Source organism: Pseudomonas sp. LAP_36 (assembly GCF_019456785.1).
GTDB classification, from domain to species: domain Bacteria; phylum Pseudomonadota; class Gammaproteobacteria; order Pseudomonadales; family Pseudomonadaceae; genus Aquipseudomonas; species Aquipseudomonas tritici.
Genome location: NZ_JAHZMS010000001.1, coordinates 1 through 230686, shown reverse-complemented (window position 1 = coordinate 230686; position 230686 = coordinate 1). Strand labels below are relative to the sequence as shown.

The window sequence follows — 230686 nt, the reverse complement described above, 5'->3', positions numbered from 1 at the left end:
ACGTCTCCTGATCGGGCCTCGCAGCATCGTTAATGCCTCGGTATTAACCCCAAGAATCGCCCACAGAGAGCCGCCCACACAGATCGAGTGAAGCTGGCGCGCTTGCTGTTTTCTTTGCAAACCACCCGTCTTTGCCGAATCTGCCAGAGCTGCCATTGCGCTCGGCCACTTGAGTTGTTTGCCCGTTTTGCCGCATGTCGGCAAGGTTTTCCGGGCCAGGTGCCAGGCTGGGGCAGCCCTTTTTTGAGGTTCACGTCTTCAAAAGAGCGTGAAAAAACGGGTTTTCACAACTTCACAAGAGTGTGGCGAGCAAATGAATAGTTTGGCGTTTGTACAAGCACCATCAGCGTCTGGAACAGCCCAACCACACAGGACCGAGTACTCCTTGAAAATCGGAGCTTGAGCCTGTCCGCTACGGATTGATTGCACAGATCACACGTTTTGACCATAAGTCGAATTGCCACAGGCGCCCATGAATGCGTTCATAGGCAGATTAGCCCGGCAGGAAGCGTGTGCTGAAGTTGCAAAGAATTGCGAAACGGACATGGCGATCCTGGCCATGGGTAACCTGGGGCAACACGTGAACCGCCCCGTCACTCCTGGCAGCCATGCCGTCAATTTGGTGCTGCAGATTTTGGAGACGCGTTAAATGGCGCATAACGAAGCAGTCGACGTAGTATTGGTAGGGGCCGGCATCATGAGTGCCACCCTGGCCGTACTGCTCAAAGAGCTCGACCCCGGCCTCAAGCTGGAAGTCGTTGAGCTGATGGATTCGGGTGCCGCGGAGAGTTCCAACCCGTGGAACAACGCCGGTACCGGCCACGCCGGGCTGTGTGAGCTGAACTACACACCGCAGGCTGCCGATGGCTCCATCGACATCAAGAAAGCCGTGCACATCAACACCCAGTTCGAGGTGTCGAAACAGTTCTGGGCGTACCTGACCAAAAAGGGCACCTTTGGCTCGTCCAAATCTTTTATCAGTCCGGTGCCGCACCTGAGCTTCGTACAGGGCGAAAAAGGCGTGTCCTTCCTCAAGAAGCGCTTTGAAACCCTCAGCCAGCACCACGCGTTTTCGGACATGCACTACACCGAAGACCGTAGCGAGATGGCCAAGTGGATGCCGCTGATGATGCCGGGCCGCCCGCTCGACGAAAAAATCGCGGCGACCCGTGTCATGAACGGCACCGACGTCAACTTCGGCGCGCTGACCAACCAACTGCTCAGCCACCTGACCAGCTCGGCAGACGCCCAGGTCAAGTACAGCAAGCGTGTGACCGGCCTCAAGCGCAACGGCGCGGGCTGGACCGTCAGCATCAAGGACGTCAACAGCGGCAACAGCCGTGAAGTGGACGCCAAGTTCGTGTTCCTCGGCGCCGGTGGCGCGGCGCTGCCGCTGCTGCAAGCCTCGGGTATCGAAGAAAGCAAAGGTTTTGGCGGTTTCCCGGTCAGCGGCCAATGGCTGCGTTGCGACAACCCGGAAGTGGTCAAGCACCACGAGGCCAAGGTCTACAGCCAGGCCGCCGTGGGTTCGCCGCCGATGTCCGTGCCGCACTTGGACACTCGCGTAGTGGAAGGCAAAAAATCCCTGCTGTTTGGGCCCTATGCCGGCTTCACCACCAAGTTCCTCAAGCACGGCTCGTTCCTTGACCTGCCACTGTCGGTTCGCGCCGGCAACATTGGCCCGATGCTCGCCGTGGCCCGCGACAACATGGACCTGACCAAGTACCTGGTCAGCGAAGTGATGCAGTCCATGGAGCAGCGCCTGGAGTCCCTGCGCCGCTTCTACCCCGAAGCCAAAGCCGAAGACTGGCGCCTGGAAGTGGCCGGCCAACGGGTACAGATCATCAAGAAAGACCCGAAAAAAGGTGGCGTACTGCAATTCGGCACCGAACTGGTCGCGGCCAAAGACGGCTCGCTCGCGGCACTGCTGGGCGCATCTCCTGGCGCTTCGGTGACCGTTTCGATCATGCTCGACCTGATCGAACGCTGCTTCCCGGCCAAGGCTGCCGGAGAGTGGGCGGCCAAGCTGCACGAGATCTTCCCGGCTCGGGAAAAGGTCCTGGAAACGGATGCCGAGCTGTATCGCAAGATCAATGAGCAGAACAACATCAGCCTGGAACTGGTTGAGCCTGCTGCCGAGACCGAGAGCTACGCTTGAGGCCTTAAGGCAATAAAAAAACGCCCCGCTCTCGGCATGAGAACGGGGCGTTTTTTATTGCCTGGAGAATCAACCGCGAGCGTTGTTGATCAACTCGATGTACTCGTCTGCGTGACGCTGGTCCTTGATCAGGTCGACGAAGGTCTGGCCATGCTCATCCTTGCCGTCCAGGTCCAGGCCGGCTTCCTTGAAGAAACCCAGGAAGCGCTCAAAGTCGTCGATACGCAGGCCACGGTAGGCTTTGATCAGTTTGTGCAGGGACGGGGAAGTCGCGTCAACCGGTTCGAAGTCGAGGAACAACTTGATCTGATCATCGCCAATCTCGTCACCAATCACCTGTTTCTTATCTTTACGCATTACCGACTCCAGCCTGCAGACATTTACACGGGGCTTGAAGTCTACCTGTGAGACACCACCTTCGAAAACAACCAAACACTCATGTGGGAGCTGGCTTGCCTGCGATAGCGGTGGGTCAACGGGCCCCTCTGTCACTGATACAACGCTATCGCAGGCAAGCCAGCTCCCACATTAATTGCATCCACATAGTGGAATCTGTGTCGCCTGACTACTTCGCGCGAACGGCGCCGGTATGCAAATCCGCCCAGATATGCCCATTGGCATAACTCAGGAACTGCACATACACCGTGTCATTGCGCAGCAGGTCGACGATCACTCGGTACTGGGCCACCGGGTAGGACAACGTCAGGGTCTTGCTCTTGTCGTCGTAGACCGGCTTTTTCAGGCTTTTGCTTTCCGCATCGAAGTTGAGCACCACTTGGCTGATGGTCGCGCCTTTGTTCAGGGACTTGCCCTTAAGGCGGATCATCAGCGGCGAGGTCACCGGGATCGGTTGCTGGCTGGACTGGCGCTGGTTACCCACCACCACCGCGTACTCGGTGACTTGCAGCAATTGCTGCTGGTCAGGGGCTTCGGCGCGCAGGGCCAGGTCGTCGGAGGGCAGGAATTGGCTGTGCAACGGTGCAGGCGCGGCGGCCAGGGGCAAACTGAGGGTCAACGCCAGGGCGGCGCAGGTACGTATCAACAGGTTCATGGGCCGCTCCGTGCGAGATAGCCCAGCACTGTAGCTCAATCGAACTGGGCAAGCATCCAACGTTGATACGCGGCCACACCAGCCTCGCCTTCACGCGGCGCCCAATCGGCCAGCTCACCCTCGCCTACCGGGCGATAAGGTCCGGCTTTGCACTCGAACATCACCGTGTCGGGCTCCAGCACCACCAAACCGTGAAACACACCGGGTGGCAGATCCACACCCGCGCATTCGCCCCCCGACTGCATGACGCGCTTGGCCAGCACCTCGCCGGTTTCGCTGAACACCAGCAGACCCAGGCTGCCCTGAAGCACGAGCAAGGTTTCCGCCTTGTCCGCACTCAGGTGCCGATGCGGCGGCACATAGGTGCTGGGCTGCAGGCCCACGGCCAGGCGATGGCAGGGCTCTTCCATCTGGTGAAAGTTGTGATGGTGCCGGCCACGGGGGCTGGCGCCCGCTTTCTCGGCCAATTCGGCAAACAGCGTCTGATCAAGAAAGCGGGTCATGGCTTACATCCCTTTGACGGCGTAGATCCCATTGGCGTTGCGCCAGTAGCCTTTGTAGTCCATGCCGTAACCGAAGATGTAGCGGTCGATGCACGGCAGGCCAACGAAATCGGCTTTCAGCTCTGGGCGGGCCTTGCGGTCGTGGTCTTTGTCGATCAGCACGGCAGTGTGCACTTTGCGCGCGCCAGCGTGCTTGCAGAAGTCAATGATCGCGCCGAGGGTGTGACCTTCGTCGAGGATGTCGTCGATGATCAGCACGTCGCGGTCGATGAACGAGACTTCCGGCTTGGCTTTCCAAAACAGGTCGCCGCCGCTGGTTTCGTTGCGATAGCGGGTGGCGTGCAGGTAGGACGCTTCGAGCGGGAATTGCAGGTGGGTGAGCAATTTGCCAGCGAAGATCAGACCACCGTTCATCACGCAGAAAACCACCGGGTTGGTTTCAGCCATTTCGCGGGTGATGTGCGCGCCGACCTTGGCGATTGCCTCTTCGACTTGCGCTTCGGTGTACAGGCAGTCAGCCTCGCGCATGATTTGACGGATATGCTCGAGATCAGCGGACATGGCGCTCTCCAAGGGGGTGCTGTGGCAAGAAAAGCGGGCGAAGGTACGCTTCTCGTGCGCTCCGGGCAAGCCTTAATGGACTAACGTACTAGATGTCTATAGGACAACACCCTCGGATAGATTAATCTAGGCCGGTTTTTTTGCCCGCCGCCGGAGCCATTCCCATGCCCACTCGCGAGATCCGCCATCCGCTGATCCGACACAAGCTCGGCCTTATGCGCCGCGCCGACATTAGCACGAAGAACTTCCGTGAGCTTGCTCAGGAAGTCGGAGCGTTGCTGACTTACGAAGCCACTAAAGATTTACCCCTGGAAACCTACGACATCGAAGGTTGGGCCGGTACCGTGCAGGTCGAGAAAATCGCCGGTAAGAAAATCACCGTCGTGCCGATCCTGCGCGCCGGTATCGGCATGCTCGAAGGCGTGCTCAGCCTGATCCCGGGCGCCAAGGTCAGCGCCGTGGGCGTGGCCCGCAATGAAGAAACCTTGCAGGCCCACACCTACCTGGAAAAACTCGTTCCGGAAATCAACGAGCGCCTGGCGATGATCATCGACCCGATGCTCGCCACCGGCAGTTCCATGGTCGCCACCATCGACTTGCTGAAAAAAGCCGGTTGCAAGGACATCCGCGCCATGGTGCTGGTGGCCGCGCCCGAAGGCATCGCCGCCGTCGAGAAAGCTCACCCGGACGTGCAGATCTACACCGCGTCCATCGATGAGCGCCTGAATGAACACGGCTACATCATCCCAGGCCTGGGCGATGCCGGTGACAAGATCTTCGGTACCAAGCAGAAGGACGGTTGAGCATGCAGGATGAATTCAACGACCCGCTTTGGCGCCAGATCCTGTCTGGCGCACAAATGCTCTTCGTGGCATTTGGCGCGCTGGTGTTGATGCCGCTGATCACAGGTCTTGATCCAAACGTTGCGCTGTTCACCGCGGGCCTGGGCACGTTGTTGTTCCAGGTGGTGACAGGGCGGCAGGTGCCGGTCTTTCTGGCGTCGAGCTTTGCCTTCATTACTCCGATCATTCTCGCCAAAAGCCAGTTCGGCCTCGCGGCGACCATGGGCGGGGTAATGGCGGCCGGTTTCGTCTATACCTTCCTCGGGCTCGCGGTGAAGATCAAGGGCACCGGTTTCATCGACCGGCTGCTGCCGCCCGTGGTGATCGGGCCGGTGATTATCTCCATCGGCCTGGCCATGGCACCGATTGCCGCCAACATGGCCATGGGTAAATCCGGCGATGGTGCCGAGCTGATTCATTACCAGACGGCAATGATGATCTCGATGCCGGCGCTGCTCACCACGTTGATTGTGGCGGTGTTCGGCAAGGGCATATTCCGCCTGGTGCCGATCATCTCCGGCGTATTGGTCGGTTTTGCCATGGCGTTCTATTTTGGTGTGGTCGACACAGCAAAGATCGCCGCCGCCCCCTGGTTCGCCCTGCCCCACTTCACCGCGCCTGAGTTCAACTGGCAGGCGATCCTGTTTATCGTCCCCGTGGCCCTGGCCCCGGCGATCGAGCATATCGGCGGTGTGATTGCAGTCGGCAGCGTGACCGGTCGCGACTACCTGAAAAAGCCGGGCCTGCACCGTACCCTGCTGGGTGACGGCATTGCCACCACGGCCGCCGGCCTGTTTGGCGGCCCGCCGAACACCACGTACGCCGAAGTGACCGGCGCGGTGATGCTGACCAAGAACTACAACCCGAAGATCATGACCTGGGCGGCGGTGTTTGCCATCAGCCTGGCGTTTATCGGTAAGTTCGGCGCATTGCTGCAGAGCATTCCGGTGCCAGTGATGGGCGGGATTCTGTGCCTGCTATTCGGCTCGATTGCCGCAGTGGGGATGAACACGCTGATCCGCCACAAAATCGACCTGGGCGAAGCGCGCAACCTAGTGATTGTGTCGGTGACGTTGGTGTTCGGGATTGGCGGTGTGCTGGTCGGCACCGGCACCGGCCCGGATGACTTCGGCCTCAAGGGCATCGCCCTGTGTGCGGTGGTAGCGATTGGTTTGAACCTGCTGCTGCCGGGCAATGATGGCTGGAAAAACAAGAAGCCGGATGAGCCGTTGCTCTAACTGACACAACGCAAATCAGTGTGGGAGCTGGCTTGCCTGCGATAGCGGAGTAACAGGCGACATAGTTGTCGTTTGATACACCGCTATCGCAGGCAAGCCAGCTCCCACATTTGATTTTCAGTGAACGTTAAAGCTCACCAAGCCCATCAATCAGCGCCTGGTTCTGCTCCGGCGTACCGATGCTGATCCGCAGGAACTGGGCAATCCGCGCCTGCTTGAAGTGCCGCACGATCACACCCTGCTCACGCAACTTGGCCGCCAGGCCAGCAGCGTCATGTTGAGGGTGGCGAGCAAAGATAAAGTTGGCCGCCGACGGCAACACTTCAAAACCTTTTGCCTCCAACTGCGCAACCACCTTGTCGCGGCTGTCGATGACCAACTGGCACGTCTTCTCGAAGTACTCACGGTCCTCGAACGCTGCCGCCGCGCCGACAATCGCCAGGCGATCCAGCGGATAAGAGTTGAAGCTGTTCTTGACCCGCTCCAGCGCCTCGATCAGGTCCGGGTGGCCCACGGCCAGGCCCACGCGCAAACCGGCCAGTGAGCGCGATTTGGACAGCGTCTGGGTCACCAGCAGGTTCGGGTAGCGATCCACCAGGCTGATCGCGGTTTCGCCGCCGAAGTCGATATAGGCTTCATCCACTACTACCACCGAGTCCGGGTTGGCCTTGAGGATCTGCTCCACCGCATCCAGTGCCAGCACGCAACCGGTAGGCGCGTTCGGGTTGGGGAAGATAATCCCGCCGTTGGGCCTGGCGTAATCCGCCACGCGAATCTGGAACTGTTCGTCCAGCGGCACCGGGTCGGACTTGATGCCGTAGAGGCCGCAGTAAACCGGGTAGAAGCTGTAGCTGATATCCGGAAACAACAGCGGTAGTTCGTGCTGGAACAGGCCGTGGAAAATGTGTGCGAGGACTTCATCGGAACCGTTGCCGAGGAAGACCTTACTGGCGTCGATCGCGTAATACTTGGCCACGGCCTGCTTGAGCAGGTCGCTGTTGGGGTCCGGGTACAGGCGCAGGTTGTCGTTCAGCTCGGCCTGCATCGCGGCCAACGCCTTGGGCGACGGGCCGTAGGGGTTTTCATTGGTGTTGAGCTTGACCAGCTTGGTCAGCTTCGGTTGTTCGCCAGGCACGTAAGGCACGAGGTCTTTGACGAAGGGGCTCCAGAATTTGCTCATATCTCAGTTCCCCTCTTCAAGGATGCGGTATTCAGCGCTACGGGCGTGGGCACTCAGGGATTCACCACGGGCCAGTACCGAGGCGGTCTTGCCCAACTCGGAAGCGCCCTGCGGCGAGCAGAAGATGATCGACGAACGCTTCTGGAAGTCGTACACGCCCAGTGGCGAGGAGAAACGCGCGGTGCCGGAGGTCGGCAGCACGTGGTTCGGGCCTGCGCAATAGTCACCCAGCGCTTCGCTGGTGTGGCGACCCATGAAGATCGCACCAGCGTGGCGAATCGATGGCAACCAGGCTTGTGGGTCGGCCACGGACAACTCCAAGTGCTCCGGCGCGATACGGTTGGCCACTTTGATGGCCTGCTCCATGTCACGCACCAGGATCAGCGCGCCACGGCCATTGATCGATTTCTCGATGATCTCGGCACGCTCCATGGTCGGCAGCAGCTTATTGATGCTGGCCGCCACTTGGTCGAGGAACTCGGCGTCCGGGCTGACCAGGATCGCCTGGGCGTCTTCATCGTGCTCGGCCTGGGAGAACAGGTCCATGGCGATCCAGTCCGGATCGGTCTGGCCGTCGCATACCACGAGGATTTCCGATGGGCCGGCGATCATGTCGATACCGACCTGGCCAAACACGTGACGCTTGGCGGTGGCGACGTAGATGTTGCCGGGACCAACCACCTTATCGACCTTCGGCACGCTTTCGGTGCCATAGGCCAGGGCGGCAACGGCTTGCGCGCCACCGATGGTGAAAACGCGGTCGACGCCGGCAATGCAGGCGGCGGCCAATACCAGCTCGTTGATTTCACCGCGCGGCGTTGGCACGACCATGACCACTTCGGTCACGCCCGCCACTTTCGCCGGGATCGCGTTCATCAAGACCGACGATGGGTACGACGCCTTCCCGCCCGGCACGTAAAGGCCGGCGCGGTCCAGTGGCGTGACCTTCTGGCCCAGTACAGTGCCGTCTGCCTCGGTGTAGCTCCAAGAGTCTTGTTTCTGCTTTTCGTGATAGCTGCGCACCCGCGTTGCCGCCACTTCCAGGGCTTCTCGCTGCGGCGCGGTAATACGCGTCAGCGCCAACTCCAGGCGTTCGCGGGGCAGGATCAGGTCGGACATGGACTTGACGTCCAGCCCGTCAAACTGACGGGTGAAGTCCACCAGCGCCGCATCACCGCGCTCGCGCACGGCCTTGATGATGTCGAGCACCCGCTGGTTGACCGAGTCGTCGGACACGCTTTCCCAGCTCAACAGATGATCCAGATGATGGGCGAAATCCGGGTCGGCAGCGTTGAGTCGGGCAATTGCAGTGGACGTGGTCATAGCGAGGGCCTCAATAGAATTGGCAAAAACTCAGGCGCCCGAAGGTGCGCTGACGTTCAATAACGAAGCGCGTTGGTACTGTGGTTGTGCCAGGCAAGGCGCGGGACGCTGGTAAGGGTTGTTTCCTTACCAAATCCCGCAACGCAGCATGGCGCGACCACAGTGCCAACCCGCAGGGCCTTACCTCAAAAGGCAGGCTGCTACGCGTCGCTAATTATTGAAAAAGAATCTTCTACTAACATAAGTTGCCTTTTGGGGTAAGGCGCGCTTCGTTATTGAACGTCAGCGCACCTTTCCAGCAGTCGTTTCCGCTTGGGCACCTGAGAATTCTGGCTATGAGGCGGATAGACGGGCGCAGCCTTTCAGCTACGCGGGTGAGTCAACCGCGGTGTCGCGACTCCACTGCCTTGCGCAGGGTGTCGATCAACGCCTGGATACGGGCGTGCTGCATCTTCATCGATGCTTTGTTGACGACCAGGCGGGAGCTGATGTCGGCAATGAATTCCTGGGGCTCGAGGCCGTTGGCACGCAGGGTGTTGCCGGTGTCGACCACGTCGATGATTTTGTCGGCCAGGCCGATCAGCGGCGCCAGCTCCATCGAGCCGTAGAGCTTGATGATGTCGACCTGACGGCCTTGCTCGGCGTAGTAACGCTTGGCAACGTTGACGAACTTGGTGGCCACGCGCAGGCGGCCCTTGGGCTCGACGTCACCGACGCGACCGGCGGTCATCAGCTTGCACAGGGCGATACGCAGGTCCAACGGCTCGTAAAGGCCCTGACCACCGTATTCCATCAGCACGTCTTTACCGGCGACACCCAAGTCGGCCGCGCCATGTTCAACATAGGTCGGCACGTCGGTAGCCCGCACGATCAACAGGCGAACATCGTCCTGGGTCGTGGGAATGATTAGCTTGCGGCTCTTGTCCGGATTCTCGGTCGGCACGATGCCCGCTTCAGCCAGAAGCGGCAACGTGTCGTCAAGGATCCGGCCCTTGGACAGTGCGATGGTCAACATGGAAGCGTCAGTCCTTCATCTGGCTATTGCTGTCCGGTCGCAAACGGCGCCAGACACAGATCGAGGCCATGACAGCCTCGATTTGAAACGAATTCAGCATACCGCTCATTTAACGGCAAACCTCATTGTAGTGAGCGGGCTTGCCCCGCGCTGGACTGCGCAGCAGGCCCATTTTTTGGGGTCGCTACGCAACCCAGCGCGGGGCAAGCCCGCTCACTACAAACAGCCCGGGACTAGCCCGGTACGCGGCGGATTTTAGCGCCGAGCATCTGCAGTTTTTCTTCGATGCACTCGTAGCCACGGTCTATGTGGTAGATGCGGTCGATCAGAGTGTCGCCTTCAGCGATCAACGCCGAGATCACCAGGCTCGCCGAAGCACGCAGGTCGGTGGCCATAACTGGCGCGCCCTTGAGTTTCTCGGTACCGGTAACGATGGCAGTGTTGCCTTCCACTTGGATCTTCGCGCCCATGCGGTGCAGTTCATACACGTGCATGAAGCGGTTTTCGAAGATGGTCTCGATCACGGCACCGGTGCCTTCAGCAATGGCGTTCAAGGAGATGAACTGCGCTTGCATGTCGGTCGGGAACGCCGGGTACGGAGCGGTACGTACGTTGACGGCCTTAGGACGCTTGCCGTGCATGTTCAGCTCGATCCAGTCTTCACCGGTGGTGATTTCTGCGCCAGCTTCGCGCAGTTTTTCCAGGACCGCTTCCAGGATGGTCGGATCGGTGTCCTTGACCTTGACGCGGCCACCAGTAACGGCAGCGGCAACCAGGTAGGTACCGGTTTCGATGCGGTCCGGCATGACCTTGTAGGTGGCCGTGTGCAGACGCTCAACACCGTCAATGGTGATGGTGTCGGTGCCAGCACCGGAAACCTTGGCGCCCATAGCGTTCAGGAAGTTCGCCAGGTCGACGACTTCAGGCTCGCGGGCGGCGTTTTGCAGCACGCTGCGGCCTTTGGCCAGGGCAGCGGCCATCATGATGTTCTCGGTACCGGTCACACTGACGGTATCAAAGAAGAAGCTGGCGCCACGCAAGCCGCCTTCCGGCGCCTTGGCCTTGATGTAACCGCCTTCGACGTCAATGGTCGCGCCCATGGCTTCAAGGCCACGGATGTGCAGGTCGACCGGACGCGAACCAATGGCGCAACCACCAGGTAATGCCACTTCAGCTTCGCCGAAACGGGCAACCATCGGGCCGAGCACCAGGATCGACGCACGCATGGTTTTCACCAACTCGTACGGGGCGATCAGGGTCTTGATGGTGCGTGGGTCGATTTCGACGGACAGCTTCTCGTCGATCACCGGCTCGATGCCCATGCGACCGAACAGTTCGATCATGGTGGTGATGTCGTGCAGGTGCGGCAGGTTGGCCACGGTGACCGGGCCATCGCACAGCAGGGTCGCTGCCAGGATCGGCAAGGCAGAGTTTTTTGCACCGGAGATGCGGATCTCGCCATCAAGGCGGGCACCGCCGGTAATAATCAATTTATCCATAAGAATCTCGACGCCTTGGGGGCTCAGGTGCGCTCGGCCCAGGCCGCGCGGCTGAAAAATTTCATAGTGACCGCATGGATGCTGCCATCGGTGATCCACGGGTTCAAATGGGCATAGATCTGCTGCTGACGCATGACCGGGCTAAGTGCCGCCAGTTCATCGCTAATCACATTCAGCTGGAAGTTGCAGCCTTCGCCTTCGACTTCAACACTCGTTTCGGGCAGCTTTCCTTCAAGGAAGCTTTTAACTTCTAGGGCCTGCATGATCAACCTCTATCGGCGCCCAGTGCGCGCGGGTCGCACATCATACAAAAAAGCCCCGCGCCTGCGAACCCCGCTTAGCAGGACTCTGACGGGGGGCTTCTCTAATAATGTGTATTAAGGATGCGCCAACAGCTCGGTCAGCTCGGAAACTTCGGCAATTTCGCGCATGTCTTCAGGCATCGCACGGATGCTGACCGGCTTATTCGCCGCTTGGGCGTCACGCATAAAGCACAGCAGCAGTGACAAACCAACGCTGCTGGACTTGGTCACACCCGAACAATCCAGCACCAGTGCAGGCGCAGCGCTGGTGTTGATCAGTGCCTGGCCCTGCTTGCGCAGGTCAGGCCCGGTGCGGTAATCCAGCACGCCGCTGATGAACAGCTCGCCGGCGTCGCCGAGACGAACAGCCGACTCGGTCATTGTGCGGGTTTCCCGGCAGCTTTATCGGTTTCTTCCTTGGCCTTGGCGACTTCACCGGCCCAACCATTGATGGTTTTGTCCAGGTCGTTGCCATTGCGTTGCATGGCATCAGCGAACTGATCACGGAATAGCTTGCCGATGTTGATGCCATTGATGATCACGTTACGCAGCTTCCACTCGCCGTTGACCTTCTCCAGCGTGTACTGCACAGGGTAGACAGCGCCATTGTTGCCCTTGACGCTCATGTTCACGCTGGTGCGATCACCTGATTCATCCCCGGCTGGAGCGACGGTAATCCCCTGGTTGTTGTACTCAAGCAGCGCGTTACCATAGAACTGGAACAGGCCTTTCTTGAAGTTTTCCTGAAAGGTCTGCATCTGCGCCGGGGTAGCCTTGCGCGAATACTTGACCGTCATGATGCTGCGGGAAATGCCTTCGGCATCTACAACAGGACCGACAATAGTATTGAGCGCGTTGTAGAACTGACTCGGATCTTGTTTGTACTTTTCTTTGTTGGCCGACAGGTCAGCCAACATCTTGTTGGTTGTGTCCTGCACCAATTCGTGGGCAGAACCTGCTGCGTTGGCCATCAACGGCAGCGCTGCAAGCAGTACCAGGAGGCCACGTCGCAAGGTAGAGATCATGTACAGATTCCTCATTTAGCGTCTTTATTGACCGTATTAAGCAGGAATTTACCGATCAGGTCTTCAAGCACCAGCGACGACTGTGTGTCGTGGATTGTCGAGCCATCCTTGAGCAGGGCCGTTTCCCCGCCCACGCTGACACCGATGTATTTCTCGCCCAGCAAACCCGCAGTGAGGATAGATGCAGTGGAGTCAGTTGGCAGATTATCTACCTTCTTATCCAGCTGCATGGTCACTCGCCCGGTGAAGCTGTCGCGGTCCAGATCGATTGCCGTGACCTTGCCGATGGTCACACCGGCCATGGTCACTTTAGCTCTGACAGTCAAACCGGCGATATTGTCGAAGTACGCGTAAAGTTTATAAGTATCGGCGGTGGGGCTGGCCGAAAGGCCACTGACTCGCAGGGCCAACAACAATAAAGCCAGGATGCCAGCCAGCAAGAAAAGGCCGACACCGATTTCCACAGTGCGGTTTTGCATCAGAAATCTCCAAACATCAAGGCGGTCAAAATGAAGTCAAGGCCCAGTACAGCCAGCGAGGCGTACACAACGGTCTTGGTGGTGGCGCGACTGATCCCTTCTGAAGTGGGCTCACAGTCGTAGCCTTGGAATACGGCGATCCAGGTCACTACAAAAGCGAAGACGATGCTCTTTATGATGCCGTTGAGCACGTCACCGCTGAAGGTGACGCTGTTTTGCATGTTGCCCCAGTAGGAGCCGTCATAGACGCCCAACCAGTCAACCGCGACCCACGAACCGCCCCAGATACCCACCACGCTGAAAATCATCGCCAGCAGAGGCAGTGAAATGAAGCCGGCCCACAGGCGCGGCGCAACGATGTACTTGAGCGGGTCCACACCGATCATTTCGAGACTGGACAATTGCTCGGTGGACTTCATGTTGCCGATTTCGGCAGTCAACGCAGAACCCGCGCGGCCCGCAAACAGCAAGGCAGTGACCACCGGCCCCAGTTCGCGCAAGAGCGTCAGCGCGACCATCTGCCCAACGGCCTGCTCCGAACCGTAGCCGGAAAGGATATTGAACCCCTGCAACGCCAACACCATGCCGATGAAAATCCCGGAAACCACAATAATTACCAGGGACATCACGCCGACTGAATGCAGTTGCTTGATCAACAGGCCAAAACCGCCGCCAATGCCACCACGGCCGAGCAAGGCGTGGAACAGGAAGATTGTCGAACGCCCCAGCACTTCGATCATATCGATGCCGGAGCGACCGAAAAGGCGCACCTTCTCGAGTAAAGATGTCTTGCGCATCAACGCTTCCCCAGAAGATCTGAGCGGTAATCCGTTGCCGGAAAGTGAAAAGGCACAGGGCCATCAGGGTCGCCGGTCATGAATTGGCGAATACGCGGATTGTCTGCATTCATCAGTTCTTCAGGCGTGCCCTGCCCCAACACCTGGCCATCGCCTACTACATAGAGGTAATCGGCAATGCTCGCGGTTTCTGCAAGATCATGGGAAACCACGATGCTGGTGATACCCAGCGCATCGTTGAGCAGGCGGATCAGACGCACCAGCACGCCCATGGCGATAGGGTCCTGGCCGACGAAAGGTTCGTCGTACATGAGGATCTGCGGGTCGAGGGCAATGGCGCGCGCCAGGGCGACCCGACGCTTCATGCCACCGGACAGTTCGTCGGGCATCAGGTCGGTGGCACCGCGAAGGCCTACGGCCTGCAGTTTCAGCAACACGATGTCACGAATCATTTCGTCGGACAGCTGGGTGTGCACCCGCAGCGGAAAAGCCACATTCTCGAAAACATCAAGGTCGGTGAACAATGCACCGCTCTGGAACAGCACACCCATGTGCTTGCGTGCGTCGAACAGATCGCTGCGCGACAATGTCGGCAGGTTCTGGCCGTTGACCCACACTTCGCCGGCACTGGGCCGCAATTGCATGCCCATCAGGCGCAACAGGGTGGTCTTGCCACAACCGGAAGGCCCCATGATGCCCGTGACCTTGCCGCGCGGAATGCGGATATCGACGTTATTGAAGATGCTGCGCGTCCCGCGCTTGAAGGTCAGTCCCTTCAGCTCGACCGCGTAGGCGTTATCGGCACTCATCTAAACTCCTTGGGATGCAGCCTCTCACTCAGACACCACGCTTGCGACAAACGTTTGCAATGCTTGTGCAATAGTTGAACACATGGGCTGGGCGGACCGAACTGGCGGCGAACTATATCACTGCTGGTACGAGGCGCCCAAGGCCGGAACAGCGCTTGTTCAGATTGAGCACAGGGAAAAAACGTTGCTTCAGATGAATCTCAGGCGCGTCGCGCACAAACCCTGACGAACTTGCGTGAGGGAATTGATCATTACCGTTATAATCGCCGACTTTTCGTCAGGCTATACGATTCCAGACATGAGCCAATCCAGCGACCTTATCCAATCCGCACAACGCACCATCCGCCTCGAGCTTGAAGCCGTAGAAGGCTTACTGGCCCATATCGACGCAGATTTCGTACGCGCCTGCGAGATGATTCTGGCCAGCAAGGGCCGCGTCGTCGTGGTCGGCATGGGCAAGTCAGGCCACGTCGGCAACAAGATCGCCGCCACCCTGGCCAGCACCGGGACCACTGCGTTTTTCGTACACCCGGCCGAAGCCAGTCATGGCGACATGGGCATGATCACCAAGGATGACATCATCCTGGCACTGTCCAACTCCGGCACCACCAATGAAATCGTGACCCTGTTGCCACTGATCAAGCGCCTGGGCATCCAGATGATCAGCGTTACAGGCAACCCGGAATCAACGCTGGCCAAGGCCGCCGAAGTGAACCTCAACGTTCACGTGGCCCACGAGGCCTGCCCGCTGAACCTGGCACCAACCTCTTCCACCACCGCCGCGCTGGTCATGGGCGATGCCCTGGCCGTGGCACTGCTGGAAGCCCGCGGGTTTACCGCCGAAGACTTCGCGTTTTCCCACCCAGGTGGTGCCCTGGGCCGCCGCCTGCTATTGAAAGTGGAAAACGTCATGCACTCGGGCGACGAATTGCCCCATGTCCAGCGCGGCACTTTGCTGAAGGACGCGCTGATGGAAATGACCCGCAAGGGCCTGGGCATGACCGTTATCCTGGAAGCCGACGGGCGCCTGGCCGGGGTCTTCACCGACGGTGACTTGCGCCGCACCCTGGACCGCACCATCGACATCCACACCGCCACCATCGATGCGGTAATGACACCCCACGGCAAGACCGCCCGCCCTGAAATGCTGGCAGCCGAAGCCTTGAAGATCATGGAAGACCACAAGATCGGCGCGCTGGTGGTAGTCAATAGCGACGGCCACCCGATTGGCGCCTTGAACATGCACGACTTGCTGCGTGCGGGAGTGATGTAAATGACCGACGACCTGTTGCAACGCGGCAAAAACATCAAACTGGCGATTTTCGACGTTGACGGCGTGCTGACCGATGGCCGCTTGTACTTCCTCGAAGACGGCAGCGAATTCAAGACGTTCAACACCCTCGACGGCCAAGGCATCAAGATGCTGATGGCGTCGGGTGTGCAAACAGCGATTATCAGCGGCAGAAAAACCCCCGTTGTGGAACGCCGCGCACAAAACCTGGGGATTCCTCACCTGTATCAGGGCCGCGAGGATAAACTGGTGGTTCTGGACGAGCTTCTTGGCCAACTCAACCTAAGCTATGAGCAGGTCGCCTACTTGGGCGATGACCTGCCCGACCTGCCGGTGATTCGTCGAGTGGGCCTGGGCATGGCCGTTGCCAATGCCGCAGCCTTTGTTCGCGAGCATGCCCATGGCATCACCACCGCCCGCGGCGGTGAAGGTGCCGCCCGCGAGTTCTGCGAGCTGATCCTGCGTGCCCAAGGTAGCCTTGAAGCGGCCCACGCCGCCTACTTATAGAGCGTTTTATGCTGAGCAAAAAGATTCGCAACTTCCTGCTATTCGCAGTCATCGCCGCGCTGTTCCTGGCGGTGGGCTACTGGAATATCAGCCCGGAGCGCTTTCTCGACCAGCCTGCTGCGCAGGTTGACGAGGGGGTGATCGACTATTACGCCATCAATGCCAAAAGCGTGCAGTTCCTGCCCGACGGCAAGGTGCAGTACGAGATGACCTCAGACAAGGTCGAGCATATAAAGGCCAGCGAAGTGACCCTGCTGACCAACCCGGACATGAATATTTACCGCGGTACCGAGTTCCCATGGCACGTCACCAGCAAGCGTGGCGAGGTCAACCCGGACGGTACCGAGGTGGAACTGATCGACTCGGTGCGCGTTGCGCGCACTGACGATAAAAAACGTGAGACCGTGATTACCAGCAGTCGCATGACCGTATTCCCGCAGAAGCAATATGCGCAGACCGAGCAAGACGTTAGAATCGACGGCGCTGGCGGTGTATCGACTGGCAAGGGAATGAAAGCGTATTTGAAAGAAAGCAGGATACACCTGCTATCGAACGTAAGAGGACAGTATGAGGCTCGTTAAAACTCTCCCTATTTTGCTCGGCCTGGGCGCAGCACTGGGAAGCGTGAGCGCCTGGGCTCTGCCGAACGATAGCCAGCAGCCGATCCACATTTCGGCTGACGATGCGCAACTGGATGACAAACAAGGCGTCGCCACCTACACAGGCGGCGTGATCATCACCCAGGGCTCGATGAAGATCACCGGCAACACGGTGACCCTGACTCGCACCCAGGCTGGCGATATTGACGTGGTCACTTCGGTGGGTAACCTGGCGTACTTCGAACAGAAGCAGTCCGCTACCGACACCGGCCCGATGAAGGGTTACGGCAAGACCATCCAGTACCACGCCCAGCAGAACCGCATTGTGCTGATCGACCAAGCCAAGGTGCTCAGCCCCGACGGCAACTCCACGGAAGGTGAGAAGATCACCTATGACACCGTGAAACAGATCGCTAACGCCGGTCGTGCCAATGGCAACAAGGTCACCGCACCGCGCCCACGCATCGACATGGTTATCCAGCCGAAGAAGAAGGCCGAGTAATGGCAACCCTGAAAGCCCAGCATCTGGCCAAGGCCTATAAAGGCCGTCAGGTCGTGCGCGACGTCAGCCTGTCGATCGACAGCGGCCAGATCGTCGGCTTGCTCGGCCCCAATGGCGCCGGCAAGACCACCTGCTTCTACATGATCGTCGGACTGGTCCAGGCGGATCAGGGTCGCGTATTGATCGATGACCTGGACGTGAGCCACCAGCCGATGCACGGCCGCGCCCGCGCCGGTATCGGCTATCTCCCGCAGGAAGCGTCGATCTTCCGCAAACTGTCGGTGGCCGACAACATCATGGCCATCCTCGAGACCCGCAAGGAGCTCGACCGTGACGGCCGTCGCAAGGAGCTGGAAAGCCTGCTGCAGGAATTCCACATCAACCATATCCGCGACAACCTCGGCATGAGCCTGTCCGGTGGTGAGCGCCGCCGCGTAGAAATCGCTCGTGCCCTGGCCACTGCACCGAAGTTCATCCTGTTGGACGAACCGTTTGCCGGCGTCGACCCAATATCGGTCGGCGACATCAAGCAGATCATTCACCACCTCAAGGCTAAGGGCATTGGCGTGCTGATCACTGACCACAACGTCCGTGAGACGCTCGATATCTGCGAAACCGCGTATATCGTCAACGATGGTCAACTGATCGCTGAAGGCGACTCCGCCACCATCCTGGCCAATGAACTGGTCAAGGAAGTGTACCTGGGTCACGAGTTCCGCCTGTAAACACCGTGGTGTCACGGCCGATTGCCAAGGTGCGCGGGAGTCAATGAAAACCTCTGGATTTTTATTGTTACCGCGCTCTAGGCAAAGCCCCCGATATCAGGCATATAATTTGCTTATGTTTGGCGCTCACGCGCCCTGTCGTGGATGGCGCATTGCGCCGGCGAATAAGGTGTTAAGCCCCTGCCATGAAACCATCGCTAGTCCTGAGAATGGGCCAGCAGCTGACGATGACACCGCAGCTGCAACAGGCCATCCGCCTGCTCCAATTGTCGACCCTGGACCTGCAACAGGAAATCCAGGAGGCCCTGGAGTCCAATCCGATGCTCGAACGCCAGGAAGAAGGCGACGACTTCGATAATGCAGACCCGCTGGCCGATAACATCGAGCAAAAACCCAACCCCGATGTGCAGGAACCCTCCTATCAGGAAACCGCCCCAACGGTGGATAACCTCGAGGAAGGCGACTGGAACGAACGCATTCCCAACGAGCTTCCCGTCGACACCGCCTGGGAAGACGTCTACCAGACCAGCGCCAGCAGCCTGCCCAGCAATGACGATGACGAGTGGGATTTCACCACCCGCACCTCCGCCGGCGAAAGCCTGCAAAGCCACCTGCTGTGGCAACTGAACCTGGCGCCGATGTCGGACACCGATCGCCTGATCGCCGTGACCCTGATCGACTGCATCAATAACCAGGGCTACTTGGACGAGACGCTTGAGGAAATTCTCGAAGCATTCGACCCTGAACTGGATATCGAGCTGGACGAGATCGAAGCCGTCCTGCACCGCATCCAGCAGTTCGAACCCGCTGGCATCGGTGCGCGCTCCCTCAGCGAATGCCTGCTGCTGCAATTGCGCCAACTGCCCGCCAAGACCCCCTGGCTCGCCGAAGCCCAGCGCCTGGTCACCGATTACATCGACATGCTGGGCAGCCGCGACTACAGCCAACTGATGCGCCGCATGAAGCTCAAGGAAGACGACCTGCGCCAGGTCATTGAGCTGGTACAAAGCCTCAACCCGCGTCCTGGCTCGCAAATCGAGTCCAGCGAAGCCGAATACGTGGTTCCCGACGTGATCGTGCGCAAGGATAACGAGCGCTGGCTGGTTGAACTGAACCAGGAGTCGGTGCCACGCCTGCGGGTCAACCCGCAATACGCCGGTTTTGTGCGTCGCGCTGACACCAGCGCCGATAACACCTTCATGCGCAACCAATTGCAGGAAGCTCGCTGGTTTATCAAGAGCCTGCAAAGCCGCAACGAAACCCTGATGAAAGTGGCCACCCAGATCGTCGAGCACCAGCGCGGCTTCCTGGAATACGGCGACGAGGCGATGAAACCGTTGGTACTGCATGACATCGCCGAGGCGGTTGGCATGCATGAATCGACGATTTCTCGGGTAACCACGCAAAAATTCATGCATACCCCACGGGGTATTTATGAACTGAAATACTTTTTCTCCAGCCACGTCAGCACCTCCGAAGGCGGTGAATGCTCGTCCACGGCGATTCGCGCGATCATCAAAAAACTGGTTGCCGCGGAAAATCAGAAAAAGCCATTGAGTGACAGTAAGATCGCTGGTTTACTGGAGGCACAAGGCATTCAGGTCGCCCGTCGAACCGTCGCCAAGTACCGCGAGTCCCTCGGGATCGCGCCTTCCAGCGAGCGTAAGCGTTTGATGTGACGGGCGGGCCACAGCGTTCCAGTGGCAGGCGCTTTCGCCTGTCGCTTTATGCACTGGCAACGAAGGAGAAGCTGTATGCAAGTCAACATCAGTGGACACCAGCTGGAAGTCACCAAACCCCTGCGTGAATACACCGAAAGCAAGCTGAACAAGCTTGCGGGGCATTTTGACAAGATCACCAACGTGCAGGTCATCATGGAGGTCGATAAGCTCAAGCAGAAAATCGAGGCCACCCTGCACGTACCGAATGCCAAGCTCGTCGCCAATGCGGAACATGAGGACATGTACGCGGCGATCGACTCGCTCTACGACAAGCTGGACCGCCAACTCATAAAGCATAAGGAAAAGAATCTGCACCTGATGCAAGGTACAGGTCGTTAACTCTCCCCCCATGATCCGACTTGAAACCATCCTGACCCCCGGCCGTTCCCTTGTGAACGTGCCGGGCGGCAGTAAAAAACGCGCCCTCGAACAAATTGCCAACCTGATCGGCCGTGAAGTGCCTGAACTGGAAACGCAAACTGTGTACGAGGCACTGATTGCTCGTGAAAAACTTGGCTCGACCGGTTTTGGTAACGGCATCGCTATTCCCCACTGCCGCCTCAAAGGCTGCGAGACGCCTGTCAGCGCCCTGCTGCACTTGGACCATCCCATCGATTTCGACGCTATCGATGGCGCCCCGGTCGACCTGCTGTTTGTTTTGCTGGTCCCGGAAGCTGCCACCGATGCACACCTGGAACTGCTTCGGCAGATCGCCAGCATGCTCGACCGCAAGGAAGTACGCGACAAACTGCGCAGTGCCAGCAGTAATGAGGCGCTGTATCAGGTTGTCGTGGACGAACAGAACGGGCAGTAATCATGCGCTTGATCATCGTCAGCGGCCGTTCCGGCTCAGGTAAAAGCACCGCCCTCAATGTCCTTGAGGACAGCGGTTTCTACTGCATCGACAATTTGCCCGCCGGCCTGCTGCCGGAATTGGCGGAACGCGCGCTGATCCATACTGAACTGGCGCAACCCCTGGTCGCCGTTTCGATAGATGCCCGCAACCTGCCCAGCCATCTTGAGCGATTTCCACAATTGCTCGAGGAAGTGCGGGCCAAGCACATTCATTGCGATGTGCTGTACCTGGATGCCGACGAAGAGACGCTGCTCAAGCGTTTCTCCGAAACACGCCGACGCCACCCCCTCAGCAGCCCTCACCGCTCCTTGGCCGAAGCCATCGAGGACGAAACCAAGCTGCTGGGACCGATCATTGACCTCGCCGACCTCAAGATCAACACCACCAGCCTTAACCTGTACCAGCTGCGCGATGCCATCAAGCTGCGCCTGTTGAACCAGCCGGAGCCAGGCACGGCGTTTCTCGTGGAGTCGTTTGGTTTCAAGCGCGGAATGCCGGTAGATGCAGACTTGGTGTTTGATGTGCGCTGCCTGCCGAACCCCTATTGGAAGCCGGAACTGCGCGAACAATCCGGGCTGGATCAACCTGTTGCCGACTACCTGGCTGCGCAACCGGATGTTGAGGAGATGTTCCAGGACATTTCCAGCTACTTGCTCAAATGGTTGCCACGCTTTGCCGCAAGCAATCGGGCCTATGTCACCATTGCCATTGGCTGCACCGGCGGCCACCACCGCTCCGTCTACCTGACCGAACGCTTGGGCCAGGTGCTGCAACAAACCCTCAAGAACGTCCAGGTCCGCCACCGCGACCTTAGCTGAAAGGAACACCCCCGCGATGCCCGCTCTGGAAATTGAAATCATCAACAAGCTGGGCCTTCACGCCCGCGCTTCGGCCAAATTCGTGGGTGTGGCTGGGCAGTTTCCCTGCCAGATTCGGGCCGGGCGCACGCCGGAATCCATGGTCGATGGCAAAAGCATCATGGCAATGATGATGTTGGCGGCCGGCAAAGGCACCAAGATTCACTTGAAGACAGAAGGCGAGCAAGAGCAGGAAGCGATGGACGCACTGGTTGCGCTAATCAACAACTACTTTGATGAAGGCGAATAACCCTTCGTAGCAGCCCGGCTTGCCGGCAATGACGTCATTGCGTTCGATGTAAGACTGGAGCCAATCACCGGCAAGCAGGCGCCTACAGAAAAGCGTGTTTATCCTAAAGCCGTGTCCATCACCATCATCAAGCAAAAACCGGTGCACAATCCCAAACTGGCGAGTTTTTCGTGACCATTGCGTCGCGATTCAGGGATGACTTCGTGAGTCACCACCAATAGCATCGCGCCAGCAGCCAAGGCCAGGCCCAAAGGCAACAGCACCTCAGCCAGGCTCACCAACCAGGCGCAGAGCACAGCAAACACCGGCTCCACCAAGCCTGACGCAGCACCGATCATAAACGCCTTGACCCGCGACATCCCTGCCCCGGCCAACACCAGCGCGATCACAAGGCCTTCAGGCACATCCTGCAAAGCAATGCCCATGGCCAGGCTATCGGCCTCTGGCATGCCGCCTCCGGCAGAAACGCCGACCGCCATGCCTTCGGGGATGTTGTGAGCGATGATGGCAAACACGAACAGCCAGATGCGCGGCGGGATCACCGGCTTATCCGGCGTGCCGACGAGCATTTCCGGGCTTGCGCCGGAAACCTTGCGGTCAACCAGGTATAGCCCGAACGCCCCAAGCATAATGCCGAAGCTGATCAAGCCACTGGCGCCCCAGGGCGACAATCCCAGGCTTTCAGCCGCGGCAATGCCTGGCACGATCAGCGAAAACGCCGTCGCCGCCAGCATCACCCCTGCCCCAAAGCCCAGCAGTGTATCGCTCAATGTCACCGGCATCCGCCGAATGACCAACACTGGGACCGCACCGAGCGCCGTGCCGAGCGCGCAGATGGACCCGCCCTGCAGGGCACGCAAAATGCGCGGTTCCAGGTCAAGCCAGGCCAGCCCGTGGGCCACCAGCAATGCAGTACCTGCCAATAGCAGCAGCGAGCCAAGTGCATAACGAAACATCCGCCCGCTGCTGATCGCCAGTGTGTCAGTGCCCATAGTCGGCCTTAGACCTTGTTATAGAGGTGGATATCAGGCCACAGCGGCCTGATAGCGTGCGGCGACTTCAGGCCAGTTAATGACACTGTAGAACGCATTGATGTATTCCGGGCGACGGTTCTGATAAAGCAGGTAGTAGGCGTGCTCCCAGACGTCGAGGCCGAGGATCGGCGTATTACCGCTCATCAGGGGGCTGTCCTGATTGCCGCTGCTTTCCACCACCAGGGTCTTTTGCGGGGTGACGCTCAGCCAGGCCCATCCACTACCGAAGCGCGTCAACGCGGCTTTGGTGAAAGCATCCTTGAAGCTGTCGAAACCGCCCAATTGTTCCTCGATCGCCTTGCCCAGTGCGCCCTCGGGCTTACCGCCACCTTTGGGCGACATCACGGCCCAGAACAGCGAGTGGTTGGCGTGGCCGCCGCCTTGGTTAATCACGGCTGCACGAAGTTTTTCCGGCAACTGCTGCACGCTGGATACCAGTTTTTCCACCGGCCAGCCCGCAAACTCAGTGCCCTCAACTGCGGCATTAAGGTTGTTGATATAGGTTTGGTGGTGCTTGGTGTAATGGATCTCCATGGTTTGCGCATCGATATGCGGTTCCAAGGCGTCGTAGGCGTAAGGCAAGGCAGGCAAGGTGTAGGTCATATCAATGTGCTCCGTAATGAGGAGTGGTCGGCTGCGCCGCAGTACCGCCCAGCAAGCGATGGGTACGCGGGTACTCGCCGTGATCGCTGATGAAATTCAGTAGCTCGACGTAGGTTTTGCTGCTCTGGCGCAAGGCCGCTTCCCGCAATTGCGGGCTCAGCCGCGAGTCCTGCAGGGTCTGTAAAAGACGCTGGTGAATAGCGCAAAGGTATTCCGCGCTTTCTTCCGGCTGGTTCAGGCGCAGGTGCAAGTCCGCCAGGTTATGATGAGAAATGACGCACGCCGCCACTGCTTCGTCGGCATCCGCCCAGCGTTCGAACAGCACCTGAGCCAGGGCCAGGGCTTGCAAATAGGCCTCGCGAGCGTCAACCAACTCGCCCGCCATAAAGCAGCGATTGGCCCGTTCGATCGTGCGTTTCCAGTGCTCCATGGTGAGCCTCCAAAGCAGGGTCGGTGATTACACGCCGCCGGCCGTGAGCTTTTCCGGATCCAGCAGGACTTCCAGCTGGCTGCGCGGCAGGTCGGTGTGCTCGAGGGCGACATCAATCACCGGACGGCCTTGCTGATACGCCTTCTTGGCAATTTCAGCGGCCTTTTGGTAACCGATAATCGGGTTGAGTGCGGTCACCAAAATCGGGTTGCGCGACAGCGCTTCCTTGAGCTTGGCTTCATTGACCTTGAAGCTGGCGATGGCCTTGTCCGCCAGCAGGCGGCTGGAATTGGCCAGCAATTCGAGGCTGCTGAGCAGGTTCTGGGCGATGATCGGCAGCATCACATTCAGCTCGAAGTTGCCCGATTGACCGGCGATGGTGATCACGGTGTCATTGCCGATGACCTGCGCGGCGACCATGGCCGTCGCTTCCGGGATCACCGGGTTGACCTTGCCAGGCATGATCGAAGAGCCAGGCTGCAGGCCTTCCAGTTCAATTTCACCAAGGCCTGCGAGCGGGCCGGAGTTCATCCAGCGCAGGTCGTTGGCGATTTTCATCAACGACACGGCGGTGGTTTTCAACTGGCCGGAAACGGCGACGGCGGTGTCCTGGGAGCCGATCAGCGCGAACAGGTTTTTGCCTGGGGTGAATTTGACACCGGTCAGGCTGCTCAACTGCTGGCTGAATCGCGCAGCGAATTGCGGGTGTGCGTTGATCCCGGTGCCAACCGCTGTGCCGCCCTGGGCCAGCGCTTGCAAGCTAGGCAGAAGATCCTGCAAATGCGCGATATTGGCCTTGAGTTGCTGCGCCCAGCCATTGAGCACCTGGCTCATGCGTACCGGCATGGCATCCATTAAGTGAGTGCGGCCGGTCTTGATGAACGGGTGAACCTCTTCGGCCTTCTGCTCGATGACTTGAACGAGGTGCAACAGGGCCGGCAGTGTTTGCTCATGCAAAACCAGCGCGGCGCTGACATGGATAGTGGTCGGGATGATGTCGTTGCTGCTCTGGCCGCAGTTCACGTGGTCGTTAGGATTGACCGCCTCGCCCAGCAAACGGCTGGCGAGGGTGGCAATCACCTCGTTGGCATTCATGTTGGAACTGGTGCCGGAACCGGTCTGGAAGATATCCACCGGGAAGTGCGGCATGAAATCGCCTTCCAGCAGGCCTTGGGCGGCATCGACAATAGCCTTGCCCTGCCCTGCGCTGATTTGTTCGAGGTCAACGTTAACCTTGGCCGCCGCAACCTTGGCCAGGATCAGGGCGCGAATGAATTGCGCCGGCATACGTTGATGGCTGATCGGGAAGTTGTTTACCGCGCGCTGGGTTTGGGCGCCATACAAGGCCTCGGCGGGCACTTGCAGCTCGCCCATGCTGTCGCGTTCGATACGGGTGTTACTCATCGTTAGATCCTTGCACGAGGTCGGAGTGAGAAATGGACGGCAGCAATTCGCAGGTCGCCAATTGCCAGGCAAAGGTCTGCCAGCGCTTGAGGCGGCAGGCACAGTGAGAGAGCTTTTCCAGGTCGCGCAGTGGACGCCAAGCCTGGTCCAGGCACAGGGAACGCCAGTGCCACGGCAGCGCTATATCGCTGGCGGTGTCGAGCAGTAAGCGCAATGAGGTTTCAGCGATCGTCCACGGATGGGTCGCGGTGCAGCACGCCAGGTATCGACCTTCGTTGAGGTAATGCTCGATCAGGCGAGGCTCATTTGGATCGAGTGCGCAGCGGATTTGACGACTCATCCAGCGCCAGCTTTCCAGATAAGGATCCTCATGCAGGACAGAACTCATGATCTACACTCGCTCGATAATGATATTCATTATTAAATGATATTAAGAATCAAAACAAGAGCACCAAAGGATTCGTCCCACGACGTAGTTACAAAAAAAGGCGCGCCATCCGTGGGATGGCGCGCCTTTTTCAGGGAGCGTTGAAGGGTTAGCTGCCGGCGACGGTCATCCGCTCGATCAGCACAGAACCTGTGCGAATGTTGCTGCGCAGTTCCAAGTCATTACCCACGGCAACGATCTGCTTGAACATATCGCGCATGTTGCCAGCGATAGTCACTTCCTGAACGGCAAACTGAATCTCGCCGTTTTCTACCCAGAACCCCGCCGCGCCACGGGAGTAATCACCGGTGACCATGTTCAAGCCATGGCCCATCAATTCGGTGACTAGCAAGCCACGGCCCATGCGCCGCAGCAACGCCGCCTGGTCTTCATTGCCATGGGTGACAAACAGGTTATGCACGCCACCGGAGTTCGCCGTGCTTGGCAGGCCGAGTTTGCGACCGGAGTACGTGCCCAATATGTAGGAGACCAATTCACCTTTCTCGACGAATGGCTTGGCATAAGTCGCCAGGCCATCACCATCGAACGACGTGCTGCCCATGGCACGCATCAGGTGCGGGCGTTCATCGATGGTCAGCCACTCGGGAAACAGTTTCTGGCCAATCGCACCTTCCAGGAACGAGGACTTACGGTACAAGTTGCCACCGGAAATCGCCCCCAGGAAGCTGCCGAACAACCCACCGGCAAGTTCTGCCGAAAACAGCACAGGCACTTCGCACGTCGGCACCGGGCGCGCGCCCAGGCGGCTCGCGGCACGCTGCGCAGCACGCTGGCCAATGCTCACCGGGTCCGCCAGCAAATCGCCCTGGCGATTCACGTCGTACCAGTAATCGCGCTGCATCTGCCCATTGGCTTCGGCAATCATCACGCAGCTCAGGCTATGACGAGTGGACGCATAACCGCCGATAAAACCATGACTGTTGCCATACACGCGGCAGCCCTGATGGGTACTCAATGTGGTGCCATCAGCGTTCTTGATGCGCGCATCGGCGTCGAACGCCGCTGCTTCACAGATCAATGCCTGTTCGATGGCTTGCTCAGGCGTGATGTCCCAGGCGTGGAACAGATCGAAATCCTTCAGGTCCTTGGCCATCAGCGCCTTATCGGCCAAACCCGAGCTTTCATCCTCCGAGGTGTGCTTGGCAATCGCCAACGCAGCCGCCACCGTTTCGCGAATCGCTTCCGGGCCACTGGCCGACGTACTGGCCGACCCTTTGCGCTGCCCTGCATACAAGGTAATACCAAACCCTTGGTCGCGATTGAACTCAACGGTTTCCACTTCACGCTGGCGTACCGACGTCGACAGCCCCTGCTCCAGCGACACCGCCACCTCACAGGCACTGGCCCCCTGGCGCTTGGCCTCGGCAAGGATCTGCTCGACTTGTTCCTGCAGTGCCGGTAACGCTTGCGGACCGACGCTTTGGGCTGCACTCATGGTTTTCTCCACTCAAATTCTGCTTTCGGTTAAGGCCATCGAGCGACCGGGCCGGACAAGCGGCCCCCGACTGGTTATCATGGCAGCGTTTCTTTGCGGACTGCCACCATGGTTGATTCTTACGACGACTCCCTCGATGGGGAGAAAAGCAAAACCCAGGTCAAACGCGAGCTGCATGCTCTGGTTGACCTGGGCGAGCGCCTTACAACGCTCAAGAAAGATTTGATTGCAAAACTGCCTTTGACCGACGAAATGCGCCGGGCCTTGGCCGATGCGCCCAAGCACACCGCGAATATCGCGCGTAAACGGCACATCATGTTTATCGGCAAACTCATGCGCGATCAGGACACTGACGCCATTCTGGCTTTGCTTGATCAAACCGATGCCTCCACTCGCCAGTACAACGAACGCTTCCATAACCTGGAGCGTTGGCGTGACCGCTTGATCGCGGGCGATGACGCCGTGCTGGAGAAATTCGTGCTGGACTACCCGGACGCGGACCGCCAGCAACTGCGCTCCCTGATCCGTCAGGCCCAGCACGAGCAGGCGCATAACAAAGCGCCGGCCACCAGCCGTAAAATCTTCAAGTACATCCGAGAGCTGGACGAGACTCAACGCGGCCTGCGCTGATCCTCTTCACCGGGTGGCGGTTTTCGCCACCCGAAGCTCCACCTTTCTTACGAGCCCGTGCCACCCACGGTGATCGCATCAATTTTCAGCGTTGGCTGCCCGACACCCACCGGCACCGACTGCCCGTCCTTCCCGCACGTGCCCACGCCGCTGTCGAGCGACAGGTCGTTACCGACCATCGACACCTTGCTCATGGCTTCCGGACCGTTACCAATCAACGTTGCTCCTTTGACCGGCGCAGTAATCTTGCCGTCTTCGATCAGGTACGCCTCGCTGGTGGAGAACACGAACTTGCCGCTGGTGATGTCCACTTGGCCGCCACCGAGGTTGGCGCAGTAGATGCCGCGCTTCACCGAAGCGATGATTTCCGCCGGGTCGCTTTCGCCACCGAGCATGTAGGTATTGGTCATGCGTGGCATCGGCAAGTGCGCATAGGATTCGCGACGGCCGTTACCGGTGCGCGCCACGCCCATCAAGCGGGCGTTGAGCTTGTCTTGCATGTAGCCCTTGAGCACGCCGTTTTCGATCAGGGTGGTGCACTCGGTCGGCGTACCTTCGTCATCGACGCTCAGCGAGCCACGACGCCCGGTCAGGGTGCCGTCATCGACGATGGTGCAGAGCTTGGACGCGACCATCTCGCCCATACGACCGCTGTAGGCTGAACTGCCCTTGCGGTTGAAGTCACCTTCCAGGCCATGGCCGACCGCTTCGTGCAGCAGTACGCCGGACCAGCCCGATCCCAGCACCACTGGCAAGGTACCCGCCGGCGCCGGAATGGCTTCCAGGTTGACCAGCGCCTGGCGCAGGGCCTCACGGGCATAGCCCATGGCACGGTCGTCGGTGAGGAAATAACGGTAGTCGGTACGCCCACCGCCACCATGGCCACCGCGCTCGCGGCGACCATTCTGTTCGACGATTACACTGACATTGAAGCGCACCAGCGGCCGTACATCCGCCGCCAGGCCGCCGTCGGTGGACGCCACCAGAATGCGCTCCCACACACCGGCCATGCTCACGGTGACCTGCTGGATACGCGGGTCGAGGGCGCGGGTGGCCACGTCGATACGCTTGAGCAGCTCGACCTTTTCCGCACGACTGATGACTTCCAACGGGTTATCCGGTGCGTACAACTGCGCCACATCTTGAGTACTGAACGCCTGAACCGTGCCATTTTGGCCGGCGCGGGAGATTGAGCGCGCAGCACGCGCCGCGAGGCCCAAGGCTTCCAGGGTGATCGCGTTGCTGTAGGCAAAGCCGGTTTTTTCACCGGATTGCGCACGCACGCCGACACCCTGGTCCAGATTGAAGCTGCCTTCCTTGACGATCCCGTCTTCCAGGGACCAGGACTCGGAGATCTGGCCCTGGAAATACAGGTCAGCCGCATCAATGCCCGGTCCGGCCAGATCGCCGAGCACGGTTTGCAAGCTTTCGATGGTCACGCCACCGGGTGCCAGGAGGTGTTCACTGACTGAGGACAACAACTCGCTCATAGGTATGACCTTAAATTCATCGTTCCGAAGCAGGCCGCTGTGCGCCCTGCGAGAAAAAGCGCCGATGGTTGACCACCGGCATGCGCGCCCGTATCGACGCCTGTTCACTGCTATCGCGCTCGGCCAGCAACACCGCTTCGCCTGTATCCTGTTGTGTCAGCACGCGCCCCCAGGGGTCGACAATGGCTGCGTGGCCATGGGTTTCCCGGGGGCCCGGGTGTACACCACCTTGCGCCGCCGCCAGCAGGTAGCACTGGGTCTCGATGGCCCGTGCGCGAATCAGCACGTCCCAATGAGCGGCGCCGGTCACTGCCGTAAACGCCGAAGGCGCCGTAATCAATTCAGCCCCCGCCGCGCGCAACTCGCTGTAGAGCTCGGGGAAGCGCAAGTCGTAACACACCGTCAAGCCCAAACGGCCGACGGGCGTATCTGCCACCACCACATTACCCCCGAAAGCATAGTCGTCGGATTCACGGTAACGACCGCGAGCATCAGCGACATCCACATCGAAAAGGTGCAGCTTGTCGTAACGAGCCACGATTTCGCCGCGATCATCAACCAGCAGCGAGCAGGCGTTGGACTTGGCGTGCGGTTGGTCCTCTGGCGGCAACGGCAACGTGCCGGCCACTATCCATAAGGTGAGGTCGCGGGCGGTCTGTTTCAACCACGGCAGGATCGGACCTTCGCCCAGCGCCTCGGCGCGGCCGATATCAGCCACATCGCGACGCCCCATGGCAGCGAAGTTTTCCGGCAGCACCGCCAACTTCGCCCCACCCGCAGCCGCCCGCTCCAGCAAGCGCCGGGCCTGGGCCAGGTTAGCCAGCACATCGCTCTGGCTGACCATTTGAATTACCGCAAAGGACATGGGCCGACACTCCATAAAAGGCATGCGGCCATGCTACTCCACAGGCCCTCAGTTTGGTTTTTCAAATGGCTTGTCGAAGGTGATTTTCGGGTCCTTCCACGGCCCTTCGACCTTGTATTGCACGCTCGCGAAGCGTGCAACACGATCACCAATCAGCTTGTCGATCAGGAACAGCGCGCCACCAATGGCGGGCGCCCCCACGATCAGCGCTGCGATCGGAAGGTTATTGGTAACCGGCAGGGTGACCAGCAGCTTGGCGTCGACACGGTCTGCTACCAGGTCCAGGGTGCCGTTGAGCTCCAGGTTGGTAGAAGGCCCGGTCATGGTGATCGGTTCACGGGTTACAAATACACCGCTACTCGCCGCCAACAAGCCTTTGACTCGGTCATAGCTCAAGCCCTTGCCGAGCAAGTCCGAGAAGTCCAGACGCAACCGGCGCCCGATGGAGTTGAAGTTCAGCAGGCCAAATACCCGCAGGGCCTGGGCGCCACCCTCCACTTCCACGAACTGGCCGTTGCGGAACGCGGCATCCAAGCTGCCGGAGAAGCGCTTAGGCCCGACATAGGCTGGCGAACCAGGCCAGCGACCATCCACATCCAAGTGGAAATCCTGGCTGGTGACGGTGGGGGCATAGCCCCAGCCCTTGAGCACATCGGCGATATTCTTACCGTCCAAACGGCCCTTGTACCAACTGCTGCTGTCGCCCGCCGCACCTTCCCAACCACCGGCGCCCTTGAGCTGCATGCCCTTGAGGCCCAGGTCCAGGTTATTGAAGACCAGGCCTTTGGCGGTCGGGCGGATTTTCAGCGACCAGGCGCCCACCAGCTCCGGGCCCTGGAACAGCTGATCAATGGCGATATCCAGCGCCGGAATATCCTTGGGATCGATACTTGCCAAAGGGTCCGGCGCGTTTTCGTCCGCCTGCACCGTCGGATCCACCGCCGGCAGTTTCACATATTGCAGGTTGATCGCAATCGGCGCGCCCTTGGCGTCAGGCAGGTCGACTGTGCCCTTGGCCTGCTGGCTGTCGAGCTGCAAGCCCCAGGCCGCCTGTTTGCGGTTGAGTTGCAGGTTGACCTGATCGAACTGGGTGCCCAGACCGGTGAGTTTGCCGATTTTGAAGTCGGCACTGCTCAGCAGTTGCTTGGCACTCCCCCCCGGGTCATTGCCGGCGTACTGGTTCACCAGCTTTTTCCACGGATCGATGTCCAGCTCCGAGAGCACACCACGAATGCGCAAACCCTTGGCGCCCGGCAGCACGGCGTCCCCATCCCCGAGGAACAGTTCACCGCGGCCATCATTGAATCTGTCCGGCGGCGCAGCAAAGGTGAAGTTCGCCAGTTCGCCGTAATCGAACCAATAACGGCGCTCGGCGCCCTGCAAGGTCATGCGAAACACACTGTCACGCCCCTGGCTGGCTGGCATCCCGAACGGCGCGGGCAAATCCACCGCCACACCCTTGAGGTTGGAGCTGACCATCAGTTGGCTGTCGGCACCGTCCAGGGTCAATTGCAGTTGGTAGGGAATATCGCCAGACACCGGCAGCGGTTGGCTGACGTTCAACCAGTCCGTCAGCCGCTTGACCGTCACCTGACCCTTGGCAGCCACGCGGGTGCTGATGCTGCCCGGCTTGCCATCGGCGAAAATCTGCGCGGTGATCGGCCGGTCAAACGCTTGGGCCGTGATGTTCTGGCCACTGAGGCCTTTGGTGCTGTCAAAACGGAAATCACCCTTGAGCTGGGTCAGGTCCAGGGTCGGCTCAGCCAGTTGCAAGCGCGACTTATCGGTTTTGAAGTCCACCACGATTTTTGGATCGGCACCCTTGGTCAACGGAATATCCAGGTCAAGGCTGCCTTGCAAGTCGCCCTCACCCTTCCATCCGGCGAACGTCGATGCGGTGCCAATCGGCGCTTCCTGGAGGATTTTCAGACCATCGCCCAAGCCGCCGGCAAAATTACCGGTGAGCAACAGGTGACTGTCCTTGCCGGCAGGTGCGTGAGGGATATTGACGTAGATGTCCTTGACCTTCGTGTCGAGCAACTGGCCTTTGCTGGCCAGGATGCGCACACCGCTTTCCTCGACAAACACTTCGCCATTGACCTTGCTCACATGCGGCCAGCCCGGTTGAAAGGCCAGTTCAGCGTCATGCACCTTGAAAAACAGGCTGATATTGCGCGAAGCCGGCAGCGCGTCGTGGTTCAGCGAACCCTGGTACTGGAAGAACCCTTGATCCACCGCGCCCTTGAGAATCGCCGTGCGCAGCCATTCATCCAGTGCGGGGCTCAATACCGCCGGCAAGTACTTGGGAGTGAAGCGCCCATCACCCTCGACCAAGCCGACGCGCAGGTCCATGTAGTCTTCCTGGCTGTGGTCAAAATGCAGGCGAATCAGAAAGTCAGCAGCCACCTTGCCCTCTTCGCCCAGCACCTTGATATACGGGGCGATCAGGGTGAAGCCTTCTTTGTCCAGCTTCCACGTCAGGCGCGCATTGGCCTGGATGTACTGCCACGGCTTGGCAAAGATCGGATCGAGGTGCAGGGAAAAATCCTTGCTGTCCATGCGCAACTCGCCCTGGCCCAAGTCGCCGCTGATGCTGCCGGAAACGTTACGCGCGGCCGGGGCGCCAGAGTAGGCATCAAAACCGACGCGATCGAGGTTGGCAGCGAAGCTGAGTTTTTGATCGGTAGTGTCTTGAGGGCGAAAATCCACCAGCACGTTACGCAACAGGCCAGTGGCCTTGAGGTGCTCTACAGTCTTGGCGAACCCTTCCGGCAGCGGTGCCAGGGCGTTGAGCAGTGGCGTGATTGGCGTCAGGTCAAGGCGGTCGGCCTGCAGCTTCCAGACTTCCTGAGCCTTGTCGGTGGCCAGGGTTTGTTGCAGTTGCACGCGCGACTCCCAGCGCGTTTCCCCCAGGTTCATCGCCAGTGAGTCGAACAGCACCTTGAGGCCCGTGTCACTGCGTTGCAGGTAGGCGGTGAGCGCAAGGTTTTCGATATGCACGGGCTTACGATCGGCGTAGCTGCCCTTGACCTGCGGCGAGTTCAGACGCACCACCGCACTCTGTACGGTACCTTTGGCCCAGTTCAGCCAGAATTCGCCACCGGCCTTGAACTGAGTGAGTTTCCACTGCTGGGTCAGCTTGGCAGGAATCCATTTGGCCCAGTCGCTTTGCGGCAGGCTCAGATAGGCCTGGACTTCAGCGTCTTTCCACTGGCTGGCACGAATACGCGTGCGCAGGCTCATGGCAAGGGGCTGGCCGTCCGGCAAGGTCAAGCGCGCGTCCAAGCGTTGGCGGGTGATGCCGGTATGCAAGCTGAGGCCGACATACGTCAGGGTCACTGGCGCATGGTCAAACGGTTGCAACGTCACCTGGCTGTCGAGCAGCGACACACGCTTGACCAACTGCATGCGCTTGAGCAACTGCTCCGGGTCCAGCGGCTGGTCGTCCTGCACCGGCAGACCTTGCAGGACCCATTTCCCGTCCTTGTCTTCCTTGGCACTGAGCTGCAGGCCACTGACTTGCAAATGCGCAATGCGCACTTCGCGGGCCATCACGCTTGCCCAGATGTCCGGTACCACTTCGACCTGGTCCAGGCGCAAGCCACTGTTGCCCTCGCCCACCATCACATCATGGGCCAGCAATACCGGCGCGAAGCCGCTCCAGCGGCCTTCCAGGCTGCCGATGTGCACAGGCATGACCACCGCAGCCTGGGCCTTGGCCTCGACTTCCGCACGGTACTCGGCCACCAGCGGCGTCAATTCACGCCCCAGACTCACATACACCGCCGCCAATACCAGCAGCAAGGCACAAAGGCCAAGGCCCCAACGGGTCAAAGCGGCAAAAAAGCGTATCAGACGCTCCATGTCAGGCGACCCTCAAGGCGGTAGTCGGACGGCAGATCAAGGTCTGCCAGTCTCATAAAAAGAAAACGATTGGGGATCAGAGCAGCACCACGTCGTATTGTTCCTGGGAATACATGGTTTCAACCTGGAAGCGTATCGTGCGCCCGATAAACCCTTCCAGTTCGGCAACGTTGCCGGACTCTTCGTCCAACAGCCGGTCCACCACTTTTTGGTTGGCCAGCACTCTATAACCTTCGGCCTGGTAAGCACGTGCCTCTCGTAGGATTTCGCGGAAAATCTCGTAGCAAACCGTTTCCGGGGTCTTCAATTTACCGCGTCCCTGGCAGCTGCTGCACGGCTCGCACAGCACCTGCTCAAGGCTTTCGCGGGTGCGCTTGCGGGTCATTTGCACCAGGCCCAACTCGGTAATACCGATGATGTTGGTCTTGGCGTGATCGCGCTCCAGCTGCTTCTCGAGGGTACGCAGCACCTGGCGCTGGTGCTCTTCATCTTCCATGTCGATGAAATCGATGATGATGATCCCGCCCAGGTTTCGCAGGCGCAGCTGGCGGGCAATCGCGGTGGCCGCTTCGAGGTTGGTCTTGAAAATGGTTTCTTCAAGGTTGCGATGACCAACAAATGCGCCGGTGTTGACGTCGATGGTGGTCATGGCTTCTGCCGGGTCCACCACCAGGTAGCCGCCGGATTTGAGCGGCACCTTGCGTTCCAGGGCTTTCTGGATTTCGTCTTCGACACCATACAGGTCGAAGATCGGCCGTTCGCCGGGGTAGTGTTCCAGGCGGTCGGCAATTTCCGGCATCAATTCGGCAACGAATTGCGTGGTGCGCTGGAAAGTTTCCCGCGAGTCGATGCGAATTTTCTCAATCTTGGGGCTGACCAAGTCGCGCAACGTGCGCAGGGCCAGGCCCAAGTCTTCATAAATAACGCTGGGTGCACTGATGGTCTTGATCTGGGCATCGATCTGGTCCCACAGGCGCCGCAGGTAGCGGATGTCCATGAGGATCTCATCGGCACCAGCGCCTTCAGCGGCGGTGCGCAGGATAAACCCACCGGCTTCCTTGATGCCCTCGGCCGCCACGCAGTCGCTGACCACCTTCTTCAGGCGCTCGCGCTCGGCTTCGTCCTCGATCTTCAGGGAAATGCCGACATGCGCGGTACGCGGCATGTACACCAGGTAACGCGACGGAATCGACAGCTGAGTGGTCAGGCGTGCGCCCTTGGAGCCGATGGGGTCCTTGGTGACTTGCACCACCAGGCTCTGCCCTTCATGCACCAGGGCGCTGATACTTTCGACCGCCGGGCCTTCGCGCAGGGAAATCTCGGAGGCATGGATAAACGCAGCTCGGTCCAGGCCAATATCGACAAATGCCGCCTGCATCCCCGGCAATACCCGCACTACCTTGCCTTTGTAGATATTGCCGACGATCCCGCGCTTCTGGGTGCGCTCCACGTGCACTTCTTGCAGAACACCGTTCTCTACCACCGCCACGCGCGATTCCATCGGCGTGATATTGATCAGAATCTCTTCACTCATGGCTGGGTCTCGTTCAGGCGTTTTCACAATAGTGACCGGTCGCTTAAGGCTGGGCGCGCCAATAACGGCGTTCAGCGCGCGGTAAGGTTTTGCCAACAGGGTATGCCGAATTGGTCGAGCAGTTGCGCGGTTTCGCACACCGGCAGCCCTACCACGGCGGAATAACTGCCATTGAGGCCGGCGACAAACACCGAACCCAACCCTTGGATAGCATAGCTGCCTGCTTTGTCCTGAGGTTCACCACTGTGCCAGTAGGTTGTAGCCTCCTCGACAGAAATCCCACGAAAAAGCACACGACTGCTGACACATCGGGTTTCGCAACGCTGGCCGTCGGTAAGGGATATGGCGGTGAGCACTTCGTGTTCACGCCCCGACAGGGCCATCAACATCGCCAAGGCATCGGCCTGGTCCACAGGTTTGCCGAGGATCTGGCCATCGACGATCACGGCAGTGTCGGCCCCCAGCACACAGGCGCCAGCAGGGTGTTCAAGCGCAGCAAAACCCGCCGCTGCCTTGCCCCGCGCTAAACGCTCGACGTAGGAAACAGCAGATTCGTTTGTGAGAGGGGTTTCATCAATGGCGGCGCTGACCACGGTGAAAGGCACACCGATCTGGGTCAGCAGTTCACGCCGCCTCGGTGAGCCCGAGGCCAGGTAAAGCGAATTCATTGCAGACTCTCCCTGTAGGGTTCGATAACCAGGCAGAGCCTCGCAATCCATTCAATTGATCTTATAGCGACGACGCAACCCACGCAGACCAAAACTGATCCACGGCCACAGCAAGGCGCTGACCAGGGCCGGCAATACCAGCGCCAAGGTCGGCTGCCGGTTACCGGTCAAGGCGCTGAGCCACAGCTGAACAAGCTGCGCCAGGCCGAAAATCACCAGGATCACCAGGCACTGCTGCCACATCGGGAACATGCGCAGACGCTGCTGCAACGACAGCACCAGGAAAGTGATCAGGGTCAGGATCAATGCGTTCTGGCCCAGCAAGGTGCCATAGAGCACATCTTCCGCCAAGCCCAGGAACATGGCGGTGACCATGCCGACTTTATGCGGCAGGTTCAGCGACCAGAAGGCCAGCAGCAGCGCCAGCCAGAGCGGGCGCAGGATTTCCATGAACTGTGGCAGCGGCGAAACGCTGAGCAGCAGGCCGATGGCGAAGGTCAGCCAGACAATCCAGCCATTTTGCGAATGAGTACCGGCCATTATTCCTCCCTCTGCCGCGTGGTTGCCGGGGCGGTAGCCGCTGGGCGCGCAGCCGGAGCAGCAGCAGGCGGTTTAGTCACGGGTGCTGCGGCAGACGGCGTCGACGCGGGTGGTTTGGTCGTGGCCGGTTTGACCGTGTGCGCTGCAGGCTTGACGGGCGTAGCCACGGCCGGTGCCACCGCAGGCGTAGCCGGTACGGCAGTGGAAGGCTTGGGCACGGTGGCAGGAATGATCGGCGCCGTGCCGTTCTTCTGGTCTTCCGCTTCCTGAGCCTGGGCGGCGTCGTTGGCGCGCTCTTCCGGGGTGCGATTGTCGCTGAACACCAGCAGCAGGTAGCGGCTGCGGTTCAAGGCGGCAGTCGGCACGGCACGCACAATGGCGAACGGCTGACCGGAATCGTGGATGACTTCCTTCACCGTCGCCACCGGATAACCCGCCGGGAACCGCTGACCCAGGCCGGAGCTGACCAACAGGTCGCCTTCCTTGATGTCGGCGGTATCGGCCACATGGCGCAGTTCCAGGCGCTCGGGGTTGCCGGTGCCGCTGGCAATCGCACGCAGGCCGTTGCGGTTGACCTGCACCGGAATACTGTGGGTGGTGTCCGTCAGCAGCAATACCCGCGAGGTGTAGGGCATCAGCTCAACCACCTGGCCCATCAGGCCACGTGCATCAAGCACCGGCTGGCCGAGGACCACACCGTCGCGCTCACCCTTGTTGATGATGATGCGGTGGGTGAAGGGGTTGGGGTCCATGCCGATCAACTCGGCCACTTCGACCTTTTCGTTGACCAGCGCGGAGGAATTGAGCAACTCGCGCAGCCGAACGTTCTGCTCGGTGAGGGCCGCGAGCTTTTGCATGCGCCCCTGCAACAGCAGGTTTTCGGTCTTGAGTTTTTCATTTTCGGCAACCAGCTCAGTGCGGCTGCCAAATTGGCTGGCCACGCCCTGGTACAGACGTTGCGGCAGGTCGGTGATCCAGTAGGTCTGCATCAACACCAGCGACATTTGGCTGCGCACGGGCTTAAGCAGTGCAAAGCGAGCATCGACCACCATCAGCGCGACCGAAAGCACGACCAGCACCAACAGGCGCACGCCCAATGAGGGGCCTTTGGCGAAAAGCGGTTTAATAGGCCGCTCCTCCCAGGCAAATGTTCTCTTTATTCATACGGCATCTAACCGGCCTGGATGCAGATTGAAGAAGATAAACGCCAACAGGCAGCACTGCAAAGTGCTGCCTGCGGGCGAAACATGGGCTTACCAGCAACGACTCATTCGCTGGAGAGCAGGTCCATGGTGTGTTTATCCATCATTTCCAGTGCACGGCCACCGCCACGGGCGACGCAGGTCAGCGGGTCTTCGGCGACGATCACCGGCAGGCCGGTTTCCTGGGCCAGCAGTTTGTCGAGGTCGCGCAGCAAGGCGCCACCACCGGTCAACACCAGGCCACGCTCGGCGATGTCGGAAGCCAGTTCCGGCGGCGATTGCTCCAGGGCGCTCTTCACAGCCTGAACGATGGTGGCCAGGGACTCTTGCAGAGCTTCCAGCACTTCATTGGAGTTCAGGGTGAAAGCACGTGGAACGCCTTCGGCCAGGTTGCGACCGCGAACATCAACTTCGCGCACTTCGCCGCCCGGGTAAGCGGTACCGATTTCCTGCTTGATGCGCTCAGCGGTGGATTCGCCGATCAGGCTGCCGTAGTTACGACGCACATAGGTGATGATCGCTTCGTCGAAGCGGTCGCCGCCTACACGTACGGATTCGGCATACACCACACCGTTCAGGGAAATCAGGGCGATTTCAGTGGTACCACCACCGATATCCACCACCATCGAACCGCGGGCTTCTTCAACCGGCAGGCCGGCACCGATCGCAGCAGCCATTGGCTCTTCGATCAGGAACACTTCCCGGGCACCGGCGCCGAGGGCCGATTCACGGATGGCTCGACGCTCAACCTGGGTGGACTTGCACGGCACGCAGATCAGCACACGAGGGCTGGGCTGCAGGAAACTGTTTTCGTGAACCTTGTTGATGAAGTACTGCAGCATCTTCTCGCAGACACTGAAGTCAGCGATCACGCCGTCTTTCATCGGACGAATGGCGGCAATATTGCCTGGTGTGCGGCCGAGCATGCGCTTGGCCTCGGTGCCGACGGCAACGACACTTTTCTGATTACCATGGGTCCGAATGGCCACAACTGATGGCTCATTCAGGACGATACCGCGCTCGCGCACGTAAATAAGGGTGTTGGCAGTGCCCAGGTCAATGGAAAGATCGCTGGAAAACATGCCACGCAGTTTCTTGAACATGGGAAAGGGACCCTAGGCAACGCGTGGGTAAAAAAGTGCGGCAAACTCTAACAACGACAGGGATTTTGGGCAAGGCGCCAATGTGCTAAATTGGCCGACTTTCTGTGCACCAACCCCCACAATCGCGGCCGTAAGACCGTAGAAATGCGGTAGTGTTCCGACAATCTAACACACGGACAGCCTCCGTTCTGTTTTCCACTGGAGATTCCCATGACACTTGAACGCTCCGACGTGGAAAAAATCGCGCATCTGGCCTCGCTTGGCCTTAATGATGCCGATCTTCCACAGACCACCGCAGCCCTGAACAGTATTCTCGGGCTGGTCGACCAAATGCAGGCCGTGAATACCGACGGCATCGAGCCCCTGGCTCATCCACTGGAAGCCAGCCAGCGCCTGCGCGCAGACGTCGTGACCGAGCGTAATAATCGCGAGGCTTACCAGTCCATTGCGCCAGCGGTCGAAAACGGCCTGTACCTGGTTCCGAAAGTCATCGACTAAAGGGAAAGAGCCTGCAATGCATCACATGACTCTGGCCGAGATCGCCCGCGGTCTCGCCGAAAAAAAGTTTTCTTCCGAAGAGCTGACCAAGACCCTGCTTGCGCGTATCGCCGAGCTTGATCCAAAGGTTAACAGCTTCATCAGCCTCACCGAAGAGCTGGCCTTGAGCCAGGCAAAGGCTGCCGACGCACGTCGCGCCAACGGTGAAAATGGCGCGCTGCTGGGCGCACCTATTGCCCACAAGGACTTGTTCTGCACCCAGGGCATTCGCACCAGCTGCGGCTCGAAGATGCTCGACAACTTCAAGGCGCCCTACGACGCCACCGTGGTGTCCAAGCTGGCCGCCGCCGGCGCCGTGACCCTGGGCAAGACCAACATGGACGAATTCGCCATGGGTTCGGCCAACGAGTCGAGCTACTACGGCGCAGTAAAAAACCCCTGGAACCTGGACCACGTGCCCGGCGGTTCCTCCGGTGGTTCGGCTGCCGCAGTGGCTGCGCGCTTCCTGCCCGCCGCCACCGCCACCGACACCGGCGGCTCGATTCGCCAGCCGGCCGCGTTCACCAACCTCACCGGTTTGAAGCCGACGTACGGTCGCGTTTCCCGCTGGGGCATGATCGCCTACGCGTCCAGCCTTGATCAGGGTGGCCCTCTGGCACGCACGGCCGAAGACTGCGCGATTTTGTTACAAGGCATGGCAGGCTTCGATAAACAGGACTCCACCAGCATCGATGAGGCCGTGCCGGACTACAGCGCCAGCCTTAACACCTCGCTCAAAGGCCTGCGCATCGGCGTGCCAAAGGAATACTTCAGCGCTGGCCTCGACCCGCGTATCGCGGAGCTGGTGCACAACAGCGTCAAGACGCTGGAAAGCCTCGGTGCTGTGATCAAGGAAATCAGCCTGCCGAACAACCAGCACGCGATTCCTGCGTACTACGTAATCGCCCCGGCAGAAGCGTCATCCAACCTGTCGCGCTTCGATGGCGTGCGCTTCGGCTACCGCTGCGAAAACCCGAAAGACCTCACCGACCTTTATAAGCGCTCACGTGGCGAAGGCTTCGGTGCCGAAGTGCAACGCCGCATCATGGTCGGCGCCTACGCCCTGTCGGCTGGCTACTACGACGCTTACTACCTCAAGGCGCAGAAAATCCGGCGCCTGATCAAGAACGACTTCATGGCTGCCTTTGAAGACGTCGACGTGATCCTCGGTCCAACCACGCCGAACCCGGCCTGGAAGATCGGTGCCAAGACCGGCGACCCGATCGCCGAGTACCTGGAAGACCTGTACACCATCACCGCCAACCTCGCGGGCTTGCCGGGCTTGTCCATGCCTGCCGGTTTCGTCGATGGCCTGCCGGTGGGCGTGCAATTGCTCGCCCCGTATTTCCAGGAAGGCCGCCTGCTCAATGTGGCGCACCAGTACCAGTTGAACACCGACTGGCACACCCGCACCCCTACCGGCTTCTGAGGACAACACTATGCAATGGGAAGTTGTGATCGGGCTGGAGATTCATACCCAGCTCGCCACCCAATCGAAGATTTTCTCCGGTAGCGCCACCACGTTCGGCTCCGAGCCCAACACCCAGGCCAGCCTGGTAGACCTGGGCATGCCCGGTGTACTGCCGGTGCTGAACCAGGAAGCGGTGCGCATGGCGGTGATGTTCGGCCTGGCGATTGACGCCGAGATCGGCCAGCACAACGTGTTCGCGCGCAAGAACTACTTTTACCCGGACCTGCCCAAGGGCTACCAGATCAGCCAGATGGAATTGCCGATCGTCGGCAAGGGCCACCTGGACATTCCTCTGGAAGACGGCACCATCAAGCGCGTCGGCGTCACCCGCGCCCACCTGGAAGAAGATGCTGGCAAGAGCCTGCACGAAGAATTCCCGGGCGCGACCGGTATCGACCTGAACCGCGCCGGCACGCCGCTGCTGGAAATCGTCTCCGAGCCGGACATGCGCAGCGCCAAGGAAGCCGTGGCCTACGTCAAGACGATCCACGCGCTGGTGCGCTACCTGGGCATCTGCGACGGCAACATGGCCGAAGGCTCGCTGCGCTGCGACTGCAACGTGTCGATCCGTCCCAAGGGCCAATCCGAGTACGGCACCCGCTGCGAGATCAAGAACGTCAACTCGTTCCGCTTCATCGAGAAGGCGATCAACAGCGAAGTGCGTCGCCAGATCGAACTGATCGAAGACGGCGGCAAGGTCATCCAGCAAACCCGCCTGTACGACCCGAACAAAGACGAAACCCGCGCCATGCGCAGCAAAGAGGAAGCCAACGACTACCGTTACTTCCCCGATCCGGACCTGTTGCCGGTGGTCATCGAAGACTCGTTCCTCAATGACGTGCGCGCCACCCTGCCGGAGCTGCCGCAGCAAAAACGCGAGCGCTTCCAGGAGCAGTTCGGCCTATCGGTCTACGATGCCAGCGTTTTGGCCTCCAGCCGCGAACAAGCCAACTACTTTGAAAAAGTCGTGAGCATTGCCGGTGACGCCAAGCTGGCGGCCAACTGGGTAATGGTTGAGCTGGGCAGCCTGCTGAACAAGCAGGGCCTGGAAATCGACGAAGCGCCAGTCACCGCCGAGCAACTGGGCGGCATGCTGCTGCGCATCAAGGACAACACCATCTCCGGCAAAATCGCCAAGACTGTGTTTGAAGCCATGGCCAGCGGTGAAGGCAGCGCGGACGAGATCATCGAGAAGCGTGGCCTCAAGCAAGTCACCGACAGCGGCGCGATTTCGGCCGTTCTGGATGAAATGCTCGCGGCCAATGCCGAGCAGGTCGAGCAATACCGTGCGTCAGACGAAGCCAAGCGCGGCAAGATGTTCGGCTTCTTTGTGGGCCAGGCGATGAAAGCCTCCAAAGGCAAGGCCAACCCGCAACAAGTGAACGAGCTGCTGAAAAGCAAGCTTGAAGGCTGATAGCAATGAATGGTCCGGGGGAGATTTCATGCTCTACTCGGACCCCCTGTGGGAGCGGGCTTGCTCGCGAATGCGGTGGATCAGTAAATGAATATTTAGCTGACACACCGCATTCGCGAGCAAGCCCGCTCCCACATTTGTGACGGGGGCATCTTGAAAATGAAGCGTCTACTCGGCCTACTGGCCTTGTTCTCTCTACTGGCCGGCTGCGCCAACGGCGTCATCAACCCCAACGGCTATGACGAAACCGGCACCGCCTCCTATTACGGCGCCAAACACCACGGCAATAAGACTGCCAGCGGTGAACCCTTCAACCAATACGGCCTGACCGCCGCCCACCGGCGCTTACCGTTCGGTACCCAGGTCAAAGTCACCAATCTCGACAACGACAAATCCGTGGTTGTCCGCATCAATGATCGCGGCCCGCACACCCGTGGGCGCTTGATCGATCTTTCACGCAAGGCTGCCGAGCAGCTAGGCATGATCAGCAGCGGTACGGCGCGAGTGCGCGTACAAGCCTTGAGCAACTGACGATGGAGCCCTGGCCATTTTTGGATTAACCGCCCTCTCGCCCTGGAGCCTGCTGGAATTGGTCAGCGGCCTGCTGCTACTGATCATCGGCGCCGAAATCCTGGTGCGCGCGGCCGTGCGCCTGGCCGCAAGCCTCAAGGTACGGCCGCTGATCATCGGCCTGACGATCGTCGCCTTCGGCAGCAGCGCGCCACAGATGACCGTCAGCCTGCAGGCCACCCTGGCGGGCAATACAGACATCGCCGTGGGCAGCGTAATCGGCAGCAGCATCTTCAACATCCTGGTGACCCTGGGCCTGTCGGCGCTGATCATTCCGCTGCGAGTCTCGCGCCAGCTGGTGCGCCTGGACATCCCAGTGATGATCCTGGCCGGGCTGCTGGTGTTTACCCTGGCGGCCAATGAAGAACTTACGCCCACCGACGGCCTGTTGCTGCTCGTGGCCCTGGCTGCTTACCTCGGCGTTTTGCACTACCAGACCCGTCACTCTCGCCGCCCACGTACGCTGGACACAGTGGCCCGCGCACCCTGGCTGAGCAGCGTGCTGCAGATGCTCAGCGGGTTGTTGATCCTGGTGCTGGCTGGGCATTTGCTGCTGGGCGCGGCGGTGGATGTGGCGGGCGATCTGGGCCTGTCGGAGCGTGTGATTGGCCTGACACTGATCGGCGTCGGCACCTCGCTGCCGTGCCTGGCGACTTCGCTGATTGCCGCCCTGCGCGGGCAGCGGGAAATTGCCGTGGGCAATGTGATCGGCAGCAACCTGTTCAATCTGCTTGGCGTCTTGGGCTTGACCGCCATGCTCGCCCCTTCGCCGCTGTCAGTATCGCCCAACGCCCTGGACTTCGACCTGCCGGTGATGCTCGCTGTCGTGGTGCTGTGCCTGCCGATGTTCTATACCGGCTACCGCCTGACCCGCGCCGAAGGCCTGGTGCTGCTGGGCCTGTACCTGGCGTACGGGCTGCACGTGATGGCGTTCACCACCGGAATGCCCCTGGCCAACAAGCTCGAGCAACTGATGTTGTTTTATGTCCTGCCAGTGCTGGTGGCTTTTCTGTTGTTCAGCACGCTGCGAGCCTGGCGCCGCCAACACAAGAGGGAATCGCAATGACCGATCAGAAAAAGCCCGGGGTTGAAATGCGTCGCCAGGTCATGGGCGATGTGTTCGTTGACCGCGCCCTGGGCAATGCCACCGAGTTCACCCAGCCGCTGCAGGACTTCGTCAACGAACATGCCTGGGGCAGTGTATGGAACCGCGAAGGGTTGCCGCTGAAAACCCGCAGCCTGATCACCCTCGCCGCCCTGACCGCACTCAAGTGCCCGCAGGAACTCAAGGGCCATGTGCGGGGCGCTCTGAATAATGGTTGCACCGTGGAAGAGATCCGCGAGGCGCTGCTGCATTGCGCGGTGTATGCCGGTGTGCCGGCGGCGATTGATGCGTTTCGGGCGGCACAGGAAGTGATTGAGGCGTATCAGGCCGATAAGCAGTGACTTTTAAATAGCTATCGCAGGCAAGCCAGCTCCCACATTCTGATTTGTGAATACATTGAAAGTGTGGGAGCTGGCTTGCCTGCGATTGGCCCTGAACCACACCGCCACTCTCAGATCCAACCACCCGCCTGCAACACAAAAATCCCGATATTCGTAGTCACCGCCGCCATCAAGGTGGTGATCACGATAATCGCCGCCGCCAATTCATGGTTACCGTCAGCCGCCCTGGCCATCACGAAGCTTGCAGCGGCGGTTGGTGCGCCGAAGTACAGGAACAAAATCCCCAACTCTGGCCCTCGGAAGCCAAGCAACCATGCCCCCAGAGTGGCGACGACCGGGAGCCAGACCATTTTCATCAAGCTCGCGCTCAACGCCATGTTGCCGCTCTTGCGCAATGCCGCCAGGGACAACGTGCCGCCAATGCAGATCAACGCCAGTGGCAACGTAGTGTCTGCCAGGTACTGCAGGGATTTTTCCAGCCAGCCCGGCAGGCCGATTTGAAAATAGGCGAACGGCGCAGCCACGATCACACTGATGATCAGCGGGTTGGCCACCACACTTTTGAAAATGCTCCACGGGTCGGACTTGATCACCGGGCTGTACACCGCCAGCACAATGGTCGACAGCGTGTTGTAGAACAGGATCACCAGCGCCGCGAGGATCGCGCCGAGGGAGATACCGTAGTCGCCGTACATACTGGCCGCGAGCGCCAGGCCGATCACCCCGTTGTTGCCGCGAAACGCGCCTTGGGTGTAGATGCCTCGGTCTTCACGCTTGCATCGAAAGATCGCCCAGCCCCAGGCCAGGGCAAAGCTGAGCAAGGTGGCGACGGAAAAGTAAATCAGCAAGCCCGGCTTGAGCGCCGAATGCAGGTCGGCATGCAGGATGCCGAGGAACAGCAACGCCGGCATGGTGACGTTGAACACCAGGGACGAAGCCGTGTGGATAAAGTTGTCGTTGATCCAGTTGATGCGCTTGAGCAGCACACCGAGGAACAGCATGGCAAACACCGGCGCGGTGATGGTGAGGGTGGTGAGGAAAATTGCCAGCATGCCGGGGAGAACCTTGGTGACCGTCGTTAGGTGGCTAATGATAAGCCAGTGCGGGCCGCTTCGTCTGGTCCAGATACCTGTAGTGAGCGGGCTTGCCCCGCGCTGGGGGGCAAGCCGCCCCATCTCCGGCACTGAGTTTCTCCAGTTGGAACTCAGTCGCCTGGGTTTGGGGCGGCTTCGCCCCCCAGCGCGGGGCAAGCCCGCTCACTACAGTCAAGTAATCGGCGCAGGGTTAAACAAGGTGATGTCGTTATGCAGCTTGTGATGCTCCGCCCACGTCTGCTTTTTGCCGCTGGCCACATCCAGGTAGAAGTGAAACAACTCCCAACCCAACTCCTCGATGCTCGCGCGCCCAGTCGCAATACGCCCGGCGTCGATATCAATCAGGTCCGGCCAGCGCTGCGCCAGCTCCGTGCGGGTCGACACCTTTACCACCGGCGCCATCGCCAGCCCATAAGGCGTGCCACGCCCGGTGGTGAACACGTGCAGGTTCATCCCCGCCGCCAGTTGCAAGGTGCCGCACACAAAGTCACTGGCCGGCGTGGCGCAAAAGATCAGGCCCTTGCCCTTGAAACGCTCGCCCGGGCCCAGCACACCATTAATTGCGCTGCTGCCGGATTTGACGATAGAGCCCAAGGACTTCTCGACAATGTTCGACAAGCCGCCCTTCTTGTTGCCCGGCGTGGTGTTGGCGCTGCGATCCGCTTCGCCCTTGGCCAGGTAACGGTCGTACCAGTCCATTTCCCTGACCAGTTCCTGGGCAACTTCCTTGCTCTCGGCACGCGAAGTCAGCAGGTAGATGGCATCACGCACCTCAGTGACTTCGGAAAACATCACCGTCGCCCCCGCCCGCAACAGCAAATCCGAGGCATAGCCCAACGCCGGGTTGGCGGTGATGCCGGAGAATGCATCACTGCCGCCACACTGCATGCCCAGGATCAGCTCGGACGCCGGCACGGTTTCCCGGCGACGCTGGTCGAGTTTCTTCAAGCGCGTCTCGGCCAGCGCCATGATCTGCTCGATCATTTCGGTGAAGCCGTGGCTGGAGTCCTGCAGCCGATACAGCCACGGCTCGCTAAGGTCGACGGAGCTGTCGTTATCGTGCATGACCTGCCCGGCCTGCAATTTCTCGCAGCCCAGGCTGATCACGAGTGCTTCGCCGCCCAGGTTCGGGTTGCGCGCCAGGTTACGCACGGTACGGATCGGGATGTAGGCATCCGTCGCCGTGATCGCCACCCCGCAGCCGTAGCTGTGGGTCAGCGCCACTACGTCGTCGACGTGCGGGTACTTGGGCAGCAACTCATCCTTGATGCGCTTGACCGCATGGTCCAGCACCCCGGTGACGCACTGCACCGTAGTGGTGATCCCGAGGATATTGCGCGTGCCCACGGTGCCGTCGGCATTGCGGTATCCCTCGAACGTAAACCCTTCAAGCGGCGCCTGGGTCTCAGGCACCTCAGTGGACAGCGGCAAGCTGTCCAGCGGCGGCGCGGTCGGCATGCGCAGTTGATCTTCCTGCACCCAACTGCCGCGCGGAATCGGCGCCAAGGCGTAACCGATGGTCTGGCCGTAGCGAATTATCTGACCGCCTTCAGGGATATCTTCCAGGGTCACCTTGTGGCTCTGGGGGATGAAATCCACGGTCACCAGGCCGTCCGGGAACTCCGTCCCGGCCGGTACGCCCTGGTCATTGACCACGATCACCACGTTGTCGCGCTCGTGCAAACGAATCGAGCGCGGCGAGTCGGCATGTTCAATCAACTGCATTACATCGCCCCTCAGGAATGCGCTTCGGTAAGGTTGGTCAGCTCTGGGCCTTTGGCTGGCGGCTCTTTGAGCACCACACGCTTGATCGGACCGACGATGACCAGATAGCTGAATACCGCCACCAGTGCGTTGGCGCCGACGAACACCAGGGCCCACTTGAACGAACCAGTGGTGGCGATGATGTAGCCGATGACAATCGGCGTGGTGATCGACGCCAGGTTACCGAAGGTGTTGAACAAGCCGCCACTGAGGCCGGCGATTTGTTTCGGCGAAGTGTCGGACACTACCGCCCAACCCAGTGCGCCAACGCCTTTGCCGAAGAAGGCCAACGCCATGAAGCCCACGACCATCCACTCAACGTCAACGTAGTTACACGCGATGATGCTGCTGGAGACCAACAGGCCGGCAATGATCGGTGCTTTGCGCGCGAACGTCAGGGAATGGCCCTTGCGCAGCAGGTAGTCGGAAATCACCCCACCGAGCACGCCACCGATAAACCCGCAGATCGCTGGCAACGAGGCGATGAAACCCGCCTTGAGGATGGTCATGCCACGGTCCTGCACTAGGTACACCGGGAACCACGTCAGGAAGAAATAAGTGATGCCATTGATGCAGTACTGGCCCAAGTAGACGCCGAGCATCATGCGGTTGGTCAGCAACTGGCGGATGTAATCCCACTTCGGACCGTCGGTTTTCTTGCCCTTGCCTTTGTCCTGATCCATATCGACCATCGCGCCGTTGGCGGCGATGTGATTGAGCTCAGCTTCGTTGATCAGCGGGTGCTGGCGCGGGCTGTGGATAACTTTCAGCCAAATCAGCGAGAAGATAATGCCGATCACGCCCATCACGATAAACACGTGCTGCCAGCCGAAGCGGTAGACGATCCAGCCCATCAGTGGCGCGAACAACACGGTGGCGAAGTATTGCGCCGAGTTGAAGATCGCCGAGGCGGTACCGCGCTCAGCGGTAGGGAACCACGCTGCCACGATACGTGCGTTACCGGGGAAGGATGGCGCTTCGGCCAGGCCCACCATGAAGCGCAGCATAAACAGCGCAACAACAGCGGTGGAGACACCGAACTCACCGACATAGCCTTGCAGCACAGTGAACAGTGACCAGGTGAAGATGCTCAGGGCATAGACTTTTTTCGAGCCGAAGCGGTCCAGCAGCCAGCCGCCGGGGATTTGCCCGGCCACGTAGGCCCAACCGAATGCGGAGAAAATGTAACCGAGGGTGACCGCGTCGATGCCGAGGTCTTTTTGCAGGCTGGAACCTGCGATGGCGATGGTGGCCCGGTCGGCGTAGTTGATCGTGGTCACCAGGAACAGCATGAGCAGGATCAAATAGCGGACGTGGGTCGGCTTGGTCGCTTGCATGTAGAAGTACTCCCACTAATTATTTTTTTTGCGGGTAATGGTTTTCTGTTTTTTTGTTGGGGGAGCCAGCAGGCATCTGGCCCCCACCTGGTGTCGCTGTTACGAACCGATGTAGCTGGTCTTCACCACGGTGTAGAACTCTTGCGCATAGCGACCTTGCTCACGCGAACCATAGGATGAGCCCTTACGGCCACCGAATGGAACGTGATAATCCACACCCGCGGTTGGCAGGTTGACCATCACCATCCCGGCCTGGGAGTGGCGTTTGAAGTGGTTGGCGTACTTCAAGGAAGTGGTGGCAATGCCCGCCGACAAACCGAACTCGGTGTCGTTGGCCATGGCCAGCGCCGCGTCGTAGTCCGCCACGCGCACAACGTTGGCGACTGGGCCAAAGATTTCTTCACGGCTGATGCGCATGACGGCTTCGCTGTCGGCAAACAGCGTCGGCGCCAGGTAATAGCCTTCGGTATCACAGGTCACCAGGCCGCCACCGCTGACCAGCCGCGCACCTTCGCTTTGGCCGATGTCGATGTACTTGAGGTCCTGGTCCAACTGGGCCTGGGAAACGACCGGGCCGATATCGGTGCCGCTTTTCAAGGCGTGGCCGACTTTGATCGACTTCATGCGTTCAGCCATGGCCGCGACGAACTGGTCGTGAATACCGGCGGTGACGATCAAGCGGCTGGAGGCGGTGCAACGCTGGCCGGTGGAGTAGAACGCGCTCTGTACCGAAAGCTCGACGGCCTGCTTGAGGTCGGCATCGTCGAGGATGATCTGCGGGTTCTTGCCGCCCATTTCCAACTGCACTTTGGCCTGGCGCGAGACACAGCTGACAGCGATCTGGCGACCTACACCCACAGAACCGGTGAAGCTGATGCCATCGACTTTCGGGCTGTTGACCAGCACATCGCCCACTACGCGACCGCTGCCCATCACCAAGTTGAATACACCGGCAGGGAAACCGGCGCGCGAGATGATTTCGGCCAGGGCCCAGGCGCAGCCCGGTACCAGTTCAGCAGGCTTGATCACTACGCAGTTGCCGTAGGCCAGGGCTGGGGCGATCTTCCACGCGGGGATGGCAATCGGGAAGTTCCACGGGGTGATCAGGCCGACCACACCCAAGGCTTCGCGAGTGACTTCAACGTTGACGCCCGGGCGTACCGACGGCACGTAGTCACCGGACAAGCGCAGGCATTCGCCGGCGAAGAACTTGAAAATGTTACCGGCGCGAGTCACTTCGCCGATGGCCTCGGGCAGGGTCTTGCCCTCTTCACGAGCCAGCAAGGTGCCGAGCTCTTCGCGGCGCGCGAGAATTTCGCTGCCGACTTTATCCAAGGCATCGTGGCGCGCTTGAATGCCGGAAGTGGACCAGGCCGGGAACGCCGCGCGAGCAGCATCGATGGCGGCGTTGACTTGGGCAACATCAGCCTTGGCGTATTCACCAATGACATCGGACAACTCCGACGGGTTGAGGTTGACGCAATAGTCAGCGCCGGCCACCCATTGGCCGTTGATGTAGTTGTCAAAACGTTGGGCTTGGGACACGAATCTTCTCCTGACGCAAAAGGCCGCTGATTGCTCAGCGGCCTTATAGATAGGTTATTGCGGGCCTTGCTTGTCGATCAGCGCGGCCAGGGCTTCGTATTCTTCCGGCAACAGGTCGGTCAGCGGCGTACGCACCGGGCCGGCGTCATAGCCTGCGATTTTTGCACCGGCCTTGACGATACTCACGGCATAACCGGATTTGCGGTTACGGATGTCCAGGTATGGCAGGAAGAAGTCGTCGATGATTTTGCCAACGGTAGCGTGATCTTCGCGGGCAATCGCGTGATAGAAATCCATCGCGGTTTTCGGGATGAAGTTGAACACCGCCGAGGAGTACACCGGCACGCCCAAGGCCTTGTAGGCAGCGGCGTAAACCTCTGCAGTCGGCAGGCCGCCAAGGTAGCTGAAACGGTCACCGAGGCGACGGCGGATCGACACCATCAACTCAATGTCACCCAGGCCGTCTTTGTAGCCGATCAGGTTCGGACAGCGCTCGGCCAAGCGTTCCAGCAATGGCGCGGTCAGGCGGCAAACGTTGCGGTTGTAGACCACCACACCGATCTTGACCGATTTGCACACCGCTTCAACGTGGGCGGCAACGCCGTCCTGGCTGGCTTCGGTGAGGTAGTGCGGCAGCAACAGCAGGCCTTTGGCCCCCAGACGCTCGGCCTCTTGAGCGTACTCGATAGCTTGGCGAGTCGAACCGCCCACGCCGGCGAGGATCGGCACGCTGGTCGCGCAGGTATCAACGGCGGTTTTCACCACCTGGGAATATTCGCTGGCCGCGAGGGAGAAAAACTCACCCGTGCCGCCGGCGGCGAACAAGGCGGTCGCGCCATACGGGGCCAGCCACTCTAGACGCTTGATGTAGCCCGCCTGGTGAAAGTCACCCTGGGCATTGAAATCGGTCACCGGAAAAGAGAGCAGACCGTGGGAGAGGATGGACTTCAGTTCTTGTGGATTCATTATTCGAACACCCTGGGTAAAGACTTTCTGTCGAAAGGTTATTGTTGGTTTTGGTGATGTCGTACGTCATCGTACAACTATAAAAATATTCGTCAACTGCAATTCATCAAACTTCATCCGCAAGGTGTTTAGAGCCGCCTCCTTGACGTAGGAAATTTTTCCTCTAAGCTCGCTGTTGCTGTATGCATATACAGTCATCACGGAAGATTCCTACGACATAGCAAGGAGCTAACATGTCAGGTCTTGAACTCGCAGCACCCGGAAAAAACCCGCCTACCCTACGTTTCGAGGGCGGTGAACACACTGCCATCGGCGATGACACCCTGTTGCGCTTCGTCAAGGACGCACCGGCGATCCCCGCGCGCCAAGTCGAACTGCACCTGCCCAACGGCTTGGCGCTCACCTATGGCCAAGTGATCGCCCTGGGCGGCGACTTCTATGGCATCCCCGGCCAGCCCATCAGCGATGGCGCGTCGCCGGCCGAGCGCGTGCAGCGCTTCACTGCCGCTTTCAACTCGCTGGCCGTGCTGCCCGCTTCGCGAGAAGAAGCACACAAGATCCTGGCGGTGATGCAAAAGGAGATCACTGCGGTCAAGCAGGTGATAAAGGACGGCAAGCAAGCCCATGAGGCCTACGACGCCCTGGGCGATACGTTGTCTGAGGAATGGAACCGCATCACTGGCGGTGGCAGCGCGGTGTCGGCGCTTGTTCCGTTGGGCCGCTACCTGAAACTGGCGGCGGACAATGCCGACCACTTTGGCGAATGGGCGCTGTCGGCCTATTTGGCGGGGCATACGGCGGCGCTGCAACAAGCCGTGGCGGCTCACCAAACCGGCACCGACCAGGCCTTGGAACTGGCGTATGCCATGAACAGCTTTGCTGATCACTTTTTGACCGATCTGTTTTCCGCAGGCCACTTGCGGGTTCCGCGCAAGCAGTTGGCGGCAGTGGTAACGCCCGGTGAATTGGGCTCGCTGATCAGCCGTTTCATGCACGATGAAGACAGCAAGCTCGGGCTCAAGGTGCGCAATGCCCTGGGAGATCAGTGGCACGCTTATGGGGATAAACGCTACTTCGACGCCATCGACGCGGACAACCGGGGGCAGGTTAAACGCGCAGTGCAGGCTTCGGCGGATGAGGTCTTCGACACCTTTATCAGTGGTGTGGCGCCCTCCCCGGCCAACTTCAAGGCGCCGCTGTATGTGCCGGACCTGAATGCCGCGCAGAACCCGGCGAACAACTTCTCACCGCTGTTCAAGATGGAGGGGGACAAGGTGCTGCGTCGTAAGGATGTAAATGACTTGAACGACAAGCACTGGACGAATGATTGGTGGGGGTGGAGTACGTATTTGTTGTTGAAGGACTACACGCCGAACGCACCGCAGCCTTGAGTTAACAGAAATCCCATGTGTGTGTGCAGACGCGCGCATGGGACCGCTCGTCGCCACTGTCATTTCTGACAGTATCGCAGGTGAATCAACTGCCAGTAGCTTGCATTCGACCGCCGGGTTACCTCTTTCGCGAAAAGAGGCGCAAACACCTTGGAGGCCATTCACTCATCCTAAAATCAGTGAGGCATATCATGGCTACTAAAAAGTGCACCTTTAAATCCCGTTCCAACAAATCTAAATCGGCGACTCATAACGTTGACGCTACCGACCTGCCCAACATCGGGGACACGATTGAACTTGATGGTGATCCAGCTCTGGAGGTCGTAGCCAAGAACTTCGTAATCAACGGAGGCAATGTCGACCAAATCGACTTCACCCTCGCCTGAATAGTTAATTCACCGTTACCAGAATTACCCCCGCTGCGCCTCCGCCTCTTCATGAGCATGGCGCAGCCGCTCCCGACTATTCGTCAAATGCAACCGCATCGCCGCCCGCGCCGCATCTGAATCCCGGCGCGCAATCGCCTCATAAATCTCTTCGTGCTCGCGGCTCAAACGCCCCATGTAATGTTGCTGGTCATCATGGGCCAGGCGCGCAGAATTCAAACGGGTCCGCGGAATGATGCTGGTGCCCAAGTGGGTCATGATATCGGTGAAGTAGCGGTTGCCGGTCGACAGCGCAATTTCGAGGTGGAACGCAAAATCAGACGCCACCGCATCTCCAGCGTGGGCCGCGCTTTCATTCAGGGCATCGAGTGCCGCACGCATGGCGGCCAGCTGTTCATCGCTGCGGCGCAAGGCGGCCAAACCAGCGGATTCGACTTCCAGGCTGATCCGCAATTCCAGAATCGCCAGCACATCACGCAGGGTTACCACGGTGGCCGGGTCGATACGGAAGCCGCTTGGGCTCGGCGTATCCAGCACAAACGTGCCGATACCATGACGGGTCTCGACCTGCCCCGCCGCTTGCAAGCGTGAGATGGCCTCACGCACCACGGTGCGGCTGACCCCATGGGCCTCCATGATCGCCGACTCGGTGGGCAGTTTATCGCCACGTTTGAGCTGACCGTCGCGGATCTGCTCGGACAACACCGTGACCAATTCCTGGGCAAGGCTGCGACGCTTGCGGGGAAGACGAGGGGCGGTGGCGGCGTTATCCATGATGATCCATTTTTCTCGGCGAACTTGAACACGCATCATAGCCCATGGCGGTTGTACGATCACTGCCCGGGCACGACTTTCATTTATATCCTGCGCGCAAAAAAATACCCCGACACAGGTCGAGGCATTTTTGAGGCTCACCCGAGGGTGAAAACCGGTTACTTCACGACTTTCAGGCTTGGCCGGCCGCTAGGGCGCGGTGGCTCGGAATCCGGTGGCGGCAGATCGTCGCCATCTTCTGCTTCGATCGCTTCGTCATCCTCGAAAGGCGACTCCAGATCGAACACCATGCCTTGGCCGTTCTCCCGGGCATAAATGCCGAGGATGGCGCCAATCGGCACGTACAGCGTATGCGGCACGCCGCCGAAACGCCCTTCGAAGCTCACGGCTTCGTTGTCCATGTGCAGGTGGCGCACGGCACTCGGCGATACATTCAGCACAATCTGCCCGTCGCTGGCAAAACCCTGCGGTACCTGAACCGCAGCAAATTCAGAATTGACCAGCATGTGCGGGGTGCAATCGTTGTCCACAATCCACTCATAGAGCGCGCGGACCAGGTAGGGTCGACTGGAGTTCATCAGCGGCTCCTTAAGCCTTAGCGCATATCGCGTTCGACACCAGACAGACTCGCCTGGAAAGCCTCACGCGCAAACTGGCGCTCCATATAATCAAGCAGCGGCTTGGCCGGCCGCGGCAGTTCAATACCGAGAATCGGCAAGCGCCAGAGTATCGGTAATAGGCAGCAATCCACCAAGCTTTGTTCCTCGCTGAGGAAAAAAGGTTTGTCGGCGAACAACGGCGAAACACCGGTCAGGCTCTCGCGCAATTCCTTACGCGCCTGCACGCGTGCCGGCTCTTTGCTGCGTGTGTCCAGAATCACATCCACCAGCCCGCACCAGTCACGCTGGATCCGATGGATCAGCAGGCGGCTGTTGGCACGCGCCACCGGGTACACCGGCAGCAAAGGTGGATGCGGGTAACGCTCATCCAGGTATTCCATCACCACGGTTGACTCCCACAACGCCAGGTCACGATCGACCAGGGTGGGCAAGCTGCCGTAAGGGTTCACTTCGATCAGTTTCGGTGGGTGACGACCTGCCTCCACACTGATGATCTCGGCGCTGACACCCTTCTCTGCGAGCACGATGCGTACTCGGTGGGAATAGTGGTCGGCGGGGTCGGAGTAACAGGCCAACCGGTTGGTCACGCCCATGGCGGTCCTCCTCGCTTGTTGAAATTATCGAAAGCTCAAAAACGAGCGCGCCCAGAGAGCATCTCTATAACGCCTGGTACAACCAGATCGCTACGTGTTCAGAGATGCCGCTGGGCGCGCAAGATTAACAGCAATTGCTTACGGTTGGATCAATGCACATCCTTCCAGTATTCGCGTTTGAGCAGATAGGCGAATACGAAGAAGAAAGCCAGGTACAGCAACACATACGTACCGATGCGCTGATGCTGCAATTTGACCGGGTTGGCAGAGTAGGCCAGGAAGGTCACGAGGTTCTTGACCGTCCCGTCGAACTGCTCCTCAGTCTGGGAACCTGGAGTCTCTATCGTCAGTTGATCGCACGCTTCATGAGTCAACGGCGTGCCGGTCAACGGATCGTATTGCTTCTTGCCGTCTTCAACGACCTGAATCTGCTTGCATCCTACCACTTGCTTGCCTTGCAGGCCGACCAGAACGTTAGGCATGCCGACGTTCGGGAACACGCGGTTGTTGACCTGGTAAGGACGCGCCGGGTCTTCATAGAAGGATTTCAGGTAGCCATACAGCCAATCGGTACCGCGCACGCGCGCCACCAGGGTCAGGTCAGGCGGTGCAGCACCGAACCAGGCCTTGGCATCCGCAGGCTTCATGCCGATGTTCATGTGGTCGCCGATCTTGGCCCCGGTGAACACCAGCTTCTCCAGCATCGTTTCATGAGGAATGCCAAGGTCATCGGCGACACGCTCATAACGCTGGAACTTGGCGCTGTGACAGCCCATGCAGTAGTTGGCGAACGTCCGCGCGCCGTCCTGCAGGGCGGCTTTGTCCGACACGTCGATATCGACTTTTTCCAGTTCCGGGCCGCCGTGTTCGGCAGCGAAGGACAGTAGCGGCAAGGCCGCAAGCATCAATGCAACAAATAACTTTTTCATCAGCCAGTCACCCTTTCCGGAACCGGTTTGGTCTTCTCGAGCCGGGTATAGAACGGCATCAGAATGAAGTAGGCGAAGTACAGGAAGGTGCAGACCTGCGACAGCAACGTACGCTCAGGCGTCGGCGCCAATACGCCCAGCACACCCAGGATCACGAACGAAATGCAGAACACCCACAGCCAGATCTTGCTCAGCCAGCCCTTGTAGCGCATGGACTTGACCGGGCTGCGGTCGAGCCAAGGCAACACGAAGAGCACCGCAATGGCCGCGCCCATGGCGATCACGCCCATGAGTTTGTCGGGGATTGCGCGCAAGATTGCGTAGAACGGTGTGAAGTACCAAACCGGGGCAATGTGCTCAGGCGTCTTGAAGGCGTTGGCCTGTTCGAAGTTAGGTTTCTCCAGGAAATAACCACCCATCTCCGGGAAAAAGAACACGATCGAGCAGAACACGAACAGGAACACCACGACGCCGACAATGTCTTTGACGGTGTAGTAAGGGTGGAACGGGATGCCGTCCAGCGGGATGCCGTTTTCGTCCTTGTGCTTCTTGATGTCCACGCCGTCCGGGTTGTTGGAACCCACTTCGTGCAGCGCCAGGATGTGCAGCACCACCAAGCCCAGAATCACGATGGGCAATGCCACCACGTGCAGGGCGAAGAAGCGGTTCAGGGTGATGCCGGAGATCAGGTAGTCACCACGGATCCACTGCGTCAGGTCGTTGCCGATTACTGGAATTGCCCCAAACAGCGAGATGATCACCTGGGCGCCCCAATACGACATCTGGCCCCAAGGCAGCAGGTAACCCATGAAGGCTTCGGCCATCAGCGCCAGGTAGATCAGCATGCCGAAGACCCACACCAGCTCGCGAGGTTTCTGGTACGAACCGTAGAGCAGGCCACGGAACATATGCAGGTAGACGACGATGAAGAACATCGACGCACCGACCGCATGCAGCAAACGCAGGATGGCGCCGTGGTTGACGTCTCGCATGATGCCTTCAACGGAAGCAAACGCCTCCTCCGCCGACGGCGTGTAGCTCATCGTCAGCCAGACGCCAGTGATGATCTGGTTGACCAGCACCAGCAGGGCCAGGGAGCCGAAGAAGTAGAAGAAGTTGAAGTTTTTCGGCGCGTAATACTTGCTGAGATGGTCTTCCCACATTTTAGTGGCGGGGAAGCGCGCATCCACCCAATCCATGAACTTACTCATGACGCGTTCTCCTTATCGAGGCCAATGACAATGATGTCGTCAGATTCGTACTCGTGCGGAGGAACCGGCAAGTTCAAAGGCGCAGGCTGGGATTTGTAGACACGGCCGGCGAGGTCGTAGTGGGAACCGTGGCAGGGGCAGAAATAACCACCGACCCAATCCTTGCCCAGGTCCACAGGAGCGACTTCCGGGCGGAAGGTTGGCGAGCATCCCAAATGGGTGCACAGACCAACCAGCAGCAGGATCTCTGGCTTGATCGAACGTGCTTCGTTCTTGGCGTAGGCGGGTTGGTCGGATTTCTCGGACTTGGGGTCAGACAACTGGCCCTCGATCTTCTTGAGATTCCCCAGGATTTCCTCGGTACGACGAACAATGAAGACCGGCTGGCCGCGCCATTCAGCAATCATCTGCTGGCCTGGCTCGATCTTGCTGATATTCACCTTCACCGGTGCACCTGCGGCTTTCGCCTTGGCACTGGGAAACCATGACCCCACGAACGGGACCGCAGCCCCCACCGCTCCTGCAGCACCCACCACGGATGTGGCTGCTACCAAGAAGCGACGCCGGCCTGCATTCACGCCGTCATTGCTCATTCAGTCCTCTCCCATCAGCTTTTTGGCCTGTTAAATCAGGCGTCTACTAAGTATTAAATCTGAACTTATAAAAATTTTGCCGAATGGTAATGAAAAGCCCCACGTATGACAAGGGAATTGCCCGGGGCTCCGCCTCCAGGCCTTGTAGTATAGGGGGTCTACGGATGTGGCAAGTTGTCACGGCGATTTTTATGCATAAATCGCAGGCAATAAAAAACGCCCAGCTCCGTGAGGAGGCTGGGCGCTTTTGTGGAACGTAAAGCGAATTAACGCTTCGAGTACTGCGGACGCTTACGCGCTTTACGCAGACCGACTTTCTTACGTTCAACTTCACGGGCATCGCGAGTCACGAAGCCAGCTTTGCGCAGAGCGCCACGCAGGGTTTCGTCGTACTGCATCAGAGCGCGAGTGATACCGTGGCGGATTGCGCCAGCTTGACCACTTACACCGCCACCGATAACGGTGACGTAGATGTCGAACTTTTCAACGGTCTCGGTCAGTTCCAGCGGCTGACGAACTACCATGCGGGCAGTTTCGCGACCGAAGAAATTTTCCAGAGTGCGGTTGTTGATCGAGATGTTACCAGTGCCCGGACGCAGGAAAACGCGTGCGGTTGCGGTTTTGCGACGGCCAGTGCCGTAATTTTGAGTCGCCGACATAATGAACTATTCCGTTAAAACTTCAGTTCTTGGGGCTGCTGAGCAGCATGAGGGTGTACAGCGCCCGCATAGACTTTCAGCTTGCGAAACATATCGCGACCCAGTGGGCCCTTCGGCAGCATGCCTTTGACCGCGATTTCGATCGGGGCTTCAGGCTTCTTGGAAATCAGACCTTCGAAGTTCGAAGACTTGATACCGCCTGGGAAACCGGAGTGACGGTAGTACATTTTGTCTTGCGCTTTGTTGCCGGTAACACGTACCTGCTCAGCGTTGATGATCACGATGTAGTCACCGGTGTCAACGTGAGGGGTGTACTCAGGCTTGTGCTTGCCACGCAGACGGCTGGCGACTTCAGTGGCCAGACGACCCAGGGTCTGACCAGCGGCGTCGACGACAAACCAGTCGCGCTGAACTGTTTCCGGTTTTGCAGTAAAAGTTGTCATTCTTTAATAGCCTCAGGGGCCGCCCTGTAAATTAGACGGCGGATCTTACTGAATAGTGCGTACTTTGACAAGTCAAAGGCAGCCGGATACAGACGCTATCGGGGGCTCGGGTCGGCGCGTCCGTTCAACGGCAAGATTCTTCGGCAGACGGCGCATCACTTCCACTGCAGAAAGAGGTGGGCAATTATGCAGATTGCGAAAAAAAATTCAACCTGCTTTTATGATTGTTTTCCCTGAAGGAGTACCCGATGGATTATCGACAGCTGGGCCGTACGGATCTGAACGTGAGCGCGATAGCCTTGGGCACCATGACCTGGGGCGAGCAGAACAGCGAGGCAGAGGCCTTCGCACAGATCGAACGGGCCAAGGCCGCGGGGATCAACTTCCTCGACACCGCAGAAATGTACCCGGTGCCGCCCAAGGCCGACACCTATGCCACCACCGAGCGCTATATCGGTAATTACTTCAAAAGCCGTGGCGACCGGGCCGACTGGATCCTTGCCAGCAAGATTGCCGGCCCCGGCAACACCATTGATTACATCCGCGACGGCCACCTGCGCCACAACCGCAAGCACATCGTCGAAGCCCTGGATGCCAGCCTCAAGCGCCTGCAAACCGATTGGATCGACCTTTACCAACTGCACTGGCCGGAGCGCAGCACCAACTTCTTCGGCCAACTGAGCTACAAGCACAAGGACGAAGACGACCTCACCCCTCTGGAGGAAACCCTCGAAGCGCTGGACGAGCAAGTGAAGGCCGGCAAGATCCGCCACATCGGCCTGTCCAATGAAACGCCGTGGGGCACCATGAAATTCCTCGCCCTGGCCGAAGCCCGTGGCTGGAGCCGCGCGGTGTCGATCCAGAACCCGTACAACCTGCTCAACCGCAGTTTCGAGGTGGGTTTGGCGGAAGTCGCGATTCGTGAACAGTGCGGTTTGCTGGCGTATTCGCCACTGGCGTTCGGCATGCTCAGCGGCAAGTACGAGAACGGCGCGCGCCCTGCAAAAGCGCGCCTGACGGAATACAGCCGCTTCAGCCGCTACTTCAACCCGCAGTCGGAAGCAGCGTGCAGCCGTTATGTGGCGCTGGCTCGGGAGCATGGTCTGGACCCGGCGCAGATGGCCTTGGCGTTTGTCACGCAGCAGCCGTTTGTGACCAGCAACATCATCGGGGCGACAAGCCTGGAGCAGCTGGACAGCAACATTGCCAGTGCTGATCTGAAGCTGTCGAAAGAGGTGCTGGAGGGGATTGAGGCGATTCAGAAGGATCATCCGAATCCAGCGCCTTGATTGATCGTTAGATCGCTATCGCAGGCAAGCCAGCTCCCACATTTTGATTTGTGAACACCGTCAAATGTGGGAGCTGGCTTGCCTGCGATGGCGACGTCAAAAGCACCACAAGATCAAAGCGCCCGCGCAATAATCTCCTTCATGATCTCATTGGTCCCCGCATAAATCCGCTGCACCCGCGCATCCGCCCAGGCCCGGGCGATCGGGTATTCCCACATGAAGCCGTAGCCGCCGTGCAGCTGCACGCACTCATCGAGCACCTTGCACTGCAAGTCCGTGGCCCAGTACTTGGCCATCGCTGCCGTAGGCACATCCAGCTTGCCTTCCAGGTGCAACGCCATGCACTTGTCCACAAACACGCGGCCGATCTGAATCTCGGTGGCCATCTCCGCCAGCTTGAAGCGGGTGTTCTGGAAATCCGCAATTGCCTTGCCGAACGCCTTGCGTTCGCGGGTGTATTCCAGCGTCCACTGCAAAGCGGCCTCAGCAGATGACAGGGCACCAATCGCCACGGTCAATCGCTCCTGAGGCAACTCCTGCATCAAGTACGCGAAGCCCATGCCCGCCTGGCCCAACAGGTTTTCCTTGGGCACACGCACGTCCTGGAAGAACAGCTCCGATGTGTCCTGGGCCTTCATGCCCACCTTCTCCAGGCGCTTGCCCTTGGCGAAGCCCGGTGTGTCGGCTTCCACCAGGAACAGGCTGGTGCCCTTGGCACCGGCCTTGGGGTCGGTCTTGGCGACGACGATGACCAACTCGGCCAGGTAGCCATTGGTAATAAACGTCTTGGAGCCGTTGATCACATACTCATCGCCCTCCAGCACCGCCGTGGTCTTGACCCCTTGCAGGTCGGAACCCGCCCCCGGTTCAGTCATGGCAATAGCCGTGACCCTCTCGCCGGAGATCAACTTGGGCAGGTATTTGTGCTTCAGCGCCTCGCTGCCGTAATGCAGGATGTAGGGCGCCACAATATCCGAGTGCAGGGAAAAACCGATGCCAGTGAGGCCCAGCCGGCTGATCTCCTCGATCACCACCGCGCTGTACAAAAAGTCCGCGCCCAGCCCGCCGTATTCCTCCGGCAGATGGGAACACAGCATCCCCGCCTCCCCCGCCTTGCTCCACAAGTTGCGGTCGATGTAGCCCTGTTTCTCCCATTGCCCATGGAACGGCGCGGCGTCTTTTTCAAGGAAGGTACGCACGCTTTCGCGGAAGAGTTGGTGTTCCGGGCTGAACAAGGTTCTGGGAATCATGGGTCACCTGCGTGGATTGTCGGACAAAGACGAACCCACAGAGACTATGCCGCGAAGGCATCACGGGACACTGGACACATGCGACAAAAAATAAGACGATCCAGCCGTCTGGTGACCACTTTCCCCTATAAGAATAAATGAAATTATGTCTAACCAAATCTCCACGCCGTTGCGGCGCGTCAGCATTTTGGCCATTGATCGGGTATTCGCTTCAACCCTCATGCAAGCCAAAGATTTCTTCCACCTCGCCAGCCTGCGTTACGGCAAGCAACTGGGCCAGGGCCTGACCCCTGCGTTCGAGACCCGACTGGTCAGCCCCGACGGGCAATCGGTGCGCAGCTTCAGTGATGTGATCATGCCGGTGGACGGCGGCCTGGAAGACGCCGACATCATCGTATTACCGGCCTTCTGGGATGACTTCGACGCCTTGTGCGCGCGCTACCCTCAAGTGCTGCCGTGGCTGCGCGAGCAACACGCCCGCGGTGCGGTGTTGTGCGGCGAAGCCACCGGGGTGTTCTGGCTGGCGGAAGCCGGCCTGCTCGACGGCAAGGAGGCGACCACCTACTGGCGTTTCTTCAACGCCTTCAGCGAGCGCTTCCCCAAGGTCCAGCTCAACCAGGACAAGCACCTCACCGACGCCGACAACCTGTATTGCGCTGGCGGCACCACCTCGGCGTGCGACCTCTACATCTACTTGATCGAGCGTTTCTGCGGCGCCAACATCGCCCAGGCCGTGGCCCGCGACATCCTCTACGAAGTGCAACGCAGCTATGCACCTGGACGCATCGGGTTTGGCGGGCAGAAGCTGCACCAGGACGTGATCATCCTGCAGATCCAGCATTGGCTCGAAGAGCATTTCGCCGACAAATTCCGCTTCGAAGATGTGGCACGGGAACACGGCATGAGCATCCGCAATTTCATGCGCCGCTTCCAGACCGCCACGGGTGACAAGCCGCTGCATTACCTGCAACGGTTACGGATTGAGACGGCGAAGGGACTGCTCTCGGGCAGCCGCAAGAGCATCAAGACCATCAGTTATGAGGTGGGTTATGACGATGCGAGTTTCTTTGCCAGGCTGTTCAGGCAGCACACCGAACTGTCGCCGAACCAGTATCGCCAGCAGTTCCAGCAGGCTGCGTAAGCCAAGACAAACACAACGCTAATGTGGGAGCTGGCTTGCCTGCGATAGCGGTACATCCGTCAGTAAATAAGTAACTGACACGCCGCCATCGCGGGCAAGCCCCGCTCCCACAGTTGATCTGCATTGCTCAGAAGATCGCATGAAAAAAGGCCCGCATCGCTGCGGGCCTTTTTCATTTCGAACTCTCGTTTACGGTTTGTGACCGCGCGACAGGAACTCGTGGGACTGCATTTCCAACAAACGACTCAGCGTGCGCTGGAACTCGAAGTTCAAACGTCCACCGGTGTACAGATCCTTCAGCTCGACTTCCGCCGAAATGATCAGCTTGACGTTACGGTCGTAGAACTCGTCGACCATGTTGATAAAGCGTCGCGCGATGTCGTCGGTGGTCACGCTCATCTGCTCCACGCCGCTCAAGATCACCGCGTGGAAAATCTTGCCCAGTTCGATGTAGTCGTTCTGGCTGCGCGGGCCGTCGCACAGTTGGCGGAACTCGAACCAAGCCACATCATCGCAGGTACGCAGCGCGATGATTTCGCGGTTCTCGATCATCAGCTTGTCGTTTTCCACCGCCTGGGTGCATTCCGGCGTCAGCGCACGGAAGCTTTTTTTCAGGCTTTCATGGGCCGCTTCGTTCAGCGGGAAGTGGAACAGCTCCGCTTGCTCCAGGTGGCGCAGGCGGTAGTCGACGCCGCTGTCGACGTTGACGATCTCGGTGTTCTGCTTGATCAGCGCGATGGCCGGCAGGAAGCGTGCGCGTTGCAGGCCGTCCTTGTACAAACCGTCAGGCACGATGTTCGAGGTGGCGACCAGCGTCACGCCATTCTTGAACAGTTCTTCCATCAGCGTGCCAAGGATCATGGCATCAGTGATGTCGGAGACGAAAAATTCATCGAAGCAAATCACCCGCGCCTCGTCAGAGAAACGCTTGGCGATGATGGTCAACGGGTTTTTCTCGCCCGGCAGGGTCTTCATCTCTTCGTGCACACGCTTCATGAAGCGGTGGAAGTGCGTCCGCACCTTTTCCTTGAACGGCAGCGCTTCGAAGAACGTATCCACCAGGTAGGTCTTGCCACGGCCCACGCCACCCCAGAAATACAGGCCCTTGACCGGCGTGTGGTCTTTTTTGCCAAACAGCTTGCTGAACATCCCTGGCTTGCTTTGCGAGGCCGCGACCAGGTCGTCGTACAGGCGCTGCAAATGACGCACTGCCGTTTCCTGGGCCGCGTCATGGAAGAACTCAGGGCGTTTCAAATCAGCTTGATATCGTTCTAGGGGCGTCATAATTTCGTTAGCAAGGCAACAAAAACGGGCCGTTACTGTAACGACGGCCCTGGATAATGGCAATCAACCCTTGGTCGGGTTAATCCTCGAGGGGGGTCAACGCGACGCGCAGCGCGGCGATGGCGGCATCGCGGGACGCTTCGTCGGCGAACTCGGCGCTGTCCGCCACCACGCTACCGTCCAGCCATACGCTGAAGCTCAGGGCCTCAGGGCGCACATCCAGCGCGTCACCGTTTTGCAGTTGCTTGGTCACGGCACCTGCGGCTTTACCGTCGGCGAAATGACGCGAAAGCAATAATTGCTCGCCATCGGCGGCCAACAGGCGGAAACGGAAGCTGCCGTCGTCTTCGCGAAAGCTCACGAAGCGCGCGGCTTTTGCGGCTTTCTTCTTCGCAGCGACCGGCGCCGCAGCTTGCTCGACAAACGAACGCAGGCCAACGGCTTCACGCAGCTCGGCGAGGAACGGCGCTGCCACGGCACGGGCCTTTTTGGCGCCGACCAGCAGCAGGTCTTCCATGTCCGATGGGCGCGACATCAGCGCGTGGTAGCGCTCGCGCGCTTCGCCCAACTGGCCATCCAGCAGCTGGAACAGACGGCTTTTCGCCTCGCCCCAGCCCAGGCCTTGCTGCAGCTCGGCACGGAATTCCTCTTCCTGGGCCTTGCTGGCAAACGCCTGATACAAGGTGAACAGGTGCGAATTGTCCGGATCCTTGGCTTCGCCTGGCGCGCGGGAGTCGGTGACGATCCGCGAGATGGCGTCTTTCATGTCCTTGGCGCTGGTGAACAACGGGATGGTGTTGTCGTAGCTTTTCGACATCTTGCGGCCGTCCAGGCCCGGCAAGGTGGCGACGCTTTCTTCGATCAACGCCTCAGGCATGGTGAAGAATTCTTTGCCGTTGCCAAACAGGTGGTTGAAGCGCTGGCCGATGTCGCGGGCCATTTCCACGTGCTGGATCTGGTCACGGCCGACCGGCACCTTGTGCGCATTGAACATCAGGATGTCCGCCGCCATCAGCACCGGGTAGCTGTACAGGCCCATGGTGATGCCGGCGTCCGGGTCTTCGCCGGTTTCCACGTTCTTGTCCACCGAGGCCTTGTAGGCGTGGGCGCGGTTGAGCAGGCCCTTGGCGGCCACGCAGGTCAGCAGCCACGTCAGCTCGGGGATTTCCGGGATGTCGGACTGGCGATAGAACGTCACCCGGTTTACATCCAGGCCACCGGCCAGCCAGGTCGCGGCGATTTCCATACGCGAACGCTGGATGCGCTGCGGGTCATCGCATTTGATCAGGGCGTGGTAGTCGGCCAGGAAGTAGAAGGAATCGGCATTGGCGTCCTGGCTGGCAAGGATCGCCGGGCGGATTGCACCGGCGTAGTTGCCCAGGTGCGGCGTGCCGGTGGTGGTGATGCCGGTGAGAATACGGGTACGAGTCGTCATGGGTTATCGCTTATCAGACTGCTATCAATTCGAGAGGCGCGGCAGGACCAGATCCTTGAGATCGGTGAGCTTGCCATGAAAAAAGTGTCCGCATTCTGCCACTTTCAGCAGCTCATGGGGGCGTTTCAGGGCGGCAGACCAGTCGTAGACGAGTTGTGGGTCGACCACTTCGTCGGTTTCAGGCTGGATCAGGGTCAATGGGCATCCCTGGGGCAGCAGGTCGTTGTCGCTCAAGCGCATCACCGCAGCGGCCACCATGAACAGATGTGACAGTTTTTCGCCCTTGGCTTCCAGGCGACCGCCGAGGCTGGCAGCGACGTAGCCACCGAAGGAAAAACCAAGCAAGGTGATCGGCAGCTCGGGGTGTTTTTCCCGCAGCCAGTTGGCAGCCGCTTCGGCATCGTCCACTTCACCGGTGCTCATGTCGTGGGTGCCGGCACTTGCGCCGACACCACGGTAATTGAAACGCAAAGTAATCAATCCAGCATCGCGGGCAGTGCGCTGCAGGGTCGACACAACTTTATTAAGCATGGTCCCGCCCTGCACCGGGTTAGGGTGGCAGATCAGCGCCAAGCCACGCGGCTCGGGGTGATCCAGGTACAGGGCTTCCAATTGGCCTACCGGGCCATCGATCAAAACGGGGGTTTCACGCATGAGCAAGAGATGAACTCCGTGACCTCTCAATGGGTCGACTCGTCTAGCTAAAAGTCTGTGCATGGCATCATTGCGAGCTTAATCGCGGTATACAGCGCAGGTTTGAGCCGTTAACGTAAAGCAAAGCCGTTTATAGAGGAAGGACTCGTGGAACACTCGCTCTTAGTTTGGTTGTTGCCGACTCTTGCCCTGGTTGCCGGTGTCGCCATTGGATTCCTGGTTGCTCGCCTGCTGCCGAATGCCGCGCCTAACCGCACGCAGCGTCAGTTGGATGACATTCAGGAACGTTTTGACAGTTATCAGAATGAGGTGGTTACCCACTTCAACAGCACCGCGACCTTGGTCAAGAAGCTCACCCAGAGCTACCAGGAAGTACAGGACCACCTCGCCGATGGTGCCAACCGCCTGGCTCTCGACGACATTACCCGTCAGCGTCTGCTGGCCGCGTTGCATTCCGATGCACCGCAAGCGCCACGGGAGCGCCTGACCCCGCCGCGGGAAAACCAGGAGCCTCCACGGGACTACGCGCCAAAAACGCCGAACGCCCCTGGCATGCTGGATGAGCATTACGGTCTGAAGAAGTAACTCGTCTTCAAACAATAAAAAGCCCGGCTGATCGATGATCAGCCGGGCTTTTTTGTGAGTCTCACAAACAACATCAAATCAAATGTGAAAAGTGCAAGACCTTACGCCAATGGTTGTTCTTGCAAGCGCCCGCTTTCGATCCGCACATGCCGCCCATGGAAACGCTTGAGGCTGCTGCGATGCCCCACGCTGACAATGCTCAGCCCCGGCAGCTCATCAATCAACGTTTGGTACAGCGTTGCCTCATCCTCTTCATCCATAGCCGACGTCGCTTCGTCCATGTACAGCCATTGCGGCGCATACAACAACGCACGGGCGAAGGCCAGGCGCTGCTGCTCGCCCGGGGAGAGCATGCGCTGCCAGTGGTTGGCTTCGTCCAGACGACCCACCAGATGGGGTAAACGGCACGTCTCGAGGACCTGTGCATAACGTTCTGCCGGGTAGGCGCTGTCGTCCTGTGGATAACTCAACACCGCCTTCAGCGTGCCAATCGGCAAGTACGGTTTTTGCGGCAGGAACAAAGAGCGCTCGGCCGGCAGGCGAATATTACCGTGGCCGTTGGGCCACAGGTTGCCCATAGCCCGCAGCAAGGTCGACTTGCCGCTGCCGGAACGACCGCTGAGCATCACGCGCTCACCTTCGGCGACGACCAGGTCGGCGCTCTGCAGCAGATGGCGGCCGTCTGCGAGGTCCAGGCTCAGGTCCTTGACCTGCAAATCCCCGCCTTGATGTTGCAAGCCAATGCCCATGGTGCGGTTTTCGTTGTCGTGCATGGCCTGGCCGAAACTCAGCAGACGATCACAGGTGGCGCGCCAACTGGCCAGCATCGTATAGGCGTCGACAAACCAGCTGAGGCTGCCCTGCACACTGCCAAACGCCTGGGCCACCTGCATCAGTACGCCCAGTTCGATTTTGCCGGAAAAATAACGCGGCGCCGCGACCACAAAGGGAAAGATAATCGCGATCTGGGAGTAACCACTGGTAAAAAAATTCAGGCGCTTCTTGAGCTGCATGATGCTCCAGAAATTGCTCCACACCCGCCCGAAACGCGCACTCAATTGCTGGTGTTCGTTGCGCTCGCCATTGATCAGCGCGATGCTTTCCGCGTTTTCGCGCACCCGCACCAGGCTGAAACGCAAGTCGGCCTCAAACCGTTGTTGACGGTTGCTCAGGCCGATCAGTTTTCGACCAATCAAGTGGGTCAACCAACTGCCGACCACCGCATAAACCAGCGCCGCCCAGAACATGTAGCCGGGAATGGTGATGCCCCACACTTCGATACTGCCGGACACGCCCCACAGAATCACCGAGAACGACACCAGGCTCACCAGGTTGCTGATAAAACCCAGCCCCAAGTTGAGGGTGCTGCTGGTAAAAGCGTTGAGGTCTTCGGAGATACGCTGGTCGGGGTTATCGGTGTAGCCGCCGTATTCCAGGTGGTAGTAATTCTTGTGGCTCAACCATTGGGCAAAGTAGGTTTCCGTCAGCCAGCGGCGCCAGCGGATGGTGAGCATCTGTTGCAAATAGGAGGTGAACACACCGGTCACGATTGCCACCACCGCAATCACGCTGAAGTACATCAGTAGATGGGTGAAGGCGTCGTAGTCCTTGTGCTCCAGGGCGTTGTAGAAGTCGCGGTTCCAACTGTTGAACCATACCGACACAGCGACGCTGAACAGCGAAAGCCCCAGTACCACCAACAGCAGCAGCCAGGCCTTGCCCTTCTCTTCGCTGCGCCAATAAGGCGTGATCAGCCCCCACACCCGCCGTAAAAATTGCCCACGCACCGCGTCGTTGACCGCGGAGTACTCAGCGTTCTGATTCATCGTTCAGGCTCGGTAGGGATTAGGTCACAGGCGTATGAACCGATCATAGGTGATCGGTTCATACGCCTGTGCGGCCTGAAGCAGACTGTTCAGCTTAGGTTCAGCGACGTACCGGGCGCTTCTGCAACTTACGCTGCAAGGTGCGGCGATGCATGCCCAGGGCGCGGGCAGTGGCGGATATATTGCCTTCGTGCTCGGTCAGCACGCGCTGGATGTGCTCCCACTGCAAGCGGTCCACCGACATCGGGTTTTCCGGCACCAGGGTGTCGAGGTCAGCGTGCTCGGACAGCAAGGCGGCCAGTACGTCGTCGGCGTCTGCCGGCTTGCACAGGTAGTTGCACGCGCCGCGCTTGATGGCTTCGACCGCAGTGGCAATGCTGGAGTAACCGGTGAGGATCACCACACGCATTTCCGGGTCGAGTTCCAGCAACCTGGGCAACAGCACCAGGCCGGAGTCGCCGTCCATTTTCAGGTCGAGCGCAGCGTAGTCCGGCAGGTCGGCCTGGGCGATGGTCAAGCCCTCTTCGGCGGAACCTGCGGTGCTGACGCGGAAACCACGACGGCTCATGGCACGCGCCATCACGCGGGTAAACGTGGCGTCGTCATCTACCAGCAACAGGTGCGGCAGTTCTTCGCCTTCGACTTGGATCTCGTCACTCATCGATATCTCCTCGTGCGACACGGGGCAGGCGCAGCTCGGTGAGCGTACCGCCTTCCTCATGACTATAGAGTTTCACTGAGCCGCCCGCGCGGGTCACGCTGGCCTTGCTCAAAAACAGGCCGAGGCCGAAGCCTTTGCCCTTGGTGGTAAAGAACGGTTTACCGATCTGCTCGGCAATCGCCAGCGGCACACCCGCGCCGTGGTCACGAATGCTGATGGTCACGTTTTCGGCATCCCAGTCCAACTGTACGCCCAAGCCTTCGGGGCAGGCGTCAGCGGCGTTGTTCAGCAGGTTGAGCAGGGCCTGGGTCAAATCCGGTGGCGGCGCCATGCGCGGCACGCTGCCCTGCCCCAGCAGATGAAAACGGTAACTGGCTTCGGGGCGCATCAGGTGCCAGCGGTTCAGGGCTTCGTCGAGCCACTGGGTCACGTCCTGCATCTCCACCGCCAGGCGGCGATTGGCTTCGGCGGCGCGTACCAACTGCTGAAGGGTCTGCTTGCACTGCTTGACCTGCTCACGCAGCACGCCGAGATCTTCTTGCAACGCCGGGTCGTGATGGTCCTGGGTCATTTCGTTGAGCAGCACGCTCATGGTGGCCAAGGGTGTGCCCAGCTCATGGGCGGCGCCGGCTGCCTGGGTGGCAACGGCCAACAACTGCTGGTCGCGCAAGCCTTCTTCACGGCGAATGGCGCGCAGTTCTTCCTGGCGGCGCAGTTCTTCGGCCATGCGGGCAGCGAAGAACGTAATGACCGCAGCGGACAGCGCAAAGCTCAGCCACATCCCGTAGATCTGCAGGTTTTCCCGCGCGATCGGGAACGTTTGCAGCGGATAGAAGCGCGCCAACAGCAAGGTGTACAGCGTCAACGCGATGCCCGACAGCACCACCGAATAGCGCCACGGCAGGGTCACGGCGGCGATGGTCAGTGGCACCAGGTAATAAGAAACAAACGGATTGGTGGAACCACCGGAGAAATACAGCAACACACTGTGGATAAACAGGTCGCACGCCAATTGCAGGGCGTATTCCAGCTCGGTCACCGGCCACGTGGTGCGCAACCGGATGGCGGTAAACACACAGAGCACGATGGAGAAACCCAGGGTCACGCCCAATTGCAGCCATGGCAGCGGCAACAGGTCGAACCAATAGGCGAGCCCGACAGAGCCGGCCTGTGCGGCCAGTACCAGGGTACGGATGAACGTCAGGCGCCAGAGGTTCTGGCGGGTGGCGGAAGTCAGTTTTACGGCGGCGAGCATGAGCTCTCCCGGTGAGCGCTGCAGGCGGATCGGCAGGAGTATAAACGAAGCCGGCAGGCTGGCACGGCGCGTGTGGCTCTTTGCCGCAGGCCGGGCAAATGACCGTTCGTCGGCGTCGCCGCAACTTGTAGCTAATGTGTAAACCCGAAGAACCCAACGCCATCGTCTACAGTCTTACCGAACACGAACATTCCAAGGAGCTTTCATGTCTCGTTTCACTCGCAGTGCAGCCGTTATCACGCTCAGCGTCAGCGCCCTGGCCAGCCTTCCGGCCCTGGCCGCCGATGAGCTGCATTACAACCAGATTTCCCTGCGCGCCGAGGCCAGCCAGGAAGTGGCCCGCGACAAGATGATCGTCACGCTGTACACCGAATCCCAGAACAGCGACCCGGCCAAGCTCGCCGCCGAAATCACTGAAACGATGAACAAGGCCCTCGGCCAGGCCCGCGAAGTCAAAGCCCTGACCCTGCGCCAAGGCAGCCGCAACAGCTACCCGATCTACGACAACAAGAACCAGAAGATCACTGGCTGGCGTGAGCGTGCCGAACTGCGCCTGGAAAGCGCGGACTTCCCGGCGCTGTCCAAGCTCACCGGCGAACTGCTGACCACCCTGAAGATGGACAACATGGACTTCGCCATCGCCGACGCCACGCGCAAGTCCAGTGAAGATGCGCTGCTCAAGGATGCGGTTGCCGCCTTCAAGGCACGCGCGCAACTGGCAACCGATGCGTTGGGCGGCAAGGGCTACAAGATCGTCAACCTGAACTTCAACACCAACGGTTACCCAATGCCTTATGCCCGTGGCGGCATGATGATGAAGGCAGCGATGGCCGATTCGGCACCGACACCGGAAGTAGAAGCCGGCACCAGCCAAGTCACCATGAGTGCCGATGGCGTGATCGAAGTGCAGATGCAGTGACCCCTACCTGACAAACCTGAACGGCGTTACCCTCGGTGACGTCGTTTTCGTTTGGGCAGCTTATGTATGCCTGCCACTTCAGGGGTCTCCATGGAAAGAATCGCCTTAAAACCGCTCCTCCTCGCCGCAGGCCTGCTGGCCTTTATGCCGTTGGCCCAGGCGGCCAGCACCCTGGTCTACTGCTCCGAAGCCAGCCCCGCCGGTTTCGACCCCAGCCAGTACACCAGCGGCACCGATTTTGATGCATCTGCCGAAACCGTGTTCAACCGCCTGACCCAGTTCAAGCGCGGCGGCACCGAAGTCGAACCTGGCCTGGCGACAAGCTGGGATGTTTCCAAGGACGGCCTGACGTATACCTTCCACCTGCGCGATGGCGTCAAGTTCCACACCACGGATTTCTTCACGCCTACTCGCGACTTCAACGCGGATGACGTGCTGTTCACCTTCAATCGCCTGCTGGATGCCGAAAGCCCGTTTCGCAAAGCCTACCCTTCCGAGTCGCCGTACTTCACCGACATGGGCTTGAACACCACGATAAAGAGCGTCGACAAACTCGACGAACACACCGTGCGCTTCAACCTGAACAACGTCGATGCGTCGTTCGTGCAGAACCTGGCCATGAGCTTCGCTTCGGTGCAATCCGCCGAGTACGCCGCGCAACTGCTCAAACAAGGCACAGCCTCCGACATCAACCAGAAGCCGGTGGGCACCGGGCCGTTTGTGTTCAAGCGCTACCAGAAGGATTCGCAGATCCGCTACGTGGCCAACAAACAGTATTGGAAGCCCGAAGAGGTGAAACTCGACAACCTGGTGTTCGCCATTACCCCGGATGCCGCGTCACGCCTGCAAAAGCTCAAGGCCGGCGAATGCCAGGTCAGCGGCTACCCGCGCCCCGCCGATATCGAAGTGATGAAGCAGGACCCGAATCTGCGCGTGCTGCAGCAAGCCGGTTTCAACCTGGGCTTTCTGGCCTACAACGTGACCCACCCGCCGCTGGACCAGCTCAAGGTGCGCCAGGCGCTGGACATGGCGATCGACAAGCCGGCGATCATCAAGGCCGTGTACCAGGGCGCCGGGCAATTGGCGCAGAACGCTCTGCCCCCTGCGCAGTGGTCTTATGACCCGACCATCAAAGACGCGCCGCACGACCCGACCAAGGCTCGGGCGCTACTAAAAGAAGCAGGGGTTGCACCCGGTACCACCATCAACCTGTGGGCGATGACCGTACAACGCGCGTCCAACCCAAACGCGCGCATGTCCGCGCAGATGATCCAGCAGGATTGGGAAAAGGTGGGCATCAAGGCCAACATCGTCAGCTATGAATGGGGCGAATACATCAAGCGCGCCAAAAACGGCGAGCACGATGCGATGATTTATGGCTGGACCGGCGACAACGGCGACCCGGATAACTGGCTTGGCGTGCTCTACAGTTGTGCTGCGGTCAAGGGCAGCAACTACGCTAAATGGTGTAACCCGGCGTACGACAAACTCGTGCAACAAGCCAAGATCAGCAATGACCGCGAGCAGCGCATCAAGTGGTATCAACAGGCGCAGAAAATCCTTAAGGAACAGGTACCTATAACGCCTATCGCAAACTCGACGGTTTTCCAACCCATGCGCAAGGAAGTCAAAGACTTCAAGATCAGCCCCTTCGGGTTGACGCCGTTCTATGGCGTGAGTCTAGATAAGTAACAGCAACGCCCCAACCGAGTGCGCCAGACGCCTCGGTTGGTCTTTTTTAGTGCGCTGCTTGCACCGAAAAAACCCTCGAAATATGCGCAAATATGTACAAACTTTCATAATTGCGACATTCCTGTACGTTCGTACCACTGTTTCACCCTCGTAACGGTTCAGCATCTTGCAATGGGTATGGCGCCTGCATAAGTATCCGCAGGCCGACTCACGAGGTCGCCCTCACCATCAAAAATGACAACAAATCATGAGGCCAACATGCTTAGAAACGCAGTCATTCCGTTAATTGTTAGCGCTGGCCTAATGGCCGCGGCGCCTTTCGCCCAAGCGGCGACTAACCTGGTGTTCTGCTCCGAAGGGAGCCCGGCCGGTTTTGATCCAGGCCAGTACACCACCGGAACAGACTTCGATGCCTCGGCCGAAACCATGTTCAACCGCCTGACCCAGTTCGAACGCGGCGGCACCGCTGTGATTCCTGGGTTGGCCACCAGCTGGGACGTGTCTTCGGATGGCTTGACCTACACCTTTCACCTGCGTGATGGCGTCAAGTTCCACACCACCTCGTACTTCAAGCCGACCCGTACCTTCAATGCCGATGACGTGCTGTTCACGTTCAACCGCATGATCAACAAGGACGATCCGTTCCGCAAAGCCTACCCCACTGAGTTCCCGTACTTCACGGACATGGGGATGGACACCAACATCAAGAACATCGAGAAAGTCGATGAGCACACCGTCAAGTTCACCCTTGGCACTGTGGACGCCGCGTTCATCCAGAACCTGGCAATGAGCTTCGCCTCGATCCAGTCGGCTGAATACGCCGCTCAACTGCTCAAGGAAGGCAAGCCTGCGGACATCAACCAGAAGCCAATCGGCACTGGCCCGTTCGTGTTCAAGAGCTACCAGAAAGACTCGAACATTCGTTACACCGGCAACAAGGACTACTGGAAACCTGAAGATGTGAAGATCGACAACCTGATCTTCGCCATCACCACCGACCCGTCGGTGCGTATCCAGAAACTCAAGAAAAACGAATGCCAGATCACCTTGTTCCCACGCCCGGCCGACCTCAAGGCGCTGGGTGAAGACAAGGACCTGAAACTGCCGCACCAGGCCGGTTTCAACCTGGGCTACATCGCCTACAACGTCATGGACAAGGTCAAGGGCAGCGACCAGCCAAACCCGCTGGCCGACCTGCGTGTGCGCCAGGCGCTGGACATGTCGGTGAACAAGCAGCAGATCATCGACTCCGTGTACCAGGGCGCTGGCCAATTGGCCGTGAACGCCATGCCACCGACCCAATGGTCGTATGACACCACCATCAAGGACGCCAAGTTCGACCCAGAGAAAGCCAAGGCGCTGCTCAAGGAAGCCGGCGTCAAGGAAGGGACCGAAATCGTTCTGTGGGCCATGCCGGTTCAGCGTCCGTACAACCCGAACGCCAAGCTGATGGCTGAAATGCTGCAAAACGACTGGAAGAAGATCGGTCTGAACGTGAAAATCACCAGCTACGAGTGGGGCGAGTACATCAAGCGCTCCAAAGGTGGCGAGAACCAGGCCATGATCATTGGCTGGAGCGGTGACAATGGTGACCCGGACAACTGGCTGAACGTGCTGTTCGGCTGCGACTCGCTGTCGGGTAACAACTTCTCCAAATGGTGCGACAAGAAATTCGACGGCATCGTGAAAGAAGCCAAGGCCACATCGGACGTCGCCAAACGCACCGAGCTGTACAAGCAGGCGCAACATGTCCTCAAAGATGCAGTCCCGATGACACCTATCGCGCACTCGACGGTGTATCAACCCATGCGCACCACCGTGCAGGACTTCAAGATCAGCCCGTTTGGCTTGAACTCCTTCTACGGCGTGAGCGTCAGCGGCAAGTAAGAAGCCTTGGCGGCGACGTTGCATAACGTCGCCGTTATTGCATCCGCCCGACCCGTAGGAAACAGACCACGCTTGCAATCGTTGCGTCCTACAGCAGCGAACTGCGATGCGTGACTCCGTTGCCTACAAGGTCAATCCGATTTGGTGCATTTACTGCCAGGTCCGCGACCCATAACGTCGTAGGACAGCAGAAGCACCAACCTCGGAAGGGTACTTGCTGCGTGTGGGATCAGTGATGTCCCCCTGGCCGAACGCCAGGGTGATTGCTCGCTGATGACAACTACAAACAAGGATCGGGATCGTCATGCGCCATACCACCGTTCTATCCGCAATTTTTGGCACCAGCCTTCTGGCCGTGGCCACGATGGGCCAAGCCGCCGACAAGAAGAGCCTGGTGTTCTGCTCGGAAGGCAGCCCGGCAGGTTTTGACACCGCGCAGTACACCACCGCCACCGATAACGATGCGGCCGAGCCGCTGTACAACCGCCTGGTTGAGTTTGAAAAAGGTGAGACCAATGTGGTGCCGGGGTTGGCAACCAAGTGGGATATTTCCGAAGACGGCCTGACGTACACCTTCCACCTGCGTGAAGGGGTGAAATTCCATAGCAACAAGGAATTCAAGCCAACGCGGGACTTCAACGCCGACGACGTGCTGTTCACCTTCAACCGCATGCTTGACCCTGAGCACCCGTTTCGCAAGGCCTACCCCACCGAGTTTCCGTACTTCAACGGAATGAGCCTGAACAAGAACATTGCCAAGGTCGAGAAAACCGACCCGCACACCGTGGTGATGACCTTGAACACGGTCGACGCTGCGTTCGTGCAGAACATTGCCATGAGTTTCGCTGCGATCCTGTCGGCCGAATACGCCGAGCAGTTGCTCAAGACCGGTAAGCCGAGCGATATCAACCAGAAGCCGATCGGCACTGGCCCCTTCGTGTTCCAGCGTTATCAGAAAGATTCGCAGATCCGTTACGTGGCCAACAAACAGTACTGGGACCCGAGCCGGGTCAAGCTCGACCAGTTGATCTTCGCCATCAACACCGACGCTTCGGTGCGGGTGCAAAAACTCAAGGCCGGCGAATGCCAGGTAACCCTGCATCCGCGCCCGGCTGACGTGGACGCCCTCAAGGCGGACCCGAACCTGCAACTGCTGACCAAGCCAGGCTTCAACCTCGGCTACATCGCCTACAACGTGCGCCACAAGCCATTCGACCAGCTCGAAGTGCGCCAGGCGCTGGACATGGCGGTGAACAAGCAGAGCATTCTGAATGCCGTGTACCAGGGCGCGGGGCAACTGGCGGTCAACGCGATGCCGCCGACGCAGTGGTCCTACGACGACAGCATCAAGGACGCCGCCTACAACCCGGAAAAAGCCAAGGAACTGCTCAAGGCCGCCGGCGTGAAGGAAGGTACCGAGATCACCCTGTGGGCAATGCCGGTACAACGGCCGTACAACCCCAACGCCAAGCTGATGGCCGAGATGCTGCAAAGCGACTGGGCCAAGATCGGCCTCAAGGTCAAGATCGTCAGCTACGAGTGGGGCGAGTACATCAAGCGCACCAAGAACGGTGAGCACGATATCAGCCTGATCGGCTGGACCGGCGACAATGGTGACCCGGACAACTGGCTGGGCACGCTTTATAGCTGCGACGCCATCGGCGGGAACAACTACTCCATGTGGTGTGACCCGGCGTACGACAAGTTGATCAAGCAAGCCAAGGTCGTGACTGACCGCGAACAAAGGACTGTTCTGTACAAACAGGCGCAGCAACTGCTCAAGCAGCAGGTGCCAATCACGCCAGTCGCCCACTCGACGGTCAACCAGCCGTTAAGCACCAAAGTCGAAGGTTTCAAAGTGAGCCCCTTCGGCCGCAACGTGTTCTCGGGCGTCAGTATCACCCCATAAGAAAATAACCGGATTGCGCAGGGCGAACATCGCCTTGCTGCAAACGCGCGGCCTTCTATTAGGATTTTTCCTACGGCAAACGTTTGCAATGGCTTGAACGAGTTACACACCCAATAGCCGGATCACCAAAAAAGACCGGCATTAAAAAGAGAACCAAAGGAGCTTCATTCATGAAACTGAGCAGCAAAGCGCTTCTGGCCCTGGCCATCAGCAGCATCACGGCCACCGCCTACGCTGAATCCGTCAGCCAGGACTTCGTTCCGACTACCCTGGCCGGCACCAGCGCGCAAAGCGAAGCCAAAGGCTTTATCGAAGACTTCAGCCTGGGCGGCACCACGCGTAACTGGTACTCCCACGAAAGCAAATACCGTGGCGGCACCTTCGAATACAAAAAGCATGGCCAGACGCTGACTGACCGTAACCGTACCAACTGGGTACAGGGCACGATCATCAACGCCAGCTCGGGTTTCACCCAGGGCACCGTAGGCGTCAAGACTGAATTGGCGGTGTACAACGCCGTGGTCCTGGACCGCAGCAAGCGTGATATCAAGGGCGGCTCCAACCGTACCCTGGCTGACTCCGACGGTGATGCAGTAGGCCAATGGAGCAAACTGGGCCTGGCCAACGTGCAGTTCCGTGTGTCGAACACCACGTTGACTGCCGGTCGTCAGAACTTCAGCAGCGGCATCGTCGACACCATCGGCAACCGTGCCCTGCCATCGAGCTTTGAAGGTGTGAGTTTCAACAGCGAAGAGTTCAGCAACCTGTCGTTCCAAGGTGGCGTGTTTGACCGCGTTTCGCCACGTACCGAACAGAGCCTGTCGAAATTCCGCAGCGAATACGGCAATGGCGCGGAAACCGACAAGGTGTCCACCCTGGGCCTGAACTACCAGCCGCTGAAAAGCCTGAAAGTCAGCGTCTTCGGCGCCAACGTGAAGGACTTCTGGAACCAGTACTACTTCGGCGCAACCCACGAGCTGGGTGATGCCCAGCAACTGGCCCTGACCACCGGTTTCAACTACTACAAGACTGTCGATGAAGGCAAAAAAGAGATGGGGGAAATCGACAACGATACCTACTCCCTGTCCCTGGGCCTGGCTCACCAGGCACACAGCCTGACCTTCTCCTACCAGGCTGTGAACGGTAACGAATACTTCGACTACCTGCACGAAACCAACGGCATCTACCTGGCCAACTCCCTGACCTCTGACTTCAACGGCCCGAACGAGAAATCGTTCCAGGTTGCCTATGGCATCAACATGGCCGAATACGGCGTGCCAGGCTTGAAGTTCAACATCTACTCGGCGCGTGGCTGGGGCATCGACGGCACTCACTACACCGGCAACAACGGTCGGGCCAAGTTCGCCTACGACGGCATCCAGAACCAGGACGGCGAAAAACACCAGGAATACGGTGTTGGCGGCTCTTACGCCATCCAAAGCGGCCCACTCAAGGCCACCACCGTGCGCGCAACCTATGTTGAGCACCGTGGCAGCGAGTTCCAGGCAGATGGCAGCATCAAAGAGTTCCGTCTGGTGACCACTGTTCCATTCAACATCCTTTAATTAGCGCCAGGTAGACGGCGGGCTCAGGACGAGCTCGCCGTCTACGTTTGTCTGGTCCCATCGATTGCAGAGGGCTCTGAATGAAAATGCTTCCACTACAAGCCGCCATGGCTGCCGCGCTGTTGAGCGTGGCGATCGGCGTTTCGGCCAAACCGCTGGTGGTCTGCACCGAAGCCAGCCCGGAGGGTTTCGACCCGGTCCTGTACACCACGGCCGTGACCGCTGACGCTGCTGCTGAAACCATGTTCAACCGCCTGGTGGATTTCAAGCCCGGCACCACTGAAGTGATCCCCGCGCTGGCCAAAGACCTGCCCGAGATCAGCGCCGATGGCCTGACCTACACCTTTCACCTGCGTGACGACATCAAGTTCCACACCACCGACTACTTCAAACCCACGCGCAACATGAACGCCGACGACGTGCTTTGGAGCTTCCAGCGCCAGCTGGACCCGAATCACCCGTGGCATAAAAAGTCCCTCGTGGGCTACCCGTACTTTGAAAGCATGGGCTTCAAGGAACTGCTCAAGAGCGTAGAGAAGACGGACGATCATACCGTCGTCTTTACCCTGACCCGTCCTGAAGCACCGTTCCTGGCCGACCTGGGCATGGCATTTTCTTCAATCCATTCGAAGGAATACGCCGACCAGTTGCTCAAATCCGGCAAGACCGAAGACCTGAACGCCAAGCCCATCGGCACTGGCCCGTTCATCTTCACCCGTTATCAGAAAGACGCCCAGGCGCGGTTCAAGGCCAACCCCGACTATTTCCGCGGCAAACCGGCAGTAGACCCGCTGATCCTGGCGGTCACCACCGATAACAACGTGCGCCTGCAGAAGCTCAAGGCCAACGAATGTCAGATCGCGTTATTCCCCAAGCCGGATGACATTCCAAGCATCAAGAAAGACCCTAACCTGAAAGTCGATGAGCTGGCAGCGATGACCACCAGTTACACGGCGTTGAACACCACCCACAAATACATGAGCGATGCGCGGGTCCGTCACGCGATCAACATCGCGTTCGACAAGGCCGGCTATACAGAAGCCCTGTTCGGCAAAGGCAATGCGGTGGTGGGCACCGGCCCTTATCCGCCGACCTTGCTGGGCTTCAGCGACAAGCTGAAGAATCCGCCCCGCGACCTGGACAAGGCCCGCGCCCTGCTCAAGGAAGCCGGCGTACCGGAAGGCACCGAATTCACCCTGTTCACCCGTAACGGCGGCGGCCCGACCAACCCTAACCCGATGCTCGGCGCACAGCGCATGCAGGCGGATCTGGCGCAGATTGGCTTGAAGGTCAATATCAAAGTTATGGAATGGGGCGAGATGCTCAAGCGTGCTAAAAACGGCGAGCACGACATGGTTTCGGCTGGCTGGGTAGGTGATAACGGCGACCCGGACAATTTCCTTACGCCAAACCTGAGTTGCGATGCTGCGAAAAACGGCGAAAACTACGCACGTTGGTGTAACAAAGAGTTTCAAGACTTGATCGATAAGGCACGTGCCGTCGCTGAACCCGGCCAGCGCGCTGCACTCTATGAACAAGCACAGGACGTTTTCGACAAGGACCAACCATGGCTTCCCATGGCTTACCCGAAACTGTTCACCGCCATGCGCAAGAACGTAGAAGGCTTCACCCAAAGCCCTCTGGGTACAAATAACTTCGCCACCACCCAGGTGAAGTAAATAAGAAAAACGCTCGGCGCCGTCGCTATTGACGGCGCCGGACCTGCCTAACCGGCTGATTGAGGTACACAACAAGATGTTTAGTTTTATTGCCCGCCGACTGGGGTTACTGATCCCCACGTTCTTCGGCATCACGTTGCTGACGTTTGCGTTGATTCGCATGATCCCTGGCGACCCCGTCGAAGTCATGATGGGCGAACGACGAGTCGACCCCGAGATGCACGCACAGGCAATGGAACGCCTTGGCCTTAACAAGCCGTTGTATGCGCAATATCTGGACTATGTCGGCAAGCTCGCCCAAGGCGACCTTGGCGAATCGCTGCGGACCCGGACCAGCGTGTGGACCGAATTCACCGCCCTCTTCCCGGCGACCCTGGAACTGTCCATGGCCGCCCTGTTGTTCGCCGGTATCCTGGGCCTGCTGGCCGGGGTGATCGCGGCACTTAAACGAGGATCCCTGTTCGACCACGGGGTGATGGGCATCTCCCTGGCGGGATATTCGATGCCGATCTTCTGGTGGGGCCTGATCCTGATCATGTTCTTCTCGGTGAGCCTGGGCTGGACCCCGGTTTCCGGGCGTATCGACCTGCTCTACGACATCGAGCCGCGCACCGGCTTCATGCTGATCGACACCCTGCTGGCTGACGAGCCAGACGCGTTCTGGGATGCACTGCACCACCTGATCCTGCCGGCCATCGTGCTTGGCACCATCCCGCTGGCAGTGATCGCGCGGATGACCCGGTCGTCGATGCTCGAAGTACTGCGCGAAGACTACATCCGCACCGCCAAGGCCAAGGGCCTGTCGCCGGCGCGCGTGGTATTCGTACACGGCCTGCGTAACGCGTTGATCCCGGTATTGACCGTGGTCGGCCTGCAAGTCGGCACGCTGCTGGCCGGTGCGGTTTTGACCGAAACCATCTTCTCGTGGCCCGGCATCGGCAAATGGCTGATCGAAGCCATTGGCGCGCGGGACTACCCGGTGGTGCAAAACGGCATTCTGCTGATCGCCTGCCTGGTGATCCTGGTGAACTTCGTGGTGGATATCCTCTACGGCTTCGCCAACCCACGCATCCGTCACCAGCGCTGAGATCAAGACCATGACCACACCTACTCCAGTGTCAGCAGTCGATCAAAGCCTGCTGTACCCGTCCCCGTACAAAGAATTCTGGCAAGCCTTCTCCAAGAACAAGGGCGCGGTTGCCGGCCTGTTGTTCATGTTGCTGATTGTGTTCTGCGCGATCTTCGCGCCCTGGGTTGCGCCGCATAACCCAAGCGAGCAATACCGCGACTTCCTGCTGACCCCGCCGGCCTGGCTGGAAGGCGGGCAGATGCAGTTCCTGTTGGGCACCGACGAATTGGGCCGTGATTTGCTCTCGCGCCTGATTCAGGGCTCGCGTCTGTCGTTGCTGATCGGTTTGTCGTCGGTGGTGATGTCGCTGATCCCGGGGATCCTGCTGGGTCTGTTCGCCGGATTCTTCCCACGCTTGCTCGGCCCGACCATCATGCGTTTGATGGACATCATGCTGGCCTTGCCCTCGCTGCTGCTGGCCGTTGCCATTGTCGCGATCCTCGGCCCTGGCCTGATCAACACCGTGATCGCCATCGCTATCGTCTCGTTGCCGTCCTACGTGCGTCTGACCCGCGCGGCGGTGATGGGCGAACTGAACCGTGACTACGTGACCGCCGCCCGCCTCGCCGGCGCCGGCCTGCCACGCCTGATGTTCATCACCGTGCTGCCCAACTGCATGGCGCCACTGATCGTACAGGCCACCTTGAGTTTCTCTTCGGCGATCCTCGATGCCGCGGCCCTGGGCTTCCTTGGCCTCGGCGTACAACCGCCAACCCCAGAGTGGGGGACCATGCTGGCGTCGGCCCGTGACTACATCGAACGCGCCTGGTGGGTGGTGAGCCTGCCTGGTTTGACCATTTTGCTCAGCGTGCTGGCAATCAACTTGATGGGTGACGGCCTGCGCGATGCGCTGGACCCGAAACTCAAGAACGCCGCCTGAGGAGATTCCCATGTCACTGTTAGAAATCAAGAATCTCAACGTCCGCTTCGGCGACAAGACCGCCGTGCCGGTGGTCGATGGCCTCGACATTTCGGTCGACAAAGGCGAAGTACTGGCGATCGTTGGCGAGTCGGGCTCGGGTAAATCCGTGACCATGATGGCGCTGATGGGCCTGATCGAGCATCCCGGCATCGTCACCGCCGACGCGCTGAACTTCGACGGCAAGGACATGCTCAAGCTGAGCAACCGCCAGCGTCGCCAGATCGTCGGCAAAGACCTGGCGATGGTGTTCCAGGACCCGATGACCGCGCTGAACCCCAGCTACACCGTGGGTTTCCAGATCGAAGAAGTACTGCGCCTGCATTTGAAGATGTCCGGCAAGCAAGCGCGCAAGCGTGCCATCGAACTGTTGGAAAAGGTTGAAATCCCAGGCGCCGCCAGCCGTATGGATGCCTACCCGCACCAACTGTCGGGTGGTATGAGCCAGCGTGTAGCCATCGCGATGGCGATTGCCGGCGAGCCGAAACTGCTGATCGCCGACGAACCGACCACCGCGCTGGACGTGACCATCCAGGCGCAGATCATGGAACTGCTGCTGGCCCTGCAGAAAGAACAGAACATGGGCCTGGTGCTGATCACCCACGACCTCGCGGTCGTGGCGGAAACCGCCCAGCGCGTGTGCGTGATGTACGCCGGCCAAGCCGTGGAAGTCGGCCAGGTGCCGCAGTTGTTCGACATTCCGGCGCACCCGTACAGCGAAGCGCTGCTCAAGGCGATCCCCGAGCACAGCCTCGGCGCCACGCGCCTGGCCACGCTGCCGGGTATCGTTCCTGGTCGTTATGACCGCCCGCAAGGTTGCCTGCTGTCACCCCGTTGCCCGTACGTGCAGGAATCCTGCCGCACCCAGCGGCCCGGACTTGACCCGAAAAGCCACAGCCTTGCACGTTGCTTCTACCCCTTGAACCAGGAGGTGGCGTAATGGCCGTCGTTCTTACCGCCCGCGACCTTACCCGTCACTATGAAGTGTCCCGTGGCCTGTTCAAGGGCCATGCCTTGGTACGTGCGCTGAATGGCGTGTCCTTTGAGCTGGAGGCCGGCAAGACCCTCGCCGTTGTTGGCGAGTCGGGTTGCGGCAAATCCACCCTGGCCCGTGCGCTGACGCTGATTGAAGAGCCGTCTTCCGGGTCCTTGAAAATCGCCGGCCAGGAAGTCGCCGGCGCCGACAAGGCCCAGCGCAAGCAATTGCGCAAAGACGTGCAGATGGTGTTCCAAAGCCCCTACGCCTCGTTGAACCCACGGCAGAAAGTCGGCGATCAACTCGGTGAGCCGCTGCTGATCAACACCAACCTGTCCGCCGCCGAACGCCGCGAGAAAGTGCAGGCGATGATGAAGCAAGTGGGCCTGCGCCCTGAGCATTATCAGCGTTACCCGCACATGTTCTCCGGTGGTCAGCGCCAGCGTATCGCCCTCGCCCGCGCGATGATGCTGCAACCGAAAGTGCTGGTGGCGGATGAGCCAACCTCTGCACTCGACGTGTCAATCCAGGCCCAGGTGCTGAACCTGTTCATGGACCTGCAGCAGGAATTCAACACGGCCTACGTGTTCATTTCCCACAACCTAGCCGTGGTGCAACACGTTGCCGATGACGTGATGGTGATGTACCTCGGTCGCCCGGTGGAAGTCGGCCCCAAGGAAGACATCTACGCCCGCCCGCTGCACCCGTACACCCAGGCGTTGCTGTCGGCGACCCCGACCATTCACCCGGACCCGAACAAGCCGAAGATCAAGATCGTCGGCGAACTGCCCAACCCGCTGAACCCGCCGCCCGGCTGCGCTTTCCACAAGCGCTGCCCGTACGCGACCGCGCGGTGCAGCACCGAGGAGCCGCAACTGCGCGCCTTGGATAACCGCCAGGTGGCTTGCCACTATGCGGAGCAATTTGTCGCCTGACCCTGCAACAAAAATGCCCTGAGTCTTGAGCCCAGGGCATTGCACGTGTTCTACAGCCCTTCCCATCAGGTTGCGCATCAGCTTGGCGGGAGGGGCTTTCTTTTTGGCGATGCCTACGTTTGGCTGTCGCCTTCATCGTCAGGGGCATCGCTGTCGGGGCCGTCTGTGGTGGAGTCGTCGTCACCCTCGCTGCCGCCCTGGTCCTGATCGCCGGGTTCAGCTTCGGATTTGGCCAACTGCAGATCTTGGCTATGCCCCGAAGACACAAGACCGCTGTGCACCGGATTTTGCGCCCAGGCCGTCGACGTCCCTAACGACAACAGCACCAGCACCTTTATCAACAGCACGACTCGTTGAAAAATACTCATGGTTGATTCCGCCCAGTCAGTAGGTAAATCCCACGCGACAGCCGTTCACCGTCGCCAGCGTTGACGCTAGTCCCAATGCCGGGTTTACGCCAGGCCTCAGGTGTCGCCGTCGTCGTAGGTTTCGCTGTCTTCGCCTTCGTTGTAGGGGTTTTCCTGGTCCTCCTTCGGGGCGGGCTGGGCTTGGGGCTGCCAGCTGCCGGAGTTGACTTCTTGTTGCTTACGCTTGCTGACAGGGCCGGTGTCTTTCCATGCAGGCGTTCCAGCGTCTGCGAGTGCCGTGGTGTGGGCCCAGGCGATGGAAAGTCCCAAGCCCCCCAAAAATATCAGACGGAGGGTGCGTCGAACACTTGGCAAGGAGGTCTCCTTTTCAGTCGTGGGTAAAGCCGCATCCGAAACGCTAGACCTGATGCACGGGTTGTGCAAATGGATACGTTCTCCCAGCCGAGCCTTTCAGGCGAAAATGGCGACTTACCACACAGGTTCATCCGTTGGAGGAAGGATTCTGCGCCCCGGTGAAGCGGTCACAGTATAACCCCCCCTCAATGTCACGGGTTTCCGTCGGTGAGCCATCACGATGAACCGTGACCTTGAAACTGACGATTGCCAAGGCCCCTGAGTGGCTGATGACACCATTCAGAACACCCGCTCTCCCATTCCATTTACGCCCATTATCAACTCTTGGCATGTACTCAAATCTCAGCTCGGTACTCAATGGGCTACCGGATAACCATAGCTCCAACCCTGTCCAGAACAACTGAATAGAACCCGCGTTCTGATCGGGAGAACCGGCCGTTATTACACCGCCGCCCCCTGCGTCATACATATTAGACGCACCTTGAAATATCAGGTTTGCATGGCTGCTATCTTTGAACCTGACTTGCCCTGCATCTAATTGAACCGTCATGACCTTTCTCCTGTTGAAATGACCTGCGGAACGCGGGAACACATGTCTGTGAGTTCACAAACTAGTTCACCCCAAATCCAGCGTCTACTGTCAACTCTGACAGCGGACAGCCATGTCAACAGGCTCTTGCGCAGCCGAAAAAAAACCTCACAGACTCGCGCCTGTGAGGTTTTTTAGTCCCCCCGATAAGAACTCAGTGGTGTTCGCGGGTCGCACGGAATTTCACATCCGGCCAACGCTCTTCCATCAGCGCCAGGTTGACCCGCGTCGGCGCCAGGTAGGTCAGGTGGCCACCGCCGTCGATCGCCAGGTTTTCCACGGCTTTGTTGGAGAACTCTTCCAGCTTCTTCTTATCGCTGCAATCGATCCAGCGCGCGGAGTACACGGTGATCGGCTCGTAGGAGCATTCGACCTTGTATTCCTCTTTCAAGCGGCTGGCGACCACGTCGAACTGCAGCACACCGACGGCACCAAGGATGATGTCGTTGCTGCGCTCGGGGAAGAACACCTGGGTGGCGCCCTCTTCCGCCAGTTGCTGCAAGCCTTGGCGCAGTTGCTTGGATTTCAGCGGGTCGCGCAGGCGCACGCGGCGGAACAGTTCCGGGGCGAAGTGCGGGATACCGGTGAAGCCCAGCGCTTCGCCTTCGGTGAAGGTGTCGCCGATCTGGATAGTGCCGTGGTTGTGCAGACCGATAATGTCGCCGGCGTAGGCTTCTTCGAGCTGTTCACGCTCGGAGGAGAAGAACGTCAGGGCGTCGCCGATGCGCACGTCCTTGCCGGTGCGCACGTGGCGCATCTTCATACCTTTTTCGTATCGGCCGGAGCAGATGCGCATGAAGGCAATGCGGTCACGGTGTTTCGGGTCCATGTTCGCCTGGATCTTGAACACGAAGCCGGTGAATTTCTCTTCCACAGGCTCAACGGTGCGCTCGTTGGCGACGCGGGCCAAAGGCTTCGGCGCCCAATCGACGACGGCGTCGAGCACGTGGTCGACACCGAAGTTGCCCAAGGCCGTCCCGAAGAACACCGGGGTCAGTTGGCCGTCGAGGAATTCTTGCTGATTGAACTCATGGCAGGCGCCCTGCACCAGTTCCAGCTGGTCGACGAAGCGGTCGTACTCGTCACCCAGGTGGGCGCGGGCTTCGTCCGAATCGAGTTTCTCGATGATCTTGACGTCGGTGCGCTCGTGACCGTGGCCGGCGGTGTAGACAATGATGTAGTCGTCGGCTAGGTGATACACGCCCTTGAAGTCGCGGTAGCAACCAATCGGCCAGGTGATCGGCGCGGCCTTGATCTTCAAGACGGCTTCGATTTCATCCAACAGCTCGATCGGGTCGCGGATGTCGCGGTCGAGTTTGTTGATGAAGCTGACGATCGGCGTGTCACGCAGACGGCACACGTCCATCAGCGCGATGGTCCGTGGCTCGACACCTTTACCGCCGTCGAGGACCATCAGCGCGGAGTCGACCGCGGTCAGGGTGCGATAGGTGTCTTCGGAGAAGTCTTCGTGGCCCGGGGTGTCGAGCAGGTTGACCATGTGGTCGCGATACGGGAATTGCATGACCGACGTGGTAATGGAAATACCCCGTTGTTTTTCCATTTCCATCCAGTCAGAGGTGGCATGGCGGTCGGACTTGCGGGATTTCACCGTGCCGGCCACCGCGATTGCCTTGCCCATCAGCAACAGCTTCTCGGTGATGGTGGTTTTACCGGCATCGGGGTGGGAAATAATGGCGAAAGTGCGGCGTTTCGCGACTTCGGCGGCCTGGTGGGTCATGGGAAATCGCCTGGCAGGTGAGTCAAAAAAGGGCGGCGAGTATAGCGCAAACCCGGGCGGCCAGACCACCGTTCAGCCCATTGGGGGTGGCTAAATGCTGCCAAGTGTGGAACCTTTTAAAAGGTAGAGACGTCCACTCCCCTGCTATCGCACTCGAAACAGGGGCTGATAAATCAGCAAGTTAGCCTGACGAGGCTGCGCTCATGGCTCGATCGCATACCGCGTTGCCGGTATCGGCGAGCTGCATTTCGCGACCACATTCAGAGGCAGCCAGGAATGGCATTGCCGCCGGAGAATGTGGGCGCCGACAGAAGAAAAAAGGAGTCCGCCTGTGGCTATTCGCTATGGCAAAGGGCTTATGGGAGGAGCGGTTGTCGTCGCTCTCCTGGCCCTGCTGATCCACTGGATCGGCATCAACACGATCGAACTGTACCGCGACGATTTGTTGTTTTACCTGCAAGCTCATTTGATCCTGGTTCTAGTCTCCATGCTGGCCGCCCTGATTGTGGGCATCCCCGCCGGTATCCTGCTCAGCCGACCGAACATGGTCGGGCGCGCAGAACGCTTCATGCAGATCTTCAACATCGGTAACACCGTCCCGCCCCTGGCCGTACTGGCCATCGCCCTCGGCGTCCTTGGCATCGGCAGCGGCCCGGCCATTTTTGCGCTGTTCCTCGCCTCCCTCCTGCCTATCGTGCGCAACACCTACGAAGGCCTGAAAAACGTTCAAGGCTCGCTGAAAGAAGCCGCCACCGGCATCGGCATGACGCCGCGCCAGGTGCTGTTTCGCGTGGAATTGCCCAACGCCGTGCCGATCATCATCGGCGGCGTGCGCGTGGCCCTGGCGATCAACGTCGGCACCGCACCGCTGGCGTTCCTGATTGGTGCCAACAGCCTGGGCAGCCTGATCTTCCCCGGTATCGCCCTGAACAATCAGCCGCAATTGCTGCTCGGCGCCGCGTGCACCGCGTTGCTGGCGTTGCTGCTTGACGGTCTGGTGACCATGGCCAGCCGCCTCTGGCTGGAACGCGGGTTGCGTCCGTCTTAAGGCTTGGCAAAGGAAATCACATGAAAAGACTGACTCTGATATTGAGCTGCGTGCTGCTGTTTGCAGGCATTGCGCAAGCCGCTGAAAAACCGTTGATCCGCATCGGCGCCCGGGTGTTCACCGAACAGACCCTGCTGGCCGAAATCACCTCCCAGTACCTGCGCACCAAGGGCTATAAAACCCAGGTGACCGGCGGCCTGGGCAGCAACCTGGCGCGCAGTGCCCAGGAAAGCGGGCAACTGGACCTGCTGTGGGAATACACCGGCGTGTCGCTGGTGGCCTACAACCATATCGACGAGAAACTCGACAGCGAACAGTCCTACGCTCGGGTGAAAGAACTCGACGCGAAAAAAGGCCTGGTCTGGCTCTCGCCGTCGCGCTTCAGCAACACCTATGCGCTGGCGTTGCCCGAGAACGTGGCCAAGGAATTCCCGCAGATCAATAACATCAGCGACCTGACCCAAGCCCTGGCGGAAAAAACCAAAGGCACGCGCCTGGTGGCCCTGGACACCGAGTTCGCCAACCGTTCCGACGGCATGGGTGGCATGGTCAAGCTGTACGACATGAACCTGACCCGCAAAAACACCCGGCAGATGGACGCCGGCCTGGTCTACACCGCGCTGCGAAATGGCCAAGTGTTTGCCGGCTTGGTCTACACCACCGACGGTCGCCTGAATGCCTTCAAATTGAAGCTGCTGGAAGACGACAAGCACTACTTCCCGGACTACACCGCTGCGCCGGTGATCCGTCAGGACTATCTCGACAAACATCCGCAATTGGCCGCTGAACTCAAGCCGTTGGCCGATCTGTTCGACGATAAAACCATGCGCGAGCTGAACGCGCGGGTCGACGTCGGCCATGAAAGCCCATCCGCTGTTGCCGCCGATTTCCTGCGCCAACACCCCATCAACTAAAGAGGAGAAGACATGGAATTCCTGAACGCCTTTTCCCATCTTGATTGGGCCCAGGTCCTGCACCTGACCTGGCAGCACATCACCCTGGTTGGCATCGCCGTGATCCTGGCAATCGTCGTAGGCGTGCCGCTGGGCGTGCTGATGACACGCTTCCCGACGCTGGCCGGCCCATTGCAAGCCAGTGCCACGGTTTTGCTGACGGTGCCGTCTATCGCCCTGTTCGGCCTGTTGTTGCCGTTCTACTCCAAGTTCGGCCAGGGCCTGGGGCCAATGCCGGCGATCACCGCCGTGTTCCTCTACTCCCTGTTGCCGATCATGCGTAACACCTACCTCGCCCTCACCGGTGTGGAACCGGGCATCCGTGAAGCCGCCAAAGGCATCGGCATGACCTTCGGCCAGCGCCTGCGCATGGTCGAGCTGCCTATCGCCGTGCCGGTGATCCTCGCCGGTGTACGCACCGCCGTGGTGATGAACATTGGTGTAATGACCATCGCCGCCACCATCGGCGCCGGTGGCCTGGGTGTACTTATTCTGGCTTCCATCAGCCGCAGCGACATGTCGATGCTGATCGTTGGCGCCGTGCTGGTCAGTCTCCTGGCCATCTTCGCCGACCTGCTTTTGCAATGGCTGCAACGCTCGCTGACTCCAAAAGGACTGCTCAAATGATCGAACTTCAAAACCTGACCAAGACTTTTCAAAGCAACGGCAAGACTGTTTCCGCCGTCAACGACGTAAGCCTGACCGTCAACGAAGGCGAGATTTGCGTATTCCTCGGCCCTTCGGGCTGCGGCAAGAGCACCACACTGAAAATGATCAACCGCCTGATCAAGCCGACCTCGGGCAAGATTCTGATCAACGGCGAAGACACCACCGACCTCGACGAAGTGACCCTGCGCCGCAACATCGGTTATGTGATCCAGCAGATCGGCCTGTTCCCGAACATGACCATCGAGGAAAATATCGTGGTCGTGCCCAAATTGCTGGGCTGGGACAAGCAGAAATGCCACGACCGCGCCCGCGAGTTGATGAGCATGATCAAGCTGGAACCCAAGCAATACCTGCATCGCTACCCGCGCGAATTGTCGGGCGGCCAGCAACAGCGTATCGGCGTGATCCGCGCACTGGCGGCCGATGCGCCGCTGCTGCTGATGGATGAGCCGTTCGGCGCGGTCGACCCGATCAACCGCGAGATGATCCAGAACGAATTCTTCGAGATGCAACGCGCGCTGAACAAGACCGTGATCATGGTCAGCCACGACATCGACGAAGCCATCAAGCTGGGCGACAAGATCGCGATCTTCCGCGCCGGCAAGCTGCTGCAGATCGATCACCCGGACACTTTGCTGGCGCACCCGGCCGACGAGTTCGTCAGCAACTTCGTGGGCCAGGACAGCACCCTCAAGCGCCTGTTGCTGGTGAAAGCCGAGGACGCGGCGGATAACGCGCCGTCTGTGAGCCCGGAAACACCGGTGGCCGAAGCATTGGAATTGATGGATGAAACTGACCGCCGCTATGTGGTGGTCACCTGTGCCGAGAACAAGGCGCTGGGGTATGTACGACGTCGCGACCTGCACCGTCAGACCGGTACTTGCGGCCAATACCTGCGCGAATTCAACGCCACGGCGGCGTATGACGAGCATTTGCGCATCCTGCTGTCGCGCATGTACGAGTTCAACCGCTCGTGGTTGCCGGTGATGGATGCGGAGCGGGTGTTCCTGGGCGAGGTGACGCAGGAGTCGATTGCCGAGTACCTGAGTTCGGGTAAGTCGCGTGGGGGCAAGACCAGTATCGTTTCGCCTGCTGAAACTGCGCTGGCCTGATCAATCGCTATCGCAGGCAAGCCAGCTCCCACATTTGATCGCGTTGTCATGAATAACGCCGATCCCTGTGGAAGCCGGGCTTGCCCGCGATGAAGGCATCACAATTCACGCTGATTTACCCCATTCGGGGAACATCATTCCGTCACACCTGTCGGTTACATAAGTAGCTGTACCGGTCCTCGCGACGAACGCGTGCAAAAACGCGACATTTTTAGTTGATCCCACGCCCATCAAGCCCTAAAGTTCGCGCCGAACGTCCATGCTGGAAACGATCCATCCGGCTCAAGTACTGACGACGAGACAGCAAGGCCAAGGGAAGCGGTTACGCCCATGGCCTTTTTGCTTTCGGCGACATGCCTTGGGAAGTAGGCGAACCAAAGTGGGGATACGGAGGACGTTCATTTGCACCCATTGATCAATTTAGTTTGCCCTTAGGAGTCTCCCAGCATGTCGATCAACGTCGAAGATTATTTCGCGCGCGCCACGTTTGACAAAATGAAGGCGTTCGCCGACAAGCAAGAAACCCCGTTCGTGGTGATCGACACCGCGATGATCAGCCAGGCCTACGATGACCTGCGCGCCGGTTTCGAATTCGCCAAGGTCTACTACGCAGTCAAGGCCAACCCGGCCGTCGAGATCATCGACCTGCTCAAGGACAAAGGTTCGAGCTTCGACATCGCCTCGATCTACGAGCTGGACAAAGTGATGGACCGTGGCGTCAGCGCCGACCGTATCAGCTACGGCAACACCATCAAGAAATCCAAGGACATCCGCTACTTCTACGAGAAGGGCGTGCGCCTGTTCTCTACCGACTCCGAAGCCGACCTGCGCAACATCGCCAAGGCCGCGCCGGGTTCGAAAGTGTATGTGCGTATCCTCACCGAAGGCTCGACCACGGCTGACTGGCCTTTGTCGCGCAAATTCGGCTGCCAGACCGACATGGCCATGGACCTGCTGATCCTCGCCCGCGACCTGGGCCTGGTGCCTTACGGCATCTCGTTCCACGTTGGCTCGCAACAGCGCGACATCAGCGTATGGGACGCGGCGATCGCCAAGGTCAAGGTGATCTTCGAACGCCTGAAAGAAGAAGACGGCATTCACCTCAAGCTGATCAACATGGGCGGTGGCTTCCCGGCCAACTACATCACCCGCACCAACAGCCTGGAAACCTACGCCGAAGAAATCATCCGTTTCCTCAAGGAAGACTTTGGCGATGAACTGCCGGAAATCATCCTTGAGCCGGGCCGTTCGTTGATTGCCAACGCCGGTATCCTGGTCAGCGAAGTGGTGCTGGTCGCGCGTAAATCGCGCACCGCCGTCGAGCGCTGGGTGTACACGGACGTGGGCAAGTTCTCCGGCCTGATCGAAACCATGGACGAAGCCATCAAGTTCCCGATCTGGACCGAGAAGAAAGGCGAGATGGAAGAAGTGGTCATCGCCGGCCCGACCTGCGACAGCGCCGACATCATGTACGAAAACTACAAGTACGGCTTGCCGCTGAACCTGGCGATTGGTGATCGTTTGTACTGGCTGTCGACCGGCGCTTACACCACCAGCTACAGCGCGGTTGAGTTCAATGGGTTCCCGCCGTTGAAGTCGTTCTACGTGTAAGCGTACTGCCAATAAAAAACCCATGACGTGTCATGGGTTTTTTTATGAGTAAAAATCATCGAGCTTCGCGGACGAGCCACAAGCGCAAGATATAGCTTGTGGATTCTTGAATCTCATACCTCATCTCGTACCGGCCCACTAAAAGCCCTCTTACATCGCGTGGTTCGAATTCTTCGACTCGCTCACCTAGACGTAGATTAGTCAGCAAACTCGTAGGTGCTTGGGACAGAGACTGCACGGTGCGTGCCGCAGCCTGTCGATTGACTACAGCGAGGAAGTCGAAAAGCCGAGCCAGGTCTGATAAGGCTCTACTAGTCCACTTCAACTCCATCAACGCGGCACCGGCAACGGCGTATCGGTGCTCAAACTGTCAACCCAAGCTTGCACTGCCTGCTGGTCAATCACACGACCAGCGTCAACATCGGCCATAGCCTCCCGCGTGAGCCGGCTGCGCTCCTCTTCAAGATCAACCCAATCGGCGAGGGCTTGCTTGACGATCCAACCTCAAGAACGATCCATTCGCGCCGCCATCTGATCGACCTTTTGCGCCAGCGCCGTGGGGACGTGAGCTGTCAGTACTTTGGTGTCCGCCCCCATAAACCCTCTCTCCGCATCGATGCGAGATACATGATTAAAACTGAATCACACCTAATCATAGTGATTTACGCTCGGACAACAACCTCAATGCTCGGCCGCTCATCGTTTAATCGAGCAATTTGCACCTCAAACTCCTCTGCTACGGAGTGGATCTCTGGTTGCTTTGCTTTTAAAAGCGCTTTATGCGCCACCCGCAAAAACCTCAGATTCCCGCCCGCCAACGCCTTGCGCAACCACACTAACGCCGCATCGATCTGGCCTCTGTCCGCCAGCACCGCCGCGTAGCTGAACTGCCCGCGAAAATCCCCGCCTTCGGCTGAGCGTCGGTACCAGCCCACGGCGTATACGTACCGTCCTACACCCGCTACGACGTTCTTGGCCAGCTACGAGCTGACCAAGAACGTCGACCTTCAATTGAACGTGCAAAACCTGACCGACAAGGTTTACTACGACAAGGCATTCTCGACCCACTTCGCCAACCAGGCGGCCAGTCGTACGGCACTGTTGACCACCAGCTTCCACTTTTAAACAGCAGCGCCACGCAGCAAAAAGCCCCACGCATCGGATGCGTGGGGCTTTTGCGTGTTACACAGAATGTTTCTCGACAAGCCACGGCATAATGCGCGCCGTGCCCTACATATTCAGATAGACGAGGCGGTCAGACGTGTTGAAGAAAACCCTGTTCCAGTTGCACTGGTTCTTTGGCATTACTGCCGGGCTGGTGCTGGCCTTGATGGGGACCACCGGAGCTGCGGTCTCGTTTCAGGATGAGATTCTGCGGGCGCTCAACCCCACGGTACTGAGCGTCGAGAAACGCGAAGCGGGTGTGCTGCCGCCCGCCGAGCTGGTGCGCAAGCTGGAGGCCACTGAAGGCAAGACCGTGTCCATGCTCTGGGTGGAAAGCGAAAGCGGTAACGCTGCACGCGTGTTCTTCACCCCGCCGCCCGGCGAGCGCCGTGGCCAGATGCGCTACTTCGACCCCTACACCGGCGACTACATGGGCGACGCCGTCGGCCAGGACGCGTTCGGTTTTATCCTGCAACTGCACCGTTTCCTGGTCATGGGCGAAACCGGCCGGCAGATCACCGGCGCCTGCACGCTGATCCTGGTGTTCTTCTGCCTCTCCGGCTTGTACCTGCGCTGGCCGCGCCAAGTGGCGAGCTGGAGGGCCTGGCTGACGTTGGACTGGCGCAAAAAGGGGCGCAGCTTCAACTGGGACCTGCACTCGGTATTCGGCACCTGGTGCTTGCTGGCCTATCTGCTGTCGGCGCTGACCGGGCTGACCTGGTCCTACGACTGGTACAGCCAGGGCCTGACCAAACTGTTGTCCGACGCGCCTCACAATGAAAGGGTTCGCAAGCGCGGCCCGGCGCCCGACGGTGCGGCGCCAGTGGCCAACTACGACGCAATCTGGAGCAGTATCTACAGCAACGCCGGCCCAGGTTTGAGCGCCTATAACATCCGCATGCCAGCGGTCGCGGGGCAACCCGCCACGGTCTACTACCTGCTGAGCAACTCGCCCCATGACCGCGCGCTGAACCAGATCAACCTGGACCCGGCCACCGGCGAGGTTAAATCCCACGACCAATACGCCAGCAAGACGCTCGGCGCCCAATTGCTGACCAGCGTTTATGCGCTGCACACCGGCAGCTACTTTGGCCTGACAGGGCGGATTATCCTCACGGTCAGCTCATTGCTGATGCCGTTGTTCTTCATCACCGGCTGGCTGCTCTACCTGGACCGTCGTCGCAAAAAACGCCAGGTGCGCGATGCACGGCAAGGGCTCACGGCCAATACCAGCGATGCCCCGGCCTGGCTGATCGGCTTTGCCAGCCAGAGCGGTTTTGCCGAACAACTGGCCTGGCAGACCGCCGGGCAACTACAAGCGGCAGGCTTGCCGGTGAAGGTGCAGCCCCTGGGCAGCGTCAGCCAGGATGACCTGCGTCAGTCAGAAAATGCGTTGTTCGTGGTCAGCACCTTCGGTGACGGCGAAGCCCCCGACAGCGCCCGTGGTTTCGAGCGCAGCGTGCTCGGCCAGGACCTGTCCCTCAAAGGCCTGAACTACTCGGTACTGGCCTTGGGTGACCGCCAATACGAACACTTCTGCGGTTTTGCACGGTGCCTGAGTTTCTGGCTGACCAACCAGGGCGGCAACCCCCTGTTCGCGCCCGTGGAAGTGGACAACGGCGACACCACCGCCCTGCTGCACTGGCAACAACAGCTTGGACAACTCACAGGCCACGCCCCCGTGGCAGCCTGGCCGACCGCCCAGTACGAAAACTGGACGCTCAGCCAACGCACCCTGCTCAACCGCGACAGCAGCGGCTCGAACGTGTATTTGCTGGGCCTCACCTCGCCTTCGCCGCAAAGCTGGCAAGCCGGTGATCTGGTGGAAGTGCTGCCACGCAATTGCCCCTGGGCCATCGAACACTTCCTCGCCGGCCTCGGCCTGGCCGGCAGCGATGGCGTATTGATCGACGGCATGCCGCAGTCCCTCAACCAAGCGCTCGCCACGCGCCAACTGCCGGACAACCGCACCCACTTGGTCGGCCTGCACGCCCAGGCCCTGGTGAACGCGCTGGTGCCCCTGGGCATGCGCGAATACTCCATCGCCTCGATTGCCAGCGAGGGCGTGCTGGAGTTGATCGTGCGCCAGGAACGCCACCCCGACGGCAGCCTGGGGTTGGCCAGTGGCTGGCTCACCGAGCACGCCGCCATCGGATCAAGCGTCAGCCTGCGCCTGCGTCGCAACAGTGGCTTCCACCTGCCGGAGGCACCGGTGCCACTGATCCTGCTGGGCAACGGCACCGGCCTGGCAGGCCTGCGCAGCTTGCTCAAGGCGCGGATTGCCGATGGGCAGCAACGCAACTGGCTGCTGTTCGGCGAACGTAATATCGCCCACGACTTCCTCTGCCAGGACGAATTGCAGGGCTGGTTGGCCAGTGGTGATCTGGCGTTGCTGGACCTGGCGTTTTCCCGCGATCAGGCAGAGAAAATCTATGTGCAGGATCGCCTGCGTGAATCGGACGATGTGCTGCGTAAGTGGCTGGCGGATGGCGCGGCGATTTATGTGTGCGGGAGTTTGCAGGGGATGGCGGCTGGGGTGGATCAGGCGCTGGTGGATATTCTCGGCAGTGAAGCTGTAGAGCGGTTGATCGAGCAAGGTCGCTACCGCCGGGATGTCTACTGATCCCTCATAGACAATGAGATCAATGTGGGAGCTGGCTTGCCTGCGATAGCGATAGTGAATTCACGACCGCTATCGCAGGCAAGCCAGCTCCCACAGTTTTGATTGCATTCCACGTCAGGCTGGTTGGAGTTTTTGCTCGAACACTGATACGCCATCCAAATCACGAAGGATGACCGTCAATTCCGCCGTCCGCCCATCAATCTGCACCTCGCCAAAAAACTGGAACCCGGCAAACGGTGAGGTGTTTTGCGCCGGTGGTGCCTTCTCGAACACCACCTCGGGCCCAAAGGTTTTATCCAGTGGATTAGGCCCGAAACTCCCTGCGTTCAGTGGCCCGGCGACAAACTCCCAGAACGGCTCGAAATCCTGGAACGCCGCGCGATCCGGGTGGTAATGATGCGCGGCGCAGTAGTGCACATCCGCTGTCAACCACACATGGTTGCGCACCTTCTGAGCCCTTAAAAAGCCCAGTAATTCGGCGACTTCCAACTCGCGACCTTGCGGCGCACCCGGGTCGTTGTTGGCGATGGCTTCCCAACGCGCTACACCGGGGTTCAATTCACCGTCAGGCACGCCAAGACCGATGGGCATGTCGGCGGCGATCACTTTCCACTGCGCCTTGGACGCCTTGAGTTCGCCCTTGAGCCAGTCCAATTGCTCACGACCGAGGAAGGGTTTTTCGCCGCCCAGGTTGTCATCGTTGGGGCCACGATAGCTGCGCATATCCAGCACGAACACATCCAGCAACGGACCATAACTGAGCTTGCGATAAATCCGCCCACCGCCATCTGCGCTTTGCCGGCGCATCGGGGAATATTCCAGCCAGGCCTGGCGTGCGCGGCCGACCAAGGTGTTGATGTCCTTGGTCTGGTAACGCTCATCGAGCTGCTTGCTCGGCGACCAGTTGTTCACCACTTCGTGGTCGTCCCATTGCCAGATCTGCGGCACCTCGGCGTTGAAGCGCCGCACGTTTTCGTCCATCAGGTTGTAGCGGTAATTACCGCGATACTCATCCAGGGTTTCGGCGACTTTGCTCTTGGCTTCGGTGGTGATATTGCGCCAGATACGCCCATCTTCAACCTTAAGCTGCGCCGGTACCGGGCCGTCGGCGTAGATGGTGTCGCCGCTGTGGATAAAGAAATCCGGCAGGCGCAGGCGCATGGCTTCGTAGATGCGCATGCCGCCGATGTCCGGGTTGATGCCGAAGCCTTGGCCGACGGTGTCGCCGCTCCACACAAAACGGATATCGCGGCGCTGTTGCGGCACGCTGCGCAAGTGGCCGAACCAGGGTTCGCTGGCAACACCGGTCTGGGCGTCTTCGAAATGCACACGGTAGAAAATCGCCTGGTCGGCGGGCAACCCGGTGAGTTCGACGCGGGCGGTAAAGTCTGTGCGGTTGTCGGCAAGCGGCGAGATGAATTTGCGCGGGTTGCTGAATACGCTGCGGGTGTCCCACTCCACCACCATGCGCGCGGGGCGGTCGCTGCGGCTCCAGATCATCGCGCGGTCGCCGAGCAGGTCGCCGGACTGCACACCGTCAGTGAGTTGCGGGCGGTCCTTCACGGAGGCGATCACTGCCGGGGCCAGGCCCGGTAATAACAGCCCGGCACCGACAGCTTGCATCACGCGGCGGCGGCCGAGATCGAAGTGGCTCATGCAGGTGCCCTCTTGAGGATCAAAAGGGAAACTAAACCACGGCGGCATGAAGCAGATATGACACCAGCCCCACAGACAATGAAGATCAAATGTGGGAGCTGGCTTGCCTGCGATAGCGGTGTATCAGTAACAAATTTGCAAGCTGACCCACCGCTATCGCAGGCAAGCCAGCTCCCACACTTTTAAACCGAGTCAGGCCTTGGCAGGTGTCATCTCCAGTTCGACCGCTTCAGGGCGCTTGATCAACGCGTAGACCAAACCGGTCAACAAACTACCCGCAACAATCGCCAGCAGATACAGCAGCGCATGGTTCATCGCATTCGGGATGACCAGCACAAACAACCCACCATGGGGCGCCGCCAGTTTGCAGCCGAAGTACATCGACAGCGCGCCGGTCAGGGCGCCGCCGGCGATGCTGGCCGGGATCACGCGCAGCGGGTCCTTGGCGGCAAACGGGATCGCGCCTTCAGAAATAAAGCACATGCCGAGGATCATCGCCGCCTTGCCGGCTTCGCGTTCGGCCTGGGCGAACTTGCGTCGCGCCAGGAACGTAGCGATGCCCATGCCAATGGGCGGCACCATGCCGGCGGCCATGGTCGCCGCCATCGGCGCACCGCTGGACGCCGCCAGCAAGCCGACCGAAAACGCATACGCCGCCTTGTTGATCGGCCCGCCGAGGTCGACGCACATCATGCCGCCCAGCAGGATGCCCAGCAGCACCGCATTGGTGGTGCCCATGGTGCTGAGGAAGTCAGTAAGGCCCGTGAGCAGACGCGCCACCGGTGGGCCCACCAGGTAGATCATCGCCAGGCCGGTGAACAGGCTTGCCAGCAACGGGATGATCAGGATCGGCTTGAGCGCTTCCAGGCTTTGCGGCAATTGCACCGCACGCGAGATGAACTTGACGCAGTAGCCTGCGAGGAAACCGGCGAGGATGCCGCCGATAAAACCCGCGCCCAGGGTGCCCGCCAACAGGCCGCCGATCATCCCCGGCGCAATACCAGGACGGTCGGCAATCGAGTAGGCGATGTAGCCCGCCAGCAGCGGCACCATCAGCATGAAGGCGCGATCGCCGACGGTTTTCAGCGCAGCGGCGAGGGTGCCCTCTTGTTCAAACGCGTGAATACCGAACACGAACGACAACGCAATCAACAACCCGCCCGCCACCACCATCGGCAACATGAACGACACGCCGGTCAGCAGGTGTTTGTACACACCGGTTTTTTCTTTCTTGGCCACCGCGCCGCTGGCCGCGCTTTCCACGGCACCTTCGGCGAGGGCCTTGTTGAGGGTGGCTTCGGATTGCTTGAGGGCAATACCGGTGCCGCAGCGGTAGATCTTCTTGCCGGCGAAGCGCTCGGTGGCCACTTCAATATCGGCCGCCAGCAGCACCACGTCGGCATTGGCAATAGCTTCCGGACTCAATGGCGTGCGTGCGCCGACCGAACCCTGGGTTTCGACCTGCAAGTCATAGCCCAAACGCTTGGCCGTCTGCTGCAAGGCTTCGGCGGCCATGAAGGTGTGGGCGACGCCCGTTGGGCAGGCAGTAATCGCGACGATGCGCGGTGTATTTTTGGCTACAGGTGCAGCCGCAACGTAGACCTGCGCCTCTTCGGCGCCGCGACGCAACACGGCGTCGACATCCGCCAACGCCTGGGCCGGGGTACTCTGGAACACGCGCTTGCCGACAAACCGTTGCATGTCGACAGGGGTGCTGCTGACCAGCAACACCCACTCAGCGTCGTCGATTGTGGCCTGGGACAACTGGCGTTCCGGGCGCTGCACATCCACCACCTCAACGCTGGTGCTCCAGCCCTGGCGCTGCGCGGCAGCGTCCAACAAGCGGGCGCACAGCACACTGGTGACCATGCCGTTCGGGCAGGCAGTAACAATGGCTAACTTCATCACAAACCCTCTTATTGTTCTGTCAGCGGGCGTACGTGTACGCCGCTTTCGAGACGCGCCAACTGCGCGTCATCGCTGATGCCAAAACCAATCTGCGTAACCGCCATGGCGGCAATCGCCGTGGCCCGGCGCAGGGTGTGCTCCGGCGTATCGCCACTGAGCACACCGTGCAGCATCCCGGCCAGCAGCGAGTCGCCGGCGCCGACGGTACTGGCGACCGTCACCTGTGGCGGCGTGGCATGCAGCGCCCCGGCCGGGCTGTACCAGGTCACGCCGGCGGCGCCGTCGGAAACCACCACATGCTCCACGCCCTGTTGATGCAACTGGTTGATGGCGTCCGTGGCATTACCCAAGGCTTCGGCCAGCTCTTCGGTGTTGGGTTTGACCATCCATGGGCCAGCCTTCAAGCCGGCGCGCAGCGCCTCGCCGCTGGTGTCCAGGGCCACTTTCAAACCGAGCGCCTTGAGCTCCTCGAGCAAGCCCTGAAACCATTGCGGGCTGACGCCGCGCGGCAAGCTGCCGGCCACCACGACCGCATCGAATTCAGGGCCGATCATCGCCACCCTCTTGAGCAGTTCTCGTTGCGCCTGCTCACTCACCACAGGCCCCGGCGCATTGATGTCGGTAACGCGGCCGTCCTGTTCGGCAATCTTGATGTTGCTCCGGGTTTCGCCCGGCACGCGAATGAACGCGTCGCCAAACCCACGGCTGGCAATCAGTGCATCAAACGCCGCGGGGTTTGCCGCACCGAGAAAACCACCCACGCTCACGTGATGGCCCAAATCCGCCAGCACCTGCGCCACATTCACGCCCTTGCCGGCGGCATGGGTGAGCACGGTTTCGCTGCGGTTTACTTCACCCGGTTCCAGGCGCGCCAGGCGTATCGTCAGGTCCAACGCCGGGTTCAGCGTCAGGGTCAGAATCCTTGCCATCTACACGGCCTCCACTAGGGCACGCACTTCGGCGGGCGAGCCCACCGCGAGTGCTTTTTGCGCCAGGCCCTGGGCCTCGCTCAGACTGAATTCGCGCACGCGCGCCTTCACTTCAGGAATGCTGCGGGCCGACACGCTCAACTCATCCACCCCCAGGCCGATCAACACCGGCACCGCCAGCGGGTCCGCCGCCAACTCACCGCACACCCCCACCCATTTGCCATGGGCATGGGCGGCGCGCACGGTGATATCGATCAGTTGCAACACCGCCGGATGCAGGCCGTCGGCCTGAGCCGACAAGGTCGGGTGGCCGCGGTCGATGGCCAGGGTGTACTGGGTCAGGTCGTTGGTGCCGACGCTGAAGAAGTCGACTTCCTTGGCCAATACCGGCGCAAGCAAAGCGGCCGATGGCACTTCGATCATGATGCCCAGTTGCAGGTCGGCCACCGGGATTTCCAGGCGCAGGCGCTCGGTCATGTCGCGGGCCGCGCGCCATTCGTCAACGCTGCCGACCATGGGGAACATGATGCGCAGCGGGCGGTTGTCCGCCGAGCGCAGCAATGCGCGCAATTGCGCTTCCATGATCTGCGGGCGTTGCAAGGTGAGGCGAATGCCGCGCACGCCAAGGAAAGGGTTTTCTTCCTGGGCAATCGGCCAATACGGCAGCGGCTTGTCACCGCCTACATCAAGGGTACGAACGACCAATGGGCGACCACCGAGGCCATCGAGCACGCGGCGGTACTCGGCTTCCTGGGTGGCTTCGTCCGGCGCTTGCGGGTGGGCCATGAAAATCAGTTCGGTACGCAGCAAACCGATGCCTTCGGCGCCCTGCTCCACCGCGCTGGCAACGCCGGCGCTTTCGCCGATGTTGGCGAATACTTCAACGGCGTGGCCGTCACGGGTCAATGCAGGTTCATGACGCTGCGCCGAAGCGGCTTGCAGGCGTTGCTCACGGGTGTCGCGCTCAACCGTGGCGCGCTGCAGGGTGGCAGCGTCGGCGTCGACATGCAGGCGACCGCGTTGGCCATCCAGCAGCAACGGCGTACCGGAGGCCAGCAGCAATACGGCGGGACCCGCACCGACGAGCGCGGGAATACCGAGGGCACGGGCGACGATGGCGCTGTGGGCGGTAGCCCCACCACGGGCGGTGAGGATACCGGCGACGCGCGAGGGATCAAGCCGTGCAACGTCGGACGGGCCGACTTCGTCCATGACCAGAATGTAAGGTTCACTTGGCGCCTGAACCGTCTCAACGCCGCACAATTGCGCCAGCACTCGGCGGCCGACATCACGCAGGTCAGCCGCACGTTCGGCGAGCAAAGCATCCTGCAACGACTCCTGCTGCTTGGCGGCGGCTTCGATCACGCTCATCCACGCCGCTTCGGCGCTCTCGCCTTGCTTGAGGCGGGTGTCGACTTCGTCGGTCAGTTCCGGGTCGTCGAGCATTTCCTGGTGAGTGATGAAAATCTCGCGGATAGCCTTGGATTGGCTGCGTTCGATCAGCCCGTGGATATCACTGCGCACCTCGGCCAGGGCGCTTTGCAGGCGCTGGCGCTCAATGGCGGCGGACTCGCCGCGCAGTGGGTAATCGAACGTTTGCTGAACCTGGATATGCGCAGGGCCAATGGCGATGCCCGGCGCGGCGGCGATGGCCTGGATCTGGCTGCCGGCCTGCGGCGCGCTGAGCACCGGCTCAATGTCGAGGACTTCGAGCTGGGCGCTCAGGGTCGGCAGCGGCTCAACGTCTTCGCCGAGACCCTCTTCCACCGCCGCCAACAGCGCAGGCAGTGCATCGCCAGCAATCGTCGGCTCGGCGACAAACTCCAGCACCTGGCCGCGACGCGCGCCGAGGCTCAGCAGTTTGCTCAGGCTTTTCACCGACACGGCGCCCACCGGGCCATCGACGATACGCACGCGAATATCGCCTTCAAAACTTTTCGCCAATTGCGCGAGGATCTTCGCCGGGCGTGCATGCAAGCCGTGGGCGTTGGCCAAGGTGATGCGCGCGCTCGGCCAGTCCGGCGGCAGTTCGCCGCCGAGCACTTCAAGCACCGCGCGGCTGCTGGTGGCGCGGCCGAGTTCCTGGCCGCGACCTTCAATCAGCAAGGCACACAAGCGCTCAAGCAGCGTCTGGTGGGCTTCACCCAGGCTGGCCAGGCAGAACAGGCCATTGAGTGGCTGGCCGAGGTAACGCATAGGTTTATCCGGCGTGACAAACGCCAGGCCCGGGCGCTTGACCGTTTGCTCGCTGTGCAACCACCACAGGCCATCGCCCAGGGGCAGTGCGTCGACCTGCTGCAGGACGGCGGCGAAACCGTTGCTGACACAATCGGCTTGGCGCAACAGGCGGGCGCCGCGCCACACCAACTCTTCGAAATCATCGGCGGACACGCCCAGGCCGATCATCTGCGCATCCAGTGCCAACTCCTGCGGCGCACCTTGCAGCAGCTTCAGCAAGGCTTCGGCAGTGCCGGCACGGCGCAGTGCCTGGCCCAGATCGGTTTCGCCAAGGGCCCGGGTGAGCAGTTGCAACAGGCGCAGGTGTTCGTCGGATTTAGCGGCAATGCCGATCGCCAGGTACACGATCTGGCCGTCACCCCAGTCCACCCCTTCGGGGAACTGCAGCAGGCGCACACCGGTAGAAAATACGTAGTCACGGGTTTCGGGGGTGCCATGGGGGATGGCAATACCTTGGCCGAGGAAGGTCGAGCCCTGGGCTTCACGGGCTTGCAAACCGCTGAGGTAACCCTCGGCGACCAGGCCATCGGCCACCAGTTTTTCAGCGAGCAGGTGCAAGGCAGCAGATTTATCCACAGCCACCTGGCCCATGGAAATCTGCTCTACAGTGAGCTCAAGCATGCCGTTCTCCTAGTTAGTGCGGTGGCGCACTAGGTATTGTTTTAAACAAACAGTGTAAGGGGTGTTCATCAATACTGACTGAGCAGTCAATTGGCAGTAACTACTCAGACGCGATCTTCGTAAAAATACGCCGGCTGAAACGTTTAATCTAGACTTTATGGAAGACTACGCGTTAATTGCTTGTCCTTGAAGAACCGCTCGGCGCTTGAGCCAGGACATTGGTCGTGTACAGGAATCGGTTACGATTGGACAAAATGTCGGGGCAAGCGCCAAAAAACAAGGAAATCCCGGTTTGAAACTCAGTGATATCGCACGTCTCGCCGGTGTGTCCGTGACCACCGCCAGCTACGTCATCAATGGCAAAGCCGAACAGCAACGCATCAGCAACGCCACCGTCGAACGGGTGCGTGCTGTCGTCGAAGCCCATGGCTTTACCCCCAACCCCCAGGCCGCCGGGCTGCGCAGTCGGCACACGCGCACCTTGGGTTTTATCCTGCCCGACCTGGAAAACCCCAGTTACGCACGAATCGCCAAGCTCCTGGAGCAAGGCGCACGGGCGCGTGGCTATCAGTTGCTGATCGCCAGCTCCGACGATGACGCCGACAGCGAGCGCCAATTACTGCAACTGTTCCGCGCCCGCCGCTGTGATGCGTTGTTTGTGGCCAGTTGCCTGCCGGCCAGCGATGACAGTTATCGCGAGCTGCAAGCCAAAGGGTTGCCGGTGATTGCCATCGACCGGGTGATGGGCGCGGATCAATTCTGCTCGGTGGTCAGCGACGATCGCCAGGCGTGCCAGCAATTGACCAGCAGCCTGCTGCAACCGCTGCCCAAGCAGATCGTGCTGATCGGCGCACGGCCCGAGCTGAGCATCAGCCAGGAGCGTGCCGCTGGTTTCCGTGAAGCACTCGAAGGTTTCACCGGCGAGGTCATCGTCGAACACGGCGAAGCGTTCAGCCGCGACTGTGGCCGACAGTTGATGGAGCAACTTCTGCGTCAACTGGGGCATTTGCCTGACGCGCTGGTGACCACGTCCTACGTGCTGCTGCAAGGCGTGTTCGACGCGTTGCATGACTTCCCACTCAAATCACGCCCGCTGCGCCTGGGCACGTTTGGTGACACCCAGTTGCTGGACTTCCTGCCGTTGCCGGTCAACGCCATGGCCCAACAACATCAGCAGATCGCCGAAACCGCCCTGCGCCTGGCCCTGGCCGCTATCGAAGAAGAGCAGTACCAACCTGGCGTGCACGCCATTGGCCGGACGTTCAAGCAGCGTATTCACGAGGCCTGAGCGTGGAGCTGATCGACACCCACACCCACCTGGACTTTGCGGATTTCGACAGCGACCGCCGGGACGTCCTCAGTCGTAGCCGGGCATTGGGTGTGCGCCGCATGGTGGTGCTGGGGGTGTATCAGCAGAATTGGCAGCGCCTGTGGGATCTGGTGCAAGCGGACGAAGGTTTGTTCGCCGCCTTTGGCCTGCACCCGGCGTACCTCGATGAGCATCGCCCCGCCGACCTGACGGAATTGGGCGACTGGCTGACTCGCCTGCACGGCCACCGGCAACTGTGTGCGGTCGGTGAGATCGGCCTGGATTACTTTCTCGAGCAACTGGACCGCGAACGCCAGCAGAGCCTGTTTGAAGCTCAACTGAAGCTGGCGGTGGACTTCCAATTGCCAGCGTTACTGCATGTACGTCGCAGCCACGCCGCGGTGATCGCCATCCTCAAGCGCATCCGCCTACCCCGTGGCGGCATCATCCATGCGTTTGCCGGCAGCCAAGAAGAGGCCCGCGAGTACATCAAGCTCGGCTTCAAGCTGGGTTTGGGCGGCGCCCCTACCTGGCCCCAGGCCCTGCGTATGCACAAGGTATTGGCGCAACTGCCGCTCGACGCGGTGGTGCTGGAAACCGACTCGCCCGATATGGCACCGGCCATGTTCCCCGGCCAACGCAACAGCCCCGAGCACCTGCCAGCCATCTGCACCGCCCTTGCCGAGCGCATGGGTATCAGCTCCCTATTGCTGGCTGAGGCGAGCACACGCAATGCGTGCGAGCTGTTCAATTGGTAGGTTCGGCGTGATCCCTTGCAGGTCCAGCGTTATCTGCTGGCGGTAACGGGCATAACGCAACGCCAGGAAATGCACCAGCAGCACCACCAGCGAGACGTTGAACTGGCCAATCACACTGATCAGCCCCAGCCACTCCGCGACCAGCACCACAATCAACACAATACAGGTCAAGACCACCATGCTTGGGCGCACCAGTGCCCAATGGTCCAGGGACTTGAACTGACGCAATTGCCGGGGGCAGTTCAATCGCAAAATCCACTGGCAGTACGGGCAATCGAATGGCTCTTCGATAGCAATGGCATTTAATTGCCAAGGCTTGAGTTCAAAGGTGATGTTGCAATGGGCGCAGTGCCCTTTGATGCCGATTGCAGCGGTCATCGCTGTGCCTCCCCAGAACTTGAAATCGAGTGAAAGAATTTTCACCCATTCAGGGGGCCAGAAAAGGGACGCCGGAAAATCAGGACAAGCACCACGCCATCCAGCGATAAATCCTACGTCCAGGTCTTATACGCGAAACGCACCGATCAATTGCTTCAACTCGATCACCTGCATCGATAACTGCCGGCTCGCCGCTTCGGTCTGATGCGCGCCCTCGGCGGCATATTCGCCGGCCCGATTGATTGCGACGATATTCTGGTCAATATCGTGGGCGACGGCCGTCTGTTGTTCCACGGCGGCAGCGATCTGCTGGTTCTGATCGACGATCATGCCCACGGCACCGAGGATATTTTCCAAGGCCTGCTGGACCCTTTCCGACTGCTCCACGGTGCCATTGGCCATTTCATGGCTGCTGCCCATGGCCTTCACGGCGGCCGACACACCGCTGTGCAAGCGGCTGATCATCTGTTCGATTTCTTCTGTGGAGTCCTGCGTGCGCCGGGCCAGGGTGCGCACCTCGTCGGCCACCACAGCAAAACCACGCCCCTGCTCACCGGCCCGCGCGGCCTCGATGGCGGCGTTGAGTGCCAGCAGGTTGGTTTGCTCGGCAATGCTCTTGATCACTTCCAACACACTGCTGATGGACTGGCTGTCGGTGGCCAATTGGTTAATCACCCGCACCGACTGATCGATCTCCGAGGCCAGCCGCGCGATGCTGCCCTGCTGGGATTGCACCAGGCTACGGCCACTGACAGTTTCATCGTTGACGCTCTGGGCACTGCTGACCGCCGCCGCCGCACTGCGTGCGACTTCCTGGGCTGTGGACGACATCTGGTTCATGGCCGTCGCGACTTGCTCGATCTGCGTGCGCTGCCCGGACACCGCCTGATTGCTCTGGGCTGAGACCGTTTCCACCTGGCCGGCCTGGAGTTCGACCTGGCCGACGGTGTGCCCGACACGTTCAATCAAGTCATGGATCTTCGCTACGGTGCCATTGAACACCTGGCCCAGGTCGCCCAACTCATCGCGGCTATCCGCGACAAAGGTGACCGTCATATCGCCGGCCGCCACCTTGTCCATCATCGTCCCCAGGCGCCGCAGGGTTGTGCGCGTGGAGGCGTAAAACCCTGCGTACAAATAGAAGATCAGCAGGAACACGACCGTCAGGGCCAGGACCAGCACCACCATGTGCGTGCGGTTCTGCGCCAGGCGTTGCTCCAACTGCTGTCCGAGAAAGGCCAGGGTGGCGTCGTCCAACTGGTAGGTCTGGGCCATCAGCTGGCTGATACCGTCGTAGAAACCCTGCCAGGGCGCGTCAAGGGTTTCGGCCATCACCACCTGCTCCTCAAACAACTCACTGCCTTGCTTCAAGCTGGCGTTACTCGCCTTGGCCAGGCCATCGAGTGCAGTGTGCGCGGCTATGCTGGCGCCCAAGGCATCCTGCAACTTCAAGCCATATTCAGCCTGGAGTTTTTCCAATTGCTGCAACAGTTCGTCAAAGCGCGTACTGGACGACGAATTGAGAAAACCTTGGCCCAGGGAATACGCGCCGATTGCCCGACCTTCACCCAGGGTCTGCGTGACTTGCGGGGTCACGCTGGTGATCAATTCGCTGAGCTGGCGCAGATCGCTCTGGGGGTCGCGGCTCAAACCGGATTGGCTGGCGATGATCTGGCTGAGCATCTGTGCCTTGTTAAGCAACTTGCCGATCAGTGCACTTTTGCTCAGCAGCGATGTTTCCTGCTGCTGGGCCTTGAAGGCCGCGATCAACTCGTCGCGCTTGCCGTCAAAGGCGGCAATTTGCTCGGGATCGGTCGCCATGGCGCTGAGGCTTTGCAGGCGGCTCAGGACACTGCTTTCCAATGCGCTGATCTTGCCCTCAAGGTCGCCGGCCTTGCCGGACTGGCCAAGGGTGGCGTTGATTTGGACTTGGTTGTTGAGGGTTTCCAAGTCGCGGCGCAAGGCCAGGCTGCTGCCGAGCAAGTCGAGGCTTTGCAATTCCACGCGTGTGCCCTGGAATTCACGCCAAGAATCGCGCACCAGGTAATAGTTGGTCGCCAGCATGGGCAGCAGGAACAGCACGCTGATCAAGCTGAACTTCATGCCGAAGCTCAGGCGGTTCATCAGCGCGACGGCGGGATAGAGCAAGCTCTTCACAGGTGAACTCCCTTTCTTTTATTTTTATTGAGGCCCAGGGCGGCAGTTAGCCAGCATCTGTATAGCTCAATTTGAAAGGGAGTTTTGTAACTTAAGGTTAACGGCAGCGGGGCTGCCGAAAAATAATTTGCCCGCATTCACTCGGCTAGGGCAATACCGTCCAGATTGCAAACCCGGCGTACCACAGCACGGCGGCGCGCAGCAGCAGTTCCCATATGCGATCCAGGCTGTTGATGCCATCGGCGCCCACCGCTGGTGGCGGGATTTCGGCGGCGACCAGGCCGACTTTTTCCACCAATTGGGCAGCGCTGATGTCCCAGCTCAGCAGTTCGTGCAGCATCACGCGGCCAACCGCGACGAAGTTGCCCACCAAGGCAAAGCTGGCCGCCAACAGGCGCACCGGCAGCCAGTCAAACGCGTGGCGCAGTTGCCCGGCGCGCTCGGCGACCCGTGGGTTCTTGCTGTGCTCACTGGCCAGGGCAAGTAGGCGATAGGCCAAGGCAGCCACTGGGCCCAGCAGGAAGTACCAGAAAATCACCGCAAAGAAGCTCTGGTACGCCTGCCACAACAGATGGCCCTGAACGCGTTCGAGCAGCTGTTCGCCACTGTCGGCGCTGAGGTTCAGGTCACGTTCGGCCACGTGCTCGGCAGCTTGCAGGTCGCCACGGCGCCAGGCATCGCGAAACGGACCGAGCCCGGCGAGCAGATCACCACGGCCCAGGCTGTAGATCACTACCACCAGGTGCACCGGCAGCGCCAACAGACCGTAGGCCACCGGCTCCAGCACCAGCAGCAACAACGCCAGCAATGCCACCGGCAACAACACCAGTACTACCAGAATCAGCCAGGGACGCTTGCCCATGCTCGGGCTCGATTCCAGCTTGGCCAGTTCGCGCAGCCAACCACCATCGCGCTGCAACCGCTGGCGCAGGGCCGAGAACTTCTCGATCCATACGGCCAGCACCAACACCAGAAAACTCATCGTGCGTGTCCTCCATCCTGCAGGGCGCTGCGAAAGCGCGTCCAATCAAAAGCGGGGCCGGGATCGGTCTTGCGTCCCGGCGCGATATCGCTGTGACCACAAATGCGCTGGGGGGTGATGCCCGGGTAAGCCGCCAGCAATTGGCGGGCCAGATCGGTCAGCGCCACATATTGTGCGTCGGTAAACGGCTGATCATCCGTGCCTTCCAGCTCTATCCCCAGGGAAAAGTCATTACAGGTTTCCCGGCCCTCGAAATATGAGACCCCGGCATGCCAGGCGCGGTCGAGGCAGGAGACAAACTGCGTCACCGTGCCATCGCGCTCAATCAGAAAATGCGCAGACACCCGTAGGTCGGCAATCCCTTCAAAGTAGGGATGTTCCGTGACATCCAGGCGGTTCTGGAAAAATTCCTGCACTTTACCGGTGGCGAACTGCGCCGGTGGCAAACTGATGTTATGCACCACCAACAGTGAGATTTCGCCTGCGGGGCGCTCGTTGAAGTTGGGCGAAGGGCAATGACGAATGCCCTGGCACCAACCGCTGGTGGGGTCCAACTGCATACAGGTTCCTTGAACGAGACAACGTATGACCAGTATGCCGCGTTCGACCCTCTGGTTGCGATCACTTGCCGCGATTGAGTTGACGCAGTTTATTCAACACCGCGGCCAGCGCGCGCTCGAACAGGGGGGCGTCGTCCAAGGAATGCAGCGTGCCGCGCTTGAACGCCAGCGCCAACTGGCCGGTACTCTTCTCCAGCACCTTGAGCCCCGTGCGGCTGGTGAAGATATACGTGTTGGCCGGTGCCATGATCGCCGTCAGCTTGCACCGCAGAGTGCTGGTCGCGTCCGCTTGGAACACCACCCAGCTACCCACCTTTAGTTCTTGAGCCTTGAGCAAGTCCGGGTCGTTGCTCGGCAGGTCGATGACCGGGGCGGGCGACGCCGCGCTGAGGACAAACGGCTCGCGCACTTCGATCAGATCTTCCATGCCTTCGGGCGCCTGGACGTGCAAGGCCTGCAAGCGCAGAAAGAATTCACGGGTGCTGAACGGGTCGAACGCGGCACTGGTCAACCCATCGCGCAAGGCCTTGAGCAAGCCAGGCAGTTGCTCCAGCAAATGGCGCCCGGCTTCAGTGTCTTGCTGCAGGCTGACACTCCAGATCAGCTCGTCCATGGTGCGCAACGCCGCTTGCCATTGCACCGACTGCTCACCGTGCTTGAGGCTGGTCAGCAACAACACTTGGCTCCATGCCTGCTGCAGGAACTGCACCACCGGACGCGGCAGGACCTTGCCCAACAACCGTCGATTAAGCACATCGGCCACGCGCTGGCGTACGGCTTCGGTGCGCACGCGTCCAGCTTCGGCATCGCGGGTGTGTTGTTCAAGCAGGTCGCTGCGTCGCCGTTCATCGGCGGTAAACACGCTGAACTCTGCGAGCAATTGGGGAAAAATCGCCGGGTCTTCGACGAACTCATTGAGCAAACGCTGCACGACTTGCTCGATGCGCAGATAAAGATGGTCGCGCTGGCAGTCTTCAGGCGGACTGCTGCCCATGACGGCGGCCGCGATTTCATTGAGTAAGCGTCGCGCCGGGTGACTGGCGCGGCTGAAAAAGCTCTTGTCGAGCAACGCGACTTTCAGCATCGGGATCTGCAGGCGACCGATCAAAGCCTTGAAGGCACCGGGCACGGTAAGGTCGTTGAGGATAAATTCGAATAACAGCGCGACCAGGTTGATCACGTCTTCGTCCGCATCCTCTACCACCCGCGACTTACCACTCTTGACGCTGACACGGGTGAGCAACTGTTCAAGCTGGTTACACAGGTCGAAATCGTCTTCGGCCTCAGGCTCCGGCACGTACTGCTGCAAGTGGGACAGCAGGCGTAACAGATCACGGGTGGAAATAGGCAGCGGTTCGGCACTGGCCTCAAGCGTTGGCGCCACGCTGCCGCGTACCGCTGTGAGTAAGTTCTGGAGCGCGGCGAAGGCTTCCTGGCCATTGTCGTCGGCGGGCTGATCGGCGGCCGACGGGGCCTCTTCGTGCGGGTGTTCGCGGGCCGCACGCGCCTCAAGCCGACGGGACGGTACGGCCTTGAGTTCCGGCAATACGCCGGTCGCGACCAGCAATTGATTGGCTTCGCCATACAACTGGTCGGCGTCACTGAGCACGTACTTTTCAAAGAGCTTGAGCATGATCAGTTTGACGCGGATCTCCACCCCCAGGCTGCGCCCCGCCCGCAGGAAAAACTCACACAACAGCGCGGGGCCCAGCGGGTTGTCACGCTCATCCAGGCGATTGCCCAGTAATGCGCTCAACCGCGCAGTGAGTTGACCAAGGGCCAGGCCGTCACGATGTCGTACCCGGCCGAGCATGGCTTCAAGCGCCACGGCTTTTTCCAGGGCATCCTTGGATGAACCGGGCGGCGCGTCATAGGAAACCACCGGCACCAGTTGCAGCTCTCCCTGCCCCGCCTGGCCCAGGCTGGCGAAGGCTTCAAACAGTTGCTCCAGGAACACGCGCTCAAAATTCTTGCGCTTAAGGCGCAGGTCGCGCATGGCTTCAAAGAAAATATGGTGGTCAAGCGTGTTGCGCGACCTGTCGGCCATTTCGAACAACGTGTCGTCGGCGTTATCGAACAGTTCCTGCAGCCCTTGCTGCAACTGTTGCACCGCCTTGTCGCGGACCTGCAGCAACACCACCGGAAGTCGGGCGAGCGGCGATGGCGTGGCGTGTGCCTTTTTGATTGGCACCACCTTTCCGTCATTGTGCATCCTGGCCTCCTGAAACGGCGCTATCTGTCTAAACGTCAAAGCTATGACGCCAATTGCAAGGCGCAAGATTATCTTGCAAATGAGGTGGGTTGCGCCAGCAAACTCTGCCATCGCACGGTAAATGAGGGGTGAGCCTGGGTTCAGAAGCGCACTGCCCCTATAATCGGGGCACTTTGTTTGTGGAGCCTGTTATGCCGAATCTCCGTCTTGCCGACCTCACCGCCGAAATCGAAGCCAACGTGCGCCGCGCACTGCTGGAAGACGTCGGCAGCGGCGACATCACTGCTCAGTTGATCCCGGCCGAACGGCTGGCCACCGCCACCATCATCACGCGCGACGCCGCTGTTATCGCGGGTACGGCTTGGGTCGACGCGGTATTCCGTCAGTTGGACCCACGGGTCGCCGTGCATTGGCAGGTCGCCGACGGTGAACGCGTCAGCCCCAACCAAGCGCTGTTCAACCTGGAAGGTCCGGCACGCTCGCTGCTCAGCGGCGAACGTAGCGCGTTGAATTTTCTGCAGTTGCTGTCCGGGGTCGCGACCCGCGCCCAATTCCTGGCAGATTTTGTCGCCAGTACCCAGGTCAAGCTGCTCGATACCCGCAAAACCCTGCCGGGCCTACGCCTTGCGCAGAAGTACGCAGTAACCTGCGGCGGCTGCCACAACCACCGTATCGGTTTATATGACGCGTTCCTGATCAAGGAAAACCATATCGCCGCCTGCGGGGGCATTGCCCAGGCGATCACGGCCGCCCACAAGATCGCACCCGGCAAGCCGGTGGAAGTCGAAGTGGAAAGCCTGCATGAACTGCGCGAAGCCCTGGCAGTGGGCGCGGATATCATCATGCTCGATGAGTTGAGCCTGGACGATATGCGTGAAGCCGTGCGCCTGAACGGCGGCAAGGCGAAGCTGGAGGCCAGCGGCGGGATCAATGAAAGCACCCTGCTGCCTATCGCAGAGACCGGGGTGGACTACATCTCAATCGGCGCCATGACCAAGGATGTGAAGGCGGTGGATTTGTCGATGCGGCTGAGTATCTAAGCTTTCAAATTAAGAGCGAGCTCACTGTGGCGAGGGAGCTTGCTCCCGCTGGAGCGCGGAGCACTCCCTTTCCGACACAGCCGGTGTATCTGATACACCTCACCACCCGCTATCAGGGCTGCTTCGCAGCCCAGCGGGAGCAAGCTCCCTCGCCACAACAAGCCCGCCCATTTAAAACGCTCAGACCACCAGATTATTCATCTCGCAGTACTCTTCCCAATCGACACCCAGCACCTCGGCCGCCTCTTTGTGCAAGACCAGCCGTGCCGCTTCGAATTCTTCCGGTGTCGAGGTGTACTTGAGGGTCAGCTCCCAAGGCTGGAGGCCCTGGCTCTCGGCCTCGTCCTCGAATGCCCACTGAATCTGATCGCGCTGATCGTCGGCGCTCAGGTCCTTGATTTCTTCTTTAAGCTGCGGCGTGTCCTCAAGGTATTTATTGAGTGCTTCTTCGTGCCGAGCTTCCTGGGTCATTTCAGTCGTGGTCATGTGTGTTCTCTTAGATCGAGGAATGGGGATGCATCTGGGTCATCAAGGGTTGCGCAGATACAAATGAGCGGGCGCGAATGCCGGCTCGTCTGGCCTTCAGAACCATTCTGGGATCAACTGAAAACGTGCTGCCTTTGTTGCCTTTTTGCCCGAGACAGGAATCGAACCTGCGACCTTCGCGTTACGAGTGCGCTGCTCTACCGGCTGAGCTACACGGGCGGTGGGCTAAAGCTAGCACTGCATCGGAAGTCCGGCAACTTACCGGCGTCAACGGGCAATCACACCTTGGGCCCAGAAGCGCGGTTGCAGGAAGGTGTCATGGCCGTCCAGGTACTGCTGCTGCGCTTGCTTGATGTGAGGTACATCGCGCGCGACAATAAAAATCAACAGACCAACGGCCAGCACACTGAGCGTTTTCCAAGCACCCCGGGCCAATGGCAGTTCAGCGGTCGGCGGCATTCGCCACACATGCAGCGCCATCAGCCAGCCCACCACCAGCGCCAGCCAAACCTGGGAGTTGGGCATCACAATCACGCCATCGACCATGGACTGCACCAACGCGCCAACCACCGATGCAAACAGGCACAGCCGCAGCAGGTCTGCACGCTCGGCGCTCAGCGCACGCTCACGCAATATACCGAATGTGGCCCAGCCGCCTCGCCACGCCAACACCGCGACGCACAGAGCCGATGGCACACCCCATTCACTGGCCCATTGCAGGATGGCCTGGTGGGGGTGAGCGGCAATCCTGTTGGTGATATCGGCAAAATGCATAGGCCCGAAACCCAGCCCTGGCCGTTCGGTGAGCATGTGCCATCCCTGCCACCAGATCGGCCCGCGCCCCGACAACGAGGTGGTGAGGCGATCGCTGGCGCCACTGGTGAGTTCGATCCCCAGGTAATCCGCTAACACCGTAAACACCAGCCAGTACAGCAACAGCCCGCCACACACTGCGGCCAGCTGCCACCCCAGCCAGCGCCGGCCCCAAGGCCCCAACACCGCCAACACCACACCCGCCGCGCCCATGCCAAGCCAGGTGCCGCGTGTGCCGCCACCAATTGCGATCAGCCACCACACGCACAGCAACGCAAACACCGCAACTTTGAGCGAGCGCGAGAGCGTCGGGATCAACAAGGGAAGCGCCAGCAATGGCAGGGTGAACGTCTGGAACTGGCCGTAGAATCGCTTGTTGGAAAAGCCAGAGAGCAGCAAGTCAGGGTCCAGCGTCCGCTCGGCGCTGGCGAACGCGAGTGCGCCCGCATACACGTATTGAATCGACTTGATCAGGCACAGCAGCACCACCACCATGATCAAGGCGCGGTCCAAAGGCTCGCCGCCCTGGCGACGCAGCAAGGCAACTGCCACGGCAATCGCACCGCAACTGACAAACAAAGCCACTTCGGCCAGTGCCCAGAGCGGCTGGTGGGCCAGCGTCGATGACACCAGGCCCAGCCCAATAATCAGCGCCAGGCCCAGGGTGGTGGGCCGGTCTACCAACCGTTCAACGGGGGCGACCGACAGCCCATACAGCACCGCACAAGCCCCGATGGCAATCTGCATCGCCCGCTGTAGATCATGCCCACTGAACGGTGCACAAATCCCGACAACCAGCAGACACACCACTGCTACCAGAAAAATACTGCCACGCTGCTGTATGGATAAATACATCGGCCACCTCAACTTCCCTGTGGAGGGTCTAGCAGTTATGCACCGTCGGCGCCGCAGCCCTTGGCGATATATTTCGCGTCAGCAGTGGTGGTGCATTTCCAACCACTGGTGGCGTTGCGCGTCAGGCTGATGGTCTTGCCCAGTACCGGCGCGGGAGCGTCGAGTATTTCGCAACGGATGGAACCCGCGCCCGTCGCCACATCCCCTGCCACATCGATCTTGCAATTGGCGGTCGGGCTGGCGCCACCGATCAACGCCAGCGTGGGTACGGTGCCTTGGTTGAGGGTGTCTTCATACCCAGGCTTCAACGCGGTGATTTCAGCCAGGCCGGCGGTGAACTTGGCCTTGGCCTGGTGGGTGGTGTACATGGGCAGGCCGATGGTGGCCAAGATGCCGATGATTGCCACGACGATCAACAACTCGATCAAAGTAAAACCTTTCTGACGCATCACTTTCACTCTCCAGAATAGAACTCATGACAAGGCGCTTCCTGCGCCCCGTGTTGTGCAGCGGCGCCAGTGTACTCATCCGCAAGCGCTCAATCGCGCACTGGACGCACATTCTGACATTTTATCCTGCGTTGCCTGCCTGCCCGAATCCGTCACCTGACTAAGCTATAAATCTTCGACGACCTCTCTGCGGAACCCTGTCATGGATAACGCTTCAACGCTGTACGCCTGGGAAGGCATCAACCGTAAAGGACGTAAGGTGTCCGGGCAAACCGCAGGGCACAACCCCGCCTTGGTCAAGGCTCAGTTGCGCCGGCAAGGCATCAGCCCAGGCGTGGTACGCAAGCAATCTGCCGTGCTGCCAAGCTTGGCACCGTCGATCAGATCGACGGACATCACCCTACTCACTCGCCAACTGGCCACGCTGCTGAAGGCCGGCATTCCCCTTCTGCAAGCCTTCGACATCATCGGCGAAGGCTTCGACAACCGAGCTGTGCGTGAGCAGGTGCAAGGGTTGAAACAGGCGATCGCCGCCGGCTCCAGCCTGGCCGAAGCGTTGCGCAAACAACCGCGCTATTTCGATGAGCTGTATTGCAACCTGGTGGCAGCCGGCGAACAGGCCGGGGCACTGGAAACACTGCTGGAGCGCGTGGCAATCCATCGGGAAAAGAACGAGCAATTAAAGGCCAGGATCAAAAAGGCCATGACCTACCCGATCGCCGTGCTGGTAGTGGCCAGCGTTGTCACCAGCGTTCTATTGATCCACGTCGTGCCGCAGTTCCAGAACCTGTTTGCCGGGGTCGACGGCACGTTGCCCGGTTTTACCTTGCAGGTTATCGCGCTCTCCGAGTTCATGCAGAAAGCCTGGTGGATCATGGCGCTGGGCGCTCTTGCGGGGGCTCTGGGATTGCGCCACGCCTATCGTGCCTTGCCTGCTTTTCGTCTATGGCTGGACACCGGTTTGTTGAAAATGCCTCTGGCAGGCAAACTGCTGAGCAAATCAGCCGTGGCTCGCTATGCCCGCACGCTTTCCACCACCTTTGCCGCCGGTGTTCCGTTGGTACAGGCACTGGAATCGGTGGCTGGTGCTGCCGGTTCAGGACCGTTCAAACAGGCAATCGAACATATGCGACACGATGTATCCACTGGCATGCAACTGAACCAATCCATGGTCGCCAGCGGACTGTTTCCCGCAATGGCAATCCAGATGACGGCCATCGGCGAAGAGTCGGGCACACTGGACCGCATGCTGGAAAAGGTCGCCAGCCATTACGAGGCCGATGTGGACAACTTGGTCGACAACCTCACCAGCCTGATGGAACCGCTGATCATGGTGGTGTTGGGGGGTATCGTTGGCGCGTTGGTGATCGCCATGTACCTGCCGGTATTCCAGTTGGGGAGTGCATTTTGAACCTGGTGCTGGGTGAACACCCATTGGCTTTTGTCGTGATGGCATGGGTATTGGGGCTGGTGATTGGCAGTTTTCTCAATGTGGTGGTGTGGCGCCTGCCGAAAATGCTAGAACGTGAATGGCGCGCCCAGGCCCACGAAGTGCTCGGTTTGCCCGCTGAACCTGCCGGGCCGACTTACAATTTGATGCATCCCAACTCCTGCTGTCCGCACTGCAATCATCCGATACGTCCCTGGGAAAACATTCCTCTACTCAGTTATCTGTTTCTCAGAGGCCGTTGCGCCCATTGCCAGGGCGCGATCAGCGCCCGCTATCCACTTACAGAACTGGGGTGCGGGCTGATCTCGGCCTGGGTGGCCTGGCATTTCGGTGTTGGCTGGCAGGCGGGAGCGGTGATGGTGCTGAGTTGGGGCTTGTTGGCGATGAGCCTGATCGATGCAGACCATCAACTGCTGCCCGATGTGCTGGTGATGCCGTTGTTATGGCTGGGTCTGATCGTCAACGGGTTGGGCCTGTTGACGACATTGCCGGACGCCCTGTTGGGCGCGGTGATCGGGTATATGAGCCTGTGGAGCGTGTTCTGGCTGTTCAAGTGGGTCACTGGCAAGGACGGCATGGGCCACGGCGACTTCAAGTTACTGGCGCTGCTCGGCGCCTGGGGTGGCTGGCAGATCCTGCCGATGACGCTGTTGATGTCGTCCCTGCTTGGGGTGTGCGTAGGCTTGATCCTGATGCGTCTGCGCAAGACCCAGGCATCGGCGCCCATGCCGTTTGGTCCGTATCTGGCAATTGCCGGCTGGATTGCATTGCTCTGGGGTGGTCAAATAACCGACTTCTATTTGCAGTCTGTCGGTTTCAGATGACCACTTCTGTTGCAGCACCTTGGATTCTCGGCCTCACCGGCGGTATCGGCAGCGGCAAAAGTGCGGCTGCCCAGCACTTTATCAACCTGGGTATTGACCTGGTGGACGCCGACCACGCCGCCCGTTGGGTGGTCGAGCCTGGCCGGCCGGCACTGGCACGCATCGCCGAGCACTTCGGTGCCGGCGTGCTGCAGCCTGACGGCCAGCTGGACCGCGCCGCATTGCGCAAGCTGATCTTTGAGGTACCCGAAGAGCGCCGCTGGCTTGAAGCCTTGCTACACCCGTTGATTGGCGAGGAGATTCGCAACCACCTGGCGCGCGCGCAGTCGCCTTACGCAATCCTGGTATCGCCGCTGCTGATTGAGTCAGGCCAGAACAGCATGACCCAACGCATCCTGGTGATCGACGTGCCGCAATCGCTGCAGATTCAGCGTACCCTGCAGCGCGACGGCATCACCGAACAACAGGTACAGGCAATCCTCAAGGCGCAGTCAAGCCGTGAAGACCGCCTGAACCATGCCGATGACATACTGGTCAACGACAAGGACCTCGCCTGGCTGCACAGCGAGGTCGAGCGACTGCACCACTTTTACCTTACTTTGCGTGGAGGCCGAACATGAGCCAACCCTTGACCGTCGATTGCCCAACCTGCGGCGCACCCGTGGAATGGAAAGCGACCAACCTCAACCGGCCGTTCTGCTCGGACCGTTGCAAGCTCATCGACCTCGGCGCCTGGGCGGCCGAGGAACACAAAATCCCGGTGGCTCCGGATGCCGAAGACGAGCTGTTTTCCGAAGACCTGCCGCCGCGCCATTAAGGGCGCATAAAGGCATATTCCTGCTGGTCGTCGAGGTTCTCTGCAAGGTATTGCAGCTCGTCGGCCAGGTCTTCAAAACTGCGCACACCCTTGCTCTGCTGCACCACCGCACTGAGCATGGCGCGCAGGGTCAAGCCTGGGTCAAAACCGATTTCCTGTGCCGCATCCTGGCTTCTGCGCAACTCCTGCCGTGCCCACTCATACACACTCATGATCGTGCCCCCGCCTTGCCCAGGAAAATTTCGCAGAGCATGGGCCTGCTCGGCTACGCGGGATTTGATCTGGGTCAACGCTGTGAATCGTCGTCCTTCCAGGGCGCCGAGAGGTAGCGAGTACGGTTGAAGGTCTCCAGCCATTCCGGGCAAAACACCACCAAAGCGCTGATAACCATGCCGTTGATAAAGGCCTCTGGGAAGATGATCAACCACAGATAGCCGACGAAATCCTCCAGCCATTCCGGCATGGCAAAAAGACCGTCGAACCACAACAGCCCGAGCCCGAACAACAGGCAGAGCAACGCCGACAGCGCGGCGGCAAAAAAGCCGGAACAGAAGATATACACAAACGGATTGCGTGGTTGCGCACGCTCGACCAGCAGTGCGCAACCCTCGGTAACCAGCACTGGCAGCCCGACAAGCAGCAAGCCGTTGACACCAAGGGCAGCCAAGTCCTGGCGCCCCAACAACATCAGGCCCACCTGGGCAGCAAAGCCGCCGACGATCGCCAGTGGCCAATCCAGCAGCAGGGTGACGGCAGTCATGCCGATAAAGTGGTACGAGACCCCGGTATCGAAATCCCGCCGTACCAACCACAGCATGAACAACGCGAACACCGTGCCGAACAGCAAATGCTGACGCCGCCGGTCGGCAAACAACTCGACCCATGGCGAACGCAAGATTGCCCACAGCACCACCGGCGCGTACAACAGCCAGCCGATGCCAAGGGTTTGCGGCGCCAACACGGCCGCACTGATCACGGCTTCACCTGCTCCAGGGCTTGGCGCAGCTCAGCGCCAGAGCTGTATTCGCGTTGCGCGACCAGCTTGCCGTTATCCAGTTGCAGCCACAGCACCTTATCCACAGGACCCGGATAACGCGGCGCAACGCGCGCGTCACGGTCCAGCATAACCCGGTAGTTATAGGACTGCATGGCCGGCACTGCGAACAGTTTGGCGATCAGTCGGGGCATGCGCTGGATATCGGCGACAAACACCCCGCGCCGTGACTCCAGATACCCCTTAGGCTGCCCTTGCAATGCCGTATCCACCCATTTGGCGGCGTCCATGCTGCGCGCCACCAGCAAGATCTGCGCTTGGTCATCCAGGGTGTAGGCCTGGTCGAATTGATCCAGCAACGTCCAGGGCGCCAGGCGTTCACCCACTTCAACGGCCTGGGACCACACGGGTAAAAGGCTGAGCATCAGCACCGCTAAAAACTTCACTACGCACTCCTCAAGTCCGGCTTGATGATCGAGTGACCAGTCTACACCGAGCTTTTACAGCGGGACTTCCTGCGGTCATGATTTGAGCGCTAAGCTGCTACCTATGGATGACTCAGATTACTTGCGCCTGCTCACCGTGGCGGCCGAGCAAGCCAACGCTTTCCTGTCCAATGCCCGCAAGTGGGAGCGTGAGCGTTGGGTCTGCCAGCGCCTGCTGCAAGGCTTGAACGTGCCTTACCGTGCCGAAGAGTTTCACGCCGCCGGGCAAGAACCGCCGGACGTGCTGTTCCGCGATGCCAGCTTCGAAGTGTTTTTCGTACTGGATGAAGGCCGTCGCCTGAACGACGAATGGCGTGACGAGTTGCTGCGCCGTCGCAGCGCCTTCTCCCTTAGCCAACTGGTACGACGTGAAGCCAAGCCGCGACGTATCCCGGCCCATGAATTTTTAATGCGCCTGGCGCCCACATTGCGCAAAAAGGCCCACAACTATAAAGAGCGCGGCATGGACCTGGGGGAGCTGGATATCGTCGCTTTCTCCAGCCTCAAGCGCGAAGTGCTCGACCTCAACAGCCACTTCCCGCCACCGACGGAATACCTGCGCCAAGGCTGGCGCTCGCTGTCACTGGTGGGGCCGACTTTTGCACGGGTGCTGTTCGCACACCCGGACGCGCCGGATTTCTTGCGCAACAACCTGGGCCGCAGCATAGTGTTCGACGTGGGCATCAGCCTCTGAGCCCCCGGACTGTAACGTGGCGCCCTTTTGCAACGTCTACCTGACGAGGCCTTTATGACCAGCCGCCTGAACCCCGATGACCAACAGCATGTCGAAGAGTACCTGCAACTCTCCCAACACCGAGTCGAGCGCAAGCCTTTCCGGCCGTGGCTGCTCCTCGGTGTGGTGCTTGTAGTGGTGATCGGCCTCGGCCTGTTGAGTCGCCTTTTGAGTTACCTGACGCTATGAGCTGCCTGGCGCTCGCGGGGGTAACTGCTCCGATTTCTTTTAGCCTTGCGAGATATCCCCATGACCCATCGTATTATTATCGTCGGCGGCGGCGCCGGCGGCCTGGAGTTGGCTACCCGCCTGGGTAAGACTCTGGGCAAGCGCGGCACCGCCAGCATCACGCTGGTGGACGCCAACCTGACCCATATCTGGAAGCCCTTGCTGCACGAAGTGGCCGCAGGTTCGCTGAACTCTTCGGAGGACGAACTCAATTATGTCGCCCAGGCCAAATGGAACCACTTCGAGTTCCAACTGGGGCGCATGAGCGGGCTTGACCGTGAACAAAAGAAGATCCAGCTCGCCGCCACGCTTGATGAAGAAGGCCGTGAGCTGGTGCCTGCGCGCGTGCTGGACTATGACAGCCTGGTCATCGCGGTCGGCAGCACCACCAACGATTTCGGCACCGAAGGCGCGGCGCAACACTGCCTGTTCCTCGACACCCGCAAGCAAGCCGAGCGCTTCCACCAGCAATTGCTCAACCACTATCTGCGCGCTCATGCCGGGCAGACCGACGTGGTGGAAAAAATCAGCGTCGCCATCGTCGGCGCCGGTGCAACCGGCGTCGAACTGGCCGCCGAGCTGCATAACGCCGCCCATGAGTTGGCCGCCTATGGCCTGGACCGCATCAAGCCGGAAAACATGCACATCACCCTGATCGAAGCCGGGCCACGGGTGTTGCCTGCCCTGCCGGAGCGTATCGGCGGGCCTGTGCATAAAACCCTGGAAAAGCTCGGAGTGACGGTGCTGACCAACTCGGCGGTCAGTGAAGTGACGGCCGACGCCCTGATCACCAGCAGCGGCCAAGTGATTCCAGCCAGCCTCAAGGTGTGGGCCGCCGGCATTCGCGCACCAGGTTTCCTCAAGGACATCGACGGCCTGGAAACCAACCGTATCAATCAGCTGCAGGTGTTGCCAACACTGCAAACTACCCGCGACGAAAACATCTTCGCCTTTGGTGACTGCGCTGCTTGCCCACAAGTGGGCACCGACCGCAACGTACCGCCACGGGCCCAGGCGGCTCACCAACAGGCGTCGCTGCTGGCAAAATCGCTGAAGCTGCGTATTGAAGGCAAGGACCTGCCGTCGTACAAGTACACCGACTATGGATCGCTGATTTCGCTATCGCGGTTCTCGGCGGTGGGTAACTTGATGGGTAACCTCACTGGCAGCGTGATGCTGGAAGGCTGGTTGGCGCGGATGTTTTACGTGTCGCTGTACCGGATGCACCAGGTGGCGCTGTATGGGTTTTTCCGTACGGCGATGCTGATGCTGGGGAGCAAGATCGGCCGAGGCACCGAGCCGCGTCTGAAATTGCACTAACAACGCTTATTAATGTGGGAGCGGGCTTGCCCGCGATAGCGGTGGAACAGCAGCACATAGGCTGGCTGACAATCCGCTATCGCAGGCAAGCCCGCTCCCACATTTTTTTGCGTTGCATTTGAAATTTTCAGCACAAAAAAAATCCCCGTATCTTTCGATACGAGGATTTTTAATATGGTCGGGGTAAGGGGATTCGAACTCCTGACATCCTGCTCCCAAAGCAGGCGCGCTACCGGACTGCGCTATACCCCGGTAATAAAAAGGCGACCTTTCAGTCGCCTTCTTCGATCAGTGCTTTTGGCCTCTGATCTTAAGATCTGATTCCAGCGTTAACTGGTCTCAAAAATGGTGGGTCGTGTGGGATTCGAACCTACGACCAATTGGTTAAAAGCCAACTGCTCTACCAACTGAGCTAACGACCCAAATATGGTCGGGGTAAGGGGATTCGAACTCCTGACATCCTGCTCCCAAAGCAGGCGCGCTACCGGACTGCGCTATACCCCGGTTTTGAAATTGGCTCCGTGACCAGGACTCGAACCTGGGACCCAATGATTAACAGTCATTTGCTCTACCGACTGAGCTATCACGGAACTACATATTTCAAATGTACAACTTTTACTACTGTGTAACCTTCTCTTCGACTTGCCCGTATCGCTACGTTCATGTGTCTGAGGCGCGCTATTCTACAATCTTAAAAACCCCTGTCAACCCTTTAAATTGCTTTTAAGACAATGATTTGCGCTTGTTTCTGATTTCTTCTTGGGGAGAAGAAACCCGTGGGCTGACGTTGCTGCGGGGCGCACTTTACAAGCCTTTGCCTTACAGTTCAACGCCCTATCGAAAAAAAAGGCCCCGTAATGCGGGGCCTTGTCTTATCCGCCTACAGCCTGGGCTCAGTGGAAGACGATTTCGTCGTTTTCCACGGTCGCCGTGACGCTGGTGCCCGGCATGAAACTGCCCGACAAAATCAACTGGGCCAGCGGGTTTTCGATCCAGCGCTGGATCGCACGTTTCAACGGCCGTGCGCCATACACCGGGTCATAACCGACCGCGATCAATTTCTCCAACGCGTCACTGCCCAGCTCCAGCGACAGTTCGCGTTCGGCCAGACGACTGCGCAGACGGCCCAGCTGGATCTCGGTGATACCCGCGATCTGGTCACGTGCCAGAGGCTCAAAGATCACCACTTCGTCGACCCGGTTAATGAATTCTGGACGGAAGTGCGTGGTCAACGCATCCATTACAGCAGCACGCTGGCCCTCACGATCACCTACCAGCTCCTGGATCTGCGCCGAGCCCAGGTTGGAGGTCATCACGATCACCGTGTTGCGGAAGTCCACGGTGCGCCCGTGACTGTCCGTCAGGCGGCCATCTTCCAGCACTTGCAACAGGATGTTGAACACATCCGGATGCGCCTTCTCGACCTCATCCAGCAAGATCACCGAGTAAGGCTTACGCCGCACGGCTTCGGTCAGGTAACCGCCCTCCTCGTAGCCCACATAGCCTGGTGGCGCGCCGATCAAGCGAGCCACCGAGTGTTTCTCCATGAATTCGGACATATCGATCCGCACCATGGCCTCTTCAGTATCAAAGAGGAACTCGGCCAAGGCTTTGCACAGCTCGGTTTTACCCACGCCGGTCGGGCCGAGGAACATGAACGAACCACTTGGGCGATTCGGGTCGGACAAACCGGCACGGGAACGCCGTACTGCGTTGGACACCGCCACCACAGCCTCTTCTTGGCCAATGACGCGCTGGTGCAACAGGCTTTCCATCTTCAGCAGCTTGTCGCGCTCACCTTCGAGCATTTTCGACACCGGAATGCCGGTCCACTTGGAAACAACTTCGGCAATTTCTTCCTCGGTCACTTTGCTGCGCAACAACTGGTTCTCGCTTTTACCGTGCTGATCGACCATCTGCAGGCTGCGCTCCAAGTCCGGGATCACCCCGTATTGCAACTCGGCCATGCGGTTCAGGTCGCCTTTACGCCGTGCGGCTTCCAGTTCCTGGCGGGACTGCTCGATCTTTTGCTGGATCTGCGCAGAACCCTGCACTTCAGCTTTCTCCGAGGTCCAGATTTCTTCCAGGTCGGAATACTCGCGCTCCAGACGGACGATTTCTTCCTGGAGTTTTTCCAGACGTTTCTTCGCCGCTTCGTCTTCTTCTTTCTTAAGGGCCTGGGACTCAACTTTCAGTTGAATCAGGCGCCGATCCAGACGGTCGAGTACTTCCGGCTTGGAATCGATTTCCATGCGGATACGGCTGGCCGCTTCGTCGATCAAGTCGATGGCCTTGTCCGGCAACTGACGGTCAGTGATATAGCGATGGCTCAACTTGGCCGCCGCAATGATCGCACCGTCGGTGATCGCCACCTTGTGGTGGACCTCATAACGTTCTTTCAAGCCTCGCAGGATCGCGATGGTGTCTTCTTCGCTCGGCTCCTCCACCAGCACTTTCTGGAAGCGACGCTCAAGGGCGGCGTCTTTTTCGATGTACTGGCGATATTCGTTGAGCGTGGTAGCACCGACGCAGTGCAACTCACCCCGCGCCAAGGCTGGCTTGAGCATGTTGCCGGCGTCCATGGAGCCCTCGCCTTTGCCGGCGCCTACCATGGTGTGCAGTTCGTCGATAAACAGAATGATCTGCCCTTCCTGCTTGGACAATTCATTCAGCAGGGATTTCAGACGCTCTTCGAACTCACCGCGGAACTTGGCACCTGCAATCAACGAGCCCATGTCCAGGGAGAGCAGACGCTTGCCCTTCAGGCCGTCCGGCACCTCACCATTGATGATGCGTTGGGCCAGGCCTTCGGCAATCGCGGTTTTACCCACACCAGGCTCACCGATCAGCACCGGGTTGTTCTTGGTGCGACGTTGCAGCACCTGGATCGTGCGACGAATTTCATCGTCACGGCCGATCACCGGGTCAAGCTTGCCCTCTTCGGCGCGCTTGGTCAGGTCGACCGTGTATTTATCCAGTGCTTGACGCGACTCCTCATGGTTGGGGTCGTTTACCGCGTCACCGCCACGCAGGTTGTTGATGGCGTTTTCCAGGGCTTTCTTGCTCACGCCCTGGCCCAGCAACAATTTGCCAAGCTTACTGTTCTCGTCCATCGCGGCGAGCAGTACCAGTTCACTGGAAATGAACTGGTCACCCTTCTGCTGGGCCAGACGGTCAGCCTGATTCAGCAGGCGCGCCAAATCCTGCGACATATTCACGTCGCCGGTCGGGTTTTGGATTTTCGGCAGTTGGTCGAGCTCTTTGCTCAACTCCTTGCGCAGGCTGTTGACGTCAAAGCCCACCTGCATCAGCAAGGGTTTGATAGAACCACCTTGCTGTTCCAGGAGCGCCTGCATCAAGTGCGCAGGCTCGATGGCCGGGTGGTCAAGGCCCACCGCCAACGATTGGGAGTCTGATAAGGCCAACTGCAATTTGCTGGTTAAACGATCAATACGCATTAGTCACCTTCCTTTTGAGCAGGCCGGAGCTATAAAACATCCTGAATGAAGAAACCTGCCAGATACCCCTATAGATGTGGTCGATTCTGGGAGATTCAAGCTACGGACAGTTGACGCAGATCAGAAGAGTCTAGCGCTCGAGCCAGATAAGGGAGGCGAACCGACCGGTGCGAGAGCTGCGGCGGTAAGAAAAGAAGCGTGGATCGGTCACGGTGCAGAAACCGCCACCGTAAACAGCCGTGACACCCCGCGCGGCAAGGCGCAAACGGGCCAACTGATAGATGTCGGCCATGAACTTGCCGGGATTGCGGCTGGGCACAAAGGCTTCGGCGGTAATCGGCAGTTGCTGCATGAAGGCTTCACGCACTTCAGGGCCGACTTCGAATGCCTGTGGGCCAATGGCCGGGCCGAGCCAGACCAACACGTCAGCGGGTTCGGCGTCCAGGCTGTCGAAAGCAGCCTCCAACACGCCTGCCGCCAACCCGCGCCAACCGGCATGGGCAGCCGCCACACGGGTGCCGGCGCGGTTGCAGAACAACGCGGGCAGGCAATCGGCAGTCATTGAGGTACAGGCAATGCCTGGAGTGCTGGTCCAACTGCCATCGGCTTCGACAGTCTGACCAGGATCGGCCTCGACCACCTTGATACCGTGGACTTGGCGCAGCCAGGCCGGCTGTATAACGAAGGCATCGGTAAGCCGACGGCGATTTTCCAGGACGGCGTCCAGGCTGTCCTCGACATGATCGCCCAGGTTGAGGCTGTCGAACGGCGCCAGACTGACGCCGCCCGCACGGGTGGTGACGCAGGCTTTCACCTGAGCCGGCGCAGGCCAGTCAGGAATCAGCCAGTCACTCATCCGATAAATGCCTCGCGATCCTGCTTGAGCAGCGACAACAACCAGACCAAATCGTCTGGAAGAGGCGATTCCCAGCTCATCCGCTTACCGCTCGTCGGATGATCCAGCTCGAGGAAGCGTGCATGCAGTGCTTGGCGCGGGAAGGATTTCAGCGATTCAACCATGGTCACACTGGCCGCCGGCGGAATACGGAAGCGACCGCCGTAGGCCGGATCTCCGACCAACGGGAAGTTAATGTGCGCCATGTGCACGCGAATCTGGTGCGTACGGCCGGTTTCCAGCTTGACCCGCACATGCGTGTGGGAGCGGAAACGCTCGAGTACACGGTAGTGGCTGACGGCTTGCTTACCGCCCTCCATCACCGCCATACGCTGGCGCTGCTGGCCGTGACGACCGATCGGGGCGTTGATCTTGCCACCTGCCACCACCACGCCAATCACGATGCATTCGTAGATCCGGCTGACGCTGCGGCTTTGCAATTGTGTGACCAACTGCGTCTGCGCCTGAATGGTCTTGGCCACCACCATCAAGCCGGTGGTGTCCTTGTCCAGACGGTGCACGATGCCGCAGCGCGGGACGTTGATGATGTCCGGCACGTGGTGCAGCAAGGCATTAAGCAAAGTGCCATCAGCGTGCCCGGCGGCCGGGTGAACCACCAGGCCTGCGGGTTTGTTGATGACCAGGATGTCGTCGTCTTCATAGACGATGTCCAGCTCAATGTCCTGGGCAACCCATTCTCCCTGGGCTTCCTGCTCGGCAGTCAGCTCAAGAATCGCACCGCCATGGACTGTGTCTCGCGGGCGGATAACCGCTCCATCCACAGTCAGGCGGCCGTCTTTGATCCAGGCGGAAAGGCGCGAGCGCGAGTGCTCAGCGAATAATTGTGCGGCGACTTGATCGAGGCGTTGGCCGCCCAATTCGGACGGCACCTCTGCGCGAAGTTCAATTTTATCGGACATGCTCAGACTAGGCGTGGCACAGCCTTTGGTTTCGGCTGCGCGCTTGTGGTTAAATACGGCGTCTTTTGCCCCGAGGCTTTCAACGGGGCGCTCATCATAACAGGACGGCCCCGCCCAAGACAGCGGCCGTCATAGGGACGCAAGCCGCCATGCAAGTGAAACACCTGCTGCTGATCGCCATCCTCGCCATGACTGCTGCTTGCTCGTCAACAAAGGAAGTCGTCGACGAAAACCTGAGCGAAGTCGAGTTGTACCAACTGGCTCAGAAAGACTTGGACAATAATAGCTACACAAGCGCCACAGCGAAGCTGAAGGCACTGGAGTCGCGTTATCCGTTCGGGCGCTACGCCGACCAGGCCCAGCTCGAGCTGATCTACGCCAACTACAAGAACGCCGAACCGGAAGCTGCCAAGTCCGCCGCCGAGCGTTTCATCCGCCTGCATCCGCAGCACCCGAACGTCGACTACGCCTACTACATGAAGGGCCTGACCTCGTTCGACCAGGACGTTGGCCTGTTGGCGCGCTTCCTGCCGCTGGACATGACCAAGCGTGACCCGGGCGCTGCCCGCGACTCCTACAACGAGTTCGCGCAACTGACCAGCCGCTATCCCAACAGCCGCTACGCGCCGGACGCCAAGCAGCGCATGATCTACCTGCGCAACCTGCTGGCGTCCTACGAGATCCACGTGGCTCACTACTACCTGACCCGTCAGGCCTATGTAGCGGCCGCCAACCGTGGCCGTTATGTCGTCGAGAACTTCCAGGAAACCCCTTCCGTGGGTGACGGCCTGGCAGTGATGACCGAGGCTTACCAGCGTCTGCACCTGGACGACCTGGCCAGCACCAGCCTGGAAACCCTGAAGCTCAACTACCCTGACCACCCTAGCCTGAAAGATGGCCAGTTCGTGCCTCAGGTTGCCGAAGCCGACAACCGTTCGTGGCTGAGCAAGTACACCCTGGGCCTGATCGAGTCCCGTCCACCGCTGCCGCCGGGCGAAACCCGCGCCAACCAGGACGTGATCAAGCAGTACCAGGACGCCAAGGACGCTATCCCTTCGGACCTCAAGCCGCATGACGAGAACGGCGACGTGATCGAAGAGGAAGAGCCACAGGCCCTGGGCAACAACCAGGACCGTTCGTGGTTCAGCTACATGACCTTTGGTGTGTTTGACTGATTGCACCCTGCGTCATCAAGAAGGAGCCTTTCGAGGCTCCTTTTTTGTGAGCGATATTATTGCGCTGTGCGCCTGGCACGTCCTTGGCTAAACTGGCGCATTCCTTGTCGAGAAACTGCCCATCATGCTTCGTCTACTGTTCTGGATTGCCGTCATTGCCGCTGCAGTATGGTTCTGGCGCAAATTCAAAAGCCCGGCCGCCAAACAGCAACGCGCCAGTGAGCCCGACGCCGCCTTGATGGTGCGTTGCGCCCACTGCGGCGTGCACCTACCGCAGGATCGTGCCTTGGGCTCGCGCCAGGAGTGGTATTGCACCCAGGCGCATCTGGAGCAGGGGCCGAAGTCTATCCAGCGTTGATCCGACCCTCGGGCGCATAAGGCGCCGGGTCGATAATTGGCGTACGCGCCAGCAGCAAGTCGGTAAATAATTGGCAGGACGCCGGCGCAAGCACCAGGCCATTGCGGTAATGCCCGCAATTGAGCCACAACCCTTTGAATCCCGGCACGCGGCCGATGTAAGGGATACCTTCCGGCGAACCTGGGCGCAATCCGGCCCAGTGCCCAACAACCTCGGCGTCCGCCAAGGCAGGAATCAACTCCACCGCTGACGCCTTGAGGCTTTCCAACGCTGTTTCAGTGGGAGTCTTGTCGAAGCCTTCATGCTCCAGCGTACTGCCGACCAGGATGTGCCCGTCACGCCGAGGGATCGCATAGCGCCCCTTGGCCAGGACCATGCTCGACAGGAAGTCAGAGGCGCATTTGTACAGGATCATCTGGCCTTTGACCGGCTCCACCGGTAGCGCCAAGCCGAGTGTGCCAAGCAACTCACCGCTCCAGGCGCCCGCCGCAAGAACGACATGATCGCCGAAGATCGGGCCGTCGGCCGTCTTCACGCCCACCACATTGCCAGCGTCCAGGGCAAACCCGGTCACTTCGCACTGTTCATGAATGGTCACACCGGGCAGCGCCAGCAGTGCAGCCTTGAGGGATTTGACCAAGCGCGGGTTGCGCACATTGGCGACGTTGGCCATATAGATCGCCTGGGAGTACCCACTGCCCAGCACCGGAACGGCATCATGGGCGGCTGACACGTCCACTTTGCTCAATGGCCGGCCTTCACGCACAGCCCAAGCCAGGGCTTCGACTTCGTCGTCCAGGTCCAGCCAGTACAGCCCTGTGGTGTGCACCTCAGGGTCGACACCCGTCGCAGCAAACAAGCGCTCTGCCAGCTGCGGATAAAAATCCTGGGACCAATGCGCCAGCGCGGTGACTGCCGGGCTATAGCGCCACGGATACAGCGGCGAAACAATCCCGCCGCCCGCCCAGGAAGACTCCTGCCCCAACCCCGCGCGCTCCAGCAGTACCACCGCTTGCCCTTGGGTCGCCAGGTTGAACGCCGTCAACAAACCGATGACCCCGCCACCGACTATCACTACCTGCTGTTGCTCTGCCATCATTTGATCCAGCCGATAAATAGGAACAAGCGCACCCGGCGCCCAATCATCCAGCACCCTCATTATTGCCCCCAGCACAGCTTGCGCGACATGTCTGGCGCCGCGCCCGGATTGGACCGCGCAGCGGTGCTGGTCAGGCTGAAGTCGCCGCAAGGGTCGCCGACCATTATCGAATCGACAGCAGGCGTAGCCACCAGCTGGAAATCCTGAGGGTTCAATGCAGCGCTGATTCTATAGCGATCATTGCCCGCACTGACGCCGCTTGCGTCAATAAAAGTGCCGTTCCTCGTATAAAAGCGCTCCAGGTGTTGAGCTTGCTCGGTCAACAACGCGACGATTTCAGCGCGATACACTTTTTTCATATGGCCGGTGTATCCGGGATAAGCGATCCCAGCGAGAACCGCGATAAGCGCTACAGCGATCAGTAACTCGATCAGGGTGAAACCCTGGCTATCCATGCCCATTACATTGCTCCTTATTGAAGTTGCCGCCATGCGACACGCCGAAAACGCGAGCCTCCCTCCTCGTCCACCCGTGCGTAAACGCTCTCCATCACCGTGCGCAGTTGGCCGCTCAGCCCGACAGCTGTCACTCGGTACAACGCAGCGTGGGTTTGCGGGGGTAAATGGGCCACCCCTACTGCGGGGCCAAGGAATTGAATGCCGTATACCCCGCCCTTAAGCACAACCCAGGTGACGCCAGAAACGGGGTCCACTCCCGCTCCGACCACTGAAAATGCTGCTTGCGGCGGCGCACAGGCAACCATCGACTGGCACAACGGCAACGTCGCGAATGACCGCTGTATGGCCTGTTCACCGCGCCTCAAGCCACTCTCGGCACTTTGCAGCGACTGATTGCGCTGCCAGAGACTACCGGCGATCTTTTGCTGGATGACTGCGCCTTGCATCGACGACAAACCGATCAGCGACACCAGCAACAGGAACACCAGGCTGATCAGCAGAACCAAGCCCGCCTGGCGCAAACGAATACCCTCCGTGAGCATCATGGCGGCTTATCCCAGACGGTTTCGCAGCGCCGCCACGACGCTGTAGGTTTGATCTTTAACCCGCTCGGTCGGATCTCGCAGCGTCATCAGAATGCGTACACTGCGTATCAGGGACACATCGGCGGGACTCGAGTCGTAGCGCACGACCTCTGTTGATGCGGCTTTGGCAGCCACGCCAAAGCTGAAATCGAATGCCTGCACGTTATCCACCAGCACTGCCTTGGCAGGGGCCGCAGGCGTGCTGACCTTCAATTGGCCCGCTTCGAAGATGTACGTGAGTTGGCGCAGTGCAAAACGGATCTGTCCGGGTGCAGGCACAGGGGAATTTCCGGCATACGCTTGGGCGCTGCCTGTGCAGTCAGACAGCACCGTCCAATCGGGTTTGCCACTCTCATTGCCGACATCCGCGGTCACCAGCGTGAGCGACCTTGCACCCGCCCCAGCACTCCAACTGACAGGCCGATCAAAGGCCGGAGGAGCGTTGTCGATAAACTCCGTGGCCAAACAGCCAAACATGCCCGCCTGACGGATATCCTGGCTCATCTTGCCCAGCACGAACCGCGCATCATCCTGCAGCATCATGGCGGCCTGCTGGCTGTCGTGGGTGGTCCTGGAATTGACCGCCACCTGGCTGACCCCTAGCACCAGCACCAAGCCCATCGCCAAAGCCAACAGCAATTCCACCAAGCTGAAACCCCGAGTGCGACGCCTCATTGCGTCACCCCCGGCTCATCACTGACGCGACTGGTCAGAATGAATGTTTCCCGAGCACCCGGGCTGTTAGCGCCTCGACTGTCATCCCAACTGATACTGACAGTGGCTTCGTTTGCACTGATCGACACCGCGCCTTTGGCGCTCTCCCCGGCGAAGCCGAGAATATTCGCCTCGAAATCATGCAGGTCCTGGTCGCGCACGCTAGCGGTAGCGCTGCTCGCCGGAGCACGCTCGGACCGCTCCCATGCGTAGTCGGCAGCGGAATTGGCGCGGATTCGGTCGAGCATGTCGTAGGCAATGAAACTGGCCTGGCTGGTCATCCTGGCACTGTCGGTGTATTTCAGCGCATTGAGCTGGATCACCGCCGCGCCCAACAGCCCGATGGTGAGAATCAGCACCGCAACCAACACCTCGATCAGCGTCATGCCGCGTTGGTGCCGGAGTAAGGCGTGGGGAAAACTGGTGTTTGGGCAGGCAAGCATTACCGTCGTCATCCGTGTCGAAGGCCAGAAAAAAGCAGCTGAAATCTGCTGTACGGCCCAAGACTAGCGTCGGTTTTTCACCCGCGCTGCTCCCGGAACAAAGCGAAATACTTTGGACATAAAGGCCACCATCCAGCGCCACAGCACGGGCGCTATACCTATGGCTGTACTCAAATCCATGGAGGGATGGCATATGCAACAACGAGGTTTCACCCTGATTGAACTGCTACTCGGACTGATCGTGAGCAGCGTCCTGGCTAACCTGGCAGTGCCCAGTTTCAAGAGCCTGCTGGAATCACAGCAACGACATAGCGCGGCACAGTCCTTGGCGGGAGGACTGCGCTACGCACGCACCGAAGCCGTCGCACGCAATCGGGCGGTGGTCATTCACGCGCTGGACGAAGACTGGAGCCGGGGTTGGCGGGTGATCGTGGATGAGAGCGGACGCGGCCACTTGGACGATAAAAACCCGGTATTGCTGGAGCACCAGGACAGCGGGAAGGTCCCGATCGTCGGCAATGGGCCGCTCAAGAACCAGGTGCGCTTCAGCGGGCTGGGCGAGCCGATATTTTCAGGGGGAGGGTTTCGTGCAGGTACTGTGCATGTGTGCGACTCGGAGCAGCCACAGAGCCTGTATCAGGTCGTACTGGCGCCCAGCGGGCGCATCAGCCTGCGCAGCGACCGTGCCGAGCAGGCATTGTGCCGGAGCTAATCCGGCACCCGGACAATCAGAGCAGCGAGCGAACCCGCAGCTCCTTGGGCATGGAGAACGTGATGTTTTCTTCGCGACCCGCCAGTTCGTCCGCACCGGTGGCACCCCACGCATGCAACTGCTGGATAACGCCGCGCACCAGCACTTCCGGGGCCGAAGCACCCGCCGTGATACCAACGCGCTCGACGCCATCGAACCAGCTGCGCTGCATGTCTTCGGCGCCGTCGATCAGGTATGCAGGGGTTGCCATGCGCTCAGCCAGCTCACGCAGGCGGTTGGAGTTGGAGCTGTTAGGGCTGCCGACCACCAGGACCACGTCACATTCATCGGCCAGTTGCTTGACCGCGTCCTGCCGGTTTTGGGTGGCGTAGCAGATGTCGTCCTTGCGCGGCCCGCCGATGGCCGGGAAGCGACTACGCAGCGCGTCGATAACGCGGCTGGTGTCGTCCATAGACAAGGTGGTCTGGGTCACGAATGCCAGGCGTTCAGGGTTTTGCACCTGAAGATTGGCAACATCCTTTTCGTCTTCGACCAGGTAGATAGCCCCGCCATTGCTGGCATCGTACTGGCCCATGGTGCCTTCAACTTCCGGGTGGCCGGCATGGCCGATCAGGATGCACTCTCGACCGTCACGGCTGTAGCGCGCGACTTCGATGTGCACCTTGGTGACCAACGGGCAGGTGGCATCGAAGACTTTCAGGCCACGGCCTGCCGCTTCGGTACGCACGGCCTGGGAAACACCGTGGGCGCTGAAGATGACGATGACGTCGTCCGGCACCTGGTCCAGCTCTTCGACAAAGATGGCACCGCGCGCGCGCAGGTCCTCGACCACGAATTTGTTGTGGACGACTTCATGGCGCACGTAAATCGGCGGCCCGAAGACTTCCAGGGCGCGATTGACGATTTCGATCGCCCGGTCCACACCGGCGCAGAAGCCACGGGGGTTGGCGAGTTTGATTTGCATGCTGTGCCTCGTGTCTTGCCCTGCAAGAAATTAGATCAACACAGCCCTTGGGGAAACCGACTCCTGAGGGAGCTGGCTTGCCTGCGATAGCATCACCGCGGTGTAGTCGATACACCGAGTCGTCTGCATCGCAGGCAAGCCAGCTCCCACACAAGCCAGCTCACACAGGAACCGCTTCTGTCAGTTTAAAGCGCTTTAACGCTGAAGATTTCAACGTCAAAGGTCAAGGTTTTACCGGACAGCGGGTGGTTGAAGTCGATGGTCACTTGCGCGTCATCAAAGGTTTTCACCACGCCGGGCAGCTCGGTATTCGCCGCATCGTTGAAGATCACCAGCAGGCCTTCCGACAGGTCCATGTCCTGGAACTGCGAACGCGGGATGATTTGCACGTTTTGCGGGTTGGGCTGGCCAAAGGCGTTTTCCGGCAGGATCTGCAGGGTACGCTTGTCACCCGCCTTGAAGCCGAACAGGGCCGCTTCGAAACCCGGTAGCAGGTTGCCGTCGCCCACCTTGAAGGTAGCCGGGGCTTTGTCGAACGTGCTGTCGACCGTGTCGCCGTTCTCAAGGCGCAGTGCGAAATGCAAGGTGACTTCCGTGTTCTGGCCGATGCGTTGCTCAGCCAATACCTGATCAGTCATTGACGGTCTCTCCGGTTTTCTTACTTTTGAACATGTCCAACGCCAGCATGATTGCACCGACGGTGATGGCACTGTCGGCAAAATTGAAAGCCGGGAAGTACCAACGGTTCTGCCAATGCACCAAGATGAAGTCAATCACATGGCCCAGGGCAATGCGATCGTACAGGTTGCCCAGCGCGCCACCCAACACCAGAGCCAAGGCGATCGCCAACCAGGTGTCATCGCGACCAAGACGCTTGAGCCACACGACCAGCACCGCACTGACCACCACCGCGATCACGGCGAACAGCCAGCGCTGCCAGCCGCCTCCATCAGCGAGGAAGCTGAAGGCCGCGCCAGTGTTGTAGGCCAGGGTCCAGCTGAAGTAATCCGGGATGACTACGATCTGCTGGAACATTTCCAGAGTGCCCTCGAAATGAGCCTTGCTGACCTGGTCAATGACCAGCACCAGCAAGCTCAGTACGAGCCAGCCCAGACGTCCGAAACGACCGGCATTAGGCATAGTGGCGAACCTCACCAGCACCCGAGATGTTGTCGACACAACGACCACAGATTTCCGGATGCTCAGGGTTCACGCCAACATCTTCGCGGCAGTGCCAGCAACGGGCGCACTTAGGGAAGGCCGACTTGACCACTTTGAGCTTGAGGCCCGGTACTTCGGTGGCAACCGCGTCCGCCGGAGCCTGGGCAAACGGTGCCAGGCTCGCGGTGGAGGTGATCAGCACGAAGCGCAGCTCGTTGCTCAGCTTGGCCAGGTCGGCGGACAGGCCTTCCTCGGCAAACAGGGTGACTTCGGCTTGCAGGTTGCCACCGACGGCCTTGGCCGCACGTTGCACTTCCAGCTCCTTGTTCACCGCAACTTTGACGGCCATTACGCCTTCCCAGTATTCGCGGCCCAGTTCGAAGTCGGCCGGCAGTTCGGTCAGGCCTTCGTACCAGGTGTTGAGCATCACGGACTCGTTACGCTCGCCCGGCAGGTATTCCCACAGTTCGTCGGCGGTGAACGCCAGGATCGGCGCGATCCAGCGCACCAGCGCTTCAGAGATGTGATACAGCGCAGTCTGCGCCGAGCGGCGTGCCTTGCTGTTGGCGCCGGTGGTGTACTGGCGATCCTTGATGATGTCGAGGTAGAAACCACCCAGCTCCTGCACGCAGAAGTTGTGGATCTTCGAGTAGACGTTCCAGAAGCGGTATTCGCCGTAGCTCTCCTGCAACTCACGCTGCAGCAACAGGGTACGGTCCACAGCCCAACGGTCCAGGGCGAGCATGTCCTCGGCCGGTAGGATATCGGTGGCCGGGTTGAAACCGGTCAGGTTCGACAGCAGGAAGCGTGCGGTATTTCGGATACGGCGGTAGGCATCGGCGCTACGAGCCAGGATCTGATCCGACACGGCGATCTCGCCCGAATAGTCGGTCGACGCTACCCACAGACGCATGATGTCGGCGCCCAGGGTGTCGTTGATCTTTTTCGGCTCGATCACGTTCTTCAACGACTTGGACATCTTGCGGCCCGTCTCGTCGACGGTGAAGCCGTGGGTCAGCAGTTCGCGGTACGGCGCGTGGTCGTCGATGGCGCAACCGGTCAGCAGCGACGAGTGGAACCAGCCACGGTGTTGGTCTGAACCTTCCAGATACAAGTCGGCACGCGGGCCGGTCTCGTGGCCCATTGGGTGCGAGCCGCGCAGGACGTGCCAATGGGTGGTGCCGGAGTCGAACCACACGTCGAGGGTGTCGCTGATCTTGTCGTACTGCGGCGCTTCATCGCCCAGCAGTTCGGCGGCGTCCATTTTGAACCAGGCTTCGATGCCTTCCTGTTCAACGCGCTGGGCAACGATTTCCATCAGTTCAACGGTACGTGGGTGCAGCTCGCCGCTTTCCTTGTTCAGGAAGAACGGGATTGGCACGCCCCAGTTACGCTGGCGGGAGATGCACCAGTCCGGACGATTGGCGATCATCGAGTGCAGGCGCGCCTGGCCCCAGGCCGGGACGAACTTGGTTTCTTCAATAGCCTTGATCGCGCGATTACGCAGGGTGTCGCCGCGGGTCGGCTCTTTGTCCATGCCGATGAACCACTGCGCGGTGGCGCGGTAGATCAGCGGAGTCTTGTGGCGCCAGCAATGCATGTAGCTGTGCTGGATGGTCGCGGTTTGCATCAGCGCACCGACTTCACGCAGCTTTTCGATGATCGGCTGGTCGGCCTTGAAGATGAACTGGCCGCCGAAGAACTCCAGCGACGGCACGTAGACGCCGTTGCTTTGCACCGGGTTGATGATGTCGTCGTTGACCAGGCCGTACTTCTTGCAGATCACGAAGTCGTCCACGCCATAGGCCGGCGAGCAGTGAACAATGCCAGTACCCGAACCCAGTTCGACGTAGTCAGCCAGGTACACCGGCGACAGGCGGTCATAGAACGGGTGACGGAAGTTGATCAGTTCCAGCGCAGAGCCGGTGGTAGTGGCGATCACCGAACCTTGCAGTTCGTAACGCGCCAGGCAGGCTTCGACCATTTCCTCGGCCAGCACCAGTAGGCGATCACCGACGTCCACCAGGGCGTAGGTGAATTCCGGGTGCACGTTCAGCGCCTGGTTGGCCGGGATGGTCCACGGGGTGGTGGTCCAGATCACAATGGCAGCCGGTTTGCTCAGGCTTGCCAGGCCAAAAGCCTGGGCCAACTTGGCGTCGTCTGCGATCGGGAAGGCCACGTCGATGGTCGAGGACTTCTTGTCTTCGTACTCGACTTCCGCCTCAGCCAGGGCCGAACCGCAGTCAAAGCACCAGTTCACGGGCTTGAGGCCCTTGAACACGAAACCGCCTTTGACGATTTCGGCCAAGGCACGGATTTCACCGGCCTCGTTCTTGAAGTTCATGGTCTTGTACGGGTTGTCCCACTCGCCCAACACGCCCAGGCGGATGAATTCGGACTTCTGCCCTTCGATCTGCTCGGTAGCGTAGGCACGGCACAGTTCGCGGGTTTTATCCGCGCCCAGGTTCTTGCCGTAGGTCACTTCGACTTTGTGTTCGATCGGCAGGCCGTGGCAGTCCCAACCCGGGACGTACGGCGCGTCGAAGCCCGACAGGGTCTTCGAGCGCAGGATCATGTCCTTGAGAATTTTGTTCAGCGCATGACCGATGTGAATCGTGCCGTTGGCATAAGGAGGGCCGTCGTGCAGGACGAACTTCGGACGATCCTTGCCAATTTCGCGCAACTTTCCGTACAGGCCAATACTGTCCCAGCGCTGCAGGATCTGCGGTTCGCGCTGTGGCAGGCCGGCCTTCATTGGGAAGGCGGTGTCCGGAAGGTTTAGCGTGGCTTTATAGTCGGTCATTTAAGGCTCTTCGGTTAGCGATGGGCGCTAGGTGCGGCTAGTGCACGGGCGGCGGCGACATCCGCATTGATCGCCGTTTTCAACGCCTCAAGGGAGGCGAAACGCTGCTCTTCACGCAGCTTCTGGTGGAAAACCACCGTCAAACGCCGGTCATACAGATCACCGGCAAAATCCAGCAGGTGTACTTCCAGGTGGGCCTTGCCATCACCTGCAACCGTGGGCCTGACGCCTATGTTGGCGACTCCCGGCCACGCTTGGCCATCAATGTCGACACTCACCAGATACACCCCGGTCAGTGGCACACGACGACGCTTGAGTTGCACGTTGGCGGTTGGCGTGCCCAATTGGCGCGCCAGCTTCTGGCCGTGCAGGACCCGTCCGGCAATGCGGAACGGACGGCCGAGCAAACGCTCGGCCAAGGCGAAGTCGGCAGCAGCCAGGGCGTTACGCACCTGGGTGCTGCTCACGCGCAGGCCGTCCAGTTCGACGGTTTGCGCGGCTTCGACGGTAAACCCCTGGTTGGCACCGGCCTGTAGCAGGAAATCGAAATCCCCGACGCGGTCGCAACCAAAGCGGAAGTCGTCACCGACCTCCAAATGCTGCACACCCAGGCCATCGACGAGGATGCGGTCGACGAACTCGGCAGCGCTCAGGCTTTGCAAGCGCTGGTTGAAAGCCAGGCAGAGGACGCGGTCTACACCCTCTTCCGCCAGCAGTTGCAGCTTGTCCCGCAGGCGGGCAAGACGCGCCGGCGCTGTCTCGGGCGTGAAGTATTCCCGCGGCTGCGGTTCGAAAATCACCACGCAGCTGGGCACGCCCAACTCGACTGCGCGCTCGCGCAGCCGGGCCAGGATAGCCTGGTGGCCACGGTGAACACCGTCAAAGTTGCCAATAGTGGCGACGCAGCCCCGATGTTCAGGGCGCAGGTTGTGGAGACCTCGAACCAGCTGCATAACGCGCTTCTTGCTCATAAAGTGGTCGATTATAACCACACCCGGCCCCGGACGACAGGCAACAGCACAGGCCAAATGGATCGAATCGATAAAACAACCGTTTTATCGCGGCAAACTCTCTAGCTCAATGACTTGCGATTGAAATCCCGCAAGCGGAAGCCTTGCAGCAGCAACATCCCGAAGTACACCACCACGCCGGCGACTACCAGCACGCCAAGGCGCATAAAGCGCTGCAGCATGTGGCCCTCGTCCCAGGCGGGCATATAGTGCATCAAGCCCAGCAGCACGGCCGACATCACCGCCACCGCTACCAGCAGCTTGAGGGCAAACAGGCCCCAACCGGGCTGCGGCTGGAACATTTGCTGCTTGCGCAACTGGTAAAACAACAGCCCGGCGTTGATGCATGCACCGACGCTGATCGCCAGCGCCAGGCCGGCATGGGCCAACGGGCCGATAAACACCAGGTTGAGCAGTTGCGTGACGATCAGCGTGAAAATCGCGATTTTGACCGGTGTACGAATGTTTTGCTGGGCGTAGAAGCCTGGTGCCAGCACCTTGATCACGATAATGCCAAGCAACCCGACGGAATAGGCGACCAGTGCGTACTGCGTCATCAATGCATCATGTGCGTCGAACTGGCCGTATTGAAACAGCGACACGGTCAACGGCTCGGCCAGGATCCCCAAGGCCAGGGCACACGGCAGCACCAGCACAAAGCACAGGCGCAGGCCCCAATCGAGGATGCGCGAGTACTCCTGACGGTCCTTGCTGGCGTAGGTGCGCGCCAGGGTCGGCAACAAAATCGTGCCCAGCGCCACGCCCAGCACACCGGACGGCAATTCCATCAAGCGATCGGCGTAGTACATCCACGACACCGAACCGGACACCAGCAGCGAAGCGAACGCCGTGTTGATAATCAGGGAAATCTGGCTGACCGACACACCGAGAATCGCCGGCAACATATTGCGCATCACACGCCAGACGCCGGTGTCCCTGAGGTTCAGGCGTGGCAATACGAGCATGCCGATCTTTTTCAGGTGCGGCAGCTGGTAGAGCAATTGCGCCAGGCCGCCGGCCAGTACTGCCCAACCCAGTGCCATTACCGGAGGATCGAAGTACGGCGTGAGGAACAGCGCAAAGATGATCATGCTGACATTCAGCAGGGTCGGCACGAAGGCCGGCACCGAGAAGCGGTTCCAGGTATTGAGGATCGCCCCGGCCAGCGATGAAAGGGAGATCAGCAATATATAAGGAAAGGTCACCCGCAGCAGGTCAGTGGTCAGCGCGAATTTTTCTGGTGTATTGGCGAAACCCGGGGCTGTGGCCCAGATGACCCAGGGAGCAGCAAGCATGCCGAGCACGGTCACCAGCATCAGCACCAGGGTCAACAGGCCCGAGACATAGGCGATAAAAGTGCGCGTCGCTTCCTCACCCTGCTGGGTCTTGTATTCCGCCAGGATGGGCACGAACGCTTGGGAAAACGCACCCTCGGCGAAGATCCGCCGCAGCAGGTTGGGCAATTTAAAGGCAATAAAGAAGGCATCCGTGGCCATGCTGGCGCCGAAAATGCGCGCCAGCAGGGTGTCACGCACAAACCCCAAAACCCGGGAGATCATTGTGATAGAGCTGACGGCGGCCAGCGATTTGAGCAGATTCATTGAAAGAGTTTGCGCCTATAGATAAACAGCAGGCGAAAGAAGCGCCCACTTATGCGATACTGCGCGCCTGCAACAGCACAGAGCCAAAGCTCGCGAGTTTACAGGTCAAGCGCCGGAAATAAATCACCCGCCTCTTCAGATCGACCACTCAGCAGTTCGCATCAGCCGCTCTTGACAACACATCAAGTCATCGGCATGATTCGCGGCCTATTTTGTTTGCTATTTCCTAAAAAGTCTTTCGAGGAGCTCGACGGTGGCCAACACACCTTCCGCCAAAAAACGTGCAAAACAGGCTGAGAAGCGTCGCAGCCACAACGCCAGCCTGCGTTCCATGGTTCGTACCTACATCAAGAATGTAGTTAAGGCCATCGACACCAAAGACGCTGAAAAAGCCCAAGCTGCTTACGTTCTGGCTGTGCCAGTTATCGACCGTATGGCCGATAAAGGCATCATCCACAAGAACAAGGCCGCTCGTCATAAGAGCCGCCTGAATGGCCACATCAAGGCTCTGAGCGTTCCTGCTGCAGCCTAAGTGGTAACAACTGCAACGCAACCCAGGTTGTGAAACAGTTAAGAAATGCCCCGTACCGAAAGGTCCGGGGCATTTTTGTTTGCGCCCGATATGTGGAGTGCGCAGATCAAAATGTGGGAGCAGTGTATTTTCGAGCACAAAAAAAACGCCCCGAACCAGTCGGGGCGTTTTTGCTACCAGCTGATCAATGCATCAATCAGTGGTGATGACCACCTTCACCGTGGACATGGCCGTGAGCCACTTCTTCCTGGGAGGCGTCGCGGATGGCAACGATCTTCACTTGGAAGTTCAGGCGCTGGCCAGCCAGAGGGTGGTTGCCGTCGACGGTAACGTCGTCGCCGTCCAGGTCACGGATGGTGACGATCTGCATTTGGCCGTCCGGAGCGGAGGCGTGGAACTGCATGCCTACTTCCAGTTCGTCAACGCCTTCGAACATGCTGCGGCTCAGCGTGCTGACCAACTCGGCCGAGTATTCGCCGTAGGCATCTTCAGGTTCTACGGCAACGGTCAGCTCATCACCAACTTGTTTGCCTTCCAGGGCCTTTTCCAGGCCTGGGATGATGTTACCTGCGCCTTGCAGGTAGACCAGCGGCGCGCCGCCGGCGGAGCTGTCGATGACCTCACCAGCGTCGTTGGTCAGGGTATAGTCGATGGAGACAGCCTTGTTAGCGGCGATCGTCATGGGGCGAGACCTTTTGCATAAGAATGAAGAACGGACAAGTCTAAACAAGGATTTGCCCGAAAGCGAACAGAACCCGGACGGACGGGGTCAGACAAGCCACTCGACGATCACCGGTTTTCATCAGGATGAAGACCGGCACTGGGTTGCCGAGCTGTCCTGCGGCCACACCCAGCACCTGCGCCACCAGCCGCCCTGGCAGTCGCGCGCCTGGGTGCTTGACCGCGCGCAACGTATTGAAAAAATAGGCCAGCCCTTTGCCTGCGGCTGGTGTGCGCAAGTGCACGAATAACGATAACCTTGGCATCTGATTCCCGGTAGACGCTCAGCCATAGAGCGCCACCCAAGCCATGCAACTCCAGAGAATTCGCATGCAAACTTTTTTTATCGCGCCCACCGATTTTGGTGTGGGTCTGACCTCCATCAGCCTTGGGCTGGTGCGTACCCTTGAGCGAGCCGGGCTGAAAGTCGGCTTTTTCAAACCGATTGCCCAACCACACCCGGGCGACACTGGCCCTGAGCGCTCCACCGAACTGATAGCGCGCACCCACGGCCTCAAGCCACCACAACCCCTGGGCCTGGCCCATGTCGAGCGGATGCTCGGCGACGGCCAGCTCGACGAGTTGCTGGAAGAAATCATCACGCTGTACCAACAGGCCGCAGTGGGCAAGGACGTGCTGATCGTCGAAGGCATGGTGCCGACCCGCAGCGCCAGCTATGCCGCGCGGGTCAACCTGCACCTGGCCAAGAGCCTGGATGCGGAAGTGATCCTGGTCTCCGCCCCGGAAAACGAAGTGCTCACCGAACTCTCCGGCCGCGTGGAGTTGCAGGCCCAACTGTTCGGCGGCCCGAAAGACCCGAAAGTACTCGGCGTGATCCTTAACAAGGTGCGCACCGACGAAAGCATGCAAGCCTTCTCCGCGCGCCTCAAGGAACATTCGCCCCTGTTGCGCAGCGGTGATTTCCGCCTGCTCGGCTGCATCCCCTACCAGCCCGAACTCAACGCCCCACGCACCCGCGATGTGGCCGACCTGATGGGCGCGCAGATCCTTAACGCCGGCGACTACGAAACCCGGCGCATGACCAAGATCATCATCTGCGCGCGCACCATGCGAAATACCGTGGAGCTGCTCAAGCCCGGCGTGCTGGTGGTAACCCCCGGCGACCGCGACGACATTATCCTCGCCGTCAGCCTGGCCGCAATCAACGGCGTGCCGCTGGCCGGCCTGTTGCTGACCAGCGACACCCTGCCCGACCCGCGCATCATGGATTTGTGCCGAGGCGCGTTCCAGGCCGGGCTGCCGGTGCTGTCGGTGAGCACCGGCTCCTACGACACTGCCAACCAGCTCAACAGCCTCAATAAAGAAATCCCCATCGATGACCGCGAGCGCGCGGAAATCATCACCGATTTCGTCGCCAGCCACCTCGATGCGCGCTGGCTGCACCAGCGTTGCGGCACGCCGCGGGAGATGCGCCTGTCGCCGGCGGTGTTCCGCTACCAGTTGATCCAGCGCGCCCAGGCCGCCAACAAACGCATTGTGTTGCCGGAAGGCAGCGAACCGCTGACCGTACAAGCCGCCGCTATCTGCCAGGCACGCGGCATTGCTCGCTGCGTGTTGCTGGCCAAGCCGGCGGATGTGGAAGCGGTCGCCCGCGCCCAAGGCATCGAATTGCCCGAAGGCCTGGAGATTCTCGACCCGGACCTGATCCGCCAGCGCTACGTGGAACCGATGGTCGCGCTACGCAAGAGCAAGAGCCTCAACGCGCCGATGGCCGAGCAGCAACTGGAAGACACCGTGGTGATCGCTACCATGATGCTCGCTCTGGATGAAGTGGACGGCCTGGTTTCCGGCGTTATCCACTCCACCGCCAATACCATCCGCCCTGCCCTGCAGTTGATCAAGACCGCACCGGGTTGCACGCTGGTGTCGTCGGTGTTTTTCATGCTGTTCCCTGAGCAGGTGCTGGTGTACGGCGACTGTGTGATGAACCCGCACCCGAGCGCTGCCGAACTGGCGGAGATCGCCCTGCAAAGCGCTGATTCGGCCGCTGCTTTTGGCATCACGCCGCGCGTGGCGATGATCAGCTATTCCAGCGGCGACTCCGCCAGCGGCGAGGAAGTGGAGAAAGTCCGTGAAGCCACCCTGCTCGCCCATGAGCAACAAAGCTCGCTGCTGATCGACGGCCCACTGCAATACGATGCCGCGGCTAACGAAACCGTGGCCCGCCAACTGGCCCCCGACAGCCTGGTTGCCGGCAAGGCCACGGTGTTCGTGTTCCCCGACCTGAACACCGGCAACACCACCCACAAAGCGGTACAACGCAGCGCCGATTGCGTGAGCCTGGGGCCGATGCTCCAAGGCCTGCGCAAACCGGTCAACGACCTGCCGCGTGGCGCTCAGGTGGACGACATTGTGTACACCATCGCGCTCACCGCGATCCAAGCCGCCAACCGACCTATGGATATCTAAATGCTGGATTTTCTACCTGCCGCCGTGCGCGGGGTGATCGCATCGCTGTTGCTGGCGCTGAACACGATCCTGCTGTGCTCGTTCTTGTTTATCGTCGCGCTGTTCAAGGCGCTGCCGTTTGCCAAGGGTTTCAGCGAATGGCTGATGAACCACACGCATGAGGCCTGGGTCACCAACAGCAAGGGCTGGATGAACCTGGTCCGGCGCACGCGCTGGCACCTTAAAGGCCTGGAAAGCTTGGATTACCAGCACTCGTACCTGGTGACCAGCAACCACCAGAGCTGGGTCGACATCATGGTGCTGCAATATGTGCTGAACCGTCGGATCCGCCCGCTGAAGTTCTTCCTCAAGCAGGAGCTGATCTGGGTGCCGGTAATCGGCCTGGCGTGGTGGGCGCTGGGCTTTCCGTTCATGAAGCGCTACACCAAGGCTTATCTGGAAAAACACCCGGAGAAAAAGGGCAAGGACCTGGAAACTACGCGCAAGACCTGTGCGAAGTTTCGCGACAACTCGGTGGGAATTTTCAACTTTGCCGAAGGCACGCGGTTTACCCCCGGCAAGCATGCGCAGCAGAACTCGCCGTTTCGCTACCTGCTCAAACCCAAGGCCGGTGGTATCGCGTTTGTGCTGGATGCGATGGGTGAGCAGTTGAAGTCATTGGTCAACGTGACCATTCACTACCCTGCCGGACGCCCTGGGTATTGGGATTTGCTGTGCGGGAATGTGAAGGACGTGGTGGTGCAGTTTGAAGAGGTGCAGATCCCGGCTGAGTTCATTGGAAAGAATTATGAGCAGGATGGGGAGTATCGGTTGGCGTTCCAGGGGTGGATCAATCGGTTGTGGGAAGAGAAGGATCAGTTGCTCGCTAAATTGCACACAGATTTCCCAGACAACCGATGATCAAAATGTGGGAGCGGGCTTGCTCGCGAAGGCGGTGGATCAGTTACCTATGTATTGGCTGACACTCCGCATTCGCGAGCAAGCCCGCTCCCACATTTTTGACCGCACTCCGACTGAAGAATGTAAAAAGCCCGCCACCGATTGCTCAGTGGCGGGCTTTTTTGTGGCGGCGAGGCTTAGATCGCGCCACGCTGACGCAACAACTCCAGCACTTGCTTGACGCTGTCTTCCAGCGACAGGGCCTGGGTGTCGATGACCAGATCGGCATTCAACGGCACGTCATACGGGAACGACTCGCCAGGGATGTTATCCCCGCCCGCCGCGTACAAGCCTTGCGGGTCACGCTCGGCGCACACCAGCGGTGACGCTTGCACGTAGACCGTCAGCAGACGGTCGCCGCCGATCAGCGCCTTGGCCTGTTCACGGCCTTCGGCATCCGGTGCCACAAACGCGGCCAGGGTCAGCAGGCCCGCTTCGTTGAACTGACGCGCCACGTGAGCGGCACGACGCCAGTTCTCGGTGCGCCCGGCACGGTCCTGCGGCAAGCCCTTGTTCAGGTCGTGACGCAGGTTCTGGCCGTCCAGTACAAACACCGCACGGCCCATGTCGAACAGCTTGCGCTCAACCGCGTAGGCCAAGGTGCTCTTGCCGGCGCCGGACAGGCCGCTGAACAACACGGTGGCCGGCTGCTGGCCGAAGCGCAGGGCACGTTCTTCGGTGGCCACGTGGGCCAGCTTGCCGTGCTGCGACGCGCTGCCGTGAGTGACTGGCGGTGCGATGATCATGCCCGCGGCCACAGTGCCGTTGGTCAAGCGGTCGATGACGATGAACGCACCGGTCGTGCGGTTGCTGTCGTAACCGTCCAGGGCGATGGCCGCGTCGAGGCTGACCTTGACCCGGCCAATCTCGTTCAACTGCAGCGAACTCGCCGGGCCTTCGGCCAGGGTGTTCACATCCACACGGTGCACGATGCTGGTGATGGAACCCGGCACGTAGCTGGTGGCGCGCTTGATGTCGTATTTCTTGCCCGGCAGCATCGGTTCTTCGGCCATCCACACCAGCATGGCGTCGAAAGCGTCGGTCACTTGCGGCACGTTGTCGGCATGTACCAACAGGTCGCCACGGGAGATATCGATCTCGTCTTCCATGGTCAGCGTCACCGCTTGACCAGGGCCGGCGTGTTCCAGCTCACCTTCAAAGGTGACGATGGATTTGACGCGGCTGCTCTTGCCCGACGGCAACACCACGACTTCGTCGCCCTTGTGCACGATGCCGCTGGCCAGGGTGCCGGCGAAACCACGGAAGTTCAGGTTCGGCCGGTTGACGTACTGCACCGGGAAACGCAGGTCGGTGTAGTTGCGGTCGTTGGCGATCTCGACGGTTTCGAGGATCTCCATCAGCGACTGCCCGGTGTACCAGGGCGAACGCTCGCTCTTGTTGACCACGTTATCGCCCTTGAGCGCCGACATCGGCACGAAGGCCATGGTGCTCGGCTTGAAGGCGATGCCATCGGCAAACTTCAGGTAATCGGCCTTGATCGACTCGAATACGCTTTGGTCAAAGCCATTGATGTCCATCTTGTTGACGGCGATCACGATGTGCTTGATGCCCAGCAACGAGGCGATATAGCTATGGCGACGGGTCTGGGTCTGCACGCCGTAGCGGGCGTCGATCAGGATGATCGCCAAGTCACAGGTGGACGCACCGGTGGCCATGTTGCGGGTGTACTGCTCATGGCCGGGGGTGTCGGCGATGATGAATTTGCGCTTGGCGGTAGAGAAGTAGCGGTAGGCGACATCAATGGTGATGCCTTGCTCACGCTCAGCCTGCAGGCCGTCGACCAGCAACGCCAGGTCGACGTCGTCACCGGTGGTGCCGGACTTCTTCGAATCGCGGGTGATGGCTTCCAGGTGATCTTCGTAGATCATCTTGGAGTCGTGCAGCAGGCGCCCGATCAGGGTGCTCTTGCCGTCGTCGACGTTGCCGCAGGTCAGGAAGCGCAACATTTCCTTGCGCTCGTGCTGGCCCAGGTAAGCGAGGATGTCCTCGCTGATCAAATCAGATTGATGCGACATGACAGCCCCTTAGAAATAGCCTTGACGTTTTTTATCTTCCATCGAGCCTGCGCCATCGTGGTCGATGACACGGCCCTGGCGCTCGGAAGTTCGCGTCAGGAGCATTTCCTGAATGATGTCCGTCAGCGTCTCGGCTTCGGACTCCACCGCGCCCGTCAACGGGTAGCAGCCAAGGGTACGGAAACGGACTTTCTTTTTGACGATTCGGGCTTTGTCTTCGTCGGACAGGTGCTCGAGGATGCGGTCGTCGTCGATCATGATCAACGTGCCGTTCTTCTCGATCACGTCGCGCTCGGCGGCGAAGTACAGTGGTACGATCGGGATGCCTTCCAGGTAGATGTACTGCCAGATGTCCAGCTCGGTCCAGTTGGACAGCGGGAACACGCGGATGGACTCGCCCTTGTTGACGTTGCCGTTGTAGACGTTCCACAGCTCCGGGCGCTGGTTTTTCGGGTCCCAGCGGTGCTTGCTGTCGCGGAACGAGTACACGCGCTCTTTGGCACGGGATTTCTCTTCATCGCGACGGGCACCGCCGAACGCTGCGTCGAAACCATGCTTGTCCAGGGCCTGCTTGAGGCCTTCGGTCTTCATGATGTCGGTGTGCTTGGCGCTGCCGTGGGTGAACGGGTTGATGCCCTGCGCCACGCCATCCGGGTTGATGTGGGTGATCAGGTCCAGGCCAAGCTCTTCGACCATTTTGTCGCGGAACGTGTACATTTCCTGGAATTTCCAGCGGGTGTCGACGTGCATCACTGGGAATGGCAGTTTGCCCGGGAAGAAGGCCTTGCGTGCCAGATGCAGCATCACGGCGGAGTCTTTACCGATCGAGTAGAGCATCACCGGGTTGTCGAACTCGGCGGCGACCTCGCGGATGATGTGGATGCTTTCCGCCTCCAGCTGTTTCAGATGCGTCAGTTTGTCGACCATGGTTACTCACGGAAAAACGATCTTGTGGACGGCCAGCGGGCCGTGTTCGAGCGGGGCATGCTAGCACAGCACCTGCTTCTATTCAGGGCGCCAGCTAGATCGAAACGGTATATGAATATGCCCCATAGTTTGGCTTGGAATGCGGCCAAGTGTGGGAGCTGGCTTGCCTGCGATGCGGGCACCGCGGTCAGTCAGGTAAACCGCAGCGATGCTATCGCAGGCAAGCCAGCTCCCACATTTGTTTAGCGGCCTTCTTCAGATCGGATTGGGGCAATCGATGAAGAGATGTTCCAACGCGAAGCGCCGCGCCAGGTAATCGCCCAGCGCCTGTACACCATAGCGCTCAGTCGCATGGTGGCCCGCGGCGATGAAGCTGATGTCGTTTTCGCGGGCGCTGTGGAAGGTTTGTTCCGAGGCCTCGCCGCTCAGGAACAGATCGACGCCGACAGCAATCGCGTTGTCGATATAGCCCTGGCCACCACCGGTGCACCAGCCGACGCGGCGGATCATTTCGCTGCCTTCGATCAACAGCGGCTCGCGCCCCATGACTTCTTGCACCCGGCGGGCAAAGTCGCGGGCCGACAGGGGCTCGGCAAGGGAGCCGACCAGGCCGACGACTTTGGGGTTGTTCGGGTCCAGTGGGCCTTCGACGGTGATGTCGAGCTGACGCGCCAACTGCACGTTGTTGCCGACGTCGGGGTGCAGGTCCAGTGGCAGGTGGTAGGCCAACAGGCTGATATCGTGCTTGAGCAGCGTCTTCAAGCGGCGCTGTTTCATGCCGGTGATACAAGGGTTTTCGCCTTTCCAGAAATAGCCGTGATGCACCAGGATCAGGTCGGCTTGGGCTTCGACCGCCGCGTCCAGCAGGGCTTGGCTTGCGGTCACGCCGCTGACGATGCGCATCACCTGCGGGCGGCCCTCGACCTGGAGGCCATTGGGGCAATAATCGGCAATTTTTGCGCTGCCGAGGTAGCGGTCTGCTTCCTCGACGAGGGTGGTAAGGGGGACGGCCATAAAAGACTCCTAAATATCCCGTTCGAAGGCGCTCGCAGCCTCGTATAATGCGCGACATTATGGGCGCTCTCCCGCCCCCTGCAACCTGTCAGGACTTACTTGATGCTCAAGGCGCTGCGTTTTTTTGGATGGCCATTGTTGGCTGGCGTGCTGATCGCGATGCTGATTATTCAGCGTTTCCCCGAGCTGGTGGGTCTACCCAGCCTTGATGTGAACCTGCAACAGGCGCCGCAAACCAACGCGGTTGTGCAAGGTCCGGTGACTTATGCCGATGCGGTGGTTATTGCCGCCCCTGCCGTGGTTAACCTGTACACCACCAAGGTCATCAACAAACCGGCGCATCCACTGTTTGAAGACCCACAGTTCCGCCGCTATTTCGGTGACAACGGGCCCAAGCAACGCCGCATGGAATCCAGCCTGGGTTCCGGGGTGATCATGAGCCCGGAAGGCTACATCCTCACCAACAACCACGTGACCACCGGCGCCGACCAGATCGTCGTGGCCCTGCGTGACGGCCGTGAAACCCTGGCGCGCGTGGTGGGCAGCGACCCGGAAACCGACCTCGCGGTCCTGAAGATCGATTTGAAAAGCCTGCCCTCCATCACCCTCGGCCGTTCCGACGGCTTGCGGGTAGGTGACGTGGCGCTGGCCATCGGCAACCCGTTCGGGGTGGGCCAGACCGTGACCATGGGCATTATCAGCGCCACCGGGCGAAACCAGTTGGGGCTTAACAGTTACGAAGACTTCATCCAGACCGACGCCGCGATCAACCCGGGCAACTCCGGCGGTGCACTGGTGGATGCCAATGGCAACCTGACCGGCATCAACACGGCGATTTTCTCCAAGTCTGGCGGTTCACAGGGCATCGGGTTTGCGATCCCGGTGAAGCTGGCGATGGAAGTGATGAAGTCAATCATCGAACACGGCCAAGTGATTCGCGGGTGGTTGGGCATTGAAGTACAGCCATTGACCAAGGAACTGGCCGAGTCGTTTGGCTTGACCGGGCGCCCAGGCATCGTGGTCGCGGGGATCTTCCGCGATGGCCCGGCGCAGAAAGCCGGCCTGCAGCTGGGCGATGTGATCCTCAGCATCAACGGCGAACCGGCAGGCGATGGCCGCAAGTCGATGAACCAGGTCGCGCGGATCAAACCGACCGACAAGGTGGCGATCCAGGTGATGCGCAACGGCAAAGAGATCAAGCTGCTGGCAGAAATAGGCCTGCGCCCACCGCCCGCGCCGGTTAAAGAAGAGGAATAAGCCGACTCATCCGGGTGTCCGTTCGCGGGCACCTGTAAGCTTATGTTTCAAAGCAATCCATTCTCATTGGTCATGTTATATTGTTTCAATATCGCTATTGGAACGCTCTATCATGCCGTCTCGAAAAATCGTGCCCTTGGCTGGCCTGGCCTTAGGCTTGCTGCTCGACCCCGCTTACGCTGAAGAAAACACCCTGGAACTCGACACCATCAGTATCACCACCGACGCCTATGAATCCGCCACCGGCCCGGTCAAAGGCTACCGCGCCACCCGCTCCGCCAGCGCGACAAAAACCGACACTGCCATTCGTGACATCCCACAATCCATCAGTGTGATTCCCGCCACAGTGCTCAAGGACCTGGGCAGTAACAACGTGGAACGCGCCTTGGAATTCGCCGGCGGCGTGTCCAAGCAAAACAACTTCGGCGGCCTCACCCTCTACGAATACAGCGTGCGCGGCTTCACCACGTCAGAGTTCTACCAGGACGGCTTCAGCGCCAATCGCGGCTACCCGAGCACACCGGATACGGCCAATATCGAACGCATTGAAGTGCTCAAGGGTCCCGCCGCCAGCCTGTATGGGCGTGGCGACCCCGGCGGCACAGTGAATATCGTCACCAAGAAGCCCCAACCGGAAGCCTTCACCACCGTGCAAACCAGCGCCGGCAGTTGGGACCGCTACCGCACCGCCGTGGATGTGAACACCCCGCTGGACAGCGAAGCCAACGTGCTATCGCGGGTCAACCTGGCCGTGGAAGACAACCACAGCTTCCGCGATCACGTGCAGAGCAAGCGGGTATTCGTCGCGCCCTCGTTCAGTTGGCAACTGGACCCGGACACGAGCTTGCTGGTGGAAAGCGAATTCGTCCGCCACAGCTCTACCTTCGACCGCGGCATCGTCGACGCCAGTGGCGTATCACGCTCCACCTTCCTCGGCGAGCCCAACGATGGCGACATCGACAACCACAACAACCGCATCCAGGCCACGCTGGAACATCACCTCAGCGATGCCTGGAAACTGCGCCTGGCCAGCCACTACAAACAAGGCAGCCTGTGGGGCGACGCTTCGGAAAACCGCACACTGAATCCCGACGGCCACACTATCAACCGCCGCTATCGCGAACGCTCCATGGGTTGGCACGACAGCATTACCCAGCTTGAACTGCGTGGGTTGTTCGACATTGGCAGCTGGCAGCATGAGCTGCTGGTCGGCACTGAATACGAGGACTACCGCAAGAAGGAGCGCGTGACGGCTATCGGCGGCAGCGACTATGCCATCGATATCTATAACCCGGTCTACGGCAAGACCAAACCCAACGGCGTGCGCTCCGGCACCGACTTCTTCGAACAGACCAAAAGCCAGGCATTGAACCTGCAAGACCAGATCATCTTCACCGATCGCTTGCGCGGTATGGTTGGCGCGCGCTTCGAGCATTTCGAACAAAGCACCGACGACTTCACACGCAATCACGCCAAGAGCCGGCAAACCCACGACGCATTTACCCAACGCGCTGGCCTGCTCTACCAGCTAACGCCCGAAGTCGGCGTGTTCGCCAACGCCTCTACTTCGTTCAAACCCAACAGCGGCCTGGATGCCAACGGCAGAACCTTCAAGCCGGAAGAAGGCGTGGGTTATGAAGTGGGGATCAAGAGCGAGCTGTTCGACGACCGCCTCAGCGCCACCCTCGCCGCGTTCCATATCGAAAAGGAAAACGTGCTGGCCCTGGACCCTGCCACCAACCTGAATCGCGCCATGGGCAAAGCGCGCAGCCAGGGCCTTGACCTGCAACTGACCGGGCAGGTGACCGGTGCCGTACGCGTGATCGGCGCCTTTGCCTACATCGACGCCGAAGTCACCAAGGGCGACAAAGCCATTCCAGCCGGCAGCCGGATTCTCGGCGTGGCCAAGCGCAGCGGCAGTTTGTTGGGGGTGTATGAGTTTCAGGATGGCGCGTTGCGGGGTTCGGACCTTGGTGCGGCGTTCACTTATGTAGGGGATCGCTCTGGTGAGGCAGGTACGCGTTTCGAGCTACCCGCCTACCACACCGTCGATTTGCTGGCCCATTACAAGGCTACGAAGAACGTCACCGTGGGCTTGAACCTCAACAACTTGTTTGATGAAAAGTACTACGAGCGGTCCTACAGCAGCTATTGGATCAACCCCGGTGAACCGCGCAATCTCACGGTTAGCCTGACCCTTAACCTGTAAACACGATAAAAATGTGGGAGCGGGCTTGCCCGCGATGAGGGCGTGTCAGTCAATACATTCGTTGACAGATACACCGTTATCGCGGGCAAGCCCGCTCCCACATTTGGAGCGTGTAAGGTTCAGTTACAGCGCAACCGGCGCGCGTTCGCACAAGGTATTAAGCGCCGCCGCCCACTGCGGATCATCATTCAGGCACGGAACCAGCACCAACTCCTCGCCCCCGTCCTCGCGGAACTGCTCCAGCCCGCGATCGCCGATCTCTTCCAGCGTCTCGATGCAATCGGCGACAAACGCCGGGCACATCACCAGCAGCTTTTTCACACCTTGCTGGGCCAAGGCTTCCAGGCGCGCTTCGGTGTAGGGTTCGATCCACTTCGCCCGGCCCAGGCGCGATTGGAAGGCCACCGACCATTTGCCCTCCGGCAAGCCCAGCCGTTCGGCGAAATCGCGGGCGACGCTGAAGCATTGCGCGCGGTAGCACGTCTTCAGCACCTCAGCCGATGCGTTCTTGCAGCAATCGGCGTCCTTGAAGCAATGCTGGCCCGTCGGGTCGAGCTTGGTCAGATGGCGCTCAGGCAGGCCGTGGAAACTCAGCAGCAGGTGATCGTAATCCTGCTCCACATAGGAGCGGACGCTCGCCGCGAGAGCATCAAGGTATTCCGGCTGATCGTAGAACGGCGGCAAGATCGAGAATTGCACGTCCAACTTTTTATCGCGCACAACCCGCTTGGCCTCTTCAATCACCGTGGTCACGGTGCTGTCGGCAAACTGCGGATACAACGGCGCCAAGGTCACTTTGCGGATGCCTTGGGCGGCGAGGCGCGTCAGCACCGTTTCAATGGACGGCTCGCCGTAGCGCATCGCCAACTCCACCGGCCCTTGGGTCCACTGCGTGGTCATCTGCTGTTGCAGACGGCGGCTGAGCACCACCAGCGGCGAGCCCTCGTCCCACCAGATGGAGGCGTAGGCGTGCGCCGACTGCTCGGGGCGCTTGATCAGGATCAGCGACACCAGCAAGCGCCGCACCGGCCACGGCAGGTCGATCACATAAGGGTCCATCAGGAACTGATTGAGGTAGCTGCGCACATCGGCCACCGAAGTGGACTTTGGCGAGCCCAGATTGACCAGTAACAACGCGTGATCCGTCATGCAACATCCTATCTCTAGAGGCGGCTGGACAAGTCGTCCAAAGCCGCGCGCAACTCAGTGAACTGGAAAGTGAAACCAGCGGCCAGTAACCGTTCGGGCACCGCCTTCTGCCCACCCAGCAACAGGCCGGACAACTCGCCCAGGCCCACCTTCAACGCAAAGGCCGGCATCGGCATGAACGCCGGGCGGTGCAGCACCTGGCCCAGGGTTTTCGCAAACTCGCGATTGCGCACCGGGTGTGGCGCGCAGGCATTATAAGGACCGCTCGCGTCAGGCTTGTGCAGAAGAAAATCAATCAGGGCGATTTGATCCTTTATATGGACCCACGGCATCCACTGCCGACCATTACCGATAGGCCCGCCCAGCGCCAGTTTGAACGGCAGCAACAGCCGCGACAAAAAGCCGCCCTCAGCCGCCAGCACCAGCCCGGTACGCACCAGCACTACGCGAATGCCCAAGGCTTCAGCGCGCTGGGCGGTTTCTTCCCAGGCGATGCACAGCTGGCTGGGGAAATCGTCCTGCACCGGGCCGCTGGCTTCGGTCAATTCGCGTTCACCGCCATCGCCATACCAGCCCACCGCCGAACCGGAAATCAACACCGCTGGTTTTTGCGCCAGGCCTTCAAGCCACGCCAGCAAGGTTTCGGTGAGGCTGATACGACTGCTCCACAGCAACGCCTTGCGCTTGTGGGTCCAGGGGCGATCGGCGATGGCGGCGCCGGCGAGATTAATGACCGCATCCACCGGGCCGATAACCTCTTGCAGGCGACCAACCCCAGACACTTGGTCGCCACATAACTTGGCGACCTGGTCCGGATGACGACTCCACACGGTCAGGCGATGGCCCTGTGCAAGCCAGTGTTCGCAGAGTTGGCGGCCGATCAGGCCAGTACCGCCGGTCAGCAAAATATGCATGGGACGCTCCTCATGTAACGTTCGCCGCCGATCACTGGTCTATTTTATAAGCAGGGATCAATTTGAACGGGCGTAACGTTGGATTAAGCCTCTGGTTTAACCATAGGTCACGCCGTAAGAACAGGTAAGCCAAAACTTATACCAAAAAACAATATTGTACAGCTATTGGTGTCGGCGTAGTCTGTACCCAACGGTAAAATGAGGCCTCCCATGACTGTTCCCATCGCGATCATCGGCACCGGCATTGCCGGTCTCTCCGCCGCCCGAGCGTTACAAGACGCGGGGCACGTTGTGCAACTCTTCGATAAAAGCCGCGGCAGCGGTGGCCGCATGTCCAGCAAGCGCAGCGATGCCGGTGCCCTGGACATGGGTGCGCAGTACTTCACCGCCCGCGACCGGCGCTTCGTCAACGAAGTCCAGCGCTGGCAAAGTAACGGTTGGGCCGAGCAATGGAAGCCCCAGCTGTACAACTTCAAGTCCGGCCAACTCACACCCTCCCCCGATGAACAGATCCGCTGGGTCGGCACACCCCGCATGAGCGCGATCACCCGCGCGCTGCTCGACGACCTGCCGGTGGAGTTTGGTTGCCGCATCACCGAAGTGTTCCAGGGCAAACAACACTGGAACCTGTTAGACGCCGACGGCGAGAACCACGGCCCGTTCAGCCACGTGATCATCGCCACCCCGGCTCCGCAAGCCACCGCGCTGCTGGCCGCCGCTCCCAAGCTGGCGAGCGCCGCCGCCGGGGTGAAAATGGACCCGACCTGGGCCATCGCCCTGGCGTTCGACAAACCTCTGGATACGCCCATGGAAGGCTGCTTTGTACAAGACAGCCCCCTCGATTGGCTGGCGCGCAACCGCAGCAAACCAGGGCGCGACGCCACACTCGACACCTGGGTACTGCACGCCACCAGTGCCTGGAGCAAGGCCCACCTGGACCTGTCCAAAGAGGACGTGATCGAGCACCTGCACGGTGCTTTCGCCGAACTGTTGCACAGTGCCATGCCCGCGCCGTCGTTCAGCCTGGCGCACCGCTGGCTCTACGCACGACCGTCCAGCAGCCACGAATTCGGCGTGCTGGCGGATGCAGACCTGGGCCTGTATGTGTGTGGCGACTGGTGCCTGTCGGGCCGCGTCGAGGGCGCATGGCTCAGCGGCCAGGAAGCCGCGCGACGCTTGATCGAACACCTGCAATGAACCGTATCAATCCCGCCAAATTGCTGCTGTCGAAGTGGACAGCAGCGCGCCCCCGAAACAAAGAAAAACACTTTCTGGTCACCGAGTTGTTTCGCGACGATGAGGGCACCGTACTGGAAATCGAACTGCAAGCCGTCATGACCCGGCGCAGCGAACGCCTGCCCTGGCAAACCCTGCAAGATATCGACGCCTGGAAAATTGGCTGGAAATAGACCGCACGCGAAACTTGTACAAATAATTTGACTTGTACAGCATCGAACCTATGATGAGATTTAGTTGTACAAGATTTAGATCTTGTACAGGAATCTTGCAGAGGGTTGGTTTATGTCCAGCACCACCAAACCGAAGATCGCCATCAGCGCCTGCCTGTTGGGCGAAAACGTGCGCTTCAACGGCGGCCATAAACAATCGCTGCTGTGCAGTCAGACCCTCGCTGACTATTTCGACTTTGTGCCGTTGTGCCCTGAAGTGGCGATCGGCCTGGGTATCCCCCGCGAACCGATCCGCCTGGTGGGCGACCCGGCCCATCCGGAAGCCGTCGGCACCGTTAATCGCGCACTGAACGTGACCCAACCGCTGGACGACTACGGCCAGCAAATGGCCGCGGAACACACCGACCTGTGTGGCTACATCTTTATGCAGAAGTCGCCGTCCTGTGGCCTGGAGCGGGTCAAGGTGTACCGCGACAACGGCACCCCGGTGGACGGCGGCGGGCGTGGCATCTACGCACAGGCATTTTGTGCACGCCACCCCGACCTGCCGGTGGAAGAAGACGGTCGGCTGAATGATCCCGTGCTGCGGGAAAATTTCCTGGCCCGTGTGTTCGTCTACGCCAGTTGGCAACAACTGCTGGCCGAAGGTCTGACCCGCCACCGTTTGCTGGCCTTCCATTCGCGCTATAAATACTTGTTGATGGCCCACAGCCCGGCGCATTACAAAAGCCTTGGGCACCTGCTGGGCAGCATGACCAAGGGCGCCAACCTCGACGAATTGGCCAGCTGTTACTTCAGCGACCTGATGACCGGCCTGAGCAAATGCGCGACCCGTGGCACCCACACCAATGTGTTGCAACACATCAGCGGCTACCTCAAGCAGGCCATCAGCGCCGATGACAAACAGGAAATGCAAACCGTCATCGGCCAATACCGCCACGGCATCGTACCGTTGGTGGTGCCGTTGACCCTGCTAAAGCACCACTTTCGCCAACACCCGGACCGCTACATCGCTCAGCAGGCCTACCTGCAACCGCACCCGGAAAACCTCAGCCTGCGAAATGCGATCTAGACCATGAGAGCTGCCCTGCTAGACGAACCCGGCGAAGACATCGCCCAAGCCCTCCAGGACGGCTGGCTGCCGATCCGCGAAGTGGCGCGCCAGACCGGCGTCAATGCCGTGACCCTTCGCGCCTGGGAGCGCCGCTACGGCCTGATCGTGCCCCAGCGCACGCCCAAGGGCCACCGGCTGTTCAGCGCCGAGCATGTGCAACGCATCCACACCATTCTCACCTGGCTCAATCGTGGCGTGCCGGTCAGCCAAGTCAAAGGCCTGATCGACTCCGCCCAGGCCAGTCCCGATGCCGTGGAAAATGAATGGCAAACCCTGCGCCAGAACCTGGTGCACGCCATCAGTGAATTGACCGAGCGCCGGGTCGACGACGCCTTCAACCAGGCCATGGCACTGTACCCGCCACGCACCTTGTGCGAGCAACTGCTGTTACCGCTGTTGCAGGAGCTGGAACAGCGTTGGCAAGGTCAATTCGGCGCGCAGATGGAACGGGTATTTTTCTTGTCCTGGCTGCGCAGCAAGTTTGGTGCGCGCATCTACCACAACAATCGCCAATTGCAGGGTGCGCCATTGCTGCTGGTCAACCAGTCCGCCCTGCCGCTGGAACCGCATTTGTGGCTCAGCGCCTGGCTGGCCAGCAGTGCCGACTGCCCGGTGGAAGTGTTCGATTGGCCACTGCCCGTCGGCGAGCTGGCCCTGGCGGTGGAACACCTGCGACCGCGCGCCGTGTTGCTGTATTCGAGCAAGGCGCTGCAGTTGTCGACGTTCGCGAAGCTGCTGGGCGGCATCAGTTGCCCTAAGTTGATCGTCGGACCAACGGTGTGCATCCACCAGGCGGAGTTGGCGGTATTAACCCATGACATCCCTGAGTTGCTCGTCGCCGAAGAGCCGTTGTCGGCCCATCAGCTACTGATCCAGCGTGGACTTCTTTAAATGCATCTGATCTGGCTGCGCACCGACTTGCGCCTACACGACAACACCGCCCTGACCGCCGCGAGCCAGCGGGGTCCGATGGCGGCCGTGTATCTGATTACACCCGAGCAGTGGCTGGCCCACGACGATGCGCCGTGCAAAGTGGATTTCTGGCTGCGCAACCTGCAGGCGCTTAGTAAAACGCTGGGCGAGTTGAACATTCCCCTGCTGATTCGCACCGCAGCCACCTGGGACCAGGCGCCCAGCGTGCTGAGCATGCTGTGCCGCGAACTCTCGGTGGAGTCGGTGCACGTCAACGAGGAATACGGCATTCATGAAAGCCGTCGCGATGCGGCAGTGTCCAAGGCATTGCAAGCGGCAGGCGTCACTTTCCACAGCTACCTGGATCAACTGTTCTTCCAGCCTGGCAGTGTGCTCACCAAGACCGGCACTTACTTTCAGGTCTACAGCCAGTTCCGCAAGGTCTGCTACACCCGCCTGCACAGCGCGTTACCGCAGATGGTGGCAGCGCCAAAGGCCCAGGCTGCGCTCAAGCTGAAAAGCGATCCCATCCCGAACACGGTCGAAGGTTTCGAGCCGCCCAGCGACACGCTGCGTGCCCTCTGGCCCGCCGGTGAAGACGAGGCCCGGCGGCGCCTCGACGCCTTCGCCGACCAGCAGATCAGCTACTACAAGGACGAGCGTGACTTCCCGGCCAAGCCCGGCACCAGCCAGCTCTCTGCCTACCTCGCGGCGGGGGTCATTTCGCCGCGCCAATGCCTGCACGCCGCGTTACAAACCAACGGTGGCGAGTTCGAGAGTGGCGACATGGGCGCCATCACCTGGATCAATGAATTGCTGTGGCGCGAGTTCTACAAGCACATCCTGGTGGGTTACCCACGGGTGTCGCGCCACCGTGCGTTCCGCCCCGAAACCGAAGCCGTGGCCTGGCGCAACGCGCCCAAGGATCTCGCCGCGTGGCAGGAGGCGCGCACCGGCCTGCCGATCATCGACGCCGCCATGCGACAACTGCTGGAGACCGGCTGGATGCACAACCGCCTGCGTATGGTCGTGGCGATGTTCCTGACCAAGAACCTGCTGATCGACTGGCGTGAAGGCGAGCGCTTCTTCATGCGTCACCTGATCGATGGCGACCTGGCCGCCAACAACGGCGGCTGGCAGTGGAGCTCATCCACCGGCACCGACTCGGCGCCGTACTTCCGGATTTTCAGCCCTCTGAGCCAGTCGGAAAAATTCGATAGCGAAGGGGTCTTTATCAAGCACTGGCTGCCGGAACTCGCCGCGCTGAATAAAAAGGACGTGCACAACCCCGAAGCCGCCGGTGGTTTGTTCGGCGTGGCCGACTACCCACGCTCGATTGTCGACCTGAAGAAATCCCGCGAACGCGCCTTGGCCGCTTTCCGCAGCCTGCCCTCGCGACACGCCGCAGGGGGTGAATATGAGTGACTTCCTGCGACGCTTCGCCCAGGCCTTCGCCACGCTGGACAAGCACAACCTGCACCTGCTCGACAGCTTGTACAGCAAGGACATCGCCTTTACCGACCCGCTCCATGAAGTGCATGGGCTGCCCGCCCTGCACCGCTACTTCGGCGAGTTGTACAGCAACGTCAGCCAGCTACGCTTCGACTTCCACGGTTTCGACCAAGTGGCCGAAGGCGAAGGTTACCTGCGCTGGAAGATGAGTTTCAGCCACCCGCGCCTGGCCAACGGCAAGGTGATTCGCGTGGAAGGCTGCTCGCACTTGATGTGGCGTGACAAGGTGTACCGCCACCGTGACTATTTCGATGCCGGCGCCATGCTGTACGAACACGTGCCCGTGCTGGGCAGCGTCGTGAGTTGGCTGAAAAGGAGAGTGGGATGAACGCAGTACCGCCCCGTCGTTATTGGCTGACCGGCGCCAGCAGTGGTATCGGTGCCGCGCTCGCCGTGGAGTTGCTCAACAGCGGCGCCCACGTCGCACTCAGCTCCCGCACCAAGGGGCCTTTGGAAGCGCTCGCGCAACGTTACCCCGGCCAAGTGCTGGTGGTGGCCGGCGACCTGACCAACAGCCAGACCGTGCGCGAGATCGGCGAACACATCGGCGTGGTCTGGGGTTCCCTGGACACGGTGATCCTCAATGCCGGCACCTGTGAATATGTGGACGCCAAGCAGTTCGATTCATCGATCATCGAGCACGTGGTGCGCACCAACCTGCTGGCGAGCAGCTATTGCATCGAAGCAGCCCTGCCGCTTTTGCGGGCCGGGCACAGCCCCCACTTGGTGGGTGTCGCCAGCGCCGTGACGTATCTGCCGATGCCTCGCGCCGAAGCCTATGGCGCGTCCAAGGCCGGCTTGCGCTACCTGTTCGAAGCCCTGCGCATCAGCCTTTCGCCGGAAAACATCGACGTTACTGTGATCAGCCCAGGCTTTGTCGACACGCCGCTGACCGAACGCAACGACTTCCCCATGCCCCTCAGTTGGTCGGCGGACAAAGCCGCGCGGCACATCTTCGCCAAGCTGGAAAAACGCCCGCTGGAAATCGCCTTTCCTGCACTGTTTATCGCCACCCTCTGGCCACTGTCGAAACTCCCGAATCGCGCGCAGTTGATCATCGGTAAACGCATGTTGCGCAGCCCACCGCCGAAAAAGGACGACCTGTGAAGATCGCCATCATTGGCAGCGGCATCGCGGGACTGACCAGTGCTTACCTGCTCAGCCGCCAGCATGAAATTACGCTGTTCGAAGCGGGTGACCGTATTGGCGGGCATACCCACACGGTCAACGTGACCGTCGAGGGCAAAAGCTACGCGGTAGACACCGGCTTCATCGTGTTTAACGACTGGACCTACCCCAACTTCATCCGCCTGCTGGGGCAGATCGGCGTCACGTTCAAGCCCACCGAGATGAGCTTTTCGGTGTGCGATGAGGAGACGGGTTTGGAGTACAACGGCAACAACCTCAACAGCCTGTTTGCCCAGCGTCGCAATATCCTTTCGCCGGGCTTCTGGGGCATGTTGCGCGACATCTTGCGCTTCAATCGCCAGGCACCGCTGGACCTGCAAGACCAACGCATCAGCGCCGAAATGACCCTGGGTGACTATCTCAACGCCGGTCACTACGGCGAGCGGTTTATCCGGCACTACATCGTGCCCATGGGCGCGGCGATCTGGTCGATGTCCCTGGCCGACATGCTTGGCTTCCCGTTGCAGTTCTTTGTGCGCTTCTTCAAGAATCACGGCTTGCTCTCGGTGAGTAACCGCCCGCAATGGTGCGTGATCGAGGGAGGCTCCAGCCGTTATATCGAACCGCTGACCCGCAGCTTCCGCGAACAGATCCGCCTCAATTGCCCTGTGCATAACGTTGAGCGTACCGACGACGGCGTGGTTATCCACAGCCCGGCCGGCAGCGAGGCATTTGATCGGGTGGTCTTCGCCTGCCACAGCGACCAGGCCCTGGCACTGCTGGCCGATCCAAGCCCAGCCGAACAAGCGGTCCTCGGCGCCCTGCCTTATGCCGATAACGAAGTGGTGCTGCACACCGACACCCGCCTGCTGCCCGACCGCAAACTGGCCTGGGCCAGCTGGAATTATCGGCTGACCGGCAATAGGCAGGCGCCGGCGGCGGTGACTTATGACATGAACATCCTGCAAGGCATCGACAGCGCCACGACCTTTTGCGTGAGCCTGAACCAGACGTCGATGATCAACCCGCTGAAGGTGCTGGCCCGCTACACCTACGCCCATCCGCAATACAGCCTGGCAGCGGTCGCGGCCCAAGGCCGTTGGGAAGAAGTGTCTGGCGTGCGTAACACCTTCTATTGCGGTGCCTACTGGGCCAACGGTTTCCACGAAGACGGCGTGGTCAGCGCCTTGCGCGTGGCCCAAGCGTTTGGGGAAACCCTGTGAACAGCGCCCTGTACAGCGGCTGGATTGCCCATCGCCGATTTGCGCCCAAGGCCCACGCCTTTCGCTACCGCATCGGCCTGTTGTACCTGGATCTGAGCGAAGAACACGAAGTGCTAGGGCTGTCGCCCTTGGCCGGGCGCAGCTGGCTCGCGCCCTTTGGTTTTCGCCAACAGGATTACCTGCGTGAATTGACGCGTACCGGCATGAGCTTGAGCGATGCCGTGCGCCAGGAAGTCGGCAAGGCGCTGGGGCGTACGCCCCAGGGCGTTATCTGCCTACTGACCCAGGCCCGCAGTTGGGGCCTGGCTTTTAACCCTGTGAGTTTCTTCTACTGCTTCGAGGCCGACGGACGTCTGGCCGCGATCCTGTGTGAAGTGACCAACACCCCATGGCGCGAGCGCTATCACTACGTGCTGCCCGCCCAGGCCCTCGGCGCGGATGAACACCAGCACTTCGCCGTGGCCAAGGCCTTCCATGTGTCGCCGTTTTTGCCGCGCGACCTGGAATACCGCATGAGCTTCAGCCCACCCGCCGACAAACTCGGCGTGCACATGGCCGACTGGCAGGGCGAGTTGAAAGTGTTCGACGCCACCTTGAGCCTGCACAAGGAAACGCTGAACCGCACCAGTTTGCATCGATACCTATGGCGCTTCCCCTGGATGACTGCCAAGACTTGCTTGGCGATCTACTGGCAAGCCATGCGCCTGTTGCTCAAACGCACACCGATTTTTCCCCACCGGGCCGCCGATGGCGCCTCCCGCACCGCAGTCGGTTATTCCAAGGATCGCCGCCATGAAATCCCCTAACGTATCGGTCAAGGCCAACCGCCTGAACGTCAACGGCATGACCACCGCACTGTTGCGCAAAGGCGTGCTGCGCCAACTCAGCCAATTGCGCCATGGCCAATTGGTGGTGATCGAGGATGGCGAACGGCAAGTATTCGGCGCACGCGAAGCGCACTTGCTGGGGGAGATCCAGATCCTCGACCCCGCCGTGTGGGGCCTGGTGGCGGCCAACGGTTCTATTGGCGCTGGCGAGGCATTTATTCACGGTTACTGGAGCAGCCCGGACCTGACCGCCGTGGTGCGCGTGATGGTCAGCAACCTGGATGTGCTGGATGCGATGGAAGGCGGCCTGGCACGCTTGGCCCGGCCGTTCACCCAGGGCCTGCACTGGCTCAATCGCAACACACGCAAGGGTTCGCAAAAAAACATCGCCGCCCATTACGACCTCGGCAACGACCTGTTCGAAGAATTCCTCGACCCCACCATGATGTACTCGGCGGCGCAATTCCTGACCCCCGACGACACCCTGGAGCAAGCACAACTGAACAAGCTTGAGCGCATCTGCCAGAAGCTTGCGCTCAAACCCAGCGACCACCTGCTGGAAATCGGCACCGGCTGGGGCAGCATGGCGCTGTATGCGGCGCAGCATTACGGTTGCAAGGTCACCACCACGACCTTGTCCAAGGAACAGTTTGCCTACACCGAAAAACGCATCGAGGCCCTGGGGCTGCAAAGCCAGGTCACCCTGTTGCTGAAGGACTACCGCGACCTGACCGGCCAGTACGACAAGCTGGTGTCCATCGAGATGATCGAAGCAGTGGGCCATCGTTTTCTGCCGACCTACTTCAAACAGTGCGCGCACCTGCTCAAAAGTGACGGCCTGATGTTGCTGCAAGCCATCACCATTCGTGAGCAACGCTTTGAACAGGCCAAGCGCAGCGTGGATTTCATCCAGCGCTATATCTTCCCCGGCGGCGCTTTGCCCAGTGTGCAAAACATGCTGCACATCGTCAGCCGAGACACCGATATGAACCTGCTGCACATGGAGGATTTCGGCCTGCACTACGCGCGAACCTTGCGCCTGTGGCATGAGAATTTTCGCCGCGCCCATGGCCGCCTCGCCGAATTGGGCTACGACGAATACTTCCTGCGGCTGTGGGAGTTTTACCTGTGTTACTGCGAAGGCGGCTTTATGGAGCGCACCATTGGCACGGCGCAATTGCTGCTGGCCAAACCGTCAGCGATTAACCCGCCGCTGCTCGGACGCTTCAGTGCTTAAGACATTGGCCAATGCCGTGCTTTTTCAGTGCGGCTGGTTCGCCTGCGTGCTCGGCGGTGACAGCTTATGGTTACTGGTAGGGCTGGCTGTATTGGGCATTCATCTGCTGTGGATAAGTTCATGGGCCAGTGAGGGCAAGCTGATCCTCAGCGTTACAATCCTGGGCACACTACTGGATACCGCGTTGCGCGCGCTGGGGGTATTTCAGTTTACTGAGCCTGGCCCGCTGATTCCCCTCTGGCTAATCATGCTATGGGCCCTGCTGGCCACCACATTGCGCCACTGCCTGGCCTGGAGTGCACGCCCCTGGTGGCGGGCGGCCGTGCTCGGTGCAGGGGGCGGGCCGCTCTCTTATTACGCAGGCAGCCAATTGGCGGGCGTGCAGTTTGGTTTTAGTGTGGCGCCCACCCTGATTGCGTTGGCGCTGTTGTGGGCCTTGGTTTTCGTGGGGTTACACCGTTTGGCGCGTTGACGTCCGTCAGCCGTTTCACATCTGCGTGACCCGCTTGCCTTACACTGCGCACCTATGACCAACATCCCCCACACCCAAATCGCTGAACCCGCCGTCACCTGCTCGACGTGCGCGGCCTGCTGCTGCCAGCTGGAAGTCATGCTGATTACCGACACCGGCGTGCCGGAGCGCTATATCGATACCGACGATTGGGGCGGCGAAGTGATGCTGCGCCTGGACGACGGCTGGTGCGCAGCGCTGGATCGGGACACGATGATGTGCACGATCTATGAGCGACGGCCGTTGATTTGCCGGGAGTTCGAGATGGGCGCTCCGGAGTGCTTGACCGAACGCGAAGGGATTGCGACGGCGTATCGCTGATCGTGAAATGAGTGGGGATCTAAATGTGGGAGCGGGCTTGCTCGCGAAAGCGGTGTGTCAGTTGATACATGTCTGACTGACACACCGCTTTCGCGAGCAAGCCCGCTCCCACAGGGGATATCTTCAGCGGCCTGAAGACTACAGCGGCATGGTGTAATGCAGCGAGTAGCTCTCTACCCCATCGTTATTGCTGCTGATCCCGGCGTTGGAATAGTGCGTGGCACGAATGCCCACTTCATGCCCACCGGTAAACCGCAGACCAAAACCCAGGCGGTCTTCGAACTGAAAGGCCTGGCCAATGTTGTTGTCTTCCAACTTGGTACGGGAGAACACCGCTACGCCGATCCCGGCTTCGATGTAGGGTTTGACCGACTGCCCGGCAAACTCATACACAAACACGGGCGAGAACGACAGGCTACTGGCGCCAGCGCGATCGTCACCTTCCCAGTAAGTGTAAGCGCCGCTCCAATAGCCCGTCAGGCGACCGGTATCGCTCTGCATCCAGCTCTTGTCCCAATCCGACGTCAACCCCAACCGATAGGTCAGCGTTGAATCACTGGTTGCCCCCAGACCAAACTCCAACCCGGCGGCTTGCGCCGAAAAAGAGTGCCCCATTACCGCGGCCGCAAGCGCAGCCAAACAGAGAAAACGCTTCATATGAAACATCCCTTCAAACGACGTTGTAAGATTTTATGTACAGGCTAACGTGCTATAGAAGTCGCCATTAATGCAGAAGTTCAGTCAAAAACCGTGATTTTTTCACGATTTTTTCACAAACTGAAATTACTCACATTTCCGGAAGATTTCCATAGTGTAGGTAGGATGTTTCTGAAATGTTGCAGATCGCCACTGGTCCAGAACTGTGCAGGTGCAGGTTCAGGGTCGCCGACGGCCAGAAGATCGCGCTCACTCAGTAAACGCTTGAGCTGGCGGGCCACGGCGGCACCGGTGTCGATAAGGATGATGCTGGGGGGCAGCATCTGCGCCAGGAGCGGCTTGAGGAAGGGATAGTGGGTGCAGCCGAGGATGATGGTGTCGCAACCGGCGCTGAGCAGCGGTTCGATGTAACCCTGCAATAACTGGCGCAGGGCGGGGCTGTTCAGGTCGCCGGTTTCAATCAGCTCCACCAGGCCCGGGCAGGGTTGGGTGATGACCCGAACATCAGTGGCGAAGCGGTCCAGCAGCGCAGCGAACTTGGCGCTTTGCAGCGTGCCGGTGGTGGCAAGCACACCGACCACGCCGCTGCGGGTGGCGGCGGCAGCAGGTTTGACAGCGGGCTCCATGCCCACCAGTGGCCAGTCGGGATAGTCCTGGCGCAAGTCGGCGACGGCCGCGACGGTCGCGGTGTTGCAGGCAATCACAAATGCCTTGGCGCCCTTGTCGCGGAGAAACGCCGCGACCTGCCGCGAGCGCTCACGAATAAACGCCGGGGTTTTCTCGCCATAGGGGATATGCCCGCAGTCGGCCACGTACAGCAGCGACTCATGGGGCAGCAATTGCTGGATTTCGGCCAGTACCGACAAGCCGCCAACACCGGAATCGAACACACCGATTGGCGCGCCCTTAACCATGTTGGGTCCCGCACACGCTGCAGCCAGGGTCACGCTTGACGCGTAGCTCGCGAAAACGCGTGGTCAAGGCATCGATAAGCAACAGGCGGCCTACCAAGGGTTCGCCGAAACCGGCCAGCAGCTTCAAGGCCTCCAGCGCCTGCAGGCTGCCCACCACCCCCACCAGCGGGCCGGCCACGCCGGCTTCGCTGCAGGTAAGTTCGGTGTCGCTGCCGTGCCCATATAAACAGTGGTAACACGGGCTTTCGGCGCGACGCGGGTCGAACACAGACAATTGGCCTTCAAGGCGAATCGCCGCGCCGCTGATCAATGGCTTTCCGGCGGCAACGCAAGCAGCGTTGACCGCCTCGCGCGTGGAGAAGTTGTCGCTGCAATCGAGCACAACATCGACCGCACCTACCGCGGCAGCCAAGGAGTCGGCATCCAGCGCCGTGCGGTGGGCAATCAGCTTGATTTCGGGGTTGATGGCGCTCAGGCGGCGCAGGGCTGAATCGACCTTGGTCTGCCCGACGCTGTCGGTGTCATGGATAATCTGGCGTTGCAGGTTGGTCAGGTCGACCGTGTCGAAGTCCGCCAGATGCAACTCGCCCACGCCCGCGGCCGCCAGGTACAGCGCAACGGGTGCGCCCAGGCCACCAAGCCCCACGATCAATGCACGGCCGTTTTTCAGGCGCAACTGGCCGTCGATGTCGACATGTTGCAACAGAATCTGTCGGCTATAGCGCAACAGCTCCTGATCGGTCAGCACGGCCGGCGTCCCAGCGTGATGCGCTCGTGTCCGCCGAGATCGATACGGCTGTGTACCTCTTCAAAGCCTTCACTCAGCAGCAGATCGCGCACAGCCGGGGCCTGGTCGTAACCGTGCTCCAGCAACAGCCGGCCACCGACGTTCAGGTGAGCGGGGGCTTCTTTGATGATCAAGCGCAGGTCGTCCAAGCCATCATGACCGGCCACCAATGCGCTGGCCGGCTCGAAGCGCACGTCACCGGTCACCAGGTGTGGATCATTGTCGGCAATATACGGCGGGTTACTGATGATCAGGTCATAGGTATGACCCTGCAACGCGCTGAACCAGTGGCTGTTCAGCACCGCTGCGTTATCGAGGTGCAGGCGCTGGCGATTGCGCTCGGCCAGGGCCACAGCTTCCAATACACGGTCGACAGCGGTGATCTGCCAGGCTGGGCGCTCGCTGGCCAGGGCTAACGCGATGGCCCCGCTGCCGGTCCCCAGGTCGAGGACCTTGGCGGGCGTGGCTGGCAACAATTCCAGGGCGGCTTCCACCAGCAGTTCGGTGTCCGGACGCGGGATCAGCGTGTGCGGCGCGACCTCCAGGTCCAGCTTCCAGAAGCCTTGCTGGCCGAGGATATACGCCACCGGCTCACCGCCGCGACGGCGTTGCAGGTAGCCGGCAAAGGTCAACGCGTCTTCACTGCTGACAATTTTTTCCGGCCAGGTGTGCAGGTAGCTGCGGGACTTGCCCAGCGCAGCCGCCAGCAGCAATTCGGCATCCAGGCGCGCGGTGGGCGAGTCGGGCAGATCAGCGGCGCGCAGCAGGCTGGCAATGATGGTCATTTATTCACCTATCGCCGCTAATTGATCGGCCTGATACTCGGCGAGTAACGGCTCGATCACCGCGTCGACGCCACCCGCGAGAATTTCGTCAAGGGAATAAAGGGTGAGGTTAACCCGGTGGTCGGTGACCCGGCCCTGGGCAAAGTTGTAGGTACGGATACGCTCGGAACGGTCGCCCGAACCCACGAGCAACTTGCGCTCGCTGGCAATCGCGTTCGCGGCGGCGCTGGTCTGCTGGTCATTGAGCTTGGCCGACAGCCACGACATCGCCCGCGCACGGTTTTTATGCTGGGAACGCTCTTCCTGGCACTCCACCACGATACCCGACGGCAAGTGGGTGATACGGATCGCCGAATCAGTCTTGTTGACGTGCTGACCACCGGCGCCCGACGAGCGGTAAGTATCGACACGCAAGTCAGCCGGGTTGATCTCGATGGCTTCCTGCTCGTCCGGCTCAGGCAACACGGCGACGGTGCACGCCGAGGTGTGGATGCGGCCTTGGGATTCAGTCGCCGGAACGCGCTGCACGCGGTGTGCACCGGACTCAAACTTGAGCTTTCCGTAGACGTTATCGCCTTCAACCCGCGCGATGACTTCTTTATAGCCGCCGTGTTCACCTTCGTTCTCGGAGAGGATTTCGACCCGCCAGCCGCGACGCTCGGCATAACGCGAATACATGCGGAACAGGTCGCCGGAAAAGATCGCCGCCTCGTCACCGCCAGTGCCGGCACGGATTTCAAGGAACACGTTGCGCCCATCGTTCGGGTCCTTGGGCAGCAACATGCGCTGCAGGTCGACTTCCAGCTCGGCCAGCTTTTCCTTGGCCTCGCGGACCTCTTCCACGGCCATTTCACGCATGTCCGGGTCGCTGTCCTTGAGCAGCGCCTGGGCGCCTTCAAGATCGGCCTGCACTTTCAGCAAGTTTTTATAGGTGGCCACAACCGGCTCAACTTCGGCGTATTCCTTGGAATAGGCGCGGAACTTGGTCTGATCGGAAATGACCTCGCCATCGCCGAGCAAGGCGGTCAGTTCTTCGAAACGGTCCTGGAGCACGTCCAGTTTATTGAGCAGTGACGCTTTCATTGCGGTTTTTTATCCGAAGAGCTTTCTGACGCGCCCTCACCGAGGGCAAAGAGTTCCTGGGCCATGGCCAGCGCATCGAGGCGGCCTTCGGCAGTAAGCTTTTTTAATTGTACGCTGGGGGCGTGGAGCAACTTGTTGGTGAGGCCCCGGGCCAGTTGCATCAGCACCTCTTCAGCGCTGCTGCCATTGGCCAGCAAGCGCTGGGCTTTGACCAGCTCCTCGTCGCGCAGGCGTTCGCCTTGCTGACGATACGCCTTGAGCACATCCACCGCCGCCAATTCACGCAGGCGCACCATGAAATCTTCGGCGCCGGTGCTGACCATTTCCTCAGCAGCCTGGGCTGCACCCTGGCGGCTCTTGAGATTTTCGGCGACCACTTCGTGCAGATCGTCAACGCTATAGAGGTAAACGTCGTCCAACTCGCCGACTTCGGGTTCGATATCGCGGGGAACGGCGATATCCACCATAAAGATCGGTTTGTGCTTGCGCAGCTTCAATGCGCTTTCGACCGCGCCCTTGCCAAGGATCGGCAACTGGCTGGCGGTAGAGCTGATGACGATATCGCTGCGCACCAGTTCGGCCGGGATGTCAGACAGCAACACGGCATGCGCGCCGAACTGTTCGGCGAGGATGCTGGCGCGCTCAAGCGTGCGGTTGGCGACCACGATCCGCTTGACCCCCAGGTCATGCAGGTGACGGGCGACCAGGGTAATGGTCTCCCCCGCGCCGATCAACAAGGCCTGGCTGCGTTGCAAATCACTGAAAATCTGCTTGGCCAGGCTGACCGCAGCAAACGCCACGGACACCGGGTTTTCACCAATGGCGGTGTCGGTGCGTACCTGCTTGGCGGAATTGAACGTGGCCTGGAACAAGCGCCCCAGCAGCGGGCCGACGGTTCCGGCCTCGCGCGCTACGGCGTAGGCGGACTTCATCTGGCCGAGGATCTGCGGTTCACCCAACACCAGCGAATCGAGACCGGACGCCACACGCATCATGTGACGAACTGCCGCATCCTCTTCATGCACATAAGCGCAGGCACGCAGGTCATCGAGGCTCAAATGGTGAAAATCGGCCAGCCAGCGCAGCACTACATCCGCTGAAAGATGTTCCTGCTCTATATAAAGCTCGGTGCGATTGCAGGTTGAAAGGATCGCAGCTTCGCGACTGTCGGTGAGCCGGCAGAGCTGCTGCAAGGCCTCAACCAACTGCTCTGGCGTAAACGCCACGCGCTCGCGCACGTCTACGGAGGCAGTCTTGTGGTTAATACCGAGTGCGAGGAAGGCCATTCAAGATCGCTGATGATGTCGGGAAGCCGACAATTGTCCTACTTCGAAAGATTCAGAACAACCACCGTCGTCTATTGTCCCTATATGTTGTGCCTATGAAAGGCGTCCGCTGAGTCTCGGTTATGTTTGGCCGAAGGCTTGTGTCATGATGATCCGACCGCAGGTTAGTCGTCCTCTTCCTATATGAATAGATCTTCCGCGTTGCTCCTTGCTTTTGTCTTCCTCAGCGGCTGCCAGGCCATGGCACCCGTGTCGCCGGACGGTACACCGCCCGTAGAAGACAGCACCCCCGCCCCTGAAAAGCCCAAGGTTTATTCCTCGTTCAGTGAAGAAACGGTGTTCAGCCTGCTGAGCGCGGAGCTGGCCGGCCAGCGCAATCGCTTCGATATTGCGCTGGACAATTACGTGACCCAGGCCATCAACACCCAGGATCCGGGGATTTCCGAGCGGGCGTTTCGCATCGCCGAGTACCTGGGCGCCGACCAGGCTGCGCTGGACACGTCGCTGATCTGGGCGAAAAACGCACCGGACGATCTGGAAGCACAGCGAGCCGCGGCGATCCAACTGGCGCGCGCCGGGCGCTATGACGACTCCATGGTCTACATGGAGAAAGTCCTGCAGGGCAAAGGCGACACCCATTTCGACTTCCTCGCGCTGTCAGCTGCCGACACCGACCAGGACACGCGCAATGGCCTGATGAAGAGTTTCGACCGCCTGCTGCAAAAACATCCAAAGAACAGCCAGCTGATTTTCGGCAAGGCCTTGTTGCTGCAACAGGATGACGAAGCCGACGCAGCGCTGAAGCTGCTGGAGCAGAACCCGCCGGAAGAAGGCGAAATCGCCCCGATCCTGCTGCGCGCACGCCTGCTGCAGAACCTCAATCGCGGCAAGGAAGCCATTCCTCTGCTGGAAAAAAGTATCAAGAAGTATCCGGATGACAAGCGCCTGCGCCTGACCTACGCACGCATGCTGGTCGAACAGGACCGCATGGAAGACGCCAAGGTGCAGTTCGCCAACCTGGTGCAGCAATACCCGGACGACGACGAGCTGCGTTACTCCCTGGCGCTGGTATGCCTGGAAGCCAAGGCGTGGGACGAGGCCAAGGGTTATCTGGAAGAGCTGATCCAGCGCGAAAGCCATGTGGATTCGGCGCACCTGAACCTCGGCCGTATCGCCGAAGAACGCAACGACCCACAGGCCGCCTTGCTCGAATATGCCCAGGTCGGCCCCGGCAATGACTACCTGCCAGCCCAATTGCGCCAGGCCGATATCCTGATGAGCAACGGCCGCACCGATGAGGCGGAAAAACGCCTGACCGCCGCCCGCGATGCCGAGCCGGACTATGCGATCCAGCTGTACCTGATCCAGGCCGAGACTTTGTCGGCCAACAATCAGGGTGAGCGCGCCTGGAAATTGCTGCAACAAGCGTTGCTGCAATTCCCTGACGATTTGAACCTGCTGTACACCCGCGCCATGCAAGCGGAAAAACGCAATGACTTGGCGCAGATGGAAAAAGACCTGCGCCTGATCATCAAGCGCGACCCGGACAATGCGATGGCCCTCAATGCCTTGGGCTACACCTTGTCCGACCGTACTACGCGTTACGACGAAGCCAAGGCACTGATCGAACAAGCCCACAAGCTCAACCCGGAAGACCCGGCCGTACTCGACAGCCTGGGCTGGGTGAATTACCGCCTGGGCAACCTGGACGAAGCCGAACGCTTGCTGCGCCTGGCGCTGGAACGCTTCCCCGACCAGGAAGTCGCCGCGCACCTGGGCGAAGTGCTGTGGGCCAATGGCAAACAGCGCGAAGCACGTCAAATCTGGGAAAAATTCCTCAAGGAACAACCCGAAAGCCCCATCCTGCGCAGCACCATCAAGCGCCTGACCGGTTCCGAGACCCTTTAAGCTTATGTTCTTGCGCCACATCGTAGTGTTCAGTTTTATCGCCCTGCTCGCCGGTTGCGCGGGTTTCGGTGCCCGTGAATCCGTTGAGGGCCAGGGCAACCCGGCGCAATGGAAACAACACAAAGACCAGCTCAGCAGCATCGATGGCTGGCAGATCGAAGGCAAAGTCGGGGTTCGCGCCCCCAAAGATTCCGGCAGCGGCACGTTGTTCTGGCTGCAACGCCAGGATTACTACGACATTCGTCTCTCCGGCCCGCTGGGCCGGGGTGCCGCACGCCTGACCGGCAGACCGGGGCAAGTCAGCCTTGAAGTGGCCAACCAGGGGCGCTATGAGGCGACCTCGCCGGAAGTACTGCTTGAAGAACAGATTGGCTGGAAGCTGCCGGTTTCCCACCTGGTATGGTGGGTACGCGGCCTGCCAGCGCCTGACAGCAAAAGCCGTCTGAGCCTGAATGGCGACAGCCGCCTGGCTACCCTGGAACAGGATGGCTGGCAAGTCGAATACCTAAGCTACGTAGAACAAAGCGGTTACTGGTTGCCCGAGCGCATCAAACTGCACGGTACCGACCTTGACGTCACGCTGGTGATCAAGGACTGGCAACCGCGCAAGCTGGGGCAATAACGTGACCGTACAAACGCTGACCTTGCCCTCCCCGGCCAAACTCAATTTGATGCTGCATATTCTGGGTCGCCGCGAAAACGGTTATCACGAGTTGCAGACGCTGTTTCAATTTCTCGACTACGGCGATGAGCTGACTTTTGCCGTGCGCGACGACGGCGTGATCCAGTTGCACACCGAGTTCGACGGCGTTCCTCACGACAGCAACCTGATTGTGAAGGCCGCCAAAAAAATAAAGGAACAATCCGGCTGCCCGCTCGGCATCGATATCTGGATCGATAAAATCCTGCCCATGGGCGGTGGTATCGGTGGCGGCAGCTCGAATGCCGCAACCACATTGCTGGGCCTGAATCATTTGTGGCAACTGGGTTGGGACCATGATCGCCTGGCTGCGCTGGGTTTGACGCTGGGTGCTGATGTCCCGGTTTTCGTGCGCGGGCACGCGGCTTTCGCCGAGGGTGTGGGGGAGAAACTCAGCCCGGAATACCCCGAAGAGCCGTGGTACGTTGTGCTTGTTCCGCAAGTATCTGTAAGTACAGCAGAAATTTTTTCAGATCCGCTGTTGACACGTAACTCTCCTCCCATTAAAGTGCGCCCCGTTCCCAAGGGAAACAGTCGAAATGACTGCTTACCGGTTGTAGCAAGGCGTTATCCAGAGGTACGTAACGCTTTGAATTTGTTAGGTAAATTTACCGAAGCAAAATTAACCGGAACTGGAAGTTGTGTGTTTGGGGGCTTCCCAAGCAAAGCTGAAGCTGATAAAGTCTCGGCCCTTCTTACAGAGACCCTTACAGGGTTTGTAGCAAAAGGAAGCAACGTTTCGATGTTGCATCGCAAGCTGCAAAGTCTGCTCTAAAAGGAATCGAGTGTTAGGCACTCGTTGCAACAGATACAGGGGCGTCGCCAAGCGGTAAGGCAGCAGGTTTTGATCCTGCCATGCGTTGGTTCGAATCCAGCCGCCCCTGCCATTTTCCTATACTCATCCAGGTTACCCTCAGCCTCTAGGTACTGCGCGTGTCCAAGATGATGGTCTTTACGGGGAACGCCAACCCCGATCTGGCTCGACGTGTCGTACGTCAGCTGCATATCCCTCTCGGTGACATCTCTGTCGGTAAATTCTCCGACGGCGAAATTACAGCCGAGATCAATGAAAATGTCCGCGGTAAAGACGTCTTCATTATTCAGCCGACCTGCGCTCCGACCAACGATAACCTGATGGAACTCGTCGTGATGGCTGATGCCTTCCGCCGCTCCTCAGCGACTCGAATCACAGCTGTAATCCCTTACTTTGGTTATGCCCGTCAGGATCGCCGTCCGCGTTCCGCACGTGTGGCTATCAGCGCGAAAGTCGTTGCTGACATGCTGACCGTGGTAGGTATCGACCGTGTTCTCACGGTTGACCTGCACGCTGACCAAATCCAGGGGTTCTTCGATATTCCGGTAGATAACATCTACGGCTCCCCAGTATTGGTGGATGACATTGAAGACCAGCGCTTTGAAAACCTGATGATCGTGTCCCCGGACATTGGTGGCGTCGTGCGCGCACGGGCTGTTGCCAAATCCCTGGGCGTTGACCTCGGGATCATCGACAAACGCCGCGAGAAAGCCAATCACTCTGAAGTGATGCATATCATCGGTGATGTCGAAGGGCGTACCTGTATTCTGGTTGATGACATGGTCGACACCGCCGGCACCCTGTGCCACGCGGCCAAAGCCTTGAAAGAGCACGGTGCAGCTAAAGTCTTCGCCTACTGCACACACCCTGTGCTGTCGGGCCGAGCGATCGAGAACATCGAGAATTCCATGCTGGACGAACTGGTGGTGACTAACACCATCCCGTTGTCCGCTGCTGCTCAAGCCTGTTCGCGTATCCGTCAACTGGATATCGCACCGGTAGTTGCCGAAGCGGTTCGCCGTATCAGCAACGAAGAATCGATCAGCGCGATGTTCCGTTAAGGGTCAAACCTTCGGTACACCTCACTGACGAAAAGCGCCCCGCCTCAGCATACTGTTGGGGCGGGGCTTTTTTGCCCATATCGCCTTTAGCGCTGGTCGCAAACGCTGGGGCGAATGTGGTTATTTTGGAGATACAACATGAACGATTTTACTCTGAATGCTGAAGTGCGTTCCGACCTGGGGAAAGGTGCGAGCCGCCGCCTGCGTCGTCTCGCAAGCCTGGTTCCAGCTGTAGTTTACGGTGGCGAAAAAGCCCCTGAATCCATCAGCATGCTGGCTAAAGAAATTGCCAAACTGCTCGAAAACGATGCGGCCTACAGCCACATCATCGAGCTGAACGTCGGTGGCAAAAAGCAGAACGTCATCATCAAGGCTCTGCAACGCCACCCAGCCAAAGGCCACGTGCTGCACGCTGACTTCATCCGCGTTGTAGCCGGTCAAAAGCTGACCGCTATCGTGCCTGTGCACTTCATCGGTGAAGAAGCTCCAGTCAAGAAAGGCGGCGTTGTTTCCCACACCGCCACCGAGCTGGAAGTAAGCTGCCTGCCGAAAGACCTGCCTGAGTTCATCGAAGTCGACCTGTCGGCTGCTGAAATCGGCACCATCATCCACCTGTCCGACCTCAAAGCCCCTAAAGGCGTTGAGTTCGTAGCACTGGCTCACGACGACGACAAGGCTGTTGCCAACGTCCACGCGCCACGTGTAGTAGCAGAAGATGAAGAAGGCGAAACCGCTGCAGAGTAATTTGCTCTGTAACGTCGGAGCTTGAGGAAACATCGCGGACCGAAACGTAGCGAGAAAGCGGGCGATAACGCGAAGTTTATCTCTGGATAAGTTAGCTTCTGTCGTCCACTTTCGCCGCAACCAGGTTGCGGCGATGTTATCCACAACTCCAAAGGAAGGGCCCCTGTCGTGACTGCCATTAAACTGATCGTTGGCCTGGGAAATCCAGGCGCCGAATACGAACAGACCCGGCATAACGCGGGGGCCCTTTTTGTTGAGCGCATCGCCCACGCACAAGGTGTAAACCTTGCGGCCGATCGCAAATATTTTGGCCTGACCGGGCGCTTCTCGCATCAGGGTCAGGATGTTCGTCTGCTGATTCCCACCACCTACATGAACCGCAGCGGCCAGTCTGTCGCGGCGCTTGCGGGCTTCTTCCGGATCAAACCCGAGGAAATCCTGGTGGCCCATGACGAACTGGACCTGCCACCCGGCGTTGCCAAGCTCAAGCTCGGCGGCGGGCATGGCGGGCACAATGGCCTGCGCGACATCATCGCGCAGCTGGGTAATCAGAATAATTTCTACCGTCTGCGGCTCGGCATTGGCCACCCAGGCGTTGCCAGTATGGTTTCAAATTTCGTCCTGGGTCGTGCGCCACGCGCCGAACAGGAAAAACTCGATGCCAGCATCGATTTTGCCCTCGGCGTGCTGCCGGATATCTTCGCCGGTGAATGGAACCGCGCGATGAAAAACCTGCACAGCCAGAAGGCTTGACTCTTACCGAGGGGAAACACCATGGGATTCAATTGCGGCATCGTCGGCCTGCCCAACGTCGGCAAATCCACCCTGTTCAACGCCCTGACCAAGTCCGGTATTGCAGCGGAGAACTTCCCCTTCTGCACCATCGAGCCCAACAGCGGCATCGTGGCTATGCCGGACCCGCGCCTGGCGGCATTGGCGGCCATCGTCAATCCCAAGCGCATCCTGCCGACCACCATGGAATTCGTCGACATCGCCGGCCTGGTAGCCGGTGCGTCGAAAGGTGAAGGCCTGGGTAACAAGTTCCTGGCCAACATCCGCGAAACCGATGCGATCGCCCACGTGGTCCGCTGCTTCGAAGACGAGAACGTGATTCACGTCTCCAACAGCGTTGACCCGAAGCGTGACATCGAGATCATCGACCTGGAACTGATCTTCGCCGACCTCGACAGCTGCGAAAAGCAACTGCAAAAAGTCGCGCGTAACGCCAAGGGCGGCGACAAGGACGCAGTGGTCCAGAAAGGCCTGCTGGAGCAGTTGATTGCTCACTTCACCGAAGGCAAGCCTGCGCGCAGCCTGATGAAGAACATGAGCACCGACGAAAAAGCGGTGATCAAGGGCTTCCATTTGCTGACGACCAAGCCTGTGATGTACATCGCCAACGTTGCTGAAGACGGCTTCGAGAACAACCCGCTGCTGGACGTGGTCAAGGCCATTGCCGACGAAGAAGGCGCGATCGTGGTTCCGGTGTGCAACAAGATCGAAGCAGAAATCGCCGAGCTGGATGACGGCGAAGAAAAAGACATGTTCCTCGAGGCCCTGGGCCTGGAAGAGCCTGGCTTGAACCGTGTGATCCGCGCTGGCTACGAAATGCTGCACCTGCAGACTTACTTCACCGCCGGTGTCGAAGAAGTCCGCGCCTGGACCGTCAAAGTCGGCGCCACCGCGCCACAGGCTGCCGGCGTGATCCACACCGACTTCGAGAAGGGCTTCATCCGCGCCGAAGTGATCGCCTACAACGACTTCATCCAGTACAAGGGCGAAGCCGGTACCAAGGAAGCCGGTAAGTGGCGCTTGGAAGGTAAGGAATACATCGTTAAAGATGGCGATGTGATGCACTTCCGCTTCAACGTGTAAGTGCTGCCTGCGGTTTATACCGAGCTAAAAAAGCCGATGCATTGCATCGGCTTTTTTGTGGGCGCTTGAACGAACTCGAATGTCGGGAAATTTGAAACTGCTAGATAAAATGACAAAATTCCTGAGCGTGAAACTTGCTCTAACACTTTAAAAACACAAAAAACTTATAACTAATTACGGCACTCAGAAAAATACCAAGCCGCTAAAAATTACTTACTATAATTTTAAGATTTCTCTTACGCAAAACTTTAAAAAAAACACAAATCAACACTTGTAATTTTTTAATTTTTTCAAATTACACACTTCACCTCCTCCAAAGTTTTGCCCCCATCATGACAACATAAAAAAATCCTGATTAACTAAGAACATAGGGAGATAGCCCTCTGAAAGCGGCCTCTGCATTGGAGCAAATTGCTATGTCGACGATTAGCCAGAACAGGCTCATAACAGATATAACCTTTCCTGATTGCCCGAGCATCCAAACAACTATAAACAATACCGCCACTCTTGATATAGATATTCTCTTGCTGGGAGAAACAGGTACCGGTAAAGATACACTGGCACAACACATCCACTACCTCTCCCACCGCAAGGGAAACTTCATTGCGGTTAACTGTGCCGCCATCCCGGAAAGCTTGGCCGAAAGCCAACTGTTCGGCGTCAATAGCGGCGCGTACACCGGTGCAGTACAGTCACGAGCAGGCGTCATCGAGGCCGCACACCTGGGCACCTTGTACTTGGACGAGATCGATAGCATGCCACTCGCATTGCAAGCCAAGCTGTTACGGGCGCTGGAGTCGCGGGGTGTTGAACGCTTGGGCTCAACCCGGTTCATACCGGTGGACATGCGTGTCATCGCGTCCGCCCAACAATCACTGCATGAGATGGTCGAGCAAGGTAGGTTCAGACGGGACCTGTATTTCCGCCTTAATGTTGTCAACATTAGTCTTCCCCCACTGCGTCATCGGCGCGAACGCATCATCCCTTTATTTCTGAACATGACTCGGCAGGAAGCCGCCTACTATCACTGCACTACTCCCTGCCCCTCCAGCGAACTACTCCAGCAACTGCTATGCCATTCATGGCAGGGCAATGTGCGCGAACTACGCTCTACGGCTAAACGCTTTGTATTGGGCTTGACGCCCCTGGCTGCGGCTGAGGTGGGCATTCCGCGAATCAAGTCGAGTCTTAAAGAGCGAATGCAACAAATCGAAAAAGTACTGATCGAGGAATCTCTACACCGCAACGCTCACTGTGTGGATGGCGCAGCGAAGGAATTGGGAGTGGCCAAGCGGACGCTATATTACCGAATGAAACAACTGGACATATTATTGAGTTAAGGCCGCAGGCTCATCCACTGAAAACCATGACTTTCCACCAACAATGACACACTCTAAACGGCGCGTTTACGCTCGCCAAGAACTATACATGAAAGCCATGATTGTTCAAAAAGATGCCGCAACATTGTGCAATGTATTACATCGAGAGCAAAGCTGGAAGACCGTGCAATATTTTGAAATGCCATGGTGTAAATATCTGGAACTAATTAATTTCGAGCACCACTCATTTTGTGGTCCTAGACGGATGACCATGTACTCCTGACATCCGAATATCGGCCCACGTGATGCGAACACTCAAATTGAAAATTGGAGATATACCTATGATTCCAAGTTCCAGCAATTCGCCGTACAGCGGATATAACGCATACCAAAACGCTGACACTCAAATGGAAGGAGAAAAGCAGCGAGCCAAAGAGGACCAACTTATAGCCGCTAAAGACATGAATGACGCAAAAAAAGATTCATACGACAAAGCCACCATTCAAGCGCGAAACTAATAAAGCTCATCTCCCCGACTCATGGTCGGGGAGATGGCAATAAACGATAAACAGACAACGTTTACTCCTGATCGCCGGACGGGCGCCAATCCATCATTCTTCATACGCCAGGCTCTCTATGAAAACTACAGAAGCTGTAAGATCAACGCGTAGTGGTTTCGCCGCTAATGAGGCAGACCTCGCCTCTCTGGCATCCCATTCGGATGTGGACTTCTTCAAATCGGCACTTGCACACTCAAGCCAGCCGATTACTGCCCTCTTGCAAAACTCAAATATATTAACTGTCGCGTCCTCAGAGCTTTCTAGTACAACAGACCAACTCAAAAAGACCCTGAAGGGTATAAGCAAGAAGGGCAATGAAGAACTGCTCGGCAAATTCCCGAACCAACTGTCCAATGCGTTGTTTCAGTCGCAAATCCTGGTGAAGAGCCTTGGCAAAACAACCCAATGTATCGACAAGATTTGTAATTTGCAGTAGGTAGGTATGAATCATTTTCTGCCCGTAGTGTTGCTCGTGTTCCTGACATTTGTGCTGAACGGTTGCGGCGACCGTGTCGAACTCCACAGCAAACTGACCGAACAAGAAGCAAATGAAGTCATTGCAGAACTTGCAGACAAAAATATTCGCGCCCAAAAAGTCGCAGCCAAAGATGGCGTTGTCGTTGCTGTCGATGCGCGAGACATTGGGCGCGCAGTACGCACGCTCGAAGCGGCAGGCCTACCCAGATTGGCGCGAACCACGCTAGGCGATACGTTTCGCAAGGAAGGCGTTATTTCAACGCCCCTTGAAGAGCGTGCTCGCTACATCTATGCCCTATCACAAGAGCTTGAATCCACCTTATCCAACGTTGACGGTGTCATTGTCGCTCGAGTGCATGTGGTACTCCCCGAACGCATAGCCCCAGGCGAACCGGTCCAGCCCGCCTCGGCTTCAGTCTTTATAAAGCACGACGCACGTCTCGACCCCGACCACATCCGGGCACGTGTTCGCAGACTCGTGGCGAGCAGCCTCCCCGGTATGACTTCAGCCGTGGACAATCCGCAAAAGCTCACCGTGATATTCGTGCCAGCGACGGCGTATCAGGAACAGCAACATATGGCTTACTTCGGTCCGTTTCTCGTCCCCGAGAGTGACATCGGATTCTGGCAAGTCAGCGTGACGTCCTTGCTGATCGGCTTAGTGCTAGCGGCTTCTACCCTATTGTTCTTACGCCATAAGCGACAGCAAGCATTCTTGGCGCCACTGCCAGTTGACCATTCAGCCTCATGATGCCTGGTGACGACGACCTGATTAAAGAGGGTTTGACGTGGGCTCAGTGGTGGGCGCTCCCATGGCGATACGCCCACGAAGACTGGAGATCTGTCGATAAGTACGCGGCCATAGAAACGCTTTATCGCAATGGCATTTCAATGAACCTCAACGCTGTTGGTATCGCTCCCTGCTTGCCCCCGCCCCCTACTCCCACTCTACTTCGACTGGTTCTTGCCTCGTCCGAGCAGCTCAACTTAATACTCTTGCTGATTCACTGTACGTTCAATCCTGTGCCAGTAACCCCGTTGAGCAAAGATCATCAGCTGTGGTGCATGCGTCTTTCCAGGGCCCTTCCTCCGGACATACTGTTACCCAACGATGATCCGCTGCAACTGCTCCATAACTGGGTTGAGCCCGCCATTTGGCAGCGTCTAAGACTGCGTTTCCCCTATGAACGCGTGCTTGAGATGGAGAAAAAATATTCTCCACTTGAAAGTGGACACGGCCGCCTGGACACACTCTGGCAAGCGTTCGTTTGGCGTGCTACGACCATGGCACGCGTTAACACTCATTCTGACTCGAACGAGCAAGGAGCATAGCGATGTTCTGCCGACGCACAATTGAAGTTCAAAAGGACAACCTTGAGTTGGCGCAAACCCTCATCTCGCGCCAGACGCTTGCTGACTTCTCGCAGGGCAGCCAACTACTGAGCCACGCCACGGCACAAGCCAATAAGCTGCTGACTGAAGCTAATGAAGAACGTGAAGCAATGCTGGAGAGGGCTGCGTTTGAAATATGGCAACGCGCGGACGCCCAGTTCAAGCGCTGGGAAAGTGAACGTCAGAGAATGTGCGACGACTTGGAAAGGTACGCCACCTCAGTCGTCAATCAAGCCATCAACAGACTGCTTGACGATACCGCAGAACCGAAACGTCTGGCAGCTCTGCTCAGGCATCTTATAGCGGTTCAGCTCCCAGAAGTCAGCGCGACACTACTCTGCCATCCCCTTGAAACAGAGATCGTAAAACGATGCTTCGCCCACCAGAGGTCCACGCTCTGGAAGCTTCAACCTGACGAAACTGTCGAGCCTCAAACGCTAGTGCTTAAAACAGATGAGGGAGACTTCCGTATCAGCTGGAGTTCAATGCTTGAAGCGCTTGGACAACATTAGAGCGCGTAGTCAAAAAAACAAACTCACGTAAGATTTTTTTCAAAGTCGTATAAAAAAGGAACTGATCACTGGAGGAAAGCCACAACCACAGCATCAGCAAACACATCAGGAAAGAAAATATGGACTTCTATAAATTAGCACCGCAACTTTTAAGCAGTCGAAACGCTGTCAAGAAACAGTTTGACAATGCCATGGACGACGCCATGCAAGATCCTGGTGACCTAAGCGAACTCTCAGCGATATTCGGAAAATTATCGAGGGATACTTTTTACACTCAGTTGGCACAGCATGAACATGGCCGTGCCACCCACATGATGTACAAAACGACATTTGATAGCTTTCAGTAAATTGAACAGTTTACTTATTAAATGGTTTAACAGCGGCGAAAAACAAATTAGCTTGTCCGAAGACGATTTTGAAATAGTCTTGCAACGTCATGCTTGCACTTTGCACTTAAGTGTCCAACTGACCCGCCAAGCACCCGATAACTCGCAACTGCAAACATGGATACGGCTGGGAGGCGCGAGCCTGAATCGCTTCCACGGCGCGCTCGCTCAAGCACCCACCAATGGTGCGCTCTGGCTAATCCAGTGTCTGCACGCAGATCAAGGCGAACAAACCCTGATCGATTCTCTCGAAGCCCTGCTCAACCAACGCGACACCTGGCGAGCTGTTGCCGCACGCCTTTCCCGCCCCCGCAAGAGCGTGACTCCCACCTTGCTACGATCAATGACGCACTAATCAGAGAACTCTCCATGTATTCACCACCTTTCAAGCCTGAGTACTTGCAAACGGACTCATCTGGTGCACCATCAAAACGAGCCCGTTGGGGTTGCTTGATAGTGATGCCTTGGTTGCTTAGCCCAATGGAGACCACACTTGCTGCCATTCCACCCGAATGGAAAAACACCGCCTACGCCTATGAGGCCGAACACAAACCTCTACGGGAAGTGCTCGAAGACTTCGCCCAGACCTTCGGCACGCAATTGCAAATCGAGGGCCTGCTGGAAGGCGACGTCAACGGCAAGATCCGCGCGAATACCCCGCAATCCATGCTGGACAGGCTGGGCGTCGAGCACCGTTTTCAGTGGTACCTCTACAACAACACCCTCTTCATCAGCACACTGGACCAGCAGGAGTCCGCGCGCCTGGAAGTTTCCTCGGAAACGATTGCCGACCTCAAGCAGGCGCTGACCGATATCGGATTGCTCGACAGCCGTTTCGGTTGGGGCGAGTTGCCCGAAGACGGCGTGGTACTCGTCTCCGGCCCCAAGCGCTATATCGATCAGATCAAGCAGTTCAGCAGTCAGCGCCGCTCGCCGGATGAGAAGCAGAGCGTGCTGAGTTACCCGCTGAAGTTCGCCAGCGCGGCGGACCGTCATGTGGATTATCGCGGAGAGAAGCTCACCGTACCTGGCGTCGCCACTATTCTGCGGGGGCTGCTGGAACCACGTTCTGCTCCTGCGCTCACTGGACTGAGCCAGCGCCCGACGTCCCAGCCTGCCCCGCTCCCCCCCAACATCCCTCGGCTGGGTAACCCATTGCTAGGCCAAATGCTCGGTGCAAATGGCAATAGCGGTCAGTTCGACGCAGCCCCCGCATTGACCCCGCGCGCGCCCGTCTCCAACAGCCGGATACGCGTCGAAGCCGATCTGCGCAACAACGCGGTGCTGATCTACGACTTGCCGGAACGCCAGGCCATGTACCGTGAGTTGATCACGCAACTTGACGTCGCGCGCAAGCTGATCGAAATCGATGCGATCATTCTGGATATCGAGCGCACGCAATTGCGCGAATTCGGGGTGAACTGGGGCTTCCAGAACAGTCGTTTCCGGGGTGGCGTGAACATGGCACCCGGCACCTCGTCGCAGTTATCGATCGAGAACCGTGATCGTTTCTACGCAGATATCCGCGCGCTGGAAGCCAAAGGGCTGGCAACCATGGTCTCAAACCCCTCGGTGCTCACCCTGGAAAACCAACCCGCGGTGATTGACTTCAACCGCACCCAATACCTGACCCCCGGCAGCGAATACGCAACTATCTTACCGGTCACCGTGGGCACCAGCTTTCAAGTCGTACCCAGGGTCACCACCAGCCGCGGCGTTCACCAGATCCATTTGGCAGTGGATATTGAGGATGGCAATTTCGACGAGACCAACCCCGACCCCAATCACTTGGACGTGCGCCGGGGCAAGGTCAGTACCCAGGCCGTCATGGAGGAAAAGCGCTCGCTGGTGGTCGGCGGTTTCCACGTCACTGAAAGTTCTGACAGGCAAAAAAAGATCCCCCTGCTGGGGGATATTCCACTGTTGGGCAAGGCGCTGTTTTCATCGACCGAACGCCAGAATAATCGGCGTGAGCGCTTGTTTATCCTCACACCACGCGTTATCGGCGACCAGGACGACCCGTCCCGCTACTTGCCGCAAGCCGACCAGGCCGAGCTACAAGCCGCTCTCACACCACTGGCCAGGCGCTACTCCCCCCATGAGCCGGTGATCAAGCGCAGTGACATCATCAGCACCCTGGCACGCCTCGTCAGCGGGGAAGTGCCCAAGGCGTTCAAACCCGCGCCGATGCCTCTGGGGCTGAACACCTTGTGCAGCACCCGAGACTTGCTGGCATTGAATACCGAACGCAGCCAGTGGTACGCCGGCCCGGAATACAACGTGGCGGTCGTGGTGTTGCGCAACCAGTTCAAGCGCAATGTGCGTATCGATGAAAAGGAATGCAGCAACTCGCAGACCCTCGCGGTCACCGTATGGCCACGTGCCTGGCTCAAGCCAGGTGAAGAAGCCGAGGTATTTATCGCCATGCGCCCCGTGTTGAAGGATGAACATATCAGTGTGCCCCGTCCGTCCTTGATCACTTCCGATAAAAAGGCTACGCCATGAAACTTAGACTTTTGTGCATAACCCTGATCGGCGCAGCGGTGCTCATCACCGGCTGTACGCCCACCTGCAAAGGTGATTCGTGCTCACGCCCGCAATCGACCAAGGACAAGATGGTGATCTGGTGGCCGCCGCAGATGCGCGTCGAACCTGGCCCCGCCGGTGAGCGGGCGGATTACCAGACTGTGTCGCTGGAACGATGAGGTCCCAGGAAATGCCCGACTATAAGCGCCAGGTATTTCTGGAAACCCTGGTGAGCGGCGCTGCCGCTCACTTGTCCCTCGCGCCCGGTATCAAGGTGTGCACACTGCCCGCCGGAAATCGCCCAGGGCTGGCCCTGCAAGTCGCTCGCGAAGCGTTGCAGGCCGGGCAATTGCAGCGAGCGTTGGAGCGACGTTTTGAACAGGCGGTGGCGTTCGATGGCTGTTTTATCTACCTCGACGCCAAAGGCCATTTGGTGATCTGGCATGCATTGCCGGCAACGAACGCCACCCTCGACAGGATCCTCAGCCGAATGCTGTCGCTGGCCAATCTGCAAGCCTTGGACAGGTGATCAGCGCTGCTCGAGCTCCGGCAGTTCCAGGGTTTCGCGCTTGGCTTCATCATCGAGTTCGCGCAAGGTACGGTAAATCAGCGCCACAGCCTGCAAGGTTTCGCGGGGTATGCTGGCTCCCAGTTTTTTCGTGTAGAGCGTGCGGGCCAGCCAGACGCACTGGATCACCGGCACATCGGCCGCCTTGGCGCGCCGGATCAATTTGCGCGCGTCGTCATCTGTGCCCTTGCTGACCAGCAGGGGCAGCGCCGTTTTACCGGGCCGGTAGTAAAGGGCCACGGCAAAGTGAGTCGGGTTGACCACCAGCATATCGGCCTCTTCCAGCTTGGGCAGCTTGACCTTTGGTTCTTCCTGAGCCATCTGATGCGCCAGTGCCCGTCGCTGCCCCTTTACGTGAGGGTCACCTTCCATGTCCTTGTACTCTTTGACGACCTCCACTTGGGTCATGCGCATGCGCTTGGCAAAGAAGTGCTTGACCATCACCAGGTCGATAAGCGCCAGCACCAGCAGCATGCCCAGGCAGGCATGCAGCAGGTGACGAAACAGCGCAATCAACGCCAGGATGTAACTTTGCAGATCGCTGGTGGCCAGGTTGATCAGCGTGCCCAATGAGGGTCGGATCACCACGTACAAAATCAAAGCGATAAGAATTGCTTTCGCAACGCTCATCAATAGGTTCATCAATTGCTGGGCTGAGAACATTTGCTTGATTTGGCTGATCGGGTTGAGGCGGTTGAAATCCAGCTTCAGGGTCTCCGGAGCAAACAGCAACCCGAACTGCATCCAACTGCTGATGAGCTTGGCGGCAATCGCCACCCCGACCATCAACAGAGCAAATGAGAAAAACACCACCAAACCCTCGAACAGCACTTCTTCCAGTGCTCGCGCAAAGGGTTGAGTCAGGCGTGACATCGGCAAGAGCATCAATTGCTGGAAGCGTTGCAGGCTGGTCTCGGCGGTGAACAAGGCAATCTCGCTGATGGCGGTCAGCACCAGTAACTTTGCGACATCCTGGCTTTGGGCGACCTGGCCTTTCTTGCGTTGGTCACGCAGTTTTTTGGCTGAGGCCGGGTGTTTTTTTTCGCCTGAATCACTCATGGGATCGCGACCTTTATCAAGAGACCGAGTGAGTGTTTCAAGTCGCCCAGCAGGCTCATGCGCCCGACGATCAGGTCCTGCAGCAGTGCAAAGTACAGCAACAAAATACCGATACCTGCCAGGCATTTGACCGGTGGCGCAAGCGTGCTCACTTGTAACTGTTGGCTGTAGACCCCCAGCAGCGCGATGCCGAATTCCAGTAACAGCAACACCGCAATAAATGGCGCGGCGTAGAGCATCATATGCGTGAAGGTATCGCCCAGCAGGCCGACGAATACGCCCATGCCGTTCACCGCCGGTAGCGGAAACCACGCGGTGGGAGGCCAGATCAGGTAACTGTCCCAGATCACCTGGGTCAAGGTACCCAACCCGAGGCTCGCCATCAGCAGAAACACCGCCAGTTGCTTGAACAGGTGCCCAATCGGTGTCGCATCCGGCCCCAGCGAAGGGTTGAGCTGGCCCCCCGCCAAGGCTCCGCGCTGGTTATCCAGCAGCGCCCCCACCGACTCGAACATCCAGAAGGGCATTGCCAGCAACACCCCCAGTAAAAACCCCAAGGCCAGCTCCTTGAACACCAAAGCACTGAGCATGATTGCGGAGTGGTCCTGGCCTGCCAATGCCGCATGGATACCCGGCGCGGGCAGCAGTGCCATGACCATCACAATGGTGTGCCGTGGCATGCCGCGTATATGTTGAAAGCAAAACGCCGCTACCAGGATGCCGCAGGGGTAGATACGCGCCATGCCAATCACCAGGCTGGGCAGAAACTCGAGATAGAGCAGCACGGGCAGCGCCTCAGCTCAGGGCCGAACGGCTGATCATGTCGAAGGTCAGGTTGATCAATTGGATCAACTCCACACCGATCCAACGGCCGGTCATGATCAGCGTGATGCCCACCGCCACCAATTTGATACCAAAGGGCAACGTCTGGTCTTGCACCTGCATCAACGCCTGCACCAACGACGTCAACACCCCCACCGTCACCGCCACGATCAACGGGGGCGCCGACAGCACTACCACCAGCAACATGCCCTGCTTGAACAGCACGATGGGTTCCATAAGTTACTCAGAGATAGGAGAGGAACAAGCTGTCGAGCAACCGCGACCAACCAGACACCATGACAAACAACAGCAATTTGAGCGGCAGGGAAATGGTCATCGGCGAGACCATTTGCATACCCAGCGCCAGCAGCAGGTTGGAGACGATAAGATCGATGACGATGAAAGGGATGTAGATCAGGAAACCAATCTCGAACCCCGCCTGCAGTTGCGACAGGACAAACGCCGGGATCAGCAGGATCAGGTCTTCGCGCCGTACCTCCTGAGCCATCTGCGCTGGCCACAGGCGCGCGGTGTTTTCCAGCAGGTGCGTCAGCACGTCCGGGTCGATATTGCGCAGCATGAAGGCACGCAGCGGTTTGATAGCCTCATTGCCTGTCTGCAGGAGTGTTTGCACGTTACTCAAGTCCAGAGGCGATACTTTGACGCTCTCGGCGATTTCGTAACCCACCGGGGCCATGATAAACAGCGTGGCTGCCAATGCGATGCCATTGATGGCCATGCTCGGTGGCACCTGCTGCACGCCGATGGCGTTACGAGTGATCATCAGCACAATCACTATCTTCAAGAACGCCGTACAGACTACCAACAGCATGGGCATCAGCGACAATGCCCCAAGAAATACCGCCAGGACTAACGGGTCCAGCCCCTGAAGTATCATCGGCCGAACATCACGCGGGACAACTGCAAGCCCAGGCGACCGTCGATTTCCACCAGTTGTCCCTGGCCAATCGGACGGTCGCCATAATAAAGGCCGGCCATACCGGGAGAATAACCGGTGACCCCCAGCACCGCGCCGGGCGCGAGATTACGCAACTCACCCAGGGTCAGGTCCAACGTGCCGCAACGTACGTTCAACGCCATGCTGAGCTCGTCGAACGGCTCATGACCGAATACATCCACCACGGGCTCATCCTCTTCATAACCCGAGTAGTGCGGCGCTTCAAAATCTTCGTCCACCGTTGTGCCCTCAATAGAAGTAAGTGTCAGGCACAACGCCCCTGTGCCATCGTCAATGCACCCATGCAGCCGCTGCCTGCCAACCTGAACATGACCTACGCCCTGGGTTTGAAAAAAGTTCTGCTCAAGCATCAGCACATCCCCGACCCGCAGGCTGCGCGCTTGTGCAATCGGCAACTGCAGGCGCCCTAGCGTCACGGCAATTGCCAGTTGAAACGACGCAGGTACCGGTGCAGCATTGGCGCGCCAAGACCCGGCGTCGCACAACGCAATCAACGTCTCGGGCGCCAGCCACACATAGCCCATCACCCGGGCTGCCCCCAGCGTGACGCTGAGTCGGCAACCAAGCCCTTCGGGCCGATCAACCTCCAGTAGCCGCACATAGCCCAACAGCGCTTTCACCTGAGGACTCAAGTGGTGCTGGAGTAAAGCCCAGAACCAGGAATCCGGATCGTTGCCTGCGTTGGCCAATGTCACCGGACATTCGCCTAGCAGACTGAGCAGCGGTCCCGCCTCCGCAAGCGCCAACACCCCACATGCCGTTTCGAAGCACAGCGGTTGCACTCCAGCGGGGGCACGGCCCGGTTCAAGACATAACTCACCGCGCCGCCCGGCAACTTCAAACGGCAGACGCAAACCACGCCCCAGGCGACGGCGAGCAACAGCCGTGTCGCCTCTGACCAGAGGCAGCGTCACCTGCGGCATCATCATGCCGACCCAACAACGGCCAACTGCAGGCTGACCGTGCGCCCCATTGTTTGCGTAAACCGGTCCTCAACCTGTTGCCGCACGCCGCTGAGCCAGCGCGCCGTAGCCTCTTCCTCCGCTTCCAGGTCGATACTCCAGGCACCCTGCTCGCGGCGCACACTGGCGTTGATCCGCCCCAGGCGAGGCAGGTACAACACTGCCTGAAGCGGCCACTGCGAAGCGGCCTGCAGACGAGGTGCCAGTTGTTCGGCAAGCGCCTCGATCATGGCTGCACCCTCCACGCCCTTCGTGCCCGACAGAGAAGTTCCCGCACCCCAGCCGTCACCGTCATCGGCCCAAAACTGGGCAAATAACCGCGTCAACTCCGCGGGCACTACGCCTGCAATTCCCGACTCTCGCTCCTCGCGTGTCTCCCGCAGGCGCGGGCGTTCTGCGGGTTTATCTGAAACCTGGGTCATATCGGCTCCTGCGCCAGTAAAAGGGATAACTCCTGAAGTTTTTCCACCTGCCGCAGGCATTCCGTGACCTGTTTCTGGGCACTGCCAACGCGGGTCTGCTTTTCTTCCCGCTGGCCCCGCAAGGCTTCCAACTGCCCCATGTCTCGTCGGGTGCTGGCCGACAACGAGCGCTCCTGGGTTCCCCAGGATTTCAGGGCCTGCAGGGTCAGTACCTGCCCCTGGTGCTGGCTGAGTAACTGAGCACTTTGCAGGGCCTCCTCCTGCCGGGTTTGCTCAAGCGCATCCTGGGCCTGCTGGATATGCGCGAGCAGGGCCTGCTGGGCTCGCTTCGCCTCACGCAAGGCACGTTCGGCACGGTCTGCCCGGTGCCGACGCAGGCGCCGCAACGTCTCGACTTCACCGAGCAACACATCAGAAAGGGACATAGGCCGTCAGCTCCTTGAGTTGCGCCAGCGTCGCCGCCATCGGTGCGGGCTCACGCAAGTCCTGGCGCAAGAAATTGTCGACCGCCTGGCGACTGTCCACCGCCAGGTCAGTCAAGGCATCGCTGCCCGCTTGGTATTCACCTAGCTTGAGCATCAGTTCGATTTGCTGATAGGCCGACAACAAACGCCGCAACGCCGTACCCGCCTGGATATCCGCAGGCTCGGCGACGTTACTCAAGATCCGCGACAGGCTCGCCAGCACATCCACTGCGGGGTAGTGCCCGCGCTCGGCCAACTTGCGGGACAGCACGATATGACCGTCGAGCAGCGAGCGAACCTCATCAGCCACCGGGTCGTTCATGGAGTCTTGCTCGATCAACACGGTATAGATCGCCGTGATCACCCCCTCACGCGTCAACCCGGCGCGCTCCACCAGCCGCGGCAACAGGCTATACACCGAAGGCGGCAGGCCGCCACGACCGAGGGGTTCGCCAGCGGCCAGGCCGATTTCGCGCTGGGCCCTGGCGAATCGGGTCAGGGAGTCGATCAGCAGCAACACGCGAAGCCCCTTGCGCCGATACCCTTCAGCCAATGCAGTCGCCGTGAAGGCCGCACGGGCGCGCTCCATGCTGGAACGATCGGACGTGGCACACACCAGTACCGCTTTGGAACGCAGTTGCTCATCAAGCTCATGATCGAGGAACTCACGCAGCTCCCGACCCCGCTCGCCGATCAGGCCGAACACGATGACATCGCACTCAACGTTACGGGCGATCTCGGCCAACAAGGTGGTCTTGCCGCAGCCCGCCCCCGCGAACAGGCCCACGCGCTGCCCCTCGCCCAGCGTCAGCAGGCCATCGATAGAGCGCACCCCGGTGGCCAGCGCGCGGTTGATCCGCGGGCGCTCGGTGGGCAACGGCGCCTCACACAACACCGCACTCGTGTCCGGTAAGTCGGCCTCGACAAACGCACTGGGGCCTTCTCCCGTGATCGGCCGTCCGAAGCCATCCAGCACCTGGCCCAGCAATGCCTCGCTGACCTGGACCCGATGCGCTACCCCAAGACGCTCCACGCCAGCGCCCACCCGCACCCCTTCCAGGTTGCCCAAGGCACTGAGCACGGCATCCTGCTGATCAAAACCAATGATCTCGGCCAGCATGTAGTCGCCAGGCTTTTTCTCCACCCGACACAAATCACCGATACGCGCCTGAGGCAGCCGGCACTGCAGCAACATGCCATTGACTCGCTGGATGCGACCTCGCATCGTCACAGGCGCAAAAGTGGTCAACGACTGGGCCTGGCGCTGCTGCCAGGCGTCGAGGCGTGCTTGCAGTTCAGCGTTCACCAGCGCACCTCATAACGCTGTACGCCATCGAAGACCACCTTGCTGTTGTCGATCAGCACCAGACGCAGGCCATCCACCTCATCCCCGACAAAAAGTCGGCTGCCCTCCTCCAGGACCACATGACCATTGGGCCCGCCTACGATCTGCACGATCTTGAACGGCAACGTCCCATCGCGTACGCGCACACGGCTGATCACCGGCACCGCGCTGTCGAATTGCTCGCCAAAACGGCTGAGCATGCGCGCGACCAGGTCCACTTCATCCTGTGAGACATCTCCACTGAGCGCGACCTGCCCATTGATCACTTGCAAACCGACTCGCTGGTTCAATTCACGTTCGCTGAGCATCTTCAACAACTGCTGGCGTACCTCAAACGGTGAGGCCAGTTCCTGTTTCTGCACCACAGGCGGCATCAAGGAAGCCAGGGCCTCGGGGTTCCCGGTGGACGCCATGCCCACCACAACAAAGATGACCGTCACCACCAGCACCAGCGTAATCAGACGCTTCTGCTGCGAATGCGAGATGGCCGATAACTTAAGCGCCCGTGCCGGCTCATTGACCCGTGGCGACGCTGGCGCTACGGGGGCGGGCGCCTGGGGCCAGGGTTCATCGGCCAAGGTCACACACAGCCGCACACTGCCGACCCAAAACGTGACGTTGAGCGCCAGGCGTGCGATCTGTGCCAACACCTGACCATCGGCATCCTGCAAAAGCCCCGCTTCAGCCTGCACCGACCAGTTCGAGTCGATGAGTCGCAGCCGCGCATGCTGCTCGGCGATGCCCGGGTCGTTCAGCACCAAGTCAGCATCGGCGTGTGCACCGATGCTCCACTGCTCCCCAAACAATGGCAACGCAGCGCCTTGATGCAGCCCATCAAGCACTCGCAGCTCGAACATCATCGAGCCCTCCGTACTGAACCCAGGCCAACCCTCATGCCACCGCACCGCGCATCAATTCATTCTGGCCCAGGTCGAAACGCCCCAGTACTTTGACCTTGGACGTGCTGCTCAGCTCGGCAAAGGACAGCACCGGCACGTGGTTGAATTCTTCCAGCAACAAGGTACGCAGCGGGCTGCGCAAATCCTGCGCCACCAACATCACGCTCTTGAGTTTCGGGCGCACCGAGAAGGCCTGGTTGAGCAGCCCGACCAACGCCGCGCTATGTTCGTCGTCGAGTGCGAAGAACACCCCGGTCTGCGTCTGGCGTAGCGCTTCACGCAGGATGTTTTCGGTCTGCGGCGACAGCAACCAGGCATGCAGACCGTCGGCTTCGCTGTACTGATGGTAGATCTGTGCCTTAAGCGCAATGCGCGCGTAGTCGGCCAGCGCGTCCGGCTCACGTTCATGCTGGCCGTACTCGATCAGTGACTCGACAATCAGTCGTACAGCCCGCAACGGCACACCTTCGCTGGCCAAGCGTTGCAACACCGCTGAAAAACGCGACAGCGGCATGATCCGCTGCAGCTCCTGAACCAATTCCGGCTGGTTGTGCTCCAGCCAACTAAGGATCGACTTGCTCTCCTGAATCCCCAGGAACTGCGGCCCGCTGAGCATCATTGCCTGCTTCATGCGCTCAACGATCAGACTCGCTGCGGTGAAGCGTTCCACCTGTGGATCATCGAGCAGCGGATCATTCGGCGCCAACCAGACCCAATGCTGTTCATCGCGATCTGCCAAACCCGGTATCGCGTGTGCAGGCTCGACCGTCAGCGCCTTACGCTCAACCGCCACATGAGTGACCACCGAGGCCTTGACCATCGGTACCTCATGCACACAGAAGCGCATTTCATCATCGGCGAGCGAATCATCGAGCTCCACCTCGAACGGTGGCAGTGTCAGGCCGATATTGGCGACCAGTGCGTTCCGGGCCTGGCGAATCGAGTGGACAAGGTCCGTCACCTCAGGCGTCCCTCGCAGTACCGGAGAGAACTGCAACAGGTACGGCCTTGACGGATCAAACCCACGCAAGTCCTCATGACCGTTTTCTTCGGGACGCACCGCTTCCGCGGCTTCAGCTTCGGGTTGCTCCTGCCGTTGACGCTGGCGCATCAGGTAGTACCCCAAGCTACCGGTTATCGTCGCGATGAGGATAAACACCCCGGTAGGCATGCCGGGTACTGCAGCAAATGCAAGCATCCCCACCGAGGCGATCATCCAACTCTTGGGTTCGCTGGTCATTTGCCGGGCAATTTCGGCGCCCATGTTGCTGACACCCTTGCGCCCGTCCGGCGCCACACGGGTGATGATCATGCCGGCGGTGAGGGAGATCAGCAGCGCGGGAATCTGCGCAATCAGGCCATCGCCTATGGTCAGCACCGAGTACAGCGCCATTGAATCGGCGGCACTCAATCCGTGCTGGAACATGCCCGTGGAGAAGCCGCCCAACAGGTTGACCACAACGATAATCAAGCCCGCGATGGCGTCACCCTTGACGAACTTCATGGCCCCGTCCATGGCCCCGAACAATTGGCTCTCGCGCGACAACTGCTCGCGTTTGTCCCGTGCCTGCATGCCGTCAATCAGGCCAGCACGCAGGTCGCTGTCGATGGACATCTGCTTGCCGGGCATCGCATCCAGGCTGAACCGCGCCGCGACTTCCGCCACCCGCTCCGAGCCCTTAGTGATCACCAGAAAGTTGACTAGGGTCAGGATCAGGAAGATCACCATCCCCACGGCCAGGTTGCCGCCGACCACAAAATTGCCGAAGGCTTCGACGATGTCACCGGCGTCTTGCTCCAGCAGGATCAGGCGCGTGGTCGCGATCGATAGCGCCAGGCGAAACATGGTGGTCAACAGCAGGATCGACGGGAACGAAGAGAACGCCAGAGGACCTGGCAGGTACAGTGCCAACACGATCAGCAGGCACGAGATGCAGATGTTGAGCGCGATCAGGATGTCCACCAACCAGGTGGGCAACGGCACGATAAAAATGAAGACGATGGCCAGCACTACCACAGCGCCCAGCACTTCGGCGCGCTGCGCTACCTTGAGCAAAAAGCGGTTGATGGCCGAAAGCGCTGTCACGCCAAGGCCCCCAGTTCACTTGGAAAACGTGCAGGGCCACGCGCGATCCGTTCCAGTTCCCCCATCACCGCCAGGAAGCCACGAAGGGTTTCTTCACGCACTCGACTGTCGAGCCATAACGCTAATGGCAATTGCTGGACCAAGGGGTAAAGGGCATTGAGCGACACCAATTGCTGGGCATTCGGACCACCCGCCAGTTCATCGCCGATCCGAAGAATCTCAGCAGCGGTGATACCAGTACCGGCGAAACTCAGCATGCGCTGCAGCAAGCTCACTGCGTCGTGATTGATGCCCAGGCGCTGGAGCAGCGCATGACAACCCGCCAGCACCCCGCTCAACTGCCCACAGCTTTGCAGGCCCAGTAACAAAGTGCGCAACAGCGGTGTCGGCATTGATGAGACCTTGGCCGCTATATCGTCAGCCAGCGCTTTGCGCATCACGTTGAGCCCGTCCGCAAACCGTTCGCCGCCGTACACGCCGAGCAGCGCCTGCATCATCGTCGACAACGATTGGCGCGTGACCACACTGGCGTAGTAGAGCGAACGCAGCGCCTGGCGCTCCTGCGGATCGACACTGGCCGCCTGCAGTGCCACGGCGATGTTCAGGCCGGCCTGAATCTCCCCTTTGAAGCGGACCTGCAGCTTGGCCATGGCATCACGCGCCAATGCCGCTTCGGACGGCCGCACTTCCGTGTCTGCCTGGGCCGCCACATATTTGAGCACGACGAACGCGCGCGCGGGGTCTCCCTCGGAAAGCCTCAGCAATTCGCCCACATCAGCCCGCTGCCGTAACGCGTCCCTGACCAGCAAAGCGATCATTGCCAGGGTCTTCTTGGCCGGATGACCTAGCTGACGATAAAGCTCCGCCATATGCTCGATCGGAGGCACGTGCACGCTCACCTTCCGCTGACTCAAGGGCTGGCTATTGTTTACCACTTCCAGGTTGAACAGGTAGGCGAGCTCATCCACGCCATTGACGGGCGCAGGCGTAGAGGTCTGGATGACAGCAGGTTGATCCAGGGGACGGACCGTTTGCACATCGGGGGAGGATTCGACTTTCATGGACAGACCTGAACAGGAAGAGTGTTTCCCTGTGTGGCAAGACCTGCTCAAACGGTTCCATCCAGCCGGATCCCGCGACAAATTTGAAAAGACTTGCACAGATCTTCAGAGCTCTGCGCAACGCACTGCACAAAAACGCCTCATTTCAAAATATTTATCTATATAAATTAATGGGTTAGAAAAGATTTTTTCTTGGCACAGCCAGTGCAAAAGGGGTTCCCGTCGACACACTTTCGACTGCGTCTATCCCAAGGAAACAATCATGAATATCCCTATTGAAGCTTTAGCGCACCTCGTTGGCAGCTCGCCTCAATTCATGCTTCACCTGACAGACGATCAGCAAAAAAAACTGCGGCGCTTTATTCACAAGCGCGTCCTCAACCCGGAAGATGCAGACGATCTTCTGCAATTGACGTACCTGGAAGCCTGGCGCAACCGAGAGCGTTTCAGCGGCAATGCCACACTCAGCACTTGGATGTGTGGTATCGCGCAAAACCTTATCCGCAATCACTTCAGGCGCCTGTACGCCAAGCCTGTGCATTGCGAATTTGATGAGTCGCTGTGGCATGGCCAGGAAGACAACCACAACCTGGACTGGGAATTTGAGGTGAACCGGCGCCTGGAAAAAACCCTGAGCGCCATCGACCACCTGCCGATGGAAATGCGCAAGACGCTATACGCCTCACTGGAAACCGACGGTAGCTACCAGGACACAGCTGACGCACTGGACATTCCTATCGGCACTGTTCGCTCGCGCCTTTCAAGGGCGCGCGAGCAGCTTAAACGCGCCACACACAACTCGCAGTTTCCTTAAAGCCAGACCACGCGTTGGGCGGCAGGGATATCTGCCCAACGCGATCAGGCTTTTCGGGTACTCGACAGGGTGAATCACGAACCACTCGTCGCTAGATCCGGTGATTTCGCTTAAACAGTTGAAAGCGTAGATAAAAATTCAAAATAAATGCTTGACGCATTTCTGTTCTACGCGAATAATGCGCGCCACTTGGCTACATAGCTCAGTTGGTTAGAGCATAGCATTCATAATGCTGGGGTCCGGGGTTCAAGTCCCTGTGTAGCCACCAAGTACTAAAAACGGCTTACCGAAAGGTAGGCCGTTTTTTTATGCCTCGCGAAAACTGCATGGACCGCCTGACGCAGCACCTCGGCGCCGCGCTCACACGTCGAAGTGATTCAGATGATCGGCCGGTTTTGCGTCCTCACCCGCTGATCTGCCAGGTCAATAGTCAGATCATGCCTGGGCAGACTGCCCAGCGTATCGTTCAGGTTCATGCGCAACGGTTTATCGGGATCCATTCCGTATTCAAGATCAGCATTGACGCGTTTCTGCGTGAGACTCAGCCCAGCGCTGCTGGAAAAACTGAGATTCATAGTGGGTATCGACATGCCATGGGATTGCGTCGTGGTGTAGCTCAGGCTCATGTTTTTGACACGCAGGTTGGTACGGTCACTCAGGGCACGCCGGATCAGCGGTTCGGTACTTTCACCGGCGAGGTGGCTACGCTCTATTGCGCGCAATACCTGCGGCTTGAGCTCCATGCCGAGCTTCACTGAAGCGCCCTCACCCTGGCGCCACTGATCAAGTACCTGGGCAAACTGGGGGTCATCCTTCAACCACTGTTCAATGGCCGCCTTGTTGGCCGGCGCCACATCATCCAGCCAAGCATGGCGCCCGTCATCCCGTAACCCCACACGCGTGACGGAAGACTCGACCGACGCCAGTTGGCGCAGCCCGTTCTTCACCAGGTCCTGCTGGGTGATCAACTTATCCAGTGACTGGCTGATGGCGTGATAAGCGTCCGGCTTCGTTGCCATGGGCGGATGAGTCGTGAGAAACCGTTGCACGGTGGCCAACTGTTGATCGATGGTGCTCCCCGACAGCCCGATCGCTGCCAGCTCCCGCCTGAAAGTCGGCGAGTAAAGCGACACGCTGCGGGTGAGTTCATCCATCTGAGACTGCGTAACCGGTTGCGGATGCTTGAACGAAAAACTGAAAGCCTGCGATTCGCCGCGATCAAACTTCACCATGACCGACAGTTCCGGCAACAAGGCCGCCGCCGCGCTGGGCCCGTCACTGTCGGCCCGGCCTAACGCCAACGCGTTGAGCGGCGCGATGTTGGCGCCAACCCCGCCCTGCCTGAATAATTGAGCACTGGTTGTCGTACCTTGGCTGGTACCTGTTGCGGTGTACGTGGTCGACTGGCTCTTATCTGCATGCGCGAGATTGAGGTTGCCCACCACACCGACGCCAGCGCGTATCACTGAGTCCAACTCGGCGATGTTTTCCCGCGGGCTGTACATCAAGCGCAATTGGGTGAGTACGTCCAGATTGACGTCACCACTGATCTTGGAGCTCTTGCCTGTCGCGTGCTCCTCACCCAACGCCAGCAAGTCATAGACGGTACCGTTCTCGCCGGTAAGGATCGACATCATCTTGCCAAAGTCTGCTTCTTTCACGTCAAAGCCGATGCTCGACCCTGTGTTTTTCGCCACCGCTGCTGTCAGTTCCGCAGCGACCCTCAAGGCCGGCCCCACCGCCTCCGGTCCTCGCCCCAGCGTCAAGCCAGAGGCCACCGAACCGGCCAGCCGCCGCATATCGTCCGTACTGATCTCAACCCGCGCGCCTTTGTCGGTGCGGCTGATACTCACACCGTGGGTATGCGACTTGGAGGCGCCCAAGAAGAACTCCAGGGGGGCTATGGGTTTTACCTCCGTCACCATCAACCCCACGCTTTTACCTTGGGTCCGGCTCGGCGCGAGGGTCTGGCCACTGCCCAGTCGCTGTACCTGCTGCGTCATTGCCTCCTTGATGGAAGCACCGGTGGGCAATCCCAGCAGGCTCGAAAGATGCCAGTGCAGCGCAGAACCAGGTGTTCCAAGGTCCTTGGCCAACAGTTTGAAGTTGCCATACAACGACTCCGCCTGCTCATAGCTGGCAATACCTTGGCTGGCCAGTGTGTGGACAGGGCTGGTTTTATACGCCTGCATCGTCTCGCGCAGAGCGGTTCCTATGCGCTCCAGGCCGCTTGGGCTAACGCCTGACGTATCGTCGAGCGCACGTGCCAGATCCGCCAGTTGCTTGAGCGTGCTTGCATGATGAATCAGGTCGCCCTCGATGAGTGCCGAGGGGTGGTCACGGTTGCGCTGGCGCTCGGGCGTCCAAGCAGGAAGCGCCAAGCCTTGGCCTTCAAGGTTGGCCAATAGCGCAGCGGTCGATTTTTGCGCCGAGGGGGAGACTCTTTTAAACACGTCATACAGTTGATGCAGCGTCGAACCGGGGTCGATCGCCGCCCTGCTCAACGTGGGCCGAGCGTCAAATGCCATGCCATGCACGTCTGCCAGGCGGCGCGCGCTTGACTGGCTACTGTGTTCGACGTCGGTCAGCGCTTGGCGGATCTGCTCGGCCAACGCCTGACGCGGCCCCGGCTTGCTCAGGGCGGCGAGCCGCACGCCCAGGTCAGCAGGAACCGGCCGACTCTGCGCCAGAGGCTTGAGCTGTTCATGCAGGCGTTTATCGTCAGCATAGATCCCTTCCAGCCCCTTGCGGCCTTTGAAATGGTGCTGAATATACTTACCCATCTGGCTAAGGCCTTCCAGCGGGTGGAAGTGCGCCTTGATCCCTTTGATAAAATTGCGCTTGAGCGGCACCCCCTCACGGGATTGCCCCATCACATTGCTGCTGACGGTCAGCGCGCCCCCATTGAACTGTGCACGCATCGAAGTATCCACCAACGTATCAGCCAGTGACGGTGCCTGGCTCGTCAATTGCACCGGGCCCCACTTCATCGTACTGGCGGTGGCGTTCTCCAGCCGGTGGAACTGCTTGTCCCACCCGCCAACCAGGTGCTTATCGGCGCCCATCCGCAGGGATTCCAAGGGCTGGCGATCCGGTAGTTCAACCTTGCTCCAGCTTTGCGCCTGCTCGGTTTTGCCCTGCCAGGCCTGGCGATCCAACCTGAACAAATCGCCTTCCTGGGTATGTGCATACAGATTTCCCACGTGATCCAGGGCGAGTGTCTTTATGTCAATCGTGGGGCTCAGTTCCAACGCCCTGGCGACGCCGTCCTGATGGACCAGCAGCTGGTTATCCTGATTGACGGTCACAAAATTTCGGCCGTCCGCTACAGCGAATCCGGTCACGGGCTTTTGACTATCTCCGGCGAGCACCTCGTCAAGGGACACCTGCGGGCGCGGCGCGGGAAGTGCGGCCAGATCGTGACTGGCGCCCTCAATCAACGGGTCGCGCACTTGACTGATGGCTACCGCCTTCAATTGCCCCTCTTGCAGCACATAGGCGCGACCATCCAGCCCGCACGCCAGATGTTCGATACCAGGTTGCGCAGCGTTCTCCCAACGTTGTGCCGTCGCATCCCAGGTCAACAGGTTGCCTGCATCGAGTGCAATCTTGCCCCGTTGTCCGAGATCCACCGCCGACGCCAGCGCCTGCAGACTGGGCAGGGGCAGCCCTTTCTCGATGTGTTTGACCAGCACATCGCTGAGGTTCCATTGCGGGCTTAGTGCATGTCCGTCACTCAAGGGCACGCTGTGCAATTGAAGGCGTGCGTCGCGCACCTGGGCATTGAGTTGCCCGGCGTCATCATGAAAGAAGCCTTCCACATTGACGGCGCCCTTCAGCGTCCGCTCCAGCGCGTCGACCGTTTGCCTGACCATGGGCAGCTTGTCATCTCGTGCCATGCGCAGGTCGGCACGGACTAACTCACCGTCGGTGGTCGCACCAAACAAGGCGTTTCCCGACACCCCGATACGCATGAGTTGCACCGGCAAACCTGACTCATCGACCGGGCGCACAGTCTGTGCGCCAACCCCTTGGAGATGCACAACAGAAATATCCCGGTCCTGACTTAGCAGCACCGTAGTGCGCCCTTGGGCGCTGCTGTCTGCAAACGCTTCGGGCGTCTTCAGCAACTCACCTTCTTTGCTCAGGCCAATGCGGCTGAATGCGCGAGCATCCGCGTCTGGCTTCCAGGAAAGCGTGAGGGGCTCGAACCGAAACAGTCGTGCGCCATCCAGGCGAAACTGCTGGCCCTCTGCAGTGGTTTGAATGGCGCTGACGCTACCCAAATGCGCGCGCCCCGGGCCGTCACCTGCGCCGTCGGCAGCATCGGGAAAGCTGCTTTTGAACACCGCTGCGACAGCGGGTGTGGACTGAATATGAAACAGGTACCGACGTTCATCCTTCATCCGCAACGTATGGGTACCCGCTGCAGAAGGACCATCGGCCACATAGTGTTTATTCGGCTGGTTGAGGTGTTGGGCGATTTCACGCCCCGCAAGCGTCGTATCAGCCTGCACCTTCCCGTTGATAAGTCGGGCATCGAACTGCATTGAGGTCGGTTGAAGTGTTTGATAGTGGAGCAACGACACTGGCGGTAACAACGGCGGGCTTTTACGCGGAGGGGTTTCCTCGTGCCATTGCGTCACGCAATTGGCAAGGGCACGCTGTAATTTGAGAAGCGGATCTAATCCTGTGTGCATGGTAATGCTCCTAAACATAATGAATCACAGCTGTCTAGTGGGCACTCGCTGTTTTTGGTTCCACTTATGCCTAATCACAACGGCGACTTCATGCGCCCGAAAAAACCTTCCATCTGTATTTTGACGCTCGCCTGACCCACTGTTAGTGTCCGGCTCCCCCCTCAACGGAGTGCGCTCGATGAAACTGGATATCTATCAAGTCGACGCTTTCAGCCAAACCGTCTTCGGCGGCAACCCGGCGGCGGTCTGCCCGCTGGCCGAGTGGCTGAGCGATGAGCAACTGCAGAACATTGCAGCGGAAAACAATCTCTCCGAAACCGCCTACTTCGTCCCTCGTGAGGGGTTCTATGAGTTGCGCTGGTTTACCCCGCAAGTCGAAGTGGACCTGTGTGGCCATGCCACGCTCGCGGCGGCGTGGGTGCTGATCCATCAGATGGCGGATGCGCCAGACGTGTTGCGCTTTGCTACCCGTAGCGGCGAGCTACGGGTAACGCGTCAGGGCGATGAACTGGCGATGGACTTCCCCGCCAAGCAACCTCAAGGCTGCGAACCGCCCGCGGGCATGTTGAGCGCGCTGGGCATTGAACAGGCCGAAGTGTTCAGCACCGATGACTACATCGTGCTGCTCGAAGACGAAGCCCAAGTTGCCGCATTGACGCCAGATTTCGCAGGCCTCAAGGGCCTGCCCAAGCGCGGGATTGCGGTAACGGCCAAAAGCACGCAGTTTGATTTTATCTCCCGTTGGTTCGGCCCGAATGTGGGCGTGAATGAAGACCCGGTTACCGGATCGGCCCACACGTCATTGGCGCCGTTCTGGGCCGAACGCTTGGGCAAGGTGCAACTCACCGCAGAACAAGGCGGCAAGCGCCGTGGCCAATTGCGCTGCGAACTCATGGGGGACCGCGTGATCATTTCCGGTCATGCGGTGCTCTACCTGCAAGGCACGATTTACCTGTAAAAAAGCAGTACCCCAAGGACAACAGATCATTCTCAAAATGAACGGAGTTCAGCGCGTGTTTTCGATTTCCCGCCGTCAATTGTCAGTGGTTGCCGCAGCCCTCGCCCTGGCAGCCTGCCACACGCCTGTCACCGAACAGCCGCCGGCACCGGAGCTGGGTTCGGGCTATCGCACCGGCCTCACGACCCAACACGCCGAGCGTCATATGGCCGCTGCCGCCAACCCCCTGGCGGCCGAGGCCGGACGCGACATGTTGCGCCTGGGCGGTTCGGCGATTGATGCAGCGATTGCGATGCAAGCGGTGTTGACCCTGGTGGAGCCGCAATCATCGGGCATCGGCGGGGGTGCATTTATCATGCTGTGGGACGGCAAAAACGTGCAGGCGTATGACGGCCGTGAAACCGCACCGGCCGGGGCAACCGAGCGGTTGTTCCTGAAGGCAGACGGCAAGCCGATGACCTTTCCCGAGGCGCAGATCGGTGGGCGCTCGGTCGGTACGCCTGGCGTCTTGCGTGCACTCGAAATGGCACACAAAAAGACCGGCCACCTGCCGTGGGCCAAGCTGTTCGAACCGGCGATCAGGCTGTCGGAACAGGGCTTCGCGATTTCTCCGCGCCTGCACAGTTTGATCGCGGCCGATCGCTACATCGCGCAATCGCCAGACATGGCGGCGTACTTCCTGAACGCCGATGGCACGCCGAAAGCCATCGGCACCGTGTTGAAAAACCCGGCACTGGCAGACGTGTTCAAGCGCATCGCCAAGGAAGGGCCGGATGCGCTGTACCACGGGCCGATTGCCGATGAGATCGCCCGCACAGTGCAGGGCAATCGTAATGCGGGCAGCCTGTCCCTGGCAGACCTGAAGGGCTACACCGCCAAGGAACGCACGCCACTGTGCACTGACTACAAACAATGGAAGGTGTGTGGGATGCCGCCGCCGTCATCGGGTGGGATCGCCATCGCGCAAATCCTCGGCACCTTGCAGGCGCTGGAAGCCCACGACCCAGGGCTGGCCATCGCAGCGATGCAACCGGTGAAAAGCCCATCGCACGCAGGCCTTGAGCCGACACCCGAAGCCGTGCACCTGCTGGCCGAAGCCGGTCGCCTGGCCTTTGCTGATCGCGCGTTATACGTTGCCGACGCCGACTTTGTCCCGGTGCCGGTGGCAGGCCTTGTCGCACCGGACTACCTGGCCAGGCGCGCCACCTTGATCGGCGAGCGCAGCATGGGCATCGCCAAGCCGGGCTTGCCTGCGGGCATTCAGGTGGCTTACGCACCCGATCGCTCGCCGCTGCGCATCTCTACCTCGCAAGTGGTGGCAGTGGATGACCAGGGCGGCGCCGTGTCGATGACCACCACGGTGGAAGCGGCGTTTGGCTCGCATGTCATGGTCCAGGGCTTCTTGCTTAACAACCAGATGACCGACTTTTCGTTTATTCCCGAAGAAAATGGCCAGCCTGTTGCGAACCGTGTCGAGCCCGGCAAACGCCCGCGTTCGGCCATGGCGCCGACGCTGGTGTTCGACCGCAAAAGCGGCGAGTTACTGACCACGGTCGGCTCGCCCGGCGGATCGCAGATCATCGAATACGTGAGCAAGTCCCTGGTCGCGATGCTTGACTGGAAGCTCGACCCGCAAACCGCCATCAGCCTGCCCAACTTTGGCAGCCGCAACGGTGCGACCGAGCTGGAAGCCGGTATGTTCAGCCCCGCATTGAAACAGGCGCTCAAGGAGAAGGGCCATGCAGTGAGCGAGATCGATATGACCAGCGGCATCCAGGCCATCGTTCGCACGCGGGATGCCCAGGGCAAGGTGTCACTTAACGGCGGCGCCGACCCACGGCGCGAAGGCCAGGCGGTCGGCGACTGAACACTTCAATCAACGGAGAAAGCCCCCGTGCAGCAGGCAGATAATCTCAACGCCATCCCGGGCGTAGACCACGGTTTTTGTTCGATCAATGATCCGCTGCGCCCGGCAGAGGTGTTCATCTGCAAGCAGGTGCACAGTGCGTCGGTGATTGAATGGCAAGCCGAGCAGGTGACCAACACCGTGGAGGCGGATGGCGTGTACACGGGTGAGCATCAGCCAATCGCCGTGATCACTGCCGATTGCTTGCCCCTTCTGATTGCCTCGGAAAATGGCGAGAAGGTGGCGGCCGTGCATGGTGGCTGGAAGGGGCTGCAAGGCGGAATTATCGCCAATGCCGTGAAACGTTTTGCCGATGAAGGGATTAGCGTCGACCAATTGCGAGTCGCGATCGGACCGGCGATCAAACCTTGCTGTTATGAGGTGAGCGAGGCGTTTGTCGCCCAACTTCAGGCTGACCAGGGGCACTTGTGGCACAGCGCTCAGGCGCCTTGGAGCACCGTGCAGCCTGCACCGCTGTTGCCACCACAGATCGCGCCGCCGCAAGCCAGGCAAGCGGGAAGCGCGTGGTTTGATTTGAGTGGGTATGGAGGAATGTTGCTGCAAGCGGCAGGCGTTCGACCAGAGCAGATCGAGGTGAGTGAGGTATGTACTTACTGCACCTCACCCACGTTTGCGAGCTATCGCCGCAGGACACATCACCCGGAGGAAGCGAAGACGTTGATCTATTCGTGGATTGCCCCCTCGCCGCAAACCGCTGGCCTCACCGACTGATCTTCAGCCCCTTACGCCCCGCATGCCGCTCCAGCGCCAGCTCAATCAACCGGCTCACCAGCTCGCTGTAACTCATCCCCGCCGCCTGCCACAACTTGGGGTACATGCTGATGCGGGTGAAGCCGGGCAGTGAATTGATTTCGTTGATCAACACTTCGCCGGCATCGGTGAGGAACACGTCGACCCGCGCCAGGCCGGAACAGCCCAGCACCTCAAACGCCTCAATGGCCAGCCCGCGAATGCGCTCGCTGGCTTCGTGGCTGATATCGGCCGGTACCACCACTTTGGCAGCCTGGTCGTCGATGTATTTGCTGTCATAGGAATAGAAACCGTTGCTCACCACGATTTCGCCACAACCACTGGCAATAGGATGTTCGTTGCCCAGCACGGCGCATTCGATTTCACGGCCTTGGACGGCGGATTCAACCAGCACTTTTTCATCAAAGCCCAGGGCCAATTCGACGCCAGCCTGGTATTCGGCCTCGTCGCCGACCTTGCTCACACCCACCGAGGAGCCTTGATTGGCGGGCTTGACGAACATCGGCAAGCCGAGCTTGCTCACCGCCGTCTCAAAGGACGTACGCGACGCATTGCTCCGTGTCAGGGTGATGAACGGCGTAACGGCAATCCCGGCATCGCGCAGCAGGCGCTTGCTGATGTCCTTGTCCATGCACACCGCCGAACCGAGTACATCCGAGCCGACGAAAGGCAGGTCAGCCATGCGCAACAGGCCTTGCAGGCAACCGTCTTCGCCGAGGGTGCCGTGGACGATAGGGAAGATCACATCGACATGTTCCAGCAGGCCGGTGCCAGAGGTCTCCACCAGTTGCTGGCTGGCCTTGCCGGGCACTACAGCCAGTTCGCGGTTGGACTGGTTCAGGGCAATCAGGGCCGGGTTTTCCTGGTTGAGCAAGAAGTTCGACGTATCGTTGAGGTGCCAGTGGCCGGCCTTGTCGATGCCGATCAGCACCGGCTCGAAACGTGAGCGATCCAGCGCATCGACGATATTGCGCGCCGATTGCAATGAGACTTCGTGCTCGGCCGAACGGCCACCAAAAATAATACCTACCCGCACCTTGCTCATGACCCTGCCTCACTGTTGAAAGTAAGGCTTCTTACCACGTGCGGTCAGCGATTCGCTACCAGATGCGCGCCAAACAACAGGTAGCAGCCGCCGGCAAAGCGGTCGAGCCACTTACGCGAGCGGCTGTACACGTTAGCCATACGCTCGCTGGAAAACACCAAGGCCACGCAGGAATACCAACTGAACGACAAGGTCGCCATGGTGATCACCGCCAGCGTCAACAGCATCGGCGATGGCGAAGGCGGCATGGTCGAGGCGAAGATGGTGGCCACAAACAGTGCGGCCTTCGGGTTGGACAGATTACCCAGCAACCCCAGGCGCCATGCAGAGAACAGCGAACGACGCGCCTCAGCCGGCAGCACGTTCTGGCTCATGCTCGGTGCCGAGCGCTTGAAGAGTTTCAAGCCAAGGTAAATCAGATAGCAGCCGCCGATGATCTTGAACGCCATGTACAGCATCGGCGCGGCGGTAAACAGCGACTTGATGCCCAGGCCTCCCGCCAACCCCCACATGATGGTGCCCGTCGCCACACCGGCGGACGCCACCACACCATGGCGGCGCGAACAACTGGCGGCCAATTGCGCGGTGTTGAAGAAGTTAGGCCCCGGCGTCACCACCGCGACAGTCCAGAGCAGCGCCAGCGACAACAACGGAGCAGCGTACGGCAGGTGGGTGAGCAGCATCGAATGATCCTTCTTCGCGGTGTGGACAAGCCCCTACGGGTCGGCAGCCGGCTCTGCCATATGTACAAGCAAATCACCGGGCTGGCAATCCAGATAGGCGCAGATGGCATCCAGCTTGCACAATCGTTCAAGACCCGACAGACAAGCCGCCGCAGACTGGGTTAACGTGTTTCCACCTCTTTTTTGTGACCACTCACCATGGGCAAACCCTCCGTCACCCTCGATTGGCTACACCGCGCCCCGCACGCCAGTGGCCTGGACCGTATCGAGGCGTACTTCGCCGGCTTTGCCTTTGACCCGCATCGCCACGACACCTACGCCATCGGGCGTACGTTGACTGGCGTGCAAAGCTTTCACTATCGCGGCGCCATGATCCACAGCCTGCCAGGCACGACCATGGTGCTTCACCCCGATGAGACCCATGACGGTCACGCCGGCAGTGACGAAGGTTTCAAATACCGGATGATTTACGTCGAGCCATCGCTGATCCAGCAGATTCTCGGCGGCAAGCCGTTGCCCTTTATCCCCAGTGGTTTATCCACAGACCCAAGGCTGTTCCGCGCCAGCGAAGTGCTGCTGCAAAACCTGGATAACCCCATCGACCCGTTGCAGGAGCAGGACGCCCTGTTCGATTTGGCCCATGCGCTGAACAACCTCTCGGGCGTTATCGTCAGCCGCAAGACCTTCGATTACCTCGCCGCCGAGCGCGCCCGGGAGTTTATCCACAGCGCCTTGGGCCGCAGCATCACCCTGGATGAAATGGCCGAACACGCCGGCCGGGACCGCTGGGCGCTATCGCGGGATTTTCGCCTGTTGTTCGGCACCAGCCCCTACCGCTACCTGACCATGCGTCGGCTGGACCTGGTGCGCAGCCTGTTGACCCAGGGCCAGTCGCTGGTAGACGCGGCGTTGACCGCGGGGTTCACCGACCAGAGCCACATGACCCGGCAATTTCGCAGCACCTACGGCATGCCACCGTCGCGTTGGGTGAAGATGCTCGGGCGCTGAAACCCCGATTTGAAATGCAACCCGCTCCCACATTTTGATTTATGTTGCGTCCAAAAACGTGGTCGCCCCAGGGCTGCTTTCTCTCAAGCGCAGCGCCAACACCGCCCCCGCCAGCGCAATCGCCGCACTCCACCACAACGCGAGCTCAATCCCTCCCGCACTCGCTACCGACACCAATACCGCCAACCCCAGCGCCCCGCCGATCTGCTGGCTGGTGGACGCCATCCCCGCTGCCACGCCCTGCTCACCCGGCCGGATACCCAGACCCGCCGCTACCCACATCGCGGTCCAAGTCATGCCCTGGCCGATGCTCAAGATGAAAATCCCTGGCAGCAGCGACCAGAACCCCACACCGGTCGGCAACGCCCAGCACACCAGCGCGATTCCGACCGCGCCGGCCAGCTGCCCAATGACCAACGTATTACGCAACCCAATCCTGGCCAACGAGCGCTCCGCCAGCCAGATGCCGAACGTGCAAACCAACGTCGCCGGCAAAAATGCCAACCCCGCCTGCAACACGCTGTAGCCGTAGACTTGCTGGTAATACAACGCCAGAAAGTAGTACTGCACACCAAAACTGCTCATGAACACCGCCGTCAGCACCATCGCCATGCGCAGCTCACGGTAGGCCAACAAACGCAGCGGCATCAGCGGGTCGCGGCCGCGATGTTCGATCCAGGTGAACAGCCCGAGCAGGGCCACCGCCAACGCCAGGCAACCGAGGGTGGACGTTGCTGCCCAACCCCACTCCGGACCTTGTACCAACGAGAACACCAGCAAAGTACCGCCGACGGTCACGGTCAACGCGCCGCTGATATCAAAGTTGCGCCCCCGCGCACGCTCACCATCGGCGGGTATCCAGTAACGCGCCGCCCAGGCGCAGCCACCGGCCAAAGGCACATTCACCAAGAACACTGCTTCCCAGCCCCACACCTGGGTCAGTACACCACCGAGCAACGCGCCCAGCGCCAGGCCCGCCGCCGACGCCGCACTCCACACGGCGAACGCACGGTTGCGTGCTGGCCCTTCGGCGTAGTGGGTATTGATCAGCGCCAAGGTGGCCGGGAACAACATCGCGCCACCCACGCCCTGCACCGCTCGCGCCAGCACCAGCAATACCGCGCTGCCGCCGAGCACGGCCGCCAGGGAAGCCAATGCGTAGAGTGACTGCCCCACCCGGTACAAGCGGCGCTTGCCGAGCAAGTCCGTGGCCCTGCCGCCCAGCAGCAGGAAACCGCCAAACGCCACGCTGTAGGCGCTCACCACCCATTGCAATTGCTGGGCGGAGAAATCCAGGTGCGTGCCGATCTGCGGCAACGCGACAAACACAATGGTGGCATCCAGCGCGATGATCAGTTGCGCCGTGGCCAGCAACGTCAGCATCCAGCCTGAGGGTCGAGAGGAAGGCATCACAGCGTCCTGTCCGGAATGAGAGGTCGTCAGTGTCTTTCATGCCGGATAGATGATAAATAGCGCTATCACTCTTTCAGTAATGACTTTAATCATGGATCTGAACGCCGTTCGCTTGCTGGTCCGCGTGGCCGAAACCCGCAGTTTCACGCGCGCGGCCAGCGACCTGGGTCTGACTCAATCCGGCTTGTCCCGCGCCATTTCGCGCCTGGAAAACGAACTGGGCGTGCGCCTGCTGCAACGCAACACGCGCAGCGTCAGCCTCACCCCCGACGGGCAGATGTTGTACGAGCGCAGCGCGCCGTTACTGGCGGAATTGGCTGAAGCCGAGAAGCTGATGCTCGACCGGCGCAGCAGCCCTTCGGGCCTGTTAAAGATCAGTACGCCGTCGTTGTTCGGGCGCAAAGTGGTGATGCCGGTCATCGGCGAATTGACCTTGCGTTACCCCGAGTTGCGTATCGAAGCGGTGATGACTGACCGTCTGGTGGACATCATCGACGAAGGCTTCGATGCGTTGCTGCGTACCGGCGAGATCCAGGACCAACGCCTGATCGCCCGCGCCCTGCCGCCATTACGCTGGGTCACGGTCGCCGCCCCCGCCTACCTAGCGCGCTTTGGCACTCCGCAAAGCGTTGATGATCTCAAGGACCACCACTGCCTCACCGTGCGCAATTTGCGCAGCGGGCGCATGGTGGATTGGCAATTCATGATCGAGGGCAAGGTGCGGGACGTGAGCGTCGAAGGACGGCTGATCTTTGATATCGGTGATGCCTTGGTCGACGGTGCCGTGGGCGGTTTCGGCATCGCCCAGGTGATGGATTTTGCCGTGCGCGACGACCTCGCAGCCGGGCGCCTGGTGCGTATCTTGGAAGACGTTGCCGGACGCAGTCGGGCGATCTCGCTGGTCTATCCGCCGTCGCGGCAATATTCACCGAAGCTGATGGCGTTTGCCGAAGCGCTGGCAAACGCACGCTGGTAAGGCTTAGAGCTGGCGCCCATCAATCGGTTGGCCGATGGTGAGGAAATGCCCGCCCGCCACATGGTGCAACGTGCGCAGTTCATCATGCCCTTCGAAGTGCCACCGGCCGTCGCTGAACACGCGGTCGTCGGCATAGGCCGCGACGACTTCACCCAGGAAAAGATCGTAAGTCTGCTGATTGTGAGGCTCGGGCAGCAGGCGGCATTCCAGCCACGCCACGCAGCCTTCCAGCAGCGGCGCTTCGGTGTGTTCACCCTTGAACGTTTGCACACCGTAAGCAGCAAACTTGTCAGTCTCGGAGCCGGTGGTGTTGCCGACCGTCTGCACGAGATCCGCCTGCGCCGCGCAAGGCACCTGAAGCACAAAGGTGCCGGCGCCTTCCAGCAGTTGGCGGGTCCATGTTGCCTTGTCCAACACCACGGCGACTTTCGGCGGCTCAAAATCCAGCGGCATCGCCCAAGCGGCGGCCATGATATTGCGCTGGCCGTTGTGTGCGGCGCTCACCAACACGGTCGGGCCGTGGTTGAGCAAACGGTAGGCCTTGGACAGCGGAACGGGGCGACAGTGGGTAGGGCTCATGGAAGGTCGACTCTTCATGCAAGAAAGCACCTACGATACCTGAAGCCCTACGCTCAACTCGACAGTGGGTTGGCGAACGGCTCCACTGCGCTGACCACTTCCTGCGCGCCGTCCTGGCGTTTCCACGATCACCGTGCCTGCCTCGGCCGCCAGGGCCAGGCCGTGCTCGACTTGCAGGCGGCCACCGGTCATCAGGGTGACCGCATCGCGAGCCTTGTCCTGGTTCTGACGCAAGGCGCGCATCAGCTTCCCGTTAAATTCAACGCACCAAAGCGGCTCATGAATGCTACGCGGCAGTTCTATCAGGTATGCTTTTCAAGCAGAAACAAAAAGAAACAATTTAGCCAGCCTGCTCGATAAGGAGTCCCGTTTTGGAGTTATCGACCGCCGCGTGGATGGTTCACGACACCCGTCTTATGCTCTGCGTACTGCTGGCCATCGCCAGCATCATCGTGCTGATCAGCGCGACCAAACTGCCGCCATTTCTGTCGATCCTGATCGGCACCTTTATCGCCGGCGTCGGCGCTGGCCTGCCGCCGGAAGAAGTGGCCAAGGCATTCAGCAAAGGCGCTGGGGCGATCCTGGGTGAAGCCGGGATCATCATTGCCCTGGGCTCGATGCTTGGCGCATTGATGGCGGAATCCGGTGCGGCCGACCGCATCGCCACTACCCTGCTCGGGCTGGGCAAGGGCAAGTCATTGCCTTGGGTGATGGCGCTGGTGGCCATGGTGATCGGCCTACCACTGTTCTTCGAAGTGGGCCTGGTGATGATGGTGCCGATCATCTTTGTGATGGCTAAGCGTTCGAACCAGCCCCTGCTGAAAATCGCCATTCCCGCCTTGGCCGGCATGACCACCCTGCACGCCCTGATGCCACCGCATCCGGGACCACTGATTGCGGTGGGCGCGCTGCACGCCGACCTGGGCCTGACCATGTTGCTGGGCTTCTGCCTGGCGGTGCCGGCAGTGATTCTTGCTGGCCCGATCTATGGCAACTGGCTGTCCAAGCGCCTGCACGTGGATGAGCCGGCCGACATCGGGGCACTGTTCAGCGCACCGCCCAAGGCGCCGCGGCAGCCGAGCTTTGGTGTGTCGTTGCTGATCATTCTGTTGCCGGTGATCCTGATGCTGGGCAGCACCTTGGCCAAGGTCGCCCTGCCGGCCGAAAGCACCGTCGGCCTGACCTTGAAGTTCCTCGGTGAACCGCTGATCGCCCTCGGCCTGGCCGTGATCGCCGCCGTGATCTGCCTGGGCTGGGCCGCCGGCATGCCGCGTGCGGAAGTCGGCAATACCCTGCGCAAAGCCCTCGCGCCCATCGCCGTGTTGCTGCTGACCATCGGCGCCGGCGGTGGCCTCAAGCAAACCCTGCTGGACGCTGGCGTAAGCCAGACCATCAGCAAGGTCGCCGAAGGTGCGCACATGCCGTACCTGTTGCTGGCTTGGTTGATCGCCGTGGCGTTGCGCCAAGCCACTGGCTCGGCGACTGTCGCCACCACCACGACTGCGGGCATTCTCGCGCCGATGATGGCGGGGTTGGCAGCGACGCAAAGCTCGTTGGTGGCGCTGGCGATTGGTGCGGGCTCGGTGTTCTTCTGCCACGTCAACGACGCAGGGTTCTGGATGGTGCGTGAGTATTTTGGCTTGCAGTTGAAGCAGACGATTTGGGTGTGGTCGGTGTTGCAGACGATTGTGTCCGTCGTCGGCCTGGTGGGTACGTTGCTGTTCTGGCACTTCCTGACCTGATAACTAGGCGGCCAAGGTGTGGCGCCTGCCAAACAGCGCCACACTCAACACCCCCACCGCGCCCATCACCACGCAATACCCCACGCAAATCCACGGGCTGGCCGGCATCAATGCAATCAGCAATAACGGCGTGGTACTCGCCCACAGCGCATACGCAATGTTGTAGGTAAAGGAAATCCCCGACACCCGCACCGGCGCCGGGAACAACCCGACCATCACCGATGGCACCGCGCCCACCACTCCGCAACTCAAGCCCGCCACGGCATAGGCCGCACCTAACCAGATGCCGCCGTTGATCAGGCTCGCGTACAGAACCGCAATCCCCGCTGGCAGCAACAGGCTGTAGACCAGCACGGCACGCCAGGCGCCGATGCGGTCTACGAGCAAGCCCGCCAATACGCAGCCAATGTTGAGGAAGACGATGCCCAAGGCACTCAAGGCGAAGGTGTGGCTGGGGCTCATGCCGAAGGTTTTTTGCATCATGGTTGGGGTGATGACCACGAGGACGACCACGGCTGACGTCAGGACGCAGGTGAGGATCATCGCCGGCAGCAACACGGCGCGGTGGTCGCGCAATACAGTGCGCAGCGGCATCTCGGCGGCGGCTAGGCGGCGAGCCTGCATTTCGAGGAACACTGGGGTTTCGCTGAGCCAGCGACGCAGCCATACGCCGATCACACCGAATACGCCGCCGAGCAGGAACGGGAAGCGCCAGGCGTAATCGAGGATTTCAGCCGGGGTGAAGACTTGTGCCAGCAATGTGGCAGTGAGTGCGCCAAGCAGGTAGCCGAAGGTCAGGCCGGCTTGCAGGAAACCCAGGGCGTAGCCACGATGATGGGGCGGCGCGTGTTCGGCAACGAAGGTCCAGGCGCTAGGGACTTCACCGCCCACCGCTGCGCCTTGCAGCACGCGCAGCGCCAGCAGGATCAAGGGTGCGAAATAGCCGATTTGCGCGTAGGTCGGCATGATCCCGATCAGCAGGCAGGGCAAGGCCATCATCAGGATGCTCAGGCTGAACACGCGCTTGCGTCCCAGGTGATCGGCGAAATGGGCCATCAGGATGCCGCCCAACGGGCGCGCAAGGTAACCCGTGACGAAGATGCCGAAGCTTTGCAGCAGGCGCAGCCACTCGGGCATTTCCGGGGGGAAGAACAGCTGGCTCAAGGTCAGCGTAAAAAAAACGAAGATGATGAAATCGTAGATTTCCAGGGCACCGCCCAGGGCGGCCAGGCCCAGGGTTTTGTAGTCGGAGCGGGAAAAACGCTGCGCCTGTGAGGAAAAGGTGGCAGTCATGTGAAGGCTCGGCAGACAAACAAAATGGCGTGCAGGTTATGAGCTGAGTCCAATGATGGCAATCGCGACAGATATATTTGTTTTCCTCATGGATCGATGAAGATAACTGCATTCCCATATCAATGACCGTAGCGGAACATGCCGGAAAACTGCCGCCCCCCCTAATAAATACAAGAGGAATGCCCCGTGGCCGATGCTATCGAAGAAAGCCGCTATGCCCGATTTGCCCTGCGCTGTTCCAACTTCGCCGAACGCTGGTTTCCAGACTCCTGGGTGTTTGCCGCCCTCGCCGTGATCATTGTCGCCGTGGCGGCCCTGGGCATGGGCGCCGCGCCGAGCGATGCTGCCAAAGCCTTTGGTGATGGGTTCTGGAGCCTGATCCCCTTTACGATGCAGATGGCCTTTGTAGTGATCGGTGGTTATGTGGTGGCCAGCTCGCCGCCTGCGGTAAAACTGATCGACCGCCTGGCGCGTATCCCCAAGAACGGTCGCTCGGCCGTGGCCTGGGTGGCGTTGATCTCGATGGTCGCCTCATTGTTGAACTGGGGCTTGTCCCTGGTGTTTGGTGGGTTGCTGGTGCGGGCGTTGGCGCGTCGTACCGATTTGCGCATGGATTATCGCGCGGCCGGTGCTGCGGCTTACTTGGGGCTCGGTGCCGTGTGGGCGTTGGGGTTGTCGTCGTCGGCCGCGCAGTTGCAGGCCAACCCGGCGAGCCTGCCGCCGTCGATTCTGTCGATTACCGGGGTGATTCCGTTTACGGACACCATCTTCCTGTGGCAATCCGGCGTGCTGTTGCTGGCGCTGATCGTGGTGTCGCTGATCATCGCCTACGCCACTGCGCCCGGTCCGAACAGCGCGCGCGATGCCAAGGCCTGCGGCGTCGACCCGGCGTTCAATCTGCCGAAGCTACAAGCACCGACCCGACCGGGCGAATGGCTGGAACACAGCCCGTTGCTGACTATCCTGTTGGCGTTGCTGGCTGCCGGCTGGCTGTTCCATGAGTTCTCGACCAAGCCGGCGATCAGCGCCATCTCGGGGCTGAACACCTATAACTTCCTGTTCATCATGGTTGGCGCCCTGCTGCACTGGCGCCCGCGCAGCTTCCTCGATGCAGTGGCCCGTGCGGTGCCGACCACCACCGGTGTACTGATCCAGTTCCCGCTGTACGGCTCGATCGCGGCACTGATGACCGTGGTCAAAGGCGGCGACGGCCAGACGCTGGCACACCATATCTCGACCTTCTTCACCTCCATCGCCTCCCATGACACCTACGCGCTGCTGATGGGCGTGTACTCGGCGGTGCTGGGCTTCTTTATCCCGTCAGGCGGTGGCAAGTGGATCATCGAAGCGCCCTATGTGATGCAAGTGGCCAATGACCTGCAGTACCACTTGGGCTGGGCGGTGCAGATTTATAACGCCGCTGAAGCGTTGCCGAACCTGATCAACCCGTTCTACATGCTGCCGCTGCTGGGGGTATTGGGGTTGAAGGCGCGGGATTTGATCGGCTTTTCGTTCGTGCAGTTGCTGGTGCACACGCCGCTGGTGTTGTTCCTGTTGTGGGCGTTGGGGAAGACGTTGAAGTATTTGCCGCCGGTGATGCCTTAACGACAGCGGTCAGCTTGTCGATTGAGGCCTGTTTCTGATGAATCGCGTGGGGTTGTCCCACCCCACGCGATGGCAATACCTGACTCCTCCCGCCAACCTCTTTGATTAACCTGACTCGGATTCCCACTCACAAAACACCAAGGAAAATCCGATGACGCCCCTATCCAAATCGCTGGAAGAGTTGATCACTGATATTTATAAGGATGACAACGTTTCGGTCACGGAGTACCGCGCTTTGCGTGACGATGCCGACCGTCGTATGGCGACCGTTATCAAGGAGTTTGGCCTGCATAACAACGTCACAGCCTTCCAGAAATCGATCGACGTGGCGATGCAGCTGTTGCAGACCACTGTTATCGATTCGAAAAAAGCCAAGCTGACTGACACGGGCGAGGCCATCGTCAAGGATGCGCTGACGGCGCAGGTAGAGTACTTGCGAGCCGGCAGCCAGTTGGCATTGCGCCTGTTGTGAGCCTCTGACTCCATAATTGTCTTCGTTCCGTCATATTGCATTGCTACCGTCCTGGAGAAATATCTTGCAACAACTCGCCAGGGATTCCCCGCTATGAGTGACGATCACGAAGACCACCCTTCCGCCGATTCCGTAGCCCAGCCGCCGGTAGACACCAGCCGCCGGCGCTTCCTGGGGGGTGCGGCGGTGTTGGGGGTTGGCGCCACCTTGAGTGCCTGCGGCAACACCAGCGAAGCGCCAGGCAAACCTGTGACGCGGCCGCTCACGCCGCAGGAGCTCGACAAAGCGCTGCGTGATCAGGTGAAAACCGTGGTGGTCATCTACGCAGAGAATCGCAGCTTCAACAATTTGTTTGCCGATTTCCCCGGGGTGGAGAAACCGCTGTCGGCACTTTCTGCCGCCGACACCCAGCAACGCGACCGCGACGGCAGCGTACTGAGCACGCTGCCCCCGGTTTGGGGTGGCGTATTGCAAGTGGGCCCGCAGACTGTAGATGGGGTGACCTACCCCAGCGACGTGCAATTCCAGGAAAACCTGCCTAACGCGCCATTTGCTCTTAAGGGCCCCAACGCTGAAGACTTGCCCTTGAGCCTGGTGACCCGCGACTTGTGGCATGTGTTTTATCAAAACCAGATGCAGATCAACGGCGGCAAGAACGATAACTTCGTCGCCTGGGCGGACTCCGGCGGCTTGGTGATGGGCCACTACGCCCAGACCCGTTATTCGCTACGCCTGTGGGACGTGGCCAAGGCGTTTGTGCTCTGCGATAACTTTTTCCAGGGGGCTTTCGGTGGCTCGTTCCTCAACCACCAGTACCTGGTCAGCGCCACCGCGCCGTTTTACCCGAATGCGGCTCAATCGGTAGCCAAGGCGCAGATCGCCACGCTGCAAAGTGAAGATCCCACCGACCCGCGCCTCAAGCCGCTGGACAAGTCCCCGGCCAGCGCCATGACTGGCCCCCCGCAGTTCGGCCCCAGCGCCCTCACCCCGGATGGCTACGGCGTGAACACCCTGGCCCCGCCCTACTGGCCGACCTGGATTCGGGACCCGGAAAATCCGGATTACGCCAAGCCCGACCTGCCCAACGTGCTGGTGCCGCAAACCCACGAACACATCGGCGACAAGCTGTCGAAAAAGAACGTCGACTGGGCGTGGTACGCCGGCGCGTGGCAAGCGACGTTGGACCAGTTCAAGGATTCGGGCGGGATTCCGAAGATTCCGAACTTCCAGTATCACCACCAGCCGTTCAACTACTTCAAAAAACAAGGCCCCGAGAACCGCGCCGAACGTGACAAACGCCTGCGCGACGGTGGTTTGGGTGATGAGTCGAGCACCAACAGGTTCTTCGCCGACGCCCAAGCCGGCAAGCTGCCCGCCGTGACCTTCTACAAGCCTCAGGGCAACCTGAACATGCATGCGGGTTATGCCGACGTGGCCTCGGGCGACCGCCACATCGTCCGCGCCTTGAAAGTCCTGCAAGACAGCCCGCAGTGGAAAAATATGGTGGTGGTGGTGACCGTCGACGAAAACGGCGGCTGGTGGGACCACGTGGCTCCGCCCAAGGGCGACCGCTGGGGCCCTGGCACGCGGGTGCCGGCGCTCGTGGTGTCACCGTTCGCGCGCAAAGGCACGGTGGACCATACGGTGTACGACACGGCATCGATCCTGCGGTTGATCACCCGAGTGTTCCAGCTGGAGACCTTGGACGGCCTGAAGCAACGTGATGACGCGATGATCGCCCGCGGCCAAAAGCCGATGGGCGACTTGAGTAACGCTTTGCAATTCAGCCTGTAGGTTTTCGTATCCAATAACGACACATCGGGTGATTTAGCACGCGGTTTTCCTGGTCAGACGCTACTGTGTGGAGGTGGGCTTTCATCCCGCGCAGACGGGCTTTCGCTGACAAGGAAACAACCATGTTTAAACCGACCAGGCTGTCCTTCACCCTGGCCGCACTGATGGCGAGTGCGGTCGTACAGGCCGACATCGAGGTACCGCTGGGGAGCACGCAGCGTGTGACCCAACTGTTCGCCTACCCCAATAACTGCAATGTGATCTGTTTTCGGCCATGGACGCTGGAGCAGACCGCCGAGCATTATCTGAGCCAGAGCCTGCAACGGGATGGGTACAGCCGCGCTAAAGTCAGCGTCAAGACCCATGACGGGCAGGTAGCAGCGACGTTCAGTGGCGTCCCTGACAGTTATGGCCAACCCCTGACCACCCTGCTCAATACCGCCGACCTGGCCTATCAAGGCGCCAGCAAACTCAACAGTGACGGCAAGTGGGCCTACAACTGGTACCTGTTCCTGCCGCTGGGCATGGCCCTGGAAAATCGCAAAAGCATCGAGCTGCTGCACTTCCCGCCGGATTACTCGCTGACTCAGGCCCAGGATTACCTGGAATCGGCCACCACTGACCGTTGGGCAGCCCTGCTCGTCGACAATGGCATCCCGGCCACTGAAACACCGGCTTACCAGACCATCATCGACATCGCGCCCATCGCCGCGCCTTCCAACGCCGGCAAGGACCTGGAAGCCGTCTACAGCTACTTCACTGATTACCAGATGCGCATGGTCCAGGAACTGAGCCTGCCCGCCAAAGGGGCATTGCCGATGGTGGCGTTTGGCGCGCCCGTGCGCAGCTGGATCAAGCAGCAATACGGGCAGACCGTGGGTGTATTGGGCCTGGCGCAGATCAGCCCGGGGGCCGGCCAGACCGTGCCGGTGCTGGGCGCCAACCATCCGAGTTACATCTGGTATGCCGCAAGCCCGGACACCTACGAGGGCAACGAACAGAAAGCCGACGAGGCCGGCTTGAAGGTGATGGGCCAGGACTTGAGCGCCGCCTGCTGGCAGGCCGGAATGGGGCAGAAACCGGCGAGTGACCCGAATGTGATGCTTAAAGCGTGCATGAACACCTGGCAGGTCACGCGCAAGGAGCAGACGTGTGAGTTGTTCTACAGCTCGGTGCGCAACCTGCCCTCGGAGCAGGCAAACGCAAAATGCGCCACGCCCGCCATCAAGGCACAGTTGAAGCAGCTGAAGAACGCCGCCCCATCCCCCGCTATTGCAACCCCGGCGCTATAAGCTGCACAAAAACCAACCGATTTCTACTGTCAACAATGACAGTAGAAATCGGCGCCCTGTTCAGCGAGTCTTGAACCGCGTCCATCCGCTGCAAGACTGGTAGTCAGACACCACCTGCAGGTCGATGCAGCCTACCCGAGGAGAGTGATGAAAACTCTGACCATGGATAAGGCTAAAACCGTCGAGAGCGAATGCCTTTACCCCTTCAAGTCACACCTTGAGAAGGGCTACCCTTCTACCGCGCAGTTCGAGGTGGTGCAGGTGGCTAATGGCCTGAGCGCAGGGATCAAGGCGCTTGTCGACTTCAATAGCCGCGTGTGCATCGCCAAGATCTCCGGCTACGCGGTGGGCGAGCAACGCCCCTGTACCGTGCAATTGTCGCCGCGCGTCCACCTGTACGACTGCTGGTTCAGCGGGCTGTTTTCACCCTCCAGCGATCCGAACGTATGTGTCGACAAGCACTACCTTGAGGTCTGGTCCTTGCGTGAAATCCGTGCCGGTGAGCTGCTGACCATCGATCATGCCGAGACTAGACTTCACCCAACGGACGCAGACGATATTGCGGCGGCAGTTGCTCAAAGCCACTGATGGTCGTGTTCAAACTCTTCCAGCGACCATCCTTGATGCCGTAGATGCAACCATGGATCGACAGACTCTGCCCACGGTGCCAAGCGTTTTGCACAATGCTGGTGTGACCAACGTTGGCCACTTGCTGGATCACATTCAGCTCGCACATACGGTCCACACGTTCTTCTTCGGTCGGCAACTCGGCCAACACCTCACGGTTTTCGTAGTAGAGGTCGCGAATGGTGCGCAGCCAGCCGTCGATCAGGCCGAACTGCCGGTCCTGCATCGAGGCGCGCACGCCGCCGCAGCCATAGTGGCCGGTGACGAGGATGTGTTTGACCTTGAGCACGTCCACGGCGTACTGGATCACCGACAGGCAATTGAGGTCGGTGTGCAGCACCACATTGGCCACGTTGCGGTGCACAAACAGATCACCGGGCAGCATGCCGACGATCTCGTTGGCCGGTACGCGTGCATCGGAGCAGCCGATCCACAGGTATTCCGGGGTTTGCTGACGGGCGAGCTTGGCGAAGAATTCGGGATCTTCCTGTTTGATCGCGTCCGCCCAGCGCTCATTGTTATCAAGCAGGTCTTGTAGTTCGTTCATCAGGGAAAGCCTCAGGAATGTTGCGCAGTTTTGTGACTGACAACCTCGCTTGCGGGTCACGCCTAGCGCAAATTAGCTTGAATCTTTGGGGCGCACGGCCTGTCCACACACTATAAGCCCCACAGTATGAGGATTGGCCATGACTGAATCACGACGTCCCTACGGCGCTACACAGCCCGAACCGATTGATGATAACGAAGATCGCATGGGTTCTATGCGCGAGCTGGATTTTGACGAGCCCGATCAAACGGCTGAGATTGGCGATGAAATCCCGCCTCGCGAGCGCGAGCACCTGATACCTGACGAACGGGTACGTGAAGCAGGGATGACCGGAGCGTCCACCGACGATCATGAGTCAACGGATGACGACATGAGCCCGGAAACATTGATCCGCGAGGATGGTGCGCGGGATGCTCGAGAGGAAGGTGACGATAATCCGGCGGATTTCGACTTGAGCATCGTGGACGAGGATGAGATTGGCGGCGGGAATGGGTTGGATGAGGCCGAACTGGCTGATATTGATCCTGTAGACGGTAACCGCTGAAAAAACGCGGTTCAAATGTGGGAGCGAGCAAGCCCGCTCCCACATTTGGATTTTTGGTTAATCCACCAAGGTGCAGGCCATGACGACCGCATCCTCGCGCCCCCCCACAGCAGGGTAGTAATCCCGACGCCGTCCGATCTCGTTGAAGCCGTAGCGCTCATACAAGCGAAATGCGCCGGTATTGCTATCCCGCACTTCCAGGAAGCACTCACGCGCATTGGCGGCATAGGCACGGGACATCAAGTGCTCCAACAGCGCCAAACCCAGGCCACGGCCCTGGTTCTCCGGCTTGACGGTGATATTCAGCAAATGCGCTTCATCAAGGATGATCTGCACCACACCGTGCCCCACCTGCTGCTCACCTTCAAACATCAACCAGATCTGATACTTGCCCAGCCCGTCGAGAAAAATCCCGCGGGTCCAGGGGTGGCTGAAAGCCGCGTATTCAATTTTCAGCACGGCGTCGAGGTCGGCCTCGGTCATCGGGCGGAAGGATAAAGCCTCACTCATCGGTTGTTTTCCAGCGCGCCATCAGCCGGCGCATGGCTTGCCAGACATCAGCCTTACGCTGTGGCTCTTCCATTAATAATTCCAGGCCCGGCAGGGCCCACACCGAACCCAGGCCTTCGACTTGCAGTTCGCGGTACCAGGCCTCGGCGTTGGCTTCGCCGGCAAACCGCACGGCGGGCAGGCCGATCAGCCACAGGCATACACAGGGTTCGTCTTCCAGGCGCGCCGACACAAAGCCTTGCACAAAATCCCGCGCCGCTTCCGGGCCCTGGTCCATGGTGCCGCGCACCAGCAACGGCCAGCGCACCGGGTCGCCGACAATCTGTGGGCTATCGGGCAGGCCGGCGGCGCGCAGCATGTCCTTGAGCAGCATGTAGGCCGGGTCGCGGGTCTGGAAACGCTCGCCGGTCGGTAACTCGACCAGCAGCAGGCAACGCCCGGCCCGCAGCAATTGCAGGGCGAAGCGCGGTGGCGGCACCACCGGAGCCTTGGCCACCGGCGCGGCCTCTTCGACGACCACGGCTTTGACTACCGGCGATGGGCGCGGCACTTCGATCTTCGCCCGCTCGACCACGGGGCGCGCCTCGGGCACAGGCTTGACCACCGCAACCGGCGCGGCCGCCTCCTCGCCCGAAGACTCGAACGCCTCATAGGGCTCAAGCGCCTGCAACAGCTCAGGCCGCGACGGTGCGGCAAACGGCAGTTCGGTGCGGGGCAGCCAGTTGACCACCTGCATGGCGGTCAAGTAAGCGCGACGTCGGGACTCGATAAGCACAGCTCGGCCACTTGTGGATAACTAAAGAGCGGCGATTCTACCGCTGTTCGGTAACAATCGCCCACTGCACACTGACCGGCTGTGGATAAATCCCGCGTCCGATGCAGTACAATCGCGACTTTTAATCGCCAACCAGCCGGCCATTCCCATGATCGAACCCAAGCGCGTCCTGCGCGCCCTCGCCGAACACTGGGCCTTACTTGAGCCACTGTGCGAACACTTCGACCAAGGCACCCTGAGCCTTAGCGAACTGCGTGCGCAACTGGCCGCCCAACAACTGGACAGCACGCCCCAGGACATCACCAGCCTGCTGGACGTGTGGATTCGCCTGGATATCCTGGTGCCTGTCGCCAAGAGCCCGAACCGTTTCGAGCTCAACGCGCAGATCCACGACTTCCTGGCTTATCTTCGCAAGGAGCACCGGCTTGGCCTGTGCCTGGAAATCGAAGCCTACCTGCGCCACCTCGAACGCCTGGCCGGGTATATCCAGGACGCCTTCGACATTCGTGATGGCCACGACCTGGCCCGCCAGCTGCGCCTGCTCGACATGCGCGTGCGCGACGTGTTGAAAAAACTCGCCAACGACGAACAGGCCCTCGCCGCCGTGGCCGACCGCGCCAAGACCAGCGACCGCCAGATCCCGTTGCGCCAGCGCTACGCCGAAGTCCTGGCGACCTGGGACGAATACGTCGAACCGATGATCCAACTGGTGAACGCCGACGGCGCCTTCGAGCAAGGCGTGCGCAAGGTGGAGAATGTGCTGCTGCGCATGCTCACTGAGCAACAGCGCCTCGGCCACCTGGTGGACGACGACATGCTGCTGCGCACCCACGCGCGCATCCTCGAAATGCAGACTAGCGCCCAACTGACTTTGCGTCATGCGCGGGAACTGCTGTTGCCTCTGCGCGAAGAAGCGCGCCGGCACAACGCCGTGACCCGTGGCGCGGCGCTGGCGCTGTCGGCGATCCGCCGCAAAGGCCTGGACGCGGTACCGCAAGCAGCGATGCCGATGTTTACCCGGCCGCAAAGCACCTTCCTCGGCAGTGCCAGCCAGGTGGAAGCTTATGTGTATGCCCTGGCGAATTTCGAGCCGAAACCGGCGCGGTTCCCCAAGGCGCACAAATCCCACAAGGGCGAAGCCCAGCGCGCACCGCGTACGGTCAAGGAAATGCTCGAGCGCTGCGAAGACGCGCTGCCGATGCCGGACTTGATGACTTGGCTGCTGGAGCAGGAACCGGACGGCGCGACCGACGAGTTGCTGTACTGGTTCTCGCGCCTCTCGCGTGAAAAACGCTTCAAGCGCGAGCGCCTGGAACGCCGCGATTACCACACACACGAGCACCAGGTCAGCCTGCGCTCATTCGCCCTGCTCCCGGCCACGCCTGACGCGGCCGAGAATTCCGCGAGCACACCTTATGCATCTTGATCTATCCGAACTGTCCCAACTGGCGCCGATCTTTCGCGAGCTGTTCAAGGGTTACCACGTCAGCCGCCGCGATCCGGAGCTGTACGCGCAACTGTCGAACTTCCAGGACCAGTACCGCACGCTGTTCAAGGCCCTGGGCTTTGAGCTGGTGTGCGATACGCGGGGCTTCTACTACTTCGTGCCGGACACCGCCGTGGCTGCCGCGCAGGTAAACAAGACCGCGCAGCGCCTGGCGTTGTTCACGTTCATCATCGTCGAGCACTTGGCCGACCAGGGTCGTGACCCGATTGCAGTGCTGGATGGCGGCAGCCTGGGCCGCGATGAACTGCCGTCGTTGCTGGAGAAGTACCGCGACCTGTTTATCCAGGCCGAAGTGCAGACCCAGGAAGAGCTCGAAGAAAAAATCATGCGCCGCATGACCCAGCTGGGTTTTGCCAGCGAAGACAACGGCATTTACCGCTTCCTGCCGCCGATGCACCGTTTCCTCGATGTGTGCCTGTCGGTGCAGCAGGACCGCGACCTCGCTGCCAGCGTGCACAGCGTGTTGCCACTGCCGGCGCCGGTGATCATCGACGAAGACAGCGATGAGAAATTGCTGAAAACCGATGACCCTCTCGACTTGAGCGACTTCGCGGATGAAAGCGAAGAAGACGCCCTGGCCCGCGCCATTGCCGAAGAACAGGAGACCGACGCATGAGTAAGGAACGCTACGGCATCCGCCGCTTCGCCCTATTGAACACCGCCGGTTACAGCCTGGGTTTGTTCCCGCTGGAAGAACCGCTGTCGGTTTACGGCGCAAACAACCTGGGTAAATCCGCGTCGATCAACGCCTTGCAGTTCCCGATCCTGGCGCGCATGTCGGACATGAGTTTCGGCAAGTACACCCTGGAACAATCGCGGCGCTTCTACTTCGCTACCGACACCAGCTACATCCTCGTGGAAGTCTCCCTGCCCCACGGCCCGCATGTAATCGGCGTGGTCGGGCGCGGCCCGGGTGGCGGTTTCGGGCACCAGTTCTTTGCCTATGCCGGCAAGCTGGACCTGGCCCACTATCAGAAGAATGACACCTGCCTGCGTCAGAAAGAGCTGTTCACCAACCTTGAGCGCGAGGGCCTCAAAGCCTACGAGCTGAAGCCGGATGAGCTGCGCCGTTTGCTGGTGGGTGGCCATACATCGATCCCGCTGGACCTGACGTTGATTCCGCTGCGCTCTACCAGCGAACAGAGCCTCAAGACGTTCCGCGCGCTGTTTATCAACCTGCTGCACATGCGCGAAATCACCGCGGCCAAGCTCAAGCAATTGTTCCTGGATGCCTTCGAACACAGCCTGCGTTCCGGCAGTGTTGATTACATCGCGGCGTGCGAAGAAGCCTTCCGCGACGTACGACGCATGGAGCAGGACTACAACGCGTTGGTTGCTGCCGGGCCGTTGGTGGAAGCCCTGGCGAATGGCGTGAAACAACGCGATATTTTGCGCGGCAAATTGCATCGCCTGTCGCCATTGCTGGATTCGTTGCTGGGCACTTGGTCCGACTACGCCAGTGCACGCAAGGAAGAGCTGACGATCCAGGCCGAGCATTACCGTAACGAGCAGGATGCCCTGCAGAACGACCAGCGCGGTGGCACCCAGGAGTTGATGCGACTGGAACGTGAGATCAGCGGTATTCAGCGTTGGCTGGGCGAGCTGTCGGTGCTCAAGCATCGCTTTGCGCTGGTCGATGACGTCAAGGTGCTGGAGCAGCAACTGCTGGCGGCCAAGGATGCTCACGATGAGTTGGCGGGTGCCTTGGCGCAATCCCGACAGTTCAGTGCCGAGGACCTGGACGAGCGTCTACGGGACCTGGAAAAACGCTTGAAGTCGGTAAAGCAGCAGCTGGATCACGCGGACAACAACAGCTACGCCAAGCTGCGCGAAGAATTCTCACAGCCGGATGTCGAGCGTCTGATGCGCCTGTTCAACAGTTCGTTGTTCAGCCTTCCGTTGGGCGCGCATGGCATCACGCTGGACGAGGAAGGCCTGTGGGTCAAATCCCTGGAGCAGATCCTCGATGGTTTCAAGGGCGAGCGTTTTGAAGTGCCAGGGCTGTCCATCGACATCTCTCACATTGAACCACCGGCATTGCAGGCTTTGGCGGATCGCGCGGCGTTGCGCGACCAGAAAGAGCGCCTGGAAAAAGAACTCAAGCAGCTGAAAACCCAGCAGGCTGTGGCGTCTGACCGCGCCGCCAGTAAGACCCAGACCGAAGCGCTGTACCAGCAGGTACTCGACGCGCAGAAGGCCTTGGAAGACTTCCGTCGCGCACAAACCCTGAGCGCAGAAGAAGGCGAGAAACTGGAAAACCTCGCGCAGATGGAAGCGGCGCAGGATGAGTTGAAGCGTTCCAGTGATGCGTTTACCGAGCGCGTCCAGCAGTTGTCGGCCAAGCTGCAATTGGTCGGCCGTCAGATCGGCGACATGGAAGCCAAGCAGCGCACGCTGGATGACGCCTTGCGCCGTCGTCAGTTGCTGCCGGCGGACTTGCCGTTCGGCACGCCGTTCATGGACCCGGTCGACGATTCCATGGACAACCTGCTGCCGCTGCTCAATGACTATCAGGACAGCTGGCAAGGTTTGTTGCGCGCCGATGGCCAGATCGAAGCGCTGTATGCGCAGGTGCGCCTCAAGGGCGTGGCCAAGTTCGACAGCGAGGACGACGTTGAGCGTCGCCTGCAACTGCTGATCAACGCTTATGCACACCGTACCGATGAAGCCCTGACCCTGGGCAAGGCGCGCCGTGCAGCCGTCACCGATATCGCCCGGACCCTGCGCAATATCCGTAGCGACTACGACAGCCTTGAGCACCAGTTGGCGTTGTTCAACCGCGAGATCAACAAGCGCCAGGTGTCCAACCTGCAAAGCTTCCGTATTGTGCTGGCGCCGAACAAGGAAGCGCTCAAGCATATCGACCAGATCATCCACAGTGCCGGTCAGTATGAAGAAGGCGAGACGCTGTCGGTGTTCGACCTAAGCCATAGCGCCGAGCAGGACAACAAGAACGAAGAAGCCAAGGAGTACCTGGCGCGCCTGGTAGCTGCCAACCATAACCAGTTGGGCCTAAAGGATTTGTTCGAACTGGCGTTCGAGATCACCAAGGTAAACGGTCAGCCGGTGATTCATACCGATATCGATGGTGCGGCGTCCAACGGCACCACCATGACCATCAAGGCGCTGACCAACATGTACTTGTTGCTGCACTTGATGGATCGCGACCAAGCCGGGCGTGTGCGTTTGCCGTACTACCTCGACGAGGCAGCAGACATCGATGAGAAGAACCAGGCCGCCTTGCTGGAGACGAGCTTGCAGCTGGGCTTCGTGCCTATTCTGGCCAGTGTGAAGCCGCAGGTATCCGCCCAGGTGGCGATCGACCTGGAAGGCGGTAGCGGGCCGAACGGGATCTATATCGATGAGGCGGATTGGAAGTACATCCGTCGTCACGATGTAGTGAAGGCGACGGTGAACGTGCAGGCGGATGAGCCGGAGTTGGATGAGGTCTGACTTGAATAGCTGAAACGCACAAGGCCGCGATCTTATGGATCGCGGCCTTTTTTATGGCTGGTTTTTTTGTGTCGAATGGAAGGGCCTCATCGCGGACAAGCCCGGCTCCCACATTTGGTATGCATTCTTACTGACGATGCATATCCCCTGTGGGAGCCGGGCTTGCCCGCGATGGACGCACCTCGGTTTACTTGCCGAGTTGAATCTTAGGCGCCCAGATCAGCCACTCATCCTCAAACTTGTCGAACAGCGGGAAGGTTTGCTGTGGCCGCGCCGCGTTGCCCATGCGTTCGCCGTCTGGCGTGGCAAAGGCGATACCGCCAGCGACCAAGGTCTCCAGGGATTCAGTACGTACGGAGGCACCTTTGAACAGCCCGAAGTCGAAGCCGAAGCCGCTGGTGTTCCAGAAACGACTGCCGCTGCGCACGAGGGCGGCGTACTTGGGCTCAATCAGGATATGGATGAGGACACGGTCAGCGGTCTGGCCCAGCTCATAGCCGGTGACTTTGCCCACGGTGACTTCGCGATAGGTGACCGGAACGCCTTCCTTCAGCGAACCACGGCGGGCGGCGCTGAGTGTCAGGCTCAGGCCCTCTTCCTTATGAGCAGCCTCAGGCGGCTGTTCCAGGGCGACGAAGTTTTTTTGTGGCCCGCCATTTCTGGCTGCCGGTTGCACTTCGATGTATTGGCCGGTGACCAGAGTTTCCAGGTTAGAGGTTTTCATCAGGCCCAACTCGGGCTTGACCACCCAGAACTGACTGCCAACCCGTGCGATGCGGTCCGCTACCTGAGTGATACGCGCGCTGAGCAACACCGACTGCATGTCGGCGCTGAGGTCGACGCTTTCAATCTTGCCCACATCCAGGCCCTTGAAACGCACCGGTGTGCCAGGCCGCATGCCGTCGGCGCGGTCAACTTTGATGGTCACCAATGTGCCGTGCTGGTTGGCGGCCTCGCGGTCGGCGAACAAGCGGAAACGCGGGATGCGCTTTTTCAACGGCACGTTCGGCTCCGGCGTTTCGAAAGCGATACCGCCGGCCATCAAGCTGGCCAAGGATTCACTTTTTACCTGGATGCCACCTGTAAGGCCGCCTGTGAGGGTCACACCGCTGGCATTCCAGAAGCGCGTCGAACCGTTAACCAGGTTTTCGTATTCCTTCTCGATATGAACGCCGATCACGAGCTGTTTTTTCTTGCGCGAAAACTGATAGCTCTGAACCGAACCGACCTTGACCTGTTTGTAAAGGATCGGGCTGCCGACATCCAGCGAGCCCAGGGTGTCGGTGAGCAGCACCATGTGCAGGCCGGGGGAGCGCAGGTCCAACGGCGGCGCCTTGGCGCGAGCCTCATATTCACGCTGCGGCGGGGTGCCTTTGTCACCGGGCCGAATGGCGATGTAGTTACCTTTGACCAATGCCTCAAGCCCGGTGATACCGGCAAGGGAAATGGAAGGTTTGACCACCCAGAACTGGGTGTCCTGGACCAGGTAGTCTTCCGCCAGGGGGTCGAGTGTCAGCTCGGCATTAGCGCTAGACAGGTCCGGGTTGATCTTCAAGGTCTTCAGACTGCCGACCTGGATGCCTTTGTACATCACCGGCGTGCGGCCGGCCTGCAGGCCCTCAAAGTCAGAGAGTTTGACCTTGACCTTGATACCGGCTGCGGCGGCGTCGAAATCCTCATACAAGCGGAACGGCAGGCTCGGATCGGTCGGCGGACTGTCCTTGCGGTTCTCTGGCGTGGCGAAGGCGATACCGCCAGCGACAATGCTCGAGAGGGATTCGCTGCGCACCTTCACGCCGGAGAGATTGGCGTCAATGCTGATGCCGCTGGCGTTCCAGAAACGCGTGTGTTTGCGCACCAGGTTGGCGTAGGTCGGCTCGATGTAGACCTTGATCTCGACGGTGCTCTGGTCCTCGGAGAGCAGGTAGCTTTTAACCTGGCCGACCTGGATCTGCTTGTAGAACACGGGGCTGCCACGGTCCAGTGAACCGAGGCGATCGGCCTTGATGGTCAGGTGCAGGCCGGGCTTGGCGTCAGACAAGGGCGGCTCTTCGGAGAGTGCCTTGAATTTGCGTGTGGGCTCACCGTCGCCAGGGCTGGCAGCAATGTAGTTACCCGAGACCAGGGTTTCGAGGCCAGTGATACCCGCCAAAGTAACGCTTGGCTTGACCAGCCAGAAACGGGTGTTGGTCCTGAGGTATTGCTCGACGTCCTTGTTCATCTCGATGGTGGCAATCACCCCGCGATTGTTGCCTTCGTCGTCAAGGGCCAGGGTTTTGACCTTGCCCACGGGCATGCCTTTGTAGACCACTTCTGTCTTATTGGCCTGGATCCCTTCCCCGCTTTCAAAGCGCACCTGAATTTCGAGACCTTGCTGGGAGTAGGCACGCCATCCCAACCAGCCGCCGATGATCAGGGCAATCAGAGGCAACACCCAGATAGCCGACCAATTGGAGGCCGGGCGGGTTTTAGCTTTAGGCAAATCACTCATTGTCGTCGTCCGACTCCGTGTTATCCCAAATCAGTCGGGGATCAAAGGTTACTGCGGCGAACATCGTCAAGATCACCACACTGGCGAACGCCGCAGCACCGAGATTGGCCTCGACACTGGCAAGTCGCCCAAAGTTTACGACCGCCACCAGAATGGCGATTACGAAAATATCCAGCATGGACCAGCGGCCAATGAACTCGATAAAGCGGTACATCACAATGCGTTGCTGGGCGGACAGCGGCTGGTGGCGCTGCACTGAGAACAGTAGCAGCCCAATGCCCACCAACTTGAATGTGGGCACCAGAATACTGGCGATGAACACGACTGCTGCGATGGGGTACATGCCGTGCTGCATCAGTTGGATCACGCCTGCCATGATAGTACTGGGCTCGCCCTGCCCTAACGAGTTGACGGTCATGATGGGCAGCAGATTGGCGGGGATATACAAGATTGCCGCCGTGATCAGCAACGCCCAGGTGCGTGTGAGGCTGTTCGGGCGTCGGGCATGAATCAGCGCACCGCAACGGGTACAGAGTTGCTCGTCGGAGTCAGCGTCTTGTTTATTCAGTTCGTGGCATTCAGTACAAATCAGAATGCCCGCATCAATCGCCCGCATGATCATCCTCTCCTGACAACGCTTGCCAGATCTGGTGGGGCGACATCACCACCTCAAGCAGCACCTGAACCATTAATAGGCTGATAAAGCAGACCAAACCAAGGCCGACCGTGATGGAGGCCATGTCGGCGAGTTTTACAATCGCCACCAGCACGCCCATCAAGTAGACCTCCAACATTCCCCAATCTTTCATGTGATGGTAGATGCGGTACAACAGCAGCCCATAACTGCGGCCGATATTCCAGCGGATGCTGAGCAACACAGCCAATTGGCAGAGTAATTTGAGCAGCGGAATGGCCATGCTGCAAAGAAACACAACGGCGGCGACCCCCTGCATACCGGTATTGAACAGACCGACAACGCCACTCCATACAGTGTCTTCCGAGGACTGCCCGAGTAGATTGAGCTGCATGATCGGCAAAAAGTTCGCAGGGATATACAGCAGCAGCGCGGCCAGCACCAGGGCGAGGCTTCGCTCAACGACGTTGTGGCGATGAGCATAAAGCTCATAACCGCACCGTGGGCATTGGGCTTTTTCACCGACGGCCAGCACCGGCTTGCGCATCAGCAAGTCGCACTCATGGCATGCCGCCAGGTCGTCCAGTGGTAAATCCGATACCTCAAGGGCATCAACCGGCTCGGGCATAAGTAGGGCTCGGACTCTAAAAAAGGTTAGGTGCCTATTCTAGTGGTCTGGTTCAGAAATAACTGTGCATATTTGTTTGGCGAGTTCGGGTGGGCTTATCTACGGAGATGAGTGCTGTTTGCAGCCAGCGCATTGTCGTTATGGACCTACGCGAACACCCCGTGTGCTTTCCAATCGCCCAAAACAAAACCCCTGTTTGCGTTAGCAAACAGGGGTTTCGGAATTTAATCTTGACGATGACCTACTCTCACATGGGGAAACCCCACACTACCATCGGCGATGCATC

At 59.7% G+C, this 230686-nt stretch carries 221 protein-coding genes, 7 tRNA genes and 5 pseudogenes; 107 read left to right on the top strand and 126 right to left on the bottom strand.

What is annotated here, in order from left to right; translation table 11 throughout:
* Positions 1–649: 649 nt before the first annotated feature.
* The gene (gene mqo, locus JBO08_RS01165) at positions 650–2158 is read left to right on the top strand and encodes a malate dehydrogenase (quinone) (RefSeq protein ID WP_065879603.1); all 1509 of its coding nucleotides are present in this window, start codon (positions 650–652) and stop codon (positions 2156–2158) included.
* Positions 2159–2227: 69 nt separating this feature from the next.
* Here mqo and JBO08_RS01160 read toward each other — a convergent pair whose 3' ends face one another.
* The 4 genes from JBO08_RS01160 to JBO08_RS01145 all read right to left on the bottom strand — a co-directional run bounded on the left by JBO08_RS01160 (position 2228) and on the right by JBO08_RS01145 (position 4273).
* Positions 2228–2515, bottom strand: a complete 288-nt coding sequence (locus tag JBO08_RS01160; protein WP_065875078.1) for a PA4642 family protein — start codon at positions 2513–2515, stop codon at positions 2228–2230.
* 208 nt (positions 2516–2723) lie between these two features.
* A complete protein-coding gene (locus JBO08_RS01155) occupies positions 2724–3209 on the bottom strand; it encodes a hypothetical protein (protein WP_065875079.1) in 486 nt (161 codons plus the stop codon).
* 35 nt (positions 3210–3244) lie between these two features.
* A complete protein-coding gene (locus JBO08_RS01150) occupies positions 3245–3712 on the bottom strand; it encodes a WbuC family cupin fold metalloprotein (protein ID WP_065875080.1) in 468 nt (155 codons plus the stop codon).
* A 3-nt stretch (positions 3713–3715) separates the two neighbouring features.
* Positions 3716–4273, bottom strand: coding sequence for a hypoxanthine-guanine phosphoribosyltransferase (locus JBO08_RS01145; RefSeq protein WP_065945266.1), 558 nt, complete (start codon positions 4271–4273; stop codon positions 3716–3718).
* A 164-nt stretch (positions 4274–4437) separates the two neighbouring features.
* Between JBO08_RS01145 and upp the strand changes: the two genes are divergently transcribed.
* Both upp and JBO08_RS01135 read left to right on the top strand, forming a co-directional pair.
* Complete coding sequence (gene upp, locus JBO08_RS01140) at positions 4438–5076, top strand: uracil phosphoribosyltransferase (protein ID WP_049709966.1); 639 nt, start codon at positions 4438–4440, stop codon at positions 5074–5076.
* A gap of 2 nt (positions 5077–5078) precedes the next feature.
* Positions 5079–6353: a uracil-xanthine permease family protein gene (locus JBO08_RS01135; protein ID WP_065875081.1), complete on the top strand. Its 1275-nt coding sequence runs from the start codon at positions 5079–5081 to the stop codon at positions 6351–6353.
* A 127-nt stretch (positions 6354–6480) separates the two neighbouring features.
* On the opposite strand, the gene hisC is transcribed toward JBO08_RS01135, so the two are convergent.
* The 10 genes from hisC to JBO08_RS01085 all read right to left on the bottom strand — a co-directional run bounded on the left by hisC (position 6481) and on the right by JBO08_RS01085 (position 14782).
* The gene (hisC, locus tag JBO08_RS01130) at positions 6481–7533 is read right to left on the bottom strand and encodes a histidinol-phosphate transaminase (RefSeq protein ID WP_065890513.1); all 1053 of its coding nucleotides are present in this window, start codon (positions 7531–7533) and stop codon (positions 6481–6483) included.
* 3 nt (positions 7534–7536) lie between these two features.
* On the bottom strand, positions 7537–8856 hold the full coding sequence (gene hisD / locus JBO08_RS01125; RefSeq protein WP_220074592.1) for a histidinol dehydrogenase: 1320 nt from the start codon (positions 8854–8856) through the stop codon (positions 7537–7539).
* Positions 8857–9235: 379 nt separating this feature from the next.
* Positions 9236–9871 carry an ATP phosphoribosyltransferase gene (hisG, locus tag JBO08_RS01120; RefSeq protein WP_049709970.1) on the bottom strand — a complete coding sequence of 212 codons (636 nt, stop codon included), beginning with the start codon at positions 9869–9871 and terminating at the stop codon, positions 9236–9238.
* Positions 9872–10104: 233 nt separating this feature from the next.
* Entirely contained in the window at positions 10105–11370 is a 1266-nt protein-coding gene (gene murA, locus JBO08_RS01115; RefSeq protein ID WP_049709971.1) for a UDP-N-acetylglucosamine 1-carboxyvinyltransferase, read from the bottom strand.
* A 23-nt stretch (positions 11371–11393) separates the two neighbouring features.
* Positions 11394–11633, bottom strand: a complete 240-nt coding sequence (locus JBO08_RS01110; protein WP_220074593.1) for a BolA family protein — start codon at positions 11631–11633, stop codon at positions 11394–11396.
* Between the two features lie 114 nt (positions 11634–11747).
* Positions 11748–12053 (bottom strand): lipid asymmetry maintenance protein MlaB, encoded by a 306-nt coding sequence (locus tag JBO08_RS01105; RefSeq protein WP_065879608.1) that lies wholly within the window; start codon positions 12051–12053, stop codon positions 11748–11750.
* Positions 12050–12697, bottom strand: a complete 648-nt coding sequence (locus tag JBO08_RS01100; RefSeq protein ID WP_065875085.1) for a phospholipid-binding protein MlaC — start codon at positions 12695–12697, stop codon at positions 12050–12052. Before JBO08_RS01100 ends, JBO08_RS01105 begins: the two co-directional genes overlap by 4 nt.
* 11 nt (positions 12698–12708) lie before the next feature.
* Positions 12709–13176 (bottom strand): outer membrane lipid asymmetry maintenance protein MlaD, encoded by a 468-nt coding sequence (mlaD, locus tag JBO08_RS01095; RefSeq protein WP_003171814.1) that lies wholly within the window; start codon positions 13174–13176, stop codon positions 12709–12711.
* Positions 13176–13973 (bottom strand): lipid asymmetry maintenance ABC transporter permease subunit MlaE, encoded by a 798-nt coding sequence (gene mlaE, locus JBO08_RS01090; RefSeq protein ID WP_065875086.1) that lies wholly within the window; start codon positions 13971–13973, stop codon positions 13176–13178. Before mlaE ends, mlaD begins: the two co-directional genes overlap by 1 nt.
* On the bottom strand, positions 13973–14782 hold the full coding sequence (locus JBO08_RS01085) for an ATP-binding cassette domain-containing protein (RefSeq protein ID WP_065875087.1): 810 nt from the start codon (positions 14780–14782) through the stop codon (positions 13973–13975). Before JBO08_RS01085 ends, mlaE begins: the two co-directional genes overlap by 1 nt.
* Positions 14783–15080: 298 nt before the next feature.
* Between JBO08_RS01085 and JBO08_RS01080 the strand changes: the two genes are divergently transcribed.
* From JBO08_RS01080 to JBO08_RS01035, 10 genes are all read left to right on the top strand, one after another.
* Positions 15081–16055, top strand: coding sequence for a KpsF/GutQ family sugar-phosphate isomerase (locus tag JBO08_RS01080; RefSeq protein ID WP_065875088.1), 975 nt, complete (start codon positions 15081–15083; stop codon positions 16053–16055).
* Positions 16056–16580, top strand: coding sequence for an HAD family hydrolase (locus tag JBO08_RS01075; RefSeq protein WP_049709977.1), 525 nt, complete (start codon positions 16056–16058; stop codon positions 16578–16580). It abuts the gene before it with no gap.
* An 8-nt stretch (positions 16581–16588) separates the two neighbouring features.
* Complete coding sequence (gene lptC, locus JBO08_RS01070) at positions 16589–17161, top strand: LPS export ABC transporter periplasmic protein LptC (RefSeq protein ID WP_049709978.1); 573 nt, start codon at positions 16589–16591, stop codon at positions 17159–17161.
* Positions 17148–17681: a lipopolysaccharide transport periplasmic protein LptA gene (lptA, locus tag JBO08_RS01065; RefSeq protein WP_025856312.1), complete on the top strand. Its 534-nt coding sequence runs from the start codon at positions 17148–17150 to the stop codon at positions 17679–17681. Before lptC ends, lptA begins: the two co-directional genes overlap by 14 nt.
* Positions 17681–18406 (top strand): LPS export ABC transporter ATP-binding protein, encoded by a 726-nt coding sequence (gene lptB / locus JBO08_RS01060; protein ID WP_049709979.1) that lies wholly within the window; start codon positions 17681–17683, stop codon positions 18404–18406. The genes lptA and lptB overlap by 1 nt, the downstream gene beginning before the upstream one ends.
* A 185-nt stretch (positions 18407–18591) precedes the next feature.
* Complete coding sequence (locus tag JBO08_RS01055) at positions 18592–20085, top strand: RNA polymerase factor sigma-54 (protein WP_049709980.1); 1494 nt, start codon at positions 18592–18594, stop codon at positions 20083–20085.
* A gap of 75 nt (positions 20086–20160) precedes the next feature.
* Entirely contained in the window at positions 20161–20466 is a 306-nt protein-coding gene (hpf, locus tag JBO08_RS01050; protein WP_003171804.1) for a ribosome hibernation-promoting factor, HPF/YfiA family, read from the top strand.
* A 10-nt stretch (positions 20467–20476) separates the two neighbouring features.
* Positions 20477–20941, top strand: a complete 465-nt coding sequence (ptsN, locus tag JBO08_RS01045) for a PTS IIA-like nitrogen regulatory protein PtsN (RefSeq protein WP_065875091.1) — start codon at positions 20477–20479, stop codon at positions 20939–20941.
* Positions 20942–20943: 2 nt separating this feature from the next.
* A complete protein-coding gene (gene rapZ / locus JBO08_RS01040) occupies positions 20944–21801 on the top strand; it encodes an RNase adapter RapZ (RefSeq protein WP_049709982.1) in 858 nt (285 codons plus the stop codon).
* A gap of 16 nt (positions 21802–21817) precedes the next feature.
* Entirely contained in the window at positions 21818–22090 is a 273-nt protein-coding gene (locus JBO08_RS01035) for an HPr family phosphocarrier protein (RefSeq protein WP_012722237.1), read from the top strand.
* Between the two features lie 98 nt (positions 22091–22188).
* Here JBO08_RS01035 and JBO08_RS01030 read toward each other — a convergent pair whose 3' ends face one another.
* The 6 genes from JBO08_RS01030 to pmbA form a co-directional block, all read right to left on the bottom strand.
* On the bottom strand, positions 22189–23082 hold the full coding sequence (locus tag JBO08_RS01030; RefSeq protein ID WP_065890514.1) for a ZIP family metal transporter: 894 nt from the start codon (positions 23080–23082) through the stop codon (positions 22189–22191).
* Positions 23083–23115: 33 nt separating this feature from the next.
* Positions 23116–23727, bottom strand: coding sequence for a superoxide dismutase (locus JBO08_RS01025; RefSeq protein ID WP_065875093.1), 612 nt, complete (start codon positions 23725–23727; stop codon positions 23116–23118).
* Between the two features lies 1 nt (position 23728).
* Positions 23729–24157, bottom strand: a complete 429-nt coding sequence (locus JBO08_RS01020; RefSeq protein WP_065875094.1) for a hypothetical protein — start codon at positions 24155–24157, stop codon at positions 23729–23731.
* Between the two features lie 27 nt (positions 24158–24184).
* Positions 24185–25561, bottom strand: coding sequence for a lyase family protein (locus JBO08_RS01015; protein WP_220074594.1), 1377 nt, complete (start codon positions 25559–25561; stop codon positions 24185–24187).
* Positions 25554–25949, bottom strand: a complete 396-nt coding sequence (locus tag JBO08_RS01010; protein WP_049713419.1) for a hypothetical protein — start codon at positions 25947–25949, stop codon at positions 25554–25556. The genes JBO08_RS01015 and JBO08_RS01010 overlap by 8 nt, the downstream gene beginning before the upstream one ends.
* Positions 25950–26097: 148 nt before the next feature.
* On the bottom strand, positions 26098–27444 hold the full coding sequence (gene pmbA, locus JBO08_RS01005; RefSeq protein ID WP_220074595.1) for a metalloprotease PmbA: 1347 nt from the start codon (positions 27442–27444) through the stop codon (positions 26098–26100).
* Positions 27445–27552: 108 nt separating this feature from the next.
* On the opposite strand from pmbA, the gene yjgA reads away from it, so the two are divergent.
* Complete coding sequence (yjgA, locus tag JBO08_RS01000) at positions 27553–28074, top strand: ribosome biogenesis factor YjgA (RefSeq protein WP_017738766.1); 522 nt, start codon at positions 27553–27555, stop codon at positions 28072–28074.
* Between the two features lie 47 nt (positions 28075–28121).
* On the opposite strand, the gene tldD is transcribed toward yjgA, so the two are convergent.
* From tldD to mreB, 8 genes are all read right to left on the bottom strand, one after another.
* Entirely contained in the window at positions 28122–29564 is a 1443-nt protein-coding gene (gene tldD, locus JBO08_RS00995) for a metalloprotease TldD (RefSeq protein WP_065875098.1), read from the bottom strand.
* 16 nt (positions 29565–29580) lie between these two features.
* The gene (locus JBO08_RS00990; protein ID WP_065875099.1) at positions 29581–30429 is read right to left on the bottom strand and encodes a carbon-nitrogen hydrolase family protein; all 849 of its coding nucleotides are present in this window, start codon (positions 30427–30429) and stop codon (positions 29581–29583) included.
* Positions 30430–30477: 48 nt separating this feature from the next.
* A complete protein-coding gene (locus tag JBO08_RS00985) occupies positions 30478–34293 on the bottom strand; it encodes a YhdP family protein (protein WP_065875100.1) in 3816 nt (1271 codons plus the stop codon).
* A gap of 76 nt (positions 34294–34369) precedes the next feature.
* Entirely contained in the window at positions 34370–35827 is a 1458-nt protein-coding gene (gene rng / locus JBO08_RS00980) for a ribonuclease G (protein WP_012722226.1), read from the bottom strand.
* Positions 35828–35898: 71 nt separating this feature from the next.
* Positions 35899–36495, bottom strand: coding sequence for a nucleoside triphosphate pyrophosphatase (locus JBO08_RS00975; RefSeq protein WP_065875101.1), 597 nt, complete (start codon positions 36493–36495; stop codon positions 35899–35901).
* A gap of 51 nt (positions 36496–36546) precedes the next feature.
* Positions 36547–37035 carry a rod shape-determining protein MreD gene (gene mreD, locus JBO08_RS00970; RefSeq protein ID WP_049709993.1) on the bottom strand — a complete coding sequence of 163 codons (489 nt, stop codon included), beginning with the start codon at positions 37033–37035 and terminating at the stop codon, positions 36547–36549.
* Positions 37035–38132 (bottom strand): rod shape-determining protein MreC, encoded by a 1098-nt coding sequence (gene mreC, locus JBO08_RS00965; RefSeq protein ID WP_405045934.1) that lies wholly within the window; start codon positions 38130–38132, stop codon positions 37035–37037. The genes mreD and mreC overlap by 1 nt, the downstream gene beginning before the upstream one ends.
* A 170-nt stretch (positions 38133–38302) precedes the next feature.
* Entirely contained in the window at positions 38303–39340 is a 1038-nt protein-coding gene (mreB, locus tag JBO08_RS00960; protein WP_002555108.1) for a rod shape-determining protein MreB, read from the bottom strand.
* Between the two features lie 210 nt (positions 39341–39550).
* Between mreB and gatC the strand changes: the two genes are divergently transcribed.
* The 6 genes from gatC (at position 39551) to JBO08_RS00930 (ending at position 44778) form a co-directional block, all read left to right on the top strand.
* The gene (gene gatC / locus JBO08_RS00955; protein ID WP_065875103.1) at positions 39551–39838 is read left to right on the top strand and encodes an Asp-tRNA(Asn)/Glu-tRNA(Gln) amidotransferase subunit GatC; all 288 of its coding nucleotides are present in this window, start codon (positions 39551–39553) and stop codon (positions 39836–39838) included.
* A gap of 16 nt (positions 39839–39854) precedes the next feature.
* Positions 39855–41306 carry an Asp-tRNA(Asn)/Glu-tRNA(Gln) amidotransferase subunit GatA gene (gatA, locus tag JBO08_RS00950; protein ID WP_220074596.1) on the top strand — a complete coding sequence of 484 codons (1452 nt, stop codon included), beginning with the start codon at positions 39855–39857 and terminating at the stop codon, positions 41304–41306.
* A 10-nt stretch (positions 41307–41316) separates the two neighbouring features.
* Complete coding sequence (gatB, locus tag JBO08_RS00945) at positions 41317–42762, top strand: Asp-tRNA(Asn)/Glu-tRNA(Gln) amidotransferase subunit GatB (RefSeq protein ID WP_065879615.1); 1446 nt, start codon at positions 41317–41319, stop codon at positions 42760–42762.
* 159 nt (positions 42763–42921) lie between these two features.
* Positions 42922–43293: a septal ring lytic transglycosylase RlpA family protein gene (locus tag JBO08_RS00940; protein ID WP_065875106.1), complete on the top strand. Its 372-nt coding sequence runs from the start codon at positions 42922–42924 to the stop codon at positions 43291–43293.
* A gap of 58 nt (positions 43294–43351) precedes the next feature.
* Positions 43352–44398 (top strand): calcium/sodium antiporter, encoded by a 1047-nt coding sequence (locus JBO08_RS00935; protein ID WP_065879616.1) that lies wholly within the window; start codon positions 43352–43354, stop codon positions 44396–44398.
* Positions 44395–44778, top strand: a complete 384-nt coding sequence (locus JBO08_RS00930; RefSeq protein ID WP_065875108.1) for a carboxymuconolactone decarboxylase family protein — start codon at positions 44395–44397, stop codon at positions 44776–44778. Before JBO08_RS00935 ends, JBO08_RS00930 begins: the two co-directional genes overlap by 4 nt.
* Before the next feature lie 110 nt (positions 44779–44888).
* Here JBO08_RS00930 and JBO08_RS00925 read toward each other — a convergent pair whose 3' ends face one another.
* The 5 genes from JBO08_RS00925 to kdgD all read right to left on the bottom strand — a co-directional run bounded on the left by JBO08_RS00925 (position 44889) and on the right by kdgD (position 51484).
* Positions 44889–45830, bottom strand: a complete 942-nt coding sequence (locus JBO08_RS00925; RefSeq protein WP_049710001.1) for an AEC family transporter — start codon at positions 45828–45830, stop codon at positions 44889–44891.
* A 213-nt stretch (positions 45831–46043) separates the two neighbouring features.
* Positions 46044–47597 (bottom strand): galactarate dehydratase, encoded by a 1554-nt coding sequence (garD, locus tag JBO08_RS00920; RefSeq protein ID WP_065875109.1) that lies wholly within the window; start codon positions 47595–47597, stop codon positions 46044–46046.
* An 11-nt stretch (positions 47598–47608) separates the two neighbouring features.
* Positions 47609–48973, bottom strand: a complete 1365-nt coding sequence (locus JBO08_RS00915; RefSeq protein WP_065875110.1) for an MFS transporter — start codon at positions 48971–48973, stop codon at positions 47609–47611.
* A gap of 99 nt (positions 48974–49072) precedes the next feature.
* Positions 49073–50518 (bottom strand): aldehyde dehydrogenase family protein, encoded by a 1446-nt coding sequence (locus JBO08_RS00910; RefSeq protein ID WP_220074597.1) that lies wholly within the window; start codon positions 50516–50518, stop codon positions 49073–49075.
* Positions 50519–50572: 54 nt separating this feature from the next.
* Positions 50573–51484, bottom strand: coding sequence for a 5-dehydro-4-deoxyglucarate dehydratase (gene kdgD, locus JBO08_RS00905; protein ID WP_049710004.1), 912 nt, complete (start codon positions 51482–51484; stop codon positions 50573–50575).
* Between the two features lie 233 nt (positions 51485–51717).
* Between kdgD and JBO08_RS00900 the strand changes: the two genes are divergently transcribed.
* Together JBO08_RS00900 and JBO08_RS00895 are read left to right on the top strand one after the other, a co-directional pair.
* Complete coding sequence (locus JBO08_RS00900; protein ID WP_220074598.1) at positions 51718–52875, top strand: phospholipase; 1158 nt, start codon at positions 51718–51720, stop codon at positions 52873–52875.
* 191 nt (positions 52876–53066) lie between these two features.
* Positions 53067–53261, top strand: a complete 195-nt coding sequence (locus JBO08_RS00895) for a hypothetical protein (RefSeq protein ID WP_065875113.1) — start codon at positions 53067–53069, stop codon at positions 53259–53261.
* 24 nt (positions 53262–53285) lie between these two features.
* Here the strand turns inward: JBO08_RS00895 and JBO08_RS00890 are convergent, their stop codons facing one another.
* The 8 genes from JBO08_RS00890 to rplM form a co-directional block, all read right to left on the bottom strand.
* Entirely contained in the window at positions 53286–54035 is a 750-nt protein-coding gene (locus JBO08_RS00890) for a FadR/GntR family transcriptional regulator (protein ID WP_065875114.1), read from the bottom strand.
* A gap of 158 nt (positions 54036–54193) precedes the next feature.
* Positions 54194–54613: a ClpXP protease specificity-enhancing factor gene (locus tag JBO08_RS00885; protein WP_065875115.1), complete on the bottom strand. Its 420-nt coding sequence runs from the start codon at positions 54611–54613 to the stop codon at positions 54194–54196.
* Positions 54614–54630: 17 nt separating this feature from the next.
* Positions 54631–55248 carry a glutathione S-transferase N-terminal domain-containing protein gene (locus tag JBO08_RS00880; RefSeq protein WP_065875116.1) on the bottom strand — a complete coding sequence of 206 codons (618 nt, stop codon included), beginning with the start codon at positions 55246–55248 and terminating at the stop codon, positions 54631–54633.
* Positions 55249–55397: 149 nt separating this feature from the next.
* The gene (locus JBO08_RS00875) at positions 55398–56177 is read right to left on the bottom strand and encodes a cytochrome c1 (protein ID WP_065879619.1); all 780 of its coding nucleotides are present in this window, start codon (positions 56175–56177) and stop codon (positions 55398–55400) included.
* Entirely contained in the window at positions 56177–57388 is a 1212-nt protein-coding gene (locus JBO08_RS00870) for a cytochrome bc complex cytochrome b subunit (RefSeq protein ID WP_065875118.1), read from the bottom strand. Before JBO08_RS00870 ends, JBO08_RS00875 begins: the two co-directional genes overlap by 1 nt.
* Positions 57385–57981, bottom strand: coding sequence for a ubiquinol-cytochrome c reductase iron-sulfur subunit (petA, locus tag JBO08_RS00865; RefSeq protein WP_065875119.1), 597 nt, complete (start codon positions 57979–57981; stop codon positions 57385–57387). The genes JBO08_RS00870 and petA overlap by 4 nt, the downstream gene beginning before the upstream one ends.
* Before the next feature lie 266 nt (positions 57982–58247).
* Positions 58248–58640 carry a 30S ribosomal protein S9 gene (gene rpsI, locus JBO08_RS00860; RefSeq protein WP_003216038.1) on the bottom strand — a complete coding sequence of 131 codons (393 nt, stop codon included), beginning with the start codon at positions 58638–58640 and terminating at the stop codon, positions 58248–58250.
* A gap of 14 nt (positions 58641–58654) precedes the next feature.
* Positions 58655–59083 carry a 50S ribosomal protein L13 gene (gene rplM, locus JBO08_RS00855; RefSeq protein ID WP_003171742.1) on the bottom strand — a complete coding sequence of 143 codons (429 nt, stop codon included), beginning with the start codon at positions 59081–59083 and terminating at the stop codon, positions 58655–58657.
* Positions 59084–59331: 248 nt separating this feature from the next.
* Here rplM and JBO08_RS00850 point away from each other — a divergent pair, with 248 nt between their 5' ends.
* On the top strand, positions 59332–60372 hold the full coding sequence (locus JBO08_RS00850; protein WP_065879620.1) for an NADP(H)-dependent aldo-keto reductase: 1041 nt from the start codon (positions 59332–59334) through the stop codon (positions 60370–60372).
* A gap of 113 nt (positions 60373–60485) precedes the next feature.
* On the opposite strand, the gene JBO08_RS00845 is transcribed toward JBO08_RS00850, so the two are convergent.
* Positions 60486–61622 carry an acyl-CoA dehydrogenase family protein gene (locus JBO08_RS00845; protein ID WP_220074599.1) on the bottom strand — a complete coding sequence of 379 codons (1137 nt, stop codon included), beginning with the start codon at positions 61620–61622 and terminating at the stop codon, positions 60486–60488.
* A gap of 220 nt (positions 61623–61842) precedes the next feature.
* On the opposite strand from JBO08_RS00845, the gene JBO08_RS00840 reads away from it, so the two are divergent.
* Positions 61843–62763: a GlxA family transcriptional regulator gene (locus JBO08_RS00840; protein WP_175405787.1), complete on the top strand. Its 921-nt coding sequence runs from the start codon at positions 61843–61845 to the stop codon at positions 62761–62763.
* A 189-nt stretch (positions 62764–62952) separates the two neighbouring features.
* Here the strand turns inward: JBO08_RS00840 and zapE are convergent, their stop codons facing one another.
* The 3 genes from zapE to JBO08_RS00825 all read right to left on the bottom strand — a co-directional run bounded on the left by zapE (position 62953) and on the right by JBO08_RS00825 (position 66136).
* Positions 62953–64047, bottom strand: coding sequence for a cell division protein ZapE (gene zapE, locus JBO08_RS00835; RefSeq protein WP_012722199.1), 1095 nt, complete (start codon positions 64045–64047; stop codon positions 62953–62955).
* Between the two features lie 79 nt (positions 64048–64126).
* On the bottom strand, positions 64127–65482 hold the full coding sequence (locus tag JBO08_RS00830) for a tryptophan--tRNA ligase (protein WP_065875122.1): 1356 nt from the start codon (positions 65480–65482) through the stop codon (positions 64127–64129).
* A gap of 24 nt (positions 65483–65506) precedes the next feature.
* Positions 65507–66136, bottom strand: coding sequence for an alpha/beta hydrolase (locus JBO08_RS00825; protein ID WP_065875123.1), 630 nt, complete (start codon positions 66134–66136; stop codon positions 65507–65509).
* Between the two features lie 147 nt (positions 66137–66283).
* Here JBO08_RS00825 and JBO08_RS00820 point away from each other — a divergent pair, with 147 nt between their 5' ends.
* Positions 66284–66721: a YhcB family protein gene (locus tag JBO08_RS00820; protein WP_017138275.1), complete on the top strand. Its 438-nt coding sequence runs from the start codon at positions 66284–66286 to the stop codon at positions 66719–66721.
* 101 nt (positions 66722–66822) lie between these two features.
* Here the strand turns inward: JBO08_RS00820 and JBO08_RS00815 are convergent, their stop codons facing one another.
* From JBO08_RS00815 to JBO08_RS00805, 3 genes are all read right to left on the bottom strand, one after another.
* Entirely contained in the window at positions 66823–68547 is a 1725-nt protein-coding gene (locus JBO08_RS00815) for an ABC transporter ATP-binding protein/permease (protein WP_065946180.1), read from the bottom strand.
* A gap of 100 nt (positions 68548–68647) precedes the next feature.
* A complete protein-coding gene (locus JBO08_RS00810; RefSeq protein WP_043048539.1) occupies positions 68648–69208 on the bottom strand; it encodes a response regulator transcription factor in 561 nt (186 codons plus the stop codon).
* Entirely contained in the window at positions 69201–70463 is a 1263-nt protein-coding gene (locus JBO08_RS00805; RefSeq protein WP_065875125.1) for an ATP-binding protein, read from the bottom strand. Before JBO08_RS00805 ends, JBO08_RS00810 begins: the two co-directional genes overlap by 8 nt.
* A 205-nt stretch (positions 70464–70668) precedes the next feature.
* Between JBO08_RS00805 and JBO08_RS00800 the strand changes: the two genes are divergently transcribed.
* The 10 genes from JBO08_RS00800 (at position 70669) to JBO08_RS00755 (ending at position 84073) form a co-directional block, all read left to right on the top strand.
* Entirely contained in the window at positions 70669–71382 is a 714-nt protein-coding gene (locus tag JBO08_RS00800; RefSeq protein WP_220074600.1) for an SIMPL domain-containing protein, read from the top strand.
* A 90-nt stretch (positions 71383–71472) separates the two neighbouring features.
* Entirely contained in the window at positions 71473–73074 is a 1602-nt protein-coding gene (locus JBO08_RS00795) for an ABC transporter substrate-binding protein (RefSeq protein WP_065879623.1), read from the top strand.
* Positions 73075–73332: 258 nt separating this feature from the next.
* Positions 73333–74961: an ABC transporter substrate-binding protein gene (locus JBO08_RS00790; protein ID WP_065875127.1), complete on the top strand. Its 1629-nt coding sequence runs from the start codon at positions 73333–73335 to the stop codon at positions 74959–74961.
* 364 nt (positions 74962–75325) lie between these two features.
* Positions 75326–76870, top strand: coding sequence for an ABC transporter substrate-binding protein (locus JBO08_RS00785; protein WP_371905303.1), 1545 nt, complete (start codon positions 75326–75328; stop codon positions 76868–76870).
* Positions 76871–77040: 170 nt separating this feature from the next.
* On the top strand, positions 77041–78435 hold the full coding sequence (locus JBO08_RS00780) for an OprD family outer membrane porin (protein ID WP_065875129.1): 1395 nt from the start codon (positions 77041–77043) through the stop codon (positions 78433–78435).
* 80 nt (positions 78436–78515) lie between these two features.
* Entirely contained in the window at positions 78516–80114 is a 1599-nt protein-coding gene (locus JBO08_RS00775; RefSeq protein ID WP_065879624.1) for an ABC transporter substrate-binding protein, read from the top strand.
* Positions 80115–80190: 76 nt separating this feature from the next.
* On the top strand, positions 80191–81201 hold the full coding sequence (locus tag JBO08_RS00770) for an ABC transporter permease subunit (RefSeq protein WP_003171721.1): 1011 nt from the start codon (positions 80191–80193) through the stop codon (positions 81199–81201).
* A gap of 10 nt (positions 81202–81211) precedes the next feature.
* Positions 81212–82123, top strand: a complete 912-nt coding sequence (locus tag JBO08_RS00765) for an ABC transporter permease subunit (protein WP_010213191.1) — start codon at positions 81212–81214, stop codon at positions 82121–82123.
* Between the two features lie 10 nt (positions 82124–82133).
* Positions 82134–83102, top strand: a complete 969-nt coding sequence (locus JBO08_RS00760) for an ABC transporter ATP-binding protein (RefSeq protein ID WP_065875131.1) — start codon at positions 82134–82136, stop codon at positions 83100–83102.
* Complete coding sequence (locus JBO08_RS00755; RefSeq protein WP_016976250.1) at positions 83102–84073, top strand: peptide ABC transporter ATP-binding protein; 972 nt, start codon at positions 83102–83104, stop codon at positions 84071–84073. The genes JBO08_RS00760 and JBO08_RS00755 overlap by 1 nt, the downstream gene beginning before the upstream one ends.
* Before the next feature lie 113 nt (positions 84074–84186).
* On the opposite strand, the gene JBO08_RS00750 is transcribed toward JBO08_RS00755, so the two are convergent.
* From JBO08_RS00750 to JBO08_RS00735, 4 genes are all read right to left on the bottom strand, one after another.
* Complete coding sequence (locus JBO08_RS00750) at positions 84187–84441, bottom strand: hypothetical protein (RefSeq protein WP_065910602.1); 255 nt, start codon at positions 84439–84441, stop codon at positions 84187–84189.
* A 96-nt stretch (positions 84442–84537) separates the two neighbouring features.
* Positions 84538–84795: a hypothetical protein gene (locus tag JBO08_RS00745; RefSeq protein WP_065875133.1), complete on the bottom strand. Its 258-nt coding sequence runs from the start codon at positions 84793–84795 to the stop codon at positions 84538–84540.
* 127 nt (positions 84796–84922) lie between these two features.
* Positions 84923–85345, bottom strand: a complete 423-nt coding sequence (locus JBO08_RS00740; protein WP_065875134.1) for a hypothetical protein — start codon at positions 85343–85345, stop codon at positions 84923–84925.
* Positions 85346–85538: 193 nt separating this feature from the next.
* Complete coding sequence (locus JBO08_RS00735) at positions 85539–87122, bottom strand: peptide chain release factor 3 (protein ID WP_049710031.1); 1584 nt, start codon at positions 87120–87122, stop codon at positions 85539–85541.
* A gap of 295 nt (positions 87123–87417) precedes the next feature.
* On the opposite strand from JBO08_RS00735, the gene JBO08_RS00730 reads away from it, so the two are divergent.
* The 5 genes from JBO08_RS00730 (at position 87418) to JBO08_RS00710 (ending at position 92515) form a co-directional block, all read left to right on the top strand.
* Complete coding sequence (locus JBO08_RS00730) at positions 87418–88170, top strand: ABC transporter permease (protein ID WP_371905293.1); 753 nt, start codon at positions 87418–87420, stop codon at positions 88168–88170.
* A gap of 20 nt (positions 88171–88190) precedes the next feature.
* Complete coding sequence (locus JBO08_RS00725) at positions 88191–89084, top strand: glycine betaine ABC transporter substrate-binding protein (protein WP_065879626.1); 894 nt, start codon at positions 88191–88193, stop codon at positions 89082–89084.
* 12 nt (positions 89085–89096) lie between these two features.
* Positions 89097–89750, top strand: a complete 654-nt coding sequence (locus tag JBO08_RS00720; RefSeq protein WP_027604864.1) for an ABC transporter permease — start codon at positions 89097–89099, stop codon at positions 89748–89750.
* On the top strand, positions 89747–90904 hold the full coding sequence (locus JBO08_RS00715; protein ID WP_053131666.1) for a betaine/proline/choline family ABC transporter ATP-binding protein: 1158 nt from the start codon (positions 89747–89749) through the stop codon (positions 90902–90904). Before JBO08_RS00720 ends, JBO08_RS00715 begins: the two co-directional genes overlap by 4 nt.
* Positions 90905–91351: 447 nt before the next feature.
* Positions 91352–92515, top strand: coding sequence for a type III PLP-dependent enzyme (locus JBO08_RS00710; RefSeq protein WP_032861941.1), 1164 nt, complete (start codon positions 91352–91354; stop codon positions 92513–92515).
* 55 nt (positions 92516–92570) lie between these two features.
* Here the strand turns inward: JBO08_RS00710 and JBO08_RS00705 are convergent, their stop codons facing one another.
* The 3 genes and pseudogenes from JBO08_RS00705 to JBO08_RS00695 all read right to left on the bottom strand — a co-directional run.
* The gene (locus tag JBO08_RS00705; RefSeq protein WP_083214645.1) at positions 92571–92846 is read right to left on the bottom strand and encodes a type II toxin-antitoxin system RelE/ParE family toxin; all 276 of its coding nucleotides are present in this window, start codon (positions 92844–92846) and stop codon (positions 92571–92573) included.
* Positions 92846–93112, bottom strand: a pseudogene (locus JBO08_RS00700) (CopG family ribbon-helix-helix protein). The gene JBO08_RS00705 and the pseudogene JBO08_RS00700 overlap by 1 nt, the downstream one beginning before the upstream one ends.
* Positions 93113–93177: 65 nt before the next feature.
* Positions 93178–93453: pseudogene (locus tag JBO08_RS00695) on the bottom strand (sel1 repeat family protein); the annotation flags it as partial.
* On the opposite strand from JBO08_RS00695, the pseudogene JBO08_RS00690 reads away from it, so the two are divergent.
* Together JBO08_RS00690 and JBO08_RS00685 are read left to right on the top strand one after the other, a co-directional pair.
* A pseudogene (locus JBO08_RS00690) lies at positions 93454–93640 on the top strand (hypothetical protein); the annotation flags it as partial.
* Positions 93641–93776: 136 nt separating this feature from the next.
* Positions 93777–96302: a sulfite reductase flavoprotein subunit alpha gene (locus JBO08_RS00685; protein ID WP_220074601.1), complete on the top strand. Its 2526-nt coding sequence runs from the start codon at positions 93777–93779 to the stop codon at positions 96300–96302.
* A 114-nt stretch (positions 96303–96416) separates the two neighbouring features.
* Here the strand turns inward: JBO08_RS00685 and JBO08_RS00680 are convergent, their stop codons facing one another.
* From JBO08_RS00680 to ptsP, 4 genes are all read right to left on the bottom strand, one after another.
* Positions 96417–97958 carry an alkaline phosphatase gene (locus JBO08_RS00680; RefSeq protein ID WP_065946182.1) on the bottom strand — a complete coding sequence of 514 codons (1542 nt, stop codon included), beginning with the start codon at positions 97956–97958 and terminating at the stop codon, positions 96417–96419.
* A 192-nt stretch (positions 97959–98150) separates the two neighbouring features.
* Positions 98151–99863: a PTS fructose-like transporter subunit IIB gene (locus tag JBO08_RS00675; protein ID WP_065890531.1), complete on the bottom strand. Its 1713-nt coding sequence runs from the start codon at positions 99861–99863 to the stop codon at positions 98151–98153.
* Positions 99864–99874: 11 nt separating this feature from the next.
* Positions 99875–100795 carry a 1-phosphofructokinase gene (gene pfkB, locus JBO08_RS00670; protein ID WP_065875142.1) on the bottom strand — a complete coding sequence of 307 codons (921 nt, stop codon included), beginning with the start codon at positions 100793–100795 and terminating at the stop codon, positions 99875–99877.
* Entirely contained in the window at positions 100796–103654 is a 2859-nt protein-coding gene (ptsP, locus tag JBO08_RS00665) for a phosphoenolpyruvate--protein phosphotransferase (protein ID WP_065910606.1), read from the bottom strand.
* A gap of 292 nt (positions 103655–103946) precedes the next feature.
* Here ptsP and cra point away from each other — a divergent pair, with 292 nt between their 5' ends.
* Together cra and JBO08_RS00655 are read left to right on the top strand one after the other, a co-directional pair.
* Positions 103947–104942 carry a catabolite repressor/activator gene (gene cra / locus JBO08_RS00660; RefSeq protein ID WP_065875144.1) on the top strand — a complete coding sequence of 332 codons (996 nt, stop codon included), beginning with the start codon at positions 103947–103949 and terminating at the stop codon, positions 104940–104942.
* Between the two features lie 2 nt (positions 104943–104944).
* On the top strand, positions 104945–105721 hold the full coding sequence (locus JBO08_RS00655) for a TatD family hydrolase (RefSeq protein ID WP_065879632.1): 777 nt from the start codon (positions 104945–104947) through the stop codon (positions 105719–105721).
* On the opposite strand, the gene JBO08_RS00650 is transcribed toward JBO08_RS00655, so the two are convergent.
* From JBO08_RS00650 to JBO08_RS00630, 5 genes are all read right to left on the bottom strand, one after another.
* Positions 105668–106099 carry a hypothetical protein gene (locus JBO08_RS00650; RefSeq protein WP_065875146.1) on the bottom strand — a complete coding sequence of 144 codons (432 nt, stop codon included), beginning with the start codon at positions 106097–106099 and terminating at the stop codon, positions 105668–105670. The genes JBO08_RS00655 and JBO08_RS00650 overlap by 54 nt on opposite strands.
* 126 nt (positions 106100–106225) lie before the next feature.
* Positions 106226–106930, bottom strand: a complete 705-nt coding sequence (locus JBO08_RS28355) for a methyl-accepting chemotaxis protein (protein ID WP_405045949.1) — start codon at positions 106928–106930, stop codon at positions 106226–106228.
* A gap of 1471 nt (positions 106931–108401) precedes the next feature.
* Positions 108402–109238, bottom strand: coding sequence for a regulatory signaling modulator protein AmpE (gene ampE / locus JBO08_RS00640; protein ID WP_065879635.1), 837 nt, complete (start codon positions 109236–109238; stop codon positions 108402–108404).
* On the bottom strand, positions 109235–109798 hold the full coding sequence (gene ampD / locus JBO08_RS00635) for a 1,6-anhydro-N-acetylmuramyl-L-alanine amidase AmpD (protein WP_065910611.1): 564 nt from the start codon (positions 109796–109798) through the stop codon (positions 109235–109237). The genes ampE and ampD overlap by 4 nt, the downstream gene beginning before the upstream one ends.
* Positions 109799–109859: 61 nt before the next feature.
* A complete protein-coding gene (locus tag JBO08_RS00630; RefSeq protein WP_065875150.1) occupies positions 109860–112010 on the bottom strand; it encodes a DUF1631 domain-containing protein in 2151 nt (716 codons plus the stop codon).
* Between the two features lie 191 nt (positions 112011–112201).
* Between JBO08_RS00630 and nadC the strand changes: the two genes are divergently transcribed.
* Positions 112202–113050, top strand: coding sequence for a carboxylating nicotinate-nucleotide diphosphorylase (gene nadC / locus JBO08_RS00625; RefSeq protein WP_065875151.1), 849 nt, complete (start codon positions 112202–112204; stop codon positions 113048–113050).
* 180 nt (positions 113051–113230) lie between these two features.
* On the opposite strand, the gene JBO08_RS00620 is transcribed toward nadC, so the two are convergent.
* The 4 genes from JBO08_RS00620 to JBO08_RS00605 all read right to left on the bottom strand — a co-directional run bounded on the left by JBO08_RS00620 (position 113231) and on the right by JBO08_RS00605 (position 115653).
* A complete protein-coding gene (locus JBO08_RS00620) occupies positions 113231–113536 on the bottom strand; it encodes a DUF6388 family protein (protein WP_065875152.1) in 306 nt (101 codons plus the stop codon).
* A 146-nt stretch (positions 113537–113682) separates the two neighbouring features.
* A tRNA-Thr gene (locus JBO08_RS00615) sits at positions 113683–113755 on the bottom strand.
* A gap of 48 nt (positions 113756–113803) precedes the next feature.
* Positions 113804–115204, bottom strand: a complete 1401-nt coding sequence (locus JBO08_RS00610) for an O-antigen ligase (RefSeq protein WP_065875153.1) — start codon at positions 115202–115204, stop codon at positions 113804–113806.
* A 35-nt stretch (positions 115205–115239) separates the two neighbouring features.
* Positions 115240–115653, bottom strand: coding sequence for a pilin (locus JBO08_RS00605; RefSeq protein WP_065879638.1), 414 nt, complete (start codon positions 115651–115653; stop codon positions 115240–115242).
* Positions 115654–115855: 202 nt separating this feature from the next.
* On the opposite strand from JBO08_RS00605, the gene JBO08_RS00600 reads away from it, so the two are divergent.
* From JBO08_RS00600 to yacG, 4 genes are read left to right on the top strand one after another with little or no spacing between them, the layout of a single operon-like run.
* Complete coding sequence (locus JBO08_RS00600; protein ID WP_065890532.1) at positions 115856–117064, top strand: type II secretion system F family protein; 1209 nt, start codon at positions 115856–115858, stop codon at positions 117062–117064.
* Complete coding sequence (locus tag JBO08_RS00595; RefSeq protein ID WP_065875156.1) at positions 117061–117927, top strand: A24 family peptidase; 867 nt, start codon at positions 117061–117063, stop codon at positions 117925–117927. Before JBO08_RS00600 ends, JBO08_RS00595 begins: the two co-directional genes overlap by 4 nt.
* Positions 117924–118547: a dephospho-CoA kinase gene (gene coaE / locus JBO08_RS00590; RefSeq protein WP_065875157.1), complete on the top strand. Its 624-nt coding sequence runs from the start codon at positions 117924–117926 to the stop codon at positions 118545–118547. Before JBO08_RS00595 ends, coaE begins: the two co-directional genes overlap by 4 nt.
* Positions 118544–118744, top strand: a complete 201-nt coding sequence (gene yacG, locus JBO08_RS00585) for a DNA gyrase inhibitor YacG (RefSeq protein ID WP_003188437.1) — start codon at positions 118544–118546, stop codon at positions 118742–118744. Before coaE ends, yacG begins: the two co-directional genes overlap by 4 nt.
* Here yacG and JBO08_RS00580 read toward each other — a convergent pair.
* The 3 genes from JBO08_RS00580 to JBO08_RS00570 form a co-directional block, all read right to left on the bottom strand.
* The gene (locus JBO08_RS00580; RefSeq protein WP_003171680.1) at positions 118741–118956 is read right to left on the bottom strand and encodes a hypothetical protein; all 216 of its coding nucleotides are present in this window, start codon (positions 118954–118956) and stop codon (positions 118741–118743) included. The genes yacG and JBO08_RS00580 overlap by 4 nt on opposite strands.
* A gap of 74 nt (positions 118957–119030) precedes the next feature.
* Positions 119031–119720 (bottom strand): energy-coupling factor ABC transporter permease, encoded by a 690-nt coding sequence (locus tag JBO08_RS00575; RefSeq protein ID WP_065875158.1) that lies wholly within the window; start codon positions 119718–119720, stop codon positions 119031–119033.
* On the bottom strand, positions 119717–120184 hold the full coding sequence (locus JBO08_RS00570) for an FAD/FMN-containing dehydrogenase (RefSeq protein WP_065875159.1): 468 nt from the start codon (positions 120182–120184) through the stop codon (positions 119717–119719). Before JBO08_RS00570 ends, JBO08_RS00575 begins: the two co-directional genes overlap by 4 nt.
* A 103-nt stretch (positions 120185–120287) precedes the next feature.
* Between JBO08_RS00570 and JBO08_RS00565 the strand changes: the two genes are divergently transcribed.
* The 3 genes from JBO08_RS00565 to JBO08_RS00555 are packed head-to-tail and all read left to right on the top strand — an operon-like array spanning position 120288 to position 122504.
* The gene (locus JBO08_RS00565) at positions 120288–120917 is read left to right on the top strand and encodes a DUF1780 domain-containing protein (RefSeq protein ID WP_049710060.1); all 630 of its coding nucleotides are present in this window, start codon (positions 120288–120290) and stop codon (positions 120915–120917) included.
* Positions 120918–120971: 54 nt separating this feature from the next.
* Complete coding sequence (locus JBO08_RS00560; protein ID WP_044286631.1) at positions 120972–121145, top strand: DUF3094 family protein; 174 nt, start codon at positions 120972–120974, stop codon at positions 121143–121145.
* Positions 121146–121205: 60 nt separating this feature from the next.
* The gene (locus tag JBO08_RS00555) at positions 121206–122504 is read left to right on the top strand and encodes an NAD(P)/FAD-dependent oxidoreductase (protein WP_065875160.1); all 1299 of its coding nucleotides are present in this window, start codon (positions 121206–121208) and stop codon (positions 122502–122504) included.
* Positions 122505–122679: 175 nt separating this feature from the next.
* Here the strand turns inward: JBO08_RS00555 and JBO08_RS00550 are convergent.
* The 7 genes from JBO08_RS00550 to rluD all read right to left on the bottom strand — a co-directional run bounded on the left by JBO08_RS00550 (position 122680) and on the right by rluD (position 127777).
* Positions 122680–122756: transfer RNA gene (locus JBO08_RS00550), tRNA-Pro, on the bottom strand.
* 94 nt (positions 122757–122850) lie between these two features.
* Positions 122851–122926, bottom strand: a tRNA-Lys gene (locus tag JBO08_RS00545).
* Between the two features lie 5 nt (positions 122927–122931).
* Positions 122932–123008: transfer RNA gene (locus tag JBO08_RS00540), tRNA-Pro, on the bottom strand.
* A 10-nt stretch (positions 123009–123018) separates the two neighbouring features.
* A tRNA-Asn gene (locus JBO08_RS00535) sits at positions 123019–123094 on the bottom strand.
* A 303-nt stretch (positions 123095–123397) separates the two neighbouring features.
* On the bottom strand, positions 123398–125962 hold the full coding sequence (clpB, locus tag JBO08_RS00530; protein ID WP_065875161.1) for an ATP-dependent chaperone ClpB: 2565 nt from the start codon (positions 125960–125962) through the stop codon (positions 123398–123400).
* A 130-nt stretch (positions 125963–126092) separates the two neighbouring features.
* Positions 126093–126818, bottom strand: coding sequence for a peptidoglycan editing factor PgeF (gene pgeF, locus JBO08_RS00525; RefSeq protein ID WP_065875162.1), 726 nt, complete (start codon positions 126816–126818; stop codon positions 126093–126095).
* Positions 126815–127777 (bottom strand): 23S rRNA pseudouridine(1911/1915/1917) synthase RluD, encoded by a 963-nt coding sequence (rluD, locus tag JBO08_RS00520; RefSeq protein WP_049710064.1) that lies wholly within the window; start codon positions 127775–127777, stop codon positions 126815–126817. The genes pgeF (JBO08_RS00525) and rluD overlap by 4 nt, the downstream gene beginning before the upstream one ends.
* Positions 127778–127926: 149 nt before the next feature.
* On the opposite strand from rluD, the gene JBO08_RS00515 reads away from it, so the two are divergent.
* Positions 127927–128952: an outer membrane protein assembly factor BamD gene (locus JBO08_RS00515; protein WP_049710065.1), complete on the top strand. Its 1026-nt coding sequence runs from the start codon at positions 127927–127929 to the stop codon at positions 128950–128952.
* A 124-nt stretch (positions 128953–129076) separates the two neighbouring features.
* Positions 129077–129310 carry a PP0621 family protein gene (locus tag JBO08_RS00510; RefSeq protein WP_065875164.1) on the top strand — a complete coding sequence of 78 codons (234 nt, stop codon included), beginning with the start codon at positions 129077–129079 and terminating at the stop codon, positions 129308–129310.
* On the opposite strand, the gene thiO is transcribed toward JBO08_RS00510, so the two are convergent.
* The 5 genes from thiO to pilV form a co-directional block, all read right to left on the bottom strand.
* Complete coding sequence (gene thiO / locus JBO08_RS00505; RefSeq protein WP_065875165.1) at positions 129297–130406, bottom strand: glycine oxidase ThiO; 1110 nt, start codon at positions 130404–130406, stop codon at positions 129297–129299. The two genes, JBO08_RS00510 and thiO, sit on opposite strands and share 14 nt — an antisense overlap.
* A gap of 62 nt (positions 130407–130468) precedes the next feature.
* Entirely contained in the window at positions 130469–130870 is a 402-nt protein-coding gene (locus JBO08_RS00500) for a type IV pilin protein (RefSeq protein ID WP_065875166.1), read from the bottom strand.
* A gap of 11 nt (positions 130871–130881) precedes the next feature.
* Positions 130882–131412 (bottom strand): PilX N-terminal domain-containing pilus assembly protein, encoded by a 531-nt coding sequence (locus tag JBO08_RS00495; protein ID WP_065875167.1) that lies wholly within the window; start codon positions 131410–131412, stop codon positions 130882–130884.
* A 6-nt stretch (positions 131413–131418) separates the two neighbouring features.
* A complete protein-coding gene (locus JBO08_RS00490) occupies positions 131419–132126 on the bottom strand; it encodes a PilW family protein (protein ID WP_065875168.1) in 708 nt (235 codons plus the stop codon).
* The gene (pilV, locus tag JBO08_RS00485; protein WP_065879642.1) at positions 132123–132608 is read right to left on the bottom strand and encodes a type IV pilus modification protein PilV; all 486 of its coding nucleotides are present in this window, start codon (positions 132606–132608) and stop codon (positions 132123–132125) included. The genes JBO08_RS00490 and pilV overlap by 4 nt, the downstream gene beginning before the upstream one ends.
* 193 nt (positions 132609–132801) lie before the next feature.
* Between pilV and JBO08_RS00480 the strand changes: the two are divergent.
* Positions 132802–133317, top strand: a pseudogene (locus JBO08_RS00480) (GspH/FimT family pseudopilin); the annotation flags it as partial.
* A gap of 19 nt (positions 133318–133336) precedes the next feature.
* Here the strand turns inward: JBO08_RS00480 and ispH are convergent.
* The 6 genes from ispH to murJ all read right to left on the bottom strand — a co-directional run bounded on the left by ispH (position 133337) and on the right by murJ (position 140859).
* The gene (gene ispH / locus JBO08_RS00475) at positions 133337–134284 is read right to left on the bottom strand and encodes a 4-hydroxy-3-methylbut-2-enyl diphosphate reductase (protein WP_220074603.1); all 948 of its coding nucleotides are present in this window, start codon (positions 134282–134284) and stop codon (positions 133337–133339) included.
* 185 nt (positions 134285–134469) lie between these two features.
* Positions 134470–134907 (bottom strand): peptidylprolyl isomerase, encoded by a 438-nt coding sequence (locus JBO08_RS00470; RefSeq protein ID WP_175403053.1) that lies wholly within the window; start codon positions 134905–134907, stop codon positions 134470–134472.
* Positions 134908–134914: 7 nt separating this feature from the next.
* A complete protein-coding gene (gene lspA / locus JBO08_RS00465; RefSeq protein ID WP_065890544.1) occupies positions 134915–135424 on the bottom strand; it encodes a signal peptidase II in 510 nt (169 codons plus the stop codon).
* On the bottom strand, positions 135417–138248 hold the full coding sequence (gene ileS, locus JBO08_RS00460) for an isoleucine--tRNA ligase (protein WP_220074604.1): 2832 nt from the start codon (positions 138246–138248) through the stop codon (positions 135417–135419). The genes lspA and ileS overlap by 8 nt, the downstream gene beginning before the upstream one ends.
* A 14-nt stretch (positions 138249–138262) precedes the next feature.
* On the bottom strand, positions 138263–139201 hold the full coding sequence (gene ribF, locus JBO08_RS00455) for a bifunctional riboflavin kinase/FAD synthetase (protein WP_065875172.1): 939 nt from the start codon (positions 139199–139201) through the stop codon (positions 138263–138265).
* Between the two features lie 119 nt (positions 139202–139320).
* Positions 139321–140859 carry a murein biosynthesis integral membrane protein MurJ gene (gene murJ, locus JBO08_RS00450; RefSeq protein WP_220074605.1) on the bottom strand — a complete coding sequence of 513 codons (1539 nt, stop codon included), beginning with the start codon at positions 140857–140859 and terminating at the stop codon, positions 139321–139323.
* Between the two features lie 253 nt (positions 140860–141112).
* Here murJ and rpsT point away from each other — a divergent pair, with 253 nt between their 5' ends.
* A complete protein-coding gene (gene rpsT / locus JBO08_RS00445) occupies positions 141113–141391 on the top strand; it encodes a 30S ribosomal protein S20 (protein WP_003188401.1) in 279 nt (92 codons plus the stop codon).
* A 196-nt stretch (positions 141392–141587) separates the two neighbouring features.
* Here the strand turns inward: rpsT and JBO08_RS00440 are convergent, their stop codons facing one another.
* Complete coding sequence (locus tag JBO08_RS00440) at positions 141588–142073, bottom strand: peptidylprolyl isomerase (RefSeq protein ID WP_012722137.1); 486 nt, start codon at positions 142071–142073, stop codon at positions 141588–141590.
* On the opposite strand from JBO08_RS00440, the gene JBO08_RS00435 reads away from it, so the two are divergent.
* From JBO08_RS00435 to JBO08_RS00425, 3 genes are all read left to right on the top strand, one after another.
* A complete protein-coding gene (locus tag JBO08_RS00435; protein WP_139114552.1) occupies positions 142072–142362 on the top strand; it encodes a DUF3565 domain-containing protein in 291 nt (96 codons plus the stop codon). The two genes, JBO08_RS00440 and JBO08_RS00435, sit on opposite strands and share 2 nt — an antisense overlap.
* Positions 142363–142441: 79 nt before the next feature.
* The gene (pta, locus tag JBO08_RS00430; RefSeq protein WP_065875175.1) at positions 142442–144541 is read left to right on the top strand and encodes a phosphate acetyltransferase; all 2100 of its coding nucleotides are present in this window, start codon (positions 142442–142444) and stop codon (positions 144539–144541) included.
* Positions 144542–145441, top strand: a complete 900-nt coding sequence (locus tag JBO08_RS00425) for an acyltransferase (protein ID WP_220074606.1) — start codon at positions 144542–144544, stop codon at positions 145439–145441.
* A gap of 176 nt (positions 145442–145617) precedes the next feature.
* On the opposite strand, the gene cysN is transcribed toward JBO08_RS00425, so the two are convergent.
* The 3 genes from cysN to JBO08_RS00410 form a co-directional block, all read right to left on the bottom strand.
* Positions 145618–147516 carry a sulfate adenylyltransferase subunit CysN gene (gene cysN / locus JBO08_RS00420; RefSeq protein ID WP_065875177.1) on the bottom strand — a complete coding sequence of 633 codons (1899 nt, stop codon included), beginning with the start codon at positions 147514–147516 and terminating at the stop codon, positions 145618–145620.
* Between the two features lie 9 nt (positions 147517–147525).
* Positions 147526–148443 (bottom strand): sulfate adenylyltransferase subunit CysD, encoded by a 918-nt coding sequence (cysD, locus tag JBO08_RS00415; RefSeq protein ID WP_065875178.1) that lies wholly within the window; start codon positions 148441–148443, stop codon positions 147526–147528.
* Positions 148444–148698: 255 nt separating this feature from the next.
* Entirely contained in the window at positions 148699–149457 is a 759-nt protein-coding gene (locus JBO08_RS00410) for a Nif3-like dinuclear metal center hexameric protein (RefSeq protein WP_065875179.1), read from the bottom strand.
* A gap of 102 nt (positions 149458–149559) precedes the next feature.
* On the opposite strand from JBO08_RS00410, the gene algW reads away from it, so the two are divergent.
* Both algW and JBO08_RS00400 read left to right on the top strand, forming a co-directional pair.
* Complete coding sequence (algW, locus tag JBO08_RS00405; protein ID WP_065875180.1) at positions 149560–150714, top strand: Do family serine endopeptidase AlgW; 1155 nt, start codon at positions 149560–149562, stop codon at positions 150712–150714.
* A 112-nt stretch (positions 150715–150826) separates the two neighbouring features.
* Positions 150827–152923: a TonB-dependent siderophore receptor gene (locus tag JBO08_RS00400; protein ID WP_220074607.1), complete on the top strand. Its 2097-nt coding sequence runs from the start codon at positions 150827–150829 to the stop codon at positions 152921–152923.
* 123 nt (positions 152924–153046) lie between these two features.
* On the opposite strand, the gene hemH is transcribed toward JBO08_RS00400, so the two are convergent.
* Positions 153047–154072: a ferrochelatase gene (gene hemH, locus JBO08_RS00395; protein ID WP_220074608.1), complete on the bottom strand. Its 1026-nt coding sequence runs from the start codon at positions 154070–154072 to the stop codon at positions 153047–153049.
* Between the two features lie 14 nt (positions 154073–154086).
* On the bottom strand, positions 154087–154986 hold the full coding sequence (locus JBO08_RS00390) for a TIGR01777 family oxidoreductase (RefSeq protein WP_220074609.1): 900 nt from the start codon (positions 154984–154986) through the stop codon (positions 154087–154089).
* A gap of 210 nt (positions 154987–155196) precedes the next feature.
* Between JBO08_RS00390 and JBO08_RS00385 the strand changes: the two genes are divergently transcribed.
* The 12 genes from JBO08_RS00385 to JBO08_RS00330 all read left to right on the top strand — a co-directional run bounded on the left by JBO08_RS00385 (position 155197) and on the right by JBO08_RS00330 (position 165180).
* Complete coding sequence (locus JBO08_RS00385; protein ID WP_065879649.1) at positions 155197–156183, top strand: NAD(P)/FAD-dependent oxidoreductase; 987 nt, start codon at positions 155197–155199, stop codon at positions 156181–156183.
* The gene (locus JBO08_RS00380; protein ID WP_049710090.1) at positions 156180–156395 is read left to right on the top strand and encodes a TIGR02450 family Trp-rich protein; all 216 of its coding nucleotides are present in this window, start codon (positions 156180–156182) and stop codon (positions 156393–156395) included. Before JBO08_RS00385 ends, JBO08_RS00380 begins: the two co-directional genes overlap by 4 nt.
* Before the next feature lie 112 nt (positions 156396–156507).
* On the top strand, positions 156508–157467 hold the full coding sequence (locus tag JBO08_RS00375; protein ID WP_065875185.1) for a DUF523 and DUF1722 domain-containing protein: 960 nt from the start codon (positions 156508–156510) through the stop codon (positions 157465–157467).
* Positions 157468–157470: 3 nt separating this feature from the next.
* The gene (locus tag JBO08_RS00370; RefSeq protein WP_065875186.1) at positions 157471–158400 is read left to right on the top strand and encodes a MerR family transcriptional regulator; all 930 of its coding nucleotides are present in this window, start codon (positions 157471–157473) and stop codon (positions 158398–158400) included.
* The gene (gene phrB, locus JBO08_RS00365) at positions 158401–159846 is read left to right on the top strand and encodes a deoxyribodipyrimidine photo-lyase (protein ID WP_220074610.1); all 1446 of its coding nucleotides are present in this window, start codon (positions 158401–158403) and stop codon (positions 159844–159846) included.
* On the top strand, positions 159839–160261 hold the full coding sequence (locus tag JBO08_RS00360; protein ID WP_065875188.1) for a nuclear transport factor 2 family protein: 423 nt from the start codon (positions 159839–159841) through the stop codon (positions 160259–160261). Before phrB ends, JBO08_RS00360 begins: the two co-directional genes overlap by 8 nt.
* Entirely contained in the window at positions 160258–161040 is a 783-nt protein-coding gene (locus JBO08_RS00355) for an SDR family oxidoreductase (RefSeq protein WP_065890560.1), read from the top strand. Before JBO08_RS00360 ends, JBO08_RS00355 begins: the two co-directional genes overlap by 4 nt.
* On the top strand, positions 161037–162284 hold the full coding sequence (locus tag JBO08_RS00350) for an NAD(P)/FAD-dependent oxidoreductase (RefSeq protein WP_065890562.1): 1248 nt from the start codon (positions 161037–161039) through the stop codon (positions 162282–162284). Before JBO08_RS00355 ends, JBO08_RS00350 begins: the two co-directional genes overlap by 4 nt.
* Positions 162281–163090 carry a DUF1365 domain-containing protein gene (locus JBO08_RS00345; protein ID WP_065875191.1) on the top strand — a complete coding sequence of 270 codons (810 nt, stop codon included), beginning with the start codon at positions 162281–162283 and terminating at the stop codon, positions 163088–163090. The genes JBO08_RS00350 and JBO08_RS00345 overlap by 4 nt, the downstream gene beginning before the upstream one ends.
* On the top strand, positions 163077–164348 hold the full coding sequence (locus JBO08_RS00340; RefSeq protein ID WP_065879655.1) for a cyclopropane-fatty-acyl-phospholipid synthase family protein: 1272 nt from the start codon (positions 163077–163079) through the stop codon (positions 164346–164348). The genes JBO08_RS00345 and JBO08_RS00340 overlap by 14 nt, the downstream gene beginning before the upstream one ends.
* Positions 164341–164820, top strand: a complete 480-nt coding sequence (locus tag JBO08_RS00335; protein WP_065875193.1) for a DUF2878 domain-containing protein — start codon at positions 164341–164343, stop codon at positions 164818–164820. Before JBO08_RS00340 ends, JBO08_RS00335 begins: the two co-directional genes overlap by 8 nt.
* Positions 164821–164874: 54 nt before the next feature.
* Positions 164875–165180, top strand: a complete 306-nt coding sequence (locus JBO08_RS00330) for a YkgJ family cysteine cluster protein (protein ID WP_065875194.1) — start codon at positions 164875–164877, stop codon at positions 165178–165180.
* Between the two features lie 138 nt (positions 165181–165318).
* Here JBO08_RS00330 and JBO08_RS00325 read toward each other — a convergent pair whose 3' ends face one another.
* The 6 genes from JBO08_RS00325 to hemA all read right to left on the bottom strand — a co-directional run bounded on the left by JBO08_RS00325 (position 165319) and on the right by hemA (position 170692).
* Positions 165319–165837: an acyloxyacyl hydrolase gene (locus JBO08_RS00325; protein WP_065875195.1), complete on the bottom strand. Its 519-nt coding sequence runs from the start codon at positions 165835–165837 to the stop codon at positions 165319–165321.
* 113 nt (positions 165838–165950) lie between these two features.
* Positions 165951–166751, bottom strand: a complete 801-nt coding sequence (murI, locus tag JBO08_RS00320; protein WP_065875196.1) for a glutamate racemase — start codon at positions 166749–166751, stop codon at positions 165951–165953.
* A complete protein-coding gene (locus JBO08_RS00315) occupies positions 166744–167499 on the bottom strand; it encodes a molybdopterin-synthase adenylyltransferase MoeB (protein ID WP_065875197.1) in 756 nt (251 codons plus the stop codon). The genes murI and JBO08_RS00315 overlap by 8 nt, the downstream gene beginning before the upstream one ends.
* Complete coding sequence (gene prmC, locus JBO08_RS00310) at positions 167493–168323, bottom strand: peptide chain release factor N(5)-glutamine methyltransferase (RefSeq protein ID WP_220074611.1); 831 nt, start codon at positions 168321–168323, stop codon at positions 167493–167495. The genes JBO08_RS00315 and prmC overlap by 7 nt, the downstream gene beginning before the upstream one ends.
* A complete protein-coding gene (gene prfA / locus JBO08_RS00305; RefSeq protein WP_065879658.1) occupies positions 168324–169406 on the bottom strand; it encodes a peptide chain release factor 1 in 1083 nt (360 codons plus the stop codon).
* The gene (gene hemA / locus JBO08_RS00300) at positions 169403–170692 is read right to left on the bottom strand and encodes a glutamyl-tRNA reductase (RefSeq protein ID WP_065875200.1); all 1290 of its coding nucleotides are present in this window, start codon (positions 170690–170692) and stop codon (positions 169403–169405) included. The genes prfA and hemA overlap by 4 nt, the downstream gene beginning before the upstream one ends.
* A 183-nt stretch (positions 170693–170875) precedes the next feature.
* Between hemA and JBO08_RS00295 the strand changes: the two genes are divergently transcribed.
* The 17 genes from JBO08_RS00295 to JBO08_RS00215 all read left to right on the top strand — a co-directional run bounded on the left by JBO08_RS00295 (position 170876) and on the right by JBO08_RS00215 (position 185495).
* Positions 170876–172600, top strand: a complete 1725-nt coding sequence (locus JBO08_RS00295; protein ID WP_220074612.1) for a tetratricopeptide repeat protein — start codon at positions 170876–170878, stop codon at positions 172598–172600.
* Between the two features lie 4 nt (positions 172601–172604).
* On the top strand, positions 172605–173222 hold the full coding sequence (gene lolB / locus JBO08_RS00290) for a lipoprotein insertase outer membrane protein LolB (RefSeq protein WP_049710107.1): 618 nt from the start codon (positions 172605–172607) through the stop codon (positions 173220–173222).
* Between the two features lie 49 nt (positions 173223–173271).
* Positions 173272–174075, top strand: coding sequence for a 4-(cytidine 5'-diphospho)-2-C-methyl-D-erythritol kinase (gene ispE, locus JBO08_RS00285; protein ID WP_258407101.1), 804 nt, complete (start codon positions 173272–173274; stop codon positions 174073–174075).
* A 37-nt stretch (positions 174076–174112) separates the two neighbouring features.
* Positions 174113–174187: transfer RNA gene (locus JBO08_RS00280), tRNA-Gln, on the top strand.
* Positions 174188–174233: 46 nt separating this feature from the next.
* Complete coding sequence (locus JBO08_RS00275) at positions 174234–175175, top strand: ribose-phosphate pyrophosphokinase (RefSeq protein WP_003208392.1); 942 nt, start codon at positions 174234–174236, stop codon at positions 175173–175175.
* 138 nt (positions 175176–175313) lie between these two features.
* A complete protein-coding gene (locus tag JBO08_RS00270) occupies positions 175314–175919 on the top strand; it encodes a 50S ribosomal protein L25/general stress protein Ctc (protein WP_065875203.1) in 606 nt (201 codons plus the stop codon).
* A 168-nt stretch (positions 175920–176087) separates the two neighbouring features.
* A complete protein-coding gene (gene pth / locus JBO08_RS00265; RefSeq protein ID WP_017529915.1) occupies positions 176088–176672 on the top strand; it encodes an aminoacyl-tRNA hydrolase in 585 nt (194 codons plus the stop codon).
* Positions 176673–176693: 21 nt separating this feature from the next.
* Entirely contained in the window at positions 176694–177794 is a 1101-nt protein-coding gene (gene ychF, locus JBO08_RS00260; protein WP_049710111.1) for a redox-regulated ATPase YchF, read from the top strand.
* A gap of 416 nt (positions 177795–178210) precedes the next feature.
* Positions 178211–179134: a sigma 54-interacting transcriptional regulator gene (locus JBO08_RS00255; RefSeq protein ID WP_065875205.1), complete on the top strand. Its 924-nt coding sequence runs from the start codon at positions 178211–178213 to the stop codon at positions 179132–179134.
* 615 nt (positions 179135–179749) lie between these two features.
* Complete coding sequence (locus JBO08_RS28065; RefSeq protein WP_225930677.1) at positions 179750–180109, top strand: EscI/YscI/HrpB family type III secretion system inner rod protein; 360 nt, start codon at positions 179750–179752, stop codon at positions 180107–180109.
* A 6-nt stretch (positions 180110–180115) separates the two neighbouring features.
* On the top strand, positions 180116–180901 hold the full coding sequence (gene sctJ / locus JBO08_RS00245) for a type III secretion system inner membrane ring lipoprotein SctJ (protein ID WP_065875206.1): 786 nt from the start codon (positions 180116–180118) through the stop codon (positions 180899–180901).
* Positions 180902–181484: 583 nt separating this feature from the next.
* Complete coding sequence (gene sctL, locus JBO08_RS00240; RefSeq protein WP_065875208.1) at positions 181485–182054, top strand: type III secretion system stator protein SctL; 570 nt, start codon at positions 181485–181487, stop codon at positions 182052–182054.
* A 119-nt stretch (positions 182055–182173) separates the two neighbouring features.
* On the top strand, positions 182174–182401 hold the full coding sequence (locus JBO08_RS00235) for a hypothetical protein (protein WP_065875209.1): 228 nt from the start codon (positions 182174–182176) through the stop codon (positions 182399–182401).
* Between the two features lies 1 nt (position 182402).
* Positions 182403–182795 (top strand): type III secretion protein, encoded by a 393-nt coding sequence (locus tag JBO08_RS00230; protein ID WP_083207171.1) that lies wholly within the window; start codon positions 182403–182405, stop codon positions 182793–182795.
* 104 nt (positions 182796–182899) lie between these two features.
* Entirely contained in the window at positions 182900–184945 is a 2046-nt protein-coding gene (gene sctC, locus JBO08_RS00225; RefSeq protein ID WP_405045935.1) for a type III secretion system outer membrane ring subunit SctC, read from the top strand.
* Positions 184942–185145, top strand: coding sequence for an HrpT family type III secretion system protein (gene hrpT, locus JBO08_RS00220; RefSeq protein ID WP_065879661.1), 204 nt, complete (start codon positions 184942–184944; stop codon positions 185143–185145). The genes sctC and hrpT overlap by 4 nt, the downstream gene beginning before the upstream one ends.
* 11 nt (positions 185146–185156) lie before the next feature.
* Positions 185157–185495 carry a transcriptional regulator gene (locus JBO08_RS00215; protein ID WP_220074615.1) on the top strand — a complete coding sequence of 113 codons (339 nt, stop codon included), beginning with the start codon at positions 185157–185159 and terminating at the stop codon, positions 185493–185495.
* Here the strand turns inward: JBO08_RS00215 and sctU are convergent, their stop codons facing one another.
* The 11 genes from sctU to sctW all read right to left on the bottom strand — a co-directional run bounded on the left by sctU (position 185496) and on the right by sctW (position 195633).
* The gene (gene sctU, locus JBO08_RS00210) at positions 185496–186593 is read right to left on the bottom strand and encodes a type III secretion system export apparatus subunit SctU (RefSeq protein ID WP_065879663.1); all 1098 of its coding nucleotides are present in this window, start codon (positions 186591–186593) and stop codon (positions 185496–185498) included.
* On the bottom strand, positions 186590–187378 hold the full coding sequence (sctT, locus tag JBO08_RS00205; RefSeq protein WP_065879664.1) for a type III secretion system export apparatus subunit SctT: 789 nt from the start codon (positions 187376–187378) through the stop codon (positions 186590–186592). Before sctT ends, sctU begins: the two co-directional genes overlap by 4 nt.
* A 10-nt stretch (positions 187379–187388) precedes the next feature.
* Positions 187389–187652, bottom strand: a complete 264-nt coding sequence (gene sctS, locus JBO08_RS00200) for a type III secretion system export apparatus subunit SctS (protein WP_065879665.1) — start codon at positions 187650–187652, stop codon at positions 187389–187391.
* Between the two features lie 7 nt (positions 187653–187659).
* Positions 187660–188313 (bottom strand): type III secretion system export apparatus subunit SctR, encoded by a 654-nt coding sequence (sctR, locus tag JBO08_RS00195; protein WP_065879666.1) that lies wholly within the window; start codon positions 188311–188313, stop codon positions 187660–187662.
* A complete protein-coding gene (locus JBO08_RS00190; RefSeq protein WP_220074616.1) occupies positions 188310–189323 on the bottom strand; it encodes a FliM/FliN family flagellar motor switch protein in 1014 nt (337 codons plus the stop codon). The genes sctR and JBO08_RS00190 overlap by 4 nt, the downstream gene beginning before the upstream one ends.
* Positions 189320–189586 carry a type III secretion system HrpP C-terminal domain-containing protein gene (locus JBO08_RS28275; protein WP_309304234.1) on the bottom strand — a complete coding sequence of 89 codons (267 nt, stop codon included), beginning with the start codon at positions 189584–189586 and terminating at the stop codon, positions 189320–189322. The genes JBO08_RS00190 and JBO08_RS28275 overlap by 4 nt, the downstream gene beginning before the upstream one ends.
* Positions 189587–189774: 188 nt before the next feature.
* Positions 189775–190203, bottom strand: a complete 429-nt coding sequence (locus JBO08_RS00180; RefSeq protein WP_065879669.1) for a type III secretion system stalk subunit SctO — start codon at positions 190201–190203, stop codon at positions 189775–189777.
* Positions 190190–191548, bottom strand: a complete 1359-nt coding sequence (locus tag JBO08_RS00175; protein ID WP_065879670.1) for a FliI/YscN family ATPase — start codon at positions 191546–191548, stop codon at positions 190190–190192. The genes JBO08_RS00180 and JBO08_RS00175 overlap by 14 nt, the downstream gene beginning before the upstream one ends.
* Complete coding sequence (locus JBO08_RS00170) at positions 191545–192444, bottom strand: FHA domain-containing protein (protein WP_065879684.1); 900 nt, start codon at positions 192442–192444, stop codon at positions 191545–191547. The genes JBO08_RS00175 and JBO08_RS00170 overlap by 4 nt, the downstream gene beginning before the upstream one ends.
* Positions 192445–192478: 34 nt before the next feature.
* Positions 192479–194572, bottom strand: coding sequence for a type III secretion system export apparatus subunit SctV (gene sctV / locus JBO08_RS00165; RefSeq protein ID WP_065890577.1), 2094 nt, complete (start codon positions 194570–194572; stop codon positions 192479–192481).
* Positions 194569–195633, bottom strand: coding sequence for a type III secretion system gatekeeper subunit SctW (gene sctW, locus JBO08_RS00160; protein ID WP_065879672.1), 1065 nt, complete (start codon positions 195631–195633; stop codon positions 194569–194571). The genes sctV and sctW overlap by 4 nt, the downstream gene beginning before the upstream one ends.
* A 262-nt stretch (positions 195634–195895) precedes the next feature.
* Between sctW and JBO08_RS00155 the strand changes: the two genes are divergently transcribed.
* Positions 195896–196447: an RNA polymerase sigma factor gene (locus JBO08_RS00155; protein WP_065875213.1), complete on the top strand. Its 552-nt coding sequence runs from the start codon at positions 195896–195898 to the stop codon at positions 196445–196447.
* A 191-nt stretch (positions 196448–196638) separates the two neighbouring features.
* Positions 196639–196715 (top strand) — tRNA-Met (locus tag JBO08_RS00150).
* A 109-nt stretch (positions 196716–196824) separates the two neighbouring features.
* On the opposite strand, the gene JBO08_RS00145 is transcribed toward JBO08_RS00150, so the two are convergent.
* Positions 196825–201147, bottom strand: coding sequence for an AvrE-family type 3 secretion system effector (locus tag JBO08_RS00145; RefSeq protein ID WP_220074617.1), 4323 nt, complete (start codon positions 201145–201147; stop codon positions 196825–196827).
* A 178-nt stretch (positions 201148–201325) separates the two neighbouring features.
* On the opposite strand from JBO08_RS00145, the gene JBO08_RS00140 reads away from it, so the two are divergent.
* From JBO08_RS00140 to pgeF (JBO08_RS00130), 3 genes are read left to right on the top strand one after another with little or no spacing between them, the layout of a single operon-like run.
* Positions 201326–202105, top strand: coding sequence for a PhzF family phenazine biosynthesis protein (locus tag JBO08_RS00140; protein WP_220074618.1), 780 nt, complete (start codon positions 201326–201328; stop codon positions 202103–202105).
* 37 nt (positions 202106–202142) lie between these two features.
* On the top strand, positions 202143–203972 hold the full coding sequence (gene ggt, locus JBO08_RS00135; protein ID WP_220074619.1) for a gamma-glutamyltransferase: 1830 nt from the start codon (positions 202143–202145) through the stop codon (positions 203970–203972).
* 27 nt (positions 203973–203999) lie between these two features.
* Entirely contained in the window at positions 204000–204743 is a 744-nt protein-coding gene (gene pgeF / locus JBO08_RS00130) for a peptidoglycan editing factor PgeF (protein WP_220074620.1), read from the top strand.
* On the opposite strand, the gene ddlA is transcribed toward pgeF (JBO08_RS00130), so the two are convergent.
* Genes ddlA through JBO08_RS28060 form a run of 3 tightly spaced genes read right to left on the bottom strand, consistent with a single transcriptional unit; the run spans position 204733 to position 206633 of the window.
* Positions 204733–205827, bottom strand: a complete 1095-nt coding sequence (gene ddlA, locus JBO08_RS00125; protein WP_220074621.1) for a D-alanine--D-alanine ligase — start codon at positions 205825–205827, stop codon at positions 204733–204735. The two genes, pgeF (JBO08_RS00130) and ddlA, sit on opposite strands and share 11 nt — an antisense overlap.
* Positions 205828–205871: 44 nt before the next feature.
* On the bottom strand, positions 205872–206510 hold the full coding sequence (locus JBO08_RS00120) for a LysE family transporter (RefSeq protein ID WP_065875219.1): 639 nt from the start codon (positions 206508–206510) through the stop codon (positions 205872–205874).
* Between the two features lie 33 nt (positions 206511–206543).
* Positions 206544–206633: a helix-turn-helix transcriptional regulator gene (locus JBO08_RS28060; RefSeq protein ID WP_225930676.1), complete on the bottom strand. Its 90-nt coding sequence runs from the start codon at positions 206631–206633 to the stop codon at positions 206544–206546.
* A 75-nt stretch (positions 206634–206708) separates the two neighbouring features.
* On the opposite strand from JBO08_RS28060, the gene JBO08_RS00110 reads away from it, so the two are divergent.
* Positions 206709–207518 (top strand): AraC family transcriptional regulator, encoded by an 810-nt coding sequence (locus JBO08_RS00110; RefSeq protein WP_220074622.1) that lies wholly within the window; start codon positions 206709–206711, stop codon positions 207516–207518.
* 39 nt (positions 207519–207557) lie between these two features.
* Here JBO08_RS00110 and JBO08_RS00105 read toward each other — a convergent pair whose 3' ends face one another.
* The gene (locus JBO08_RS00105) at positions 207558–208901 is read right to left on the bottom strand and encodes an MFS transporter (protein ID WP_220074630.1); all 1344 of its coding nucleotides are present in this window, start codon (positions 208899–208901) and stop codon (positions 207558–207560) included.
* Positions 208902–209022: 121 nt separating this feature from the next.
* Between JBO08_RS00105 and JBO08_RS00100 the strand changes: the two genes are divergently transcribed.
* On the top strand, positions 209023–209907 hold the full coding sequence (locus JBO08_RS00100) for a LysR family transcriptional regulator (protein WP_065875222.1): 885 nt from the start codon (positions 209023–209025) through the stop codon (positions 209905–209907).
* Between the two features lie 3 nt (positions 209908–209910).
* On the opposite strand, the gene JBO08_RS00095 is transcribed toward JBO08_RS00100, so the two are convergent.
* Together JBO08_RS00095 and JBO08_RS00090 are read right to left on the bottom strand one after the other, a co-directional pair.
* Positions 209911–210486 carry a flavin reductase family protein gene (locus JBO08_RS00095; protein ID WP_220074623.1) on the bottom strand — a complete coding sequence of 192 codons (576 nt, stop codon included), beginning with the start codon at positions 210484–210486 and terminating at the stop codon, positions 209911–209913.
* A 53-nt stretch (positions 210487–210539) separates the two neighbouring features.
* A pseudogene (locus JBO08_RS00090) lies at positions 210540–210720 on the bottom strand (chemotaxis protein); the annotation flags it as partial.
* Positions 210721–210857: 137 nt separating this feature from the next.
* Here JBO08_RS00090 and JBO08_RS00085 point away from each other — a divergent pair.
* Entirely contained in the window at positions 210858–212228 is a 1371-nt protein-coding gene (locus JBO08_RS00085; RefSeq protein WP_065875225.1) for a gluconate:H+ symporter, read from the top strand.
* 3 nt (positions 212229–212231) lie between these two features.
* Here the strand turns inward: JBO08_RS00085 and JBO08_RS00080 are convergent, their stop codons facing one another.
* Positions 212232–213521, bottom strand: a complete 1290-nt coding sequence (locus tag JBO08_RS00080; RefSeq protein ID WP_220074624.1) for an MFS transporter — start codon at positions 213519–213521, stop codon at positions 212232–212234.
* Between the two features lie 186 nt (positions 213522–213707).
* On the opposite strand from JBO08_RS00080, the gene JBO08_RS00075 reads away from it, so the two are divergent.
* The 5 genes from JBO08_RS00075 (at position 213708) to JBO08_RS00055 (ending at position 219272) form a co-directional block, all read left to right on the top strand.
* On the top strand, positions 213708–215126 hold the full coding sequence (locus tag JBO08_RS00075; RefSeq protein WP_220074625.1) for a short-chain fatty acid transporter: 1419 nt from the start codon (positions 213708–213710) through the stop codon (positions 215124–215126).
* A 151-nt stretch (positions 215127–215277) separates the two neighbouring features.
* Complete coding sequence (locus JBO08_RS00070; protein WP_065875228.1) at positions 215278–215598, top strand: hypothetical protein; 321 nt, start codon at positions 215278–215280, stop codon at positions 215596–215598.
* 93 nt (positions 215599–215691) lie between these two features.
* Positions 215692–217392 carry an acid phosphatase gene (gene acpA / locus JBO08_RS00065; protein WP_065875229.1) on the top strand — a complete coding sequence of 567 codons (1701 nt, stop codon included), beginning with the start codon at positions 215692–215694 and terminating at the stop codon, positions 217390–217392.
* Between the two features lie 122 nt (positions 217393–217514).
* Positions 217515–218684, top strand: coding sequence for a hypothetical protein (locus tag JBO08_RS00060; protein WP_065875230.1), 1170 nt, complete (start codon positions 217515–217517; stop codon positions 218682–218684).
* A 147-nt stretch (positions 218685–218831) separates the two neighbouring features.
* Positions 218832–219272, top strand: a complete 441-nt coding sequence (locus JBO08_RS00055; RefSeq protein WP_065875231.1) for a hypothetical protein — start codon at positions 218832–218834, stop codon at positions 219270–219272.
* On the opposite strand, the gene can is transcribed toward JBO08_RS00055, so the two are convergent.
* Positions 219214–219858, bottom strand: coding sequence for a carbonate dehydratase (gene can / locus JBO08_RS00050; RefSeq protein WP_065879680.1), 645 nt, complete (start codon positions 219856–219858; stop codon positions 219214–219216). The genes JBO08_RS00055 and can overlap by 59 nt on opposite strands.
* Before the next feature lie 139 nt (positions 219859–219997).
* Between can and JBO08_RS00045 the strand changes: the two genes are divergently transcribed.
* Complete coding sequence (locus JBO08_RS00045) at positions 219998–220402, top strand: serine kinase/phosphatase (protein ID WP_065879681.1); 405 nt, start codon at positions 219998–220000, stop codon at positions 220400–220402.
* A gap of 57 nt (positions 220403–220459) precedes the next feature.
* Here the strand turns inward: JBO08_RS00045 and rimI are convergent, their stop codons facing one another.
* A complete protein-coding gene (gene rimI / locus JBO08_RS00040) occupies positions 220460–220912 on the bottom strand; it encodes a ribosomal protein S18-alanine N-acetyltransferase (protein ID WP_003188286.1) in 453 nt (150 codons plus the stop codon).
* On the bottom strand, positions 220905–221648 hold the full coding sequence (locus tag JBO08_RS00035; RefSeq protein ID WP_065875234.1) for an energy transducer TonB: 744 nt from the start codon (positions 221646–221648) through the stop codon (positions 220905–220907). The genes rimI and JBO08_RS00035 overlap by 8 nt, the downstream gene beginning before the upstream one ends.
* Before the next feature lie 187 nt (positions 221649–221835).
* Here JBO08_RS00035 and mksB point away from each other — a divergent pair, with 187 nt between their 5' ends.
* From mksB to mksF, 3 genes are read left to right on the top strand one after another with little or no spacing between them, the layout of a single operon-like run.
* Positions 221836–223113 carry an Mks condensin complex protein MksB gene (gene mksB / locus JBO08_RS00030; protein WP_049710159.1) on the top strand — a complete coding sequence of 426 codons (1278 nt, stop codon included), beginning with the start codon at positions 221836–221838 and terminating at the stop codon, positions 223111–223113.
* Positions 223103–223810, top strand: coding sequence for an Mks condensin complex protein MksE (mksE, locus tag JBO08_RS00025; protein ID WP_016974932.1), 708 nt, complete (start codon positions 223103–223105; stop codon positions 223808–223810). The genes mksB and mksE overlap by 11 nt, the downstream gene beginning before the upstream one ends.
* Positions 223807–226647, top strand: coding sequence for an Mks condensin complex protein MksF (gene mksF, locus JBO08_RS00020; protein ID WP_065875235.1), 2841 nt, complete (start codon positions 223807–223809; stop codon positions 226645–226647). Before mksE ends, mksF begins: the two co-directional genes overlap by 4 nt.
* Positions 226648–226834: 187 nt before the next feature.
* Here the strand turns inward: mksF and JBO08_RS00015 are convergent, their stop codons facing one another.
* Genes JBO08_RS00015 through JBO08_RS00005 form a run of 3 tightly spaced genes read right to left on the bottom strand, consistent with a single transcriptional unit; the run spans position 226835 to position 230400 of the window.
* Positions 226835–229138 carry a PqiB family protein gene (locus tag JBO08_RS00015; RefSeq protein ID WP_220074626.1) on the bottom strand — a complete coding sequence of 768 codons (2304 nt, stop codon included), beginning with the start codon at positions 229136–229138 and terminating at the stop codon, positions 226835–226837.
* Entirely contained in the window at positions 229131–229754 is a 624-nt protein-coding gene (locus JBO08_RS00010; protein ID WP_049710163.1) for a paraquat-inducible protein A, read from the bottom strand. Before JBO08_RS00010 ends, JBO08_RS00015 begins: the two co-directional genes overlap by 8 nt.
* Positions 229741–230400 carry a paraquat-inducible protein A gene (locus JBO08_RS00005; protein ID WP_065875237.1) on the bottom strand — a complete coding sequence of 220 codons (660 nt, stop codon included), beginning with the start codon at positions 230398–230400 and terminating at the stop codon, positions 229741–229743. Before JBO08_RS00005 ends, JBO08_RS00010 begins: the two co-directional genes overlap by 14 nt.
* Between the last annotated feature and the right edge of the window lie 286 nt (positions 230401–230686).

Coding starts and splice junctions, on each gene's coding strand:
- JBO08_RS00715 (WP_053131666.1), top strand. CDS start 89,747: ATGATCGAACTTCAAAACCTGACCAAGACTTTTCAAAGCAACGGCAAG.
- hpf (WP_003171804.1), top strand. CDS start 20,161: ATGCAAGTCAACATCAGTGGACACCAGCTGGAAGTCACCAAACCCCTG.
- rimI (WP_003188286.1), bottom strand. CDS start 220,912: ATGAGTGAGGCTTTATCCTTCCGCCCGATGACCGAGGCCGACCTCGAC.
- JBO08_RS00810 (WP_043048539.1), bottom strand. CDS start 69,208: ATGAGTGACGAGATCCAAGTCGAAGGCGAAGAACTGCCGCACCTGTTG.
- JBO08_RS00045 (WP_065879681.1), top strand. CDS start 219,998: ATGACTGAATCACGACGTCCCTACGGCGCTACACAGCCCGAACCGATT.
- yacG (WP_003188437.1), top strand. CDS start 118,544: ATGAGCCAACCCTTGACCGTCGATTGCCCAACCTGCGGCGCACCCGTG.
- pta (WP_065875175.1), top strand. CDS start 142,442: ATGCAAACTTTTTTTATCGCGCCCACCGATTTTGGTGTGGGTCTGACC.
- JBO08_RS01135 (WP_065875081.1), top strand. CDS start 5,079: ATGCAGGATGAATTCAACGACCCGCTTTGGCGCCAGATCCTGTCTGGC.
- sctJ (WP_065875206.1), top strand. CDS start 180,116: ATGAATCATTTTCTGCCCGTAGTGTTGCTCGTGTTCCTGACATTTGTG.
- hisC (WP_065890513.1), bottom strand. CDS start 7,533: ATGAGCAAATTCTGGAGCCCCTTCGTCAAAGACCTCGTGCCTTACGTG.
- hisD (WP_220074592.1), bottom strand. CDS start 8,856: ATGACCACGTCCACTGCAATTGCCCGACTCAACGCTGCCGACCCGGAT.
- JBO08_RS00775 (WP_065879624.1), top strand. CDS start 78,516: ATGAAAATGCTTCCACTACAAGCCGCCATGGCTGCCGCGCTGTTGAGC.
- JBO08_RS00140 (WP_220074618.1), top strand. CDS start 201,326: ATGAAACTGGATATCTATCAAGTCGACGCTTTCAGCCAAACCGTCTTC.
- JBO08_RS00790 (WP_065875127.1), top strand. CDS start 73,333: ATGCTTAGAAACGCAGTCATTCCGTTAATTGTTAGCGCTGGCCTAATG.
- rluD (WP_049710064.1), bottom strand. CDS start 127,777: ATGTCCGATAAAATTGAACTTCGCGCAGAGGTGCCGTCCGAATTGGGC.
- thiO (WP_065875165.1), bottom strand. CDS start 130,406: ATGGCAGAGCAACAGCAGGTAGTGATAGTCGGTGGCGGGGTCATCGGT.
- ribF (WP_065875172.1), bottom strand. CDS start 139,201: ATGCAGCTGGTTCGAGGTCTCCACAACCTGCGCCCTGAACATCGGGGC.
- JBO08_RS00060 (WP_065875230.1), top strand. CDS start 217,515: ATGTTTAAACCGACCAGGCTGTCCTTCACCCTGGCCGCACTGATGGCG.
- JBO08_RS00215 (WP_220074615.1), top strand. CDS start 185,157: ATGCCCGACTATAAGCGCCAGGTATTTCTGGAAACCCTGGTGAGCGGC.
- mlaE (WP_065875086.1), bottom strand. CDS start 13,973: ATGCGCAAGACATCTTTACTCGAGAAGGTGCGCCTTTTCGGTCGCTCC.
- JBO08_RS28355 (WP_405045949.1), bottom strand. CDS start 106,930: ATGTCGTCCACAGCCCAGGAAGTCGCACGCAGTGCGGCGGCGGCGGTC.
- ddlA (WP_220074621.1), bottom strand. CDS start 205,827: ATGAGCAAGGTGCGGGTAGGTATTATTTTTGGTGGCCGTTCGGCCGAG.
- JBO08_RS00095 (WP_220074623.1), bottom strand. CDS start 210,486: ATGAGCCCTACCCACTGTCGCCCCGTTCCGCTGTCCAAGGCCTACCGT.
- sctR (WP_065879666.1), bottom strand. CDS start 188,313: ATGATACTTCAGGGGCTGGACCCGTTAGTCCTGGCGGTATTTCTTGGG.
- JBO08_RS00235 (WP_065875209.1), top strand. CDS start 182,174: ATGGACTTCTATAAATTAGCACCGCAACTTTTAAGCAGTCGAAACGCT.
- JBO08_RS00295 (WP_220074612.1), top strand. CDS start 170,876: ATGAATAGATCTTCCGCGTTGCTCCTTGCTTTTGTCTTCCTCAGCGGC.
- JBO08_RS00650 (WP_065875146.1), bottom strand. CDS start 106,099: ATGACCGCTGCAATCGGCATCAAAGGGCACTGCGCCCATTGCAACATC.
- mlaD (WP_003171814.1), bottom strand. CDS start 13,176: ATGCAAAACCGCACTGTGGAAATCGGTGTCGGCCTTTTCTTGCTGGCT.
- can (WP_065879680.1), bottom strand. CDS start 219,858: ATGAACGAACTACAAGACCTGCTTGATAACAATGAGCGCTGGGCGGAC.
- JBO08_RS01020 (WP_065875094.1), bottom strand. CDS start 24,157: ATGGAGCACTGGAAACGCACGATCGAACGGGCCAATCGCTGCTTTATG.
- JBO08_RS00105 (WP_220074630.1), bottom strand. CDS start 208,901: ATGCTGACGTTGCTGGCCACGGCGCAACTGATCATCGCGCTGGATGCC.
- rng (WP_012722226.1), bottom strand. CDS start 35,827: ATGAGTGAAGAGATTCTGATCAATATCACGCCGATGGAATCGCGCGTG.
- JBO08_RS00015 (WP_220074626.1), bottom strand. CDS start 229,138: ATGAGTGATTTGCCTAAAGCTAAAACCCGCCCGGCCTCCAATTGGTCG.
- JBO08_RS01015 (WP_220074594.1), bottom strand. CDS start 25,561: ATGAGTAACACCCGTATCGAACGCGACAGCATGGGCGAGCTGCAAGTG.
- JBO08_RS00340 (WP_065879655.1), top strand. CDS start 163,077: ATGAAATCCCCTAACGTATCGGTCAAGGCCAACCGCCTGAACGTCAAC.
- JBO08_RS00580 (WP_003171680.1), bottom strand. CDS start 118,956: ATGAGTGTGTATGAGTGGGCACGGCAGGAGTTGCGCAGAAGCCAGGAT.
- garD (WP_065875109.1), bottom strand. CDS start 47,597: ATGCAGTTGATTGAACATGCCGACTCGCCGCGCTCGATTCGTTTGCAC.
- murJ (WP_220074605.1), bottom strand. CDS start 140,859: ATGAATCTGCTCAAATCGCTGGCCGCCGTCAGCTCTATCACAATGATC.
- sctW (WP_065879672.1), bottom strand. CDS start 195,633: ATGAAAGTCGAATCCTCCCCCGATGTGCAAACGGTCCGTCCCCTGGAT.
- JBO08_RS00840 (WP_175405787.1), top strand. CDS start 61,843: ATGCAAGCCAAAGATTTCTTCCACCTCGCCAGCCTGCGTTACGGCAAG.
- phrB (WP_220074610.1), top strand. CDS start 158,401: ATGCATCTGATCTGGCTGCGCACCGACTTGCGCCTACACGACAACACC.
- JBO08_RS00425 (WP_220074606.1), top strand. CDS start 144,542: ATGCTGGATTTTCTACCTGCCGCCGTGCGCGGGGTGATCGCATCGCTG.
- mreB (WP_002555108.1), bottom strand. CDS start 39,340: ATGTTCAAGAAACTGCGTGGCATGTTTTCCAGCGATCTTTCCATTGAC.
- JBO08_RS00705 (WP_083214645.1), bottom strand. CDS start 92,846: ATGGAGTTGAAGTGGACTAGTAGAGCCTTATCAGACCTGGCTCGGCTT.
- JBO08_RS00385 (WP_065879649.1), top strand. CDS start 155,197: ATGACTGTTCCCATCGCGATCATCGGCACCGGCATTGCCGGTCTCTCC.
- JBO08_RS00890 (WP_065875114.1), bottom strand. CDS start 54,035: ATGGATAACGCCGCCACCGCCCCTCGTCTTCCCCGCAAGCGTCGCAGC.
- JBO08_RS00930 (WP_065875108.1), top strand. CDS start 44,395: ATGACCGATCAGAAAAAGCCCGGGGTTGAAATGCGTCGCCAGGTCATG.
- tldD (WP_065875098.1), bottom strand. CDS start 29,564: ATGAGCGAGTTGTTGTCCTCAGTCAGTGAACACCTCCTGGCACCCGGT.
- ptsP (WP_065910606.1), bottom strand. CDS start 103,654: ATGCTTGAGCTCACTGTAGAGCAGATTTCCATGGGCCAGGTGGCTGTG.
- JBO08_RS01110 (WP_220074593.1), bottom strand. CDS start 11,633: ATGCAGGCCCTAGAAGTTAAAAGCTTCCTTGAAGGAAAGCTGCCCGAA.
- sctS (WP_065879665.1), bottom strand. CDS start 187,652: ATGGAACCCATCGTGCTGTTCAAGCAGGGCATGTTGCTGGTGGTAGTG.
- JBO08_RS00900 (WP_220074598.1), top strand. CDS start 51,718: ATGTCAGGTCTTGAACTCGCAGCACCCGGAAAAAACCCGCCTACCCTA.
- JBO08_RS01160 (WP_065875078.1), bottom strand. CDS start 2,515: ATGCGTAAAGATAAGAAACAGGTGATTGGTGACGAGATTGGCGATGAT.
- JBO08_RS00010 (WP_049710163.1), bottom strand. CDS start 229,754: ATGCGGGCGATTGATGCGGGCATTCTGATTTGTACTGAATGCCACGAA.
- pmbA (WP_220074595.1), bottom strand. CDS start 27,444: ATGAGTGCAGCCCAAAGCGTCGGTCCGCAAGCGTTACCGGCACTGCAG.
- JBO08_RS00875 (WP_065879619.1), bottom strand. CDS start 56,177: ATGAAAAAGTTATTTGTTGCATTGATGCTTGCGGCCTTGCCGCTACTG.
- JBO08_RS00850 (WP_065879620.1), top strand. CDS start 59,332: ATGGATTATCGACAGCTGGGCCGTACGGATCTGAACGTGAGCGCGATA.
- mksE (WP_016974932.1), top strand. CDS start 223,103: ATGCATCTTGATCTATCCGAACTGTCCCAACTGGCGCCGATCTTTCGC.
- gatB (WP_065879615.1), top strand. CDS start 41,317: ATGCAATGGGAAGTTGTGATCGGGCTGGAGATTCATACCCAGCTCGCC.
- JBO08_RS00560 (WP_044286631.1), top strand. CDS start 120,972: ATGACCAGCCGCCTGAACCCCGATGACCAACAGCATGTCGAAGAGTAC.
- mqo (WP_065879603.1), top strand. CDS start 650: ATGGCGCATAACGAAGCAGTCGACGTAGTATTGGTAGGGGCCGGCATC.
- JBO08_RS01035 (WP_012722237.1), top strand. CDS start 21,818: ATGCCCGCTCTGGAAATTGAAATCATCAACAAGCTGGGCCTTCACGCC.
- JBO08_RS01100 (WP_065875085.1), bottom strand. CDS start 12,697: ATGATCTCTACCTTGCGACGTGGCCTCCTGGTACTGCTTGCAGCGCTG.
- JBO08_RS00380 (WP_049710090.1), top strand. CDS start 156,180: ATGAACCGTATCAATCCCGCCAAATTGCTGCTGTCGAAGTGGACAGCA.
- lspA (WP_065890544.1), bottom strand. CDS start 135,424: ATGCCTAATGCCGGTCGTTTCGGACGTCTGGGCTGGCTCGTACTGAGC.
- ampD (WP_065910611.1), bottom strand. CDS start 109,798: ATGCAGTTGGACCCCACCAGCGGTTGGTGCCAGGGCATTCGTCATTGC.
- JBO08_RS00845 (WP_220074599.1), bottom strand. CDS start 61,622: ATGATTCCCAGAACCTTGTTCAGCCCGGAACACCAACTCTTCCGCGAA.
- murA (WP_049709971.1), bottom strand. CDS start 11,370: ATGGATAAATTGATTATTACCGGCGGTGCCCGCCTTGATGGCGAGATC.
- JBO08_RS00555 (WP_065875160.1), top strand. CDS start 121,206: ATGACCCATCGTATTATTATCGTCGGCGGCGGCGCCGGCGGCCTGGAG.
- JBO08_RS00830 (WP_065875122.1), bottom strand. CDS start 65,482: ATGACGACTCGTACCCGTATTCTCACCGGCATCACCACCACCGGCACG.
- JBO08_RS00440 (WP_012722137.1), bottom strand. CDS start 142,073: ATGACGATCGCCGCTAACAAGGCTGTCTCCATCGACTATACCCTGACC.
- JBO08_RS00605 (WP_065879638.1), bottom strand. CDS start 115,653: ATGCGTCAGAAAGGTTTTACTTTGATCGAGTTGTTGATCGTCGTGGCA.
- JBO08_RS00255 (WP_065875205.1), top strand. CDS start 178,211: ATGTCGACGATTAGCCAGAACAGGCTCATAACAGATATAACCTTTCCT.
- JBO08_RS00155 (WP_065875213.1), top strand. CDS start 195,896: ATGAATATCCCTATTGAAGCTTTAGCGCACCTCGTTGGCAGCTCGCCT.
- JBO08_RS00055 (WP_065875231.1), top strand. CDS start 218,832: ATGAAAACTCTGACCATGGATAAGGCTAAAACCGTCGAGAGCGAATGC.
- acpA (WP_065875229.1), top strand. CDS start 215,692: ATGAGTGACGATCACGAAGACCACCCTTCCGCCGATTCCGTAGCCCAG.
- zapE (WP_012722199.1), bottom strand. CDS start 64,047: ATGACGCCCCTAGAACGATATCAAGCTGATTTGAAACGCCCTGAGTTC.
- JBO08_RS00180 (WP_065879669.1), bottom strand. CDS start 190,203: ATGTCCCTTTCTGATGTGTTGCTCGGTGAAGTCGAGACGTTGCGGCGC.
- JBO08_RS00070 (WP_065875228.1), top strand. CDS start 215,278: ATGACGCCCCTATCCAAATCGCTGGAAGAGTTGATCACTGATATTTAT.
- JBO08_RS00800 (WP_220074600.1), top strand. CDS start 70,669: ATGTCTCGTTTCACTCGCAGTGCAGCCGTTATCACGCTCAGCGTCAGC.
- JBO08_RS00880 (WP_065875116.1), bottom strand. CDS start 55,248: ATGGGCGTGACCAACCGGTTGGCCTGTTACTCCGACCCCGCCGACCAC.
- cysN (WP_065875177.1), bottom strand. CDS start 147,516: ATGTCGCATCAATCTGATTTGATCAGCGAGGACATCCTCGCTTACCTG.
- JBO08_RS00120 (WP_065875219.1), bottom strand. CDS start 206,510: ATGCTGCTCACCCACCTGCCGTACGCTGCTCCGTTGTTGTCGCTGGCG.
- petA (WP_065875119.1), bottom strand. CDS start 57,981: ATGAGCAATGACGGCGTGAATGCAGGCCGGCGTCGCTTCTTGGTAGCA.
- sctC (WP_405045935.1), top strand. CDS start 182,900: ATGCCTTGGTTGCTTAGCCCAATGGAGACCACACTTGCTGCCATTCCA.
- JBO08_RS00870 (WP_065875118.1), bottom strand. CDS start 57,388: ATGAGTAAGTTCATGGATTGGGTGGATGCGCGCTTCCCCGCCACTAAA.
- JBO08_RS00360 (WP_065875188.1), top strand. CDS start 159,839: ATGAGTGACTTCCTGCGACGCTTCGCCCAGGCCTTCGCCACGCTGGAC.
- JBO08_RS01105 (WP_065879608.1), bottom strand. CDS start 12,053: ATGACCGAGTCGGCTGTTCGTCTCGGCGACGCCGGCGAGCTGTTCATC.
- JBO08_RS01075 (WP_049709977.1), top strand. CDS start 16,056: ATGACCGACGACCTGTTGCAACGCGGCAAAAACATCAAACTGGCGATT.
- JBO08_RS01085 (WP_065875087.1), bottom strand. CDS start 14,782: ATGAGTGCCGATAACGCCTACGCGGTCGAGCTGAAGGGACTGACCTTC.
- JBO08_RS00990 (WP_065875099.1), bottom strand. CDS start 30,429: ATGTCCTTTGCGGTAATTCAAATGGTCAGCCAGAGCGATGTGCTGGCT.
- JBO08_RS00435 (WP_139114552.1), top strand. CDS start 142,072: ATGGGGCGAGACCTTTTGCATAAGAATGAAGAACGGACAAGTCTAAAC.
- upp (WP_049709966.1), top strand. CDS start 4,438: ATGCCCACTCGCGAGATCCGCCATCCGCTGATCCGACACAAGCTCGGC.
- gatA (WP_220074596.1), top strand. CDS start 39,855: ATGCATCACATGACTCTGGCCGAGATCGCCCGCGGTCTCGCCGAAAAA.
- JBO08_RS00925 (WP_049710001.1), bottom strand. CDS start 45,830: ATGCTGGCAATTTTCCTCACCACCCTCACCATCACCGCGCCGGTGTTT.
- rapZ (WP_049709982.1), top strand. CDS start 20,944: ATGCGCTTGATCATCGTCAGCGGCCGTTCCGGCTCAGGTAAAAGCACC.
- JBO08_RS00610 (WP_065875153.1), bottom strand. CDS start 115,204: ATGTATTTATCCATACAGCAGCGTGGCAGTATTTTTCTGGTAGCAGTG.
- lptC (WP_049709978.1), top strand. CDS start 16,589: ATGCTGAGCAAAAAGATTCGCAACTTCCTGCTATTCGCAGTCATCGCC.
- JBO08_RS00740 (WP_065875134.1), bottom strand. CDS start 85,345: ATGACGGTTCAATTAGATGCAGGGCAAGTCAGGTTCAAAGATAGCAGC.
- cysD (WP_065875178.1), bottom strand. CDS start 148,443: ATGGTCGACAAACTGACGCATCTGAAACAGCTGGAGGCGGAAAGCATC.
- JBO08_RS00940 (WP_065875106.1), top strand. CDS start 42,922: ATGAAGCGTCTACTCGGCCTACTGGCCTTGTTCTCTCTACTGGCCGGC.
- JBO08_RS00410 (WP_065875179.1), bottom strand. CDS start 149,457: ATGGCCGTCCCCCTTACCACCCTCGTCGAGGAAGCAGACCGCTACCTC.
- JBO08_RS00390 (WP_220074609.1), bottom strand. CDS start 154,986: ATGCATATTTTGCTGACCGGCGGTACTGGCCTGATCGGCCGCCAACTC.
- ychF (WP_049710111.1), top strand. CDS start 176,694: ATGGGATTCAATTGCGGCATCGTCGGCCTGCCCAACGTCGGCAAATCC.
- JBO08_RS00510 (WP_065875164.1), top strand. CDS start 129,077: ATGCTTCGTCTACTGTTCTGGATTGCCGTCATTGCCGCTGCAGTATGG.
- JBO08_RS00110 (WP_220074622.1), top strand. CDS start 206,709: ATGGGCAAACCCTCCGTCACCCTCGATTGGCTACACCGCGCCCCGCAC.
- JBO08_RS00785 (WP_371905303.1), top strand. CDS start 75,326: ATGGGCCAAGCCGCCGACAAGAAGAGCCTGGTGTTCTGCTCGGAAGGC.
- JBO08_RS01055 (WP_049709980.1), top strand. CDS start 18,592: ATGAAACCATCGCTAGTCCTGAGAATGGGCCAGCAGCTGACGATGACA.
- JBO08_RS00770 (WP_003171721.1), top strand. CDS start 80,191: ATGTTTAGTTTTATTGCCCGCCGACTGGGGTTACTGATCCCCACGTTC.
- kdgD (WP_049710004.1), bottom strand. CDS start 51,484: ATGAATCCACAAGAACTGAAGTCCATCCTCTCCCACGGTCTGCTCTCT.
- JBO08_RS01150 (WP_065875080.1), bottom strand. CDS start 3,712: ATGACCCGCTTTCTTGATCAGACGCTGTTTGCCGAATTGGCCGAGAAA.
- ptsN (WP_065875091.1), top strand. CDS start 20,477: ATGATCCGACTTGAAACCATCCTGACCCCCGGCCGTTCCCTTGTGAAC.
- JBO08_RS01025 (WP_065875093.1), bottom strand. CDS start 23,727: ATGACCTACACCTTGCCTGCCTTGCCTTACGCCTACGACGCCTTGGAA.
- JBO08_RS28275 (WP_309304234.1), bottom strand. CDS start 189,586: ATGATCGAGGCGCTTGCCGAACAACTGGCACCTCGTCTGCAGGCCGCT.
- mreD (WP_049709993.1), bottom strand. CDS start 37,035: ATGGCCGGTACTCATTCGCAAAATGGCTGGATTGTCTGGCTGACCTTC.
- yjgA (WP_017738766.1), top strand. CDS start 27,553: ATGGTTGATTCTTACGACGACTCCCTCGATGGGGAGAAAAGCAAAACC.
- JBO08_RS00005 (WP_065875237.1), bottom strand. CDS start 230,400: ATGCCCGAGCCGGTTGATGCCCTTGAGGTATCGGATTTACCACTGGAC.
- JBO08_RS00145 (WP_220074617.1), bottom strand. CDS start 201,147: ATGCACACAGGATTAGATCCGCTTCTCAAATTACAGCGTGCCCTTGCC.
- sctU (WP_065879663.1), bottom strand. CDS start 186,593: ATGAGTGATTCAGGCGAAAAAAAACACCCGGCCTCAGCCAAAAAACTG.
- JBO08_RS00515 (WP_049710065.1), top strand. CDS start 127,927: ATGCAAGTGAAACACCTGCTGCTGATCGCCATCCTCGCCATGACTGCT.
- JBO08_RS00490 (WP_065875168.1), bottom strand. CDS start 132,126: ATGAGGCGTCGCACTCGGGGTTTCAGCTTGGTGGAATTGCTGTTGGCT.
- nadC (WP_065875151.1), top strand. CDS start 112,202: ATGCCGAATCTCCGTCTTGCCGACCTCACCGCCGAAATCGAAGCCAAC.
- lptA (WP_025856312.1), top strand. CDS start 17,148: ATGAGGCTCGTTAAAACTCTCCCTATTTTGCTCGGCCTGGGCGCAGCA.
- JBO08_RS00375 (WP_065875185.1), top strand. CDS start 156,508: ATGTCCAGCACCACCAAACCGAAGATCGCCATCAGCGCCTGCCTGTTG.
- ampE (WP_065879635.1), bottom strand. CDS start 109,238: ATGAGTTTTCTGGTGTTGGTGCTGGCCGTATGGATCGAGAAGTTCTCG.
- lptB (WP_049709979.1), top strand. CDS start 17,681: ATGGCAACCCTGAAAGCCCAGCATCTGGCCAAGGCCTATAAAGGCCGT.
- JBO08_RS00680 (WP_065946182.1), bottom strand. CDS start 97,958: ATGAGCCACTTCGATCTCGGCCGCCGCCGCGTGATGCAAGCTGTCGGT.
- hemH (WP_220074608.1), bottom strand. CDS start 154,072: ATGACGGATCACGCGTTGTTACTGGTCAATCTGGGCTCGCCAAAGTCC.
- murI (WP_065875196.1), bottom strand. CDS start 166,751: ATGGTTAAGGGCGCGCCAATCGGTGTGTTCGATTCCGGTGTTGGCGGC.
- JBO08_RS00815 (WP_065946180.1), bottom strand. CDS start 68,547: ATGAATCAGAACGCTGAGTACTCCGCGGTCAACGACGCGGTGCGTGGG.
- JBO08_RS01080 (WP_065875088.1), top strand. CDS start 15,081: ATGAGCCAATCCAGCGACCTTATCCAATCCGCACAACGCACCATCCGC.
- JBO08_RS00750 (WP_065910602.1), bottom strand. CDS start 84,441: ATGAGTATTTTTCAACGAGTCGTGCTGTTGATAAAGGTGCTGGTGCTG.
- JBO08_RS00325 (WP_065875195.1), bottom strand. CDS start 165,837: ATGAAGCGTTTTCTCTGTTTGGCTGCGCTTGCGGCCGCGGTAATGGGG.
- JBO08_RS00495 (WP_065875167.1), bottom strand. CDS start 131,412: ATGATGCTCACGGAGGGTATTCGTTTGCGCCAGGCGGGCTTGGTTCTG.
- prmC (WP_220074611.1), bottom strand. CDS start 168,323: ATGACCATCATTGCCAGCCTGCTGCGCGCCGCTGATCTGCCCGACTCG.
- JBO08_RS00735 (WP_049710031.1), bottom strand. CDS start 87,122: ATGACCCACCAGGCCGCCGAAGTCGCGAAACGCCGCACTTTCGCCATT.
- hisG (WP_049709970.1), bottom strand. CDS start 9,871: ATGTTGACCATCGCACTGTCCAAGGGCCGGATCCTTGACGACACGTTG.
- ggt (WP_220074619.1), top strand. CDS start 202,143: ATGAACGGAGTTCAGCGCGTGTTTTCGATTTCCCGCCGTCAATTGTCA.
- clpB (WP_065875161.1), bottom strand. CDS start 125,962: ATGCGTATTGATCGTTTAACCAGCAAATTGCAGTTGGCCTTATCAGAC.
- JBO08_RS00675 (WP_065890531.1), bottom strand. CDS start 99,863: ATGAAGTTAGCCATTGTTACTGCCTGCCCGAACGGCATGGTCACCAGT.
- sctL (WP_065875208.1), top strand. CDS start 181,485: ATGTTCTGCCGACGCACAATTGAAGTTCAAAAGGACAACCTTGAGTTG.
- JBO08_RS00080 (WP_220074624.1), bottom strand. CDS start 213,521: ATGACTGCCACCTTTTCCTCACAGGCGCAGCGTTTTTCCCGCTCCGAC.
- algW (WP_065875180.1), top strand. CDS start 149,560: ATGCTCAAGGCGCTGCGTTTTTTTGGATGGCCATTGTTGGCTGGCGTG.
- JBO08_RS00895 (WP_065875113.1), top strand. CDS start 53,067: ATGGCTACTAAAAAGTGCACCTTTAAATCCCGTTCCAACAAATCTAAA.
- prfA (WP_065879658.1), bottom strand. CDS start 169,406: ATGAAAGCGTCACTGCTCAATAAACTGGACGTGCTCCAGGACCGTTTC.
- JBO08_RS00760 (WP_065875131.1), top strand. CDS start 82,134: ATGTCACTGTTAGAAATCAAGAATCTCAACGTCCGCTTCGGCGACAAG.
- JBO08_RS00975 (WP_065875101.1), bottom strand. CDS start 36,495: ATGAATTCGCTTTACCTGGCCTCGGGCTCACCGAGGCGGCGTGAACTG.
- hrpT (WP_065879661.1), top strand. CDS start 184,942: ATGAAACTTAGACTTTTGTGCATAACCCTGATCGGCGCAGCGGTGCTC.
- JBO08_RS00710 (WP_032861941.1), top strand. CDS start 91,352: ATGTCGATCAACGTCGAAGATTATTTCGCGCGCGCCACGTTTGACAAA.
- JBO08_RS00100 (WP_065875222.1), top strand. CDS start 209,023: ATGGATCTGAACGCCGTTCGCTTGCTGGTCCGCGTGGCCGAAACCCGC.
- mksB (WP_049710159.1), top strand. CDS start 221,836: ATGATCGAACCCAAGCGCGTCCTGCGCGCCCTCGCCGAACACTGGGCC.
- JBO08_RS01030 (WP_065890514.1), bottom strand. CDS start 23,082: ATGGGCACTGACACACTGGCGATCAGCAGCGGGCGGATGTTTCGTTAT.
- JBO08_RS00565 (WP_049710060.1), top strand. CDS start 120,288: ATGGATGACTCAGATTACTTGCGCCTGCTCACCGTGGCGGCCGAGCAA.
- JBO08_RS01155 (WP_065875079.1), bottom strand. CDS start 3,209: ATGAACCTGTTGATACGTACCTGCGCCGCCCTGGCGTTGACCCTCAGT.
- JBO08_RS00035 (WP_065875234.1), bottom strand. CDS start 221,648: ATGCAGGTGGTCAACTGGCTGCCCCGCACCGAACTGCCGTTTGCCGCA.
- rplM (WP_003171742.1), bottom strand. CDS start 59,083: ATGACAACTTTTACTGCAAAACCGGAAACAGTTCAGCGCGACTGGTTT.
- JBO08_RS00780 (WP_065875129.1), top strand. CDS start 77,041: ATGAAACTGAGCAGCAAAGCGCTTCTGGCCCTGGCCATCAGCAGCATC.
- ispH (WP_220074603.1), bottom strand. CDS start 134,284: ATGCAAATCAAACTCGCCAACCCCCGTGGCTTCTGCGCCGGTGTGGAC.
- JBO08_RS00355 (WP_065890560.1), top strand. CDS start 160,258: ATGAACGCAGTACCGCCCCGTCGTTATTGGCTGACCGGCGCCAGCAGT.
- hemA (WP_065875200.1), bottom strand. CDS start 170,692: ATGGCCTTCCTCGCACTCGGTATTAACCACAAGACTGCCTCCGTAGAC.
- ileS (WP_220074604.1), bottom strand. CDS start 138,248: ATGACCGACTATAAAGCCACGCTAAACCTTCCGGACACCGCCTTCCCA.
- JBO08_RS00885 (WP_065875115.1), bottom strand. CDS start 54,613: ATGAACTCCAGTCGACCCTACCTGGTCCGCGCGCTCTATGAGTGGATT.
- JBO08_RS00270 (WP_065875203.1), top strand. CDS start 175,314: ATGAACGATTTTACTCTGAATGCTGAAGTGCGTTCCGACCTGGGGAAA.
- JBO08_RS00630 (WP_065875150.1), bottom strand. CDS start 112,010: ATGCACAATGACGGAAAGGTGGTGCCAATCAAAAAGGCACACGCCACG.
- JBO08_RS00985 (WP_065875100.1), bottom strand. CDS start 34,293: ATGGAGCGTCTGATACGCTTTTTTGCCGCTTTGACCCGTTGGGGCCTT.
- JBO08_RS00730 (WP_371905293.1), top strand. CDS start 87,418: ATGTGGGCGCCGACAGAAGAAAAAAGGAGTCCGCCTGTGGCTATTCGC.
- JBO08_RS01010 (WP_049713419.1), bottom strand. CDS start 25,949: ATGAGTTCTGTCCTGCATGAGGATCCTTATCTGGAAAGCTGGCGCTGG.
- JBO08_RS00795 (WP_065879623.1), top strand. CDS start 71,473: ATGGAAAGAATCGCCTTAAAACCGCTCCTCCTCGCCGCAGGCCTGCTG.
- JBO08_RS01145 (WP_065945266.1), bottom strand. CDS start 4,273: ATGTCCGCTGATCTCGAGCATATCCGTCAAATCATGCGCGAGGCTGAC.
- pgeF (WP_065875162.1), bottom strand. CDS start 126,818: ATGAGTGACTGGCTGATTCCTGACTGGCCTGCGCCGGCTCAGGTGAAA.
- JBO08_RS00600 (WP_065890532.1), top strand. CDS start 115,856: ATGGATAACGCTTCAACGCTGTACGCCTGGGAAGGCATCAACCGTAAA.
- JBO08_RS28065 (WP_225930677.1), top strand. CDS start 179,750: ATGAAAACTACAGAAGCTGTAAGATCAACGCGTAGTGGTTTCGCCGCT.
- JBO08_RS00400 (WP_220074607.1), top strand. CDS start 150,827: ATGCCGTCTCGAAAAATCGTGCCCTTGGCTGGCCTGGCCTTAGGCTTG.
- JBO08_RS00765 (WP_010213191.1), top strand. CDS start 81,212: ATGACCACACCTACTCCAGTGTCAGCAGTCGATCAAAGCCTGCTGTAC.
- rpsI (WP_003216038.1), bottom strand. CDS start 58,640: ATGTCGGCGACTCAAAATTACGGCACTGGCCGTCGCAAAACCGCAACC.
- JBO08_RS00755 (WP_016976250.1), top strand. CDS start 83,102: ATGGCCGTCGTTCTTACCGCCCGCGACCTTACCCGTCACTATGAAGTG.
- gatC (WP_065875103.1), top strand. CDS start 39,551: ATGACACTTGAACGCTCCGACGTGGAAAAAATCGCGCATCTGGCCTCG.
- JBO08_RS00170 (WP_065879684.1), bottom strand. CDS start 192,444: ATGTTCGAGCTGCGAGTGCTTGATGGGCTGCATCAAGGCGCTGCGTTG.
- JBO08_RS00500 (WP_065875166.1), bottom strand. CDS start 130,870: ATGGGCATGGATAGCCAGGGTTTCACCCTGATCGAGTTACTGATCGCT.
- JBO08_RS00620 (WP_065875152.1), bottom strand. CDS start 113,536: ATGACCACGACTGAAATGACCCAGGAAGCTCGGCACGAAGAAGCACTC.
- JBO08_RS00825 (WP_065875123.1), bottom strand. CDS start 66,136: ATGCGTGAAACCCCCGTTTTGATCGATGGCCCGGTAGGCCAATTGGAA.
- JBO08_RS00330 (WP_065875194.1), top strand. CDS start 164,875: ATGACCAACATCCCCCACACCCAAATCGCTGAACCCGCCGTCACCTGC.
- pilV (WP_065879642.1), bottom strand. CDS start 132,608: ATGCTTGCCTGCCCAAACACCAGTTTTCCCCACGCCTTACTCCGGCAC.
- pfkB (WP_065875142.1), bottom strand. CDS start 100,795: ATGGCAAGGATTCTGACCCTGACGCTGAACCCGGCGTTGGACCTGACG.
- JBO08_RS00720 (WP_027604864.1), top strand. CDS start 89,097: ATGGAATTCCTGAACGCCTTTTCCCATCTTGATTGGGCCCAGGTCCTG.
- mksF (WP_065875235.1), top strand. CDS start 223,807: ATGAGTAAGGAACGCTACGGCATCCGCCGCTTCGCCCTATTGAACACC.
- JBO08_RS00370 (WP_065875186.1), top strand. CDS start 157,471: ATGAGAGCTGCCCTGCTAGACGAACCCGGCGAAGACATCGCCCAAGCC.
- ispE (WP_258407101.1), top strand. CDS start 173,272: ATGCTGCATATTCTGGGTCGCCGCGAAAACGGTTATCACGAGTTGCAG.
- JBO08_RS00725 (WP_065879626.1), top strand. CDS start 88,191: ATGAAAAGACTGACTCTGATATTGAGCTGCGTGCTGCTGTTTGCAGGC.
- JBO08_RS00805 (WP_065875125.1), bottom strand. CDS start 70,463: ATGCTCGCCGCCGTAAAACTGACTTCCGCCACCCGCCAGAACCTCTGG.
- lolB (WP_049710107.1), top strand. CDS start 172,605: ATGTTCTTGCGCCACATCGTAGTGTTCAGTTTTATCGCCCTGCTCGCC.
- coaE (WP_065875157.1), top strand. CDS start 117,924: ATGACCACTTCTGTTGCAGCACCTTGGATTCTCGGCCTCACCGGCGGT.
- JBO08_RS00190 (WP_220074616.1), bottom strand. CDS start 189,323: ATGATGATGCCGCAGGTGACGCTGCCTCTGGTCAGAGGCGACACGGCT.
- JBO08_RS00915 (WP_065875110.1), bottom strand. CDS start 48,973: ATGCAAGCGACCAAGCCGACCCACGTCCGCTATTTGATCCTGCTCATG.